Raw genomic sequence first — 227,886 nt, 5'->3', positions numbered from 1 at the left:
CGGTGGTCTATACGGATCTTCGCAGCGGCTGGGCGGAACAATGCCCAAATGCCGCCCGGTTCGTCGCCAGCCTGAAGTTCACCGTCGATCTCGAGAACCAGGTGATGCAGATGATCACCGGTGACGGCATGGACGGCCCGACCGCGGCCGAGAAATATCTCAAGGCCAATCCTGGCGTGCTCGACGCCTGGCTTGCGGGCGTCACCACCTTCGACGGCCAGCCCGGCCTCGAGGCGGTCAAGAAGAGCCTCGGCCTCTGAAGCGCTTCAATTTTTGATCGAGACTCGGCGTAATTCGGGCCGGCGCGACCGGCCCGATGCCGTCTCCCCTCCGCCCCGGACCAATGTCCCGATCATTTCATGTCGCTCTCTTGACACCTCCTCACAGCCCGATAATTTATTAGTACACTAACAATTGTCGACGCTGCCGCGAGGTTGGATGTATCTGCGCCCCAGGACAGTGGATGAAGCCTGCCAGGCCCTGGCAACCGGGCCGATGCGCATCCTTGCAGGGGGTACCGACGTCTTTCCCTCTCTCGGGGACCGCCCCTTGAACGGCCCCGTCCTCGACATTTCCGCCGTGGAGGGACTCGCCGGCATCAAGGTCGAGCCCGATGGCGTCCGCATCGGAGGGCGCACGACCTGGACCGCCATCGCCAAGGCAGAGCTGCCTCCGGCCTTCCGCGCCCTGCAGCAGGCGGCACGCGAGGTCGGCTCGATCCAGATCCAGAATACAGGAACGATAGCCGGCAATCTATGTAATGCTTCGCCGGCTGCGGACGGCATGCCTCCCCTGCTTGCCCTCGACGCGCGGGTCGAGCTCACCTCGAGCACAGGCCGGCGCGAACTGCCGCTCGGTGACTTCGTCACAGGCTATCGCAAGACAGCGAGGCGGGCCGACGAGCTGGTCAGCGCCGTCATCGTACCCCGCGGCATCGATGCCGGCCGCTCCGCCTTCAGCAAGCTCGGTGCGCGGCGCTACCTGGTGATTTCGATCGTGATGGTGGCGGCCATCCTGGAAAGCGACGGCGAGGGCCGGATAAGCCAGGCCCGCATCGCGGTCGGAGCCTGCTCGGACGTGGCTCGCCGGTTGCGGATGCTCGAAGGCACGCTCGTCGGCGAGGAAGCACGGCCTGGGCTCGGCGAACTCATCAGCCATGTGCATCTCGACGGGCTTTCGCCCATATCGGATATCCGCGCCAGCGCGGAATACCGCCTGGACGCCGTGAGAACCCTGATCGCGCGCACGCTCGACGCGGCCCTGACATAGGAGAGCAGCATGGACAGGAGTGCAGCCTCCTTCACCCTCAACGGCGACAAGGTCGAGATCTGCGCGGCATCAACCGTCCGGCTCAGCCGCGTGCTGCGGGACGATTTCCATCTGACGGGAACCAAGGTGGGCTGCGATGCCGGCGACTGCGGAGCCTGCACGGTCCTGCTCGACGGCGCCGCCGTCTGCGCCTGCCTCGTCGCGGTGGCACAGGCCGAGGATCGCGGTGTCGAGACCATCGAGGGCCTTACCCGCAGCAATCCTCTCACCCGCCAACTCCAGGCGGCATTCCTGCGCCACGGCGCCGCGCAATGCGGCATCTGCACTCCCGGCATGCTCACGGCCGCCACGGCCCTTCTGCAGGGCGGCGCCGAACTGACCGAAACCAATGTCGCCGACGCGCTGGGCGGAGTGCTTTGCCGCTGCACCGGCTATCGCAAGATCATCGCTGCGGTGCTCGATGTCGGCAATGCCGCTGCGACCGTGCGGCCTTCGGCCGGTGAAGCGATCGGTGCCCGCATCGTCCGGCTCGACGGCCTCGCGAAGGTCGAAGGCCGCGACATCTTCGGCGCCGACGCGGTACCCGACGCTGCACTCGCGCTGCGCGCCATTCGCAGCCCTCATCATCGCGCCGCTTTCGAGATCGGCGACGTCGAGGCCTTCCTCGCAGGCCATTCCGGCATCCTAAGGGTGTTCACCGCGGCAGACGTTCCTGGGCGCAACCGCTTCGGCGTGATACCGGCCTTTGCGGACCAGCCGGCCTTCGCCGAGGGCGAGGTCAGGTTTCGCGGCGAGGCCGTCGCGGCCGTCGTCGGCGAACCCGCCGCCATCGAAGCGCTCGATCTCTCGGACTTCCCCGTGACGTGGATGCCGCTCGCTGCCCTCACCGCGACGGAAGAGGCGTTGCACCAGTCCGCGGAGCGCATCCACGATGCGCGAACGGGCAACATCCTCACCCAGGGCCGCGTGGAGAAGGGCGATGTGAGCCGGGCTCTTGCCGAGGCTGACGCAGTGGTCGAGGGCCGTTTCGAAACGGGGTTCGTCGAACATGCCTATATCGAGCCCGAAGCCGGCTTCGCCCGTCGGGTGGGCAACCGGATCGAGGTTCAGGCCTGCACGCAGGCGCCCTATATGGACCGCGACGACATCGCGCTGATACTCGGCATCGAACCGGAGAGCGTGCGCATCATTCCCACCGCCGTCGGCGGAGGCTTCGGCTCCAAGCTCGATCTTTCGGTGCAGCCCTTCATCGCCATCGCGGCCTGGCATCTCAACCGGCCCGTGCGCATGGTCTATACGCGCAACGAGTCGATCTCGACCACCACCAAGCGCCACCCGGCCTCGATGCGCGTAAAGATCGGCGCCAGCAGGAACGGCAGGATCATCGGCATGGATTTCGACGCCGATTTCAACACCGGTGCCTACTCCTCGTGGGGTCCCACGGTGGCGAACCGCGTCCCGGTCCATGCCTCCGGCCCCTATTACATCCCCAATTACCGGGCGCTGGCGCGTGCCGTGCACACGAATCTGGTGCCCGCCGGCGCCTTTCGCGGCTTCGGCGTGCCACAATCCGCCATCGCCCAGGAGCAGCTCTATGACGATCTTGCCGACAAGCTCGGACTCGATCGGCTCGAATTCCGCATCCTCAATGCCCTCACCGACGATCTGCCGACGGTGACCGGGCAGGTCCTCGGCGAAGGCGTCGGCTTCAAGACCTGCCTGGAGGCCCTGCGCGAACCCTGGCGGGAAGCGCGCAAGGTGGCGGCCCGCTTCAACGCCCGCGCTTCTGGCCCCCGGCGGCGAGGCGTCGGCGTTGCCGGCATGTGGTATGGCTGCGGCAACACCTCCCTGCCCAATCCCTCCACCATCCGTCTCGGCCTCAAGCCCGACGGCCGCCTGTCTCTGCATCAGGGAGCCGTGGACATCGGCCAGGGCTCCAACACGGTGATCACGCAGATCTGCGCCGACGCCCTCGGCGCGCCTGTCGAGGCCTTCGATCTCGTTTCCGCCGATACCGACCTCTCGCCCGACTGCGGCAAGACGTCCGCCTCGCGCCAGACCTTCGTCACCGGTAAGGCCGCCGAGCTCGCCGGACTCGACCTTCGAGCCCAGATCCTGCGCCACACCAACGCAGGCGAGCATGCCGCAATCCGCTTCGGCGACCGGCTGCTGACCGTGGAGGATGGCGAGCGCGTGCGCACCCTGGCGCTCGATGGCCTGCCGGCCAATCCGTTGGGCTATGTGCTCGCCACCGAGCAGACCTTCGATCCGCCCACGACAGCGCTCGACGCGAACGGCCAGGGCGAGCCCTATGCGCTCTATGGTTTCGGCGCCCACATGGCCGAGATCGAAGTCGATTGCGAACTCGGCACGATCAAGGTTCTGAAGATCACTGCGGCTCATGACGTGGGCCGTGCCATCAACCCCACGCTGCTCGAAGGCCAGATCGAGGGCGGCATCGCGCAGGGCCTCGGCCTTGCCCTGATGGAAGAGTTCCATCCCGGCCGCGGCGAAAACCTGCACGATTATCTCATCCCGACCATCGGCGATATCCCGCCGGTGGAATCGATCCTGGTCGAGGATGCTTCACCCGTCGGCCCGTTTGGCGCCAAGGGAATCGGCGAGCAGGCCCTGATCCCGACCGCGCCGGCCATCCTGAACGCCCTGCACGACGCAGCCGGAATCAGGCTGCGCAAGGTGCCTGCAACGCCTGACCGGGTAAGGGCGGCGCTTCTGGAGAAGGCTCGGAGCTAGAGCGTTTTGTGTTTTGACGGAATCGGCAGAACGCGAAGACGTGTCGAAAAACAAAGAGTTAAAGCAAAGCGCCGTTTCTACCTAAACGCGCTTTGCTCTAGGGCGCCCCCCGGAAATAGACTATCGCCTGAACAGCCGCGCATCCGCCGGCGTGGGATCGCTCGGCAGTTGTGCCGCGCGGTGATAGACCTTGGCCTCTTCGATGAGCCCGTCGAGCAGCGCCGTGAACAGCACGGGCTTGGCAGCCGCCTCCCAGAGGAAATAGCCGAAGGACCCCGGGCAGGGATTGACCTCGTTGAGCCAGACCTCGCCCGTCCTTTGGTTGGAAAGGAAGTCGATGCGCGGGGCACCGGTTCCGTTCACGGCGAGATAGGCCTCGGTCGCCCATTGCCGTATGCTGTTTTCGAGGGCCGCCGGAATATCCGGATTGATGTCCCGCGTCAGCGACAGCATGCCCTGGCTGGATGCGCCGGGCTGCTTCCCCCCACCGGTCTTCTTCGAACCGCCGGACATGTATTTCGTCTTGAAGTCGAGCAGATCGGTCTGGCGCTTGGGCCGCTCGATCGCGGAGGTCACCACCGCGCCGTTCTCGCGCCGGACAGCCACATTATATTCGACCAGGTTCTCGACGAAGGGTTCGATGATGGCCTGGGTATCGAATTTGAAGATGCCGGGCAGCACCTGGCGCACCGTATCGATGTCCTCCGCCTTGGCGACGCCGATGGAGGAACCAAGATGAGCCGGCTTCACGATCACGGGGAAGGCAATGTTCTTGAGTGCCGCTTCGAGGCTTTCCCTGTCCGGCACGAGGCCCGTGGCAGGGCGATTGACCACCACATCCGGCAGCATGCCGATGCCGCGGCCGGCGAAGGCACGCTTGGTGATGGCCTTGTCCATCAGGATCGCCGAAGCCATGGTGCGTGCGCCCGTATAGGGCACATTGGCGGTCTCGAAGACGCCCTGGATCTGGCCGTCCTCTCCGATATTGCCGTGGAAGGCGAGCAGCGCCACGTCGAAGCCGATCGGCTCCGGCTTCCTGGCGAAGAAGCCGCCCTTGCTGCGCGGAATCAGCTGGCCCTTGTTGGCGGAAAGATCGAGATCGACCCGGACCAGATTCCTGCGGGCCTCCTCGTCGGGAATGTAGCCGGCGCGATTGCGCAGGGCATCGCCCGTGAACCAGGCGCCATCCCCGGCTACATAGACCGGAAAGCCCTCGTATTTCGTGCTGTCGAGCGCGTTGAGCGCCTGCAGGCCGGAGACGATGGAGACGTCATGCTCCGGTGAGCGCCCCCCGAACAACACCGCGACGCGCGTTTTCGACATCGTGTATCCTTGAGATTAGGCCGAATCGTTTGTGCGAAAATAGGATGCGGGGCCGGGCGAGGCAAACGCGGCCTTGCCACGCATCGCGCCATGACGCACTTTGCCCCTCGATGAAGCCCGCGGGCCGGAGGAATGATGTCGAATACCCTGTCGCAGATTCCGTTGTTCCAAGCGTTGGGCGAAGCAACGATCAAGGCTTTCGATGGGCGGGTACGCTGGGCCAAGTTCGAGGAGAACGAACTGGTCGTCGACTACGACGACAATTCCAACGACGTATACTTCCTGATCTCCGGCAAGGTGCGCGTCCTCTACCGTACTATCACTGGCAAGGAAGTCATTCTGGCGGAACTCGGGGGCGGCCAGTTCTTCGGCGAGCTTTCGGCGATCGACGGCGTCGGCCGTTCGGCAAACGTCACCGCGCTCAACCGCTCGCAGATGTGCATCATCTCCGGGCCGATCTTCATGGAACTGATCACCACGAATCCGCCGGTGTGCAAGCAGATCCTGACCCTGCTGGCGAGCCGTGTGCGCGCGCTCAACACCAAGCTTGCGGAACACTCCTTCCTGCAGACCAAGCACCGGCTCTACGCCGAGCTGATCCGCCTCTCCCAGCCCCGCGCCGGCCACGCCGGACAGCGCGTGCTCTCCCCCCCTCCCTTCCATCATGATCTCGCGGCCCGCATCGGCTGCCGTCGCGAAGCAGTCTCGCGCGAACTCTCGGCGCTTGAAAAGGAGGGCCTGGTGACCAAGACCCGCGGCGCGCTGGCCCTGGTCAATCCAGAGGAACTCAACAAGCGGATCTCGGCGGCGCTCGCCGATTGAGGGGTGGGGCTCGCGGGCTCATTGCTGAGCGGAGGGCGCGTTTTGGAAGGCCCGCTGCAACCGGGAAGCCGCGCCGAAGCGTCTCATGTTTCGATCGAGCCGCGCTCGCCTGCCCATCTCGGCTTGAAACCGTTGCGCAGCGCCGTGACGATGGCCGGCGGGGTCAGTAGGCGCGCCGGCCCGTCCTGCCAGGCCGCTGCCTGCCAAGCCTCGGGCCACCAGCGCATCACCTCGCCCCGGCGACGCGCATAGGCCTCCCCGCTGGCGGCCCACACGGCACCGTCGGGCAGGTCAGCCGTCGTCCCGATATGGTGCTCGGCAAGGCGTTCGGCATGCAGGATCTCGTCCATGCGGGCGGCACGAGCGTCTCTTTCGGGAAAGGCGGCTGCGAAGGACTTGGCGTCGGCCCGCCGGCATTCGAAGCAGGGGCGATGGCCGGCCGCGAGCGCCGTGACCTCGTCGAGGAAGAAGAGCTCGGTGTAGGTGTTGCGCGGTGCCATCACCTCACGGTGCCAGCCCTTGAAGTGGAGTTCGCAGCAGATCCACGCCCTGGACGCCCAACGCCGCGAGCCAAGGCGCTTGTGATCGTCATGGAGACGGCCGCCGCGATTGCCCATCATGGTGCCGCGTGCGGCGAGAGCGACGATCTCGCCAAAGGGCGTGACGCGGTTCTGGAGCGGGCCGCTCATGGCGCCGTCGATCCATCCGGCCTGAAAGTCTTGAGGTAGGCGATGACGTCATCGATCACGGCCGAATCGCGAAAGCCGGCAAAGGTCATCCTGGTGCCTGGGATGAACGCCGAAGGCCGGGCGAGATAGGCCCGCAGGGAGTCCTCGGTCCAGGTCACGCCTGAAGCCTTGAGCGCCTGCGAGTAGTCATAGTCCGGCACGACACCGGCTGGCCGGCCGACCACGCCGTTGAGTTCCGGGCCTACGACATTCCGCGCGCCCTCGCCCACCCGGTGGCAGATACCGCATTTGATGAAATTGGCCTTGCCGCTGGCGGGGTCAGCGGCCAGCGCCGGGATAGCACCGGAGAGGAGAACGCCGAGTGCCAGGGCGCCCGTGATCGCAGGCATCCGCGCCTGCCTCCGGGAACCGCGCGGCGCACGGAGAGCACGAGGCAGGCGCGGATGCCTGCGATCCCGCGTCATTTCGCCAGCGCCTGTTCTCTGATCTTCGAGATCGTCGTCATCGGCGTGATCGCCTCGGGATCGAGCCGGCAATGCAGGATGGCCGGCTTGCCCGAGGCCAGCGCCCGTTCATAGGCCGGGCCGAAATCGGCTGCCGTCGCGACCGTCTCGCCATGGCCGCCGAAGGCGACGGCATAGGCGGCGAAATCGGGATTCTTCAGTCTGGTCGCGGAGATGCGGCCCGGGAACTCCCGCTCCTGATGCATGCGGATCGTCCCGTACATGCCATTGTCGACGACGACCACGATGATGGGCAGTTCATATTGCACGGCCGTGGCAAACTCCTGCCCGTTCATCATGAAGCAGCCATCGCCGGCAAAGCAGACCACCGTTCTGTCGCGATGGAGCGCCTTCGCCGCCACCGCGGCAGGCACGCCGTACCCCATCGAGCCGGAAGTCGGCGCAAGCTGCGTGCCGAAGCCGCGGAAGCGCAGGTAGCGCTGCACCCAAACCGCATAATTGCCGGCGCCGTTGCAGATGATGGCATCCTCGGGCAGGCGCTCACGCAGCCAGAGCAGCGCCTCCCCATACTGGAAACTGCCGGGGATAGGCTTGGGCTCGTCGGTCCAGGCATGGAAATCCTGGTTGGCCTGTCGCGTCTCGGTCGACCAGGGCAGGCGGTTCGGCGGCTGCAGGCCTTCGAGAGCCGACGCGAAGGCCTGGGCCGAGGCATGAATGGCAAGCGTGGGCTGGTAGACCCGCCCGAGTTCCTCGGCGCCGGCATGAATATGGATGAGTTGCTGGCGGGGCGTCGGCACCTCCACCAGCGTGTAGGAGGACGATGGCATTTCCGAGAGCCGCCCGCCTGCCAGGATCAGGAGATCGGCCTCCTTGATGCGTTGGGCGAGCTTCGGATTCGGGCCTATGCCGACATCGCCGGCATAGTTGGGATGGTCGGCCGCGAAGAGCATCTGCCGCCGGAACGATGTTCCGACTGGCAGGTCGAAGCGCTCGGCGAAGCGGGTGAGGCTCGCCACCGCTTTCGGGGACCATCCTGAACCGCCGACGATGACGAAGGGATTCTTCGCGGCCCAGAGCAGGCTCTGCAGGCGCATCATGTCGGCATTGCCTGGCCAGGTCTGCGCGGGTTCGACATAGGCAGCATCGGCGATGGCGGCGCTATCGACCAGCATGTCCTCGGGCAGGGCGACCACCACCGGGCCCGGCCGGCCCTGCATGGCGACCCGGAAGGCACGCGTGACGAGTTCGGGAATGCGCTCGGCCTTGTCGATTTCCACCACCCACTTCGCCATCGAGCCGAAGAAGGCCTTGTAGTCGACCTCCTGAAAGGCCTCGCGCTCCCGCATGCCGGTCTCGATCTGACCGATGAACAGGATCATCGGGGTCGAATCCTGCATGGCGATATGAACGCCGTGCGAGGCGTTGGTCGCGCCCGGTCCTCGCGTGACCATGCAGATGCCCGGGCGTCCTGTGAGCTTGCCCACCGCCTCGGCCATCATCGCCGCCCCGCCCTCCTGCCGGCAGACCGTAACGTTTATGGGGGCGTCGTGGAGGGCATCGAGCACGGCGAGATAGGATTCGCCCGGCACGCAGAACACATGGTCGACACCCTGGGCCACCAGCGCATCTACGATCAGGCGGCCGCCGTTGCGGGAAGGATACTGGGTCATGGGCACTCTCGAAAAGGCTGCCCCTGTCATACGCCGTCTGGATGGCAAGGCAACCCCGGCATATCGGCTTGCCGATCCGATGATCGGCGTGCAAACTCGACACTGGAAGCACGGCTCCGGCCTAGCCGTGGCGCAGTAAAGGCGCCTCTTGCCCCGAAGTCCCTCCAACATTACATGCAGGTTATGTTGTCGCCCGACCCACTCAAGCTGCTCGCTTTCGATGGAGAAGACCTGGAGGTCATCTCCACCCACCTGCAGGATGCTGCCGTCAAGCCTGTCGACATGGCATTCCTGCCGCGTGAAAAGCGCTTTGCGCTGGTGGCCGATCGCTTCGACTGGTGCGGGGCGCAGAGCGGCGAGCGTACGCGCCGGCGTTCAGGCCTGCATTTCGAGCGGGTACTTGGCGTCAAGCGCTCGCATTTCGACCAGAACGACGACAAGCCTGCCGTCCTGCTCTCGATCTCCTTCATGGTCGGCGACGATCCCGCCGGGCAGGTGACGCTGTTCTTCGAGGGGGGCGGTGCCATCCGCCTCGATGTCGAGTGCCTGGAAGCGGCCATGTCCGATCTCGGCCCCGCCTGGCCCTGCGGTTCGCCGCCGCCGCCCCGGACCTGAACCCATCCTGGCCATCGCCGAAAGCGTCGATCACCGATCGACGACCTTGGAGGCGATGCGTTCCGCCGGAAAAAGGGCGGCCGGAGATTGCCCCTCCTTATTCCGCGCACGTTTCCGTTCCGGCATCCTGTCGGTACACACATTCGTCAACAACGGGGATGTCCGCGCACCCGGGGTGACTTCCGATCGAAAATTCTCCATAGGGTGCACCAGAAGCGTGCGTTGCCTCGCGCGCTGCCCTTCACTATCCGAGGATTGCCATGCCGGTTCGGCTCGATAGCGCCCAGGCCGATTTTGCCGCCGCGTTCGCCACCCTGCTCGCGGCCAAGCGCGAGATCTCCGAGGACGTCGATTCGGCGGTTCGCGGCATCATCGAGGACGTCGTTGCCCGCGGCGACAAGGCGGTCATCGAATACACCAGCCGTTTCGACCGTCTCGATCTCACTCCCCGGACCCTCCGGGTAACGCCCGAGGAAATCGATGTGGCTCGCGCCGAATGCCCGGCAGCCGCACTGCACGCGCTCGAACTGGCGGCCGAACGCATCCGCGCCTTCCACGAAAGGCAGAAGCCATCCGACCTCTTCTTCACCGATCCGCTCGGCATCCGGCTCGGCTGGCGATGGACGGCCATCGAAGCCGTAGGCCTCTACGTGCCCGGCGGCACCGCGGCCTATCCGTCCTCGGTGCTGATGAACGCCATTCCGGCCAAGGTCGCCGGCTGTCCGCGCGTGGTGATGGTGGTGCCGAGCCCTGGCGGCCTCCTCAACCCGCTGGTGCTGGCGGCGGCCAAGCTCGCAGGCGTCGACGAGATCTACCGGATCGGGGGCGCGCAGGCGGTGGCGGCCCTCGCCTACGGCACCGCGACGATCGCACCCGTCGCCAAGATCACCGGCCCCGGCAATGCCTATGTCGCGGCAGCCAAGCGCAGGGTCTTCGGCCACGTCGGCATCGACATGATCGCCGGGCCCTCGGAGGTGCTGGTCATCGCGGACGACAGTGCCAATCCGGCCTGGATCGCGGCGGACCTGCTGGCCCAGGCCGAGCACGATACCGCCTCCCAATCCATCCTGATTACTGACAGCACGGTGCTGGCGGATGCGGTGGAGCGCGAGGTCGAGGCCCAGCTCGGGACCTTGCCCCGCGCCGACATCGCCGGTGCGAGCTGGCGCGATTTCGGCGCCGTGATCACGCTCGCCTCCCTCGACGAAGCTCCTGCCCTCGCCGACAGGCTTGCCGCGGAGCACCTGGAGATCATCACGCGCGATGCCGAGGCACTCGCCGCACGGGTCCGCAATGCCGGCGCCATCTTCCTGGGCGGCCACACGCCCGAGGCGATCGGCGACTATGTTGGGGGCTCCAACCACGTGCTGCCCACCGCCCGCTCGGCAAAATTTTCCTCGGGCCTTGGCGTGCTCGATTTCATGAAGCGCACGTCCCTGCTCCATTGCGGGCCGGAACAGCTTGCAGCCCTCGGTCCGGCTGCCATCGCCCTCGGCGAGGCGGAGGGTCTGGCGGCCCATGCGCGCTCGGTTTCGATCCGCAGCAATCGCGTGCTATGAGCGAGTGGAGCTGACCTCGCGGAGCGAGGCCGGTACGATCGCATGGGGAACAGAGCTTGGAAGAATTCGGCTCCAATTGCCGGCTGATCGCCGTTCATCTCGATGAGCGCAGCATCGGCCGCGGCAATCCGGACCAGGAACACGAGCGGCGGGTGGCGGCCTACGACCTGATCGAGGAGAACGCCTTCGCACCCGTAGGCCACGACTCGGGTCCGTACGGCCTGCACATTTCGCTGCAGGACGGACGCCTCGTTCTCGACATTCGCAATGCCAACAGCGAGCCCGTGGTGGCGCATCTGTTGTCGCTCACCCCGCTGCGCCGGGTGGTGCGCGACTATTTCGCCATCTGCGACAGCTACTACGCCGCCATCCGCAGCGCCACGCCCTCGCAGATCGAGACCATCGACATGGCGCGCCGGGGCCTGCACAACGAGGCTTCGGAGCTGCTGCGCGAGAGGCTCTCTGGCAAGATCGAGCTCGATCTTGCCACGGCACGCCGGCTCTTCACCCTCATCTCCGCCCTCTACTGGAAAGGCTGAGGCGTGACAAAGGGCCGCCGTCCCCAGTCGGTCCTGTTTGCCTGCGGGCATAACGTGATCCGCTCGCCCATGGCCGAGGCGATCGGACGCTATTATTTCGGGCGCTCGATCTTCTTCGGCTCGGCGGGCGTGCGCCCCGGGGAACCTGATCCCTTCGTGCCCATCGTCCTGGAGGAGATCGGCATCTCGCTCGGCAAGCATCGCCCGCACAGTTTCGAAGAGCTTGAGGAATGGGAAGGCCTGAATTTCGACCTGATCATCACTCTCGCCCCCGAGGCTCACCACAAGGCGCTCGATCTCACGCGCACGCTGGCCGCCGACGTCGAATACTGGCCGACGCCCGATCCCAGTCTCGCCAGCGGCAACCGCGACCAGAAACTCGACGCATACCGGGCTCTGCGCGAAGGCCTGATCGACCGCATCACCGCGCGGCTGGGATGAAGACCGAGCCGCGCCTGTTCCCCGCGAAACCATGGCGGCAGAACGTCGTTCTTTTAGACACAACTATCCTGTATAAGCCGCGTTGCGATTTTCCCGCTCCCCCACTATCGTGCGCGGCGATGAACCGGAGGTTTTGATGCGCGTTCTGCGTTCCCTTGCTGTAGCCGCCCTGTCGGCCTTCACCCTGACGGGCTGCTCGATGTTCGGCTCCGTGCCGCCGAACAACGTGCCGCCGACGCTGCCTAAGCCGCTGGACAACAAGACGTCGCTGCCCTTCCCCCTGAAGCGCACCTTCGTGGCGATTTCCTACAAGGATCAGCCCTTCAAGGATGACCGTCCCACCATCCTGATCTCGGACATGAACCGCGGCACGGGCTTCTCGGCCTGCAACAACTGGTCGGCCACCATTCTTCCGCGCCAGGACCAGCGCCTCGTGATCGGCCCCGTCGCCATCTCCAAGCGCAAATGTGCCGACCGTCTGATGCATAACGAGCAGGTTTTCCTGTTCGTTATGCGCACCTCGCAGGAATGGTTCTACGACGGCTACACGCTCACTTTCCGCGGCCCCTACGGCGAAATGAAGTTCCAGCCGGCGGCATAAGCGCCGCACCCCGGCGGATATGAGAAAGGCCGGTCTCTCGACCGGCCTTTTGTCTGTCGAGACCGCCGTCAAGCGCCGAATGTCGCCACCGGCTGTTCCTCGACATGGGCGCCCCCATACTCCTTCACCACCGCGAGACGCCGGTCGTGATAAGCCACCAGCGATGAGCGGTGCCCAATTGAGACGATCGTCGCCTGCGGAAGCATCTCGCGCAGAAGACGGTAAAGGCTGCCTTCCGATGTTTCGTCCAGTGCGGAAGTAGCTTCGTCCAGGAAAAGCCAGTTGGGCTTGCGCAAGATGGCGCGAACGATCGACACGCGCTGTTTCTCGCCGCCGGAAAGTACGCTCTCCCAGTTCTCCGAGGTATCGAGCCTGCCCGTGAACCCTTCCAGGCCGACGCGCCGGAGCGCGTTCTCAATATCGGCCTGCGAGAAGCCAGTCTCGGGAAGGGGATAGGTCAACGCCGAGCGCAACGTACCGAGGGGCATGTAGGCTCTCTGCGGCAGCAGCATAACATTTTCGTCCGCGGGCACTTTGATGGCGCCGGAACCAAAAGGCCAGATACCGGCCAGAGCCCGGAACAGTGTCGTCTTTCCCGACCCGGATGGACCGGTCACGAGAGTGCTCTCGCCCTTCCGAAGTACAAAGTCGGCCTTGCTGATCAGAGGCTGGCCATTGGGCAGGTTGACATTGAGCGATTCGGACGAAACCGTCTCCCCACCGCCGCCCCGCACGAGCGAAATTCCACCCGCGGCGCTCGACTCGGCCTTGTGGATGGCCTTGTCGAAGTTCGTCAAACGATTGACCATCGATTTGAACTCGGCGATGTCGCGGTAATTCGTGATGAAGAACGAGAAGGATTGCTGGACGTTGCCGAATGCATCCGAGGTCTGCGTCAGGGTTCCCAGCCTCATCGAGGCCGTCGCGAAATAGGCGGGTGCCAGCATCACGAAGGGGAGAACGACCAAGGCCTGCTGATAAGCGAGATTAAAGACACCCAGTTTCATGCGCCGGATCAGCACGTCCAAGGTGTTCCTGAAGACGTGCTGGAAATTGTCGGCGAGATTGACACGTTCGACCTCCTCGCCATCCAGCAGGGCGATCTGCTCGGCATTTTCACGCACACGCACCAGCGCATAGCGGAAATCTGCCTCGAGGCGCTGCTTCTGAAAGTAAAGCCCGACCAAGGGACGGCCCAGATAGTGGGATCCGAAGGTTACGACGACCGAAACGATCAGGGCAGCCCAGACGAGATATCCCGGTACGTTGGCGAGATCGAAGCCGCCGATGCTATATGGAAACTGGCTGGAGATCGCCCAAAGGATCTGGATGAAGGCGTAGAGGGTCAATATCGTGTTGAAGATCAGGATGTAGTAGTCGAACCCCTTGTCTATGAAGTCCCGCACGTCCTCTGAGATACGCTGGTCGGGGTTGTCCGATTGAAGGCCAGTCACCGCCAACCGATAATGCGTCTTGTGCGACAGCCATTGACCGACATAACGGTCCGTCATCCAACGGCGCCAGCGGACCTTGAACCATTCGGTGGCGAATAGTTCAATCAGACCGCGCGCAATCCAGATCGTGGCAACGGCAGCGAAGAATGCCAGTTCCGCCCAGAACGCCGCCTGGTTCTTGTCCTGAAGCGCCGTGTAGAACCGGTTGTTCCAATAGTTGAAGATGACCGTCAGATAGACCTGGACGACATTCAGGATAACGATGAAGCCGAGAAACAGCTTGGCAGTCGTATCCTCACGCATTGAAATGCCGAAGAAGCGACGGCGTGCGCCGTCGTGGCGCTCAAAATAAGGATTTGCGAGGTTGATGATTTCGCGAAGGAGGGGAATGTAACAGATGCCGAGGTTCAGGAAGACCAATATGGCCGAGATGATCGGGGATCCCGCCTGCGGCAGATACGGCACGAGATCGTCTGGTACGGTGCCGGCCGATGCCGCCCACGAGATCAAGCCAAAGATCAGAAACGCTATCGCGAACAGCCCGATCAGAAAGCGCATGACCATCGGCACACGCGTTGCTGGGTTCGGCACCCCATCGCAAACCAGCAGGGCGACCAGGACAAGAATGGACAATATCGGGAGGTAGTCCGAGGCATTTCCAAGGTAAACACCTACCCCGAAACCAAGGGTAGCCAGGCCTGTAAGGCCCGCGAGGATTTTGATCATGGAAACGGCCTTTCGGGAGGGGCGTGCGGGACAACGGCGTGCAGCCAATCGCCCCAAACATGGAGAATTTAGGTTAATACAACCCTGTCACGGGCCTTTTGCAGCCGCAAATGATCAAATCGTAAGGTTGTTCAGCTTTTTGTGAGAGCGTGTGAGATGCAGGGAGCCGCCTGCGGAGACAGCGCTTACGGCATCGGGAGAACAGGCTTGGCGCCAGGCGCCATCGCAGTTAGGGCGCTTCGCCATCGCGCCAAGGCCCGACGCCGGAATGCCCAAGGCGCCCCAAATAAAAAAGACGCGCCAAAGCGCGCCTCTGAATGGTTTGTCGGGAGATCCTCCCGGTGTTCCCACCGGCACGTCTCCCTTTCATTATTATCGTCTACTCTTCCTTCACGCGAACCGGTCGTCCCTTCCGCTTGAAGATGCTCGTATGGCTCAAACAGCCTTGAGGTTGCCGGCCGCGGCCTTGCCCGTCTTGCGATCGGTCAGGATCTCGTAGCCGATCTTCTGGCCTTCACGCAGCTCCGGCAAGCCGGCACGTTCGACAGCGGTGATGTGCACGAACACGTCGCGGCCACCGTCATCTGGCTGAATGAAGCCGTAACCCTTCTGGGTGTTGAACCATTTTACGGTTCCCGTGCTCATAGGTAGTCCTTCACTTCGTTCCAAAGCATGGACGACCCACGTTTGACCGTGCATCGCCCGGTTCTGCGAAATTTGGGGAGGTGTCCTGAACGTGCGCCCTGCCAAGCAAAGGCGTACCGGCCCAGTCGTCCGGCCAAATCGACGCTAAATCGATACCACATGTTTATCGAAATCCACAAGGGCACCCGGATGCTCGGAGAAAACACAGTTCTGCCATTCCTTGCTGCCACGGCTTGCTCTATGCATGCAGCCTCTATGGCTGCAGCATCGCCTGCCCGTTCTGCCTGTGGACTTGCATTCTGAATGATCGCCTTTCTGCGCCCCTGCCTCGTCCTGCTCGCCCTAGCGGCGGCTTCGCCCGCTCTCGCCGACAGCGCCGACCGGGACTGTTCGAAGGGTGCCGCTTCACAGCGCATTCCTGCCTGCACCCAGCTTCTCGACCGCCAGATGGCCAAGTCGACGAAGGCCCTGGTCTATTATCGCCGCGGCCAGGCCTATGCCGAGACGGGCGACGACGAGAAGGCCATCGCCGATTTCGGCGTGGCGCTGGACCTGCGCCCGAAGGACGTCTCCGCCTTCACCGCCCGCGCAGACGCCCAGGTGCGACTCGGCCATGCCGATGCGGCGCTGGCCGACTACACCAGCGCGATCGCGCTCGACCGGCGTTCCTCGCTCCCCCTGGTCAACCGCGGCTTCGCGCTGCTGCAATTCGATCGCAACCAGGATGCCATCACCGATTTCGACGCCGCCATCGCCCTCGATGCGCGTGACGAGGAGGCCTGGAAGGGCCGGGGCGATGCCCATCGCGCCCTCGAGGACCACATGGAGGCGATCGACGACTACACCCAGGCCATCCGCATCGACAAGACCTACAAGAATGCCTTCTATGCCCGGGCTCGCTCCCTGATCGAGATGAAGGACTATCAGCGCGCCCTCGAAGACCTGCGAAAGGCGCTCGAACTCGATCCCGAATTCGATTCCGCCTTTTTCAGCCGCGCCTATGTGGAATGGCAGCTCGGCGACACCGAGGCAGCCATCACCGACTATACCAGGGCCCTGGCCCTCGACACGGATTTCCCTGCCGCCCGGCTCGAGCGCGGCCAGCTCTTCGCCTCGCTGCATCGCTACGACGAAGCCATGGCCGACTATGACGAGACGATCCGGGAAATGCCGTCGAACGACCAGGCCTACGTCTCGCGGGGCATCGCCTGGCGGGAACTGGGCGATTACGACAATGCGGTGTCCGACCTCACCAAGGCACTGTCGTTGAAGGGCGGCGAGGCCGATACCCTCAATGAACGGGCGCAGACCTATCTCGCCGCCGACCGCTACGACGAAGCCCTCACCGACGCCAACGCCGCGATCACGGCGGACGCGACCGTACCGGATTATTTCGTCACCCGCGCCAAGGTGCAGGAAGCCAAGGGCAGCCGGGACGACGCCATCGCGGACTTTACCAAGGCGCTGGAACTCGATCCAGGCAGCAAGCCGGCCAAGGGCGGACTGTCGAGGCTAAGCGCCACGCCGTGAGGCCGGTATGCCGGCCCGTGGGGTAGAGCGCACTCGAATCCAGCCACTCTTCCTATCCGGCCGAGGGCTCCCCGATCAGAGCCTCTGCAGCCAGTCGACCAGGCGCTGCGTCGCCGCCTGCAGTTGCTCGGGGCTGCGCAGGTAGCACAGCCGCATGAAGCCTTCCCCGCCCGCGCCAAAGGCGGTGCCCGGCGCCAGGCCCACATTCGCCTGGTCGACGATCTCCAGCCCGAGACGGCGCACATCCGGCTTCCCGTCCACCGCGAAGAACAGATAGAAGGCGCCGCTGGCGGGCGCAAAGCGCACCTTCCCCGTGGCTCCCAGACCCTTCACCACGATATCGCGCCCCTGCCGGGCCCGGGCGATCTGGTGCTGCACGAAGCTCTCCCCCCGCTCGAGCGCCGCCACGCCGGCACGCTGGAGGAATGGTGCGACGCCCGATGTGGAATATTGCAGAAGGTTTTCGATGATCTGCCCGAGTTCGGGCGGCGCTTCGATCCAGCCGAGCCGCCAGCCGGTCATCGCCCAGTTCTTGGAAAAGGTATCGGTGAAGACGATGCGGTCCTGCGGCGTGCGGATATCGCGGAAGGAGGGTACGCGTCCGCCGGCATAATGGAAGCGCGTGTAGATCTCGTCGGCGAAGATCCACAGCCCGTGCCGGCGCGCGAGATCGAGCACGAAGGCGAGATCCTCGGGGGTGGCGACCCAGCCTGTCGGATTGGACGGCGAATTGATGAAGATGCCGCGTGTGCGCGGCGTAATGGCATCGCTGAGGCGCTGGTAGTCGAGCTTCCAGCCATCGTCGGTGAAGACCTGCGGCACCATCACAGGCTTGGCGCCGGCGACGCCGATGGCGGCGGCGAAATTAGGCCAGGCCGGTGTCGGTACGATGACCTCGTCGCCGACGCCGGCGATGATGCGAACGACCGTCTGGATCGCATGCATGCCGGACTGGGTGACGAAGAACCGCTCCGCCGCAAAGGGCTTGTCGAAAAGATTGGTATGATAGCGCGCCAGCGCCTCGCGCAGATCCGGTATGCCGCGCTGCCAGGTGTAGAAGGTCTCCCCGGCGGCCAGCGAGCGCGTCGCCGCCTCCGCAATGAAGGCAGGGGTGGGAACATCACCCTCCCCGGCCCACAGCGGGATCAACCCCTCCCGGAGCCGCCCATAGTTCATCACCTCGACGATGCCGCTTTCCGGCGCTCCCAGCGCTTCCGGCCGCAAACCGTCTAACAGGGAGGGGGCGGGCGGAAACTTCTCGGCAGCGGCAGTCACGGCGATGTCCTTGTGAGAATGAAGTACTCACCATAGGACATCGCCGCCTGCGTCGAAAACCAAATCTTGGAATGGATCCGATAGACGAGGCGAATGTCTTGGTTCCGAAGAGACCGGCCGAAGCCGGCGCTCGCCGAGCCTTATTTCGTAGCCAGAAGGTCGCGGATTTCGGTGAGGAGCTTCACGTCCTCCGGAGGCGCGGCGGGCGGCGGCGGCGGCGCCTGCCGGCGCAGCGTATTCATGCCCTTGACCATCAGGAACAGGATGAAGGCCAGAATCAGGAAGTTGATGACGACACTGACGAAATCGCCGATCGCGAAGGGAGTACCCAGCTTGCGTGCATCCGCGAGAGAAGCACCGGTGGGCGCCTCGCCCCGCAGCATCAGATAGATATTCGAGAAATCAAGCCCGCCGGGCGTCAAGGCGCCGATGATGGGATTGATCAGGTCATCGACCAGAGCCGTCACCAGCTTGGTGAAGGCAGCGCCGATGATCACGCCGATCGCCAAGTCCATCACATTGCCCTTGAGGGCAAATTCCCTGAATTCCTTGAACATGAAACCTCCAAACCTGGGTCAAGCCGCGAGCCCGTGCTGCCGCGAAAGCCCGGGTCGGCAGCGGGCCGATACCGTAGAGTTACGATCACCTTGTCGTATCGGCCGGACACCGGCCTTACCTTTTTAGGTACGACGCTCTAGCAATAGCCTCATCAGGCTTCAAAGCAAGCAGGTATCAGGCCGGACGCTCCAATTCGAAGACCCTGTCCACTACTGAGTAGTCCCTGTAGCCCAGACGAGAAACGATCCGCATCGCAGCCGTATCCATCCGGCCGTCGCGGATGAAGCGATCGTCCACGTAAATGCCCACCACTTCGCCGCAGACCAGCCAGGCATCGCTCGGCTGGCCTTCCGCGTCGACGAGGTGGACGGTCTGGGTCCAGCGGCATTCCAGCGCCGCGGCGGCGCGAGCGACGCGCGGCGGCCTGACGAGGTGCGAGGGGGCCGCCTCCAGTCGTGCATGCTCCATCTCGCTCTGGCCGCGCGGCAGGCGGGCAGACGTGGCATTCATGTCGTGAATGAGGTCCTCGGTGACGAGATTGCAGACGAACTCCTTCGTCTCCTCGGCAAAGACGACGCTGTCCTTGCGGCCGTCCGCGGCGAAGCCTACCAGATGCGGTCGTGCCTGGAACGCATTGAAGAAGGAGAAAGGCGCCAGGTTCACGGCACCCGAAGCCGACTGGGTGGTGATCCAGCCGATCGGACGGGGTGCCACCAGGGCCTTGAAGGGATCGTGCGGCAGGCCATGGTCACCCTTGCGCGGTTCGTAAAACATGGAAGCGCCGTTTCAATGGTTCAGGGTTTGGGCCAGACGCCGGAGGAAGCCGGCGCAGGCCTCGAATTCGGAAAGAGCCATCCATTCGTCCGCGCCATGGGCCTGTTTGATCGAGCCCGGCCCGCAGATGACGGTCGGAATTCCGGCGAGCTGGAAATGACCGGCCTCGGTTCCGTAGGAGACGGCCTGCGTACGATTGCGCCCGGCAAGGCGCAACGCAAGCGTCTCCGCCAGCGAACCGGGATCGGGCGCCAGGGGAGGCACGGAAACGTCGCGCACCGTGGTGATGGAAGCCTCGGGTGCATTCTGCCTCAGGCGCGGCAGCACGACCTCCTCGCTGAAGGCGCGGATCCGGTCCGGCACGAAGTCCACCGGCAGGGACGGCAGGCCGCGGCATTCCCAGACGATGCGTGCCTCGTCCGGCACGATGTTGATGGCCTTGCCGGCCGTGAGCAGGCCAGCCTGCGCAGTGGAATAAGCCGGATCGAAGCGGCCCGAGGCATCGCCGGCAGCCATCAGTTCGTCCGCGATCTCGTCGAGATGGGCGATGATGCGCGCGGCGGCATGCAGCGCATTGGCGCCGAGCGCCGGCATGGCCGAATGGGCCGGCCGTCCCGTCACCACTGTGACGTAGCCAGAGAGCGACTTCTGCGCGTCGACCACTTCCATCAGGGTCGGCTCCCCGACGATGCAGGCGCGCGGCAGCGGCATCTCCTTGCCGAAGCGGTGGATCATGTCGAGGCTGCCGAGGCAGTTGATCTCCTCGTCATAGGAGATCGCGAGGTGAATGGGCGCCCTCAGCCCCGCCGCGAGAAAATCCGGCACCAGCGCCAGGGCCGTAGCCACGAAGCCTTTCATGTCGCAGGTTCCCCGGCCATAGAGCCTGCCGTCGGCAAGGCGCGCCTCGAAGGGCGGCGAACTCCAGGCCTGCCCCTCCACCGGGACGACATCGACATGGCCGGAGAGCACGATCCCGGGGCGGTCCGCCGGGCCGATGGTGGCAAAGAGCGCGGCCTTGTCGCCCTCCGCGTTCGGCAGGCGGATGGACGGGACGCCGTGGGCCGAGAGATAGTCGGAGATGAAATCGATCAGTGCCAGGTTGGAGCCGGAACTGATGGTGTCGAAGGATACCAGCTTCGCGGTGAGTTCGACGGGGGTATATCGAGGCGGCATGGGACGTCCTGGGTGCACGGGCATCCTGCCCGTTCTTCCTTAGTCGGTAAACGGCCGGGTTTTCAAGAACGGGTATCCTGCCATGGCTGCTTGCAGATCGAAGCGCAGGATCGGAATATCGATCACCGATCGACAATCTTGGAAACGACGCGCTCTGCGAGGAAGGAAGAGAGCGATCGGTAATCGCTCCCTCCACGTCCGGCGCACCTTGCCCCGCGAAGTCGGCCATGGCGGGTGGTCATAGCCGCCAGGGCCGGGCTACGCGCTGACCAGCTCTTCCGCCTCGGCCTTGTCGAAGTCGTAGCGGGTATTGCAGAACTCGCAGGTCACGATGATGGAGCCGTCGTCCGCCACCATGTCGCGGCGGTCCGCCTGCGAGAAGTTGCGCAGCATGCCCGTCACGGCCTCGCGGGAGCAACGGCATTTCTCGATCACCGGCGAGCTCTCGAACACGCGGACGCCGCGCTCGTGGAACAGGCGATAGAGCAGTTCCTCCGCCGGCACGTTGGGATCCGTGAGCTCGTGATCCTCCACCGTGCCCATCAGGAGCTTTGCCTCGACCCACGCGTCATCCTCGCGCTGTTCGAGCACCTGCGCACCCTCAGGCGCGTCGCCGGGCGACAGATCGGCCATGCGCATGCGTTCGGGTGAAGACGGCAGGAACTGGATCATCATGCCGCCGGCGCGCCAGCTCGAGCCCTCCCCCGCGACATAATTCTCCGCGACGGCCAGTCGCACGCGCGTCGGAATCTGTTCGGACTGGCGGAAATACTGATCCGCCGCCGCTTCGAGGCTCTCGCCTTCCAGGGCCACGATACCCTGGTAGCGCGCCATGTCGGGCCCCTGGTCGATAGTCATGGCAAGGTGCCCCTGGCCCAGCAGCTCGATGGTGCCGGCGCGGCCGCCGGCGATCGCCGCAGCCACCGCATCCTTGTCGAAGGTCGCGCAGGCGCGTACGCGATCAGGGGCCTGGAAGTCGACGACAAGCATGCGCACAGGCCCGTCGGTACGGGTCTGCAGGATGAAGCGGCCATCGAATTTCAGCGTCGTGCCGAGCAGCAACGTCAGCGCCGCCGCCTCGCCGAGCGCACGCGACACCGGCGCCGGGTAATCGTGCCGGCGCAGGATCGTGTCGATGGCGGGGCCCAGCCGCACGACCCGGCCGCGCACATCCAGACCCTCGGCCTGGAACGGGAGGATGTGGTCATCCCCCATCAAGTGAGGTTCGTTCATGCAGCAGCCTGTCCGAAGCACCAGGCGAGCACGCCCTTCTGGGCATGCAGGCGGTTCTCGGCCTCGTCGAACACCACCGATTGCGGCCCGTCGATCACCTCGTCCGTCACTTCCTCGCCGCGATGCGCGGGCAGGCAGTGCATGAACAGGGCGTCGGGCCTGGCAGCCGCCATCAGCTTTGCGTTGACCTGGTAGGGTTTCAGGAGATTGTGGCGATGCCCCTCGGCATCGCCCATCGACACCCAGCAATCGGTGACGATGCAATCCGCGCCATCCGCCATTTCGAAGGGATCGGTGCCGACTTCCAGACGGCCGTTGTTGGCCTTCATCCAGTCGACCGTTTCCTGGCGCACCGTGAGTTCCTTGGGCGCAGCCACCCGCATGGTGAAGTCGAAGCGCTGGGCAGCCTCGATCCAGGAGGTCAGCACATTGTTGGCGTCGCCCGTCCAGGTCACCGTCTTGCCCTTGATCGGGCCGCGATGCTCCTCATAGGTCAGGATATCCGCCATGATCTGGCAGGGATGGGAGAGCTTGGTGAGGCCGTTGATCACAGGAATGCTGGCATTGGCGGCGAGTTCGCACACCGCCGCATGGTCGAGCATGCGGATCATCACGGCATCCACGTAACGTGAAAGAACACGGGCCGTGTCGGCAATGGTCTCGCCGCGGCCGAGTTGCATCTCGGCGCCGGTGAGCATCAGGGTCTCGCCGCCAAGCTCGCGCATCCCTACGTCGAACGAGACTCGCGTGCGGGTCGAAGGCTGCTCGAACACCATGGCCAGCACCTTGCCGGTCAGCGGGCGTTCTTTCGCCACCGCGCCCTTGACGCGCTTGGACTTGATCGAGGCGGCAAGGTCGAGAACGTTCCGCAGCTCCGGCGCGGGAATCTCCGAGAGATCGAGAAAGTGCTTCATGGTCAGTTTCCGGCGGTCTTCAGCGTGTGCGAGAGGGCGGCACAGGCAGCCTCGATACGACGCACGCCTTCGAGGATCTCGTCGTCGTTGATGATCAGGGGCGGCAGGAGGCGCACGACGTTGTCGCCGGCGGGGATGGCCACCAGCTTCTCGGCCCTGAGCGCCGCCACGAACTGGGCAGGGGTCACCTTCGCCCTGGTCTTGATGCCGAGCATCAGGCCTTCGCCACGGATCTCCTCGACCACGTCGGGGAAACGGTCCTTGATCTCGGCGAGGCGCTGGCGAAGCAGGAGGCCGGCCTGGGCGACATGTTCCAGGAAACCCTCTTCCAACACGACGTCGAGCACGGCATTGCCCACCGCCATGGCGAGGGGATTGCCACCGAAGGTGGTTCCGTGCACGCCGGCGGTCATGCCTTTGGCCGCCTCGGCGGTGGCCAGGCACGCACCCATCGGGAAACCGCCGCCGATACCCTTGGCGACGGCCATGATGTCGGGCGTCACGCCCGCCCATTCATGGGCGAAGAACTTGCCGGTGCGTCCGACACCGGTCTGCACCTCGTCGAAGATCAGCAGCAGGCCTTTGGCGTCGCAGATCTGGCGCATGCCCTTCAGGCAGATCTGGGGAAGCGTGCGGATGCCTCCCTCGCCCTGGATCGGTTCGACCAGGATCGCGCCGGTCTCGGGCGTGATGGCCCGGTCGAGCGCCTCATGATCCCCGAACGGAATCTGATCGAAGCCATCGACCTTGGGGCCGAAACCTTCCAGATACTTGGCCTGGCCGCCGGCTGCGATGGTCGCCAGCGTGCGCCCGTGGAAGGCTCCCTCGAACGTCAGGATGCGGTAGCGTTCCGGATGACCGTTGGCCGACTGATATTTGCGAGCCATCTTGATGGCGCACTCCAGGGCCTCCGCACCCGAATTGGTGAAGAACACATAGTCGGCAAAGGTCGCGTCAGCGAGCCGGCGCGCCAGCTTCTCGCCGAGCGGCATCTGGAAGAGATTCGAGGTGTGCCAGATCTTCTGGGCCTGTTCCGTCAATGCCTCGACCAGATGGGGATGGGCATGGCCGAGCGCATTCACGGCGATACCCGCGCCGAAATCGAGATAGCGCTCACCGTCCGAGCCATACATCCAAACGCCCTCACCTCGCTCGAACGCCACGTCCGCGCGGGCATAGGTCGGCAGGATGGCCGAGGAGGCGGAAGCGATGGGCTGGGCGGTCTTGGGAGAGGCGGTCACGTGCGTAACTTTCGCTTGGCTGGGTTGGCTGGTTTGTACAGTCCTACGGGGTGAAGATGACAGGGCTAAAAAATCAAAACGCCGCCCCAAGGTGCTGCTTGGGGGCGGCTGTTTCGCGAAAATATATGAGACTCGAAGACGTTGCTGTCAATGGGCGCGTTGCGGCCCGATCGATGGAGCGATGGCGGCGGCCATGAATGCGCCGGCAGGCTTCGGGCCGCGAGCGGCACTGTTCTCCTCGCCGAGGGAACCGTCCGCCGCACGCCTTGCCGAACCGGGGACTCTCCGTCATGCTCTCCCGACGCTCACGAGGTCCTGCGCATGTCCCTTCTCACGCTGCTCGCCTTTACCCTCGTCGCCTCGATCGCCATCGCGACGCCGGGCCCCACCGTCCTGCTGGCGCTGGCCAATGGCTCGCGATTTGGCGTACGCCGTGCCTGCGCCGGCATGTTTGGCGCAGTCCTGTCGGATTTCGTGCTGGTGGGAGCGGTGGCCGTCGGGCTGGGAGCGTTGCTGGCTGCCTCGGAGTTCTGGTTCGCCGTCGTGAAGTGGATCGGTGTCGCCTACCTCGCCTATCTCGGCATCATGATGCTGCGCTCCAAGGGCATGCTTGATGCATCGCTGAACGCCGGCACGCCTGGAGATGCCAAATCAGGACGCGCCATCTTCCTCAAGAGCTTCCTCGTCGCCGTCACCAACCCCAAAGGCTATCTGTTCTGCTCGGCCCTGCTGCCCCAGTTCATCGCGCCAGGCGCCCCCCAGATCCCGCAATATCTGATCATCGCCATCGTCTTCGCCGCGCTCGATTTCGTCATCATGTTCGCCTATGCGGTGCTCGGTGCCCAGGCCATTCGCCTCCTCAGGAAATCCGGCGCCCTCTGGCTGGACCGCATCTGCGGCTGCGCATTGCTCGCCCTGTCGGGCTCGCTGGCGCTCTATCGGCGCGCGGCGGCGTGAAGCAAGCGGCACAGGCCCTCAGTTGACGATGCGCTTGACATAGGGACTGTCCAGCGAAAAGGCCGGGATCTCCACGTCGAAGGTCTCGCCGCTGTCGGCAACCATCTGGTAGGTACCCACCATCATTCCCGATGGCGTGCCCAACGGACAGCCGGAAGTGTATTCGTAGCGCTCGCCGGGATCGAGCACCGGCTGCTGCCCCACCACGCCGGGTCCTTTCACGTCCTCGCGGCGGCCGGTTTCGTCGGTGATTTCCCAGGCCCGGGAGCGAAGTTGCACCGTCTCCGGACCCATATTGACGATCTCGATCGTGTAGGCCCAGAAATAGCGCCCTTCAGCCGGTCGGGACTCCTCGGCGAGGAATTGAGGCCGGACCGTCACTTTGATGTGGCGCGTGATGCGTGTGTACATGTTCCCGATTTACGCCGGAGGCACGCCTGCGGTCAAACGCCGCCGGCCCGATGCGACATTCCCCGGGCCAGAAGGGCGAAGATTGCGGCCAGGACCAGCGCAGCGGCGGCGCCGTAGGAGGCGAGGGTGAAATCGCCGGTCGCGTCATGGAGATAGCCGGCGGCCGAAGGACCGACAATCTGCCCGACGCTGAAAGCCACAGTCATCACAGCGAGGAGCCGCTGCGGATTGCCGCCGCTGCGCTCGCGCGCTGCCACGAGGCCGAGCGCGGTGATCCCCATGAAGGTGCCCCCGAGCAGCACGGCCGCCGTCAACATGCCGGCCTCCGTCGCCACCGCCACGGAGGCGCCCACCCCGACCGCCTCGATCACGCAGGCCGCCGCGAAGGCGACGAGCGTGCCCTGGCGTGCCGCCACCTTCAGCCAGAACGTGACTGAAAAGGCCGCGCTGACGCCGACGATGAACCAAGTATAGGGCTCGATCGCCCAGAGCTCGGGCTCCGCGCGGATGATGGCGACAAGGAATGTGGCCGTCACGACATAGCCGAGCCCGAACAGGCCATAGGCCAGCACGAGGGGGAGGATGCCGCCGCTGAACCTGGGCTTCGCGATCTCCCTTGCCGCCCGCTCCAAGGGCTCCTCGTCGATCTTGGCGACCGCCATGCCGGCAAGCAGGACGCTCACCAGGCCGGTGATCAGCCACTCCATGCGCCAGCCGAGGCCCGCCCCCTCGACGAGGAGCACGAGCAGGGCCGACATGGCGATACCCACGCCGACGCCCGAGAAATAGATGCCCGGAGCGCGGCCATCGCCTCGGGCTGCACTGCGCTCCAGAACGAGGCCGCTGGCGAAGACCAGCACGCCCGCGCTGGCAAAGCCGGCGATGAAGCGGATCGCCATCATCGACCACACATCGGAAAGACCGGCCATGCCCAGCGTGGTAAGGCAACTCGCGACCAGGCAGGCCGCGAGTATGAGTCGGCGGGAGCCTCGTACCGGCAGCGCCGCCGCGAGAGCTCCGGCGAGATAGCCGATGAAATTGGCCGAAGCTATCAGTCCCGCCTGCCCACCCGTCAGGCCGAGATCGGCCATCATGCCCGGCAGGATGGGCGTATAGACGAAGCGTCCGATGCCAAGCCCGGTGGCGAGCGCGGCAAGCCCGCCGACGGCGAGCGAATGAGGCTGGTTACGAGCCATGGGCCGGGCACCGGCAATGACGATGAAAGGCAACGAAATGCATAAAAGACCTTTGGCAATCGGGAGTCCGGAAATGCGTGTGACCTGCTAGAGTGTTGCCGCATCGGATCGAGTCGCAAGACACATCGTTCCAGGCGATCATGGGGAGGCTCGCAATCCGGGAATATCGTCCTTCGAGGATTGGGCGTATGCAGCCCGCCACCTGGGAGGCCAGCCGGAGCGGCGGGTCATCCCGTCGAGTTCGGTGGAGCGTCTCTGCCATGCCGCGAACCGCTTTCCTCCGAGGACCACGTCCATGACCGAACCCGTCATCCTCGTCGATCCCCTTCCCCGCACGCTCGACGTGATCATGACGCCCGAGATACGGGCTCGTCTCGGAAAGCTCGGCCGCCTCGTCATTTCCGAACAACGCCCGATGAGCGACGAGGAGATCGAGCTCCACCTGCCGGAAGCGGTGGCGATCGTCGGCCAGACTGCCATGCCTCGCGAGCGGCTCGACCGCGCGCCCGGGCTCAAGGCCATCGTCAATGTCGAGACGAATTTCCTGCCCAATGTCGATTACGCTGCCTGCCAGCAGCGCGGCATCTGGGTACTCACGCCGGCCTCGGCCTTCGCCGCGCCCGTGGCCGAGACGACGCTCGGACTGTGCATCGACCTTGCCCGCGGCATCAGCGCCGCCGACCGCGCCTTTCGCGCGGGAACAGAGACCTATGGCCTCGAGGCCAATCTCGATACGGTGCGCTTCGAGGGCGCAACCGTCGGCATCATCGGCTTCGGCGACCTCGGCCGCAAGTTCCGCAAACTGATCCACCCCTTCCGAAACGAGGTGTTGGTCTACGATCCCTGGCTTCCAGCCGAAACCATCGAACGGATGGATTGCCGGCAAACCGATCTCGATACTCTCTTGTCCCAAAGCCAGTTCGTCGTGGTCTTCGCCTCCGTCACCACCGAGAACGCCCATTTTCTCGGCGCTAGGGAGTTCGCCCTCATGAGCAGGGGTGCATGCTTCCTGCTGATGAGCCGAGCCGCGGTGGTGGATTTCCCCGCGATGCTGGCCGCGGCGCGCAGCGGCCACGTCCGCGTCGCGACCGATGTCTTCCCGGTGGAGCCGGTGCCGCCGGCCGATCCCGTGCGCACCACGCCGAACATGATCTTCTCCGCCCATCGCTCGGGCGGAACCGCCGATGCCCTCCTGGCGATCGGCAGCATGGCCGTCGCCGATCTCGAACTCATCCTCCGCGGCCTGCCGCCCCAGCTCTGCCGCCGCGCCGACCCCGCCATCGCCGCCCGCCTGCGCTCCCAGCCGGTGAGCAAGACATGATCCGCAAGAGGCCTTGCCTAGCCGGGCCGGAACGGGATACAAGATCGCTGACGCGGGTGTAGTTCAGAGGTAGAACGTCAGCTTCCCAAGCTGAATGTCGTGGGTTCGATTCCCATCGCCCGCTCCAAAAAAGCCCTTAAAAGTCAGTACTTAGCGACATCTTCCAAGGATGCGCGAAGCGAACAAACCGGGAAATCTCGGGACCATTTCGGGAGTTTCGGTGCAAAGAGTCCCGTAAAAGCCCCGACGTGATTTACGAGTGACGACTGACGCTCCAGCAAATCGAAGTCATTGGCTAGGCCCAGTATTCTCCCTCTGGGGGAACTCGTGCGCTTGGCGCCCGTTCTTGGGGATGTGATGCTCAACGGAGGCGATCATGTCGGACACAAAGCGGCCTAAGGAAGAAAAAGGCGAGCAGCCGGAAGCACTGCGGGAATTCGAGGCAGCCGCACGGGCTCGCGGCAAGAAACCAGATGAATTGGGCGTTTCGGCAGATGCCGCGACTGCAGCCATACCTGATAGTCCCGATCGCAAAGACAAGGCAGCGACTGATGTGCTCAAGGCGGGTGTAGCGCATGATCCCAAGGCGATGACAGAAGTCGTGCAGAAATCTAAAGATCCTCGGATTCCTTAGCCTAGTTGAGGGCGCTGGGATCATTCGCTCTTTTGGTTTGCCTCTGCTTCGTTTCCTACTGACCTGAGACCCTGGTCTTCCTCCAGATTTGGTAGAGTCCGCCGATCATGTGATGCGCTCACAGCCAGTCCGCGAGCAGGTCCGCTGGTACGACACCCGCCGGAAGCAGCGCCATGGCGGCGGCGAGGAGTGCGCGCGCATCCTCCGGCAGTCCCAGGCGCCGCATCCAGGCTGCATAGGCGTCCGATATCCTGAACTGCCAGCCGGTCGCGCCCTGTTCCGCGGCGATACCCAACGCCCTGTCATAGGTGCTGGCGATCAGTTCAGACGATGCCCCTTCCAGCTCGAGCGCCTGCGCCTTGGTGGCTTCCAGGAAGCTGGCGAACTGCTGCTCGCCATTGCCGGCGATGCGCTCTTCCTGCGCCGCGATCTCCTCCAGGGCCTCCCTGCCCCGCGAAGCCATTACCAGGAGTTCCGCCCGAAGCGCGCCGAACCATGACTGCCAGGCCTCGAACCCCGTGGTCCGCCAGAGGGCGATGCCGCGATCGAGCATCGGCAAGCCTTCTTCGACATCCCCCTGCCGCGCGATCACCCATCCTTTCACGATGGTCGCCATGGCGACGAATTCGGGGAAGCCCTGTTCCCCCGAGAAGGCGATGCAGCGCTCCGCATAGAGCCGCGCATGCTCCACGTCGCGGCGCAGGCAGGCGAGAACGAAGTTCGCCAGCATCGCAAACCCCTGCGAATGAGGCTGCTGCATCCGTTCGGCGAGCGGCAGCGCTTCGCCGACGAGCCCGCGGGCCGTCGCGACCTCTCCGCAGGCATAGCTCGCCAACGCCAGGTAGAACCGGCCGAAGACGCCGAAATCCATCATGTAGCGCGGATAGAGGCCGCCATGCTGGGCGGGGTCGTAGAGCCGCACCGACTGCCGAAGCAGGCGACGGCTCTCCCGCGGCTGGCCGGCATGGAAAAGCACCATGGCGAGCATGTTGTTGCCGGCCATGACATATTCGGGCGTCGGCTGCGTCTGTGCCGTCGCCACCAGTTCGCGCGCGAGACGCTCTGCGAGCCCGAGTTCTGTCCGCGCCCAATGGAAGAGTGCAAGACCGTAGGTCACCGGGAACTGGGCCGGCTGCCCGGGCAGAGCTTTCATCGTATCGAAGGCGCGGCGCTGCACGTCGCCGAAGAGCGGGCTGCCCGGCCCGTTGCGAACCATCTGGGCCGGGCCGAGCAGGGCCAGCAGATCCAGCTCGGCCAATTGCCGCGCCTCTCCCTGCTTCGCCTCCTTCAGGCCGTCGAGGCCCGTCTCGAGATGAGCCACCGCCTCGGCGACGCCGCCATGCTGGATGGCCTGCATGGCTGCGCGCAGCCACCATTGACCGGCTGCCAGGGGATCGCCGGCCGACTTGAGGTGGCGGGCCACGAGTTCGGGCGAGTCGAGCACGCCGCTTTCGGCGGCCGCGATGAGCTGGGCAGCGACGCGCTCGTGCAGTTGCCGCCGATCGCGGGCCAGAAGGGAGCTGTAGGCGGCGTCCTGAACGAGCGCATGCTTGAAGACGAGAAGATCGGCATCGTCGGAGGCCGTGACCAGGCCGGACTCCAGCAATTGCGAAATCTCGTTTGCGAAGGCCCCCGCCTCGACCCTGGCGACCGCCGCCACGAGTTCGACCGAGAATTCGCGCCCGATCACCGAACCGATCTGGGCGATCGTCTTGGCACGCCCCAGCCTGTCGAGCCTTTCGCCAAGCAGGTCGCGCAGGGTCTCCGGCAGGTCCGAATCAACGCCGTCCTGCCCGGCGTCCACGATCATGCGCGTCATTTCCTCGACGAAAAGCGGCACGCCATCCGTATGGGCGACGATGCGGGAGACGACGCCCGGCGCCAGACCGGCGCCGCTCGTGAACGCATTGACGATAGCCGTGCTCTCGGCGCTGCCCATCCTGCCGAGGTTGAGCGTGGTGACGTTGCGCCCGTCGCCCCAGGGAAATGGCCTGCCGGGCCGCGAGGTGCCCACCACCATCAGGGGCGCGGTCCCGGTCTGGCTGGCGATCTGCGCCGCCAGCGCGCCCGAGGAAGGATCCATCCAGTGCAGGTCCTCATAGATGAGGAGGACGGGCGCTCGCCGGGCCGCCGCCGTCAGCAGGCGCAACAGCACATCGAAAGTGCGCTGCTGCTGCAGGTGCGGGCTCATGACGAGGCGAGGCACCTCCGGGCCGGGCGGGATCGACAACAGCGGCGCGAGCAGGGCCAGCGCTTCCTCGCTCTCCTCCCCCTCGGTGCGCAGCAAGGCGCGCAGCTTGACGATGCGGGTGGCGGGGCCATCCTCGGGCTCTATCTCGCAGATCCGTTCGAGCAGATCGATATGCGGATGCAGGGCCGTGTTCACGAGTGTCGATTTGCACTGCATCCACAGCACCAGATGCGGCTCGTCCGCCAGGCGCTCCGTGAGCGCATTGGCAAGGCGCGACTTGCCGATCCCGGCTTCGCCATAGATGGAGACGAATTCCGACCGGCCGCCGCGGGCGCGCGCCCAGCATTGCGCCAGGATCTCCTGCTCGCTTACGCGATTGACCATGGGCGTGCGGGCCTGGCGCAGGCGGCGGGCAAAACGGCTTTCGTCCCGGATCTCTCCGCCCACGGTGAAGACGCGGACGAGCTGCTGGAACCCCTTCAGCTCGTGCAAGCCGAAGTCATCGAGTGCAAAGGAGGAGGCGACCAGCCTCTGGGTCGCCTCGGCGATCACCACGCCGTTGGGCGGCGCGACATTCTGGAGGCGGGCGGCGAGGTTGAGCGGCGAACCGACGAGGTTGTCTTCCAGTCCCTCGGCCGCATTCTTCAAGGACGCGACGACCGTGCCGGTGGCGATGCCGACGCGGACCTTGAGCGAGACGCCCTCGGGCGCACCATACTCCTCGCCGAGATTCTCGACCGCGCGCACGATCTCCAATCCCGCCCGAACGGCCGCGTGGGCGGCATCCTCCAGCGCGACCGGGTGGCCGAACAGGATGCGCATGCCGTCGCCCAGCCGGGCGCTGACGAAGCCGCGATGGCGCTCGGCCACCGCGGTGATCGTGCTTTGGTACCCGTCCATCAGGTCGACCAGATCCTCCGGGTCCATCCGGTCGACGAGTTGGGTGGCTCCGACGACATCGGCGAAGAGCACCGTAAGCAACCGCCTCTCCCCGAAGGAGAGCTGCGTCACGTTTGTCGCGGCCGCCTTATCCGCGGCGCCGAGTACGGGTACTGGCGCTCTCTCCTCCAGGCGAACACCGCAACCACCGCAGAAGCGTGCGGTCGTCGCGTTGACGTAGAGACATTCCCGGCAAATCCTACTCACGCCGTCGGCCGCTCCTCGGTATCAGTGCACCCTGAAGCGGGGCTGGACCAGTGCCGGATGCCCCGCCGCATTGTTGAAATTGCTCAGCGCGAAGGTGAGCAGCATATCATAGTCAAGCCCGACCGCGTTGACATCGTTGGTGGCGTTCTGGGCCACCGGTCCCGGCCGGTTGGCGAACCATTGCGCCCATTCCTTGGAACCCGGTGGATAAAGCAGGAAGGGCTTGCCGTCCTGCGGAAAGACCTTGTTGGGCGAAGGATAGAGATTGGCGACGAACGGATACTGCGATGTGCCGTGGCAGCTCATGCAGGACGAAGCATGCACGCCCTTGTCGAGGACCTTGCCGTTGGTGAGCACCACCCCATGCCGCAATGAAACATCGATCGGGCCCGACAACCGACCGCCCCAACCCAGCGTCTTGCGGGAATAGGAGGGTGCCTGCGGATTGATCCAGGTCTCATCGAGCTTGCCTGACGGACCGATGCCATCGGGATATTGCGCAAGTTGCGGATCGTTGCCCCACTGGGCGCCGAGCGGCACGAGGCGGTCCCAGGGCCGTTTCCCCGGCGCCGTGCGGTCATAGACCCAGGTGATGAAGACCCATCCCGTCTCGGGCGAGGCGATCGTGTCCTTCACGATGGCGTCGAACTGCAGCACGCGCAATTCCGTGACCTGCGGCGTGTTGGAAGGCGGATTGGGATCGTTGTAGGGCTGGAACGGCGGACGGAACACGTTCCAGACGGCGGAATTCTCCACCACCGGCCATTGCTCGGGCGTGGCCGTTACCGCACCTGCCTTGATGACGAGCGCCCCTTCCGGAAAGACGACGGCACGCGCATTGGGGTTGAAGGGATCTGCCCACACCTTGCGCAGCATGGTCGCGGCAACGGGATCGTAATAGATGACCGTGTGGTTCTGGATATCGGCGGTCAGATCTGCATAGGGCAGGAGAAGGGGGCGGACCGCGTTCGCCGCCGCCGCCCGGGCCGCGAAACTGTTGCCCTGGATGACCTGCCCCGAGAAGGAGCCGAGAATGGCCTCGCGCCCGCTGGTGGCATCCGTGCCGCTGATTTCGGCGGTCCACGGCATGCTGAACCACCCCCGCGTCACCGGATTCCAGTTGTCGGGGTCATCGATCATCGGCTCCATGGAGGCTTCCAGGAACTGCTTCAGCGCATCGACGTAGCGTCCGACATTGGCTGGCGTGAGCTTCTCGCGCGGCGCCTGCTTCAGCCAGAGGCTCTCCGCCGTCGCCGGATAGTCATAGTTGGAGATACGATAGGGACGCGACCATTCCGCCGGCGTCGGATAGAGAGCGTTGTTGGCGGCGAACGGATCCGCGGCCAAGGCGTGCTCGGCTGGCCAAAGAAAGCCGGCGCACAGGAAAAGGGAAGCTAGGCCGACATCACGTATACTATACCGAAGTGCTCGCCCCCGGGCTGTCATGGCTGCTGATCTCCGCGCGTTGAATAGTCGTGAGGGATTGACGCTACGAGAGGAAAAGTCCCGAAATGGTCCGCCTTCCTCCGATACTACCGAAAAAGACGAGAAGCAGATCGCCGGCGTGAGCCGTAGTGATATGCCTATCACTACGGAAAACGGAACAGGTTTTTTAACTATATTGATATTTTGGAAAAGGATTAATGCCAAATTCTTTCATTACATTCCAGGCTCTCATGACAAACACAAGGAGGTTTACGGAGTATAATACCACCGGGCTGTGTCTAACAACTGCGACTTTCCTCCGTTCGTGCTCAATTTATCGGCGCGAGTGCCCAGTCCGAGGTCGTTCGCCATCGACAATCAAAGCGACGTCGGCACCTCGTCTGCCTTGAACAGGCAATATGGCTGGGTCGGCCGATCGCGGGTCCAGCTCTTCATCCAGCCATATTGAGGCGACCGCTCGAAAAAGCCCGACGCCTCGAAGGGCGTGCCGCAGGCGCGGCCCCAGCGTCCCTGCAGGGCCAGCGACTTCGCCAGCGATCCCGTGGTGACTTTCCCGTCGAGAGAGCCCCAGGGATAGTAGGGCGCGTGCCCACCGCCGCCATAGTTGCCTGGATCGACATCGAAATGACCGCAGATGGTGCGCCCGCTCGGCAGGTCGTTGCAGGTGTAGACGTCGCGATGATCGGCCAATATGCCGCGCGCGGCCGCATCGTCGAGGCGTCCCTCATGCGCCGCCATCAACTGGTCGAAGCGGACCCGGCGAGCGCCGCTGCCCAGAATGTTGTCGTAGCCCGAGCCACCGGTATCGAGGACGCGGATCGGAACCGAAAGAGGAATATTGCAGCTGCAATAGTGGCCCGACGTGAGAGGAGGCTGCAGTTCCTCGTGGGCCTTCGTCAATTCGTAGGCCGCGATGCGCTTCGTCGAGGCTTCCGCCAGCAACCAGGTGTTGGCATAGCCGCCATTGTTGCCCTGCCGGAACAGATCGACCCACTGCTCGATCGTCGCGGCGCGCTGTCCGGCACGCCGGGCACGCAGGAAATACGGCAACCCTGCCGGATCGAAGCCCGAGGCGCCGATCGACGTCGAGGTGACCACGAGTCCTGCACCATTGAGCCCGAAATCCATGCTGCTGGCGATGTAACCAGGCACGCTCTGCATCAAGATGGGCAGCCCCTCGCCCGAGGGCGGTACGAGATGCGTGACCAGATTATAGAAATCTCCGTTGGCGAAGCGCTGCCATGTCGTGTGCGCGGCCACGATCTCCCCATCCGCCGTCCAGCCCCCCGTCGCCACGAAGGCGCTGCAATGGTGGGGATGGAAATGGTGCTGGGTGGAGAAGCGTCCATTGGCGACGATCTCCGCCAGGCGCGCCGGGTCTCCGGGCATGGGAACGATGGGCTTGAGAGCACCGGACATCACGGCCGGCAGCCATTGGCAGATCATCTCCGGATAGCCGTTCCAGCCCAGGATGTCGTCGATGGAGATCTCCGCGGCATCGGCCTCGCGACTGGCGTTCGCTCCATCCACGATGCCCCGCAGTTCGTCCAGCGCGGCGCGACCGGAACCGTCCTTCAGCCGGCCGCCGTCATCGTTCGCCATGCGGTCGAGCCACATGGCCCGAGCATTGGCGGCAAACCATGCAAAGGGCAGGCCCGTGTCCTGCCACAGCAACGCACCGATGCTCTTGAGCGCGTCCCTTATCTCTGCGGCAAGAAGATACCCATGATGCCAGCCGCGATCATAGGGTTGGCCTTCCACGCGGAGATACAACCAGCCTTTATACTGGCGCAGACTCCCGCTGCCAGACACGACGGTGCTTGGAGATTGCCTCATCTCGTCCAGTGACATTGCAAATGGACTCCGAAAACATCGCTCCCAAAAGTGTAGTCAACACGCCCGCACGCAAGACCAAACCCTCAATTCGACGCAGTCTTCGGTTTTCTCGTCCGACGCCCCCAATCCCTCGTCAATTGCACAGACGCAATGAATGCCCCCCAACATTCGTCATTGCGGTGCATCCACGCACTCAGATGGCGCGCACTACCGCTTTCGTATACCATTCTATTCCCGTAAAATCTGGTGACTTTTCAAAATTTTGCTGTTGAATCACGGGCGTGTCACATCGCTTGCCGCATGCAAGCCTGGGCATCAATACGCTTGGGAACGGATGGTGCTAATGAGCGATCCCATGGATCTGCATGAGGGAAAAGACGAATCGGTCATAACTCCCCTCCTGACCCGATTTCGCGGCCTCACCACACCGGAACATCGTCGGTTCGCCATTGCCGAGTTCGAGTTCGAGAGTGGCACCGTCATCCGCATACCGATCGCGAGCGAGGCGATGGTTTCCTTCAATTCGGCCCTGGTGCTTTGGATGTCGCGGACCACGCCGACGGGGGCAGTCCGCCACTAGGGCAAAGCGCGTTCAGGCGGAAACGCCGCTTAGCTCTAACTTGTTGTTTTTCGATGCGTCTTTGCGTTCTGCCGATTCCGTCAAAACACCAAACACTCTACGACCTGCTGTCATGACCTGCCGGGCCGCCTGTCGGTCCATCTGAACTCGGTCGGCGTCGAAATGCAGCCTTCGGCGTGTCTCAGCCAGACGTAGCCGGACAGGATCATCGCGCCTATGGCGATGTCGGCCAGAATGATCTTCAAGAAGTAAGGCAACCAGAGAGCAGCCAGGAGGGCCGCTGCCTCCGTGACATAGCTGTTCATCCGACCAGATCTCCAAGTATCTCCGCGCCGTTGCCAACGATCGCGACAGTACTCCCCTCGCGGGGCATTTTTTTGTCACGGAAGATTAACTCGGGGAAGGATCCCGCGCCGCGGAAGCTATCCAGGCGCTTGGGGAGCAGCGGCTTCCAACCGGATCACCGGCGCAGCGGGCTTGGGCGACGACACCCGTCGCCCAAAGTTGGGGCAGCCACGCTTCGGCCCCAGGAGACGAACGGCGAGCAATGTCTTCCCCAGAGAAATGGAGGATATGCCCTCAATCGTAGAGAAAATACTGCTTCCACTCCGAATGGGGGATCTTGCCGCCGATCTCATAATGCAGCGCATGCACCTCGATATGCTCCGGTTCCGTGCTGCACTGATAGGATAGGTGATACCATTCGCCCTTGCTGCGGAACACGGCGCCCGGCGCGGTCATGGTATTCTGCTCGACCACTGGATCCTTGAATGTGTAGGCTATCACCTTGTCGGCGGCATATGCCTTGCCGTCGTGGCTGATGTGCTTCATGGCCTCCGTGTCGCAGGCCTGCTCCAGACGAGCGCGCGGCTCGAGCTTCATCAACTGGCGCTTCGTATCCGAATCAAGCGCAACAGCGGAAGAAAATAGAGAAAAAAATATAAAGACACTGAAAATAGACTTCGTATTACTCAATTTTTACCCTTAACTCAACCACAAGTATATATTATTTTGACGATTGCACGCCAAAAATAGATTTTCGATTATCGATACTATACGATTTAGACCAACATTATCAAGCGACGCGGCGGGCCGCATCGCCGCCGTCCATGCATTGCACGGAATTGCGGTTCGATCCGCACAGGCCCCGGCCCGGCGCGCAGCCATCGACGCCCGGCCTGCATGCCGGACGTGCCATTCTCAGGCCGGAGCACGACGTTCCTCCCCTCCGGCGGAGGAGAGGGGATTGCCGCATCAATAGGTGGCGCGGCCACCGGAGATATCGAACACGGCACCGGTGGTGAACGAGCATTCCTCGCTCGCCAGCCAGGTGATGATGGCTGCCAGTTCCTCCACGGTACCGAAACGGCCCATCGGAATCTTCGAGCGCATATAGTCGATGTGCGCCTGGCTCACCTGAGAGAGGATCGGGGTATCGACCGTGGCCGGCGTGATGGCGTTGACAGTGATGCCGTCCTTGGCGAGTTCCTTGCCGAGCGACTTGGTGAGGCCCACCACGGCGGCCTTCGAGGCCGAATAGGCGGAGGCGGTGGGATTGCCTTCCTTGCCCGCGATGGAGGAGACGTTCACGATACGGCCGTACCCGTGCTTCTGCATCAGGGGCACCACGAAGCGGTTGCAGTAGAACAGCCCGTTCACATTGATGTCGAAGACGCGCTTCCACTCGTCGATTGGATAATTCGCCACCAGTTCGTTCTTGCCGGCCACGCCGGCCGAGCAGACCAGTACGTCGACGCGGCCGAGATGCTGCTCGGCCGTCTGCGCTGCCTTCTCCACGGCCGAGGGATCGGTGATGTTGACGGTGACGCCGTGCGCCTTGGGCCCGAGCGCCTTGCATACCGCCTCGATGCGGCCGGCGTCGACATCCCAGATGCACACCGAACCTCCCTCGGCCACGATGCGCTCGGCCGTCTTCTGGCCGATACCGGAGGCTCCGCCCGTGATGATGGCACCGCGGCCCTCATAGCGAATGATCGTGGTCATGGGTTTCTTCCCTTCAAATACTGAACTTTGTTCATTGGTGGAGATATCCAGAGGTTGTCATCAACCATAGATTGGATTGGACGTGAGCGACTTTGGCTGAGGTGAAGGAGTTCGAGGATACAAACCTCGCGGTTTGCCACGGAGATCGAGGCGCTCATCCGCCAAAGTCGCCACCCTAGAGACGAAGCCGGGCGGGCTCGATCGGTTGCGACCGCTCCTCGCCGCGCCGCTCGGCCGCGAGCTTGCGCATCGCATCATAGGTGGTGCGGTTGATCGATTGAAGATGGGCACGCATGGCCTCCTCGGCCTTGTCGGGATCGCGCCGCGCCAGCGCCTTGACCACGGCGTCGTGCTCGGCCGCGCTGCGCTCGATCACGCCGGGTGTTTCGGAAGCAACCCGGCGATATTCCATGCCGAGCTGGTAGAGGCTGGCGGCGACGCGCTCGAGCACCGGATTGCCCGCGACCTTCATGAGCAGCGTGTGGAATTCCTGGTCGAGCACACGGAAGCTGACTGGATCTGCGGCGAGCTTGTAGCCGGCCACGGCAAGATCCTGCAATTGCGCAAGATCGGCATCGCCGATCTTCGAGGCTGCATGACGGATCAAGCCGCACTCGACCACCACCCGCGCTTCGTAGAGAGCGTCAACGTTGGATTCGTCGAGGGAAAGCACGAGCTCCAGCGGCCCAAGCAGGCGCGAGGGAGCGAGATCGGTGACATAGCAGCGGCCGCCCTGGCGGGATTCCACCACGCCGAGAATGGAAAGGCCGCGCAGGGCCTCACGGACGACCGGCCGACTCACCCGCATCGCCTCGGCGAGTTCGTTCTCGGTCGGCAGCTTGTCGCCCGGCTTGAGGTTGCCCGAGCGCACCAGTTCGAGCAACCGGTCAGCGACGCGCTCTGCGATCGGCTTGCGGCTGAACGGCTCAATGCTCTCGAGCACAGACATGGCGATCTCCTCATTCGCGGCAAGCGGAGAACCACCTCTTGGGCCGGAATCACGTCTCGATCATCAGACAAATCGGCAGGCGCACGCAAGGTCTGTCCTTCGCGGAAGGACGTTGGCATCGCAAAACTTGTCAGTCAACTGCTGCCTCGGAAGAGCGCAGTTCGCCTGGACAAGCGCTAAACGCCCGGGCGGTGGTGCAGGATATCGACAATCCCAACCGCTAATGAAAGGGGCGATCGCTGTGCGCTCCTGCGTGTGCGATGCACCCTTCCCGATGGAACGCCGGCCTTGCCTTCGCAAACTTGACTTACAACTTTACACATTGCACTCTTCGAGCAAGACGGCGAGCAGCCGCGTTTGTGAAGGAGGAAGCCCCCAATGGCAGCGCCCCGCATCAAGGCGATCCGGACCTATCTCGTCGGTTCGGGCGGCGGAGACTATTTCAGCCAGAAGCAGGGCCATTGGCTGATCGACACGCTGATCGCCAATCCCATGTCGGGCTACGAGGCATTCAAGGCCTCGCGTACCTCGTGGGGCATCAACATCATGGGTTCGATCGTGGTGGAGATTGAAAGCGAGAGCGGCCATGTCGGTCTTGCCACGGGATTTGGCGGGGAGCCCGCCTGCTGGCTCGTGCAGCATCATTTCCGGCGTTTCCTGGAGGGGGCCGATCCGCGCGACCTCAATCGCCTCTGGGACCAGATGTTTCGCGCCTCGATGTATTACGGCCGAAAGGGCCTGCCGCTCGCCACCATCAGCGTGGTCGACCTCGCGCTCTGGGATCTGATCGGCAAGATCCGGGAGGAGCCCGTCTATAAGCTGATCGGCGGGCGCACGAAGGAGACGATAGGTTTCTACTGCACAGGCCCACGACCGGAAGCAGCCAAACGCCTCGGCTTCTGGGGCGGGAAGGTTCCCCTGCCCCATGGTCCGGCAGACGGCATCGAAGGCCTGCGGGCGAACGTCGCCTTCCTCAGGACGCACCGAGAGACGGTCGGGGCCGACTACCCGCTGATGGTGGATTGCTACATGGCTCTCGACGTGACCTACGCCATCGAACTGGCCACCGCCTGCAAGGACCTGGACATTCATTGGTGGGAGGAAGTGCTCCATCCAGACGATTTCGACGGCTACGCATTGCTCAAGCGCGCCCTGCCGGCGACCCGGTGGACCACGGGCGAGCACGAATATTCCCGCTACGGCTTCCGAAAGCTCATCGAGGGACGCAACATCGACATCCTGCAGCCTGACGTGATGTGGGTCGGTGGACTCACGGAACTCCTCAGGATCTCGGCCCATGCCGCGGCCTACGATATTCCCGTGGTGCCGCATGGCAGCGGGCCGTTCAGCTATCACTTCGTGATGTCGCAGCCGCATTCCCCCTATTGCGAATATGTCGCCAACAGCGCGGACGGCCAAAGCGTCCTGCCGGTCTTCGGTCCGCTCTTCTCGAACGAACCCGTGCCGCAGGCGGGCCGGCTCGACGTGCCCGACACGCCTGGATTCGGGCTGGACAAGAGCCCTGCGGCGATCCTGGTGGAGGCGGGCGCGTAACGCCAACGATCCTAATTGTATGATCATTACGGCTCCTTATCCGGCAGGTGTCTTTACCCACTGCCTTTCGGTCGTCGTTCTTGACCAATGCGCCGATTTATGCGCAGTAATTATACGATAATTAAAAACGAATAGTCCCCTCAATTTAATGCCGGTGATTTACGGCAGGGATGGCGGGCAACGCCAGCACGATGGGAAACGCAGGAAGGGAACATGCCATGAAGAAGACAATGCTGGCGGCGGCGGTGGCCGGCCTCGCCATGCTGCCGATCGGTGCGCAGGCAGCCGAGGACATCACCGTGGGCGCCATCTATCTCGATGCCCAGGGGTTCTATGCCGGCGTGCGCAAGGGCGTCCAGGTCGGCGGCACCGAAATGGGCAAGAACGTGCAGATCATCGAGACCAACGCCGGGGGGGACGTCGGCAAGGAGGCGTCCTTCATCGACCGCCTGGTCTCCGCCGGGGTCCAGGCCATCATTCTGTCCGCCGTATCGCCGGAGGGCTCCGTACGCGCCATCAAGCGCGCTCATGACGCGGGCATCCCGATCGTCTGTTACAATACCTGCGTCGACGAAAAGGACATGAAGAAATATGTCTACGCCTATGCGGTCGGCGATCCCTTCACCTTCGGCTACAAGATCGGCCAGGTCGCGGCGGATGATTTCGTCAAGGCCGGCAAGAAGGAGCCGAAGATCGGCATCCTGAACTGCGAGTTCGTCGACGTCTGCGTGCAACGCCGCAAAGGCTTCGAGAAGGCTCTCGGGGAGAAGGTGCCGGGCTACAAGATCGTCGCCAACCAGGAGGCGACCATCCTCGACAAGGCGATCTCCACCGGCGAGAAGATCATCACCGCCAATCCCGATCTCGATGCGATCTGGGGCGAATCCGGCGGCGCTTCGCTGGGCGGGGCCAAGGCCATTCGCAACTCCGGGAAGGCCGGCAAGATCGTGGCCTACGGCTCCGACATGACCACTGAGATCGCCCAGGAGATCGTAGCCGGCGACGTGCTGCGCGGCACGGTGGACGTCTCCGGCCAGGCCCTCGGCAAGCTTGCCCTGCAGCAGGCCGTCAACGCCATCGAGAAGAAACCGCAAGGCGAGATGATCGTGCCCAACCCGGTCGATCTCTATACTACGCCCGACCAGGCCAAGGCCTGGATGGCGGCCCACGCGGACGGTCTGCCCTGAGAGGCGGTATCGGTCCCCTTCTCCCTGACGGGAGAGGGGCCGGGGTGAGGGTCCGGAGTTCGACGTTCCGTCGCGCCGTCATCGTGTCTCTCTCCTCGATGTCCGGGCCCTCACCCCAAGTCCCTCCCCCGTTCCGGGAGAGGGAAAAGCGCGCCTCCCCTGGCAGATGGATGGACGACATGCCGGCGCCAGCCGTTTCACCCCAGCCTCAGATCGTTGCCGGCGTGACCGGCGCCGTAAAGCGCTATGCTGGCGTGCTGGCGCTCGACAGGGTGGATTTCACTCTGGCCGCGGGTGAGGTCCGCGCACTGCTCGGCAAGAACGGAGCCGGCAAATCAACACTCATCCGCATGCTGACAGGCGCCGAAACGCCGGATGAGGGAGTGGTGACGCTCTCCGGCCAGCCGCTCGACCTGGCAGGCGAGAACCGGACGCGCCAGGCCGCCTCGCTCGGCGTGCGCCCCGTCTACCAGGAACTCAGCCTGGTGCAGGACATGAGTATCGCCGAGAACATGTTCCTGGGCGTCTGGCCCAGGCGGATCGGCGTGCTCGACCATCGGGCCATGGCGGCACGCACCCGCGCGGCCCTCGCCAATCTCGGCCTCGACCTCGATCCGGGCACCATGGTGGCGGCCCTCAGTCCGGCCGAACGGCAGCTCGTCGAGATCGCCAGGGCAATGATGGGCGAGCCGCGCCTCGTCATCCTCGACGAACCGACCAGTTCGCTCGCCGCCGCGGAGGTGGAACTGGTCTTCGCCGCCGTGCGACGCATGAAGGCTCGCGGCGTCGCGATCGTCTATGTCAGTCACCGCATGAAGGAGATCCGCGAGATCGCCGACAGCGCCACCGTGATGCGCGACGGGCGTGCGGTCTCCACTCTCGACATCGGCGCTGCGGACACACGCGAGATCGTGCGGATGATGCTGGGCCATGACGAGAAGAAGGACGAGATGGTGGAGGTCCGCCAGCCCGGCGCCGTCACTCTCTCCGTCCGCAACATCGCCAGCGCCCCCAAGCTCGAGGACGTCAGCTTCGAGTTGCACCAGGGCGAGGTGCTCGGCATAGCGGGCCTGCTCGGCTCCGGTCGGACCGAACTCCTCCGCATCATCGCCAGGCTCGATCCCGCGGATGGGGGCAGCGTCGTCTTTGATGGCAGGGACACGGCGGGCGAGAGCTGGAATGACCTGCTCAAGCGCGGCCTCGGCATGACGCCGGAGAGCCGCAAGGACGACGGGATCGTGCCCCTGCTCGGCATCGACGAGAACATCGTGATCGGTGACTCCGCCCGCGTCTCCTCCCTCGGCGTGCTGTCCTGGCCGCGCATTGCCGCTGCCACACGGGACATCGTTGCCCGCATGAGCGTCAAGGCGCCGCTGACCACGACCCCAATCGGCACGCTCTCGGGCGGCAACCAGCAGAAGATCGTGATCGGCCGCTGGGTCTATGCCGGTTCGCGGCTGCTCCTGCTCGACGAGCCGACGCGCGGCGTCGACGTCGAGGCGAAGAGCCAGATCTACGCGATCATCCGAAAGCTCGCCGGGGAGGGCAAGAGCATCATCTTCGTCTCCAGCGAGATCGAGGAACTGCCCAAGGTCTGCGACCGCGTGCTGGTGCTGCGCGACGGACGCATCGCGCAGGCCTTCACGGCACCCGACATCGACGCCGACGAACTGATGACGGCCAGCATCGCCGGGCAAGCGCATTAGGGGACGGGATGATCCAGACCTTGCGGCATCGAGCGCCACGCTATCCCTTCCCGCCTGCGGAGAAGATCTCACCACCACATGGCGACGGAAAGGGTATCGCGGGACAAGCTTGCCCATCTTCCCGACAGCCGAGCCGCCTCGCCCATCCCGACCTAGCATCACTCGGCCACCTTCCCCCCGGAATGATAGGCCGCGCCCTTTCCCAGGAATAGGAGCCCGCCATGGCTCAGACCACGCTCACCACCGCGAAACCCCGGCGCCGGCTCGATTTCCAGAAGATGAACGAGATCGGCCTCCTCGTCGTCATCGCCCTGCTCTATCTGGCCTTCTGGCTCTATGCGAGCAACTTCCTCACCTTCCGCAACCAGGTGTCGATCCTGCGCGATGCCGCCACCTTCGGCATCGCCGCCTGGGGTGCCACGCTGATCATCATCGCGGGTGAGATCGACATCAGCGTCGGCCCGATGGTGGCCTTTCTCTCGGTATGCTTCGCCTTCATGCTCAAGTCGGAGGAGGTGCCGATGGCGGTCGCCTTCCTGCTGATCGTGGTCATCGGCGGCGCCCTCGGCGGTATCGCCGGCGGGCTCAGGGCCTTCTTCGACGTCCCCTCCTTCATCGGCACGCTGGGCCTCTGGAGCGCGCTCGGGGGGCTGGCGCTGTACATGACGGATTCGGTTCCCGTCACCATCCCGCCCAGCGATTTCCTGGATTCGCTCGGCGGCGAAATCTCCGGCATCCCGGTCTCCGCCGTCGTAATGTTCGTGCTCTTCGCCCTCTTCGTCTTCATCAGCCGCAAGACGGCGTTCGGCCGTGCGGTCTACGCCATCGGCGGCAACGCCTCGGCGGCACATCTGGCCGGCATCAAGGTCAAGAACATTCGCGTAGCGCTCTTCGTCATCGCCGGCATGCTGGCAGCCGTCTCGGCCATCCTCCTCACCGCCCGAAACGGCGTGGGCGACGCCAGCGTCTCGCGCTCGGGCCTGGAATTCAACGTGATCTCCGCCGTGGTCGTCGGCGGCACGGCGCTCACTGGCGGGCGCGGCTCCGTCCTCGGCACGCTGCTCGGCATCTTCGTCATTGCCCTGATCGGCAACGGCCTCGTGCTGATGGGGATCAACTCCTACCTCCAGCCGGTGGTCAGCGGCGTCATCATCGTCGCGGCCGTGCTGCTCAACATCCTGGCGAGCCGCTACAGCGCCCGCCGCAACCTGAAGGGCTGAGGCAATGGAGGACACCGCTCTCCAGTCCGATGTGCTGATCGTGGGCTCGGGGCCGGCGGGCTCGGTCTTCGCCAAGCGCGCCGTGGAAGCAGGCCTTTCCGTGATATGCCTCGAACAGGGCGACTGGGTCGACTACGGCAAGGCCAGGTCCGACAAGCCGGAATTCGAGCTGACGGCCCCGCGCGATTGGGCCTACGTGCCGACAAGGCGCAGCAACCCTGGCGACTATCCGATCGACGTCGATGATTCCGACATCATCCCGCTCTACTGGAACGGCGTGGGCGGCTCCTCGATATCCTGGGCGGCCAACTGGATGCGCAACCTGCCGAGCGATTTCCGCGTGCGCACGCTCGACGGCGTCGCCGACGACTGGCCGATCTCCTACAAGGATCTCCTGCCCCACTACGCCGGCACCGAGCGCGAATTCACCGTCTCCGGCGTAGCGGGAGACCCCATGTATCCGGGGCAGGACGAACTGCTGCCGCCGGTCGACCTCACCGCTGCCGGGCGTATCGTCGCCGGGGCGCACAATCGCCTGGGCTGGCACTGGTGGCCCGGCACCAACGCCATAGCCACCGTGCCGCGCAACGGCCTGGAGCCCTGCCAGCAGCGCACCGCCTGCATGTGGGGCTGCATCGAAAAGGCCAAGGCCTCCACCGACCGCACGCACTGGCCGATGCTGGAAAGGCTCGGCGTCACTCTCGTGACCGGCGCTAGGGTCACGCGGGTCGAGACCGATGCCGGCGGCCGTGCGACAGGTGCGATTTATGCCGATCGCGCCACGGGGCTCGAACACCGCGCCAGGGCCTCGGTGGTCGTGATCGCCGCCAACGGCATCGGCACGCCGCGCCTTCTGCTTTCCAGCCGCGCACCCGGCCAGGAGAACGGCCTCGCCAACTCCTCCGGCCTCGTCGGCAAGCGGCTGATGCTGCATCCCACGGCCGCGGTCGTCGGCCTGTTCGATGCCCCGCTCGAAACCTATCGCGGCGCCTGGGGCCAGGTGGCCTATACGTTGCAGTTCTACGAGACACACAAGGACCGGGATTTCGTGCGCGGTTCGAAATGGAGCCTGCAACCCACCGGCAGCCCGGCCCAGATCGCCCGCCGCTGGCCCTGGGGGGATGAAAGCCCGCTCTGGGGTGAACCCTTCCACGACGAGTTCGCCCGCCGCTTCGGTCGCTCGGTATCCTGGGGCATCATCTGCGAGGACCTTCCGGACGAGGCCAACCATGTTGCGCTCGACAGCGATCATCCCGACGAGACGGGCATGCCGGGGGTCGCCATCCACTACAAGACCGGCGAGAACTCCCGCCGCATGCTGAAGTTCATGGCCGAGCGCGCGCGGGAGTCTCTGGTGGAAGCCGGAGCCTATCGGACAGTGGTGGCGCCGCAGAGCCGGGAGTCCGGCTGGCACATCCTCGGCACCGCGAAGATGGGCGACGACCCCGCGACCAGCGTGGTCGACCGCTACGGCCGGGCGCATGACGTGCCGAACCTCTATATCGTCGACGGCAGCGTCTGGCCGACCTCGGCCGGCGTCAATCCAACCGCCACCATCGCCGCCTTCGCCTCCTGGAGCGCCGCTCATCTCGTCGCGGAAAGGGGCAACCTGAGGAGCCTGACATGAGCATCGCCGGCCTGACGCAGGAAGAACGGGAAAAGGTCGCCGGGATCGCCGATGTGCTGATACCCGCCTCGCCCAGGGGCTTCTCGGCCAGCGAGGCTGGTATCGCCGGCCCGCTGCTCGACAGTCTCGAGACCCATGTGCCGGAACGCCTCGCGCTGGTGCGCCGCGTGCTCGAACTGGAGGCAGGCGGGACGCCGCAGGCCGCGCTCGATGCCCTGCGCGGCGAAGATGCCGGCGCCTACGACAGTTTCTGCGAGACGGTGGCAGCGCTCTACTTCATGGCGCCGAAGGTGCGCGAGGCAGTGGGCTTCCCCGGGCGCCTGCCAAGGCCGGCGCGGGTGGAGGTGACGGAACTGGAAGAGCTGCTCATGCCGGTTCTGGAAGGGGGATTTGCACCGCGCAGCGTCGAATAGGCGGGGCGGCCGCCTGAAAGCACGACGGACGCGGTCTAGGCCGGCAGGCCTCTCTTCGCGAATGCCTTGGGCACCAGGCTGAAATACGCAATCCCCTGCCCCGCTCCGCGGGCGATGAGGAAGCCGATCAGCGCCAGCCAAAGTCCGTGATTTCCAAGAGGCTGGAGCACCCACCACAGGACGAAGAAGCAGGCCAGTGCAAGGGCCATCAGGTTGCGCATGGCGCTGTTCCAGGTGGCGCCGACATAAACGCCGTCGAAGGTGAAGGCGAGCGCGCCGGCGAGCGGCGTCACGGCCGCGTAGGGCAGGAATTGCCGCGCCATCTCGCGTACCGGCTCGCTCCTGGTCATGAAATCGATGAAGGCCCCGCCTGCGAGGAACAGGGCGGCGCACATGCCGACGGCGAGCACCACGCTCCACAGCACCGAATAACGCACCGCCTTCTCGAAGGACGGCCTGTTATTGGCTCCGACCGAGCGTCCGCTCAATTGTTCCGCAGCGGTGGCGATGCCATCGAGAAAATAGCCGCCCACCAGGAAGAAATTGTTGAGCACGGCGTTTGCAGCGAGCGTGACGTCACCCGCCTTGGCGCCCTGTCGTCCGAAGAAGACGAAGGCGGCGAGCAGCGCGAAGGTGCGCAGCATGATGTCCCGGTTGACGGCCGCCATGCGTACGAACTTGGCCCGGTCGAACACGACTGCCCGAGGCACGCCGAAGGAACCGCCGAAATGGGCGGCGACGACGGCCAGCCCCGCCACGACGCCCGCCGTCTCAGCCAGGGTCGTGGCCCAGGCCGTGCCGGCCACGCCCCAGCCGAGGCCGAGCGTGAACAGGATGCAGAGCAGGATGTTGGCGATGTTGATGCCGATCTGGAGGAACAGGCCTGTGGTGGTGCGGCCCATGCCGATGAGCCAGCCCAGCACGGCATAGTTGCCGAAGGCAAAGGGCGCCGACCATATCCGGATGGCGAAATAGACCTCGGCCGATTCGGTGACCGCCTGGGAAGCGCCCAGGATGGGAAAGGCTGCGGCGGCGATGAGGCGCTGCAACGCCACCATGGCCAGCCCGAGCACGGCGGCCATCACCAACGCTCGCAGGAAGACGGCACGCTGCTCCATCCTGTCGTTGGCCCCGACTGCCTGCGCCGTCAGCCCGGCCGTACCCATGCGCAGGAACCCGAAGCCCCAGAAGAGGAAGTCGAACAGCAGGGCATTGAGCGCCACCGCTCCCAGCAGCACCTCGCTGCCGATCTGGCCGATCACCGTGGTATCGACCAGGCCGAGCAGCGGCGTCGACAGGTGGGCAAGCGTCATCGGCGCAGCGATGCCGAATACGATGCGGTGGCTGACGGCGACCGGGCGAACGACGGCGCCTTCGGATGTGAAGAGGGCGGTCATGAAACTGGAACTGATAAAAAGTGGGCTTCCCCCTAGCTATCGCCCGGCGGCCCGATTTCCAAGCACAAACAGCCGGGAGCCATCCGGTCGACAGGCGACAATCGAGATCCCCTGTCCCTCCTCGCCAGCCCGGCGGCGATCCTCATGCCTTCGCGCCGGCCTCCCCGGCCCCGAGCCTTTCTCGCTGCGCATGCCATTTCAACAGCGCATCCAGCGCCGGACACAGGGCCTGCCCCCAGTCGGTGAGTCCGTATTCCACCTTCGGGGGCACCTGATGATGGACGATGCGCCGCACGATGCCGTCGGCCTCGAGCTGGCGGAGCTGCTGGATCAGCATCTTCTGCGAGACCCCGGGGATCGCCCGCTCCAGCTCGGAAAAGCGTTTGAGCCTGCCTCCGAACAGGTGGAACAGGATCACGAATTTCCATCGTCCCTCCAGCAGCCGGAAGATCTGCTCCACGCCGTCGACGGCGCTGTCGAGCGTGTGCTCGACCTCCTTACTTTCAGGTAAGTACCCTACTTTTTCGTGCGTTCTTGTCATTTTGTCAGCTTAAGCTCAGATACGGCCTGTCTCAATCGAAACCTTTTCAGGACATGGATATGGCCCCCGATCTGCCGAAAGCCATCGCACTCTATTTTGCCGGCGAAAACAACGACGAAGCCTCCGTCGTGCCGCGCTGCTTCACACCTGACGCCGTGGTGCATGACGAGGGGCACGACATCAAGGGCCTCCAGGCCATCGCCGCATGGAAGGCTTCCTCGAAGGCGAAATACCAGCACAGCATCGAACCGCTCCGCGTTTCGCACCGGGACGGGCATACCGTCGTCATCGGCCGGGTGACCGGCAATTTCCCGGGCAGCCCGGCGGACCTCGAATTCAGCTTCGGCCTGGCGGATGGCCTGATCTCCAGCCTGGAGATCCGTTGATGAGCGGTGAACTCGAACTGCGGGGCCTGCGTGCCCTGGTCACCGGCGGCTCGCGGGGCATCGGCGGGGCCATCGTGGCGCGCCTTCGCCGGAGCGGCGCGACCGTCCTGGCGACGGCGCGCTCGATTCCGGCCGACATCGCAGACCCTGGCGATTTCGTCGCGGCTGACGTGGCGACGGCGGAGGGCTGCTCGCGTGTTGCCGACGCTGTGCGCGAGCGCCTCGGCGGCCTCGATATCCTCGTGCACGTGGTGGGCGGCTCCTCGGCACCCTCGGGCGGCTACGCAGCCCTGGACGACAGCGAATGGCAGCGCGCGCTCGACATCAACCTCTACCCGGCCGTGCGCCTCGACCGTGCCCTGCTGCCGCTGATGATCGCCCAGGGATCCGGCGTGATCGTGCACATCACCTCGATCCAGGACAGGCTGCCCCTGCCGGACTCCACAACGGCGTACGCCGCGGCCAAGGCCGCCCTCTCCACCTACAGCAAAAGCCTGTCGAAGGAAGTCGGGCCCAGGGGCGTACGCGTGGTGCGCGTCTCTCCCGGCTGGGTGGAGACGGATGCGGCTCTGGGCATGCTCACCGAGATCGCGGAAAAACGCGGCATCGACCTCGACGGCGCCCGCAGGATGCTGATGGACATGCTCGGCGGCATCCCCATCGGTCGGCCGGCCAAGCCGGGCGAAGTGGCGGACCTGGTGGGCTTCGTCGTATCGCCGCGGGCGGGATCGATCACGGGAACGGAATATGTGATCGACGGAGGCACGACCCCGACCGCTTAGGGACGGTTCGAACGGACCGGTTTGCTCGGCATGTCCTGCGCATCGATGATCGACGCCGGTTCAAGCGCCTCTAGGCACCCGCCCGATCGGTCTCGATCAGCCGGTCCAATATCCGCGCCAGCTTCTCGTAGTCGACGATCTCGTTATAGGCATGCGCGGACACACGCACCCAGATACCGTCCGGATGGGCGATCAGGGGCGCATCGCAACCGAACTCGTCCAGGAGGCGGTCACGCAGGGCCAGCGCCCGTTCGGCGGAGGTCGCGCCGGCAAAGGGCAGGCGAACCATGGCCATTGCCACGGGATGCGCCTCATTGCCGTAGGGGGTACCGAAATGTGCGGCCAGCAGGCGCCCGGCCTGATGGGCAAGGTCGGCGTTGCGCTCCCGCAGGGCCGCACCGCCGAGCTTCTCGTGGAAGGCGAGCGCGGCCTCGATGGCGAGGAAGGCCGTGGCGTCCCGCGTGCCCGTCCAGTCGAACTCGCTGAGAAAGCCCTGTTTGAAGCCATGCGATATCGTCGTCGGATGAAGCCCGGCCTGCCGATCGCGCCGCGCCCAGAGAAATGCGCAACCCTTGGGAGCCGCGAGCCATTTATGGCAATTGCCGACATACCAGTCGGCATCGATCGCCCTGATATCGACCTCGATCTGGCCGGGGCCGTGCGCACCATCGACAAGAAGCGGCACACCGGCATCTCGGCAGACGCGTGCGGCCGCTTGGACGGGCAACACCATGGCACTGGGCGAGGTGATGTGGTCGACGATGACGAGCTTCGTCCGCTCGTTCAACAGCCCGGCCAGCCCCTCGATGAACGCGGCCGCATCCCCGTCAGGGAAAGGCAGAGGCGCCTCGACGATCCTGGCGCCCGTGCGGCCGGCGACATAGCGAGCCGTCTTGCCGACTGCGCCGTAGATCTGCCCGTGCAGCACGATCTCGTCGCCCGGCCCGAAATCGAGGGAGCGCAGGACGGCGTTGCAGCCCGTCGTCGCGTTGTCGACGAAGGCGATATCCTGGCCGTCCGCATTCAGGAAGGCAGCAAGAGCGTCGGCGCTGGCGCGCAAGGCGCCCGGGAGGATGCTGCGCATGAAGATGCTGGGTTGGGCCTCCATGCGGTCGCGCCATTCGGACTGCACCGCCAGCACGCATCTGGGCGTGGCGCCATAGGCGCCGTGATTGACGGTGAGCTTGCCCCAGCCCAGCGGCCATTCAGGCCGTATGGCGGCGCCGAGCGCGATCGTCTTGGAACCGTCCATCTGACACCTGCCGTCCTTGTCGTTTAGCTGCCGCAACGATGCAATGGCGCCTCGCTGCGCCGCAAGCAGCTTGTGGTGGGATGCGTTCTTTCCGGCGCTTCGCTTCGCAGGCTTGCCCACGCGCTTGATATGCGAGGCTATCCTCTACTTTCCTCCGCCCCTGCCAGCCTGCAGCAGCCGCAAGACGATCCACACGGGCACGACGATCACCGCGCCGAGCAGGAAATAGCTGAACAGGTCGCCCACCATCCGGAAGCCGCGGGCGAAGAGGTGCTCCAGCGAGCGTCTGACATTCTCGATCAATTCCCAGGGGGTCAGGTTCAGCCAGGCCAGGACGAGGCCCAGGGCAATCGAGATCACCACCAGCTTGATGATGGTGCCGACCACCGAGCCGCCCATAAAGCGTTCAACGCCACCTGCCATGCCTAGTCTCCTGTCGAACCGGCCTCTATTTCGGGTGCTGACGCTGCGCGGTCAAGCAGGACGGTCAAGTTTTCCAGGCGATCCGCCTCGCGCGGAGGCTTGTCCCACCGCAGCCGCGCCAGCCGTGGAAAACGCATCGCGACGCCGGACTTGTGGCGGGTGGAGCGCGCGAGCCCCTCGAAGGCGACCTCGACGACCAGCCCCTTGTCGGCCGTATGCGTCACCTCGCGCACGGGGCCGAAGCGGTTGATGGTGTTGTTGCGGACGAAGCGGTCGATGTCCCTCAGTTCCTCGTCGGTGAAGCCGAAATAGGCCTTTCCGACCGGCACCAGTTCCTCCCCGCTCCACACGCCGAACGTATAGTCGGAATAGAAGGAGGAGCGCTTGCCATGGCCGCGCTGGGCATACATCAGCACCGCATCGATGCGATAGGGTTCGCGCTTCCACTTGAACCACAGGCCCTTCGGACGCCCCGGGACGTAGAGGCTGTCGCGCCGCTTCAGCATCAGGCCTTCGACGGCCTCGGCGTCGTCGCCGGCACCCGCTGCAAGGGGATAGGAGCGCGCAGCCGCGAGCTCGGGAGGCGTGGCGAATGCGACCATCGGCGAGAGGTCGAGGCGCGGCGAGGCGATCCTCGCCACGAAAGCCTCCAGTCGTGCACGGCGTTCGATGAAAGGCAGGCCGCGCAGGTCCTCCCCATCCTCGGCGAGAAGATCATAGGCGCGGATATGCGCCGGATAGTCCGCGACCATCTTCGCGGTGACAGTCTTGCGGTTGAGCCGCTGTTGCAGTGAATTGAAATTCTCGATGCGGCCCTCCCGGCGCACCAGCAGTTCGCCGTCCACGGCGCCCTCGAAGCGCAGGGCATCGACGAGATCGGGAAACGCCGGCGCAATATCCTCGCCGGTGCGCGAATAGAGCCGCAATACCGGCATGTCCTGCGTGAGGGCACCCACGGCCTGCACCCGAATGCCGTCCCATTTCCATTCGGCCACGAAGTCCTCGGGCAGCATGGCGGGCAGGTCGGTCTCCTCCAGCGCATGCGCCAGCATGACCGGCCGGAAGGGGGCGGGGTTGCCGGTTTCTGGCCGCTCGCCCTTGCCTTCGGCCCAGGCGAAAAGAGATTCATAGGGCGGCGCGAGCCCGGGCCACGCCAGTTCGATATCGTCGGGCGCCAGCGTGCCGAGCGCAGCCACCGCGCTCTTGGCGAGACGGGCCGAGGCACCAATGCGCAGGGCGCCCGTGATCAGCTTGAGGAAAGCCCAGCGCCCCGTCTCGTCGAGCGCATCGAGATGACTGGTTATCACCCCGGGCATTGCCGATCGTCCGGCACTGGCGAGGGCCTCGACCACTTCGGAAAGCGTGGGAGAATGGTTGGCGCCGGCCCGTGCCGGCCACATCAGCGCTATGGTCTCCGAAAGGTCGCCGACGTAGTCGTAGGACAGTGCGAAGAGCTCGGGATCGGTGCGCTCGGCAATGAGTTCCCGCAGCAGGGCCGGCTTGGCGTTGCGGAAGTCGAGCCGTCCCGTCATCGCCGCGAGCGCGTAGCCCCGGTCTGGATCGGGAGTCGAACGAAAATAGTCGGTGAGCAGGCGCAGCTTGGCATTGCGGCCAGGCTCGTAGGCGAGGCGATCCAGCAGTTCGGCGAAGCGGTTCATGCTTCCTCCTCCTCGCCGTAGCCGACCATGTGCAACGGCTTCGCCTTCAAGCCCTCGCCTACGGCCCAGTGCACGAGCGCATCCTCCTGGCCATGGGTGACCCAAAGCTCCGAGCAGCCGGTTTCGAGGATGGTGCGCTGAAGGTCCGGCCAATCGGCATGATCGGAGATCACCAGCGGCAATTCGGCGCCGCTCTGCCGGGCTCGGGCACGAATGCGCATCCAGCCCGACGCGTAAACGCTGAGCGGTTCGGGCATCTTGCGCGACCAAGGCTCCTGGGCCGCGCTCGGCGGGCAGAGCACGACGGCGCCGACGAGCTCGCTCGGCTTGCTGTCGCGCACCAGCCTCAGGTCGCCGAGATTGATGCCCTGCCGTTCATAGAGCCGCGTGATCTTCTCCATGGCGCCATGAAGATAGATCGGCGCGTCGTGCCCGCCATGGCGGACCATGGCGATGACCCGTTGCGCCTTGCCGAGCGAATAGGCGCCGACGAGATGGGCGCGCTCCGGGAAGAGTTCGAGCGAGTTGAGCAGCTTGCCGATCTCATGCGCCGGATCGGGATGGCGGAACACAGGCAGGGCGAATGTCGCCTCCGAGATGAAGACATCGCACGGCACGACTTCGAATGGGGCGCAGGTCGGATCGGGCTGGCGCTTGTAGTCGCCGGAGGCCACGATCCTTGTCCCGCCGGCCTCGAAGGAGATCTGCGCCGAGCCCAGCACGTGGCCCGCGGGATGAAAACTCACGGTCACGCCGTTGAGGTCGAGCGTCTCGCCGAACTGCGCGACCTGTCGCGTAAGACAGAACTCCTCGCCATAGCGCGCAGCCATGATCGCCAGGGTCTCCGCGGTCGCCAGCACCCGCTGGTGACCGGCGCGCGCGTGGTCGGAATGGGCGTGGGTAATCAACGCCCTCTCGACCGGGCGCACCGGATCGACATAGACATCCGCAAGCGGACAATAGAGCCCGGAAGGCGTTGAGGTCAGCAAATCGGATGGCCGCATGGCCACAAGATAGGTATAACGAGGTCGATCGCCAAGATTTCCCATAAACTCCCGCGGTTAGTGGCCGGTGTCTTGCCGCCACCCGCCCGCTCCCCCAAGGACCGAAGAAAGTGAGCCGAGCGATGTCGGATGTCCTTATCGTGGGTGCGGGGCCTGTCGGGCTGACGCTCGCCGCCGAACTGTCGAGACATGGGGCGACCTGTCGCCTGATCGACAAGGCGCCGGCTCCCTCGCCTTTCTGCCGGGCCATCGGGGTCACCCCGCGCACGCTCGAGATCTGGGAAGACATGGGCATCGTCCGCGAGATGGCCGACGCCGGCCTGTGGCTCGCGGGCCTGCGCAGCGTTCTCATCGGCCAGCCTCCACAGGACGTGCCCCACACAGACCTCGGCTTGCCCTACGCTCCGCTGGGCCTGCCGCAATACGAGACCGAGCGGTTGCTTGCGAGGCACCTGTCCCGCCACGGCCTTGCCGTCGAACGGGGCGTGGCCCTCGAGGGTCTCGAAATCGGCAAAGCCGGCACCGCCGTCCGGCTGCGTCGCGCCAATGGCGAGATCGAAGAAGCTCAATACCGCTTTGTCGTCGGCTGCGACGGCGCCCACAGCGCCGTCCGCAAGGCCGCCGGCATCCGCTTCGAAGGCGAGGCCTATCCCTGGCCCTTCATGCTGGGCGATGTCCATGTCGACTGGAACCTGCCTTACGGCGTTCCGCTGCGTGCCCTGCGCCCTGTCGAGGGCGGGCCGCCCGACATGTTCATCGCCATTCCCCTTCCGGAGCCGGGGCGTTACCGCGTCACCACGCTGGCCAAGAGCGAGGCGATGCCTGCAGGCAGCCAGGCGCATGGCATCCAGACCGAGCAGACGGGGCCCAGCCTGGAGGAATTGCAGGCAGTGGCGGACGACCTTTTGCCAGACACGCCACGCCTCTCGGACCTGCGCTGGTCTTCCATCTTCCGCATCAGCGTTCGGCTGGCCGACCGCTACCGCAACGGCCCGGTCTTCATCGCGGGCGATGCAGCCCACATCCATCCGCCGACCGGCGGCCAGGGCATGAATACCGGCATACAGGATGCTTACAATCTCGCCTGGAAGCTCGCGCTGGTGCTCGCCGGCAAGGCGTCCACGAACCTGCTCGACAGCTACGACGCCGAGCGCCGCCCCGTCGGCGAGGAGGTCCTCGCCCGTACCCATGCCGCGAGCCAGACGCTCGCGCGGCCCCAGGGACGGCAGAATGCAGCCCCGGAGCGTCTCGTTGATGCGCAGGTGCTGGTGAACTATCGCGGTTCGGCCTGGGTTCGCGACGACCTCGAGCCCGACGCGCCCGGCCCGCGCGCCGGCGACCGCGTGCCGGACGTGCAGGGCCTGCGACGCCAGGGCTTCGGCTTCCCGCTACGCCTGTTCGAGCTTCTCAAGGGCACCGACCATGTCCTGCTTGTGCCGGTCCGGGACGAGGCGGAAGCGGCGGCGGTCGCCGCCTTCGCGCGCGGACCCGGCCGCGACGACGGCGTGCCCCTGCGCGTCGTCGCGATAGCGCCAGATCCCCTGCCGCAGCAATCCGGCCTTACGCTGGTCACGGATGCCCAAGGGGCCTATGCGTCCGCCTGCGGTGCCGCCGCCATGCTGGTGCGGCCGGACGGCCATGTCGCCTGGCGCGGCAGATCCTGGCGGGAACCGGGGCTGGCGAAGCAGCTGGAACGCTATCGCAGCTAGCAGGCAGTCGTAGATCGTTGCGGTCGCATCCCAAACCTGGAATGCGACCGTCATGCCGGATGCCGCGCCGCCAATTCCCTTCCTCGCCGTCCTGTCCTATATCGCCGCCATGTCTTCCTTCCGGACCTCCGGCGACGCCATCGCCGACCGCCGCTTTGCCTATGCCATGGACTACAGGGCACAGGGCGAGCCCGCTGCTGCCGCCGAACTGGTCGAGCAGGCTTTGGAACGCGCGCCGGGCTGGGCCGTGGGTTGGTTCGCGCTCGGCGAGCTGAGGGAGGCCGCCGGCGATCGGGACAAGGCGCAGGAGGCCTATCGCCACAGCCTCGCCCTCGATCTCAGCGACGTGGCCGGCGCCGGCGCAAGGCTGGCGAGGCTTGGAGCGGCGCCGGCCGACGGCGCCATGACGGCGGCCCATGTCGCCGCCCTCTTCGACGACTATGCGCCGCGCTTCGAGCGCTCGCTGGTTGGGGACCTCTCCTATCGAGGACCGGCCCTCCTGCTGGCGGCGCTGGCGAAAGTTCGCCAGCCGGCCGCCTTCGGCCGGGCGCTGGACATAGGCTGCGGCACGGGCCTCGCCGGCGAGACCTTCGCTACGCTCTGCGCGGGGATCGAGGGGTGCGACCTCTCGCAGGCGATGCTCGCCGAGGCGGCACGCAAGCAGGTCTACCGGCATCTCGTCCGCGCGGAAGCGGTTGCCTTTCTTGCAGGTGAGGCCGACAGTAGCGCCGACCTCATCCTCGCCGCCGACGTCTTCGTCTATCTCGGCGATCTCGGCGCTCTTTTCCGGCAGGCGGCGCGTGTGCTGCAGCAGGGCGGCCTGTTCGCCTTCACGGCCCAGCGCCAGGACGGCCCGGAGCCTTTCACCCTCAACCACGATACACGCTATGCCCATTCGCATGGCGGCATCGAAGCGTGGGCCGCCGCCGCCGGCATGGATATCCGCCATCGCAGCGACGAATGGGCACGCTTCGATCGTGGTGCTCCCTCGCCCGGCATGGTCATCGTGTTGCAGCGATAGGACTCATCCTCCTGGCAGGGAGGGTTCCCTTCGACCTTCTACGAGTGTTCCTGAGGCCGGCAACTCTGGACTTATGCCCTGACCGCCCCAATATCGCTGCCTGAAACGGCGATAGCGGCATGAACAAGCAGATCGGGGACGCAACGCCCGAGGCAGGCGTCTCCTCCCTCCCTCCCCTTTTCGCGAACTGGTTCGCGGCGCGCGGCTGGAACCCGCGAGCGCACCAGCTCCAGCTGCTCGAGAAGGCGCGAACCGGACGCTCGGCCCTGCTGATCGCGCCGACGGGTGCCGGCAAGACGCTGGCCGGGTTCCTGCCCAGCCTGATCGACCTCGCCCCTCGCCGCGCCAATGCACCGGCCGCGCTGCATACCCTATACATATCGCCGCTCAAGGCGCTGGCGGTGGACGTTGCCCGCAACCTCGAAAGGCCAGCTGGCGAGATGGGCCTGCCGACGCGCATCGAAACCAGAACCGGCGATACGCCCCAGGCCAAACGCCAGCGCCAGAAGCGCGATCCGCCGGATATCCTCCTCACCACGCCCGAGCAGCTCGCCTTGCTGCTGGCGAGCCGGGAGGCGGCCGATTTCTTCGGCTCGTTGAAGCGCGTCGTCCTGGACGAGCTCCATTCGATCGTCACCTCCAAGCGCGGGGACCTCCTCGCGCTCGGCCTCGCGAGGCTGCGCGATTTCGTCCCTGACCTCGAAGTCGTCGGCCTATCCGCCACGGTGCGGGACCCCGACGAACTGCGCCGCTGGATCGTACCGCAGAAGCCCGGCGAGACGCACATGGCCGATCTCGTCGTCGCGGAGGGCGGCGCCGCACCGAAGCTCGACATATTGGAAACGGAGGAGCGCCTGCCCTGGGCTGGCCACACGGCGCGCCATGCCATGGCGGAGCTGTATGCCCTGATCAAGACGCACAAGACCACGCTGGTCTTCGTCAACACACGCATGCAGGCGGAGTTCGTTTTCCAGGAACTCTGGCGCGTGAACGAGGATGCACTGCCGATCGCCCTGCATCATGGCTCCCTCGAGGTCGGCCAGCGCCGCCGTGTGGAGGAAGCGATGGCGGCGAGCAGGCTCAAGGCCGTGGTCTGCACCTCCACGCTCGATCTCGGCATCGACTGGGGCGATGTGGATCTCGTCATCAATGTCGGCGCTCCCAAGGGCGCCTCGCGGCTGCTCCAACGCATCGGCCGCGCCAATCACCGGCTGGACGAGCCTTCCCAGGCCATGCTGGTGCCGAGCAACCGCTTCGAAGTGCTGGAATGCCGGGCCGCCGTCGATGCCGCCTATGCCGGCGAGCAGGACACGCCGGTGGCTCGGTCTGGTGCACTCGACGTGCTTGCCCAGCATGTGCTCGGCGTCGCCTGCGGCTCCCCCTTCGACAGCGGGGATCTCTTCCGGGAAGTGATTGCGGCCGAACCCTATGCGAGGCTCGACCGCAAGACCTTCGACGACATCGTCGCCTTCGTGGCGACCGGCGGCTACGCCCTGAAGACCTATGATCGCTTCGCCAAGATCCGTCAGGGCAAGGACGGGCTGTGGCGCGTCTCGAACCCGATGGTGGCACAAGCCTACCGGCTCAACGTCGGGACCATCGTGGAGGAGGCGCTGCTCAAGGTGCGTCTCTCCAATCGCGGCCCGCGCGAGCCGACCCGCATGGCCGCCGACAGACCGACCCCCTATCTCCCCTGGTTCATGGATCCGAAGAGTTCGGGGCCGCCAAAGAAGAAACCCGGTGAGGGGGCCGTGCGACGCGGCTTCGGGCGCGTGCTCGGTGAAGTCGAGGAATATTTCGCGGAGGGCCTCAGCGTCGGCGATACCTTCCTGTTCGCCGGGGAGATCCTGCGTTTCGAGGGCATTTCGGAAGAGGACGTGCTGGTCACGCGGGCACCCGCCGGCAAGGACCCGCAGATCCCTTCCTTCGCCGGTGGCAAGTTCCCCCTCTCCACCCATCTCGCGGCGCGCGTACGCGCCATCCTCGCCAATCCCGAAAGCTGGAGCGCCTTGCCCGACCAGGTCGCCGACTGGCTGCGCTTGCAGCGCGACATCTCCCGCCTGCCACCCGCGGGCGACCTTCTGGTCGAGACCTTTCCGCGCGGCAACCGATACTATCTCGTCTGCTATCCCTTCGAGGGTCGCCTTGCCCACCAGACGCTCGGCATGCTGCTCACGAGGCGGCTCGAGCGGGCCAGGCTCAAGCCGATGGGTTTCGTCGCCAACGACTATGCCCTCGCCGTGTGGGGAGTCGGCGACATGAGCCGGGCGGCGATGGACCAGCTTTTCGACCAGGATATGCTCGGCGACGATCTGGAGGAGTGGCTCGCGGAATCCGCCTTGATGAAGCGCATGTTCCGCACCTGCGCCATCATCTCGGGGCTGATCGAGCGTCGCGCGCCGGGCAAGGAGAAGACAGGCAAGCAGATCAGCATTTCCACCGACCTCGTCTACGACGTGCTGCGCCAGCACGAGCCCGATCATGTCCTCATGCGCGCCGCCTGGGACGACGCCCGCACCGGCCTGCTCGATCTCGGCCGCCTGGCGACGATGCTCTCGCGCATCAAGGGCCGAATCATTCATAAGGATCTCGATCGCATCACGCCCCTGGCGGTGCCGATCATGCTCGAGATCGGCCGCGAACCGGTCTATGGCGAGGGCACCGACAGCGCGCTCGCCGGAGCGGCGGAAGATCTGATCGCGGAGGCCATGGTTGGACGCAGCAGCACCACGGAAGCGGGAGGCGGAACCTGAGATGATCCGGCGCGACGAAGCCGTGCTCAGCGTCGCCGGCACCGAATTTCTCGCTACCGCCGACGGTGCCCTTGTCTGGCTGGAGGAGAGCCTGGTGGTTGTCTCGGACCTCCATCTCGAAAAAGGCTCTTCCTTTGCCGAACGCCGCATGTTGCTGCCGCCCTACGACACCGCCGCCACGCTGGCGCGCCTTGCCCGTCTGCTCGCCCGCTTTGCGGCGCGGCGCCTGGTCTTCCTGGGCGACAGTTTCCACGACCGGCGAGCCGACGGGCGCATTTCTCCCCGCGACCGGGAGGCGCTGTCGCACTGCCTCCACCGGCGGGAGGTTTTCTGGATAGCGGGCAACCACGACCCCGAGCCGCCCAGCGGCTTTGCGGGAACCGCCACGCCGAAGCTCGCCATCGGTTCGGTGCTGTTCCGGCACGAACCCACCGAAGTAGCCGAGCCCGGTGAGATCGCCGGGCACCTCCATCCGGTGGCGCGGGTGGCGACCCGCGGGCGTTCGCTGCGGCGGCGCTGCTTTGCCGGCGATGGAAGGCGGGCAATACTGCCGGCCTTCGGAGCCTATGCCGGCGGGCTGAACGTTCGCGACGCCGCCTTCGCCCCACTCTTTCCCGACGGTTTCACCGCGCACCTCATGGGGGACGAACGCGTCTTCGCATTCCCGAAGGCGCGCTGCCTGGGGGGATAAGGCTCCTGCCCCAAGGCAAAATGCGTTCAGATGGGCCGTCACTCTAGATCAACGTATTGATGCCAGAAGAATTTTTTGATTCCAGGCCCCGCCCTGAAACGACAGGGCCCTATCCCTTCGCTCTCGCCTTTTCCTCCGGGGTCATGCGCTGCTCGATTTCGTTGAGCCTCGCGAGCGCGTCGAGATCCCCCTTGGCCGCCGCCTGGGCGAGGAAGCGATAGGAAGCGGCGAGATCGCGTGGCGTGCCCAGGCCCTGGGCGGCCAACAGAGCGAAATTATACTGGCTGGCGGTGTGGCCCTGCTCGGCCGCCTGGTGGAACCAGCGGGCGGCCTGCTCGTAGTCGGGTACTCCCATGACCGCGCCGCCCGCGTAAAGCACGGCAAGGTTGTACATGGCCTTGGCGGAACCATGCTCGGCCGCGCGCTGGTACCACAGTCCCGCCAGCATCGCGTCATGGCCCACGCCTCTTCCCTTGTCGTAGGCAAGGCCCAGCAGGAAGAGAGCGGGCGCATAGCCCAATTGTGCAGCCTGCCGGTAAAGACCGGCTGCCTTGGCGAGATCGAACGTCGTGGCATGCGGCGTATCGAGCTGGCGCGCTTCCTCAAACAGGGACACGGCCTCGTTGGGAGGAGACGTCTGCGGCGCGGACGCCGGAGAGGATGCCCTTTCTGCCCGAACGGGCGGGCTTGCTTCGGAAAGCGAGGCGGCGGCCCCACCCTTTGCCTGCGTCCCGTTCCCGCCGGGATCGAAGCGTCGCTCGGACAATGGCCCGGCTGGAGCCGTTCGTGTCAGCTGGCGGGCGCTGCCCGGCGCGGACGGTACCTTTCCTCCCTGCAGGGCAGCCATCATCATCGTCACCGCCGCCAGTCCCAGCAGGATCGGTCGTTTGTGACGCTTGTAGAACGGTTCATGGCTCCCCTCCGGCTTGGCCGTTTCCTCTGCTAGGCTGCCTTCTGCCTCCGCGGCCGCCCGGGCGGCGCGACGCGCCGCGGCGATGAAGGCGCTGCGCGTGGTGCTGGTCGTTGCGGGACCGCCTCGCCCCAATGCGGAAACCTGGCTGGGGCGGCCATCCAGCGGCTCTTCCTCCGCCGGCGAATGAAGCGGGGCGTCGCCGGCGAGCGAACGCGGCAATTCAGGAGACCAGACGATATCGTCCGGGCGCTCGCGGCCGAACATCGGCGGTGTATCGCCGACCTCCGGCGGTCCCGACACCAGAGCGCCTGTGGAGCGCGTGCGCACGACATCCTCCACTGCCGCCAGGCGACCGGAGACCTGATGGAGCAGCGTCTGCAAGGCGTCGAGAGCCTTGTGGGTCTGGCCGCCACCGTCTTGCAGACTCCGCAGATCGCGGTAGTGGCGCTGCAACTCCTCAGGCAGATTTTGCAGGGGGGATTGGGCAAGGGCTGCCTTCAATGCCGGCTCCAGCCCCGTGAAGTCGGGCCTTGCGCCGGCCAGCGCTTCGACGGCGCGCGCCATCTCGGCTATCTGGCGTTCGAGCGCCGACAGGGCAGCATCGTCGCTGCCTCGGGCATCGAGCGCATCGAGGCGGGCCGACAACGCCGATAGCGAGGCACCGGCTGCCGCCTGCCCATCCTCCACGGCGAGCTGAAGGGCATCGAGCTTTTGTTCCAGGCGCTGGGAGGGCTCCGCTTGCCGGGCAATGTCGCCCAGCCGCGTGCGGATGTCGGAAGTCTCGCGCTGAATGGAGGCAAGTACGGAGGGATCATGCGCCTGGCGGGCCAGAAGATCGAGCTTCCGATCGATCTGGACAAACTGGTCAGGCGTGACCATGCCGGTCAGATGACGGCCTAGGGAGGCGATGTCCGCCCGCAGATCGGCCAGGTCCTGCTTGCCGGCACCGGCATCCGCATTGGTGCGGCGCAGTTCCGCGATCTCGCGGGTAAGGCTCGCAATCTGCTCGCTCAGCGCGTCCGTCAGCCGCGGTTCGACCTCCGGCTGGGCCGGGGCGGCATCGAGCTCCGCCGCCACCGCGGCCAGCCGGCGCTCCAGGTCTTCCACCGAGCCGTCCGGGGAAGATGGTGCGCCATGATGACCGGGCGACGGGGCAGCCGGCCCGGTCTGCCGGACGGCAAAGCCATCCACCAGGGCATCGACGAGCGCTGCGACATGGGCTTCGCTCTCCTCCTGGCGCCGGATCAGGCGTTCGATGAGCTCGGCCATGCGCGTCTCACTCGCGCGGATGTGGCGAGCCAGCACGGCCGCGCTCACTCCCGCGGCAGCCTCATCGCGCCGTACGGCCAAATCCTTACCATGATACCTTTTTTCCGCTGTTTCCAGTCGCCTGGCGATGGCGGCTAGAGGAGAATGGTTCCGGTCGATCCCATGAAAGAGCGGCTTTTCGGGCATGTCCTGCCGTGAAATCAAGGTATCGAGCCATTGGCCAAGCGTCATGCCGGAACGCTGCGCCAAGACCTTGGCGGTCTCGCGCGTCTCGGGATCGACTCCCTTGACACTCCACGGCGCGCTCTGGCTCATTGAACTTCACGCAAAATCGGCGAATTCGCCTGATTCTCGCGCCCTCCTGGTTCTTTGCGCCGCCACGACGCCGATTCGAGAATTGACAGCGGGACGCAAGGCCCGCATCAGCAGGTTTTCGCCGAACACGGTAAATATCCTGTTAACCCGGGCTGACCTAGCGGCCCGCGAACCAGGGTTAACATTACCGAGCATTCAAAGCGCTTTTTCTGACGATGTTTTAGAGGCCGAAGCTGCAGCCTGGACAGACAAGTGGGATACCTTGCAAGAACCGGTATTAGTCTTTGCAAAAAGGTTTATATTCACTTTGGTCAGGTGTGTTTTATCGGACTTATTGCGCACTAATTTTGTGCGTTACCCTTGAAACGAAGCAGAGCGAGCGTTATGGTCCCTCTGCTGGAGATTTGGGTGACTGTTTGGTAATATATCAATTGCTGAAGCCCCCTAGATTTCGTATGATACGGCCGGCTGTCACATCCTGGGTGCGGTGCTGCTGGCCTGTATCAGGCATGAGAGAGAGACCATGTCAAAGTTGGAAGCCACGTCGGCAACAAATGCAAAGGGGCAACCCGTGACTGTATTCATGGCAGATCACGAGAAGACCCAAAATGGCGCGACCACCTATACAATAGGAGATCTCGCCCGAGAGTTCGGTGTCACGCTGCGCACCTTGCGCTTTTATGAAGATAAGGGTCTTCTCAATCCCACCCGGGACAATTTGACCAGACTATACAGTGCTCGGGATCGCGAGCATCTTCAGCTCATTCTCAAGGGCAAGCGGCTGGGCTTTACCCTTGTGGAGATCGGCGAGATGATTGCTCATCATGGCGATGGCAAGGGGGCCAGCCTCGATATCAGCGCAAGCACCGTTCGCGACCAGATCGAGCATCTGGAACGCCAGCGCCGCGAAATCGACGAAGCACTGGTGGAATTGCGCCGCAGCTACGAAAGTCTGGCCAGCTCCCTTCCTCGGTAAGTGGTTACCTTCACACGCAGAGCAGCTCTGGCGGGCGTCGCAGGTCTTTGTGCGCTCGCAGGGGTGGCTATTTGGCATTTCCGTCCTCGCACCAGCGTTACTCCCGGTCAGGTCGGCGGCCCTTTCAGCCTGATCGATGCGGATGGGCTTCCGGTCACCTTCAAGGATATCCAGGGCAAGCCGAGCCTCGTCTACTTTGGCTTCACGCATTGTCCGGACATCTGTCCAACGACGCTGTTCCTGATGTCGCAGGTGCTGGATCGGCTCGGCACCGATGCCGACCGCATCAACGCGCTGTTCATTACCGTCGATCCCGAGCGCGATACACCAGCGCAGATGAAGGCCTATCTCGCCGCCTCCGATCCGCATCTGCGCGGCCTGACGGGCGATCGCGCACATCTGGCCGTCGCCTGGGATATCTACGGCGTCGAAGCCTCCGTCGTCCCGACGACCAGCTCGAACTACAACATGGACCATACCAGCGACGTCTTCGTACTTGACCGGAACGGGCGGTTCAGGTCGACTTTCGATCTGCATGCCTCGCCCGACACTGCGGTGGCGGTCGTGCGCGCCCTGTTGGCATAGGACCGTCATCACTTGAGAACAGGCTCGCTCGCGCTGCTACTGCTAGGTCTGCTGGCGCTCGCCGTCCTGCCGGTTTCCCGGACCCGCGCCGCCGACGCCAGCGTCGCGGGACCTTACGGCCTTTGGGATCCGCATCGCCGACCGGAAAAACCTGACCTGCGCTCCATCCGGCAGATCCGCTTCCTCACGGAGGACGACTATCCGCCCTTCGATTTCCAGGGCTCGAGCGGGACGCTGGAAGGCTTCAATGTCGATCTCGCCCGAGCCATCTGCCGACAGCTCAAGGTGCCCTGCACCATCCAGGCACGCCGCTGGGACACCATCGTCGCGGCGCTGGAGGAAGGCCAGGCCGATGTCATCGCGGCATCGCTGGTGCCCACGGCGGAGGCAAGGGAGCGGCTCCTGTTCTCCCGCCCCTATTATCTGCGTCCCGCCCGCTTCGCGGTACGAAGGCAGGCGCCCCCGCCCCCGCTCACCCCTCAGAGCCTCACCGGGCAGCGCATCGGGGTCGTCGCGGGAACGGCCCACGAGGCCTATGCCAAAGCCTATCTCACCACAGCCCGTCTGACGCCCTTTCCAACAGACGCCGCGCTGAGGGCAGCCTTGAAAAACGGCGAAGTGGACCTCATCTTTGGTGACGGCATCGGCCTCGCGCTTTGGCTCAACGGCACCGAAGCGCAGGGCTGCTGCACCTTCGCGGGCTCGCCCTTTCTCGACAGCCATTTCTTCGGAGACGGCATCGGCATGGCGATGCGCCGGGAGGATAACGACCTGCGACAGGCGATCGACTACGCCCTCTTCCAGATCTGGGAGCAGGGGGTTTATGCCGACATCGCCCGGCGCTGGTTCCCCATTGATCCCTTCGCCAGGCTTCCGTGACGTAAAAAACGGCAAAATTTGTTGCCGAAAAGACTCACTTTGATGCCGAAGCTGGGGAAAACGCGTGCGAGTTCAGGTGGACTCTTGCGCCGGAGTCACTGCCTATTGTAGTTAAGGCTTCGTTAAGCACGACATCTCGTGCGGCGTCTCGTAACTCCGATCAGCTTCCAGCGTGTACACGCAACGATGTCACGTCGACATCGTGGCTGAGGGAGAAGGATTCGGCGTATGCAATTCGGGCGAAAACAAGGCGGAATGCAGGAGAGGCTGATGCACTGGACAGACGAGCGGGTGGAACTTCTGAAAAAGCTATGGTCAGAAGGTCTCTCTGCTAGCGCCATTGCCACAGAACTTGGCGGCGTCACACGCAACGCCGTGATCGGCAAGGTACATAGGCTTGGTTTGTCTGGCCGCGCGAAGGCGCCAGCGCCGGCGCCGCAGCGTCGTGTCAAGCCGACCCGCGCTCCCTCCCACCCGCTGCGCCCGCAGACCTCCATTCCCGTGGTGCGCGGCAACACCGCCCTTGCGCCCCAGATCATTCCGCTCACCGTGATCGAGGAGCGTCCCGCGCCAGAGCTGCGCCCCATCGAGGAAGTCGTGATCCCGATGTCCGAACGGGTCACCATCATGGAGTTGCGCGACCATATGTGCCGCTGGCCGCTGGGCGATCCCGGCCGCGAGGACTTCCGGTTCTGCGGCAGCCGCGTAGGCCCGACGGGCCCCTATTGCACCCATCACGCCTCGATCGCCTACCAGCCCGTGCTGGACCGCCGCCGCGATCGCGATAAGGAACGGCGCGCGGCCCGTGCTTGAGAAACGCCGAAGGCAGGGGGAACCCTGCCTTTTCTTCTTTGATGGCCTCTTTCTGGGATGAGCATCGTGTCCCGCCGGATCGACTACTATCTCTCCCTCACCAGCCCGTGGGCTTATCTCGGCCACAACCGCTTCCGCGATCTTGCCGCCCGGCATGAACTCACCGTTCAGGTCAAGCCCGTGCTGCTCGGCACCGTCTTCGCGGAGACGGGCGGCCAGGTCCTCGCCAAGCGCCACCCCGCCCGTCAGCGTTACCGGCTCGTCGAATTGCAGCGCTGGCGCGAGAAGCTCGGTCTTTCCTTCAACCTCCAACCGCGCCACTGGCCCTTTGATGCCACCCTGGCCGACGGGCTGGTGATCGCGATCCAGGAGAATGCCGGCGATACGCTGGCCTTCCTGTCGCGCGCCACCGCCGCTGTGTGGGAGCAGGAGGAGAACCTGGCTGACGAGAAAACGCTGGAGCGCCTTGCCGCCGCAGAAGGTCTCGATGGCCCGGCGCTGCTGGTACAGGCCAAGGCGGAGGCAAGCGCCGCGATCTACCGGCACAATCTCGAGGACGCCGTCGCCGCCGATGTCTTCGGTTCCCCTGCCTATGTGCTCGATGGCGAGGTGTTCTGGGGCCAGGACCGCCTCGGCCTCCTCGAAGACGCGCTCGTCTCCGGCCGGCCACCCTTCAGGCCGGAAGTGGCGTGAACTTCCGTGCCTTCCGCGTTGCCCGGGGGCGATGGGCCCCGCGCCGCGACCGGCAATCCCGCATCTCATCTCCATAGTTGTTCCGGCTCTTGTTTGACCTTGGAAGGTATGCCCGCCACTTCGGGCTCCGATCCCGGATGAGACAGGCGTACACTGCGCCCGTTCCTGCATGGCGCTGCGGTCCTCCAGCGCAGCGTTCGACTGAATTCCGACTTTCCAGGTCCAACTTCAATTCGAAAGGAACGACCATGTCCGACACAGCCGGCACTCAGGCTCCCCTACAAGGCACGACCACGACCGCCAGGACGCCACCGGTCGACATGAAATTCGAAGTCGCCGTCATTCCCGTTTCCGATGTCGACCGCGCAAAGCGCTTCTATGGCGGCCTCGGCTGGAGGCTCGACGCCGATTTCGTCAAGGGCGACACATTCCGGGTCGTCCAATTCACACCGCCCGGCTCGCCGACATCGATCCACTTCGGCAAAGGCGTGACCTCGGCCGCACCCGGCTCCGCTCAAGGCCTCTATCTCATCGTGTCGGATATCATAGCGGCGCGCGCCGAGCTTGGCGGGCACGGCGTCGAGGTGAGCGAGGTCTACCATCGCGAGAGCGTGGGGGGCGCCAATCTCGCCGGGCCGGATCCGGAGCGGCGCAGCTACAACTCCTTCGCAGCCTTCAAGGACCCCGATGGCAATGGCTGGCTGATGCAGGAGGTCACCACGCGGCTGCCCGGACGGGTTGATGAGGCCGTCACCACCTTCACCTCGCCGGCAGAACTCGCCGCCGCGCTCCGGCGCGCCGCCACTGCGCATGGCGAGCATGAGAAGCGGACGGGCGGGCATGACGAAGGCTGGCCGGACTGGTATGCCGAATACATGGTCCAGGAGCAGGCCGGCGAACCGCTGCCCGTGTAACCAGGCGGACCTTCCCTGGCAGCGACGCCCGCTTCCGTCAGTTTGCGTTGAAGAAGGCGATCTCGGTCGCGAAAGCTGCGTGCGCCATCGGGATGGCGAAGCCCTGGAAGACATGGCAGCCGCCCGGCCAGAGCTTCAGGCTGGCCTCCCGGCCAGCCGCCTGCCACCGGGAGGCCATGAACACGCTGTCGTCCATCAGAGCGTCATAGGTGCCGACCGAGATCAGGGCCGCAGGCATGCCCTCCAGGCTCCCATAGAGCGGCGAGACGTCGGGCGAGCGAAGGTCGATTCCGGCGGGAATGTAGGCGCGCACGAACAGGGCGATGTCGCGCGTCGTCAGGATCAGCTTGCCGCGATTGAAGCGGTGGGCGCTGGGCGTCATGCCGAGATCGTAGCAGCCGGCGATCAGATTGGCGCCGCGGAAGGGCGTGAGCCCATGCCGGTCGCGCAGGCGCTGCAGCGTCACCGCCGAAAGGGTCGCCCCGGCACTCTCGCCGCCGATGAAGAAGCGGTCGGTGCCGAAGCGCCGCACTCCCTCCGTCACCAGCCAGAGCGCCGCCGCCTCGCAATCGTCCGGACCTGCCGGAAAGGGATGCTCCGGAGCAAGGCGATATTCCACCGAAATGCAGGCCATACCTGTCTCGGCCACGATCTTCTCCAGCGTTTCGTCCTGGAAATCGGACTGGTTGAACATCCAGCCCCCGCCATGGATGTGCATGTAGACGCCGCTGGGCTTGTCAGGCGCGATGATGCGGACGGGCACCTTGCCGTGCCTCCCCTCGATCTCGACCACCACCGCCCGCGGGCTCCTGCCCTGCTGCGGAAAGATGCCCCTGCCCTGGCGCCGACTCTCGCGCACCAGTTCGGGCGGAAAGGCCCAGAGATCCGGGAGGGCCGTCATCTTGGCAATGATATCGGCGTTGAGGGCGGCAGTTTCGGGCGCTACGGCCTCGTCGGAAAAAATGGAAGGATCGGCAAAGGGCATTGCTGTGAATCGCCTTGGATCTGAATCGCTTTGGAATGTTGGGCGCACAGTGCAGGTAAGGGCAGAGGCCTGGCAAGTCCTTCCAGGCACGGGCTGTTCAACGATCTTCACGCCGCCGCACTGACCCGCCTTGCACCTAAAATCCAGCACAACGACCCCTATTGATCGATCTCATCTTTCCAAGCCCAAATAATTCACAGGAAAAAACCCGGTCTCCTGTTATGCTTGAAGAATAAATACATAATCGGGGGAAACAATGTTGCGCCGCCTTTCGTTGGCCCTGGTGTTGGCCCTTGCCCTGGCTGGGTGCGTCTCCATCAATTACGCTGGCCTGCCGCCTGGAACCTTCAGTGGAAGAGTGTTCGTGATGTGGGTTGGAGAAGGCGGTTCTTCCGGCGATGGCAATTTCCTGTTCGTCCCCGATCCCAACCAGCCCCTGATATTTCGCCGCCGGAACCCCGGCAGCCCCGGTGCCGTCATCCAACCCGGCATGATGTACACCGACGGCGGTTCCATCCCAAGGATTGCCCAGGTCTTCAGGGGCCTGTCGCCCTGGGGCTACGCACCCGCCTACATGATCCATGACTGGCTCTTCGTGGCCAGGCACTGCATCGTCGACGGAAAGGATGACGGCCGCTTCGGTGATGTTCGAAACGTCGACTTCAGGAACTCGGCGGAGATTCTCGGTGAAGCCATTCAGGCGCTGGTGGCATCGAACCAGGTGAAGAGAAACGATGTCGCCGCCAGCGCAATCACCAGCGCCGTGGGCAGCCCTATTGCCCGGAACCAGTGGGACGCTCACGGCCAGTGCGAGGACCCGATCACCCGCATAAGTCCAGCCGATCTCGCACAGGTCAAGGCGGCGCTGCCCGGCGTGTCCGAAACCCGGCTGCGCCGCAGCTTCAATCTCGCGCCGGAGATACCGCGTGTCGCCCCAGGCCGGCCAGCGAAGATCATAGCGACGGTGGACTTCGGTTCCGCGCGATAGCCCGAATATGAGGCCGCATGCCCCGCCATCATATGAATTGGCGCCCGGGATACCCCGCCGGCCGATCTCGGCCCTTCTCTTCAGGGCCGAAACCGGCTATCCCTTCTGCCTTGATAGGTGGCCACAACGAGACTCATGATTCCCGACGAGATCAAGACTGATCGCTCCACAAACCCGCAAGGTGATCCCGGCACGAAGACCGTCTTCATCAAGTCCTATGGCTGCCAGATGAACGTCTATGACAGCCAGCGCATGGCCGATACCCTGGCGCCTGCCGGTTATGTGGAGACATCGAGCCCGGACAACGCCGATCTCGTCATCCTCAATACCTGCCATATCCGGGAAAAAGCCGCGGAGAAGGTCTATTCGGAGATCGGGCGGCTGCGCGTCGCACGCGACGAGCGCCGCCGCGCCGGGGGCGATATGCAGATCGCCGTGGCGGGATGCGTGGCCCAGGCCGAGGGCGAGGAGATCCTGCGCCGCGCCCCGGCGGTGGACCTCGTGGTCGGCCCGCAGACCTACCATCGCCTGCCGGACCTGATCGCCAAGGCACGCTCGGCGAAGCCCGTCGACACGGAATTCCCCATCGAGGACAAGTTCGCCGTTCTTCCCGCCCCCCGGCGAGAGAAGACGCTGGCGCGCGGCCCCTCTGCCTTCGTTACCGTCCAGGAAGGCTGCGACAAGTTCTGCACCTTCTGCGTGGTGCCCTATACACGCGGTGCGGAGACGTCGCGGCCCGTCGCCAGCATCGTCGCCGAGGTGGAGCGCCTGGCCGGGGCCGGCGTGCGCGAGATCAGCCTGCTCGGCCAGAACGTCAACGCCTATCACGGGGAAGGCCCCGACGGCCGCGCCTGGACGCTGGGCGAACTCGTCCATCGGCTCGCCCGCATCGACCCGATCACGCGCCTGCGCTACACCACCTCGCATCCGCGCGACATGGACGACAGCCTGATCGAGGCCCATCGCGACCTTCCGGCGCTGATGCCCTTTTTGCATCTTCCGGTGCAATCGGGCTCGGACCGCATTCTGGATGTCATGAATCGCAAGCATACATCAGCCGAATATCTTAGGCTGATCGAGAAGATTCGGCATGCCCGGCCCGACATGGCTTTTTCCTCCGACTTCATCGTGGGCTTCCCGGGCGAGAGCGACGCGGATTTCGAGGCGACCTTGCGGCTGATCGAAGAGGTTTCCTACGTGTCGGCCTATTCCTTCAAATATTCGCCGCGCCCGGGCACGCCCGGCGCCGGCATGGCCGACCAGATCGACGAAGAGGTCAAGGCCGAGCGGCTCGCCCGCCTGCAATCGCTCACCGAAGGCCAGCAGAAGGCCTTCAACCACGCGAGCATCGGCCGCACCATGGACGTGCTGTTCGATCGCAAGGGCAAGCATCCGGGCCAGATCGCAGGCCGCTCGCCCTATCTCCAGGCCGTGCAGGTCGAGGCTGACGAGAGCCTGATCGGAACGGTGGCGCCGGTCGAAATTACGACCACCGGCGCCTGGTCGCTTCATGGTATTGTCTCAGGCACGACACTCAGGGAGAAGGTTGCTTGAAGGTTGACGAAGAACGGCGGACACGGATGACATCGCAGCCACAAACCATGCCGGCGGCGGATGCACCGGCTGAGATCGTCACGGCCTTCGAGGACAATCGCCTCGCAACGCTGTTGTTCGGCCAGCACGACCAGAACCTCGCCTTCATCGAGCGCAAGCTGGGCATCGAGGCGACGGCGCGCGGCAACCACGTCGCGCTGCGGGGTTCGAAGGATGGCGTCGAACAGGCCAGGCGGGTACTCGAAAGCCTCTACCAGCGCCTGCGTGCCGGCCAGCAGATCGCACTCGGCGATGTCGACGGCGCCCTGCGCATGGCAGGCTCCCAGGGCGTGCTGTTCACGCCGGAGGGCAAGCCCAAGGTTGCCTCGACCGGCGGCGCCGCCTCGGTGGGCACGCGCAAGAAGACCATTGCCGCCCGTACGCCGGCACAGGACGCCTATATCCGCGCCCTTCAGAAGCATGAACTCGTCTTCGCGACCGGCCCCGCCGGCACGGGCAAGACCTATCTCGCCGTCGCCCACGCCGCGGCGCTGATCGAAAAGGGCGAGGCGGACCGCCTCATCCTGTCGCGTCCCGCAGTGGAGGCCGGCGAGCGCCTCGGCTTCCTGCCGGGCGACATGCGCGAGAAGGTGGATCCCTACCTGCGTCCCCTCTACGATGCGCTTTACGACATGATGCCGCCCGAGCGGGTCGAGCGCGGGCTCACCTCGGGGATGATCGAGGTCGCGCCACTCGCCTTCATGCGCGGGCGCACTCTCGCCAATTCCGTGGTCCTGCTCGATGAGGCGCAGAACTGCACCTCGATGCAGATGAAGATGTTCCTTACGCGTTTGGGCGAAGGCTCCCGCATGATCATCACCGGCGACCCGACGCAGATCGATCTCCCGCCAGGGCAGAAATCCGGCCTGATCGAAGCCGTCGATCTGTTGAAAGACATTCCGGAGATCGCCATCTGTCGCTTCAATGCCGGCGACGTCGTGCGCCACGAACTGGTTGCCAAGATCGTGCGTGCCTACGAGGCCAAGAGCGAAACGAAGCCTTCGGGCGAAAGCACACCATGAGCGACAGCATCGCCATCGAGATCGCCGCGGAAAGCGATCTGTGGCAGGACCTCGAGGCCATCGAGGCCCGGATGAGCCAGGCGGTGGCGGCAAGCATCGCCGTCGCGAAGCTGAAGCATTCACCAGGGGCCGAGCTTTCGATCGTGCTTACAGACGATGCCTCCATCCGGGAGATCAACGCCGAGTGGCGCAAGATGGACAAGCCCACCAACGTGTTGTCCTTCCCCCAGGCGGAGGGCAAGGCCGTCGCAACGACGCCCATGCTCGGCGACATCATCCTCGCGCATGAGACCATAGCCCGCGAGGCGGAGGAAGCCGGCAAGAGCTTCGAGGATCACCTCAGCCATCTCACCGTTCATGGCCTTCTGCATCTGTTCGGCTATGACCATCTCACCGACGCCGAGGCCGAGGCAATGGAGGCGCTGGAAGTGCGCATCCTTGCCACGCTTGGCATCGACAACCCCTATGCCGACGCGCCCTTGCTGCGCGAAGCAAGCTGACACAAACCCCGCCATGTCCGACAGCAACGATCGAAGTACCAGCCAGACCAGCAGTTCCCACGAGGCCCCCGAAGGCCTGTTCGAGCGCATCAAATCGGCGCTCGGCCTGAGATCCCACCCCTCCATGCGCGAAGACCTCGCCGATGCGCTGGAGGATGCGCGCGCCTCGGAGGATTCCAGCTTCTCCCCGGAGGAGCGGGCCATGCTCAAGAACATCCTCGGCCTGCGCGGCAAGCGGGTCGACGACGTGATGGTGCCCCGCGCCGACATCGTGGCGGTGCCGCTGGATATTTCGCTCGGCGACCTGCTCAAGGTGTTCCAGACGGCGGGCCATTCGCGTCTGCCCGTCTACAACGAAACCCTCGACGACCCTCGCGGGATGGTCCACATCCGCGATTTCGTCGCCTGGCTCGCCTCGCGGGCAGCGATCGCCGCCCGCAGGAGCCGCAAGACCAAGGAGAGCGAACGGCCCAAGGACGGGGAGGCTCCTCGCAATGGCGAGGGCGCCGCCAAGTCCGCGGCGGCGAAGGAAGCCGGCCTTGCCCTCGGCAATATCTCGCTGTCGGCCCCGCTGAGCTCCGTGCGCTCCCTGATGCGCAACGTGCTGTTCGTGCCGCCGTCGATGCCCCCGATCGATCTGCTCGCCAAGATGCAGACGACCCGCACCCAGCTCGCATTGGTGATCGACGAATATGGCGGCACCGATGGACTGGTTTCCATGGAGGATATCGTCGAGATCGTGCTTGGCGACATCGAGGATGAGCACGACGAGGACAATGGCGACATGATCGTCGCCTCGGGCGAAGGCATCTACACGGCCGATGCCCGGGCCGACCTCGATGACGTCACCCGCACGATCGGCATCGAACTGCATGACGACGACATCGAGGCCGACGTCGATACGCTGGGCGGCTGGCTGGTGACCCTTGCCGGTCGTGTTCCGGTGCGCGGGGAGATCGTGCCGGGACCGGGCACGCTCGAATTCGAAATCCTCGATGCCGATCCCCGCCGCGTGAAGCGGGTGCGCATCCACACCCTGGGTGCCAGCGGTGCCAGGCCGCGGGACAGGAACAAGCGTGACAGGAAGGGCGCGACGGCTTCCGCCGACGCCGTGCCGATGGAAGAAACTGCGGCGGGCCAGGCAGGCACCGACGGCGCCACGTGATCGCCCGCCTTGCCTCGTACATCGCAGCGCTGACCGGATGGCGCCGTTCGGGCGCTGCCTTCCTCGCGGGTGCGCTGGCCGCCCTCGCCATGGCCCCTTTCGACTTCGCGCCGGTGCTTGCCGTCAGTTTCCCGGTCGCGATCTGGCTGCTGGACGGCATCGCCAATGGCTCCTCCTCCCTGCCGCGTAGCCTGCTGGCGGCCGCCAGGCTCGGCTGGTGGTATGGTTTCGGCTTCTTCCTGGCCGGGCTGTGGTGGATCGGCAACGCCTTTCTGGTGGATGCCGACCAGTTTGCCTGGCTCCTGCCCTTCGCCGTGCTGATGCTGCCGGCGGGGCTGGCCTTCTTCATGGCCGCTGCCTTTGCCCTCGCCCGCCTCGCATGGTCGAGGGGAACGGCGCGCATCCTCGCCTTTGCCGCCGCGGTCTTCGCCACCGAGTGGCTGCGCGGCCATATCTTCACGGGCTTTCCCTGGAACCTCTTCGGCTATGCGCTCGCAGCCGAAATTCATCTCGCGCAGATCCTGTCCATCATCGGTATCTATGGCCTGACCCTGCTCGCACTCGTGCTGTTCTCGACGCCCGTCGCCCTGGAACGCCCCGGCGGCTGGCGTTGGCCTGTCCTGGCCATCGTCGTCCTCGCCGCCACGGCCGTCTTCGGGGCCTGGCGCCTCGACCAACATCCGACCCGCTTCTTCGACGGGGTTCAGATGCGCATCATGCAGCCGGACGTGCCGCAGGATGCCAAGTTCAATCCCGCCATGCGCAACGAGATCCTGGCCAAGTATCTCGCCCTTTCGCGCCAACCTACACCCGATGGCGCCGACGGCATGGCCAAGGTGACCCATCTGATCTGGCCGGAATCCGCCTTCCCCTTCCTGGTCGCGCAGGACGATGAGGCGCTCAAGGTCCTGGGCGACCTCGTGGCGCCGAAGGCCGTGCTGCTGACGGGGGCGGGAAGAGCCGAGGAGAATCTCGACGACGAGACCTGGCGCTTCTACAACTCCCTTCATGTCATCAACGCCACGGGCACCATCATCGGCAATTACGACAAGGTGCACCTCGTCCCCTTCGGCGAATATCTGCCTTATCAGTCCTTTCTCGAGTCGATAGGCCTGCAGCAGCTCACCGAGCAGCGGGGGGGCTTCACCCCGGGACCGGGCCTGCGCACGCTCGACGTTCCCGACGCCCCGCCCGTGGGCGTGCTCATCTGCTACGAGGCGATCTTCTCGGGTGAGGTCGTCGATCCCACCAACCGGCCGAGCTGGCTGCTCAATGTGACCAACGACGCCTGGTTCGGCATGACACCAGGCCCTTACCAGCATTTCGTGGAAGTGCGCGCCCGCTCCGTCGAGGAGGGCCTGCCGCTGGTGCGCGCCGGCAATGACGGCATATCGGCGGTCATCGATCCCGTCGGGCGTATCGTCGCCAGCCTGCCGCTGGGGGTCAGCGGCGTGCTCGATTCGCGCCTCCCCGAGGCGCTGCCACCAACGGTATTCGCCAGGGCCGGCAGTACAATTATTGCTATACTGTTTCTGCTCGCCACAATCGGCGCAATTCTCGCCGCGTGGCGCGCTCGGAAATCCGCCTGAACGCACATTATTGTGAATATGTCGCGCGCTCATGCCGCGCATTCATCTGGATTTTCTCGCTTGGAAGCATATATTCCCTGCCGTAGCGTGCAGCGGCAGGTTGGAACTACCAGAGATTGTGTTTTCACAATTGTGTCTTTGGCCGACCGCATTTTTGCCGCCGTTTAGCCACAATTCGTTTTAAAATAGTTACCGTATTTTCAAATACTTGCATGTGATAGGAGTAAATTTGATGATCAAGAAAGCACCAAATCCAATTGACCAACATGTGGGCAGCCGCGTGCGGATCCGGCGTGTCCTGACCGGCATGAGCCAGGAGAAGCTGGGCGAGGCCCTCGGCCTGACGTTCCAGCAAGTGCAGAAGTACGAGAAGGGCACCAATCGCATCGGAGCGAGCCGCCTGCAGCACATCGCGTCGATCCTCGGGGTCACGATCTCGTTCTTCTTCGAAGGCCTTCCTTCCGAAAACAGCTCCGCCCGCGCGCAGGCGATGGACGAGAGCGACACGTCCCACGTCATCGAGTTCCTGTCGACCACTGAAGGGTTGCAGCTCAACAAGGCTTTCGCCCGCATCAAGGACCCGAAGGTCCGCCGCCGGGTCGTGGACCTCGTTTCCACCCTCAGCAACGAGAATGCCGCCTGATCTCGGGAAAGCCGGCAAGCATTGAAAGCCTCCTGCGAATCCCGCGAGGATCCGGGGAGGCTTCCACTTTTAGGAGCCGCTAGGCGGCCAGAAAAGCAACATTCGTCCAGGAATCGTACAAGCGTTCCTTTAAACGAACAAAACGTACGATTTGCCGCTTGACGGCAGCGTTCGCCCTCGCCAAAACGAAGCCATGTAAGGTTCCGTTCTGGCGTGGAGAAAATTCTCGTGTCTCGTTCCGACTATCTGTTCACCAGCGAATCCGTCGCCGAGGGCCATCCCGACAAGGTTTGCGACCGCATCTCCGACGAGATCGTCGATCTGTTCTATCGCGAGGCCGCCAAATCGGGCATGGACCCCTCCCAGATTCGCGTGGCCTGCGAGACACTGGCGACCACCAACCGCGTCGTGATCGCGGGCGAATATCGCGGTCCCGATAGCGTCACCAAGGGCAAGGTCAAGGCTGCGGCCCGTCGTGCCATCAAGGCGATCGGCTACGAGCAGGACGGCTTCCACTGGAAGAAGGCCAAGATCGACGTGCTCCTGCACGGGCAGTCTCCCGACATTGCCCAGGGTGTCGACATTGCGGGCAACAAGGACGAGGGCGCGGGCGACCAGGGCATCATGTTCGGCTATGCCTGCCGCGAAACGCCGGAACTGATGCCGGCGCCGATCTACTACGCCCACAAGATCCTCGAGGACATCACCAAGGCCCGCAAGTCCGGCGAACTCGCCATGCTCGGCCCCGATGCCAAGAGCCAGGTCACCGTGAAGTACGAGAACGGCAAGCCGGTCGGGGTCACCCAGATCGTGCTGTCCACCCAGCACTTCGACGAGAGCCTGACCTCCAGCGACATCAAGAAGCTCGTCGAGCCGCACATCCTCAAGACCCTGCCGGAAGGCTGGGTGAGCAACGAGACGGTGTGGCACGTCAATCCGACCGGCAAGTTCGTCATCGGCGGCCCCGATGGCGACACGGGCCTGACCGGCCGCAAGATCATCGTCGACACCTATGGTGGCGCTGCCCCGCATGGCGGCGGTGCCTTCTCCGGCAAGGATCCGACCAAGGTCGACCGTTCCGCGGCCTACGCCGCACGCTACCTGGCCAAGAACGTGGTTGCGGCCAAGCTCGCGGACCGCTGCACCATCCAGCTCGCCTATGCCATCGGCGTGTCCGAGCCGCTCGCCATCTATGTCGATCTGCACGGCACGGGCACGGTGACGGAAGAAAAGGTTGAGAAGGCCCTGCGCGACGTTGTCAGCCTCACCCCTCGCGGCATTCGCGAACACCTCGGCCTCAGCAAGCCGATCTATGCCCGTACCTCCGCCTACGGCCATTTCGGCCGCAAGCCGGCTCGGGACGGCGGCTTCTCCTGGGAGAAGACGGATCTCGCCGATGCGCTGAAGAAGGCGGTTCGGGCTTAATCTTCCCAGCCAACTGCATTATGAAGCCTTCCTCGCAGGAGCGGGGAAGGCTTTTTCATGGGGACATCGGGTGACGATCGAGAACGGCGATAACCAGCGCGGCCACGGGGCGTTTTTCGGCCGCCGGAAAGGCAAGACGCTGCGCAAGGGCCATGCCGGCCTGATGGTCGGCGCCCTGCCCGACCTGCGGCTCGATCTCGAAGCGTCCGCCCCGGGCGATCTTCGCCCGCTGTTTCCCGCCACCGTGCATGAGGTCTGGCTGGAGATCGGGTTCGGCGGCGGGGAGCATCTCACGCAGCGCGCCGGCGAGAATCCGGATGTCGGCTTCATCGGCTGCGAGGCCTATATCAACGGCACGGCCAAGATGCTGGCCCAGATCGAGCAGAACAGCCTCCACAATGTCCGCCTGTGGGACGACGACGCAAAGGCGGTGGTCGACTGGCTGCCGGCGGGCTCCATCGCCCGCATCTACCTGCTCTATCCCGACCCATGGCCAAAGCGCCGCCATCGCAAGCGCCGCTTCCTGGGCGAGGACATGCTGGCGCGCCTCGCCCGCATCCTGAGGCCGGGCGGTGAATTGCGCTTTGCGACCGACATCGACGACTACGCCGCCTATGCCCTCGCCCGCGTGGCCCGTTCCGCGGACTTCGTCTGGACGGCCGAATGCCAGGCCGACTGGCTGACCCCGTGGGAGGGCTGGCGCTCGACGCGCTACGAGGCGAAGGCCCTGCGTGAAGGCCGTCGCGGGGCTTATTTCACGTTCCGGAAGATCGCCGGAAGCTCGGACACTCCGTCCGGCGCATCTGCCGCCGTGGTCTGAGGCGCACCAAACGGGGAATGACGGCCTGCGACGCCGGGCTCGCGGAGGCGAAAGCTCGCGCTCCCAGCTACTTCTTTCGTCCGAACCAGCCCTTCTTCTCGGGTTCCGCGGGAGCTTCTTCCCCTTCGGCCTTGGGTGCGACCGCCTGGCCGAACTTCTCGAAGAAATCTCCCGCCAGCTTCTTGGCCGTGCCATCGATCAGACGGGCACCGAGCTGGGCGATCTTGCCGCCGACATCGGCCTTGGCGTCGTAGTGGAGGATGGTTGCCTCGTCGCCGTCAGCCTCGAGCCGGACCTTGGCGCCACCTTTGGCAAAGCCGGCGACACCGCCCTGCCCCTCGCCGGTGATCGTATAGCCGTTGGGCGGATCGAGATCCGACAAGGTGACCTTGCCGTTGAAAGTGGCTTTGACCGGCCCGATCTTCAGCACAGCCTTGGCCACCATCTCGGTGGGCGAAGTCATTTCGATCGACTCGCAGCCCGGAATGCACTGCTTCAGGACTTCAGGATTGTTCAGGCCTTCCCAGACCTTCTCACGGGAAGCCTCGATGCGCTGCGAACCGCTCATATCCATTGGCATATTCCTCCTCGGGGCCCGGCCTCTCTCCCATATGGAGCACAACGGTTGCTCGATGCCCTCTCTTTCATAGACCATGACCCGCAGCCCCTGGGCAAGCAGGAGGCCGCAAATATCACCCTTCTACGCCTTGCCACGCCCGCACGCGTTCTGCACCGGCAGTTCGCTGGCAGGAAAAACGCTACCATTCGAAGCCGAAGGCTCCTTCCGGATCCATGGCCTGGTGCAGGCGCGAGGCGGCGAGGCGGGCAAGATGAAGCGTCAGCGCCTTGCGCGCGGGCGCGGCCAGCTTCTGCTCCGGCGCGTCGCGCAGGAGCGTGCCGCCATAGGCATCAGCCACCATGACACCGGCTTCCTCCGGCAGCAGGGTGATCGGAAAATCCGGGCCGACGGCGAAGTAGAGTCGGTCGCAGAAGTCGAGATAATCGGGCCATTTGCGGTCGACCTGAAAATCGAGCACCGAGGACTTTATCTCCACGATCCAGATCTCGCCCTTGCGGCCGACGGCCGCGAGGTCGGCGCGCCGGCCATTGGGGAGCGTCACCTCCGGCACCGGCGCCAGACCGTAATGGCGCAGGAGCCGGCCTGCGCCACGCTGGATGGTAAGGGCGGCGGCCGATTGGCGGCCGTCGACGGGAAGGATCGGCAGGGACACCTATTCCCCCAGTTCGCGTCGGCCACGACGCACGAAGGGCGAGTGCTCGCGCCGATTGGCCTTGCCGCCCCGCAAAGCGGCGCCACAGCCCGTGCGAGCTTGGGAAATCGCCGGGGCATGCCCGGCAAGTCCTGCTCCGACGTCCGCGATTCCGGCCATCGTCATCCCCTCGCAACCCGCATCACCGCTGCGCCTTCTCGCGCCGCCTCTCGACGGAGGATGCGATACGCATCGACTCGCGGTACTTGGCCACGGTGCGCCTTGCGATGTCGATGCCCGCCTCGCGCAAGAGGCTGACGATGGTATCGTCGGAAAGGATGGCGTCCGGCGCCTCCCCATCGATCATCTGCCGGATCCGGTGGCGCACCGCCTCGGCCGAATGGGCCTCACCGCCCTCGGCATTGGATATGGAGGCGGTGAAGAAATATTTCAGCTCGAACAGGCCGCGCGCCGAGGCGATGAACTTGTTCGCGGTGACGCGCGACACCGTCGACTCATGCATGCCGATCGCGTCGGCCACCGTCTTGAGGTTAAGCGGCCTCAGATACTGGATGCCGAGCGCGAAGAAGGCATCCTGCTGGCGCACGATCTCGGTGGCTACCTTGAGGATGGTGCGGGCGCGCTGCTCGAGGCTCCGAGTTAGCCAATTGGCGGTCTGCAGGGCCTCGGCAAGAAAGACCTTGTCCGCCTCGCTGCGCGCGGTGCGCGCCACTTTCGCGTAATAGGTCTGGTTGACCAGGACGCGCGGCAACGTATCGGCATTGAGCTCGACGAGCCAGGTGCCGTCCGGCGCGGCACGCAGCAGCACGTCGGGCACGACCGGCTGGATCGGCATGGATCCGAAGGCGAGTCCCGGCTTGGGCGTGAGGCCGCGCACCTCCGCGATCATCTCGGCGACGTCCTCCTCGTCGACCCCGCACAAGCGTCGCAGGGCCGCCACGTTGCGCCTGGCCACCAGTTCCAGATTGTCGAGCAGGACTGCCATGGCAGGATCGAGCCGGTTGCGCTCGGCGAGCTGGATCGCCAGGCATTCCTTGAGGGACCGGGCTCCGACGCCGGACGGTTCGAAGCTCTGCACGACGAGGAGCACCGCCTCGACCTCTTCGATCGGTGCGGACAGCCGTTCCGCGATCTCATCGAGGCTGCCGGTGAAATAGCCCGTCTCGTCGATCTGATCGATGATGAAGTGGCCGATCAGCCGGCGCCTCGGATCTTCGAGCGCGAGGGCGAGTTGCTCTTCCAGGTGGTCGGCGAGAGAAATCTCCGCCGCTGCCAGCCCCTCGAAATTGATGTCCTCCTCGCCGCCATGGCCACCTGCGCCGACATTGGACCAGGAGGAAACATAGGGATCGCTGCCTGCGGCCTGCTCGATGGCCTGCGGCGCCTCCTGGCGCTCCGGCGGGCGTTCGTCGGGGAAGACGTTGTCGAGATCGGTACCCAGGCCCTCCTCCAGGGCCTCGCGCGAAGGCGCCATGTCGTCGCGCAGCCAGTCGCCATCGGCGGGATCGGCACCGGAGGCGGGCGCAAGCGTTTCCGGCTCGCGCGACAGCTCCCCATCGGCACGGTCGAGCACGGGATTGCGCTCGAGTTCGGCTTCGACATAGGCGCTGAGATCGAGATTGGACAGTTGCAGCAGCTTGATCGCCTGCATGAGCTGCGGCGTCATGACCAGCGACTGCGTCTGGCGGAACTCAAGCCTTTGCGACAACGCCATACTCGGGGGGCCCGTTCAGATTGCCAGGTTGGTAACTCGTCCTGCACGGAGCCGCGTGGCGCGGGCAACGGCCCGCGGGCTGCCGCCCAATGCAAGTTTCGCGCCACATCTTTGACATGCATGTCACAAAATGTCACGCACGGATGATGAAAGACGTGGAAGGCTTTTCGCCACGCCTTACCCCGCGCGCGAAATCGGCTAGGTAAGGGAAACGGCCGATTATGGGAGACCCCGATGGAAGGCGTGACAGTCGTCGATCATCCGCTGGTGCAGCACAAGCTCACCCTGATGCGGGACAAGAACCGCTCGACCAAGGGCTTCCGCCAGTTGCTCAACGAGGTCGGCCGCCTGCTCTGCTACGAGGTCACCCGTGATCTCCCGCTCGAAATGGTCGAGATCGAAACGCCACTGACCACGATGATGGCGCCGCGCATCACCGGCAAGAAGCTGGTGTTCGCGCCGATCCTGCGCGCAGGTGAGGGTTTTCTCGAAGGCATGCTCGATCTCGTGCCCTCCGCCCGCGTCGCCCATATCGGGCTCTATCGCGATCCGGAAACACTGCAGGCGGTGGAATATTATTTCAAGGCACCACCCGATGTCGCCGAGCGCCTGGTGATCGTGCTCGACCCGATGCTCGCCACGGCCAACTCCGCCGTCGCCGCCATCGAGCGCCTCAAGGCGCGAGGGGTAAAGGACATCCGTTTCGTCTGCCTGCTTGCCGCCCCTGAAGGCATCAAGCGCCTGCGCGACGCCCATCCCGACGTGAAGATCTGGACGGCCTCCATCGACAGCCATCTCAACGATCACGGCTACATCGTCCCCGGCCTCGGCGACGCGGGCGACCGGATCTACGGGACGAAGTAGCCAAGTTCGCAGATTCCACGAAGGCGCCGGCAAGGCCCTCAGCATGGAAAGAGGCAGGTCTCGACAAGGCTGCCTCCCTAGGCTCGCACATCTCGACTTTGGAGACGCGTCTGGCCCACTCTCAGGCCAGCCAACGCTGTCGTGCTCGCGCTGGAATATTTGACATCATCCGATTTACTGGCACCCCAGCAGCGGGATGCATGTTGCTTCAGCCAGAAGGCAAAGTGCCTCAAAAATATACAATTAACGGTTGTGTTGCTCAAATATCATATTCCGTAACGTCATAATATGATACGAGTGCCTTAGTTCCGACATTCGCAGGCACACCGTGAAAAAATATTCATATATTACTTCTATACCACTGAATACCTATTTCGGAAACAAAGTTATTTCTAATTCTCGACACCGGTCACGGCAGTCATTTACATACCTTGCCGTACCACTTTTAGTGGCGTCGGCAGCAATACCTGCCAAGGCCGCCTGCACACCGGCATCTGGAACGGTCGTCTGTTCTGGCACCACGACCACGACCCAGACCATATTAGTTGACCAGCCGACCACGATCACGACGACATCCGGCTTCAGCCTTGACAGCGCTCCGGGCACAATTGGCATCTCTATCAATGGCTGGGGCGCAGGCCCGATCACGTTCGACGATCAGAACGCGTCCTCGATTACCGGCGACATTGACGGCATCAATGTCCAGAATCCGGATAACCTGGCTAGCAACACGGCCGTGGGGCCGCTGTCGATCACCACGACCGGCAAGGTGACCGGCAGAACGGGCATCGGAATATTCGTCTACCACGCCGGACGCTTGGCCGGTGATCTGACGATCAACGCGGTTGACGTCACAGGCGCGACCTATGGCATCTACACGCTCAACAGCGGAATTGGCGCGGCGACCCATATCACCACGACCGGCACGATCGAGGCAACCAGCGGAACCGGCCTGTACGCCCTCAACTCGTCACCAGCGGCGGGCTTGACCGTCGAGGCAGCCACCGTGACAGGTAGGGACGGAGGCATCATGCTCGGCAACCAGGGAGCAGGTGCGACGAGCCTGACGGTGCAAACCGTCACAAGCACGAACGGCAACGCGATCTATGCCGACAACAGCGGCAACGCAACCAACCTGACGATCAAGGCGGGAACAGTGTCGGGCGGCGTGGCCGGCATCTTCGCCACCAACTACGGTTCGGGCTTCACTGATATCGCAGTCACCGGCACGCTCACGAGCACTGGCGGGATCGGCATCTACGCCGCCAATGGCACCTTTGGCGGCCCCATTGCGACCGACCTAATTATCAATGCGGTCGACATCGTGGCGGCCGACAGAGGTATTGCCGCCATCAATCAGGGGGCGGGCCAGACCAGCATCACCACGACCGGCACCGTGACAGCGGCCGGCAGCACCGGCATCGACGCTCTGAACGGCTCCCTTTCCAAGGATCTAACCATCCAGACGAAGGCAGTGACCGGCGGACAGGACGGCATCGCAGCGACCAATCTGGGCTCCGGCTTCACTTCGATCACCGCCGACGGCGCAGTGGAGGGCACGAGCGGCAACGGCATTTCGACCGCGCTGAACGGCAGCGGGGACGCGCGGGTCACGCTGACGGCCAACGGCCTGGCTCAAGGTGCCGCAGCAGGTATCTCCGTCACGACGTCGGGAAGCGACCGTGCGGCGACGATCGACAACGCCGGCACGATCCGGAACCTGTCGGCTGCGTCGAACGCCGTCGCGATCGGATCGCAGGGCGACGTCTCCGTCGCGATCAACAATGCCGCCTTGGTCACGGGTACCGTCGCGCTTGCGGATGGCGACGATGTCTTCACGAACAAGGGCGGCGCGATCTGGAATACAGCGGGCGGCACCAATGAGTTTGGCGCGGGCGACAATGGCGTCGACAACCAGTCCGGTGCGAGGATCGTGGCAGGCGCCGCTGGTGCGGCCGCGCCGGCAATCACCCGCTTCAACAATGTAGGCACATTCACCAATGGCGGCGAGATCGCCATGCAGAACGGCGTCGTCGGCGACCAGACGGTGATCCAGGGCAATTATGTCGGCACGGGCGGCACGATTACGCTCGACACCACCCTGGGCACGGACGGCTCACCCTCCGACATGCTGGTGATCCAGGGCGGCACGGCGACCGGAACGACCAAGCTCGACATAGAGAATGTGGGCGGTGCGGGCGCTTTGACCACCGGCAACGGGATCATGATCGTCAGCACCCTCGACGGCGCCACAACCGAATCCACCGCCTTCTCGCTCTCCCACGCGGTTGCCGTCAACGCCTACGACTATGGCCTCTACTATTCGAGCCTCAGCCCGAGCGAGGACGACCAGAACTGGTATCTACGCTCGACCGGCAAGCTGAACCCCTCCTCCCAGACGGCGCTCCCCTATGCGGACGTGCTCGGCAACTATGCGCAGGCGACCCTCGGCACCTTGCAGCAGCGCACGGGCAACCGCATCTGGCCGGGCGGCGGAGCGCGGGTGGCAGCCGATCTGCGGGCCAGCCAGGCCATGGCCTATGCGCCGGGCGGCGCCGTGATCTACGGCCAGGGTGCCTGGGGCCGCATCGGGGGGCAGTATTCCTCCTACGATCCCCGATCCGGATCCTCCTATACCCAATCGATCGGCTTCATGCAGGCGGGCTATGAGGGCGTGGCCTTCGAGAGCGCCTCGGGCGACCTGACCGTGGGCGGCTATGCCACGCTGGGCACCTCCTCGGCGCGGATCGACACCACGCGCGATCCGGTGACGGGCGCCCTGCGCGCCAGGGGCAAGATCACGACCACGGGCTACGGCGCGGGCGTGAACGCCACCTGGCTCGGCAATGACGGCTTCTACGCCGATGCCATCGGCCAACTCACCTGGTATGACAGCAGCCTGTCCAACAAGCCGGGCGGCCACAACCAGGGTTGGTCGTCGGCGTTGAGCCTCGAAGTCGGCAAGCGCTTCGATCTGGGTTCGGGTTGGGCGGTCGTGCCGCAGGTCCAGTTGGCCTGGACACATGTTGATTTCGACGACTTCACCGACATCAACGGTTCGCCGGTAAGCCTCGGCAAGGGCGACAGCCTGAGGGGCCGGGCCGGGCTGCGGGTGGAGAACCTGTCGTCCTGGCAGGATGAACGCGGCCAGACCCGACGCCTGCAGGCCTATGGCATCGTCAACCTGACCTCGGAATTCCTCGGCGGAACCTCGGTCGAGGTGGCGGGTGCCTCGATCACGCAGAAGAACAAGCGCCTGTGGGGTGAAATCGGCCTGGGCGGCAACTACGCCTGGAACGACCAGTGGAGCGCCTATGCCGAAGCCTCCTATGCCGCGGCGATCTCATCGGGATCGGGCGACAACTACGCCGTCAAAGGCACTGCCGGGCTGCGCTACCGGTGGTGAGGCGCCGGCGGCGGCGATGCCGCCGGCTCATGCACTGCCTGATCGGCGCGGGTGAGACACCCGCGCCTCTCGCCTACACCCATTCGCCCTTGCGCATCAGCGGCTCGGCCTTGCCTGCCGCGGTGATGCCGTCGACGTCGATCTCGCCCGAGCCGATCATCCAGTCGATGTGGATGAGGCTGTTGTTGGCGCCGCGTACGGCCAGTTCATCGGGGCTGAGCGAGCCGCCATTGATGAAGCACTGGCTGTAGGACTGGCCAAGCGCGATGTGGCTCGCGGCGTTCTCGTCGAACAGCGTGTTGTAGAAGAGCAGGCCGCTCTTCGAGATCGGCGAGGAGAAGGGCACCAGCGCCACCTCCCCCAGATGGCGCGAGCCGGCATCGGTCTCCAGCACCTTCGACAGGACGTCCTTGCCGCTCGCGGCATCCGCCTCCACGATGCTGCCGCCCTCGAAGCGCACGGAAATCCTGTCGATCAAGGTGCCCTGGTAGGAGAGCGGCTTGGTGGAGGACACGTAGCCGCTGACACGGTCGCGATGCGGCGTGGTGAAAACTTCTTCCGTGGGAATGTTGGGATTGCAGGTGATGCCGTTCTTGGCCTTGGACGAGCCGCCATGCCATTCATGGTCATCAGCCAGGCCAACCGTGAGATCGGTGCCCGGCCCCGTGAAATGCAGGGCCGCGTAGCGCTTGTTGTTGAGATAGGCCGCACGGGCATGGAGATTGTCGTTGTGCTTGGCCCACGCGACGATGGGATCGTCCGTGTCGATGCGCGACGCCGCGAAGATGGCGTCCCACAATTTTCCCACGGCCACTTCCTCGGTGTCGTTCGGAAACACGGTGCGAGCCCAGGCGGGCGACGCGTAGGAGACGATGTTCCAGTTGATGTCGAACCCGACGATGAGTTTCTGGGCCGGCTTGTAGGCGGCCGAGCGCGCACGGTTGGCGCGGGCGACCTTGGCCGGATCCTGCCCGGCCAGCAGGGCCGGGTCCTCGCCCGCGATGGCGAGCCGGGCGGCCCCCTTGGCATAGGCCGCGGCCATCCCGTCGAACAGCCAGCCCGTGGCGGTATCGAAGGCGTCGTCCGGCGCAAAGCGATAGCGGGCCAGCGTCGACTCCTCGTCCGAGAACAAGGTGGTGACCAGGCTCGCGCCTGCCCTGTAGGCATGCTCGGTGATACGGCGCACCAGGGGGAGGGCGTCGATCGGCGCCGTCATCACCAGTTCCTGGCCATGCGCCAGGCCCAGCCCGACTTTCACGGCCGTCTCGGCAAACTTGTCGAGACGGGCATCATGGGTCGCAATGGGCTTTTGCATGGGAAACCTCGCTGGTATCGAAACAGGCGCGCAGACCATCAACGATGCATCGCGCCGTCAAGCCTTTTGTGGCGCATGCGCGGCGGCGATGCCGACCACGGCGAGCGCCAGCAGGCAGCTTGCCGCACCGGCGAGATAGATCGAGCGATAGCCGAAGCCGTCCGCCAGGATCCCCGCCGCGGGACCCGCCAGGCCCAGAGCGATGTCGAAGAAGGCGATGAAGCCGCCGATCGCGAGTCCCCTGCTGTGGGGCGCCACCCGGCGCACCGCTTCCACCCCCATGGCCGGAAAGACCAGCGAGAAACCGATACCGGTCAGCACCGCTCCCGCAAGCGCCGTCGTGCTGCTCTGGGCACCGAAGAGCATGAACTGGCCGACGGCCTCGATGGACAGGGAAACCGCCGCCACGCGTGCGCCGCCGATCCTGTCCGGCAGATGCGCCAGGAACAGGCGAACCAGGATATAGCCCGCGCCGAAGCCCATCACGGGATAGCCCGCGCCTTGCCAACCCCGCGATGCGTAATAGAGGGCGACGAAGGCCGTCAGTGCAGCGAAGGGCGCCGTGGCCAATGACAGGGCGAGGCCATGGCGCCAGATCAGTCCGATGACACGGTGGAACGGCTCGCGCCGGGCACCACCCGCGGGGGCGGGACGCTCCAGGCACAGGGCGATCGCCAGCGCGGCAAGCGGCAGCGCGATACCGGCGACGGCCACGCCGTCGAAGTGCCAGTGCGCCGCAAGGAACAGGCCGAGCGGCGCCCCGAGGCCGACGGCGGCGTACATGGCGATGCCCTGCCAGGCCATGACCTTGCCGGTCAGGGCGGGTCCGAGCCGGGCGATGCCCCAGGTCATGGTGCCGGTAAGGAAGAGGCTCTCGGCGACGCCAAGCAGCAGGCGGCCGGCCACGATGAGAGCGAGCGCGACGACCGGATCGGAAGCAGCCGAGGCCGCGAGATAGAACAAGCCGGTCGTAGCGGCGAGCGGCAGGCCCGCCCGGACAGCGGTTGCCGGCCCCGATGCATCGCAGACACGGCCGGCGAATTGCCGCGTCAATACCGTTGCCAGCGACTGGATACCCACGGCACAGCCGGCCGTGACGGTGCTGAAGCCCATGATGTCCCGTACCTCGACGGGGATCACGGGCAGCGCCATGCCGATGGTGAGAAAGCCAAGAAAGACGATTGCCACGAGAGGCGCGAGCCGCGCGAGCGGGCCGGGAATGGAAAGGGTGGTGCAGGGTCGGTTCTGTTCAGTCATGATTGCGCCATGCGAGCGAGGGCTGCCCAAAAAGACGGCCCAGGTGGCGCGTTGACTGACGTGAACGCTTACGATCGGGATCCTGCAGGCCCTGCCGGCGGCAAAGGTGAAATCAGGATGATTTCGGTCTGATACTGAACGCTCCGCGGGGCGTCAAGCATCGCCGTCTCGATTCAGCAGCAGCAATGCTTGACACAAGCCGCCTTGGCGCGGCAATTGCGGCGAAAGCCTGTGAGGAGAGAACATGGAAATCGCCCGTCTGCAGACCGTCATCGATGCCGCCTGGGAAGACCGCGCCCAGGTCAATTTCGAGACCAAGGGCGAATTGCGCGCCGCCGTCAATCACACGCTCGGCCTGCTCGACGAAGGCAAGCTGCGCGTGGCTGAAAAGGTGCCGGGTGCCACGGGCAAGGATAGCTGGCATACCCACCAGTGGCTGAAGAAGGCGGTTCTGCTCTCCTTCCGCCTGAACGACATGACCGCCATTCCCGGCGGACCGGGCGGCACGACCTGGTGGGACAAGGTGCCCTCCAAGTTCGAGGGCTGGAGCACGGCCGAGTTCCGTCATGCCGGCTTCCGTGCCGTGCCGAACTGCGTCGTGCGCCGCTCCGCCTATATCGCACCCGGTGTGGTGCTGATGCCGTCCTTCGTCAATCTCGGTGCCTATGTCTCCGCTGGCACCATGGTTGATACCTGGTCGACCGTCGGATCCTGCGCGCAGATCGGCAAGAACGTCCATCTTTCGGGCGGCGTCGGCATCGGCGGCGTTCTGGAGCCGCTGCAGGCCAATCCCACCATCATCGAAGACGATTGCTTCATCGGCGCCCGCTCAGAGGTCGTCGAGGGCGTGGTCATCGGCGAAGGCTCCGTGATCTCGATGGGCGTCTATATCGGTGCCTCGACCACGATCATCGACCGCGCGACCGGCCAGATCTACAAGGGTTACGTCCCGCCCTATTCCGTGGTGGTTTCGGGCAATCTGCCCGGCAAGCCGCTGCCCGACGGCCGCCCTGGCCCCTCCCTCTACTGCGCCGTGATCGTCAAGACCGTGGACGCGCAGACGCGCTCCAAGACCAGCATCAACGATCTTCTCCGCGACGGCAATCATTGAGGGGATGGCCAAAAGCCTCGAACATCGCCCCTCTCGTCGGATGACGAGGGGGCAGTGGACAAAAGAGGACTGGACGGCCAATTTCCGCCGCCACATTCCATGAGAAGCGATCCTTGACCAAGGTTCTTCTCCGAATTCGCCGCATATCCGTATCGGCCTATCCACCTTGATTCGTCGCTCTCGTCATGGCAACCACAGCCGATGAGTACCCTCCCCTTCGATCCTCGCGATCCCGTCGCGCTCACCCAGGCCCTGATCCGCTGCCCTTCGGTAACACCCGCGGAAGGCGGTGCCCTGCATCTCCTGGTCGAAATCCTGCAGGCCCACGGCTTCGAAACACACCTCGTCCCCTTCAGCGACGAGGACACGCCCGACGTGGCCAACCTCTACGCTCGCATCGGACCGGCCCACCGGCCGGCTCTCATGTTCGCCGGCCATACCGATGTGGTGCCGCCGGGCGACGAGGCCCGCTGGAGCCACGGACCGTTTTCGGGTGACATCGTCAATGGCGAACTCTACGGGCGCGGTGCAGTCGACATGAAGGGGGGCGTCGCCGCCTCCGTCTCGGCAAGCCTGCGTCACCTCGACGAGCATCCGGACGATCCCATCGCCTTCCTGATTACGGGCGACGAGGAAGGGCCCGCCATCAACGGCACGGTCAAGCTGCTGGACTGGACGGTGGCGAAGGGCGATCGCATCGGCCATTGCGTGCTCGGCGAGCCGACCAATCCGGCCAAGCTGGGGGACATGGTGAAGATCGGCCGCCGCGGCTCGCTCTCGGGGACGATCACCGTCTACGGCAAGCAGGGCCACGTGGCCTACCCGCACCTTGCAAGCAACCCCGTGCCGCAGATGGTACGCCTGCTGGCGGCACTGACAGCGGAGGAACTCGATCACGGCAGCGAACACTTCGATGCTTCCAACCTCGAGGTCATCTCGGTCGATGTCGGCAACAAGGCCTTCAACGTCATTCCGGGGCAGGCGCGCGCCACCTTCAACGTCCGCTTCAACGACCATTGGAACCGCGAAAAGCTCGAAGGCTGGATACGCGGCAAGCTCGACGGCGCTGCCGGCAACGACATCGTCTATGCGCTGGAACTGGAGCGTTCCTCGTCCGAATCCTTCTTCACTCCCCCGGGTGCCTTCGTCGACGCGGTGGTGGGGTCGATCGAGGCCGAGACCGGCCGCAAGCCGCAGCTTTCAACCTCCGGCGGCACCTCGGACGCACGCTTCATCAAGAATGTCTGCCCCGTGGTGGAATTCGGTCTCGTCGGCAAGACCATGCACCAGACCGACGAACGCGTCGCGATCATCGACCTGGAAAGCCTGACCCGGATCTACCAGCGGATCCTGGAACAATATTTCAAATGAGTTTCCCGGGATCGCCGGCTTCCCTCCGTCGGTCCCGGGAGATGCCCGCGCTCCCCGTCACAGCACCTTCACCACGGGCCAGGGCGCGTCTGCGCGTCCGATCGGATTGACCAGGGGGAGGCCGAAAGGCGCGGCCGAGATCTCGAAGACGTCGCCGTCACGCGTGACCACGCCATCCGACACGCTCAGCGTCGCCGTGCCGAAATAATGCACGTTCACATCGCCCGGCTGGCGGAACAGCCCATATTTGAAGTGGTGTCCCTCGAGATTGGCGATGGTGTGCGACATGTTCGCTTCGCCCGTGAGGAAGGGCTTCTCCCAGATCACCTTGCCGTCGCGCAGGATGCGGGAGGTGCCGCGAATATCGGCGGGAGGCTCGCCGACCAGCAATTCCGGCCCTATCGAAGACACTCGCAGCTTCGAATGAGCGAGGTAGAGATAATTCTGCCGCTCGGTGACGTGGTCCGAGAACTCGTTGCCGAGCGCAAAGCCGATACGCCAGGGCGTTCCGTCCGGGCCGTTGACATAGATTCCGGCAAGTTCAGGCTCCTCGCCGGCGTCGAGCGCGAAAGATGGCGAGGGAAGCGCACCTTGCGGCGGCACCAGGGTGGAACCATCCCCCTTGTAGAACCACTCGGGCTGCACTCCCTCCTTGCCGGGCTCGGGGTGGCCGCCATCGAGACCCATGCGGAACATCTTCATGGAATCAGTCGCCTTGGAGAGGTCGGCTAGATCCTTGTGCATCTTGTCGCGGCCCTCGGCGCTGCCGAGGTGGGTCAGGCCCGTGCCGGCCACCATGACGTGGCCGGGATCGGGATGGTCGATCGGCGCCAGCACCTGCCCTGCCTTCAGGAGGGCGGCGAGATCCACGCCCTCGCCAAGGCCCCGGGCTTCGATCTCGGATTCCAGCGAATGGCCGGTCGCGATCGCGGCCTGCGCCAGTTCCAGCACGCTTCCGGCGCCCTTGACCAGACGTGAGACATGATCGCGGGTGGCGACGACGGCGCGCTGGCCGTCATGGCGGATCTGGGCGAGACGAAGGGGAGAGCTGGCCACGGGTCGCATTCCTCAGACAATTGTTCTTTGCGCGCGCATCATAGGAATCCTTCGGCACGGTGCAACGGCAAAATGCGCATTCTGCCAAATTGGCGACAATCGCTGCGCCGCACAAAAGCCGGAGGCTCCAAGGTATTCGCGGACCAGGGGTCGTGACCGGCGGCTCGAATCAATCGTCACGCGTAGAAAAACGATTGCATCGCTCACAAAATTGCGTTCAATTTGGGAACGGATCGTGTCGAATCTGCCAGCCATATAAAGGTCCTCAGCCCGGCGTAACTATATGCGGCGGGCGGCAGATCAGGCTCCAGCGACATCAATCCGTCAGGGTCCTGCAGATGTTTATTCTCGATACAATGTTGAAGCGCCTGGTCAAGAAAGGCGCGCTTACGATTATTGATCCCGATGGGCGTGTTCATACTTACGGAGACGGCCAGGGTTTTGTCAGCACGCTTCGAATTACGGACAAGGCAACTGCCTGGAAGCTTCTCACCAATCCCGAACTCGAGGTGGGCGAAGCATTCATGGACGGCCGGCTGGTGATCGAGAAGGGCGATGTCTACGACATGATCGCCCTCTTCATCCAGAATATAGGCTGGTCGACGAATATCGGGCCGCTGAGCAGCATCGGTTCGACCGCCCGCAAGGTCGGCCGGCGGCTCGCGCAGTATAACCCCGCCGGGCGCTCGAAGAACAATGTCGCCCATCACTACGACCTGAAGGACGAACTGTTCGACCTCTTCCTCGACGAGGACCGGCAGTATAGCTGCGCCTATTTCCCCTCCACCGATGTCACGCTTGAAGAGGCGCAGGCCTACAAGAAGCGCCATATCGCGGCCAAGCTGCTGCTGAAGCCGGGCGTCAAGGTGCTCGACATCGGTTCGGGCTGGGGCGGCATGGGGCTCTACATCTCCAACGTCACCAAGGCCGACGTCACCGGCATCACGCTGTCGGAGGAGCAGCACAAGGTTTCAAATGCCCGCGCGGCCGCCGCCGGTATTGCCGATCGCGTGCGCTTCGACCTGATCGACTACCGCAAGGTGACACAGAAGTTCGACCGCATCGTCTCGGTCGGCATGTTCGAGCATGTCGGCCTCAATCATTTCGATGCTTATTTCCGCAAGATCGCCGAACTCTTGAATGACGACGGCGTCGGCCTGGTGCATGCGATCGGCCGTTCCGACGGCCCTGGCGCGACCAACCCCTGGATTCAGAAGTACATCTTCCCGGGTGGTTATTCGCCGGCCCTGTCCGAGGTGTTGCCGGCCATCGAACGCGCCGGGCTGATCGTCACCGACATCGAGATCCTGCGCATCCACTATGCGGAGACGCTCAAGCACTGGCGTATCCGCTTCAACCACAACCGCGAACAGATCCGCGCGCTTTACGACGATCGTTTCTGCCGCATGTGGGAGATGTATCTGGCAGCCTCGGAGGCGACCTTCCGCTGGGGCGGCCATATGGTGTTCCAGATCCAGGTCGCGAAATCGATCGACGCCGTACCGCTCACCCGCGACTATATAGGCGAGGCGGAGAAGGGCTTGCCGCTCGATCTCAAGCCGGTACCGGCGCCCGCCCGCGAGGCGGCGGAGTAAACCTGAATTCCAGCCGGACACCGCTCACGTGCCCGGCATCGATGGGACTTTCGAGATGGCGCGCATCCGAGTAATCGGGTGCGCGCCGGCCTTTGAGCAGCAGATCAAACAAATATCATTATTCCGCGCTAACTCGACTCCATACCTCAAGCCCTTTTTCAAGCCTTTCTCGGACTTCTTCTCATGACCCACCCAGAACCCGCGACGGCCGGCGCCCCGCTGAGCCCCGGCGAGGTGCGCTCGATCATCATCGGCATCATGGTCGCAATGCTGCTCGCGGCGCTCGACCAGACCATCGTGGCCACCGCCATGCCCACCATCGGGCGCAGCCTCGGCGATTTCGAAAACCTGCCCTGGGTGGTCACCACCTACCTGCTCACCTCGACCGCGGTGACGCCGCTCTATGGCAAGATGTCCGATATCGCCGGGCGACGAGGTACGCTGCTGGTGGCGATTACCGTCTTCGTCGTCGGCTCCGTCTTCTGTGCACTGGCCCCGAACATGCTCGTGCTGATTCTCGCCCGTGCGCTTCAGGGCCTCGGCGGCGGCGGCCTGATCTCGCTCGCCCAGACCATCATCGCCGACATCGTCTCGCCGAAGGAACGCCCGCGCTACCAGGGCATGATCGCCGGGGTCTTCGTGACCTCAAGCATCGCCGGCCCCGTGCTCGGCGGCTTCATGGCCGAGAAGCTGCACTGGTCGGCGATCTTCTGGATCAACCTTCCGCTTGGCCTGCTTGCCTTCTGGATGACGAACTCACTCCTGAAGAAGTTGCCGCGGCACGAGAGGCCGCACAAGCTCGACTTCCTCGGCGCCGCGCTGATGACGATCGCCACCGTCGCCCTGCTGCTGGCCCTCAGCCTTGGCGGCCCCCGCTATGCCTGGACGTCGCCGACCATCCTCGGCCTGATCGGCGGCTCGGCGGTGTTCTGGATCGCCTTCGTCGTGCGGCTGATGACGGCGCCGGAGCCGCTGATTCCACCGGAAGTACTGAAGAACCAGGTAGTGGCGATGGGTACGCTCGCGGCCTGCTTCGGAATGGGCGTTTTCATCGGCCTCACCATCTACACCCCGATCTATCTGGAGGGCGTCTACGGCCTCACCGCCAGCCAGTCCGGCCTTGCCCTCATCCCGCTCATGGTGGGCACGGTCATGGGAGCAACCTTCTCGGGCCGGCTGATGGCACGCCTCACCCACTACAAGCGCACGCCGATGATCGGCCTCACGGTTTCCGTCATCGCCCTGGCAGCCGTTGCGGCTTGGCCGGATAGCCTGCCGCTGGCCGCCATCGAAGTGATCTTCGCGGTTGCCGCCATCGGCATCGGCACGGTGCTGCCGGTCACTACCGTGGCGATACAGAATGCCGTGATGCAGCACCAGATGGGCACGGCGACCGGCACGATGAACTTCTTCCGCTCGCTCGGGGGTGCCCTCATCGTCGCCGGCTTCGGTGCGATCGTGATGGGCAGCCTGCCGGCCGAAAAAGCCGCCAGCGTAACCATGGACACGCTGGCGAGCACCCTCGCCGCCGGCGGCAGCAATATCGGCACCGTCTTCCGCTATGTCTTCGGCGCTGCCGCGGTGGGGACGCTCATCACGCTCTACAGCCTGATCGTGATGGAAGAGAGGCCGCTGCGCACCAAGGTGGGCGCCGCACCGGTGGTGGCGGAGTGACGGGCCGCAGTCGCGCGCGACACGGGCGTTGTGGGCGCGCATTCTTCCGCCGCGATGCGGCATCGGGAATGCAGCGCCATGTGCCGTCTTGCGCCCCGGCCGGCAATCTCCCTCTTCTCATGCCCGCAGCATGCTGTAAAAGCCCTTCCAACCTTCCTCGGAATCGCCAGTCATGAGCCCAAATCTCAGCGTCCACGAAAAGGCAGAAATCCTCTCCGAGGCCCTGCCCTACATGCAGCAGCATGACGATGCCACCATCGTCGTCAAATATGGCGGCCACGCCATGGGCAGCGAGGATGTGGCCCGCGAGTTCGCGCGAGACATCGTGCTGCTCGAACAGGCCGGCCTCAACCCGGTGGTGGTGCATGGCGGCGGTCCCCAGATCTCCGAAATGCTCAAGCGCCTCGGCATCAAGTCCGAGTTCGCGGCCGGCCACCGCATCACCGACGCCGCCAGCGTCGAGGTCGTGGAGATGGTCCTCGCCGGTTCCATCAACAAGCAGCTCGTCGGTTTCATCAATGCCGCGGGCGGCCGCGCTGTCGGTCTTTCCGGCAAGGATGGGCGCATGCTGATCGCCAGGAAGGCGACGCGCACCATCTACGATCCGGATTCCGACATCGAGAAGGTGGTCGATCTCGGCTTCGTGGGAGAACCGGACGTGGTGGACACCACGGTTCTGGACCAGATCATCAAGTCGGACATCATTCCCGTTCTGGCGCCTGTCGCCGCGTCCGCGGACGGCGGCACCTTCAACGTCAATGCCGACACCTTCGCCGGCGCCATCGCGGGCGCCCTGGGCGCAACCCGCCTGCTGTTGCTCACGGACGTGCCCGGCATCCTCGACAAGGACAAGAAGCTGATCGAGGAGATCGACGTCGAGGGCATCCGCCGCCTGATCGCCGACGGCACGATCACCGGCGGCATGATCCCGAAGGTGGAGACGTGCATCTACGCGCTGGAACGAGGCGTCGAGGCGGTGGTGATCATGGACGGCAAGGTGCCCCATGCCGTGCTGCTGGAACTCCTCACCAACCACGGTGCCGGCACGCTGATCCGCCGATAGGGCATCCCGCGCGCAAGACAGGTGCCGTGCGCCGGTATCCGGCCGTTCCGCTCCGGCCCTCCCGGCTCCATGCGGTCTGCTCCGAGCCTCCGACTGAAGGTATCGGCACCGCGAGCGCTCTTCGTAGCGTTCGCGGCGAAGAGCGATTGAATGATGCGAGGCTTGAAGCATGCTCGGAAAGAGCAAGCCGCCATGGGCCCCGACCGCGCCCACGTCGCCCGGTCTTCCGCGCTACCCCTGACGCGACTTCGCCCAGGCGCGGTAGGCTCCAGGCGTCATTCCCGAGAACCGCTTGAAGCTCCTGCGAAAGCTCGCTTCATCGTCAAAACCCGCAGCAGCCGCGACCTGCTTGACGGTGGCAGGGCCGCCTTCGAGCGCAGCCCTGGCCATCTCGAACCGAACCCTGTCGATGAATTGCTTGGGAGACTCCCCAGTAGCTCCGCTCAGGCGACGATGGAGCGTCCGTTCGGACGTGCCGAGGCGCCGGGCAAGGTCCGTGGTCGTGAGCCTTTCGCCGGCCGCCTGCCGGACGATCCTTTCCGCATCGATCACGGCCGGGTCCGATGCAGCCAGGTTGCCGATCGGCACATAGACGGCCTGGCTGGAAGGGGTGGTGTCGACAACGGCGAAATCAGCCGCGGTCCTGGCTGCATCCGCTCCGCAAAGCGTGCGGACGACGTGCAGTGCAAGGTCGATCCACGACAATGGGCCACCGGCGCTGACGACGCGGCGATCTTCGATCAAGGCGGCGCCCCAGGCCGCTTCCGCATGCGGATAGCGGCGCTTCATCTCATCATGCAGCCACCAGGTGGTGGTGCACCGGCGACCGTCGAGAAGTCCGGCTTCGCCAAGCAGATAGACGCCGCTGCATGAACCGCATGCCAGCGCACCCCGCGCGTGCTGCCGGCGGATCCAGGCAGCGGCCGGGCGGTAGCCGGACATAGCGGGCGGCTGCATCCTCTCATCGGGCACGAAACCGGGCACGATGACGGCGGCACAGGCGGAAATCTCGCTAAGAGCCCTGTCGACATCGAGGTGACGGCCATGTCCGTCGATCACGGCCCGCCCATCGATGCTGGCGGTCAGCACTTGAAAGGGTCGAACGCCGTCTCGGACTCGTTCGATGGCGTTCCGGGCCAGCGAAAGGATATCCACCAGGCCGATGAAGCCGGAAGCGAGACATCCTTCGGATCCCAGAATGACGATGTCCACGCCCGGCCTCTCCAGTTCTTGGCCGATAATGCACGAGCAATGGCGAAGCCGCCATCCTCTCCGCCTATCCTCCCGCCGCTACAGTCTTTCGGACGCAGGCACTGGCCTGCAGGATGAGGAGATGCGGCGATGACCACACCAGCTGGCGTTATTACCTTCAAGGCAAAAACCGGACAGGGCGAGGAAGTCGCGCGCCTGATTTCAGCGGCCCTTCCCCATGTCGAAAGCGAGGCTGGCACGCTCACATGGCTCGTGCTGCGCTCGAACGCAGATCCCGACGAGGTGTTTCTCGTCGATCTCTTCGCCGATGCCGCGAGCCGGGAGGCGCATATGAACGGAGAGGCCGCTAAACTCATTTTCTCGACCGTTCCGGAGCTCCTCGCGGCAAGACCGGCGATCCATCCGGCAGATCTGCTTGCCCGAAAAGATGCGCCAAGCGGTCCGCAATAGCGGTTGCCGAACCATTGCATCCGGCTCCCGTGGACCGGGGACCGGCACCCTTTTTTAACGATGCAAAATAGATTTCGGGAGACCGCGTAACCTTTCAGCCGCCGCGGAGAACCTTGAAACGGCGGACGGAAAAATCCCGCCTGGGCGACCTCCTCGGCCGCCCGTCCATCCCTTTCATTGGAGACTGCCTATGTCCAATCGCATGCTATCCACCTTCATCGTCGGCGCTTTCGCAACCGCGCTCGGCTCGGTGTCCAGCGCTCCCGCAAGCGCTGTGGAGTTCACCGCCGCCCAGAAGAAGATCCAGGCCGAGCACACCGCCGTCGTCAAGGCGGGCAAGGTCGAGCCCTGCTTCGGCACCGCCGTCAAGGGTCAGAACGATTGCTATGCGGGCCCCGGCACGACCTGCGCCGGAACCAGCACCGTCGACTGGCAGGGCAATGCCTTCAAGCTCGTCCCGAAGGGCAGCTGCACCTCCATTTCCACTCCGAACGGCGCGGGCAGCCTGACGCCGAAGTCCTGACCCGACTGACGGGACCGGCCATGGCCGGGCCGGTCCCGTCGCTAGCTGTGGAGGTACTCATGCCCGACACATCGCCCTTCCCGTCCGGCGACCGCCTGCCGCCCCGCGCCGGGGTCGGCCTGAAGGCCGAGCACTACCGCACCATTCTCGAGACCCTGCCGGACATCGGATTCTTCGAAGTCCATGCCGAGAACTACATGGGGGCCGGCGGACCTCCCCATCGCTATCTGACCGCGATCCGGGATCACTATCCATTGTCGCTGCACGGCGTCGGCCTTTCGATCGGCGCTGATCGCCCACTGGACCCGGACCATCTGCAGCGGCTGGCGATGCTCATCGAGCGCTATCGCCCCGCCTCTTTCTCCGAGCATCTCGCCTGGTCGACGCATGATGCCGGGTTCCTGAACGATCTCCTGCCCTTGCCCTACACGAGCGAGACGCTGCGCCGCGTGGCAGGTCATATCGACGAGATCCAGGACAGACTCGACCGGCAGATGCTGCTCGAAAATCCGTCGACCTATCTCGCCTTCGCCGAAAGCACCTATTCGGAGACGGACTTCATTGCGGAGATCGTCGCACGCACGGGATGCGCCCTGCTGCTGGACGTCAACAACGTTCATGTCGCCTCGGTCAATCAGCAATGGGATGCCTTTGCCTACATCGACAACTACCCGCTGGATCACGTCCGGGAAATCCACCTGGCGGGTTTCGCGCGTGACGCCGACGAAGACGAGCGACCGCTGCTCATCGACAGCCACGACCGCGCAGTGGATGAACTCGTCTGGAAGCTCTTTGCGCACACGATCAGCCGGATCGGCCCCACGCCGACGCTCATCGAATGGGATGCCAACGTCCCCGAATGGCCGGGCTTGGAATCGGAGGCGCGACGTGCCGAAGCGGTCATGTTCGGCGCCGCGGTGACCAACAGCGCTCTGTGCGCCCCCCAATCGTCGGGCAACATCGGAAGATTCGAATATGACCGCTCGTAAAGTCGCCGTCTACTACGCCTGGAGCCGTCCGGATGAGACCGGCGCGCCGCTCGCCGTCATCGAAAATCGCTTCCCTGCGCTCTTCGAAAGCCGCCGGATGCTCTATCCACGCTTCGAGGAACTATCGGATCCGAGGTGCTTCGATCAGGGCGTCGCCGGCTTTCTCGACCACATCATGAAGAAGAACTTCACGGCCTTCGTGGAACAGGCCGGGCTCCAGACGGGACGGCCCGTCCTTGAAGTGGAGCGCGTCCTGGACAACGGCCGGCAATCCATCCTGGATGAGGATCTCCTCGACAGTGTCGACACTCTGATCGTCATCGGCTTCGATTCGCTCCGCAGCGGCCAGCAGGCCACGCAGGCGGAACTGCATGCGGTCCGCGCCTTCCTGGGCCGGCCCGGTAACCTCCTCGCCATCTGTCCCCATCACGACATCGGACATGCCGACGGGCTTTCGGACCTCGACCGCCACCACTCCCAGGAGGCGGATTTCCTTCATCACGGCGACAAAACGATTCCACCGCAGCAGGGCTTCGGGAGCTTCGCACGGTCGCTGCTGGCGGGCCTCGGCGTGCCGGTCGAGAACCGGTTCGGTCTTCGGCCCGCGACCGTGCCGGATGGTTCGCCAAAGCCGCTCGACATCGACCAGACGCTGGACCGCAACAGCCTTCTGGACGGCGTGACGACGTTCAACCTCCATCCCCATCTGCCGCATTTCGAACGGCTCGGGGAGGCTATCGGGAAAATGGAAGTGCTGGCGCGCCAGCAGATCGACCTGTCCGCACCACCCCATCCCTTCACAGCGAACGGGCGCTCAACATTCGATGCCCTGCTGCAGTCGGGACCGGGCGTGTTTGCCGGCAATCTCCTCGTCGGCGATGCCACCCTCTGGAGTTCCACGGCCGGGGGCGTGGACAGCCTGCGCCGGTTCTGGACGAATATCGTGCAGCGAGGCCACCGGCCATGACCAATCCGACAATGACCGATATCTGTTCGGACAGGGAGCACGTGAACACCCGCGAAGCCGGCTTCGAATGCCTCGACGCGCGCCAGGCAGGCTTTGCGAGGGCGCTGCTCGATCCGGGCTGCCCCGTGCCGCCCGGACTGGTCGGTCCCGGCGGACGGGCGAGCACGAAGCGCTTCAATGTCTATCGCAACAACGTCGTCGCAGGACTCGTGGCCACGTTGAGGGATGCCTATCCAGCCGTCGCCCGCCTGGTGGGTGACGCGTTCTTTGCCGCGATGGCGCGAATCCATGTCTCCAGCGCGCCGCCGCGCTCACCGATGATGTTCGACTATGGTGCCGGCTTCCCCGATTTCGTCGGCGCGTTCGAGCCTGCGCGGAGCCTTCCCTATCTGCGGGACGTCGCGCGTATCGAGCGGGCCTGGCTCGAAGCCTATCATGCCGCCGAGGCGCGGGCGCTCGATCCGATCGTCCTGGCCCAGGTCTCGGCGGATGATCTGCCGAACCTGCGCCTGCTGCTCCATCCCTCGCATCGCCTGGTCCGCTCGCGCTATCCGTCTCTCGCAATCTGGCGGACAAATGTCGAGGACGGCCTGTCGCCTCATGTCGATCTCGACGCCGGCGGCGAGGACATCCTGATCATCCGGCCCGAGGCGGAGGTCGAACTGCGGTTGCTTCCACCCGGCGGAGCCGAGTTCGTCCAGGCCCTCGCCGACGGACGCACCGTCATCGAGGCATTCGAGACCGCGGCGACGGCCGATTCCCGCTTCGACCTGCCGGCCAATCTCTCAGGCCTGATCGAGGCTCATGCCGTCGTGGGTTTCGAGTTCGGTCCCGATCTCTCGCTCGACGTCACGAGGCAGCTGCAATGACTGCGGCAATGTCGTCTCTCCTGGTGAAGTTCGATTCATGTATTGCTAGGCTCGCTGCCTGGATCGGGTGGCTCGGTTCCGTCGCGGCCCCACCGGTTGCCCGAATTGCACTGGCGCTGCCGTTCCTTCGTTCGGGCCTGACCCGCTGGGACGGCTTCCTGTCGATCTCACCGGGTACTCAGTATTTGTTCGAGGAGCAGTTCAAGCTTCACATCTTTGGCAGCCTCTATGATTTTCCTCAGCCCGACACGGTGGCGTTTCTTGTCGACCTAGCGGAAATCGCGCTTCCCGTACTGCTCCTGATCGGGCTTGCCACGCGTTTTTCGGCTCTTGGCCTCCTGGTCATGACGGGAGTCATTCAATTGGTCTTTCCCGACGGCTGGATGAACTTTCATCTCTATTGGGCGGCCCTCGCGCTTGGCGTAATGGCACTTGGCCCAGGACCGCTGTCGCTCGATCATTGGATGAGGCAGCGGCATTCCCTTCGGACGTTGCAGGGCGCTCGATAATGGCGGAGGAAGGCCGCGACCGACTGAAGCTGGTGGCGTCGCGCTCCGGGCCGCGGCCGCAAAGCGATGCCGAACGCGTGAATCGCTATGAGCTCGACTGGTCGATCCTCATGGCACGGGCGCAGGACGGCGACGGCGCGGCCTATCTTCGGCTTCTGCAGGAGATCACGCCGTATCTGCGTTCCCGCAGCGCCCGATATCACCGCGACCCCAGGGATATGGAGGACACGGTCCAGGATATATTGCTGACCCTGCATTCGGTCCGCCAGACCTACGACCCGACGCGCCCCTTCGGACCCTGGCTCATCGGGCTTGCCAATCGCCGTGCATTCGACCGGCTGCGCCGGCAGGGCCGCCAGCGCGCTCACGAAGTGCCGCTGACGGCCGAACACGAAGACGTCGCCGCCCTGAACGAGTTCGAAGGCAATACGGAGCGATATCGCCTCGAAGGCGTGATCAATGATTTGCCGCCCGTCCAGCGGCAGGCCATACGAATGCTGAAATTGAAGGAGATGTCACTGAAGGAGGCTGCGACGGCAAGCGGAATGTCGATCGCATCCTTGAAGGTCGCGACCCATCGCGCCATCAAGAAGCTCCGCGACATGCTGACGGATCGGGACGAAAAGTGATGGAAACAACCGATCTCATCCATTCGCTCGCCGAAAACGTGACGCCGGTCAAGCGCTTGCGCCCTCCCCTGCTGCGGGCCGGCTTATGGCTGCTGCTCGCGGCCATCATCATGGGAGGCCTGACAGCCATCCACGGACTGCGTCCCCAGTTTGCCGAGCGCATGCAGGAACTGTCGTTCACCACGGGCATGGTCTCATCCCTGCTGACCGGGATACTGGCGAGCGTGGCGGCCTTCATGCTCAGCCTACCGGACAGGTCGCGTCTCTGGCTCCTTCTGCCCGCTCCGCCCCTGGCCGTCTGGCTGGCGAATATCGGCTACCAGTGCTTTGCCGGTTGGACCAGCCTGCCCCCCGGTTCCGTTACCGTCGAAGCGGCCTCGAGCTGCCTCACCACGCTTGTCGTCACGAGCCTGCCTTTATCACTGGTGATGCTCATCATGCTGCGCTATGCGGCGCTGCTGCGCCCGGTCTCGGTGATCCTGGTCGGCAGCCTTGCGGTATCGGCGATCACCTCGACTGCACTGTCGATGTTCCACCCTCTCGATGCCACGGTGATGGTGCTGGGATGGAATCTGGGAACGGCTGTCCTGTTCACGGGACTCGCCGCACTGTTGGGGCGGCGCGTATCCAGGCGAAGCCGTTCGCAGTCTCCCTCGAAGGAGGGGCGGGATCCATGAGCCTCGGCGATGCGAGGAGAAAGCCCAGCGAAAGCCGGGCTTCTGAGATCAGAACCTGTAGTTCATGCCCAGACGCAGTGTCTGGAAGCGAGCGGCGTCCTTCCAGGTGATGGACTCGTCGTCACCCTCGCCGGTGTAGCTGATGATGTGGCGCTTGCTTCCGAGATCCGTGTACAGATACTCGGCCTTGAGCGAGACGTTGTCGGTCAGGGCGTATTCAGCGCCGGCGCCCAGGACCCAGCCCAGGCGCACTTCGGTCTTCGAGCCCTCGAACCCGCCGGTCCGGTTGAAAGCCCCATCCTGGCCGCATTCAGGCGTGCACCACCAGAAGCCGTATTCCTGCCACTTGTAGCTGGCCGAACTTTTCACCCCACCGAAGGCGAGTCCGCCGGTGGTGTAGACGAGAAGGCGATCCGTGGCCGTAAAGCCAATCCGTGGGCGGATGGATCCGAACCATTCGAGCCTGCTCGTCGCGTCCAGCTTTTCTCTAAGGTGATAGTTGTATTCGGAGAGCGGCGGCTCCGTCGCGTCCGGATAGGGGATGAGATCATAGGTATCGTTGGCACGATACTTGTTTCGGATACCCGTATAGTTCAGGTCCGCCTCGACGCCGAACACGAAGCCGTCGACTTGATGATTGTAGCCTGCCTGAACACCCCCCGACAGGGCATTGCCTTTTGATTTGCGCAGACCGGGGAACCAGCCATTGGCGACCGTACCCACATCGCCATTGTCGGAATATGCGACATCATCGATGCCGGTAGACGGGCTCCAGCCATACCCGACATTCGCGCCGGCGTAGAAACCGGTCCAGTTGACCGGCGCACCCCCCGGTGAGATCGGGTCGGCGGTGGCAGGATAGATCGCCAAGCCCAAACTTGAAAGAATAAATGCCGCAGCGGCAAGTAAAAACCGATTCATGAGAGCCCCCGAACTCGCTATGGCACCTATATCTTGACCACCTGGGGAAATCTGTTGCCCGTCGGCAACAGGCATGAATTGTTTTACGAATAGAGCAACGTTTTGTTTCAAAAATTCAACGCATGCCCATGCGGGGATGGCAGGCTGATCGGATGAGCCCACGACAAATGGCACGCCGGCGTCCGCTTCTCCACAATCCCGCCGACGGGTCAGCACGGCGTCCTTCTTCGAGCGCACGACAGCCAATCCCGCAAACAGGGGAAGCCCGAGGACCGCGGTACTGGTATTTACGCTGTCGATGGCTGCGGCGTCGCCGCCACGAGGGGCCTGAAGATGGCGATCACAAAGCGACCGAGCATTCTTGCGCCGTTTCCCTCGCCGGAGCATCTGGCGAGCGGGACGCCCTACAGGGTCAAGGACGGCGACAATTGGTGGAGTATCGCCAACGCCAACCGGATCGACGTGGGCGCGCTGATCGCGTTCAACTTCAAGACCTCCAATCCCGACGAGATCAACTGGTATCTCCGAGAGAAGGTCGGCTGCAGGCTGGAGACGCCGGACCACGACAATTACCGCTTCAGCTCCAAGGACGTTCCGGGCACGATCTACATTCCGAGGCTGGCCCCGCCGCCACCGCCGCCCTGTCCGAACGACTTCAGCAAGTCGTTCGAGATCGAGTTGAAGGAGGCGATCCGCACCAAGCACCAGAGCGTCGACGTCGCCAACCGATTCTTCCGCACCGTCGGTGCGGTCGGACGCACCGGCCGCTTCATTCCGACGATCATCGACACCAAATACTGGTTCGCCAAGCTTTATGAGATCACCACCGGCTTCGAGATCGGCGCGGCGCGGGACTACAAGCAGCCCGGCTTCGTCCTCCACTTCATTCCGGTCTTCTATAACATGTACAACCGCGCGCTCGATGCCTGGGAGGCCGGCGGTGCCGGGGTCTCGCCTCTATGGCGCGTGCATTTCACGAGCACAGGGCGGCCCGACAACGATTCCGTCCTGGGATGGTCGGGCGGAGTGATAACCAGCCTCATCACCGGCGTGACCGCCCATATCCGGGGCGATATGGGCCAGGCGCTGGAGACGGCCTACCGCTCCTACATCAGCAAATATTGCCTCGATCCCGCACCTCCCTTCGATACCTACAAGGAAGACTTCTTCGCCATGGGCACGGTTTTCAACCAGGCGCGGATGGCGGCGATGTCTCTGGTGGCGTCCCTCGGCCCGATCCCGGAGGCCGGCGTCAAGATCGGGGACGCGCTCGGGGCCGGCCTCGACGTAAACCAGGTCAACCAGTGGCGCGCGGAAGCATGGGCCGATGCCAAGCGGCGCCTGGGCCAGTAGGAGGAGGCAACTGCGTGGGATGGCGCTCGCTACTCCGTCGGGTAGCGCAGGCCGATCTGCCTGCGGATGGTGTCGAGCGTCTCCATGATGCCGACGGTTTCCTCGGGCGGCAGAATCTCGCCGGAGAGCCTGCCTTCCCTTACCAGCCTCTCGATCTCGTCGGCCTGATACTGCATGCCGCGCCCGGGGACTTCGGACGAGAAGGTCTCCAGCACCTTTTCGTGCCGGTCGATGACGCGGAAGGAGGTCGGTATGTACCAGGTGGCGGCAAATTCGATCCGCGCCTCGGTGCCGAGAACCACGGCCACATTCGGTCCGCCATTGTCGCTGGTCGAAATCGTCGTCGACATGGCGCCGCCGGCATGGCGGAAGATGGTGGCGATCTCGGCATCGGCACCCGTTTCCTTGAAACGGGCCATGGACACGATTTCCTCGGGCTTGCCGAGCACGTCCCAGGCGAAGGAAATCGGGTAGATGCCTAGATCGAGCAGCGCGCCGCCGCCGAGTTCCAAGGCGTTGAGGCGGTGGGCGGGATCGCTCGGCAGGTCGCGGGTATGGTCGGCGATGACGGAGTACACCTTGCCGAGCACCCCGGAACCGATAATCTCGCGGACGCGAACCATATGCGGCAGAAAGCGGGTCCACATCGCTTCCAGCACGACGAGCTTGCGAGCCTCCGCGAGGTCGACGATACGGCGGGCCTCGGCGGCATTGATCGTGAATGGCTTCTCAATCAGCACATGCTTGCCGGCCTCCAGGGCCATGAGCGCGTTTTCGGCATGCATGGGATGAGGGGTGGCGACATAGACCAGGTCCACCTCCGGATCGTCGCAGAGAGCCTTGTAGCTGCCATGGGCATTGGGAATGCCGAAGGTCTTGGCGAAGTGGTCGGCACCGGCCTGGCTGCGCGAGCCCACGGCCACCACCTTGTGTCCCGTGAGCTGCAGATCCTTGACGAAGAGATCCGCAATCCAGCCGGTGCCGAGAATTCCCCAGTTCAATCGATTCGCCATCGTTCCATCCTCCCTTTTTCGCCATTCTGCAGGTCTGTCTCAGAATGACAAATGCTGATCGGATCCGTCTCCACTGCAGCAGGGATAATTGGGCCCCAAAGCCGAACTGGTGATCTCGAACGAAGATTCTGAACCCGGCTTGTTGCAGGAGAGGTCTGGCAGGCTGAAGGATTGGGCGAAGCGGTAGGCCGGGTGCGGCGCCATCACAAATGCCCTTGGCCCCAGGCGCCGTCCGAGACTGACTCGCACCTGATTGCCGGCCCCGGCGGCCTGAATCAACATCTGTCCCGGCGATCGCGGTCGTCTCGCTCGGGAAGATGCATGCTGCCCGTTTTTGACACGCGACATCGTGGACCCATCGGTCCTCACCGATCGGTCGGCTGCGGGACTATCCTTGCAGTTCCTGGTGGTCTTGTCGTTCCCGGCTCACGACGAGACGCCCCGTCTTCCGGAACTTGGATTTAGCCGTGATCAGATAAGTTAGCTCAACCTTGGTTCGGCACAAGATCCGTACCTCGGACGCGCCAAGGTTGAGCGTAGCATGAATTCTCATGCTGCTCACAAGGCGGAATTAGTAGCCCGCAGCCGCTCGACAATTTCCGAGAGGACGTACCATACGAAATTCGGCATGGTTTCGACCATGAATCGAAATTGCTTTGGATCCAGCAGCGCGATCTCAGAATATTCCAGAGCCTTTGCTTCAGAGAGACGTGGGTTCTTGTCGATTATTGAAACAACTCCGAATGACCTACCCTCGCCGACGATTTCAATAGTTTTATCTCGGCTACTTATTTCTACCTTACCAGTTAAAACTATGTAAACGTATGATGGCGGATCCCCCTCACGAAATATTATGTCACCCACCCCATAGGTGATTACAGTTCCGATGCCTCGGGCAAGTTGTCGAAAGTCTATTGGGGCGGCAGAAGATTTGGCGGCGGAAGAAAGGTCGTTCATTGGATACCTCGCAGCAATTGGTGCATCATCCCAGAACAGCGACACAATTCATTTCCCCATTTTGCACGAGGTCTTGCGATTGCATCGATACGCTATAGAATTGGCGCAGCTCTTACAGACTTCGGCAATGTAAACAACGACTAATATTTGTAAGCACCTATAGTGTGACACCTCCGTGACAAGAAGAAAAGAGGCTGAGGCCGGGAACGGTGACTTTATTTGCTATGCATCCCGCCATCGCCGTTCACGCCGAGGACATCTTAACAGGGGCGATTGCGCCAAAATAATCGCCTCGTGCTTGAAAGTAGCTTTTACGATCGACATCGGTCGACCGCCTGCTCCGCCAAGGCCGAACTCTTTGACTACGGGCACTTTTACGGGTTAACGCTGCAAGCTATGCGTCATTGGCCCAATTTCAACTTAAGCGCGAAATTTCCCCTTGCGAACCGCAATGGACGCCGCCTCATGCACGCCCTCGATATTCCAGACATGTGCGATATCATCCACGCCGCGCCTTTTTGGCGGTTGAAGTGCAGCGGCCGGGGCGAACACACGAGGCAAGGGCGGGCGACTGCCGCTGCCCCTAACCAATTGGCCGTTTCATGTTCCTGCTCGAAAGCCCCGTAGCCCTGGAGCAAACCATCAAGAAAAGCCGCTTCATCGCAACGGCGCTGCCTGTCTCAGACGAGGAGGCGGTCAAGGCGTCGATCGCCGCCCATTCCGATCCGCGTGCCAATCACAATTGCTGGGCCTGGCGAATCGGGGCGACCTACCGGTTCAACGACGACGGCGAGCCCGGCGGTACGGCTGGCAAGCCCATTCTTCAGGCGATCGACGGGCAATCGCTTGACCGTACATTGGTGATCGTGGCGCGTTGGTTCGGCGGCGTATTGCTCGGCACTGGTGGCCTGGCCCGCGCATATGGAGGTACGGCTGCTGCTTGTCTTCGCACCGGCACGTTGCTGGAGCAGGTCGCCGCCCTGCACGGGACCATCCGCGTCGGATTTGCGGACCTGGCCCTGCTCAAGGCGCGTATCACAGGATTTGGCGGCGCCAGCATCCTTGCCGAAACCTTCCGAAGCGACGGCGCCGAAATTGCCGTAAGTGCCCCGAAAGCCCGGTTCGCGGATCTCGCGCGCCTGATCGCCGACTGCACCAGCGGCCGGAGTTCGCTAAAGGAGGGAGAGGACTGAGCCTGAAAGGGGTCTGCGCCGCTCCTGCGACACGATGACGGCATGCGCGACGGGAAGGGCGATTCCGGCCGATAGAGGCCATCTCCGTTCAGGCGATCGCACGGCGTGCAAGGCGGGGGATAGCCGAACGCCTCAGGCTACCGCCATGATGACATGCGCCTGGATCTTGGCGGCGACCTCGCCGCTTCCATGTCTGTGGGCAATCGCGGACTCGACGTAGTCGGTAGCGGCATCCAACCTTGCTGGATCCCGGGCCTCGATTTCCTTGCGAAGGGGTGTCCCCTGGCAATAAGCAACGGCCGGAAGACGCGGCGAGGGTGCCCGGCTCTGTTCGGCTCTCGTCTCGATCACCACATGGGAGAAACCCGCGTCCGCCAGTTCCCGACGGATCAGGGCCGTATCATGGTAGCCGTGCGGCGTGCGCGCCAGAAAGCGGGGCGGATCGTCCGGAAAGATCTTCGCGAGAGCATTGGTGACATCGTCTGCAAATACATTCTCCTCGATGCGGTCCCACACGTTGAACAGAAAACTTCCGCCTGGCTTCAGGACACGCCTTGCTTCACGGTAGCCGGAGACTCGGTCTGGAAAGAACATGGCGCCGAACTGGCAACATACGAGGTCAAAGGCCGCATTTTCAAACGGCAGCGCGAGAGCATCCGCCTGGCGCCATTCGATGCGGGCATCGGGGGGCTGTCTCGAAGCGGCATAGTCCACCATGGGCTGGTTGAGGTCGGTCGCGATATAGCGCGCGCCTCGGGGCAGCCTCGGGGCCAGCGCACGGGTGACAACCCCGCTCCCCGCGGCGGTCTCCAGAACCGAGCCCGGCGACAGGGACGTTGCGCGTCCTGCGATATCCGCGGCATAGGGCTCGAAAATCAACGGCACCATATAGCGGTCGTAGTTTTCCGGAATCGAGCCGGCGAACACCTTGTCGGGCTCCAGCATGGCCACTCCCCCTGTCACCATTCGATGACCCGCAAAGCTACCATATGATTGCCTGCGATTGGGGATCTTCGACCGGCTTCGAGGTAGGAGATCGTATCGCTGGAGCGCAGCATATGACCGATCGCCAGGAACTGACACTGCCCGGATCGCGCGCCCGTGGCCGACATTCAAGGTTTGCGGCCCATGGGTGCTTTCCCGCAGGGCTGCGGGGTCACCGGCGGACGAAACTAATGCCATCACCATGCATTGAGGTCGCTGACGAGTTGCTTGTCCAGGGATAGGCTTTCCATGCCGCTGGAAAGCAAGATGCCACCTCGGTCATGGTGCCCACTGCCGGGCATGTTGCGCTTGTGGTGCAGGAAGTGGCCGACTTCGTGCGCCATCACGCCGATGAATGCTTCCCCGTAGTCGAAGACAGGTGGATTGCCCTGGTCGACGACCACGCACACCTGTTCATCGGGCAGATACTCGCCCGCCGCCTCGGTAGCCGTTGCGTCATAATCGCCGACGAGAAAGCACGTGATATCGGCGCCGCGCCTCTTCAATGGAACGATATCCTGCCGGAAGACATCCCGGGAAATCTTGGGGCCCAGGACTTTCGAGACCGTAATCCAAGTGGCGTCGGCGAGGGTGAAGAAGATGTTCGTCTGAGCCCCGAACGTCCAGTTCAGCTTGGTGAGGAACCAGGGCACGTCCTCCGGCGTCCATTTCGTGGCGTTGATCAACTCGCCCGATTGATCCAGGCGCTTGAGGAACCTGAACGCAATCGTGAAGTCTTTGCGCGGCAGAATGGCGACCTCCAACCTGATGACCATGTTGCCGCGCGTGGCCGTGAGCTCCGGAATGCCGCTCCCGTTGGCCGAGACCTTGAGCGCGCGCGCCAGACTCTCCGGCCTTGCGGTGGCATACAGCGCCGTACGCAGGCGCAGCAGTTGATCCTCGCGCTCCTGGCCTCCCTGTTTCCCATAGCGGGCGGCGATATATTCCTGGGCGACGCGTTCGACCTGCTCGAGGCGCACGACCTCAACCTTCAACCGATCGGGGTCATACGACAGGTGCACGTCCTTGCTGTCGCGGAGACAGACCAGGTTGAAGCTTCCCCTCGGGACGATCATGAAGCTTTGGGCGGCAAACACACCAGAACGCTCCAAGAACTGAACGAAGCTTGCCATGGCGTCCCCCAACCTCAATCCACGATGGTGTCGCCCCTGGTCCATCGTGCCAAGGATAACCACCGTGAACATTGCTGTCCGGTGAGCGGAAACATAGCGGAAATCGTCATTCCAAGGAAACGGATCGGCATCCGATCGGCAATCGCCGCTGTGCATCGCGAACGGAATGATGGTGTCCTGCAATCCGTCCTTAACATTGCCGCAAGATACTGTCATATCTTGTGGGTAGAGACGGGCAATGGACCAAACTGTTTATTCAAGCAAAGAGAAACTGGCGTCAGATTTCGCCCATGTTGAAACCTGGGTGTTCGATCTCGACAACACGCTCTATCCGCATCACGCCAACCTCTGGGAACAGGTGGACAACCGCATCACCACCTGGATGGCGGATTTCTACGGTGTTGACGGGCTCAGCGCCCGCGGCCTGCAGAAATACTACTATCAGCGCTATGGCACATCGCTGCGCGGGCTGATGATCGACGAAGGGGTGGATCCCGCCAACTTCCTCGACTTCGCCCACGAAATCGATCATTCGCCGCTGGAACCCAATCCCATGCTGGGGACAGCGCTGAGTCTCCTCCCGGGCCGCAAGCTGATCTTCACCTCCGGCACCACGCGCCACGCGATGAACATCATCAGGAGGCTCGGAGTGGAGGATCATTTCACGGATGTCTTCGATATCGTCTCTGCCAACTACCTGCCCAAGCCGGCCGCCGACACCTATGCCAGCTTCTTCGCCCGCCACGACGTGGACCCCTCCCACGCAGCCATGTTCGAAGACCTGTCGCGCAACCTCATCGTGCCGCATGAACGAGGCATGCGCACGGTCCTGGTGGTGCCGCGGCACGACGCTGCCATCGTGCGCGATGCCTGGGAACTGGAAAGGACCAAGGCCGAGCACGTCGACTACATCACGGACGACATCGCGGGCTTCGTGACGGACCTGGCCCAATCGCTCGGGTAGTTCCCGGCGTCGTTCCCACGGAAATATTCATCAGACCACTTGGCGATTACGCTCCGTCATAGCATTCTCGCCGGCGTGAAAGCTGTTCGGCTCCGGCCGGGGAGCGACTTCCACATTATGGAGTCACGCAATGCCGTCAAACCGGCCCTATACTTTAGCCCTATCGGCGCGTATGCGCGCCTTACTATGGACCCTGCTCGCCATCTCCATAGCCGGCGGTGCAAGCGTCCTCTCGGCCACCGCAGCCAATGCCGCGCAGGCCTATGCCACCTCGAACGTCAACATGCGCGCTGGCCCGGCCACGGACTACCCCGTCGTCACAACGCTCTCGGCCGGCGAACTCGTAACCATCTACGGCTGCCTCAGCGACGGATCGTGGTGTGATGTTTCCACTCCCGGCAATCGCGGCTGGGTTTCGAACAACTACCTGTCTTCTGCCCGGGGTTCCCACGTTGGGCTGGCCGCCCTGGCCTTGCCGGCCGTGGTCTTCAGCTATGCCTATTGGGACAATTATTACGCCCATCGTCCCTGGTACAACACCTGGTGGGGCCATGGACGCCCGCGGCCTCCCTATTACCATCGCCCCGGCTATCCCCCTCCAGGCGTTCGTCCTCCCGGCGTTCGCCCGCCTGGAGTTCGGCCTCCGGGCGTCAGGCCTCCGGGATACCGACCGCCGCATGGACGGCCGCCGCATGTGCGCCCGCCGGGCGTGAGGCCGCCTCATGGAAACAGGCCCGGCGTGCGGCCCCAGCATCCCGGCAAGCGGCCGGTTATCCCCCCAGGCGGCCGTTTCCGGACGCAATAGCCAGGCATCCCATATGAAGTGCATTCGCCGCGAGGAGCCCAATCCTCGCGGCGAACTACGTTTCAGACCGTGCGATCCAGATGGCGAATCATTCCGTGCGCGCGCAGACGCCTATGCCCTCGCGATAGGTGGGATAGGCCAGCCGGTAGCCGAGTTCCTCGCGAATGCGACGGTTGGAGACGCGCTTGTTTTCGCCATAGAAGGAGCGCGCCATCGGTGACATCTGCGCATCCTCGTAGTCGATCTGCGGTGGCGGCTCGACGCCCAGCCGCCCGGCGGCAAAGGACACCACATCCTGCGGCGGCGCGGGCTCGTCATCCGTCACGTTGAAGAACGGGCCAACCTTGGGATGCTCGATGCCCGCCATCACGGTGCCGGCGATATCCTCGACATGGATGCGATTGAACACCTGGCCAGGCTTGACGATGCGCCGTGCCGTGCCCCGCTTCAGATTGACGACGGCATTGCGGCCGGGCCCGTAGATGCCGGCAAGGCGGAAGACCTGCGCATCCGCACCCCGCTTCCGGGCGAGATCAAGCCATTCCCGCTCCACCTCGACGCGAACCGCGTTGCGCTCCAGCGTGGGACGGAGCGGCGCACTTTCGTCGATCCAGGCGCCGCCGGCATCCCCATAAACGCCGACGGTAGAGAGATAGCCGATCCAGGAAAGCTGCGATGCGCGGGCCAGGGCCTCGCCGCAATGGCGCAGCACCGGATCGCCCTCGTCATCGGGCGCGATCGAGGTGAGCACATGGGTGGCGCGGGCGATCGCCGCTTCCAGCGCCGGTGTGACGCGCAGGCCATCGAAGGGCAAGCGCTCGACGCGCGGCAGTTCTGGCAGCTTCTCACCAGGCGTCGGCGAGCGGTAGGTCCCTGCGATATGGACGAAGCGATCGCCGTACCGGGCCGCGAAATGCGAGGCGGTATAGCCGAGGCCGAAGATGAGAAGGTTCATGAGGCGCCCTGGGAGCGCGGACATCCCGTCCGCTCTTGAAACCGCTGCGTCTGCCGACAGGGGAGAGCGGACGGGATGTCCGCGCTCCCGGCGCTACTGCCCGAGCCCGTCGAAGAAATCACGCACCTTGGCGAAGAAGCCGGCGCTTTCCGGCTGCGTCTCCTTGGAGGATTGCTCGTCGAACTCGGCAAGCAGTTCACGCTGGCGGCGTGTGAGGTTCTTCGGCGTCTCGACGAAGAGCTGCACATACATGTCGCCATGCTCGCGCGAGCGCAGCACCGGCATCCCCTTGCCGCGCAGGCGTATCTGCCTGCCGGTCTGTGTCGCCTCCGGCACCACGACCTTGGCCTTGCCGCCGTCGACTGTGGGCACCTGGAACTCTCCGCCCAGCGCCGCCGTCACCATGGAGATCGGCACGCGGCAATGCAGGTCGGCGCCGTCACGCTGGAAGAACTCGTGCGGAACGATGGACAGGAAGATGTAGAGATCGCCCGAAGGGCCTCCACGCGATCCCGCCTCGCCCTCGTTGGCCAGGCGAATGCGGGTGCCGTCCTCGACGCCCGCAGGGATATTGACCGAGAGCGTGCGCTCGCGCGTGGTGCGGCCGGCGCCCCCGCAGGAGGGACAGGGATTGTCGATTACCTCGCCGCGCCCCTGGCAAGTCGGGCAGGTCCGTTCGATGGAGAAGAAGCCCTGCGTGGCACGCACGCGGCCGTGGCCGGCGCAGGTCGCGCAGGTCTTGGGCCGGGAGCCCGCCTTCGCCCCGGAGCCGGAGCAGGCTTCGCAGGTCACGGATGTGGGGATCTTGATCGTGGCGGTCTTGCCGTTGTAGGCATCCTCCAGGCTGATCTCCATGTTGTAGCGCAGATCGGCGCCGCGCTCGCGCCCGCCGGCACTGCCACGCCGGCCCCGCCCGGCCAGGTCCTCGAAGATGTCGTTGAAGATGTCGGAGAAGGAACCGAAGCCGCCGCCGAAACCGGCCCCGCCGCCGCCCATGCCGCCCTGCTCGAAGGCAGCGTGGCCATAGCGATCATAAGCCGCCCGCTTCTGAGGGTCCTTCAACGCCTCATAGGCCTCGTTCACTTCCTTGAACTTGGCCTCGGCATCCTGGTTGCCGGGATTGCGGTCGGGGTGATGCTTCATGGCCTGCTTGCGGAAAGCAGCCTTGAGCTCGATCTCGGTCACCTCGCGGGTAACCTCAAGCACTTCGTAATAGTCACGCTTGGCCATAGGGTCCGCTCAAATATCCCCGATGGAATGTGCGAAAGCCCCCGCCCGGAACGGCGAGGGCTTCCACGCTAGATGTGCAATTTACGCACGCTTCTTGTCGTCGTCGACTTCCTCGAAGTCGGCATCAACAACATCGTCGTTCTTCGCGCCGGCCTCGCCGCCCTCGGCACCGGCAGCCTGCTGCTGCTGGTAGAGCGCCTCGCCCAGCTTCATCGCAGCCTGCTGCAGTTCGTTGGTGCGGGCCTTGATGGCCTCGGCATCGTCGCCTTCGAGGGCGGACCTCAGCGAAGCGATGGCCGATTCGACCGTGGACTTGTCGGCCGCGGAGATCTTGTCGCCAAGCTCCTTGATCGACTTCTCGGCCTGATGAACCGCCGCATCCGCGTGGTTGCGGACCTCGACGAGTTCACGGCGCTTCTTGTCTTCCTCGGCGTTGGCCTGGGCGTCCTTGACCATCTTCTCGATGTCGGCATCGGAAAGACCGCCGGAAGCCTGGATGCGGATCTGCTGCTCCTTGCCCGTCGCCTTATCCTTGGCCGAGACGTTGACGATGCCGTTGGCATCGATGTCGAAGGTCACCTCGATCTGCGGCATGCCGCGGGGCGCCGGCGGGATGCCGACGAGATCGAACTGGCCCAGCGCCTTGTTGTCAGCGGCCATCTCGCGCTCACCCTGGAAGACCCGGATGGTTACGGCCGTCTGGCTGTCCTCTGCGGTCGAGAAGGTCTGGCTCTTCTTGGTCGGGATCGTCGTGTTGCGCTCGATCAGACGGGTGAAGATGCCGCCCAGCGTCTCGATGCCCAGCGACAGCGGGGTCACGTCGAGTAGCAGCACGTCCTTGACGTCGCCCTGCAGAACGCCGGCCTGGACAGCGGCGCCGATGGCGACCACTTCGTCCGGATTGACGCCCTTATGGGGCTCCTTGCCGAAGAACTGCTTCACGACCTCCTGGATCTTGGGCATGCGGGTCATACCGCCGACCAGCACCACTTCGTCGATCTGACCGGCAGCCAGGCCCGCATCCTTGAGGGCCTTACGGCAGGGCTCGACCGTGCGCTGCACGAGATCGTCGACCAGGCTCTCGAACTTGGAGCGCGAGAGCTTGAGCGCCAGATGCTTCGGACCCGTCGCATCCGCCGTGATGTAGGGCAGGTTGATCTCGGTCTGCGCCGTGGAGGAGAGCTCGATCTTCGCCTTTTCGGCAGCTTCCTTGAGGCGCTGGAGAGCCAGCTTGTCCTTCTTGAGGTCGATGCCCTGCTCGCGCTTGAACTCATCCGCCAGGTACTCGACCAGGCGCATGTCGAAGTCCTCGCCGCCGAGGAAGGTATCGCCATTGGTGGACTTCACCTCGAACACGCCGTCGCCGATCTCGAGGATCGAGACGTCGAAGGTGCCGCCGCCTAGGTCATAGACCGCGATGGTGCCGGCTTTCTTCTTGTCGAGGCCATAGGCGAGCGCCGCAGCCGTCGGCTCGTTGATGATGCGCAGGACTTCGAGGCCGGCGATCTTGCCGGCGTCCTTGGTGGCCTGGCGCTGGGCGTCGTTGAAGTATGCGGGAACGGTGATGACGGCCTGCGTCACGGCCTGGCCCAGATGAGCCTCCGCCGTTTCCTTCATCTTCTGAAGGGTGAAAGCCGAAATCTGCGACGGGGAGTAGGACTTGCCGTCCGCCTCGACCCATGCATCGCCGCTGGGCGCGCGGGTGATCTTGTAGGGCACCAGGCCCATGTCCTTCTTCGTCATCGGGTCGTCGAAAGTACGACCGATCAGACGCTTGATGGCGAAGAACGTGCGCTCGGGATTGGTCACAGCCTGGCGCTTGGCCGGCTGGCCCACGAGGCGTTCGCCATCATCGGTAAAAGCGACGATGGAGGGCGTCGTGCGCATGCCCTCTGAATTCTCGATGACCCGGGCGCTCGTGCCTTCCATGACGGCCACGCACGAATTGGTGGTGCCGAGGTCGATACCAATAACTTTAGCCATAGTTTTTCATCCTTCCTTTTCAGCAGACCGGCGCGCCCCGAAGCAGCAGCGCCTAGGCCGGGAAAGCCCTCAGGAACCCGGCCGGCCCCTATCGGAAACCCCGCGACTGACGTGGATTAATCACGGGTTCGGCGGGTATATAAGGGGGGCTTTCCCGGGCCGCAAGGCATGAAAGCAGCCTTGCCGACAAGGAATCTTGGAAAAGATCCAGAGGCACCGCCCGGTCTCGGTCTCCTCCGAACCCTGGCCCGCCCCGGAAGGCTGCGCCGCAGCGGAACGGCGCCTTCGAAGGCACCACCGCCTGCGACGTCCAGCAACTCGCCCTCGCAGCCCCCCCGGCGGCCCAGAATCACTCGCCCGTCAGTCCAGGTCGACCATCTGCCGGATCAGCATGTCGGCCGTCGAGGGATTGCAGGCCATGGGGATATCATAGACGAGCACCAGGCGCGTCAACGCCTTGACGTCCACGTCATGCGGCATCGGCGTCAGGGGGTCCACGAAGAAGAACAGGCCGTGCACCTGCCCCTCGGCGATCAGGGCGCCGATCTGCTGATCTCCGCCGAGCGGGCCGCTCTTCAGGGCCGTGAGCGACAATTCCGGGCATGCGGCGAGCACGCGGCCGCCGGTCGTGCCGGTAGCCACCAGATCGAACCTGGCCAGAATGGCGCGGTGCGTCTCGGCGAAGGCGACCATCTCGTCCTTCTTCTGGTCGTGGGCGATGAGGGCGAGCGTGCGTTTGACAAGCTTGGCCATACAAAATCCTCGTTATGAATCCGCGTCTTCCGTTCGCTTTGTGTGAAAAGCATGGGCAAACGCACAACACCCCTTCTCAATAGCGCAACAGCCATGCCATGTTCACGTCAAGGCAATGTCGGGTGCGATCGCCATTGCCCTCCATCCACGAACGAGAAGAAGCGCGGGAGAGCGTGATGAAATCGACCCTTCTTGGCCTGGCCGTCCTGCTGAGCCTCGGCACGGCCGCCTATGCAGCGGACAAGCCCGGCCCGGCCATCATCTATGATCTGGGAGGCAAGTTCGACAAATCCTTCAACGAGGGCGCCTATAACGGTGCCGAGCGCTGGAAGAAGGAAAGCGGCAAGACCTATCGGGAATTCGAGATCACCAACGCTTCGCAGCGCGAGCAGGCCCTGCGCCGCTTCGCCAAGGACGGCAACAATCCGATCATCGTGCTGGGCTTTGCCTATGAGGACGCGTTGACCGCCGTCGCCAAGGCCTATCCGAAGACGCAGTTCGGCATCGTCGACGACGTGGTGGACCTGCCCAACGTCGCCTCTTACATCTATCGCGCCGACGAAGGCTCCTATCTCGCCGGCTATCTCGCCGCCAAGACCTCGAAGACCGGCACGATCGGCTTCGTCGGGGGCATGGACATCCCGCTGATCCGCGCCTTCGGCTGCGGCTACGCGCAGGGCGCAAAGGCTGCGAATGCCAACATCAAGGTCATCCAGAACATGACCGGCACCACGCCGGCCGCATGGAACGATCCCGGCCGCGGCGCCGAACTGACCAAGGCGCAGATCTCGCAGGGCGCGGACATCGTCTATGCGGCGGCCGGCCAGACAGGCCTGGGCGTGCTGCAGGCGGCTGCGGACGAGGGCAAGCTCTCCATCGGCGTCGACTCCAACCAGAACGGCCTGCATCCGGGCAAGGTCCTGACCTCCGTGCTCAAGCATGTGGACGAGGCCATCTATGAAGGCTTCAAGTCGGGCGAGGCCGGCACCTTCAAGACCGGCGTCAACGTGCTCGACCTGAAGAAGAACGGCGTGGGCCTGGCCATGGACGACAACAACAAGTCCCTGGTGAGCGCCGACAACAAGGCCGCCATCGATCAGGTCACCAAGGACATCGTGGACGGCAAGACGGTCGTGCATGACTACCAGACCGACAACACCTGCCCGGTGAACTGATCGGGAGCGAGGCGGGTCTTCGAACCCGCCTTCTCGCCCCGAAGGAGCAGGAAGAGGCACGGACTTTGTCATACCCGGGCTTGTCCCGGGTATCCGGCCCCAGCTTCCAGGCTCTTGCGTCTGCCTGGATTGCCGGGACAAGCCTGGCAATGACAAAGAGCGAGGCTTCTTTCGACTTTTCGGTGCGATTCTCCGAACCCGCCCCCGTCCTGCTACGAGGCCGCTTTTGCCTATTGCCCTCGAATTGAAACAGATCGACAAGCGTTTCGGCCCGGTTCACGCCAACAAGGCCATCGACCTTGTCGTCGAAAGAGGCACGATCCACGGCATCATCGGCGAGAACGGCGCCGGCAAGTCCACCTTGATGTCGATCATCTACGGCTTCTACGAAGCCGACAGCGGCGAGATCTTCGTCGACGGCCAGCCAAGATCGATCCGCTCCTCCCAGGATGCCATTTCCGCCGGCATCGGCATGGTGCACCAGCACTTCATGCTCGTCGATCCGTTCACCGTCCTGGAGAACGTGATGCTCGGTGCCGAGGGCGGCGGCTTGCTGGCGCGCGGCAAGGATCATGCCCGCGGCGAACTGAACCGGCTGGAAGCGAGCTATCACCTCGAAGTTGATCCCGATGCCGTGGTCGGCGAACTGCCGGTGGGCAGCCAGCAGCGCGTCGAGATCCTGAAGGCGCTCTATCGCGGCGCCGACATCCTGATCCTGGACGAGCCGACCGGCGTCCTCACGCCCGCCGAGGCTGACCAGCTCTTCGAAATCCTGAAAGTCCTGCGCGAGCAGGGCAAGACCATCCTGCTCATCACCCACAAGCTGCGCGAAATCATGGCGATCACCGACCGCGTCTCGGTCATGCGGCGCGGCGAGATGGTGGCGACAGTCGAGACAGCCAAGACCAGCCCGACCGAACTCGCCGAACTGATGGTTGGCCGGCGTGTGCTCCTGCGGGTCGACAAGGCCGAGGCAAAGCCCGGCGAAGTGATCCTGGAGGTCAGGAACCTCACCGTGAAGGACGAGAAGGGGATCACCCGCGTCGACAACGTCTCCTTTACCGTGCGGGCCGGCGAGATCGTCGGCGTGGCGGGCGTCGCGGGCAACGGCCAATCGGAACTGCTCGAGGCGATAGCCGGCATCCGGCCCGCCACCTCGGGCCAGATTCTCCTGCGCGGCAGCAACGCCTCCGCGGCGGATCCCGCCGAACTGCGCGACCTCGGCCTTGCCCATGTGCCCGAGGACCGCATGAAGATGGGGCTGGTCAAGCCCTTCTCGGCCTATGAGAGTTCGATCCTCGGCTACCAGAACGACCCCAAGCTCGGCAACGGACCCTTCCTGAACTATCGGCGCATCATCAGCGACCTCACGGAGAAGATGGAGCGCTTCGACGTGCGCCCGCGCGACCCGAAGCTGAAGACCGCGAACTTTTCCGGCGGCAATGCCCAGAAGATCGTGCTGGCGCGCGAGATGGAGCGCGATCCGGCCCTGCTCATCGTGGGCCAGCCCACCCGCGGCGTCGACATCGGCGCCATCGAGTTCATCCATCGCCGCCTGATCGCCATGCGCGACGCCGGCAAGGGCATTCTCGTCGTTTCGGTGGAGCTCGACGAGATCATGGGCCTGTCGGACCGCATCCTGGTGATGTGCGGCGGGCGCATCACGGGCGAGCGACTTGCCAGGGACGCGACCGAGAACGAACTGGGCCTGCTGATGGCCGGGGTTTCGGGAGAGGCCGCATGAGCAGCCCGACCAGCACGCCCGGCCGCCTCTTCGCGCGCCGCAGCGCCGGCACGACACCGACGCCCGTGCCCTGGTGGGCGGACGCGATTTTGCTGCCGCTCATCAACGTGGTGATCGCCTTCGTGGTCTCCGGCATCATCGTGTGGCTGATCGTCGGCGCCGACCCGATGAGCGTCGGAATCACCATGATTCAGGGTGCCTTCGGCGATGCCAACGCCATCGGCACCACGCTCTACTACGCCACTACCTATATCTTCGCCGGTCTCGCGGTGGCGGTGGCCTTCCATGCGGGCCTGTTCAATATCGGCGTCGACGGCCAGGGCCAGATCGCAGGCATCGGCATCGCCTTCGCCTGCCTGCATCTGGGCTGGGCGCCATGGCCGCTTGCCATCCCGCTGGCGATGATCGCTGGCATGGTCTTCGGTGCGGCGTGGGCCTTCCTGCCCGGCTATCTGCAGGCCAAGCGGGGCAGCCACGTCGTCATCACCACCATCATGTTCAACTATATCGCCACCGCCCTGGTGCAGTATCTGCTCGTCCACGTGCTGATGAAGGCGGGTACGGGCGATCCGAAATCCGAGCTCTTTCCCGACAGCACCAGCCTGCCGCTGATCAGCGACATGCTGGCGGTCTTCGGCATCGAACTCGACCTCACGCTGGTGAACCTCGCCTTCCCCATCGCCCTGATCGCGGCCTTGCTGGTCTGGGCGCTGATCTGGCGCACGCGCCTCGGCTATGCCATGCGCACGGTGGGCCACAACCAGACGGCCGCCGTCTACGCCGGCATCTCGCCGGCCAAGATCATCGTCATCACCATGCTGATCTCCGGGGCCCTCGGGGGCCTGATGGGCATCAACGTGCTGATGGGCGAGCAGCACCGCATGATCATCGACTACACCGCCGGCGCCGGCTTCATCGGCATCGCCGTGTCCCTGATGGGCCGCTCCCACCCGGCCGGCATCGTGCTCGCATCGATCCTTTTCGGCGCGCTGATACAGGGCGGGCAGGAACTCTCCTTCGACAATCCGGTGTTCGACAAGAACATGATCGTGATGATCCAGGGCATCATCATCCTCTTCGTCGGTGCGCTCGAACTGATGTTCCGACCACAGCTCGCCATGCTGTTCCAGCTCTTTTCGCCAGGCCGCAAGGAGGCATGAGACCATGGATACCGTGATCATGCTCGCCAGCGTCGCGGCGGCGGCGGTCCGCATCTCGACACCCTATCTGCTTTGCTGCCTCGCTGGCCTCTATTCGGAGCGCTCGGGCATCGTGGACATCGGCCTCGAGGGCAAGATGCTGGTCGGTGCCTTTGCCGCCGCCGTCACCGCAGCGACCTACGGCTCCGCCTGGCTCGGGCTCGTCGCTGCCATCATCGTATCGATCCTGTTCTCGCTGCTCCATGGCGTTGCCTCGATTCGCTACCGGGGCAATCAGATCGTCTCGGGTGTCGCCATCAACATCCTGGCCCTCGGCATCACCGCCTTCATCGGCAATGCCTGGTACGGTCAGGGCGGCCGCACGCCCGACGTTTCCGGTGCCGCGCGCTTCCAGCCGATCGAACTGCCCGGCGCGAAGGCCCTCGAGGGCACCCCGGTGATCGGCCAGATCTATTCCGAAGTGCTCTCCGGCCATTCGATCCTGGTCTATTTTGCCTTCCTGTGCGTGCCGGTGACAGCCTGGGTGCTCTACAGGACCCGTTTCGGCCTGCGCCTGCGGGCGGTGGGCGAGAATCCGCAAGCGGTCGACACCGCCGGCATCTCCGTTGCATGGCTGCGCTACCGCGCCGTGCTGATCTGCGGCCTGCTCACCGGCGTGGCGGGCGCCTATCTCTCCACCGCCGATTCGGCCGCCTTCGTCACCAACATGACGGGCGGACGCGGCTATATGGGGCTGGCGGCACTCATCTTCGCCAAATGGCGGCCCTGGCCGGCGCTCGGTGCGTGCCTGCTGTTCGGGCTCCTGGACGCCATCTCGATCCGCATGGGATCGGGTTTCATGATCGGCGGCATGCTGGTGCCCTCGGAGTTGATCTCCTCGCTGCCCTTCATCCTTACCGTCTTCATGCTGGCCGGCTTCGTCGGGGCCGCCAACCCGCCCAAGGCGGCCGGCATTCCCTATCTCAAGGAGCGGTGATGGCCTCCCTCGACGAACTCTTCGAAGCTGCGAGGGCCGTGCGCGACCAGGCGCACGCGCCCTATTCCCGCTTCAAGGTCGGGGCGGCCATCCGTGGGCGCTCAGGAAAGATCTACGCCGGCTGCAACGTCGAGAATGCGGCCTATCCGGTCGGCGCCTGCGCCGAAGGCGGGGCGATCTCGCTGATGGTGGCAAGCGGAGAGACGGCGATCGCGGAAATCCTCGTTCTGGGCTGGACGGATGCCCATCCCGACGCTCCCGGCCTCACCACGCCCTGCGGCGGCTGCCGCCAGCGCATCCGCGAATTCGCTGCGCCCGGCACGCCGATCCATGTCGCCGGGCCGGAGGGCACAAGGCGCAGCTTCACGCTGGAGGAATTGCTGCCGGAGAGCTTCGGGCCGGAGAATCTGGGATAGCCCCGAGGCGCCCGATCAGATCATCACCAGATCGAGAAAGCTTGCAAACAGCAGGAGCACGGTTGCCACGGCCAGCGCCAGTCCCACCCAGAACTGTGCCTTGTCCTCGGCCGCCATACCGCCCTTCAATACCATGTGCATACGCTCGATCATGAAACTGCTCAACTCAACGAAGTCGGGCGTCAGGATGGAAGGGCGGTTGATGCCGGGGCGTTAACGGGAACCGAAATCGGGAAGCCGTCTGGAATCATGGTTGAGAAGGTGTGAGCAGAAGCTCGGACCGACTGTCCGTCGGCAAAACCGGCAGGCTGGCGTGCCGGAATGGATTGCCGTTCACAGGTCGGCAACTTTGGAAACGACACCTTTCGCGGACAGGGAGAAGATGGCGATCGGTGAGGGCCACTCTCGGGTCCGCGTACCGCGCCTCGCAATGTCAGGGCCTACGGACGTCTGCGCTTCCGGCCAGGAACGACTGCCCCGCCCCCCGCCAGGCCAGCCCGAGATGTTCGGCCACGCTTGCCGCCATGTCGGCGAAGGTCTCACGGCGGCCGATGGAGCCCCGGCGCTCGCCGAGCCGGGCGAGGACCGGCACGAATTCGCGCGTATGGTCGGTGCCGGTCCAGGACGGGTCGCAGCCATGGTCGGCGGTGATGATGAGCAAGTCGTCCGCACGCAGCTGCGACAGGATTTCCGGCAGGCGCCGGTCGAAGGCCTCCAGCGCCCCCGCATAACCCGGGATGTCGCGTCGATGGCCGAAGAGCGTGTCGAAGTCGACATAGTTGGCAAAGAGGAATCCGCCTTCCGGCAGGCGATGCATGGCCTCGAGCGTACGGTCGATCAAGGCATCGTTGTCCGGACCCTTGATGTTCTCTCCCGTGCCGCGATGGGCGAAGATGTCGCCGATCTTGCCGATGGTGACGACGGTGCGCCCGGCCTTCTCCATCGCATCGAGCAGCGTGTCGGCCGGCGGAGGCACCGCGAAATCACGCCGGTTCGCCGTGCGCGTGTAGCCGGAGGTTTCGTCGCCGACGAAGGGCCGCGCGATCACCCGGCCGATATTGAGCGCATCGACATGGCGCCGGGCGATCCGGCAGAGATCGAGCAGGCGCTCCAGCCCGAAAGCCTCCTCATGGGCGGCGATCTGCAGCACGCTGTCGGCGGAGGTGTAGAAGATCGGCTTGCCGGTCCTGACGCTTTCGGCGCCAAGTTCGGCGATGACCTGCGTGCCGGAGGCGTGCTTCTCGCCGAGCACGCCCGGCAGCCCGGCTTCCTTCACGATCGCCGCGACCAGATCGCGCGGGAAACATGGCTGTCCCTGCGGAAAATACCCCCAGTCGAACGGCACGGGATAGCCGGCGATCTCCCAATGGCCGGAAGGCGTGTCCTTGCCATTGGAGACTTCGGCGGCATAGCCCCAGAGGCCGTGGACGGGCTCCGTTTCGAGACCGGGTGGAAGGTCTCCCGAGGCGGCTTCAGCGGCCTTGCCGAGGCCGAGGCCCGATAGAACCGGCAGCCGGAGCGGGCCCGAACGCTTCCCATCTTCCCCAGGCCTGGCAGCGGCACAGGCCGAAGCGATGTGGCCTAGCGTATTCGCGCCGGCATCGCCGTAGCGGGCCGCATCGTCGGCGGAGCCAATGCCGAAGGAATCCATCACCAGGATGAAGGCACGCGCCATATCTCAGGCCCCCGCAATACGCTCGAGTACGGGCGGCAACGGCGCATGCCCCTCGCCGATGCGATAGGCTGCGGCCAAGGCCTCCGCCGCCCTCTTCGCCGCCTCCTCACTGCGGGCATGGACGAAGCCGATCGGCCTGTCGCCTCCGACTTCATCGCCCAGTTCCGCCAGTTCCGTGAGGCCGACCGCATGATCGACGGCGTCCTGCGGCCGAGTGCGCCCACCGCCGAGCACCACGACGGCAAGGCCCACGGCACGGGTGTTTATTTCGGCGACGCGTCCGGCCTCGTTCGCGAAGACCGGCACCGCTATCGGCGCCACCTTGAGATAGCGCTCGTGACGTTCGACGAAATCGGCGGGTCCCCCGAGGGAGGCGACCATGCGGGAAAAATGCTCCGTGGCCGCGCCGCTGTCCAATGCGTACTCGACCTTGGCCCTCGCCTCTCTGATGCCGTCTGCCAGACCGCCCAACACCAGCATCTCGGCACACAGGGAAAGCGTCACTTCCCGAAGACGCGTATCGCGGCGGGCGCCGGTGAGGAACTCGACGGCATTGCGCACCTCCACGGCATTGCCGGCGGCGCTCGCCAGGGGCTGGTCCTTCGCCGTGATCAGCGCGACGGTCGGCAGGCCGGCGCCCGTGGCAACCGTCGCGATCGACCGGGCCAGTTCCCGCGAATCCTCAAGGGTCGGCATGAAGGCGCCCGAGCCGGTCTTCACATCCATAACCAGCGCCTGCAGGCCGGCGGCGAGCTTCTTCGAGAGGATCGAGGCCGTGATCAGGGCGATCGATTCCACCGTGGCGGTCACGTCGCGGATCGCATAGACGGTCTTGTCGGCGGGAGCGAGGTCGGCGGTCTGGCCGATGATCGCAACGCCTGCCTCCTTGACCACCTTGCGGAACAGGTCGAGGTCCGGCTGCGTCGCATAGCCCGGGATCGAATCCAGCTTGTCGAGCGTGCCGCCCGTATGACCGAGGCCGCGTCCCGAGATCATCGGCACATATCCCCCGCAGGCGGCGACGATAGGCCCGAGCATGAGGCTCACATTGTCGCCGACGCCTCCCGTGGAATGCTTGTCCACCACCGGTCCAGGCAGGCCCAGCCCGCGCCAGTCGAGCACGGTGCCCGAACGGGTCATGGCACGCGTCAGGGCGATCCGTTCACCCATGTCCATCCCCCGGAAATACACCGCCATCGCGAAGGCGGCGACCTGGGCATGCGTAACGCTTCCTGCGACCAGGCCGTGCACAAAGGCCTCGATTTCGGCTGGCTCCAGCGCGGCACCGTCACGCTTTTTGCGGATGATTTCCTGGGGAAGGATGGTCAAGGCGAACTCCCTAAGCCGGCTTTCGGCGGCCTTTTGTCTGATCATCGGCTTCATAACGCCGAGTTTTTCGATTCGCGGCCCCGGCAAGCGATGAAGGCTCGCTCCCGATTCACGCGGGAATGATGCCCCGATCCAGCGAATGCCTCAAGGAAGAGAACGTCGACTTCCCCGGCCCATCGACATCGAGGCAAGATCGATGATGGCGCGGGGGCGGAGGACAAACCGGAACCTGACGATGGCGAACGGCTTCGCGGGGGAGTCCGGAAGACTGGCCCATGACGGCGCACATTCGCGCATGAGGATCTGACGATGAGGTCTTCCGACACCGCTCTCCCTCCCCGACTCTGTCGCAATATTAACCGTACATCCCTCTTGCCCATCCCTCCCACGGCTTCCCTGTTCGGTGAATGCTATGTTAAGGGGAGGCCGTGGCCCGGCGGCGCAAGCGCTTGGCCACGGGTTTTGACTGGTCGATAAGGACTGAGACGCAATGGCGGAACGCCGTTCGAGCTTTGAGTATGAAGATCTCCTCGCCTGCGGGCGCGGCGAGATGTTCGGCCCCGGCAATGCGCAATTGCCTCTCCCCCCGATGCTGATGTTCGATCGCATCTCGGAAATCTCCGAGACCGGCGGACCAAACGGCAAGGGCCATGTGCGCGCCACGCTCGCCGTCAAGCCGGACCTTTGGTTCTTCTCCTGCCATTTCCAGGGCGACCCCGTCATGCCGGGTTGCCTGGGCCTCGACGCCCTGTGGCAGATGACGGGCTTCTTCCTCGGCTGGCTCGGTCAGCCGGGCCGCGGCCGGGCGCTCGGCGTCGGTGAGGTCAAGTTCACCAACCAGGTGCTGCCGACCGTCAAGAACGTCGAGTACGGCGTCGATTTCAAGCGCGTCTTCAAAGGAAAATTGATCCTCGGCATAGCCGACGGCTGGCTAAAGGCGGATGGCACCACCATCTATGAGGCCAAGGATCTGCGCGTCGGCCTGTTCCAGGCCTGACGAGTGGCGCCGGCCACCGCCGGTTTCCCGGACCCCATCGCGCTCCCGGCGAGAGCTCGGAGGCGAAATGGTGCCGGGACGACTGCGATGGAGGATTTTATTTCACGTCGATCTGACGCATTTTTGGGCGGGACTGGAATTGGCTTGCCCTGAACAATGTGCTTTGACATGAAATCGGTGCGGCGTCTGGCCTGCTTGGTGCGGGGATCGGCGCAACGCCTGGTAGTGAGTGATCGGGGGCGGGCCTGTGCCACGTCCCGGTTGTACTGGCATTCCGTGGCCGACCGTCGCGCGCTCGCCGAAGCGCCGCGGATCCGGACACGAAACGAGAAGGGATCGCCATGAGACGTGTCGTCGTTACCGGCATGGGAATCGTGTCTTCCATCGGCAATTCGACGCAGGAGGTCCTCTCCAGCCTGCACGAAGCCCGGTCCGGTATCACGCGAGCCGAGCAGTTCGCTCAGCATGGCTTCCGCTCCCAGGTATACGGCGCTCCCACTCTCGACGCGGCTTCCGTTGTCGACAGGCGTGCCATGCGCTTCCACGGCGGCGGCACGGCCTGGAATCATGTCGCGATGGATCAGGCGATCCTCGACTCCGGCCTCGAGCAGAACGAAGTCTCGAACGAACGTACCGGCATCATCATGGGATCGGGCGGTCCGTCCACCCGCACGATCGTCGAGGCAGCCGACAAGGCGCGCGAGTCGGGCAGCTCGAAGAAGGTCGGGCCCTTCGCGGTGCCCAAGGCGATGTCTTCGACCGCTTCCGCCACGCTATCGACCTGGTTCAAGATCAAGGGCGTCAACTACTCGATCTCATCGGCCTGCGCGACGTCGAATCACTGCATCGGCAATGCCTATGAGCAGATCCTCTACGGCAAGCAGGACGTGATGTTCGCCGGCGGCTGCGAGGAACTCGACTGGACGCTGGCGGTGCTGTTCGACGGCATGGGCGCCATGTCCTCCAAATATAACGACACCCCGTCCACGGCCTCGCGCCCCTATGACAAGAACCGCGACGGCTTCGTCATTTCGGCCGGCGCGGGCGTGCTGGTCCTCGAGGAACTCGAGCACGCGAAGGCCCGCGGCGCCCGCATCTATGGCGAGGTCGCCGGCTACGGCGCCACCTCCGACGGACACGACATGGTCGCCCCTTCGGGCGAAGGCGCCGAGCGCTGCATGCGCATGGCCATTGCCAACGTCAAGGCTCCGATCGACTACATCAATCCGCATGCGACCTCGACGCCGGCCGGCGACCCGCCCGAGATCGAGGCCATCCGCAAGGTGTTCGGTTCCGGTGACAAGTGCCCGCCCATCGCGGCGACCAAGGCCCTCACCGGACATTCGCAGGGCGCCACCGGCGTGCAGGAAGCAATTTATTCACTTCTCATGATGAATAATGGCTTCATCTGCGAAAGCGCGCATATCGAGGAGTTGGATCCGGCCTTTGCTGACATGCCGATCGTGCGCAAGCGAATCGACGATGCCAAGCTCAGCCATGTCCTGTCGAATTCCTTCGGATTTGGCGGCACGAACGCGGCTCTGATTTTCAAGCGTCTCGACGCCTGAAAATAGCCGTAGAAGCCGCTTTTCGGCCGATATCGCGTAACAAAGAGACAGATAAAGTGATCGGCGAGGCCTGCAAATCGCCGGACGCCTTATCGAAACGTGGTAAAGAGGCGGAAATGCGGTGCGGTCTGCCGATTCAAGTCCGATAGCACCCAACAACTGAAGATCAGGATTTGGAGTTGCACGCCATGTTGGGGCTTATGCAAGGCAAGCGCGGTCTGATCATGGGCGTGGCCAATGATCATTCGATCGCCTGGGGCATTGCCAAGAACCTTGCCGACCACGGCGCCCAGTTGGCCTTCACCTATCAGGGCGAAGCCCTTCGCAAGCGCGTGGAGCCATTGGCCAACAGCCTCGGCTCGAACCTGCTGGTGCCCTGTGACGTGGAGGATGTCTCCTCCGTCGACGAGGTATTCAGCACCCTCGCGAGGGAATGGGGCAAGATCGACTTCCTCGTCCACGCCATCGCCTATTCCGACAAGAACGAGCTCAAGGGCCGTTACGCCGACACGACGCGGGAGAACTTCACCAAGACGATGGTGATCTCCTGCTTCTCCTTCACGGAGATAGCCAAGCGCGCGGCCGATCTGATGCATGATGGTGGCTCGATCATCACGCTGACCTATGGCGGCTCCACCCGTGTGATGCCGAACTATAACGTCATGGGTGTCGCCAAGGCCGCCCTGGAAGCCTCGGTGCGCTACCTCGCCTCGGATTTCGGTCCTCAGGGCGTCCGCGTCAACGCGATCTCGGCAGGGCCGATCCGCACGCTCGCCGGGGCCGGCATCACCGATGCCCGGCTGATGTTCAACTATCAGCGCGCCCACGCCCCTCTTCGCCGCACCGTCAGCATCGAGGAAGTCGGCGGTTCCGCGCTCTATCTGCTCTCCGATCTGTCATCGGGGGTGACGGGCGAGGTGCATTTCGTCGATTCCGGCTACAACATCATCTCAATGCCGCATCCCGAAGCCCTCAAGGCCCAGGAAGCCGCCGAGGCGAGCGTCGCCACCAAGGCCGCCGCCGAATAAGCTTCCCGGGACCGACGCAATCGACGGCGCCGCGCAGGACATATCCACAAAGACGAAGCGCGCCGCTTCCGGTAGGAAGCAGCGCGCTTTCTTGTTTCGACGATAGCCGGGTTTGTCGTGTCAGGCTTATCGGGTCAGGCAACCTTGCCGTAGATCTGCTGATGGGCATAGCGGATCATTTCGGAGCGATCGGCGCGCAGATCAACGAGATCGCTGTTGGAAAGGGTGTTGATCTCGGCAACCAGGCGACGGAATTCGGCGCGCTTGGCCAGGTGATCCTTGATGTGGGCGATGAGGCCGGCGAAAATCATGGTGAAACTCCTTCTGTTGAAGATAGTTTGGCACGATTATGTTGCATTGCAATAACCTATGCTGCAACGCAGTGACGCATAATCCGCATGGCTCTCGGCTAATTTTCGCTATTTTGCCTCAATTTTTATCAAATTGACAAAAAGCTCTGCAATTATTGCAACTCTTTGACGCATGCCCGCCCCTATCGTTGTCACGCGACCGGCTTCCCCCTTTCTTGATCACCCCTTCCTGGCAGCCAGCTCTGCATCGATTGCCGCGATTTCCTCCCGCAGCTTGGCGACGCGCTCTTCCGCCTCGCGGATCTGACGCTCATAGTGAGCGCCGCGGTTCTTCTGCACCGCCTGTACCTTCGCCTGCTTCTGGATGGTGACGATCTCCGTCAGCAGCTTCGCCTTCTTGAGGGGAAGATTGTCCATCGCTGCGCTCCTGTGCTCGACTCATGAAACGCCCTGCTTAACCGGCATTGCCGGGGCATGCACCTGATTTGCAGAAAGAAGAGCGCTTTCGACAGCTGAAAAAACACGGAATCCATTGGCATCGGCAGCGCTTGGGGGTAAGTGCGGCTTACCCTATCGTCTCGAAAGTACCTACGATGACCGACACCCTGCCCGACCGCCTCGCCGCCAACCCGAAGAGCCCGTTCTACGACGAAGCCTTGATGGAACGCGGCATCGGCATCCGTTTCAATGGCGCCGAGAAGAACAATGTCGAGGAATACTGCGTCAGCGAAGGCTGGATCCGCGTCGCGGCCGGCAATGCCAAGGATCGGAATGGCGACCCCCTGACGATCAAGCTCAAGGGCAAGGTGGAGCCCTACTTCCGGGAGAAGGAGTGAGCAGCGTCTCCCTTCTGGTTCCTCGCCTCCATCAGCTTCGGGCCCGCGATGCCATCCTTGCGGCGCGGGCGGCAGGCAGGCCCGGCTTCCTGCTCGGCGACCTGACCGGCCTGGGAAAGACGCTCTCCGCATGGCTGGCTCTTTCTGCCATGCCGGAGCAAGATGTGCTGGTGATCTGCCCCAAGGGGGCCATCCCGCAATGGCGCAGCACCATGGCGCGCTCCGGGCTGAAGCCGAAATCCGTCACCGTGATGAATTTCGAGAAGACCAAGTCGCTGATGGCGCCGCCGGCCGTCAGTTCCAAGCGCTCGACGCGCGCCAAGAACAATGAACTCGCCAAGCTCGGCACTCCCAGGCGGACCTGGCCGCTCGTCGTGATCGACGAAAGCCATCGCATCCGCAACCCAAATTCACAGCAGGGCCTCATCTGCCGGCAGATGGCCGCCGCGGCAAGCTTCACGCTCTACATGAGCGCCACGGCGGGCCAGGCGCCGCATGAACTCTCCTATCTGGCGCGGCTGCTTTCTGCTGCGACCGGAGAGAAGGGAGGCGATCTCGATGCCTTCCGCGCCTTGATGAAACGCTTGAGGATCGGTCGCGCCAAGGGGCGCTGGAAGAACTGGTCGTGGGAGGCAAACGAGCAGGATCGCAGGACGATGTCGGATCTGCTCTACAAGGGGCCGGCGGCCATCGGTCTGCGCCGCCGGCCCGAGGAAATCGCTGGATGGCCGGAAGTGCAGCGCGAGGTCACGCCGACGGCCCTGGATGCCGACAACCGCCGCCTCTATGAAGCCACCTGGCGTGAATTCCGAAAGGAGATCGGCCTGCTCGGTGGCTCCACCCGACGTGCCGCCGGCTGGGCGGCCGATCTGCGCTTTCGGCAGAAGGGCAGCCTGCTGCGCATCGCCGGCACGGCCGATTTCACAGACGATCTGATCGGGAACGGCCAGCAGGTCGCCGTCTCCGTCGCCTTCCTGGAAACCAGCGCCCTGCTTGCCGAAAAACTGAAGGGACATGGCTGGCGCGTCGGCGAGATCAACGGCACGCAGACCGGCGAAAAGAACGAGGCCGTACGCATCGCCTTCCAGAGCGGAGCGCTCGATACCGTCGTCTTCACCGTCACGGAGGCGATCTCCCTGCATCGGGGCGAAATGGCGGGCGGGGAGCGCGAACGCTCCCTCATCATCCATGACATGCGCCACAGCGCCATCCAGCTCCAGCAGATCGAAGGGCGCTGCCATCGCGACGGCCAGCATGCGGTGATCTACTACGCCTATGCCGAGAACACGGTGGAGGAGAGGATCGCCGCCACCGTCATCGCCCGCATGGCCGACATGGACGGCATGGCCGGCGACGACACGGCGATGCTCGATGCGATTGGGCGCACCATCGACGGCGCGTTAGCGGAAACGGACTGAGACCTTTCTACGTGGGCGCCGGATCGGAGCGTCGATCTCAAGCCACTTGAGCCTGCTGAAGCGGTGTGATCGGCATCCTGGAAAAGATGCGTTTGCGGACAAGGAAGAGGGTGATCGGCAATCGCTCCTCCGTGCTTGGGACGCGCGCTGGCGACAGCTCCCGCAGCGCAGCATGCAATTCCTTTGACTCGTTTCTCTCCTCAGATTAGCGTGCCCATGCCTGGTATCATAGGTATACCAAGAATGCCCCATGCAACGATAAAGCGGCGCAAGCTCTACGAGGAAGTGGCGGATGACCTGGAGCGCCTGATCCAGGAGGGCCAGTATGCGCCATCCGATCTTCTTCCCTCCGAGCGGGACCTCATGCGCCACTACGGGGTCGGGCGACCGGCCGTGCGCGAGGCCTTGTTCCACCTGCGCAAGATGGGCCTGGTACAGATCCGTTCCGGCGAACGTGCGCGCGTAACCAGGCCGACCCCGGAGTTCGTGATCGGCGCTCTGTCGGGTACGGCCCGCCATATGCTGGCCGCACCGGGCGGGGTGCAGGATTTCCAGAACGCCCGTATCTTCTTCGAAACGGGACTCGCCCGGTTCGCGGCCCTGTTCGCCACGGAGGAGGATCTCGCCGATTTCAAGACGGCGCTGGACCGGAACGAAGCCGCGATCGGCGATCTCAAGCGTTTCCGCGAGACGGATGTCGCCTTCCACTATGTGCTGGCCGTCATTCCAGGCAATCCCATCTTCACCGCCATCCACGCCGCCCTTGCCGACTGGCTGCTCGAGCAGCGCCAGACCACGCTGGCACCGGCCCGGGACGCGGCTATCTACAAGACCGTCTTCGAGGCCCATCGCGCCATCTACGAGGCCGTGGCGGCTCGCGATCCGGACCGGGCCGAGAAGGCGATGCGGGACCACCTCGAATATGTCGCGCAGCGCTACACTGATATCGTGGAGGGCCGGCAATGAGTGGCTATGTCGTCATGGTCGACTTCCGCCTCAGGCCCGGCACACTCCGCTCCTTCCGTCCCCTGGTCGACCTCAATGCGCGGCTCTCCGTCCAGCAGGAGCCCGGCTGCCGGCGCTTCGACGTGGTCGAGCCCGACGACGAGACCGACAGGATCACGCTGTACGAGATCTATGACGACCGGGCGGCCTTCGACGCCCACATGAAGACCCGGCATTTCCTCGCCTTCGATGCCGAGAGCGCTGAAATGGTTGCCAGCAAGAAGGTGACGACGGGGAGCCTCGTCTGCGAAGGCTCGTCCTGACGTCCAAGAAGACTTTGAAATCGCGAGCGGAACAACCGCCGCGCCTCGTCGCGACAGGGATCGATTGGTTTGCCGACGAATAATCGCGGCAAGCAAACTGATTTCGAGAATGCAGGCCCGGTAAACGGGCGAAGACATTTTTGGAGGAAATCGAATGACGGACCACGGCCTCAAAGCCATGGCGCAAACCCGGGCGCCGAAATTCGGGCATTTCATCGTGGAATTTGCGACACCCGGCATCGGCCACATCCTCAAATCGGCCGGTTGCGACTTCGTGCTGTTCGACCTCGAGCATTCGGGCTTCCATTTCGAGACCGTGAAGAGCGTCGTCCGCTACTTCGAGGCAGCCGCCCTGCCCGCCATCGTGCGCGTTCCGTCTAAGGAATATCATCATATCGCCCGCGCCATGGATATGGGCGCGGAGGGCCTGATGCTACCGATGGTCAACAACGCCGCGGAGGTCCGCCATATCCTCAACTCGATGAAGTACCATCCCCAGGGCGGGCGCGGCGTGGCCTTGCAGGTGGCGCATGACCGCTACGCGCCCGGTTCTGTCGCCGCGAAGTTCGCAGCAGCCAACAAGCGCTCGACCTTCTTCTGCCAGATCGAAACGGCCGAGGGCGTCGACAATGCCGACGAACTGGCATCGATCGACGGCGTCGATTGTCTCTGGGTCGGTCATTTCGACCTGTCCGTGTCGTTGGGCATTCCCGGCGAGTTCGAGCATCCGGCGTTCAGGGACGCGATCGCCCGTACTCATGCGGCCTGCAAGAAGCACGGCAAGTCGCTCGGCCGCCTTGTGCCCAATGTCGAAACCGGCATCCATCTCGTCAGCGAGGGTTTTGATTTCATTTGCTATTCCGGCGACGCGTGGGTGCTTCAAGCCGCACTTGCGGAGGCGATGACCCGCCTTCGCGAGGGGACGAGCAGCAAGCGGAGCTAGAACCATGCCCACACCTTTCCGCGTTGCCATTTCCGGGGACTTCAGAAAGGCCGACGGCTCGCCGACCTATCCCGACTTCGATCTCGAGCCCCTCAGGAACGCTCCCGGCGTCGAGATGGAATTCCTGGAGGTCGCCAATCCCCTGCGTGCCGAACAACTGGAGAATTTCGACGCCCTCATCCTTCTCACCCATCGCTTCAACGCCGACAGTGTTCCCGCAAGCGGGCGCCTCGCCGTGGTGGCGCGCTTCGGCGTCGGCTACGACACGGTGGATGTCGATGCCTGCACCCGCGCCGGCATCGCCCTCGCGATTACGCCGGACGGCGTGCGCCGGCCCGTCGCCGTCTCCATCATCACCCTGATGCTGGCCCTCACGGGGAAGCTGATGGTCAAGGACAAGCTGACGCGCCAGGCGTCCGAGGGCTTCGCGAAGCGCTCGGAGCACATGGGCGTCGGCCTCGTGGGCCGCACCATCGGCTCCCTCGGCATCGGTAATATCGGAGCCGAGCTGTTCAGGCTGCTGAAGCCCTTCGACATGAGGTTCATCGCCTACGACCCCTATGCCGACAAGGCCATGGCGGCGGGACTCGGCATAGAACTCGTCGGGCTGGAGGATGTCTTCCGGCGCGCCGACATCATATCTGTGAGCTGCCCATTGACGCCCGAGACTCATCATCTCGTCAATGCCGAGCGCCTATCCCTGATGAAGCCGACCGCCTACCTGATCAACACGGCGCGCGGCCCGATCGTCGACCAGAAAGCCCTTACCAGGATATTGCAGGAGGGCCGCATCGCAGGCGCGGGGCTCGACGTGCTGGAACAGGAGCCGCCGGACCCCGACGATCCCATCCTCAAGCTCGACAACGTCATCCTGGCGCCCCACGCATTGTGCTGGACGGATCAATGCTTTGCCGGCAATGGAGCGGCGGATGTCGCTGCAGTCCTCGCGGTCCAGCACGGCCGCGTACCGCGGGGCGTAGTCAATCGGGCAGTGCTGGAAAGCGAGGCCTGGAAGCGGAGAATGGCGGAATATCGCGAGAAATTCGGGGGATAGTGACTTCGACGCCGCGCCAATTCCGGCGGGATCCATCTCACCCCGCCGGTGCAGGAGCGCGGAACTGCCGGGATATCCGGGCGCCTTCGCATAAGACATGTCTCGGCCGAAGCGCCCTCGGGACGAGACGATCGGGAGGACCAAGACGATGAACGAGCGTGAGAGACGTGATTTCGAGCAGGGCCTGGCTGAGGAGGTGGATGCCTTCCTCGCCGGCAAGCCAACGCGCCGAACCTTCATCAAGCGGTTCGGCCAGATGATGGGTATGATTCCCCTGGCCGGTCTCGCCCTGCCGGCCTGGGTGGACGAGGCCCTGGCCCAAGCCGCCATCGATCTCGCGGACGCTTCGACGCCGCTCGGCAAGGCCCAGGCTGCAGCCATGAAGGCTTCGACGGAGGGGCCGGCGGACGGCTCGGCCTATCGGGCCGTACAGGCCGCCAAGCAGTATTCTGGCGTCACGCTGAACATGACCTACGAGGCCGGCCTGCAGGCGCTCGATCCGCGCAATTTCTCAGGCCCCGTCTGGGAGAAATTCACCGGCATCAAGTCCAACGTGGTCGAACTCTCCCATCCCGACCAGTATTCCAAGCCGATCGCGGAGCATATCGCGGCCTCGGGCGCCTACGACATCCTCGACATCGAGCCCGCCTGGACACCCTCGCTTGCCGATGGCGGGGTGATCGCCCCGCTGGACGACTACATCGCCAAATATATGAACAAGGCGGATTTCGACGACTATCATCCCCTCTACAAGGCTCTCCCGACCTACAAGGGCAAGACCTGGGGCTTCTTCGACGACGGCGACATGTTCGCCCTCTACTATCGCAAGGACATCTTCGAGGACGCCAAGCTCAAGGACGCCTACCAGAAGAAGTTCGGCAAGGCGCTGGAGGTGCCCAAGACCTGGGAGGACTATGCGCAGGTTGCCCAGTTCATCACGGATCAGCTCCAGCCCAACGTCTATGGCGCCGGCCACTTCCGCAAGGCAGGAAGCCCCGGCAACCAGTTCGACTTCCTGCAACAGTTCCGGGCCAACAAGGGCGTGTTCTTCGATGAGAGCATGAAAGCCCAGCTTTCCTCGCCGGCCGGCATCAAGACGCTCGAGAACATGATCGCCGCCAACAAGGCCTCGATCCCCGGCAACAACGAACTCGATGCCGTCTCGCTCTGGGCCGCATTCCTTCAGGGCAAGGTCGCCATGATCTATTCCTGGCCACCGTCGGGTCGCATGGCCGCCAACTATTCTCAGAGTGCCAAGGCGATCAACTTCATCCCGCAGTCCTCCGTTGCCGGCAAGGTCGGGTACGCGGTGGTTCCCGGAGGCCACCCCGAACACGCCACGGGCTATTCCAAGGCATTGACAGCGGATTCGCCCAACGCCGAGGCGGCATACCTCTTCATGCAGTGGGCCACTTCGCCGCCGGTCTCGCTGGCGCGGACGATGTTGCCTTATTCGCTGCGCGATCCCTATCGGCTCTCACACTTCAAATCGGAGGAGTATCGCGCGCTCTGGCCGGATGCGAAGGACTATCTGGTCAATCTCAACAATTCGGCCAACGTCGGCCTGCTCGACATGATCATGCCCGGCTGGCAGGACTATGCCCTGTCGCTCGACCGCATGTGCTCGTCGGTGTGGGCCGGCACAGATCCCAAGACGGCGCTGGAAACCGCTGCCGCCGAATGGGACCAGACGACCGAGCGCCTAGGCGTCGACAGCCAGAAGGCCTTCTTCGCCGAATACAACAAGCTGCCAGGCTCCTCGGCCGACCATACCGTCGAATCGATGGGCATGGCGGTGAAGATGGATTGAGCGAGTTGGCGAGCGGCTTGCGCCCTCTCTCGCCGGGGAAGCCATAACAAGGTTTGGAGGGGGTGCCGGCTGCGGTCCCCCTCTTCGCCCCCGACGCATATCTTCGTGCGCGACCTCCCGGATCGGCGGGGGGTCCCAGCGTTTCTCTCGTCCAGGTGGCTCGGATGATGCAGACGGCCCGCTCCCTCCCGCCCACTCGCACGCCGGCGAGCGCTCTCGTGCGTCTCTCCGAATGGAGCGACCGGCATTTCAAATGGCTGCTTGTGGCGCCGGCCGTGCTGCTGATCCTGGCGCTGTCGGTATATCCGCTGCTGTTCTCGATCTGGGTCGCCTTCGTCAACTACGATTTCCAGATCCCCGGCCATGCCTTCGTCGGGCTGAAGAACTTCTCGCAAGTGGTGTTCGACCCCGTGGCGCGATGGTCGCTGATCCTGACGGTCGGGCTCTCGGCCGTCAACGTGATCGTCGAGTTCGGTCTCGGCCTGGCTCTGGCGCTCGCCATGGTGCGCAGCTTTCCCGGGCGCGGCCTCATCATGTCGATCCTGATCATCCCTCTTTTCATCAGTCCCGTAATCGTCGGCCAGGCCTGGGCGCTGATGCTCCAGCGACCCTTCGGGCCGACCAACTATGTGCTTTCCACGCTCCTCGGCCACGATGTCACCATTTCCTGGCTCACCGAGACGCCGTGGCTCTACATGTCGCTCGTCATCGCGGACGTCTGGCAGTGGACGCCCTTCATGTTCGTCATCCTGCTGGCGGGGCTCACCGCGATCCCCGCCAATCAGTATGAAGCGGCCGAACTCGATGGCGTCGACAGCTGGCTCGCCTTCCGGGCGATCACCCTGCCCCAACTCGCGCCGATGATCCTGCTCGCGATCACCTTCCGCCTGCTCGACGCGATCAAGCTGTTCGATACCATCTTCATTATGACGGGAGGCGGGCCGGGCACGAAGACCTACACCTCCTCCTTCTATCTCTACACAGTCGGCTTCACCCAGTTTCACATCGGGCAGGCAACAGCGGGAGCCTGGATCTTCCTGATCTTCACCGCGGCCGTGGTGAGCCTGCTCGTGAGACGCCTTCTGAAGACGGAGGAAGCGTGATGGCGAATTCGATGCCGAAATGGCGCCGCAAGGGCATGGCCGGCCGCATGATATTCGTCGGCCTGTTCCTTCTCTTCGTGCTGGCGCCGCTCTACTGGATGTTTATCACCTCGATCAAGCCGAGCGACGACTACCTGGCCGTGCCGCCGGTCTGGTTTCCGAAGGAGCCGACGATCGTCCACTACACGGCGGCGCTCTTCGCCTATCGCGGCATGCAGGGCCTGATCAACAGCCTGGTTATCTCGGTGGCGGCGACCGCGCTCTCGGCGCTGTTCGGCACCATGATGGCCTATAGCCTGGCGCGCTTCGGCACGGGCGGAAAGCACCTTTCCTTCTGGGTGCTCTCGCAACGCTTCCTTCCGCCCATCGCCGTGGTGCTGCCGATCTTCCTGATCTATCGCGGCTTCGGCCTGCACGACACGCATCTCGGCCTGATCGTCGCCTATACCGTCTTCACGCTGCCGGTGACGGTGTGGATGATGTTTGCCTATTTTCGCGGCCTGCCTCGGTCCATGGAGGACGCGGCGCTGGTCGATGGCTGTACCAGGTGGCAGGCCTTCTGGCGCGTTGCGGTGCCGCTCTCGGCGCCAGGGATCGTGGCTGCGGCCGTGTTCGCCTTCATCGCCTGCTGGACCGAGTTCTTCTTCGCGCTGATCCTGACCAGCCGCAACGCCTTCACGCTGCCCACGGTATTCCGCGCCTTCCTGGGCTTCCAGGGCGCGCAATATGGCGAGGCGAGCGCCCTTGCTATCGTCTCGCTGGTGCCTTCGATCCTGCTGGGCGTATTGGCGCAGAAACACCTCGTACGCGGATTGACCCTGGGAGCGGTGAGAGGGTGAGGAATGGTCCCTGTTTCGAATGCAAGGCCCGAGAGATCGGCGCGGCACCTCGCGTCCATCCTCTTCGCGCGGGCGGCGCGAGAGGACTTCAAGGTCGCTCCACCGTCTCTCTCAAGGCCTGCCGCCCCTCGCCCCACTGGATTTTCAAAGCAAGACCTGCGCCGGAGGACTCATGGCTGATGTTCTGATCAGCGGCCTGCACAAGAGGTATGGCGCCTATCACGCCGTCAAAGGCATCGATCTTGCCATCGCCGATGGCGAATTCACCGTACTGGTCGGCCCGTCCGGCTGCGGTAAGTCCACGCTGCTGCGCATGATTGCCGGCCTCGAGGACATTTCCGACGGGCAGATCGCCATCGGCGGCGAGGTGGTCAACGACATGCGCCCGCGGGACCGCGACGTCGCGATGGTGTTCCAGGACTACGCGCTCTATCCGCACATGAAGGTGGCGGAAAATATCGGCTTCGGCCTGCGTGCCCGGAAGATGCCGGCCCCCGAGATCGAGGCGCGCGTCGGCCGGGCTGCCGCCATGCTGGGGATCACGCCGCTGCTGGGCCGCTATCCGCGCCAACTCTCCGGCGGGCAGCGCCAGCGTGTCGCCATCGGCCGCGCCATCGTGCGTAATCCGCGGATTTTCCTGTTCGATGAACCGCTGTCCAATCTCGACGCCCAACTGCGCGAGGAGATGCGGGGCGAGATCAAACGACTGCATCAGGATATCAAGACCACCATGATCTATGTCACGCACGACCAGATCGAGGCGATGACCCTGGCTGACCGCATCGTGCTGATGCGCGACGGAATCATCGAACAGACCGGCGCGCCCCTTGACCTTTTCGAGAAGCCGGCCTCGCGTTTCGTCGCCGGCTTCCTCGGCTCGCCGCAGATGAGTTTCGTGCCGGGCACGCTCGTGCGCCGCGAAGGGGGCGAGGTCGTCCGGCTTGCCGGCCCGGTCGACGGCCTGCCGCTTCCCGTCGGACGCCTGCCGGTCGATGCCCCGGATGGAATGCCCGTCCTGGTCGGCATCCGTCCCGAACACATGAGCCGCGCTGGCACATCGGCCCCCGCCCCGGGTCATGTGCGGATCGATGCGGAAATCGAACTCCTGCAGCCGACCGGCTCGCGCAGCTTCGCCACGCTACGCCTCGGCGGCACGCCAGTCCTGGCCGAACTGCAGGCTCACGATGTCAGTCGGCCGGGTGAAAGGATCCCGCTCGACATCAACCTCAATCGCGCGTCATTGTTCGACGCCGCAACGGAGAAAGCATTGTGACGATGTCCGAACCCAGTCTCGCCATCCGCCTATACGGTACCGAGGAAGCGGCGCCGGAAACCCGCCTGCTGAAGGCCGGCGTGCTCTCGGCTGAACTGGATGGCGGCGCGCTACGCTCCATTCGCTTCGGCGGCGTCGAGATGATTCGCGCCATCGCCTTCCTGCTGCGCGACGAGAACTGGGGAACACTGTCACCGCAGATCGACGATCTTTCCGTGCGCGAGGATGGTGGCGGCTTCAGCGTTTCCTACCGCGCCACCTGCGAGGACGCGAAGCGCAAGCTGGTCTACGACACCCGTATTTCGGGTACCGCCGATGGATCGCTCGATTTCGAGGTCACCGCCCATCCCCACACGGACGTGCTAACCAACCGCACGGGCTTCATCGTTCTGCACCCGCTTGTCGGCGTAGCCGGACGTCCGGTGAAGGTGCAACATGTCGACAGCCCGGACGAGACGTCCGCTTTTCCGGACCGCATCGATCCGATGCAGCCGTTCCTCGACATACGCTCGCTCTCGCATGAGGTGACGCCAGGCACCTGGGTCACCTGCACGATGACAGGCGACACCTTCGAAATGGAGGACCAACGCAACTGGTCGGACGCCTCCTACAAGACCTATGTACGTCCCCTTGCCCGGCCATGGCCCTACATCTTGAAGCAGGGCGAGCCGATCACCCAGGCGGTCAGGCTTTCCGTCAGCGGCGCGGCGCCGGCCGCTTCGACGCAGGCGAATACCGGGGCGGTGAACGTCACGCTCGGAGGCGAAGGCAGCGGCAAGCTGCCGGTCATCGGCATCGGCGTTCCGGCGGAAGAAGCGCCGCACGCCCTCCAGGAAGTCGAGCGGCTCAACAGGCTCGGCGCCAGGTTCCTGATCTGCGAAGTCGACTGCCGGCGCGGCGACGGCCTCGCGGAAATGCAGGCATATCGCAAGCTTTCCGAGGCGCTCGGAGCGCCGGTGACGCTGGAAATCGTTACGCCTGGCAGCATGGATCCGGCGGCCGACCTGAAGCCGGTCGCCGAGGCAGTCAGGGAATCGGGGTTGAAGCCGGCGGCGGTCGAGATCTTCCCGGCCCAGGACATGAAGTCGGTGCTGCCGGGCTCTCCCTGGCCCGAGATGCCGACTTTCGAGGCGATCCTCGGCGCCGCACGCGAGGCCTTCCCGGGCATCCGGCTTGGCGGCGGCATGGCAACCTACTTCACCGAACTCAACCGCAAGCGGCCGCCGGCCGCCCTGCTCGATTTCGTCACCCACACGACCTGCCCCATCGTGCATGCCGCCGACGACCGTTCAGTCATGGAGACGCTGGAGGCGCTGCCCTATATCTTCCTCTCCACCAAGGCGTTCATGGGCGAGATGCCCTATCATGTCGGCCCCAGTACGATCGGCTGCCGCGAGAACCCCTATGGCAACGCGACCACGCCGAATCCGGACAACCGGCGCACCTGCCTCTCGCGTCTCGACCCGCGCCAGCGCAGTCAGTTCAATGCCGCCTACACGGTCGCCTATGCCGCTGCCTGCGCGCGCGGCGGCGTCGACGCCCTCGCCATGGGTGCGCCGACCGGCCCGTTCGGCTTCATCCACCGCAGACTCGCGGCCTCCGCCCCCTTCTTCGAAACCCAGGCGAACGGGGTGTTCTATCCCGCATTTCATGTCATGGCCGCGCTCGCCGCCGACAGCGGCGCCGCCCTGGTGGATGCGGACTCGGACAGGAAGAGCGCCGTGGAAGCCTTCGCCTATCGCCGCGAGGGCAAGGGCACCGTGCTCTGGCTCGCCAACCTGACGCCGACAGCGCAGGAGGTGGCGCTGCAGGGGGCGGACGGCGCGAAGATCGCGATCCTCGACGATACGAAGTTTGCGGATGCCGTGGCGGGGAAGGAGATCTTCGCGGAGGCCGGGGCTCTGGGCGGCGGGCCTCTCAAGCTCGGTGCCTACGCGGTGGCGCGGGTGACGCTGCCCTGACACGATGAAATGGCGGTCGGAGACCGCCACTTCGCGCTGGGCCTACCGGTCGAAGAGCCGGAAGCCATGGATACGCCCCCTCGGGAGGATGCATACGGACCCCCGGTACCCTGCAAGCTGGGCTGGTTGCGGGGATGAAGTTCCCGCAACCGGCTTCTTCACATCTGGAAGTACCAGTTCGCCAGCAGCACGACGACGAGGCCCGCGACCAGCGTGAGATAGGGCAGCGCGCCCGCTTTCTTGTCCTTGAGGTCCGCGGCCTTGAGGCCGAGGTCATCGAGCATGTGATCGGGAAACTTGCCGCCATCCTGGATGAAGTGCCGGTAGCAGAACACCGGGATGATCAGCGCGGCAAAGATCAGGCCCGCCCACAGCGCCATCGGGTTCCACACCTTGGCGCCGGCGCCCATGAAGACAGCATTGACATAGGCGAAGATGGCACCGAGGGCGATGATGAAGGTGGGCGCCTTCCAGGGCCTGTCGATGTGTCCGTTGTCGATACGATGGATCCAGCCCGCATTGAGGTTCAGGAAATTGAAGATGATATAACCGCAATTCGAGACGGCCAGGATGAAGAAGAAGCTGGTCGCATCCGTCGAGGCAATGGCGAGCACGATCAGGTTGCAGACGAGATCGGTCCACATGGCGCGGGTTGGCGCGCCATGCGAGTTGACATGGCTGAGATAACGCGGCAGCCAGCCATCCACCGAGCCTTGGTAGAGGGTGCGCGAGGAGCCGGCCATGGCCGTCATGATCGCCAGCATCAGCGCCAGGATCATCAGCATGACCAGGAGGTTGGTGACGAAGGCGCCGCCATGCACCATCTGCGCCATCGCCGCCGCCACGCCCGAACCGTCGACGATCGGTGTCGCCAGCATGCCGTTCAGGCCCAGCACGCCCTGGAAGGTGAAGGGAACCAGGATGTAGAGCAGCATGCAGAGCAGGCCTGAGTAGAAGATCGCCTTGAAGGTGTCCGTGCCAGGATCCTTGAATTCGCTGGTGTAGCATACGGCGGTCTCGAAGCCGTAGGTCGACCAGGCCGCGATGAACATGCCACCGAGCACCAGGGTCCAGCCCGCGATGTTCCAATGGCCCGGATCCGGCGCGTAGGCCGTGGCAAGCGGCACCAGCGGCGAATAATTGGCCCAGTTGATCTGGCCCGTGATGATCGGCACGACGCCGACGATCAGCATCGGAACGATCACCAGCAGGCCGATATACTTCTGCATGTTGGCCGTGCCGAGAATGCCGCGATGCTGGATCGCGAAGGTGATCAGCATCAGGATGGCGCCGATGAAGAACACGGCGTTGAGGGAGAAGCCAACCGGACCGAGCGTGTGGCTGAACAGCGTCCAGTTGCGGATTGCCGGCGTCGCCGCGGCCGTCACGGCCGTTATGGCATCCGCCGGTGCCGTGCCGACATGGGCGGCGATATAGGCCACCACCTCAGGCGAGGTCTCCGTGAAGACCGGGATGGGGAAGAAAGCGTTGAGGATATAAGCGGCTGCGATCGAGCACCCGAGCGAGAGCACCGGCGACCAGGCAAACCAGTTGCACCAGACAGAGAGGGGCGCGATGAACTTGGAATAACGCAGCCAGGCCGTGGCGCCGTAGACCGACGCGCCGCCCGACTTGTTCGGGAACAGGCCTGCGATCTCCGCATAGGTGAAGGATTGGATGAAGCCCATGATCATGGACGCGGTCCAGATCAGGAAGGCAAGTGTTCCCGTCGTGCCGGCGATGCCGCCGATGGAGAAAAGCACGAGGGCCGGCACGCCGCTGGCGACCCAGAATGCGCCTCGCCAATCGATATGGCGCAGAAGCTGGCCTTCGGCTTCCGCGCTGGTTGCGATGTTGGTTGTTGTTGTCATTATGGTTCCCCGGACAGACCGACTTCACAGGATGGTGCGCGAAGGCAAGTCGTGAGCGATCGGAACGGCTCTCGACTTTACCTGCCGTCTTTCTTTTTTCCTATGAGTGAAGATTGACATACTGAGAGGAAGCGTCAACTCCTAGTTTTTGGCGAAAAAGCCCATCACCAGAGAAATATTGCTTATTTTTTAGGCATTATGGCCATATGCATAGCCCATGCACGCCAGAGTTGTACCATCGGCCCAAAAAGAATACCGGCCTGCGAAAATTTCCTGCTGGACAAACTTGTTTCTTGTCTGGAAACTTCGCCGATCAACGGGCGCGTCCAGAAAGCCCCGGGACCAGGCCAGGGAAAGCGATGATGTCGGCAGCCAAGATGTGGGGCGGAGAGCCGTTCTGGGGCCTCGGCTTCGAGTGGGACCTGCAATGGGTCCTTACCGAGCGCCAGAAGGCTTTGCAGGCCAAGCTGATCGAGCTTTGCCGCACGGAACTGCGCATCAACGCCATCGAGAGCGATCGCAACCGCGTATATCCCCGCAAGAATTTCCAGATCCTCGCGAAGCATGGTTTCCTCGGGTTGATCGTGCCCAAGGAACTTGGCGGCCTCGGCGAAAACCATGTCTGCGCCGCCATGGTCGTGGAAACGATCGCCCGCTACGGCTGCGCCTCCACGGCAATGTGCTACACCATGCATACGGGCGCAGTGGCCGCTGCCTTGCTGCGGCACCACGACAACGTCGCCCTCAAAGACATTCTCCGCCGCCTCGACAAGGACTGCCTGGTCGGCACGCTTTCCTATTCGGACCCGGAGACGGGATCGCATTTCTGGTATCCGATCTCCTCGGGCGCCGAGGAGACGAAGGATGGCTGGCACGTCAAGAAGAGGGCATCGTGGACCACGTCCGGCGGCTTTGCCGACTGGTACATCGTCCAGACGACGTCGCCGAACTTCAACGGCAACTATGCCGATCTCTCCTGCTTCCTGATCATGGGCGACGAGGCGAGTTACGATCCGGCGAACTGGAACGGCCTCGGGCTGCGCGGCAACCAGTCCGGCCCGCTCGAGATCGACAGGATCGTGCCGCGGAACCGGCTCGTGGGTCCGGTTGGCGACGGTGCCCGGTCGAACGACGAAGTGGTGGACCCCTATTTCCTGCTTTGCTCCTCGGCGTGCTGGAACGGCATCGCCATGGGCATGATCGACATCGCGAAGGCGCATACGACCAAGAAGACCCACAAGGACGTCGGCATGCGCGTGGCCGACTATCCCACCATTCAGGACTATGTGGGCGAGGCCATCATCGATACCAATGTGGTACGCTCGATGGACTTTATGATCGCGAAAGCCCTCGACGAGGCCACCGGCAACAACGACTGGTCAATCCACAAGGACAACGTGACCCATCTGCCGCGCGCAGGGCTGCTGCACTGGCTCTGGCAGATCAAGTTCGCGGCGGCCAAGAACGTGGCCCACGTCTCGGACAAGATGCTGCATGCCTGCGGCGGCACCGGCTACAAGCCGGAACTGCAGATCGAACGCTACCTGCGGGATGCCAAGGCGGGCTGGGTCATGGGCCCCACCAATGAAGTGCTGCGCCAGTTCGTCGGCAAGGCCTCGCTGCTCGGCTTCGAATCATTGGACTACTGGAACACCTCCATCAACGAGCGTGTTCTTTCCAACGAGATCAAGAAGATGGACGCCGAGGCCAAGCGCGCGCTGGCCGAGCGCCTCCTGGCCGAGGTCAACCCGCCGGCCGCGCGGAAGACGGCGTAGCATCGTGGCCGGCGCAGCGCACATCGCGGTCGACCGCATGGATTTTCCGAAAGGACCGGCGGGCTTTTCGGCTAAGAAGGTGCGTCGAAACAAAATGGGAGAACGGCACCCGGCCCAAGCGGCCGCCCGCCGCTTCCGGACGCGAGGTCAAATGGCTCAGGGGCACGCATCACACCCGGCAGGCAAGGGGAACCGGCGCGAGGTCCTCGATCCGCTCCGCTTCCGCGGCGCGCTCGGCCTGTTCGCGACGGGAGTGACGGTGGTTACGGCCCGCCATCCGGAGGCCGGCCTGATCGGTATCACCGCCAACTCCTTCAGTTCCGTCTCGCTCGACCCGCCGCTCGTGCTTTTTTCCATCGCCAACACGGCCCGCAGCCTGCAGGCGTTCCTCGAGGCACCCGGCTTCTGCGTGAACGTGTTGAGGAAGGACCAGCGCGCGCTCTCGGTCCGCTTCGCCCGCCAGGGCGGCGACAAGTGGGAAGACGTGAACTACACCGCCGGCCGCTTCGGCGCGCCCATCCTGCCGAACACCATGGCCGCCTTCGACTGCCTGCACCACGCCCAGCACGAGGGCGGGGACCATCGCATCATCGTCGGACGCGTGGTCGACATGGAACACAACGTCGAAGGCGAACCCCTGCTGTTCTTCGGCGGCCGGTACCGGACCCTGGGCGAGGAGATCGGATGATGGGAATGCCGTTCTCCCCCTCCCCCCTGCCTTCGCCCCAATCTTGCGGGGAGAGGACTGGTGCGACGTCCGAATTCCGAAATCTCCACGCCCTCAATCCAACGAGGCCCAGCCATGCCTGAAGCCGAAATGCTGCGTGTCGCCGGTGGATCCAGCCAGGTTTTTGCACTTGGCAAGGGAGATCGGCTGAGGGTGTTCGATATCGAGGGCGGCCAGAACGCCGTGCTCTATGCCTTCGCGCCCCGGACCAGCCTGCCCGCCTCGCATCCGCCCGCGCCGAGCGAGGATCTCGCCGGGCTGATTGCCGCCAACGAAAACGCGGGCGCCACCCATCATCGCCTCACGGGGCATGACTTTTCGGGCGCCAACGGCATCCTCGTCTCCGGTCCCGAGGCGCAGGCCGGCGAGGCCCTCAGCCTCGATGCGACCGAGGATATGACCTGCGTCTTCATCGTTCCCGCCGCTCCCTCCACGGCAGACGCCGTCGCCCCGGCCACGGATTTCGCGCTGGAAATCGCCCGCACCGAGCCCGGCAACCCTTCCAGCCTGCCCGCACCGCCTCTCGCCGCGCCTCTCCAGGATTTTCGCATCAAGGCGGCGACGGCCGAACGCTTCGAGGTGAAGGCCGGCCAGTATATCCAGATCATGGATATCGACGGACGCCAGTGCTCCGACTTCCTGGCCTTCGATACCGAACTGCTGAAGCAGGGCATAGAATGCGGGCTGGACGCCACGGCGACCCGCACCATCATGGGCCGCGCCTATCCCGGTCCTGGCCTGTTCTCGAAATTCTACGACCAGCGCATGCGCGCGACCGTGGAAGTGGTGCAGGACACCTGTGGCCGGCACGATACTTTCGGCCTCGCCTGCACCATGAAATATTACGATGACATGGGTTACCCGGGCCATGACTCCTGCTCGGAGAACTTCAACAAGGTGCTCGGGCCCCTCGGCATCACGGCGAGGCCCGGCTGGCCCGCGATAAACTTCTTCTTCAACACGCAGGTCAATCATGACGGCACCATCGGCGCCGACGAGCCCTGGTCCCGCCCGGGCGATTACGTCCTGCTGCGTGCGCTCGTCGATCTGACCTGCGCGGCCTCCTCCTGCGCCGACGACATCGATCCCGCCAATGGCTGGAACCCCACCGATATTCAGGTTCGCGTCTATGGCGCGGAACACGAATTCCCCAAGGCGATCGCTACCCGCATGACACCCGATTCACCTCCCGTCTTCACCAAGGAGACGGCCTTCCATTCGCGTATTGCGCCGCTGTCGCGCCGCATGGTCGAATATCGTGGCTACTGGCTCGCAAATTCCTTCCTCGCGGATGGCGCCGTGGCCGAATACTGGGCCTGCCGGGAGAAGGTGGCCGTCATCGACCTCTCCGCCCTTCGCAAGTTCGAGGTGCTTGGCCCCGATGCCGAGGCCCTGCTCGACCATGCCGTGACACGCGACATCTCCAAGCTGGCGGTCGGCCAGGTGGTCTACACGGCGATCTGCTATCCGCATGGCGGGATGCTCGACGACGGCACCGTATTCCGGCTCGGACCGCAGCAGTTCCGTCTCATCTGCGGCGATCCCTATGTGGGCGTGCACCTGCGCCATCTTGCCGAGCAGAAAGGCCTCAAGGCCTGGATTCGTTCTTCGACGGACCAGCTCCACAATATTGCAGTGCAGGGTCCGAAAAGCCGCGATCTCCTCAACAAGATCATCTGGACTGCTCCGACCCAGCCGGCCGTCGACGAGATCGGGGTCTTCCGCTCCGCCGTCGCGCGCCTGGGCGGCGCCCAGGGACCTGCGCTCGTGGTCTCGCGTACCGGCTACACCGGCGAACTCGGCTACGAGATCTTCTGCCATCCGCGCGACGGCGAGGCGCTCTGGGATGCCGTGTTCGAAGCCGGCAAGCCGCTCGGCGTGTTGCCGATGGGCCTCGAGGCCCTCGACATGCTGCGCATCGAGGCAGGCCTGATCTTCGCCGGCTATGAATTTACCGATGAGATCGACCCGTTCGAGGCAGGCATCGGATTTACGGTGCCGCTCGTTTCCAAGAAGGGCGATTTCGTCGGCCGGGACGCGCTCCTCAAGCGCAAGGCCGAGCCGCAGCGCAGGCTCGTCGGCCTCGAGATCGAGGGCCGCGAGAGCGCCCATCATGGCGATCACGTCTATCTCGGCCGCGCCCGCATCGGTGTCGTCACTTCCGGCATGCGCTCACCCATCCTCGACAAGACCATCGCCCTCGCCCGCGTCGATGTCGGCTCCAGCGCCATCGGGACGGAACTGGAGATCGGCAAGCTCGATGGCCACCAGAAGCGGCTCAAGGCCAAGGTGGTGCGCTTCGCCCATTACGACCCGGAAAAGACACGGGTGAAGATGTGATGGGAGGGGCCGGATTTCAGCGCCTCGTTCAAAGGTCTGGGGAACCTCGGCCTTTTCCGGCCATGTCGAGAATTTGGTCCGTCTTCGCAAATCGACGCGGAAGCGACTGCCCGGAATAAACCGCCTGCGAGAACTTCAAAGAATGCCGGTCTGAAGACCGGCACACCATTCTGAAAGGGAACCATCGATGAGTGTCATGTCCTGGCGGCGTTCGCCGCTCGCCGCGCGCCACAAGGCGCTCGGCTCCACCCTGGAAGACTGGAACGGGATGGAAACGGCCTGGACCTATACCAAGTCCGACCTGGCCGACGAGCATGAAGCGATCCGCACGAAGGCGGCCTTGATGGACGTTTCCGGCCTGCGCAAGGCGCATCTGGTCGGCCCGCATTCGCACCAGGTGCTCCAGCGCCTCACCACTCGCGACGTGCGCAAGGTCTATCCCGGCAAGTCCGTGTATGCCTGCGTGCTCAACGATGCCGGCAAGTTCACCGACGACTGCATTCTCTATCGCACCGGTCCCAACAGCTGGATGACGGTCTACGGCTCGGGCACCGGCTTCGAGGACATGGCGAAGGAAGCGGTCGGCAAGAATGTCGCCGTTCTCTTCGACGACGATCTGCAGGATCTCTCCCTCCAGGGACCGCTGGCGGTGAAGTACCTCGCCAAGCACGTGCCCGGGATCAAGGATCTCAAATATTTCCATCACATGCAGACTTCCCTGTTCGGCAAGTCCGTGATGATCTCCCGCACCGGCTACACCGGCGAGCGCGGCTACGAGATCTTCTGCAAGTCCGAGGATGCGGTCGAGATCTGGGATACGATCCTCAAGGAAGGCAAGCGGATGGGCATCGTGCCCGCGTCCTTCACCGCCCTCGACTGGCTGAGGGTGGAGAGCTACCTGCTCTTCTATCCCTACGACAATTCGCAGATGTATCCCTTCGCGGACGAAGGGCCGGGCGATACGCTGTGGGAGCTCGGTCTGACGTTTACGGTCTCGCCCGGCAAGACCGGCTTCCGCGGTGCCGAGGAGCATTTCCGCCTGAAGGGCAAGGAGCGTTTCAAGATCTTCGGCGTCCTCGCCGATACCGACAGGATCCTCGATGCCGGCGACGAGCTCTGGGCCGGCGGCAAGAAGGTGGGAGTCGTCACCTGCGGCATGTATTCGCGCCTGACGAAGCGCTCCATGGCGATCGCGCGCATGGATGTCGACGTCGCCAAGCAGGGTACGAAGCTCGAGGTGAAGGGCAAGAACGTCCAATGCCCCGCCATCGCCCACACCATCACCTTCGACGACCCGGAAAAGAAGAAGCGCACCGCAGCGTAACAGTGCCAAAGCCCCTCTCCCTCACCAGTCCTGAAAGGGTGATGTTCGGGAGAGGGGAGCAATGCCCAGCTGGCCCGCTCCTTGCTTGGCGAGCCATGGTCCATCTGTGAACTTTGGAATATCCATGCTGGTATCTGGCATCAAAAGCCGCCCCGTCTACGGCACGCTCGCCATCAACCCGGGCGCCACGCTGCATCTCTTCGTGGCGGATGCCGAGGGTGCGCAAGCCATCCTCGACGTGGCCAAGACCGCGAGCGTGCCCTTCCTCGACAAGGCGCACATCATCTACATTCCCGGCGGAGCCGCGCCCAAGAATTACGGCGAGGCCTTGAAGGCGCTCGGCCCGGACAGGTTCTATGAAGGTCCCTCCATCGCCGCCGCCCTGCCCCGCCTCGCCCAGACCCTGGCGAATGCCCACATGGGCACGCAGATCTATCTCGCCGGCACAGAGGGTCTGATCGGCCAGGCCATGAAGGTGGCGATCGACGCCGGCGTCGACCATATGTCCATGCAGACCGAACATCGCGGCTCCGAGGAGCGGCGTGTACAATGCGTCCATTGCAAGGGCATCACCGAGCATGTGAAGACGCAACCGGTCAAGTGCAGCCATTGTGGCCTGACGCTGCTGGTGCGTGACCACTACTCCCGCCGCATCGCCGCTTTCCAGGGCGTATGCATCGATGCCGAAGAGCCCGGCGTCGTCCCGGCAACCGAGGAGGCCTTTCCATGAACGGCAACACAAATCGGAGCGACAAGACGCCGAAGATCGATGTGCGCGTCACCGAGATCCATGACGTCACCTCCGAGATCAAGCGCTTCCATTTCGTCTCCGTCGACGGCTCACCCCTGCCGAATTTTTCGGGCGGCGCCCATGTCGTGGTCGAGATGCAGGATGGCGACACCCTCCGGCGCAACCCCTATTCGCTGATGGGCTCGCCGGGCGATCTTTCCTGCTACACCATCAGCGTGCGGCGCGACGAGAATGGGCGCGGCGGCTCCCTGTTCATGCATGGCAATGTGAAGCAGGGCGACGTGCTGCGCATCAGCCATCCCGTCAACCTTTTCCCCCCGGACCAGCGGGCGAAGAAGCATCTCCTCTTCGCCGGCGGAATCGGCATCACGCCTTTCATGGCGATGATGGCGCAGTTGTCGGACGAGGACCGCCCCTTCGAATTGCACTACGCCGTGCGCTCCGACGAGCACGGCGCCTATCTCGCACATCTGGCCCAGCGCTACGGCAAGCGCATCCACGTCTACCGCGACAGCCAGGGCGAGGCGATTCCGCTCGGATCCCTGCTGTCGCTCCAGCCGCTCGGCACGCATCTCTACATCTGCGGTCCCGGCGGCATGATCAACTGGGTGCTCACCACCGCCCGCAAGCAGGGCTGGCCCGAGCAGAACCTGCACAACGAGCAGTTCATCGCGCCCGCCACCGGGAAGCCCTACGAGATAACGCTCGCCCGGTCGGGCAGGCAGATCCTGGTCGGCTCACATCAGAGCATGCTGGAGGCGATCGAGGCGGCCGGCGTCGATGCGCCCTATCTCTGCCGGGGCGGCGCCTGCGGCCAGTGCGAGACGCATGTCCTCGGCTGCGACGGCACGCTCCTCCACAACGATCACTACCTCTCGGAGGCCGAGAAGGCCTCCGGCACCAAGGTCATGCCCTGCGTCTCGCGCTTCGAGGGCCGGGAGCTGGTGCTGGATTTGTAAACGTCAGGATAGCGTCCCTGGGACCGCAGACGTCTCGCCTGCTCTTGGAAATGAAGCGCTTCAAGGGTAGGCGAAACGTCTGCGGTCCTAGGAACCTCTCACAGGAGACCCTCATGGGCATCGAATTCCGCCAGGAAACATTCCGCGACGATTTCACCTTTCGCAACAGCCCGGCGGCAATCCGGCGCTTCCCCTTCCCGTTCGACAAGGATGCCTACATGTATGCGGTCAATATCGAGCCGCATACCCCCGGCCCCAAGGGCTCGGTCTATGAGCATCCCATCGACGTCGACGAACACTATGTCTCCGAGATGCACGACCGCGCCCTGGTGCTGAAGGAAGACCCGCTGCGCTGCCAGTCACTGCCGCATATGACCCTCGCGGGCTGGGACCTGCTGGAACTCCTGATGGAGTGCAAGTCCACCTCATATCCAGAGCATTTCTCGCTGACGCGCGACGGCGACAAATGGCACTGGATCAACCGCCCGCTCGGCATCGACGACAAGTTCACCTTCGGCGACGTCTCGACCCTGCCCTATGGCCCGATGGAGTACATCACCCGTCAGAGCCAGGGCGATTTCTGCTTGCTCGACCAGCGCGACGGCAATCTGTGGATGGATGCCGGGATCGTCACCACCCAAGCCGACTGGTCGCTCGATTTCGACATCGGAATGAACTTCATGGAATGGCACGGCCCGGTGCCTCTCGCCCACCAGCTCGGCGTGTTCGAACGAGCCCTGAAATTCATGCTGAACCTGCGCCAGGGCTCCCCCGTGCGCCGTCTCAACTGGACGATGACGATCAATCCCCGCCTCGACACCTCGCCCGAGAACTATCACAAATGGGGCACGGACCGAACGACGCTGACGCCGGAGAACATCGGCAACAAGCTCCATCTGCGCGTGGAACTGCAGAGCTTCTTCCGCCTGCCACGCTCCAACGCCATCGTCTTTCCGATCCGCTGCTACCTCATCAAGCTCGAGGAGCTGGTGCAGGTGCCGAAATGGGGCCGTCGCCTGCCGCGCGTGCTCAAGAGCCTCCCGCCCGAGTTGATCGACTACAAGGGCCTGACACGCTATCGCGACATGGCGGTGGAGTGGCTGTCGCGCTATGACGACGGTGCCGAAACAAGCCCTGGCGGCTGGCCGGACTGACGGCAGGCAGGCACATCCACGGGGTGCGCGCAAGAGGCTATTTCCGGGTACACGGGCATCTTGCCCGCTCTTCCCGTCAGACCAGCACCGTCGTTTCCAAGAACCGGCAAGATGGCGGTTGCCCGTGAGCACTACCGCCTGATCGCAATGCTCCGCCCGGCATCCTTGGGCATCGCCAGCAATGCGTGCTCCTTGAGCAGGCCCTCAAGGATCCGCGCGGTGTCGGGAAGCCACGGCGCCGAATGGGCCTCGCCGCTCTGGTCGATCGACATCAGCATTTGCTCGGAGGTCGCCACTACGATGTTGCGGACCTTGTCGTGCATCGAAAGAAAAACGCGAACCCGCTTCGCATCGAGTTCGAGCAACTGGCAGGTGACGGAAACGGGGGTGCCGAGCTTCACCTCCCACAGGAAGCGGACATGCGTTTCCATCGTGTAGAGCGTGTGCTTCGTCGTCTCGCGCACAGCCGGCGTAATGGCGACCCTGATGAGGAATTCATCCACGGCCTTGGCAAAGATGACGGCATAGTAGCCGTCATAGAGATGGCCGTTGTAGTCGATCCATTCCGGACGGACTGTTTCATCAAGCAAGTGCATTGGGGCAGCCCCCGTGAGTGCGGATGTCCCCTCCGCATCTGACGACGGCTCATTCTTAACACAGGGCGGTTCGGATGGGGCGTCCGGCATGCTGGATCAGATCCTTCCTTCCAGACCTTCGGCCTCGGGCCAATATTTCTTCGCCAGCGCCATCACCTCGATGAGGAAATCGTCGCGCCTTCTCTCCAGGGCCTTGATCGAGCGTCCCGCGGCCTGATGTTCGCAGCCATCGGCAACGCGGTCGATCAGTTCCTCCGTCAACTCCGGCGCCACCAGCTTGGTCCAGGGCAGCTTCAGGGCGGGGCCGAACTGGTGCAGCATGTGGCGCATGCCACCCTCCCCGCCGGCGAGGTGGAAGGTAAGGAACGTACCCATCAGCGACCAGCGCAGGCCGCAGCCATAGACCACTGCGGCGTCGATCTCCTCGGTGGTGGCCACGCCGTCATTGACCAGCCAGAGCGCCTCGCGCCACAGGGCCTCCATCAGCCGGTCGGCGATGAAGCCCTCGACTTCTACCCGCACATGCAAGGCGCGCATGCCGATCGAGGTGTAGAAGGCCTTGGCCTGCTCGATGATGTCCGGTGAGGTCTGCTTGCCGCCCAGCACCTCCACCAGCGGGAGGAGGTAGACCGGGTTGAAGGGGTGGCCGACCACGAGACGGCCGGGATTGGCCATCCTGGCCTGCAGGCGGCTCGGCAGCAGGCCGGATGTAGAGGAACCGATGATGGCGCCGGACTTGGCGGCAGCGTCGATCTCGGCAAGCAGGTTCTGCTTGAGTTCCTCGCGTTCAGGGGCGTTCTCCTGGATGAAATCGGCGTCCTTCACCGCCTCGGCAATCGTGTTCGCGAAGCCGAGGCGCTTGCGATCCGCTCCGTCGGCGAGCCCCTGCTTCTCCAGCGCCGGCCAGGCGTTGTCGATGGCAGCGCGCAGCTTCTCTTCGGCGCCGGGCGCCGGGTCGAAGGCGACGACGTCGAGGCCATGGGCAAGCGCCCTTGCCGCCCAGCCGGCGCCGATCACGCCCGTTCCAACAATCGCGAATGTCTTGGCCATGAGGATTCTCCCTGTCACCGGGAATAGACAGGGCAAAGCCATTCGCGCCTTTGCATCACACGACATGAGCGGTGCAGAACCCGACAGGAACGGCGATCACTCCGTGTCCGACTTCAAGCCCCTTGCGCGACCGGCTATTCCCGGAGGAATCCGAAGACGAGAGGCGCCACGCCATAGGAATTCGAGGGCGTACGGATCATCAAGTTTTTCTTGCCGATGAAGATAGATAATCCTCCTTGATGAAATCATGCGAAACCCCGATGGTGCGGTGCAACTCACAGGTTCCCCATGTCCGCCCTCGTCGATTCCGCCACCGTCCGATCCGACCATCGTCTCGGCGTTTTTCTTGTTGCCGCCTCCGCCGTCGCCTGGAGCATCAGTGGCATCTTCGCGCGCCTTCTCACCGTAGACGAATGGACCACCGTGAGCATGCGGGCAGCGATCGGGGCGGTCTATATGCTTGTCGGCCTGGTCGCCATGCATCGCGGCAACAGCTTCAAGGCCCTTTTTTCGATCGGCTGGTTCGGCCTGGGCGTGGCAGCGTGCGCGTCCCTGTCCATGCTGTTCTATGTCGGCGCACTGTTCCACACCACGATCGCCAACGTCTCGGTGATCTATGCCACCACGCCCTTCTGGGCAGCGGGGCTCGCTTGGCTGATCATGCGCGAGATGGTGCCTCTCAAGACGCTGGTGGCAGCTCTCATCGCACTCGCGGGCGTCATCGTCATGGTTTCGGGGTCCTTCGGCTCCAGCCATCTGTTCGGTGACGGGCTGGCGCTCGGCATGGCGCTCACCTTTGCAATCGTGGCGGTGATCGTGCGGGCGCGGCCCGGCCTCGAAATGCTGCCCGTGAACCTCGTCTGCTGCGGGTTCACCGCCCTCGTCGGCTTGCCCTACGCCTCGCCCGGCCATGCCACGCCACAGGACTGGCTCGTGCTGGCGGTCTTCGCCTTCACCTCGATTCCCCTTGCCTTCTTCATGTTCCTGGCCGGCGCTCGCAAGATACCGGCGGCGGAATCGGGCCTGATCACCACGCTCGACGTGGTGCTCTCGCCCCTATGGGTCTACCTGATCTTTGCCGAGAACCCGGGACAAGCCGCAATCGTGGGAGGCACCATCGTATTCGGTGCGGTGGTCTGGCACGTCATCGACGGGCTGCGGGCCTCGCGCGGCTGATACGGAGAAAACCGACCTGACCACGGAAGGGGCGATCACCGATCGCCCTCTTTTCCTTCCCGACAAAAGGGCTCAACGCTCTGGTTTGGCGCCGATGGGCATCCGAAGGCCTAAACCGAGGCCCGCGCGGCAACCTCGGTCTCTTCCTCCGTTGCGTCGCCGCGGGCGAAGGCCGAGAGCAGCACGCCTGTAAGCAGCACCGCGCCGCCGATGATCGTGGTGAGGCGTGGCACCTCGGCGAAGAACAGGAGCACCCAAACGGGGCCGAGGATCGTCTCGGTCTGTGCGAGCAGCACCAGTCGCCCCGCGCCGACATGGCGGGCGGCGGCGTTGAGCAGATACATGCCGCCGCCGATGAAGGCCGCGCCATGCAGCATGGCAGCCAGGTTTTCCGCCATCGGCGTCGCAAAGCTGGAGCCCGTCGCCAGCATGTAGATGCCGCAGGTGATGATGGTGATCACCGCCCAGCCCATCACGACGCCGGACATATCCCGATCCCGGCCCATGCGCGCGATGATCGAGTAGAGTCCGTAGGCAAAGCCGACGCCGAAAGCGGCGATATTGCCTATGGCGTTGCCGCTGCCGAGTTCACCCCATGTCATGACCAGAAGGCCGGCGATACCGATGACGATGCCGAGCCAGGTGAAGAGGAGGATCCGTTCCTTGAGGATCAGGCGTGCGAGGATCGCACCGATCAGCGGCGCGGCGCTGGAGAAAAGCAGGGCATTGGCGATGGTGGTCGTCTTCATGGCGAAGATGAAGAGATCGGCCATCACCGTCATGCAGACGGCCCCGCCGAGGCCGAGCCAGCCGCCCGACAGCATCTGCCTGAGGGGCGACTTGCCCTGGAGGAGGGCCACGACCATCACCAGTGGCAGCAGGCCGAAACTGCGCCACAACAGATATTGCACGGCATCGAGGCTAGGGGAGATGCGAACTGTCAGGCTGCCGAAGGAGAAGACGGTTCCGGCGGCAAGCGCCAGGAAGGCGCCGAAGAGGGCAGTCTGACGGGGAGTCATGGCGGGACGCAACCAGCAAGGGGTGTTGAGCAGAATGCCCGGATTCAGGACATGAAATAGCCTGAACGCGACATTCCTATCCGAATGCAGTCGCAACTGCTGAATCCGAGTGCAGCGGCATTCTGCCCGTTTCCTCGCCCGGTACACCTGGCGGGCTGCGGAACGGCGGGGGGTGTCCGTGCGCGCGGGATCTACCCCTCGAATCCGCGATAGCGCCGGCGGTAGTCCGGGTCATAGAGAGCACTTTCGCGGAAATCTTCCGCGCCGAGCGAGCGGCCGATCAGGATCAGGGCGGTTCGCTCCATCGGGGCAGCAGAGATCTTGGCCTCGATGTCCCCGAGCGTGCCTGTCACCACGCGTTCATCCGGCCAGCTCGCCCGGAAGACCACCGCGACTGGGCAGTCCGCCCCGTAATGCGGCTCCGTCTCGGCCACCACCCGGCCAAGCGCGTGGATCGAGAGATGCACCGCGAGGGTCGCACCCGTCCCGGCGAACGCTTCCAGCGTCTCACCTTCGGGCATCGCCGACGCACGGCCTGAAGTGCGGGTGAGCACCACGGATTGGGCGACTTCCGGAAGGGTCAGCTCCTTGCCGAGCACCGCTGCGGCCGCTGCGAAGGAAGGCACACCCGGTGTGATCGTGTAGGGAATGCCGAGGGCTCGAAGGCGGCGCGTCTGCTCGCCGAGTGCGCTCCAGATCGACAGGTCCCCCGAATGCAGGCGGGCAATGTCGAGCCCCTTGGCATGGGCGTCCTCGATCTCAGCCATGATGAGATCGAGGGTCAGCGGAGCGGTGTCGACAATGCGTGCATCCGCGGGCGCCAGAGCGATGATCTCCCGCGGCACCAGGGAGCCCGCGTAGAGGCATACGGGGCACCTTGCCACCAGATCCCGGCCACGCACGGTGATGAGGTCGGGCGCCCCCGGCCCGGCGCCTATGAAATGAACGGTCATGAAGGGCTCCCTCTCTGCACCCGTCCCTGGTGAGGGAGGATGGAAACAATGACGATCTCCAGCGCACTTTGACTCTCACGCGAAATCACCACGACACGTAAAATACCTGCAGTTTCTGTATGTTATGCCGCACGAACGTTTCGCCTTGAATCCATTTCGCGCTAGCCCGCGATGGCAATCGCGCAAGTCGCGCGCGCGCTCGCTATGCGCGCGCGCACGAGCCGCGACTGCGCTCCCGCTCCGGCAAGAGCGGCGCATTCCGCCACGCTGCCAAGCCCGGTCAAGGCAACCACGCGTTCAGAGCGCGTCAGCGTCCGCGCTTCCGCATTCTTCATGGCCGTCTCCGGCATGAGCACCAGCGGCACGCCCAGCAGGGCAGCGGCTTCGGCCAGCCCTGCCTCGCCCTGCTTGAAGGCGGGAGCGAACAGGCCGGTGAGATCACCGGCCGTGACGCCGGCCTCACGCAGGGCCAGCCGCACGAGATCGGCGATCTCCACGCCCGGGCAGTCCTTGCGGCAGCCAAGTCCGGCAGCGACGATACGGATCATGGCTTCGTCACGCTCCATTGCGTCACGGGCATGGCCGGACGCCAGCCATGCATGCTGCCGACGGGGGAAAGCCGCTCGACGGAAAGGCGGATCAGGCCTCCGCCATGGCGGGCGAACTGCTGCGCCAGAGCCTGTTCGCTCTCCAGCGTGACGGCATTGGCGACCAGCCGGCCGCCCGGCTTCAATGCCCCCCAAGCGGCTTCGAATACCGCCGCGTCGCCGACACCGCCGCCGATGAATACGGCGTCAGGTGCCTCCAGTCCCTCAAGCGCGGCCGGCGCGACGCCGTGCACGATACGCAGGTTCGGCGTACCGAGGTTGACGGCATTGACCAGTGCCCGCGCACCACGGTCGGCGTTCTCCTCGATGCCGATGGCGCGGTTGGCAGGATGGCGAAGCAGCCATTCGATGGCGACCGAACCGGCTCCGAGGCCGATGTCCCACAAAAGCTGGCCTCTCAGCGGCTGAAGGGCCGACAGCGTGACCGCGCGAATTTCTCGCTTGGTGAGCTGGCCGTCATTTTCGAAGAACTCGTCCGCCAGTCCGGCCGATAGCGGCAGCGGCCGCGCATTGAGCCCGGCAACGACTTCGATCGCCAGCACGTTGAGGGGATCGATATCCCCGAGATCGAAGGCGGCTGCCGTCGCAGAGCGGATGACTTCGCACGCTCCCCCCATGCGCTCCAGCACAGTGAGGCGCGAGGGCCCGAAACCCATGGAGGCGAGGCGCTCCGCAGCCTTGGCCGGCGTGGAACCATCCCAGCTCAATGCCAGAATATGCGCGCTCGGCTGGATATGCGGGACCAGCGTCTCGAACGGCCGGCCATGCAGGGATATCAACGCGCAATCCTGCTGCGCCCAGCCAAGCCGCGCCGCGGCGAGCGCGAAGGAGGACGGCGCGGGATAGCAGGCCATCTCCCCGGGCGGAATCGAACGGGCGAGCGTCACGCCGACACCCCACAGGAAGGGATCGCCAGAGGCGAGCACCACCACATGCCGACCGCGCGCTGCTTCGATCTGCGCGACGGCGCCCGTGAGCAGCGGCGGCCAGGCAAGGCGCCTGGCGGCACTTTCCGGCACCATGGCGAGATGACGGGCACCACCGACGAGCAGTTCGGCCCTCTCCACCACTGCAGCGGCAATCGGCGAGAGGCCGGCGAGACCGTCCTCTCCGATGCCCACGATGGACAGCCAGCGATTGGAATGATTGATAGCGCTCATCGAATCCTCATGAGGCAATCATGATCCTTATCCTCGGCGGCACAACCGAAGCCTCGGCGCTGGCACGCCTGTTGGCCGAACGCCCCGGGTTCGAGGCGATGCTCTCCCTGGCCGGACGGACGCAGCAGCCGGCGCTGCCGCCCCTCCCCCATCGCATCGGCGGCTTCGGCGGCGTGGAGGGGCTGTGCGGCTTCCTTGGAGACAGCCGGGTGACGGCGCTGGTCGACGCCACCCATCCCTTCGCCGAACGGATGTCCGCCAATGCCGCGGCCGCATCGCGCCTGACAGGAGTGCCGCTCCTCGCCCTGCGCCGTCCGGCATGGCGCGCCGGCCCCGGCGACAACTGGACCGAGGTGGCGGGCGCACAGGAGGCGGCGCTGGCGCTCGGCCAGGAGCCGCGCCGCGTGTTCCTCACCACCGGTCGACTGGAACTGCCGGCCTTCCTCGCGACGCCCTGGCACTTCTACCTGGTGCGCTCGGTCGATGCACCGGACGAATTGCCGCCGCAGGCAAGGCTGATCCTGGCCCGCGGCCCCTTCGCGGAGGCGGACGAGCTTGCCCTGATGAGGACGGAGCGCGTGGATGTCGTGGTCACCAAGAATTCCGGCGGCAGCGCGACCTACGGCAAGATCGCTGCAGCAAGACGCCTGGGCCTTCCGGTGATCCTGCTGAAACGGCCCGAGGCTCCAGATGTGGAAACGGTCGCGACGGCCCGCGAAGCCCTGGCGTGGATCGAGAGGACGGTGCCCGAAGCCGGACCGCCCGGACCGACGCAGGCCCTCGCATGAGGGTTGCCATGAGTCTCCAGCCAACTCACGCCTCCCAGCGGCGTGGCGAGTAGATCCAGGGCTCCCTGTCTTCCCGCTCGATCATCCGCGTCTGCGAGGAACCGACCAGAACCAGCGTGCGCATGTCGACATCGCCCGGCTCGACGGCGACCAGGCTGGTGTAGACGATCTCCTCGTCGGGACGCCCGACCGCCTTCGCCAGGACGACGATGCGGTCGCCGGCCATCCGGCGCAGGATTTCGAACGCCTTGCCGATCTGGTCTGGCCGCGCCTTCGAAGCGGGGTTGTAGAAGGCAAGCACGAAATCGCCTTCGACTGCGGCGACGAGGCGCCTTTCGATGATCGACCACGGCTTGAGATTGTCGGAAAGCGAAACGACGCAGAAATCATGTCCGAGCGGGGCACCGATACGGGCCGAAGCGGCCAGGACCGCAGTCACGCCTGGCGCCACCACGATATCGAGGTCGCGCCAGCTGCGCTCACCGGCATCGACCGCCTCGAAGACCGCCGCAGCCATGGCGAAGACACCGGGATCGCCGCCCGAGACGACCGCAACCCGCGCACCGCCCGCCGCCAGTTCGAGCGCGTGACGCGCCCGATCGATCTCGACCCGATTGTCGCTCGCATGGCGCACAGCGCGGCTCGGCGGCACACGGTCCACATAGGGCCCGTAGCCGACAATGTCGGTGGCCTCTTCCAGCAGCGCGCTCGCCTCCGGCGTCACCCATTTGGCAGGCCCAGGCCCAAGGCCGATGATCATCACGCGGCCGGTCATTTAGAACATCCCCTCTCCCCCTGCGGAGGCGGATTTGCAGGCGCTCTCCTCACAGCAGGCGCCCCTGTCCCGGTACCAGCAGCATTGCGAAATAGGGCGCGCCGTCAAAATCGGCAGGCGGCAGCGGCAATATCTTCTCGCCCGCCATCGTGCCGCGCTCGACATAGACTGTGCGGGCGGCAAGGCCGAGTTCCTCCAGCACCTGGCGCACCTTGGCGAAGTGGCGGCCAAGCTTCATGATGACCGCTGCGTCCGCAAGTTCGAGATGGCGCTTCAGCGCCTCGCGTCCGAGCGTAGCCGGCAGCACGGTGAGGATATCGTCGCCATAGGTGATCGGCGTACCGGCCCTCGTCCAGCAGCCCGCCATGCCGGAAACACCGGCGACCACCTCGGTCTCGTAGGACGGGGCAAGGCGGTGGAAGATCGGCATGAAGGAGCCGTAGAAGAAAGGATCCCCTTCCGACACCACCACGACATCGCGCCCGGCGTCGAGATGGGCGGCAAGGCGCGCGGCTGAGCTGTCGTAAAAACCCTTCAATGCAGTATGATAGGCCGGGTCCGAAGCTGCCACCTCGGTCGTCATCGGATAGGCGAGTTGCTCCTCGATCACGCCATCCGCAAGGAAACCTTCCACGATGGTGCGGCCATGGCCCCGATGGCCCTGCTTGCAGAAGTAGGCGACGACCGGGGCAGAACGCAGCAGCCGCGCCGCCTTGAGCGTCATCAGTTCGGGATCGCCAGGGCCCACGCCGACACCGTAGAGACGACCGGCACTCATTCGATTTCGCTCGCCAATGCGTTGATGGCCGCCGCCGTCATGGCGCTGCCTCCCTTACGCCCCTTCACGATGAGCCAAGGCACCCGTCCCCAGGCGCGCAGGTCATCCTTGGATTCGGCCGCACCCACGAAACCGACGGGAACACCGAGGATGGCCGCCGGCCTGGGAGCGCCCTTGTCGATCATGTCCATCAGGTGGTAGAGCGCCGTCGGCGCGTTGCCGATGGCGACCACCGCGCCGCCGAGGCGCTCGCGCCACAGTTCCATGGCCGCCGCCGTCCGCGTATTGCCGATCTGGCGGGCGAGTTCGGGCGTGCGCGGATCGTCCAGCGTGCAGATCACCGCATTGTCGACCGGCAGGCGGGCGCGGGTGACGCCGTTGGCGACCATCTTGGAATCGCACAGGATCGGCGCGCCGGCTCGCAGGGCCGCGCGGGCGCTCGACACCAGGTCAGCCGACATATCGACATCGGCGGCGACCTCCACCATGCCGCAGGCATGGATGATCCTCACGACCACAGGAGCCTGCTCCGCCGTGAAGCGCGAGAGGTCGCTTTCGGACCGGATCATCGCGAAGGATCGGCGGTAGATCTCGGCACCGTCACGGATATAGTCGCGTTCAGACATGGCTCTTGCTCTTGAGGCTCTTCTGTTGCGGGTTCTTGGCCAGGAACGCCGCTATTTCGTCTACTTCCATCGCCGGCCATGGGCTGGCAACCTTGCTATCGGCGTCGAAAGCAAGGGCATAACGGCCTGCTTTCCCCACCAGCATGATCGAAGCCGGGGTCCGACGGGCGCATCCCTTGGCACAGCCCGAAACGTGCACCGAAGCACCGGCCCGGATGAGCGGCGCCAGTGCCGGCGCGAGTCTCGCCGCGTCGACCTGCGCCGACGCCTCGCCGGATAGACAAGAAGGACTGCCCGGGCAAGCAGCGATCGCGAGGCGAGGGTCCATGGGATCGGTGACGAGACCAAGGGAAGCAACATTGTCCCCAAGTTCGGGCAGCGGAACGGCACTGTGCCCCGCCAGCAGGATGACGCGCCAGGGTGTCAGGCGGAGCTGGAGCTCATGGGCCTCGGCAAGGCACGCAAGGCCTTCGAGCTGGGTCGCATCGAGACGGCCGAAGGGAGCGGCAGCGGCAAAGAAGGTATCGTACCTGCCCGCGAGTCTCCCTTCCGGACCTGGAGAGGGAATGGGTCCAGGGATTGAACGTGTGACGTCGGGACCGTGGCCATGCCGATGCGGGAAACGGGCGGTGCCATCCACCGATACGTCCGGGCCCTTGCCCCTGTCCCCTTCAAGAAAAGGCAGAGGATTGCCCTGCGCGTCTCGCTGCAGCCGCTTCAACAGGTCCCGCATGCGGCGTTCGTCGGGTTGACGCAGGCTGAGGAAATGCTCCGCAAGTCCCAGCGCTGCCTCGACGGCCTCGTCCCTCCAAACGGTACCGAGATCGGCAGCGCCAGCCGTCAGCATGAACGCCTGTGCGCTCACTGCCCTCAATCCGACATCAGCCTCCACTCCGTCCAATGAGAGCGCGCCGCGGCCATCCACCAGGAACCCGAACTTGGCCGGCAGCACGTGGAAGCGCTCGTCCCGTGTCAGGCGCGCCTCCAGTTCGCGGACCAGCGGCCCGACATCGATCAGCGCCGTGTCGTCGAGCCCCGCCAGCGGGCCTGCGAGCACGTTGCGCACTTGCTCCGCTGCCGCACTCTCATCCAGCACGCCGAGTTCGGACAAACGGTCCAGCAGCGGCTGCAGGGTCTCGTCCCCCACGCCGCGCAACTGCAGATTGGCGCGTGCGGAAAGGTCGAACAGTCCGTTGCCATAGTCCCGCGCCGCCTGCGCAAGCGCGACCGCCAGTTCAGGAGACAGAAGCCCCCCCGTCAGCCTCACGCGCACGAGCAGCCCGTCGCCGGTCCGCATCGGCTTGAGGGCGCCGGGACACCAGCCTTTCCTGACCCCGCTCATGCCGCATCGTCCAGGAGCCGGCTGGCCGAGTTGCGCCGGGGCTGCCACAGGCCGCGACGGATCGCCTCGGCGAGTCGCGACCGGATCGCCCGCCCGGCGGCAGGATTGCTCCTTTCGAGGAAGGCGCTGACCTCCTCGTCCTCGACATAGGCTTCGTGCATGCGGTCGTAGGCGGCGTTGGAGACGACGCCGGCGGTCGCTGAAAAGGCGAAGAGCGAATCCATGGCATTCGCCATCTCGGCGGCACCGGCATAGCCATGCGCCATCATGCCGTCGATCCAGCGCCGGCTGGCCGCGCGTCCATGCACGAGGCGTCCGACCTCCTCGCCGAGGCTTCGCAGCTTCGGCGCCTGCGGATTGGTCAGGTCGGCGTGATAGAGCGCCGCCTTCGCGCCGAGCGCTTCCAGCGCGGCGGCAAATCCACCCTGATGGGCGGCGAAGGTGACATCGTCCAGAATGTCGATCTCTCGATGGTCCTGGCCGTGAACATGGGCGTCGGCGCTGGCCACGCGTTCGGCGAAATCGGCGGGTGCGGCATCACCATCCAAGCCGGCGCCATAGGCGTGGGCGCTGGCAGCGAGATAGTCGCGGCCGAGATCGGCGCGAGTCTCCCAGGCGCCGCGAGCGATGCGGTCGGTGATGCCGGCTCCATAGGCCGACGGCGCCGCGCCGAAGATGCGCAGCGGCCGCTCGCCACTCGCCCTGGTGGCCTCGGCAAGCGGGTTCCAGCCGGCGCTCTCGTCGAGCGCCGCGACGGCCCGCACCGCCTCGTCGAAAAGCGTGATCTGCTGGGCGAAGACATCGCGGAAAAGGCCGGAAATGCGCAACGTAACGTCGACGCGCGGCCTGCTCAGCCTTGCCTGGGGAAGAACTTCGAAGCCGGAGACACGATTGGAGCCGTTGTCCCATGCCGGCTTGACGCCGAGCAGCGCCAGCGCCTGGGCGAGATCGTCGCCGCCGGTGCGCATCGTAGCCGAGCCCCAAAGGTCGAGCACGATGCGTCGCGGATGCTCGCCATGATCCTGCAGGTAGCGTTGCACCAGCACATCGGCCGCACGCGATCCAATCGCGTAGGCAGCGCGGGTCGGGATCGAGCGCGGATCGAGCGTGGTGAGATTGCGGCCGGTGGGCAGCACGTCGGCGCGGCCGCGTGTCGGAGCCCCGGAGGGTCCCGGACGGACGAAGTGCCCGTCGAGGCCATCGATCAGGCCGGCCATCTCGCCTTCCCCGCAGGTCTCCAGCCGGGCCGCCAGCACGCCACGCTCGGCCTCGCCGCTGGCCGCAGCAAGCACGTCGAGCAGATGCCCCGCCTCCGCCGGCGCCCTCCCGAAGACGTGCAGGCCGTCGCGGATCTGCAGTTCCTTCACGTCGCACAGGAAGGCGTCGAGGCGGGCAAGCGTCTCCTCCTCGCCGAGACCGGGCGCGATGCCGCATTCGGCGATGAGGCCGCTTTCCTGCGCCTTCTCGATGATCTCGCGCCGGAGGTACCCCATCCGGCGGCCATCGAGTCCATCGGCGCTGGCACATTCGTCGATCAGGCGCTCGACCTCGATCGCCGCGCCCGACAGCCCCGCTTCGCGCAAGGGCGGCGTGAGATGACCGATGGTCACGGCTCCCAGCCGGCGCTTGGCCTGCGCCGCTTCGCCGGGATTGTTGACGATGAAGGGATAGAGCACCGGCAGGTGACCCGCCGCGAGTTCGGGAAAACACCTCGCCGAGAGGGCCGCCGCCTTTCCGGGCAACCATTCCAGCGTGCCGTGCGTACCAAGATGGATCATGGCATCGATGCCGAAACTCTCTCGGAGCCAGAGATAGAAGGCGAGATAGGCGTGGCGCGGCGGCAGGTCGGGCGAATGATGATCGCCCTTCCGGTCGAGCGCCGAGCCCCGGTCCGGCTGGATCGCGACGGCGACATGGCCGCAGGCGAGGCACGCGAAGGCGAAGGCCCCGTCATTGCAGAGAGGATCGGCGGCGGGTTCTCCCCAGTGGGCAAGGAGCTTCTCGCGAATGGAGGGCGGCAGGGTTTGGAACCAGGCGGAATAGCGCGCGAGCGGAAGGGACAGTTCCCTCCGGCCGCGGGTCTCCGGCTGGCAATCTCCCGAAAGCCTCCACAGCAGGTCCGCCTCGTCCCTGGGCCGATCCACGACCGCGTAGCCTTCGGCCGCCAGCCGATCGAGGATCGCCAGCGTGGAAGCCGGTGCATCCAGGCCCACGGCATGGGCAATGCGGCCATCCAAGCCCGGATAGTTGGAAAGCACCAGGGCCAACCGGCGCTGGTCCCGCGGCTTGGCTGCAAGCCGGGCCCAGGCCGCCGCCTTGGCGGCGACAGCTTCGACACGCTCGCGATGCGGCTCATGCGCGAGACGCGAGAAGGCGCCATCCTGCCTTTCGGCCTTGAAGGAAATCACGCCGGCGAGCAGGCGGCCGTCGAGCTCGGGCAAGGCGACATGCATGGCGAGATCGCTTGCCGAAAGACCACGGCTGGAGCCTTCCCAGGCTTCCTCGCCGGACGACGACGTGACGACCTGCAGCACCGGACAGCCGGCAGCATCGAGCGGGGAGCTGCCATCGTCGTCGAGGGCGGAAAAGGCGGTGGCATTGAGGACGACGGCGGGCTTCGATGCGAGGAGCTGCTGTCGCATCCAGGCTGCGGTTTCGGCATCCTTGAGGGAACCGACATAGAAAGCGGTGGGTGCCAGGCCCCTGGCGCGAAGCGCTTGCGCGAGGACCGTGATGGGCGCGATGTCGTCGGAGAGAAGGATGGAGCGGTAGAAGACGATGGCGGCTGGGAGCGCGGACCTCATGTCCGCCTCTTCCTTCCCAGCGGGGCCTTCGTTTCCGGGAGCCGCACAGGAGCTTCCCGCTCCCAGCACCCCATACTTCGGCACCGCTACCGGCTCCTCCGGCTCGCCGAAATCCAGCCCGCCCAGCCTTGCCGCATACAGCAGCGACGCCCTCGCATTCGCTGCCCCCCCTTCGCGCCAGTAGCGATCCAGCCGCTCCAGCGCGGCGGCCGGAACGGTCGAGAGCGCCGCGAGCCTGCCATCGGGCCTTGCATCGCCAGGGATGAGGGCGAGCGCGATCCCATGGGTGCGCGCGGCGGATGCCAGTTCCTCGATGCCATAGCGCCAGTAGTCCATTCCGCCGAGCAACCGCACCAGGATCGCCTTCGCATGCCGCGCCGTGTTCTCGACATAGAGATCCACCGACATGGGGTGGCGCAGTTTCTGCAGCGGCGCGAGACGCAATTGATCGAGGCCGGAGGCTGCCGCCAGTGCGAGATCGCTGTCCGTAAGCGAGGCGAACACGATCTCACCGGGCGCCTGGCCCAGATCGATGGCGGCCTCACTGGCGTCGAGCGAGCGCGTATCTGCCGGCAGCAGGTGCATCAGTGCTCCAGGGTCTTGCGGATGGCTGCCTGGTCGATGCCCTTCTCGCCGATGATGACGAGACGGCTGGCGCGGGCCTCGCCAGGTGCCCAGGCACGATCGAAATGCTGGGAGAAGCGCGTGCCGACACCCTGGAGCAGGAGGCGCATCGGCTTGCCCTCGACGGCGACGAAACCCTTGATGCGCAGGATGTCGTGCGTGTCGGCGGCAGCCCTCAGCCTGGTCACCAGCGCATCGGCATCGGCCACCGCGGGCAGATCCAGCACGAAGGTATCGAAATCGTCATGGTCGTGCTCCTCCTCGTGGTCGTGGTGAGAAGGGCGTCCGTCGAGATCGCTCTCCGCAGCAGCACCGAGGCCCAGCAGCACGGCGGCGTCGATCCGCCCCTCGGAGGTGCGCACCACCTTGACGGCGCGCGGCACGGTCTTCTCGATATCCTTCTCGACGCTGTCCGCTTCGCCTGCGGACATCAGGTCGGCCTTGTTCAGCACCACGAGGTCCGCGCACAGAAGCTGGTCCTCATAGACTTCCTCCAGCGGATTGTCGTGATCGAGTGAAGCATCACCCTCGGCCTGACGCTTCAATTCCTCGGGATCGTCCGCAAACCGGCCCGCCGCGACGGCGGCGCCATCCACCACGGCGATCACGCCGTCGACCGTGACGCGGGAGCGGATCGCCGGCCAGTTGAAGGCCTTCACCAGCGGCTTCGGCAGCGCGAGGCCCGAGGTCTCGATCACGATATGCTCAGGTGCGTCGGGACGGGCGAGCAGGGTTTCCAGCGCCGGGACGAAATCATCCGCCACCGTGCAGCAGATGCAGCCATTGGCGAGTTCGACGATGGCGTCCTCCGGACAGCTTTCGATGCCGCAGGACTTGAGGATGTCACCGTCGACGCCGACGTCGCCGAATTCGTTGACGATCAGGGCGAGCCTGCGGCCATTGGCAGTGGCGAGGAGGTTGCGGATCAGCGTCGTCTTGCCGGCTCCGAGGAAGCCTGTGACGATGGTGCAGGGAACTTTGGCAGTTTCTGCCTTCATTTGCGCGGTCATTCGGCGGCTTCCTTGAGAGATGGGATGGGAGGTATGCGCGCGATCATGCTGCGCTTGAAGGGTTCGGGGCGGCCGCGCCAGGGCATCAGGCCGTCCGCCGAGTGGGCGAGGAGCCGGGCACCGGTGACGACATCGATTCCGCTCTCGGCGGTGAGATCGCCGAAGACATAGGTCCAGGTACCCGGCGCCGACAGCGCCACCGTGCAGGAACGCCGGCAGTTGCCGAGACACTCGACGGGCTGGAGTTTCATGCCGTCGGGTAGCAGGCCGGCGAGCGCACCATGCAGCCTCGCTCCCTGGCGCGGCGCCTCGGGGTCGTCACCCTCGCGACGGCAGGTCACGCAGACATGCACAAGGACTGGCAGTGGAGTTTCTTGCATCGGCCCCATTCATGCCGCCGAAACGGCTCTGGGGCGCGGGAAGCGGCAGTGGAGACGCTCCCAAAACGGAAACCGGTGGCCGCGGCGCCCCGCCCGGACCGGTGATCTCGATGCGAACGGCAGGTCTCCTGGCTCGCGGCTCACCGCGCGCTGCCGCCTTCCCGGTCACCCAGTGGCTTCATGGCAGAGCGCTCGCCGCTTACAGTTGCGGGGGCAGCCGCGGCTTTGGAGAAGGATCAAGACCCGCCCCGCACCGCATTCCCTCTTCTCTCTCGACGAGAGACCGTTCGCAGATGACATAAGGGCCGTGTGACGAAGCTTGTCAATGTTCCCGCTTCCAAAACTGCCTCAAAATCCGGCATAAAGCCCCGGCTTGATCCTGCGAGGCTACCATGGCCGACGAGACCCCTTCGCCCCCGCCGACACCCCCGACCCAGCCGGCCCCGAAGATCGATGCGACCTTCCGCAACGGCTCGGTCACGGCCATCGGCGTGGTCCTGGCCTTTTCGCTCGGCTTTCTGAACAACTGGGCTTCTCAGCCCGGCGCATGGATACCCGAGGATCTCCTCGCCGTCCTCCTCATCGCCATCGGCATCTCCTTCCAGATCTGGTCGATGGCCGGAATGCTGTCCGTGTCCTCTCTCGATGAGCCGATCTACCGCCGCATCGTACGCATCTTTCTGGTGGGGCTGACCCTGGTATCCATCGGCGTGCTGGTGGCCATCGCGGGCGATGCGCTAGGCTACAGCAGAATACTCCTCAAGCCGTGATGCCGGCCAGCGGCCCGGGTGCCGATCGCCTCGAATAGTGCTTTTGCACTTGGAATTACGGGTCTCTGCACGCCTGGTCACGATGACTCACGTCTCCGTGACCCTTCATCCGGCCGCCGTGATTGCTGCTAAGCTGGCTTTCTTGCAATCGCCCAACAGTAGGCCGACGCCGATGGGCCTGGCCTTCTGCCGTGCATAAGCCGCTGAAAGGCCTGCCCATGGTTGCCCTTACCGTCAATAATATCCCCCATCAGCTCGATATTGAGCCCGAGACTCCTCTCCTGTGGGTACTGCGCGACGAACTCGGCCTCACCGGCACGAAGTTCGGTTGCGGAATAGCCCAGTGCGGCGCCTGCACGGTGCATGTCGACGGAGCCGCAATCCGTTCCTGCCAGACGCAGGTCCGCGATGTCGAAGGATCGAAGATCACCACGATCGAAGGCCTGTCACCCGATGGCGGACATCCCGTTCAGCAAGCCTGGCTGGCCGAGGACGTGCCGCAATGCGGATATTGCCAGTCCGGGCAGATCATGGCCACTGTGGCCTTCCTGCAGGATATGCCCCACCCCAGCGACGACGACATCGACAACGGCATCACCAATATCTGCCGCTGCGGCACCTATCCCCGCATCCGCGCCGCCATCCATCGCGCCGCCGCCATGACGAAGGGATGAGATCATGAACGCCATCGACAAGAGGCTCGCGGTCCTCGATCGCCGCCGCTTCCTCGCGATCTCGCTCTCCACCGCCGGCGGCCTGATGATCGGCGGCATCATTCCCGATGCTGCCGACGCATTCGTCGTCGCCGACCAGCCCTGGGACGAGACCAGGACCGGCCGGGAAATCAACGCCTGGATCATGATCGAGCCCGACGACACCGTGATCATCCGCGTCGCCCAATCGGAAATGGGCGAGGGTATCTTCACCGCGCTGCCGATGATCGTCGCGGAAGAACTGGGCTGCGACTGGGCCAAGGTGAAGGCCGAATATGCCTCGGCCAGCCGGAACCTGCGGGAGAACAGCGTCTACAGACGCATGGGCACCGGCGGATCCGGTGCCGTGAGGCGCTCGCGCGAATTCCTGCAGGCGGCCGGCGCCAACGCCCGTGAGCGCTTGGTGCGCGCTGCGGCGGCACGCTGGAGCGTTCCGCCCGAGAGCTGCCATGCCGACGCGGGCAAGGTGCTGCACCAGGCGAGCGGCAGGAACCTGGGCTTTGGAGAACTGGCGGGGGAGGCCGCCGGCATCTCGCTGCCCAACGATCCACCGATCAAGACTCCTGACCAGTACACGCTCATCGGCAAGCCAGTGGCGCGACTCGATACTCCGCCCAAGCTCACCGGAGCCGCCAGGTTCGGCATCGACATCCGCGTGCCGGGCATGGTCTACGCCGCGGCCGCCACCTGCCCGGTCTTCGGCGGCAAGGTCAAATCCTATGACGAGAATGCTATCCGGAGCCGTCGCGGCATCATTGCAGTGGTGCCGATCGAAGGCGGCGTCGCCGTGGTGGCTGACAGGTTCTGGCGTGCCAAGGAAGCGCTGACAAATCTGCCGATCGTCTGGGACGAAGGACCCGCGGCGGAGACCACCTCCAAGCAGTTCGACGCCGATTACATCGCTGCACTGGACGGACCGGCCGTCACCGCCCTGACGAACGGCGATGTCGATGCCGGGCTCAAGGCCGGCAAGCGGGTGGATGCCCTCTACCAGGCGCCCCATCTCGCCCATGCCCCAATGGAGCCGCTCAACTGCACCGCCCATGTCACAGTGGGCAAGGTCGAGATCTGGATGGGCACGCAGAACCCGGACATGGCCCTGCAGCTGGCGGCCAAGGCGGCAGGCGTACCGCCCACGCAGGTGGAGATCCACAACTGCTTCCTCGGCGGCGGCTTCGGACGGCGAGCGGTGAACGATGAACTCGTGCAGGCCGTGACCATCTCCAAGGCCGTGGGCAAGCCCGTGAAGCTGGTGTGGACCCGGGAGGACGACATGCGGCACGACCGCTATCGCCCGCAGGCCGCGATCCGCTTCCATGCTACGCTGGGGAGCGACGGCATGCCCTTGGCGATGCATGTCCGCACCGCCGTCGGGTCGATCCAGCGCTCGCTCGGCTGGGGCAAGGTGGAGAACGGCGTAGAACCCTCCGCCGTCGAGGGATTGGCCAACATGCCCTACCGCTCGGCAGCCACGCAGGTCGACTGCATCCTCAAGAACACCCATGTGCCGGTGATGTTCTGGCGCTCCGTCGGCTCGTCGCAGAACGCCTTCGCCCTCGAAGGCTTCATCGACGAACTGGCGCAGGCGGCGGGCGTGGACGGTTACCGCTACCGGCGCAGACTTCTCGAGGGAAAGCCCGACTTTCTCGCCGTGCTCGACACGCTGGCGGAGAAGAGCGACTGGGACAGCCCCCTCCCCAAGGGATCGGGTCGCGGCATCGCCATCCACGAATCCTTCGGTACCATCGTGGGCGAAGTGGTGGAACTGACCGTCAGCCCGAAGGGCGAGGTGAAGGTCGACCGCGTGGTGGCGGCCGTCGATTGCGGCCATGTCGTCAATCCGCTCACCGTGGTGATGCAGATCGAAAGCGCCGTGGTCTACGGCCTTTCCGCCGCCCTTTTCGGCGAGATCACCATCGACAAGGGCGCAGTGGTACAAGGCAATTTCGACGATTATCAGGTCGCTCGCCTCGCCGACACGCCGAAGATCGAGACGCATCTGGTGCTGAGCGGCGGCAGCAAATGGGGCGGCATCGGCGAGCCCGGCACGCCGCCGATCGCGCCGGCCGTGTGCAATGCGATCTTCAATGCCACCGGCAAGCGCATCCGGGCGCTGCCCATCAAGAATGTGGACCTGTCGAGCGGGGCATGAAGCGCGGGGAGCGTGGACTTCCAGTCCGCTTCTGAAACGAGAAGCTTGCAAGAAGGGCGGCACCGCCCTTCTTGCTGGCATCGAGGGGCGCGGACAAAGCAGAAGCCCCTCTGCCGGTGCTTGCCATCTGCCTCTAAACCCGGCAGGAAGGCTCCATGTTCGCCCCTCGTCTCACCCTCGTCCTCGGCGGCGCGCGCTCCGGCAAGAGCCGCCATGCCGAGGCGCTGATTGCTGCCCATCCTGCCCCTTGGACCTACATCGCCACGGCCCAGGCCTTCGACGAGGAAATGGGCCAGCGAATCGCGGAGCACCAGGCCCGGAGGAACGAAAGCTGGCGTACGGTGGACGCACCCCTGGCACTACCCGAGGCGATTGCGGCGTCCGAGGGGCCGGTTCTCGTCGATTGCCTAACCTTGTGGCTTACCAACCTCATGCTTGGCGAGCATGCGCTGAAGCCGGCATTCGACAGCCTTGCCGGAGCGCTCGGCGCGGCTGGCGGCCCCGTCGTGCTCGTCTCCAATGAAGTCGGCCTCTCGATCGTGCCGGAAAACGCCTTGGCGCGCGCCTTCCGTGACGAGCAGGGGCGTCTCAATCAACAGATCGCAGCGCTTTGCGACCGGGTCGTCTTCACGGTCGCGGGCCTGCCCATGGTGGTGAAATGACGGACGAACAGGCACGCCACAAGGCGAAGATGGAAAAGCGCAAGGCCGTGCAGGATGCCGAGGTCGCGGCCAAGACGATCGAGAAGGGCCTGCTGATCGTCAATACCGGCCCGGGAAAGGGAAAATCGACGGCCGCCTTCGGCTTGATCATGCGTGCGCTCGGCCATGGCTGGCGCATCGGCGTGGTCCAGTTCATCAAGGGTGCCTGGTCCACGGGAGAGCGCAAGGCGCTGGAGCGCTTCGAGGACCTCGTCACCTGGAAGAGCATGGGCGAAGGCTTCACCTGGGAGACCCAGGATCGCGCCCGCGACGTCGCGGCCGCGGGCCGCGCCTGGGAGGCGGCCAAGGAAATGCTGGCCGATCCCGCCATGCGGCTCGTGGTGCTCGACGAGATCAACATTGCGCTGCGCTACGACTATCTCGACCTCGCCGAGGTGGTCGCGACCCTCAAGGGACGGCGCCCGGACCTGCATGTCATCGTCACAGGACGCAATGCAAAACCCGAGTTGATCGAGGCGGCGGACCTCGTGACGGAGATGACCCTCGTGAAGCACCATTTCGCCGCGGGCGTGAAGGCACAGGAGGGCATCGAGTTCTGATCTCGGGGCCGTCGATTGCCTTTCATCCGATGGTGCAGTGCGCCAGGAAGAGCCGGAGAGAACCCACGAACGATGATCGTCTCCATGGTTCGGACCGCTCGACGCGGCAGGAGACTTCTTCCAAACCGTATCATGGCGAAAAATCCCCGGAGGGCTTATCTCGGTGACAGAAGGATTTTCCCCATGTCGATTGAACCGCTTCATCCGCTCGCCCCCGCTCCCAAACCCGTCGCCGCCGGGGTGAGGATTGGACATGTGCATCTCAAGGTCGCCGATCTCGACCGTGCGCTGGACTTCTATGTCGGCGTCCTCGGCTTCGACGTAATGGCTCGGTACGGCACGCAGGCCGCATTTCTCTCGGCCGGCGGGTATCACCATCATCTCGGCCTCAATACCTGGGAGAGCAAGGGCGGCTCACCCCCGCCGCCCGGTTCCACGGGTCTTTATCACACCGCCATCCTCTACCCCACGCGCGCCGCCCTCGCCGATGCGCTCCGCCGCGTGCTGGCTGCCGGGATCGAGCTCGACGGTGCCAGCGACCATGGCGTCAGCGAGGCGCTCTACTTGCGCGATGCCGACCAGAACGGCGTGGAACTCTACTGGGACCGTCCGCAGGAAGACTGGCCGAGGGCGGAGGACGGCAAGCTTGCCATGTACACGCGGCGTCTCGATGTGCAGGCCTTGCTGAAGGAGTGATCCGGATACACGGGCATCCGGGCTATTCTGCCGCTTCTATCTTCGCCGGCTCGTCAGATTCGATATAGCCCGAGCGTATGCGGACCATGCGGTCGCAACGCGCCGCGAGGCCGAGATCGTGTGTCACCAGCACCAGCGTGGCGCCGCGCTCGCGCTTGAGGCGGAACATCAGCTCGACGATGCCGGTGCCCGTGCCCTCGTCGAGATTACCTGTCGGCTCGTCGGCGATGAGGATCGCAGGTTCCGGCGCCAGCGCGCGCGCGAGCGCCACGCGCTGCTGCTCACCGCCCGACAATTGCGCCGGATAATGCGCGGTGCGGGCCCCGAGGCCCACCGCTTCCAGCTCGGCTCGCGCCCTCTCGAAGGCGTCGCGCCGCCCGGCGAGTTCCAGGGGCACGGCGACATTCTCGAGCGCCGTCATGGTCGGAATGAGATGGAACGACTGGAAGACCACGCCGATATGCCGGCCGCGAAAGCGCGCCAGGCCGTCCTCGTTGAGCACGCCCAGATCCTGGCCCGCGATGCGCACGGTTCCGCTGTCGGGCCGCTCGAGCCCGCCCAGCGTCATCAACAGCGTGGACTTGCCCGAGCCGGAGGGACCAACCAGCCCCACCGCTTCCCCCCGCCTTATTTTCAGCGTAACGCCCTTGAGAATATGAACACGCGCCGCGCCGGTGCCGAGACTGAGGTGGACATCGGCGAGGTCGATTGCATCGTTCATAAGGGCATCCGAAGGGTTTTCCGTGGTTCGTCTTCGCATCTACGCACCGATTGTGGCAATTCTCACGTTACTTGTCAGTAACTTCCCCGCCCGTGCCGAGCCCGCGCATCTCGTGGCGTTGGGCGACAGCCTGACGGCAGGCCTCGGGCTAGAGGCGCAGGATGCCTATCCCGCCAAGCTGCAAGCCGCCCTCGGGAAGGTGGGCGTCGAGGTGGTGATCGACAATGCCGGCGTCTCCGGCGATACGACCGATGGCGGCCTGGCAAGACTCGACTGGTCAGTGCCCGATGGGACCAAGGCAGTACTGCTGGAACTGGGCGCCAACGACATGCTGCGCGGCATGGACCCCGTCCAGGCCCGCGCCAATCTCGACGAGATCCTGGCGCGCCTGAAGAAGCGCAACATCCCGGTGCTCCTGATGGGCATGCGGGCGGCGCCCAATCTCGGCGCGGATTACCAGAAGGCCTTCGATGCGATCTATCCGGACCTGGCGGCAAAATACCAGGTGCCGCTCTATCCCTTCTTCCTCGATGGCGTGGCCGGCACCCCGAAGCTGAACCAGCCCGACGGGATGCATCCCACTGCCGCGGGCGTGGACGTGATGGTGGAAAAGCTCACGCCGGTGGTGGCCGAGTTCGTCAAGGGATTGAAATAGCCCTGAAGGCGCCAGGGACAGACATGCGCGGCGTGGCGATCACAGATCGCCTTCGTCACGCAAGTAGCGGAGAGCGGCACCCCGATCCCGCGCCTTTCGCCGCAGGACCATGCCCACGGACTGGCCCGCCCAACGTTTTCGGCTACACCACCACCCTTACGGGCTTGTCGATCGCCTGCAGGACGCGAGAGAGGTCATGGCCGCGTTTGAGAATCATGCCCGAAGGCGCCAGAACGCTGAAGGCCCCCTGGCGCTGCGCAAGCGCCGGATCCTTCACGATGCGATAAAGAGGCATCTCGGAGGTGCGGCGAAAGATCGAGAACACGGCCTTGTCGCGCAGGAAGTCGATGGCATAATCGCGCCACTCTCCGTTGGCGACCATGCGGCCATACAGATTCATGATCTGGCGCAGTTCGTGCCGGTCAAAGGCGATGGCTGGTGGATCGGATCGTCGCGAAGCGGGGAAATACGCGATATCAGCGCTCTCGCTCCGCGAAAACTGCGATCCCGGCGGATCGGCCTCCGTCATGACGCCTCCTTTTGCGGCGTGTCGTCATAGCGTCATGATTACGCTGATCGGCCCCAGGTTCAAGCCACGATTTCGTATTGGGGATAACTCGACCGGGACCGAAGCAAAAAGGAGGGCGATGGCGGGAGAGCGCCGGTATCACCCCACCTTCGTGCTGCCGTCCCCCGTGGCCAGCGATCCGTACAGCTCCGGACGCCGGTCACGGAACAAGCCCCAGGCGGCGCGCTGGGCCCGGATGGCATCAAGATCGAAGGTCGCGGTCAGGACGGCTTCGCCCGAGCGTCCCGCGTCGGCAACGAGTTCGCCATGCGGGCCGGCGATGAAGGAAGAGCCGTAGAAGGTTAGCTCGCGCTCTCCGAAGCGCTCCACCCCCGTGCGGTTCGCCGCCATCACCGGCACGATGTTTGCGCCGGCGTGCCCCCGCATCACCGTGCGCCAATACTCCATGGAATCGTAGCCCGAGACGGGTTCGGAACCGATCGCCGTAGGGTAGAGGACAGCGTCCGCCCCCATCAGCGCCATGGCACGCGCCGCCTCGGGGAACCACTGGTCCCAGCAGATGCCGACCCCGATATTGCCGTATCGGGTCGGCCATACCTTGAAGCCGGTGTCGCCAGGGCGAAAATAGAACTTCTCCTCATAGCCCGGGCCATCCGGAATATGGGACTTGCGATACAGGCCGAGCACGCCGCCATCGGCGTCAACCATGACGAGGCTGTTGTAGTAGGCTTGGTTGGCGCGTTCGAAGAGGCTGATCGGGAGCACGACATTGAGCTCGGCGGCAAGGCTTCGCATGGCGTGTAGGGTGGGGTGGCCCCTGTCGAGCGGCCGCGCACGGGCAAAATGCTCCGCGCGCTCCTCCTGGCAGAAATACAGCCCCTCGAACAATTCCTGCACGAGGACGACCTGCGCACCCTGCCGCGCCGCCTCGCGCACCAGCCGGGCAGCGGTGGCGACATTCTCGTCCACGCTGTCCGAACAGGCGAACTGTACAACGCCGAAGGTCGTCGCGGTCATCATGCGCCCTCGAAACCCGTGAGTACGCCGACTGCGTTCACGGCGATCTCGGCTACGGCGTATCCCCCTTCCATGACGAAAAGGGTCGGCAGGCCGAGCTTGGCGATCCGGGCGCCGATCGACGGATAATTCTCCGTCTTCAGCTTGAAGGCGCTGATGGGATCCTTCTCGAACGTGTCGACTCCGAGGGAGACCAGGACCACGTCGGGCTTGTAGGCTTCGATCTTCCTGCAGCCTTCCTCCAGCGCCGCTCCCCAGGCATCGAAGGCGGTGCCCGCCGGCATGGGGAAGTTGACGTTGAAGCCCTCGCCGCGGCCGGAGCCGGTTTCGTCGGCATAGCCGAGGAAGAAGGGATATTCGTTGGCCGGATCGCCATGGAGATTGACGACGAGCACGTCGTCGCGCTCGTAGAAGATTTCCTGCGTACCGTTGCCGTGATGATAATCCACGTCGAGAATGGCGACCCTGGCGGCGCCGTTGTCGCGGAACCACTGCGCCGCCACGGCGGCATTGTTGATGAAGCAGTAGCCCCCCATGAAATAGGTGCCGGCATGGTGACCCGGCGGGCGGCAGAGGGCAAAAGCCGCACGCTCGCCATTCTTCACCAGGGCAGCCGCCGTCAGCGCCACCTCGTAGGACGACTTGATGGCGTCCCAGGTGCCTTCCACGAAGGTGGCCCCGGCATCGAACGAATAGTAGCCGAGGAGTGCCTCGATCGATTCAGGTGCCTTGTCCCCTCTCAACCCACGGGTCGGCCATGTGAAGGGAATCGCGCTGCCCTCGCGGCCGATCGCCTTCCAGCGCGGATAGACCTGAGGCAGGAAATCGATGAAATCCGCCCGATGCACGCGCTTCGCGGCATCGAGTGAATGCGATTGCGGGGAAAGCACGGGACCCAGCCCGACTTCATCGATCCGCGCACGGATGAATTCCGCCCGCGAAGGCAGTTCAAAGGCCGGCACGATTGCACCAGCCACCAGCTCGAAATTGCCGGCATGGCCCTTATGGCGCTCGGAATAGACGGATTTCATGGAAGATTCCGGATGGGAGAAAACAACTGCCCGGAATTGTGATCACAAAAAAGCCAAGGAGACAAGAGGCCGCGAAGGCGAAGCCTGGCCCCCTCCGGGCAAAGCTCTTCCCCGCTGCGTGCGGAAGTTGCCGTCGTGCCCTGCCCCTTACAGGCGATCCACCAGCGTCGCGCCGGCCGCTTTCATCGCTTCGATACCCGCCGCTATGGAACCGCCGAGGTCTATTCCGCGGCAGGCGCCCAGCACCACCACGGTCTCGAGCCCGAGCTTGCGTGCATCCTCGGCCGAAAACCGTACACAGAAATCCGTGGCCAGGCCGACGCAGAAAATGCGTTTCAGCCCGCGTTCCGCGAGGTAGCCCGCCAGGCCCGTCGGCGTCTTGCGGTCATTCTCGAAAAAGGCCGAATAGCTGTCGATCTCGGCATTGTAGCCTTTGCGAATGACCATCTCCGCTCTTGGCAGGTCAAGGCCGGGATGGAACGCGGCGCCTTCCGTACCCTGGACGCAATGGTCCGGCCAGAGCGTCTGCTCGCCATAAGGCATGGCAATGGTCGAGAAGGGCGAAGTGCCGGGATGGGTGGAGGCGAAGGAGGAATGGCCCGCGGGGTGCCAGTCCTGCGTGAGGACGCAATGGCTGAAATCGACTGCCAGGCGGTTGATGTCGGGCACCACGGCATCGCCATCGGGGACGGCAAGTGCGCCACCGGGACAGAAATCGTTTTGCACGTCGATCACGAGGAGGAGGTCGTTCTGGCCTGGTTTCATCAAAATCTCCTGTCCTGGAGGCTTTATCTTCAACAGGCGGGCGGGAAGATCAACTTGCCTTTGAGCCTGAGGGGACTACACAGGAAGTGAGGCAGTGGATCGCGACTCGCTGCCGGCAAAGGCGGGACCCCATGCGCCCAGATTTTTCTCCCTCCATCGTCGACCACGCGCGCAGCTATCTGCTGCACGGCCAACGCTTGACCGCCCCGACGCTGCAGCCGGGCCTTCACGTGGTGGCAACGCCCATCGGCAATCTCGGCGACATCACCCTGCGCGCGCTCACGACACTTGCGGCAGCCGATCTCATCGTCTGCGAGGATACCCGCGTCACCGGCCGCCTCACCCATCACTACGGCATCGATGCCCAGCTCCTCGCCTACAACGACCACAACGCCCCGCGCGTTCGCCCGCAGATCCTGGAGCGGCTGGCGAGCGGCCAGGGCGTCGCTCTCGTCTCGGACGCCGGCACGCCGATGGTTTCGGATCCCGGCTTCAAGCTGGTTCGCGAGGCGGTGGAAGCCGGCGTGCCGGTGTTCGCCGCGCCCGGCCCTTCCGCTGCGCTCGCCGCCCTAACCGTCGCGGGCTTGCCGACGGATCGCTTCTTCTTCGAAGGCTTCCTGCCAAACAAGGATGGCGCCCGCTCCAACCGCCTTGCCGAGCTCAAGTCTATTCCGGCCACTCTCATCTTCTACGAAAGCGGGCCACGCCTCGCGGACAGCCTTGCGGCCATGGCGACGGCCCTTGGGGATCGCGCTGCCACGGTGGCCCGTGAACTCACCAAGGCCTATGAGACGATCTATCGCGGCACGCTGGTCTCCCTCGCGACCGATTTCGCCATCGCGGACGAGCCCAGGGGTGAGATCGTGGTGGTCGTCGGCCCGCCCGTGGAGGAACGCGCCAGCGCCGACGACATCGAGGCATCGCTGTCCGCCGCGCTGGACACGCTGTCCGTGAAGGACGCCGCGGCCGCCGTCTCGGCGCGCCTCGGCCTGCCCAAACGCGATGTCTACGCACGCGCCGTCGAAATGGCCTCGGAGCGACGCAGCAGGGCCTCTTGAGCAAGCTCGAACGCCAGGCTGCATTCCGCTATGGATTGGGTGCCGAGTCGAGGGCCGCGTGGCTGCTGCGCCTGAAGCTCTACCGCATCCTCGCACGCCGCTTCAAAGTCCCTGGTGGGGAGATCGACCTGATTGCCCTCAAGGGGAGGACGCTGGTCTTCGTCGAGGTGAAGGCCCGCTCCAGCCTCGGCGCGGCGCTCGAATCCGTCACACCCGCCCAGCAGCGTCGCATCGCCAATGCCGCCCGTGCCTGGCTTTCGCGCCATCCCGAGCACATGTCCTTCACCCTGCGCTTCGATGCCGTCTACATGGCGCCGGGCCACTGGCCGGCGCACATCGCCGGCAGTTTCGATATCGACATCGGGTAGAAGAGTTCCTTTCTCTCCTACCCGACTGCCTTCGGTCGAGCGGTGCGAATCAATCAGATCAGACCTGCTGCAATAGGCATTGGCCGAACCGTTTCAGCAGCCTAGTCTACAACGTACTTTTCCCCGATTTGCAGCCGTCACCGCAACCCAGCCGGAGCGGCGTTGTGCCGTTTTCTCGAAGGACTTTTCCGTGTCGTCCGAACCCTCAGCCGCCGTCCTTAACAAGCAGGGGGAGCGTGGCGACAATGCCCAGATCATTGCCACCGTCTTCATCACATTCGTCGGCTTCCTGAACATCGGCCTGCCTCTGGCGGTGCTCCCGACCTTTGTCCACGGCACACTCGGCTATTCCACAGTGATGGCGGGCTTCGCCATCAGCATCCAGTATATCGCGACAGTGCTGACCCGAGCGCGAGTCGGCCGGATCGCCGATACCAAGGGCCCCAAGCTCACCGTGATCTGGGGCCTTTATGCCGGCTTCGGCAGCGGGGCCATTCTGCTCGCATCGGCCCTTTTCGAGAGTACTCCAGCTGTCGCGCTCGGCTTCCTGCTGGCGAGCCGTCTCTCGCTCGGCATCTGCGAAAGCCTGATCGGCACCGGCGCCATCGCCTGGGCGATCGGACGCGTCGGACCGGAGAAGACGGCACGCATCATCGCCTGGAACGGCGTCTCCACCTATGGTGCGCTGGCCGTGGGAGCACCGGCGGGCGTGGCGATCACCGGCCTGTCCGGCTTCGCCGGCATCGGCATCGCGGTGATGGCTCTCTCCCTGGTCGGCCTTGCTCTCGCCCTGCCGAAACCAGCCACGCCGATGACGGCGCGCGACAATCTCCTGAGCTTCCGCTCGGTGCTGTTCCGCGTGCTGCCGCATGGCACGGCTCTAGCGCTCGCCACCGCCGGCTTCGGCACGATCACCACCTTCGTCACGCTGTTCTACGTCGCTCGCCATTGGGATGGCGCGGCCTATGCGCTCAGCGCTTTCGGTGTCGCCTTTATCGCCTGCCGCCTGCTTTTCGCCGATGTGATCAACCGCTGGGGCGGTTACCCTGCGGCGATCGTCTCGCTGGTCGTGCAGGTTGCGGGGCTGACGGCGGTCTGGGCCGCCACGGGTCCGGCGATGGCGCTGGCCGGTGCGGCCGTGACCGGCTTCGGCTTCAGCCTTGTCTTCCCGGCTATCGGCGTCGAGGCCGTGGCGCGAGTGCCACCAGCCAACCGCGGCTCGGCGCTGGCGCTCTATTCGATGTTCCTCGACGTCTCCCTCGGCGTCACAGGCCCGGCCGCGGGCTGGATCTCCGGCCTGTTCAGCGAAGCGACGCCCTTCCTTTTCGGCGCCGTCGCGACATTGCTGGCGTTGGCCATCACCGCGTGGTTGGCGACTGGAAAAAGGGCCGGGTGATTGACGGCAGCGGTGGCCCTGAAAAGCGACGCTCCAGATCAACGTCCCAGAACGCGGCTCAGCCAATCGGCGATCGGGCGCCCGGTCGAACGGGGAGCTTCGGCGGTCGTCACAGGCTCCATCACGACGGGCTGGTCGTCAGGCGCACCATCGATCTGGGGCTGGGCGGCGATGACCTGGTCCTCCGGCGGCTCCTGATGCACCCATGGCCTGCCAGGCAGCGGGGTCGGCGCGATACCCTTGTGGGCCACGCGCATGAAGCTGTTCCAGATCTCGGCCGGGAGGGCGCCGCCGGTTATGCGCTTCGTCGAGGTCCCGTCGTCGTTGCCGACCCATACCGAGGTGACCATGTGGCTGGTGAAGCCGATGAACCAGGCGTCGCGGTAATTCTGGCTGGTACCGCTCTTGCCGGCCGCCTGCCAGCCCGGCAGCGCCGACTTGCGCGCCGTGCCGATGGTGAGGGTCTGACTCATCATCGAGTTCATCATGCCGACCTTGTCGGGGTCGATCACGATCGCATTCACAGGCGGCGGGCGCTGGAAGAGCACCTTGCCCTTGACCGTCCTGATGCGCTTGACGACGTAGGGAATGACGAGATGGCCGCCATTGGCGAAGGTCGCATAGGCCGAGGTGATCTCGAGCGGCGTCACCTCGGACGTGCCGAGCGCAATGGAGGGATTGGGCTCCAGATTCGAGACGATGCCGAGGCGATGCGCGACATCCACCACCGTCTTCGGGCCGACCTCGGCGCACAGGCGCACTGCGACTGTGTTGAGGGAGAGGGCAAGAGCCGTAGTCAGGGTGACGGGGCCGCGATATTCCTTGGAGAAATCCGCAGGACTCCAGCCAGCCAGGCTCACCGGCGCATCGTCGCGTACCGTATCCGGCGTGGCGCCGTTCTCGAGCGCCGAGAGATAGACGAAGGGCTTGAAGGTCGAGCCGGGCTGGCGATAGGCGGAGATGACGCGATTGAATTGGCTGTCCGCGTAGGACCGCCCACCGACCATGGCCCGCACGGCTCCGTCCGGATCCATCGCCACCAGCGCGCCCTGCGACACGCGCAGCTTGGCGCCTGACTTGTCGAGCGCCTGGCGCAGCGACTGCTCGGCCGTCGTCTGGAGCTTGGAATCGATGGTGGTCTCCACCACCACGTCGCTGTCGAGCGGTCCCGTGAGATCGTCGAGCTGGCTGACGATCCAGTCAGCCGGATAGTTGCCGGAGGACTCCGAGGCGAATTTCGAGACTTTCACCGGGTTCGCCAGGGCGTCTTTTTCCTGCTGGGGCGAGATCACCTTGGTGTCGACCATGGCGTCGAGCACCAGCACGGCACGGTCACGCGCGCCCTTCGGATTCTTGTTCGGTGCAAGGGACGAGGGAGCCTTCATCAGGCCCGCCAGCGTCGCCGCTTCCATCACGTTGAGGTTCTTCGCCGGCTTGTGGAAATAGCGCTGCGCCGCAGCCTCGATGCCGTAGGCCCCCGCGCCGAAATAGACGCGGTTGATGTACATCTCCAGGATCTGGTCCTTGGTGAACTTGCGTTCCAGCCAGACCGCGAGAATCGCCTCCTGGACCTTGCGCTGCAGGCTCTTCTCCTGGGTAAGGAAGATGTTCTTGGCGAGCTGCTGGGTGAGCGTCGAGCCGCCCTGCGTCAGGTGATGGGTGGTGAGGTAGACATAGGCCGCGCGGGCAAGTCCCTGCGGGTCGATGCCGAAATGCGAATAGAAGCGCCTGTCCTCGATCGCGACGAAGGCCTGCGGCACGTAGTTCGGCAGATCCTTGATCGAGACCGCGGCTCCCCCCATGTCGCCCCGGTTGGCGATGACGGTGCCGTCCGCGGAGACGATCTGAACGTTGGGCGGGCGAGAAGGCACCTCCAGGTTCTGGATCGGCGGCAGATGGGCCGCATACCAGGCCACGACGCCGCCGGCGCCGAGCAGCCCCCACATGCACAGCACGAAAGACCAGTAGACAAGGCGGTAGAGCATGGAACGGCGGCGTTTCGGACGGCGACCCTTGCCGCCGCCGGAGCCGCTGCCCCCGCCACGGCGAGGCGGCGAATCACCACGGCCCGCCGAAGAGCCGAACAGGCTCCAGCCTCCGCCTTTCGCGCGTACGCTCTTGGCGCGCGCGAGCGGGCGGCTGCGTTGCTCGATCGGTGCGGGCGCGGGACGATCGTCACGGGTTACGCGGAAATCATCGTCCTGGCTGGGCTCGTCGCCCTTTTCCGGCTCGAAACGCGGTTCTACCCGTTCAATCATGCGCCGTTGCCCTTGCGCCATACCTGCCTTCCAGACTTAACAAAATCCAACCGATTCTAAGCGCTTGGGGTTAAGCAACAGCTACCGGCAAACGCACCCGTCCTGCTTTCCGCTGCGCGCACGGCGCAAACAAGGCGTCAATCCGTCATTGTCGTGGCGGAGGCAACCATCCAGTGCGTGCAGTCCATGGAAAATCCGTGCAGCCGGCAGCAGACCCGCCTTCCGGAAAGGCGTCCCGGCCTGTAGGAAGCACGGAACAGGGAAAGACCGATGACGACGATCTACAAAATCATGACGGCGCAACAATGGCAGGATGCGCAGGCGGCGGGCCGGTTCGAAGGCGCGCCCATCGACATCAAGGACGGCTACATCCACTTCTCCGATGCCGCGACGGTGCGCGAAACGGCCGCCAGGCATTTCGCAGGCCAGGGGAACCTCCTCATCGCGGCCGTGGACGCGGAAGGGCTTGGCGATGCGCTCAAATGGGAGGTGTCGCGCGGCGGCGCCCTCTTCCCGCACCTCTATGCCCCGCTGGCTCTCGATGCGATAAGCTGGATCAAGCCGTTGCCGCTCGGCGAGAACGAGGCGCACGTCTTTCCGGACGAACTTCCATGATCGGGACAGCGTTTTCCCTCATTCGTCCCCTGCTCATGCGCATGGATCCCGAGCTCGCGCACGAGCGCACGCTCGCGGCCCTGCGCAGCCTGCCGATCCCGCCCTGCCTTCCCGATTCCCCTACCCTGGGTGTCAGGGCATTCGGCCTCGACTTTCCCAACCGCGTGGGTGTGGCGGCGGGCTTCGACAAGAATGCCGAGGTGGTTGACCCTCTGTTTCGCCTCGGCTTTGGCTTCGTGGAGATCGGCAGCGTCACGCCCCGGCCGCAGGAAGGCAATCCACGCCCCCGCCTGTTCCGCCTGCCGGCCGACCAGGGCGTGATCAACCGCTTCGGCTTCAACAACCAGGGCCACGCCGCGGTGCTGGCGAGGCTGCAGGCACGGAAGGGCAAGGGCATCCTCGGCGTCAATGTCGGCGCCAACAAGGACAGCGAGGACAAGGCGGCAGACTACGCCGCCGGCATCGTCGCCTTCGCGGCGGTCGCCTCCTATTTCACGCTGAACGTTTCCTCGCCCAACACGCCGGGCCTGCGCAACCTGCAGAAACGCGAGGCGCTGGACGATCTCCTCGCCCGCGTGGTGGAGGCTCGCGACACCTCGGCCCTTCACGGCACCCGCCGCCCTCTTCTTCTCAAGATCGCGCCTGACGTGACGATGTTCGAGCTTGACGACATCGTCGACCGGGCCCTGGCGCATGGGCTCGACGGCATGATCGTCTCGAACACCACGATCTCACGGCCCGACAGCCTGAAGGAGAAGGCCGTGGCTGGGGAGGCCGGAGGCCTCTCGGGCGCTCCGCTCTTCGAGCTGTCCACCCAGGTGCTCGCGGAAACCGCAAAGCGCGTCGCCGGCCGCTTCCCGCTGATCGGCGTCGGCGGCATCCATTCGCCGCAGACGGCCAAGGCCAAGATCGAAGCCGGCGCGACGCTGGTGCAGCTCTATTCGAGCCTGGTCTACAAGGGCCCGGGACTGGTGACGCAGATCAAGCGGGCGCTATAGGATTCCCGGCAGGCAGGCGGGACGCCTGCGGTCCCAGGGGCACCTCATTCCGTCTTGCCTTATGCAGCCTTCTTCACCGGTGCGAATCTCTGGTAGAAGCGCTCGTCCTTTTCGGCCATCTCCCTGAGCAGTCTGTTCGGTTCGAAACGCTCGCCATATTCGGCCGCAAGCCGGTCGCACAGAGCGACGAAAGCCTTGGTTCCCATGCCGTCGATGTAGGAAAGCGTCCCGCCGGTGAAGGGGGCGAAGCCGAAGCCGAGGATTGATCCGACATCGGCCTCGCGCATATCGGTGATCACGCCATCCTCCACGGTTCTGGCCGCTTCCAGAGCCTGGACCACCAGGAAACGGTGCTTCAAGGTCTGGATGTCGATGGCATCGGGGTCGAGCTTCACCGGCTGCAGGTCCGCGAGGCCCGGCCACAGCCGCTTGGTCCCGACGGCGGGATAGTCGTAGAAGCCCTTGCCGTTCTTGCGCCCCTGTCGCCCTTCCCTGTTCAGCAGGATGTCGAGCAGTTTCTCCTGCGCAGGGTCCACGGCGCCCAGGCCGAGGTCCTTCTTCGTGGCCTGCAGGATCTTCCAGGCAAGATCGATCGCGACCTCGTCGTTGAGCGAGAGCGGGCCGACCGGCATGCCCGCGGCACGCGCGACATTCTCGATCATCGCGGGCGGCACGCCCTCCGCGAGCATCAGGTGCCCCTCGCGGATATAGTTCAGCACGCAGCGATTGGCGAAGAAGCCACGCCCGTCATTCACGAGGATGGGGGTCTTGCGGATGAAGCGCACGAAGTCGAGCGCCGTAGCGATTGCCTTGTCGCCAGTCTTCTCGCCCCTGATCACCTCGACCAGCAGCATCTTCTCCACGGGTGAGAAGAAATGCACGCCGATGAACCGGTCCGGTCGCCCCGAGACCGCTGCGAGCGAGGAGATCGGCAGGGTCGAGGTGTTGGAGGCGAAGATGGTATCCGGGCCGATAACCGCCTCGACCTTCTCGATCACCCCGGCCTTCACGGCCCGATCCTCGAACACCGCCTCGATGACGAGATCGACGCCCGTCAGGGCTGCGTAGTCCGGCGTCGCGGTGATACGGTCGAGAAGGGCGTCGCGCTCGGCCATCGTGGCGCGGCCCTTCTTGATCTGGCCGGTGATCAAGCTCTCCGAATGAGCCTTCCCCTTGTCGGCGGTCTCCTGGTCACGGTCGACGAGCACGACCTCGAGGCCGGCCAGGGCGGAGACGTAAGCGATACCCGCCCCCATGAAGCCCGCGCCGACCACACCGATGCGCTTGAGCCGGGTCGGCGGCACTGCCGGGCGGCGCGCGCCCTTGTTGAGTTCCTGCAGCGAGACGAAGAGGCTGCGGATCATCGCCGCGGCCTCGGGCGAGCGCAGCACATGCGCGAAGTAGCGCGATTCCACTGTCAGCGCCCGATCGAAGGGCAGTTGCAGGCCTTCGTAGACGCTCTGCAGGATCGCCCGCGCCGCAGGATAATTGTCGTAGGTCTCCCGACGATAGAGAGCATTTGCGGGCGGGAAGACCATCATCCCCGCTTTGGAATAGACGGGACCGCCGGGCAGGCGGAAGCCTTCGACATCCCAGGGAGCGATGGGCGAGCCGCCGGCCCTGATCCATTCCCTGGCCTTGGCGATCAGGTCATCCTTGGGTGCGACCGCATGGAGGAGGCCCATCTTGTGTGCCTGCGATACACGCAGTTGCTCGCCCTTCAGCAGCATCTGCAGGGCTTGGTCGGGCTTCATCAGGCGGGAGACGCGCGTGGTGCCGCCGGCTCCCGGAAAAAGGCCCACCTTCACCTCGGGCAGGCCGACGCGGGCCTTCTCGTTGTCCGAAGCACCGATGCGATAATGGCAGGCCAGGGCGAGTTCGAAGGCTCCCCCAAGGCATATGCCGTTGATCACCGCGGCAAACGGCTTCCCGCACGTCTCGATGCGGCGATAGAGCTGCGACAGATGCCTGCTTTCGGCGAAGAAGGTCTCCATGGCCTTCTCTTCGCCGACCTGCCTGCGCGCCTCGTTGTATCTGCGTCCCAGTCCCTCGAGCATGGTGAGATCGGCGCCGCCTGAGAATGCCTCCTTGCCCGAGGCGATCACGCAGCCCTTGATTCCGGCGTCGCCCGCCACCTTTCCCAGGATCTCTTCGAGTTCGCCCATCACCTCCACGGTGATGACGTTCATCGAGCGGCCGGGCATGTCCCAGGTGGCGAGGGCGATACCGTTGGCGTCAACATCGAAGCGGAAGTTGGCGAGGTTCATTGGGGAGCTCCAGCGAATGGCCTTCTCCCCTTTGCGGGAGAAGGTGGCGCGCAGCGCCGGATGAGCGGTGGACGAGGCCTGGGCGGCATCGCATTCATTGAGGTGGCACTTTCGCCCGCGAGGCGTGAAGCCGGGGCATCACACTCTCTCGATGATGGTGGCGGCGCCCATGCCGGCGGCAACGCACAGCGTGACCAGGGCGGCGGACCCGCCGGTGCGCTCCAGTTCGTCCAGGGCCGTGCCGAGGATCATAGCTCCGGTCGCACCGAGCGGATGGCCCATGGCGATGGCCCCGCCGCAGGGATTGACCCTGGCGTGGTCGAGATCGAACGCCTGCATGTAGCGCAGCACTACCGAGGAAAAGGCCTCGTTGATTTCAAACAGATCGATATCCGCCTTGCCCATCCCGCTCTTCTGGAAGACGAGCCTGGTGACATCGACCGGACCCGTGAGCATCAGGGCTGTATCGGAGCCGATGGAAGCAGCCGCCTTCAGCTTCGCGCGCGGCTTCAAGCCCAGTCGCCTGCCGGCTTCGGCCGAACCGACCAGCACGGCGGCGGCACCGTCGACGATGCCCGACGAATTGCCGGCGTGGTGGACATGCTCGACCTTCTCCACCTCGGGATGGGACTGCACGGCCACGGCATCGAAACCGCCCATCTCGCCCATCTGGATAAAGGAGGCGTTGAGCGCCGCCAGCGACTGCATGGTGGTGCCCGGGCGCATATGCTCGTCCCTGGACAGGATCGTGAGGCCGTTTACGTCCCTGACGGGAACCACGGATCTCGCGAAACGGCCCTCCTCCCAGGCCTGCGCGGTGCGGCGCTGGGATTCCGCCGCATAGGCGTCGACATCGCTGCGGGAAAAGCCATATTTGGTGGCGATCAGATCGGCGGAGATGCCCTGCGGCATGAACCAGGTCGGCACGGCACTGGAAGGATCGAGTGCCCAGGCGCCGCCGGAGGCCATCATGCCGACGCGCGACATGCTCTCGACGCCGCCGGCGACGACGAGGTCCTTCTGGCCGCTGGCGATCTGGCCGGTGGCGAGGTTGACGGCGTCGAGCCCAGAAGCGCAGAAGCGATTGATCTGGACGCCGGGCACCTTCTCGCCGAGCCCGGCATGAAGAGCGGCGATACGGGCGATGTCGCCGCCGGCCTCGCCCACCGGATCGACGCAGCCCAGGATGACGTCCTCCACCGCGTTTTCCGGCAGGCCGTTGCGTTCGGCCACCGCGCGCAGCGTCTGGCTCGCGAGTGACAGGCTGGTAACTTCATGCAGGGCGCCGTCGGGCTTGCCGCGCCCGCGAGGGGTGCGCACCGCATCATAGATGAAGGCTTCGGTCATTAGGGTCTCCCAGGATCAGAACGCCTCTGCCGGCATGGCCATCACGTCGCCTGCCCCGGCGCTCACCCGCGCCAGGCGAAGGGCCGTCTCGGGCAGAAGCCTGGCGGCAAAGAATTTCGCGGTGACGAGCTTGTTCCTCGCAAGAGCATCCTCCCCCCGGGCGAGAGCCGCCTTCGCCATCTGTGCCCACATATGGCCCATGGCGACCAGGCCGAAGAGCTGCAAGTAATCTGTCGAGGCCGCGCCGGCATTGTCTGGCTTGGCGAGGGCGTTCTGCATCAGCCACATGGTGGCCTGCTGCAGATGCCCTGCCGAGATCTTGAGCGGAGCGACGTAAGGCGCCAGCGCCTCGTCCGCGTCATGGGCCTTCAGGAAGCCGTTGAGTTCTGCGAGATAGGCCATCATGGCGCGGCCGCCATCCCGCGGCAGCTTGCGGCCGACAAGGTCGAGCGCCTGGATACCGTTGGCGCCCTCGTAGATCAGCGTAATGCGGGCGTCGCGAACGAATTGCTCGACGCCGACCTCGGCGATATAGCCATGTCCGCCAAAGATTTGCTGGCTATTTATAGCATTCTGCAGGCCGTTCTCAGTGAGGATTGCCTTGACGATAGGCGTCATCAGGCCGAGCCGGTCATCCGCCGCCTGGCGGGCCGCCGCATCGGGAGAGCGGCGATGGATATCCGCCTGCAATGCCGTCGCCAGCGCCAGGGCGCGGCCTCCCTCGTTGAGGGCGCGCGCCGTCATGAGGATGCGGCGCACATCCGGATGGACGATGATGGGATCGGCCGGCTTGTCCGCCTCCTTGACGCCGCTGAGCGCCCTGCCCTGCAGGCGCTCACGGGCATGGGAGGCAGCATTCTGGTAGGCAACCTCCCCCATTGCCAGGCCCTGTACGCCAACGGCGAGCCGCGCCTCGTTCATCATCACGAACATGGCGGCGAGACCCCTGTTCTCCTCGCCGATGAGATAGCCCGTGGCTCCTTCGTAGTTCATGACACAGGTGGCGTTGGCGTGTATGCCCATCTTCTCCTCGATCTTGCCGCAGGAGAGGGCATTGCGCGCGCCGAGCGAACCGTTGGGGCCTACCAGATATTTGGGGCAGACGAACAGCGAGATGCCCTTTGTGCCGGCGGGAGCGCCCTCGATGCGGGCCAGCACGAGATGGACGATGTTGGCGGCGAGGTCGTGTTCGCCGGCAGAGATGAAGATCTTCTGGCCCGTGATGCTGTAGGATCCGTCCCCGCGCGGCACCGCCCTGGTGCGGATGAGGCCAAGATCGGTGCCGCAATGGGGCTCGGTGAGGTTCATCGTGCCGGTCCATTCGCCGGCTATCATCTTCGGCAGAAAGGTGTTCTTCTGCTCCTGCGATCCATGCTCCAGCAGCGCCGCTATGGCGCCCTGGGTGAGCCCCGGATACATGCCGAAGGCCAGGTTGGCCCCGGAGATGAACTCCTGCATGACCGAATTGAGCACGGCCGGCAGGCCGAGCCCACCATACTCCACCGGCGCCGGCAGTCCGATCCAGCCTCCCGCGCGATAAGACTCATAAGCCGGCTTAAAACCTTTGGGCGTCGTCACCGTGCCATCGGACGCACGATGACATCCCTCACGGTCGCCGATGGCATTGAGGGGCTGCAGCACTTCCTCGCAAAGCTTGGCGCCTTCGCCGAGTATGGCGGAGATAGTATCCGCGGAGACATCCTCGAAGCCGGGCAGATTATTGTATTTCTTGATATCGAGCACGTCATCGAGGAGGAAGACCACATCCTCGACGGGAGCCTTGTAGACAGGCATGGCTCACTCCCTTGAAATCAAAATCGACACTCATTTCTGCTGGCGCGCAAGGCGGCTGCGTACCACATCGCGCGCATGGCTCAGTTCTGCATAGGCATGATCGAGATCCCGCCGCCTTCGGTCGAGTTCGGCGAGCTTCTCCTCGAAGCGCTGAAGGGCGACGCGAAGCTGGGTGACCTGCCCATCGCCGAGATCGTAGAGGTCCAGCATGTGGCGCACGTCCTCGAGGGAAAAGCCGACGCTCTTGCCCATCAGGACCAGCTTGAGGCGCGCCCGGTCGCGCCGGGAATAGATGCGGTCCAGCCCGCGGCGGGCCGGATTGAGGAGGCCCTTCTCCTCGTAGAAGCGCAGCGTACGCGAAGTGATGCCGAACTCACTGACGAGGTCGTGAATGGTGAAGCGGTCCTTGCGCGGAACATCCTCCTGCGCCTGGGCATTCTCCTCACGGAAGGCCGTATCGCTCAATGTCATCGAACGCCTCTCCCTGCTATTGGTTTTGAAATATCCTCAGTTGACGTTAACGTCAATACATGGGCTTGAAAGTTAATATTCGACAGGGTGCGGGCTCGCCCTTTCCTCTAGTTGCGGGCTCGTGGCGGTGGAACGTGGCGTGGCGGTCTCCGGCGACCGCCTTCGCTCGGCAAAGCCGGCGCCTAAGCGCGCTTTTGGCCGTACAGGTCGACGGTCGCTCCTGCGAAAGGCGCCGGCAGGCGCGTCTTCCCCCAGCGTTCCGAGCCGAGCTTGTGGGCCACGGCGATGGAGGCGGTATTGGCGGGGTCGATGACATGGACGACCTCCTGCCAATCCAGTTCCCCGAAGGCCCACTCGATGCACCGCGTCGCCGCCTCCGTGGCATATCCCTGCCCCCAGACCGACCGATCGAGCACCCAGCCGATCTCCGTCCCCGGCCATCCCTCGGGCTGCCAGGGTCCGGCGCGTCCGACACAGCACCCGCTCGCCTTCTCGATCACGGAAAACGTGCTGAACCCGCGGGTAATCCAAGCGCCGGTCATCAGCGTCAGGATCCGCCATGCTTCCGAGCGCTGCTTGGGCCCGCCCAGGAAACGGGTCGTGACGGGATCGGAGAGCATGGTCGCCCAGGCATCGAGATCGTCCGGCGATGGTGGCCTCAACAACAGGCGCGGCGTTTCGAGCGTGGGTCCCAGCATCACGCCACGATAATCGTTTCCCCGTGATCGCGATACCCGGCCAAAAGGCCGCATCAACCTGTTTCGGCCTCGCTTCATGCGAAGCGGGGCCGGCGTAGGAAATAGGCTCGCCACCTGGAGCAAGGCGCGCTCAGGCAGAAGCGCCGCTTTGCTCTAACTCCTTGTTTTTCGCAGCGTCCTTGCGCTCCGTCGAAACACGGAATGCCCTAGCGCAATCCGTCCTCTCCCTTGATCTCGTCCTTGGAGAGACCACCCACGCGTGGCAACGGGCGGCCGCTGTCCGTGACGACGATCGCCACCATGATTTCGTTGGCGCGGGGCGCGTCGGGAACGCGCACCTCCATGGCATCGAAATGGCTGCGTACGAAGGCCGCGTCCTTGTGGCCGAGAGGCACGTCCAGCACACCGCCGAGGCCGCACCGCTTCTTGGCCGACGGGATCAGCGCGGCTCCCTTGCCGAGCGACTTGCGCACGGGCGCGCCCATCCTGGGATGCAGGATGGCGGCTGCATGCTCGAGCTCGCCGTTCTCGCCCACGGCGGCAGCCTTGCCGTAGCTCTCCGCGGAGGAACCCTCGATGCCAAGTGCAGCCACCGCGCGCTTCGTGAGGAGATCGCCGAGTTCCTCACCGATCTCCATCAGCGGCGTGAGATCCTCGACATAGCGGCCTGCGAAGGGATTCTCGATCACGGCCACGGCTGCAGCGCGGCGGGTCGGCGGCTCGACCGGCCGGTCCATCTCCGTGCGGACTTCTTCGAACAGTGTGACGAGTTTGCGGATCTTGGCGGGCATGAGAAACCTCACGATGTGCCGGTCTTCGGGCCGGCGTGGAAACGCGGCGGATGCGGAACGCAGGAGGAAGGACGAAGGCCCGCCCTATCGCAGCCCGTCCAACCCCTTGACGTCCCTGGCAGCGAGGCCACCGACGCGCGCGTGGACGCGCGGCCCCGTGGTCATCACCAGGACGAGGGCGATTTCGTCCGCCTTGGGCGCATCGGCGAGACCGACCTCCATGGCGTCGAAATGGCTGCGTACATAGGAGGCGTTGATGTGGGTGACCGGCACGTCGAGGCGCGTGCCCGGGGCGCCCAGTTTCTTGGTGGAGGGCACGATGGCCTTGGCATCGCCCAGGATCTCGCGCATGGCATAGCCGCCCGGCACATGCCACAGCGCGCCATGTTCCAGCTCGCCGGCCGCGCCGACGATGGCGCCCTTGCCATAGCCCTCGACGATGGCGGGATCGCCGCCGAGCGCGGCCAGCAGCGCCCTCGCCATCTCGAGCCCCAGCGGCTTGAGGTCCTCCATGAAGGGAGCGATCTCCTCGACATAACGCCCGGCGAAGGGGTTGCGGATCACCGAGATGATGGCACCGCGCTTCAGGGGGACCGGGCTCGCCGGCCCTCCCTCGTGGAAAATATCCTCGACGATGATGGCGCGCTTGCGCAGGGCGACTTCGGGCATCTCAGGCTGCTTCCGGTTGAACGAGGGAAAGGGAGGTTGGCACGAGCCTCGTCGCCCCTGCAAGGTGAAGGGCGGCAGCGGCAATAAGGCCCTTGTCGATCAGCTGGCGCGCCCTGATCTCGCCGCCATGCAGGGCTAGCGCGATCTCGTCGAGCGAAAGCGGGCCGACCGCACGAATGACGGCCCGCTCCCCCAGATCGCTGTCCGGCTGCAGCGAGACGGCCGGAGCGCGCGTGATGGCGGGATGACCCGGCAGGTCGACGGCGTTGGCGACGATGGTGGCGGCGGCATCCGCCATGGCTGCCGAAGGCGCCAGCACGGTGACGGCATCTGCGATCCCCAGCGAAAAGCTGCGTCCGCGCCAGCCGGAAGTGGCGATGCCGCCGACGCCGTCATCGGCTCGTATCTGGCTGCGGGCGAACAGGCTCGGACGGTCGGGCCGATCCACAAGACCGATGGCAAAGGCTTCGCCCTCCGCAAGATGCAGGGCGATGTCGCCGCCGTTGTTGACATAGGCGCGAGCCAGCGGCGCTGCAGCCAGCATGGCGGTGAGGATTTCGTCGGCGACGGACCCCGCTACGGCAGCCATCGGCGTGATGAAATGGTCAGCGGCATAGGGCCGTACAGCCGCCTGCATGCGGCGCGCCACGATCCCTTCAGCCTCGGGACCACCGGATTGCTGCCGAGCACGCAGCAAAGGCAGTTCGGCACAGAGCGCATCGAGCAGGCCATCGAAGCGGTACGTCGCGGCCCGATAAGCCGCTCGTACCGCGTCAGCCTCTCCAAAGGCCTCGATGACGAGATCGATCGGCCCGTGCTGCAGATGCAGGCGATGGCCATCCGCCAGGAGGGAGGCTTGGAACGTCATGGCCGCCAGCCTCGTCGGTCGGGCACCGCCGTTCCGCGCTTCCTGCGCCTCGGGCTCCTGTCCGCCTCCTCACCCATGCGAGCGCTTCGCGTCGTGCGGCATCAGCGGCCAGGGATTGTCCTCGCGGTGGCGCACACCCTTGGCCCCCGTGATGTCGGACAGAGGCCTGACATGCGCGACATGCCCGCCCATCGCCTCGTAGTCGTCGAGGCGGAGGGTGAATTCGACAGGGGCCACCAGCGCCGGTGTGGGCACATAACCGAAGGCGTTCTCGGGCAGCCGTGTGACATCGACCATGAAGGTGATACCGCCACCCGGCCATACATAGACGGGGGCACCGCCGCAGGTGACATAGGTGAGCGCGTCCTTCACCGAGCGCGTGAGCCGTACCGGGTTCTCGGTGACGCCCGCGCGCAGCGAGCCGCCCGCGCCACCGATGAACAGCACGGTCGCGAGGGCTGGCTCGCAATTCTCCGCGATGCGCTCGACCGACTCGACCAGATTCGGTGGCAGATCTTGCCTTACCGGCAGGAGATTCTCATCGAGTTCGTAATAGGCGTAGTGCTCTCCCGTAGTGCTCACCATCAGCAGGCGAAGGCCCGGCCATGCCACCTTCGGATCGAAGGGACCGAGGATGGAGAGCGGGTCGTCGATATCGGTGCCGCCCCAGCCGGTTCCGGGTTGCGCAACCTGGAAATAGCGGCCGGGCGTCGATCGCCGCCCCTTCATCTTGATACCGGTATCGGGAATGCCGAGCAGCTTGCCGGCCTGATGCTCCGAGAGCACGCCGGTGATATGGTCGTCGACGACGACGACCTCGTCGGCCCTGCCCTCCCACTGCTTGGCGAAGATGCCGATGGTGGCAGAGCCGCAGCCAACGCGCATCCGCTGCTCGCGCTGCCCGTTGACGATGGGCGGCTTGCCTGCCTCGATGACTAGAGTGGCCCCGTCATCCACCGTCATTTCCACCGGCTTGCCGTTGCAGAGATCGAGCAGGGCATCGCAAGTGACGCGGCCTTCCTTCTTGGAGCCGCCCGTGAGGTGATGCACCCCGCCCAGCGAAAGCATCTGCGAGCCGTATTCGCCCGTGGTGACGTGTCCCACCGCCTCACCCTTCACCCGCACCGTGCTCTGTTCGGGACCGACGAAGCGGTCGGTGTCGATCTTCACCTTCACGCCGCAATAGGAAAAGATACCCTCGGTGACCACCGTGACCATGTCGACGCCGTCGACCTCGGAGGACACGATGAAGGGCGCCGGCTTGTAGTCCGGATATGTGGTGCCGGCGCCGATCGCGGTGACGAATTTCTCCGAACCGGCCACCAGCATGCCATCCCATCCGTCGCCTCCGCCGAACGGTACGACCTCGCCGCCTTCGGCCACGGTGCGTTCCAGGAGGACGAGGGGATCGACCCGCACGAGCACGCCGTTGTCGTTGGCGTAGCGGTCGCAGGCGCCGCTCATGCCCGGCTTGATGTAGCACATCACCGGGCAGGCGTCGCAGCGGATCTTGTCGTCGGCGCCGGGCTGGAGCGAAGGCGCGGCGAACTCGCTATGGGCGGAGAACTCGCTATAGGTGGTCATGCGCGACCCTCGGCACTTCGGAGAAGCGGTCCAATATCGTTTGTGTACTAACAATATTCGGCGGGTTGAGACAGACTGTCAAGCGCGGCGACGGCTTGAACATTCCAAGCCGCGACACTTCACGCGCGAGACGTCCCCGCACTGCCCTTTTCGATCAGCGCCGTGACATCCTGCAGGATGGTCGGCAGGGCGAAACCCGCCGTGCAGGCGAGGTACCGTGTCTCGAATTGGGGATTGAAGCGGGCCTTGAAGCCGCGCAGTTCATCGAAATTGGGAATGTGGTCGCCAAAGCGGAACAGCAGCGGCGTGACCCGCTGCCAGGCCAGGCCGAGATTCTCGGTCGCGCGGGCGGGATTGGGCGTAAGGCCGAGATCGAAGCGCCTTACGCCGCGCGCCTTAGCAAGACGCAGCAGGCGCAGCAGCATGAAATCGAGCACATTCGGGCCGAGATCGGGAAGATAGCGCAGTATGTCGACCGCCCACTCCTCATTGCCGCCGCTGCGCAGCACCACGGCGAAGCCGACGATCTCGCCCGCCCGCCGCAGGATCGCGCAGTCGTTGACCCCGATCCATTCGGGTGCGAAGCGGCCGATGACGAAATGCCCCTCATGCCGCCCGGTACCCGCCAGCCACGCCTGCGACACCGGCTCCAGGAGCGGGATGCTTGCCGCCACGGCGCCGGCGGGCACGAGATCGAGGCTGAGGGAATGGATGTCCGCCCAGCTGAAGACGGCATTGGCGCCGCTGAAGGGCTCATCCGGCAAGACGGCGAGATCGATCCAGGCGTGGTCCCCGATCGGCGTCAGGATCAAGCCTGCCTCGAGGTAGTCGGCGCGCCTTCTTGGCGAGGCCGAGAGCACGACCGGCCAGAGGCGTTCCTGTTCGGCACGTTCCCCGAACACCCACAGCAGGTCCTGGGCAAGGGTGGGAGCCCCCATCGGATCCCCCAGGGCGATCGAAGATCCGCCGGAGCGCGCCACCACCATGGCGGCATCGCCCTGGTCGCTCGCAAGCAGCATCTGACCCGGCAGCAGGGCAAGGCGCGCTTCTGCCGATGCCTCGCGCGCGACCAGGCCACTGAGATCGACGGCACTCGCGGGCACCAGGCCGATGCCGCCCTTCCAATAGACAGTGAGGAAACCGATGGCGATGGCGGCAGTGACCGTGAGGCTGGTCGAACGCAGGAAACGGGACATCTCGTAGCCATGGCCGAAACGCAGCCATAGATCGGGTGCGTACTCGACGAAGCGGAAGGCGAAGAAGCCGATCCACACCGTTACCGCCAGCATGGCGGCGATGGCGCCGAGCAGCAGCGGCGAATAGTCGACCCCGAACAGCGTGGCGCTCCGGGGAAAGGCAGGCCGGCTGAGCGCCAGCACCACGAGGGCGGCGCAAAGCGTCAGCATGAACCGCCAGTCGGCGCTGCGCAGGAGCGTGGCGACGGTGGCCACGATCAGCACGATCATCGCCGCCCGCCAGGCCGACTCGATGCGCCGGATCAGTCCACGCGCCAGGAAGAGCAGCGCGACGCCCGCCAGCGAGGCTATGAGGTGCGAAAGCTCCAGCACCGGCAGGGGCACGAGATCGGTGAGCAGCACCCGCCGCGCCTCGCTCGCCGGGACGGCCCCGGTGATCAGGAGCGCGCCCCCCGCGAGGAACATGGCGCCGGACACCAGGATCGGTGCCAGCGGCTTCATGATGCTGGATACCTGGTCCACCATCTTGCCGACGAAATGGCGGCGGCGGGCAAGCTCGTAGGCGCCCAGGATCGCAAGGGCCAGGGCGAAGGGGATGAAATAGTAGATCACCCGAAACAGGATGATGCGCCCAAGCAGGATGGGTTCGGGAATCGAAGGCAGCGCCACCAGCATCGTGGCCTCGAAAGGCCCCAGCCCGCCGGGGGAATGGCTGAGCACGCCAAGGAAGGCGGCCAGCACGTAGATCACCATGAAGGTGAAGAAAGGAATGTTCGCCGCCTGCTCCGGCAGCAGCACATACAGGGCGCCGGCGCCCGCACAGACGTCGAAGACCCCGAGCACGATCTGCATGGCGGTGACCTTGCCGCCGGGCAGTGGCATCGACCAGCCCTCGATGGCAACCACACGCCTGCCGGTGGAGACATAGGCGACATAGCCGATGATGATGGAGATCAGGATGATGCCGATCCCCATGTTGAAATAGAGCGGCAAGTGGTCAACACCGGCAACCGACTGGGGCACAAGGAGGAGGCCGAAGGCCAGTACCGCCCCCATGCCGAGCCAGAAGGTGAGCGTGCACACCAGGGTGAGCGCGGCGATCTGTGGCCCGGAGAGGCCGGCACCGCCATAGACGCGGTATCGCACCACGCCGGCCGTGAGCAGCGGCACGCCGAGGGTGTAGCTGATGGCGTAGGACGTGAAGGAACCGATGGCGGCGGTAGAGTAGGAAATATCCCTAGCGCCGATCTGCTTCAGCGCCAGCCCGTCATAACCGGTGAGGGCGAGATAGGAGAAGGCGGTGAAGAGGATCGAGAGGGCGATGGCGAGGACGGGCGTCGCGGTGAAGCCCGCGACCACCTCCTCCGGCTTGACGCTGCGCAGCAGCGACGCGAGCACCACCAGCGCGCCGACGAAGAGAGCGATGGAGAGGACCGGGCCGACATAGTTCCACGGCACGCGGCGCAGGACACGCCTGAGCATGGACAGGCGTCCCCCTTCCGGGGGCAGGACGAGCAATGTCGATGCCGGCTTGTTCTCGTCCTTATCCGCCGTCACGCATCGACTCCCGAACCTCGGTCCTTCAACAGGCCTGCCTTATGCGCGCAGGAAGACCGAATTGTGAAGAGGCCGTCGCTCGAATTGGCAAAAGCATGGCCGGATTCCGCCCAGTCATCACTGCCCGAGAGGAAGGCGCCGTTCGAAGAATGGCCACATGCCGCATCAGCCCGCAAGGATGCAATGGTGCGCCACATCATCTCCGATGATCCGGCAGGTGATCGCATGGGGTTTGCAGCGGGCATTGGAGAGCGGGTCGGTTCAAGCGTTCGGCCGGCTTCATATCATCCGTTCATCGATCTGAATAAGGACCGAGAGTGCTGCGGCACGGAAAGGGCGAGCCCGGCGGTCACTCCCGGCTGATCGTCCTCAGCCGGGAGAGCATCGCCTTGACCTCCGTCTCGGGCAGTGCGGCGATGTCTCGTGCCAGGCGGTTGGCGAGTTCCGTCGCCTGCGGCGACAACCCGGCGGTATCGACCACCACGCGCGGATCGGAGAGGGCCGCGAGGCGCTGCAGATCCTCCGCCTCGTCCCAGATGATGTTGAAATGGGCAATGATGCGCTGGATCAGCAGCCAGGTCGGCCGCCCCCGCTTGCCATGCTCGAGGGCGGAGAGATAGGCGGGAGAAACGCCCAGTTCGGCCGCCATCTGCTTCAGGCTCTGCCCCCTGGCGGCGCGGAGATCGCGCAATTTGGCGCCGAAAGGCGTCACGGGTGATGGCTCCTGCGCAGGCGCCGCAAGCGGACGTAGAGAGCACCGCCGCCGCCATGCCCCTGATGAGCCTCCTCGAAACCGAGGACGAGGGGTCTCAGGTCCGGCATGCGAAGCCACTGCGGCACCACGCGACGAAGGACGCCGCGCTCATCGGAGGAGAACAGGGATTCGCCACCGGATCCACCCTTGCCGGTAATCACCAGCACCATCGAATAGCCGCGCATCTGCGCGATGGCCAGAAATCCCCGCAGGGCACCATGCGCTTCGGCCTGGCGCATGCCGTGCAGATCGATGCGGGCATCGATCGCTCGGGTGCCGCGGACGACCTGGCGACGCTCGTGCTTGTCGATGGGTGCGATCGGCGGCAGGACGGGCACCTGCGGCTTGGCAGGGCGCGGAGCGGTCGCCTTGGCCTTAGGCACAGGCTTGGCGGCAGGGCCTGCCGCGGGCTCCGGCAAACTCTCCGGTGGTTTCGGCTCAGCCTTGCGGCGGCGGCGTTTGAGAGGGGTCACCTCGCGGGTGACGAACGCCCAGAGCTCCTTGTCCTCGGATGTCAGTTCCTTGCGGCGGCGAGTGGTCATGACGGGCTACCAGGTCTGGAAGCCGCCTTCGGCCACAAAACGTAGAACTCCCCGCCATGGCGCACGGCACCCGCCACGGCGCCCGCTTCCTCGCCGGAGCCGAAGAAAATATCGGCACGCGCCGCGCCCACGATGGCCGAGCCGGTATCCTGCGCTATCATCAATTTACGAATGACCTGCGGCTTCACGCCCCCTCCCACATCAGGGATGGCGGTGTCGACGAAGACGGGCAGGCCATACGGCCAGATCTTGCGGTCGACGGCAATGGAGCGCAACGGCGTGACCGGCAGTCCCTCGCCGCCGATGGGACCGGCGTCCGGGCCCAGGAAGGGCGCGATCTTGAAGAAGACGAATGATTTGTTCTCCTGCATCACCTCGCGTGCAACCGAGGGGTCCTTGGCGAGGAAGGCCCTCAGGCTTGCCATCGTGATCTCACGGGGCGGCACGTCGAGCCTCTGCGCCACGATCCTGCCGATGCCTGTATAAGGCTGGCCGTTCTTGCCTGAATAAGCATAGCGAACGGTATCGCCCTTGGGCAGGCGCAGCCTCCCGGATCCCTGCACCTGCATGAAGAAGCGATCGACGGGATCGGCGACATAGCCGATCTCGAGCCCTCGTCCATCCAGCGCGCCCTCCTCGATGGCCTTGCGGTCGGGATAGATCTCCAGGCTGCCGTCCGGCTTGCGCCTCGCGGCGGTGTAGCCCTCGAAGCCGGAGGGAATGGCGTTGGGATCGAGGGTCACGAGATCGGCGGGGCGGTCGAGCAAGGGCGTCTGATAAGGCCCTTCGCGGACCAGCGAACCCCGAATCTCCGGCTCGTAGTAGCCCGTGTAGAATGCCTTGCCAGCAACGGGACCGCTGCCTTCGGGAGGCCGGATGCGCCAGACCGTGAAATTGTCCTGGAAGAAGTCCCGGGCGGCGTTCGCCGAAAGCGTCCCCAGGCCGAGCGCTTTCTGGCAGAGGCCCGCGAGGTCCGGCGGCACCGGAACGCCATCATTAAGGGCTGGATTGTCCTGCGCCTGCGATCGGCAGGAGGCGAGCCAGACCTGGAAGGCCTTGGCGTGATCGTCACGCCGCCAGCCGGGCAGGGAACGGAACGGCACGGGATCGGCGCGGGTGCCGGCAGGCAAAGGCGGAGGCACAGGCCTGGCGGTCCTGCTTTCGGCCGCTCCAGCCAGGCCGGCGATCACGGCGAGGGCCGGGAGGAGGCCAAATCTCCAGGGACTGTGCATGGCATGGATACCGTCGCCCGCGTGCTCCGCTCCGAAAGCGCCTATTCGCCGGTGGCGACCAGGCGCCAGTTCGGATCGCGCGTGCTGGTGTCCCGCGCGAAGGTCCAGGTGTCGGTGACGGTCGCGACCTTGTCGAGGCTGCCATCGACGATCGCGCCGGACTTGTCCTTGGTGGCGTTGATCATCTGGGAAACGAAACGCACGGCCACCTCGGCCATGCGGCCCTTGACGACGGCCTGCGTGATCTCGGCCTTGTCGATCGACACGAAGGTGGACTGAACGGTTTCACCGCGCGCCTCGCGTTCCGTGATGTCCTGCGAGAAGGCGTCGAAATTCTCGCGGGAGAGCAGGCCCTTCAGCGTCTTGCGGTCCCCGTTGTTGTAGGCGGTGACGATCATCTCGTAGGCCGCCTTGGCGCCGGCCGCGAAGGTACGGGGCTGGAAGCTCGGATCGAGCCCGGCGATGGCGTCGAAGCCCGCGGCCAGTGCAGAGCCCGGCTCTGCGTAGCCCTCCCACTGGAACGTGCTGGGCGCAGGCGCCTCGCCCGGAATGCCGGCCTCGACCTCGCGCGAAGGAACCGTAATGACCTTGTCGTCCCTCACGGTGGGCGGCGCATCCCGGCGAAGCCCCTCGAAAGGCGGCGGCTCCGCACCCGTCCGTTCGCCCAGCACCGAGCGCAGCTTGAAGATCACGAAGACCGCAAGCCCGAGAAAAACGAGCGTGATGATATCGAAACTGCCCATCTGACCTTCAGCATCCAACCGAACGAACCAAAGTTCGAAATATCGGCTTCACACCCCCATGGCAATGGCGGGCACCCAACCTATATGGTGTCAAATATGTAACTTGCCAGTCTCCATGCTAGCATGAACATTAAACGTGGTCAGCATGCGGCAGGTTCCGCTCAGGCTCCCGGGGTGGGAGCCGCGACACAGAAGGCTCCCGAGGGAGTAACCGCGCCGATGATCGCACGCAGCTTCAACGTTCCCGCCGGCTGGGCCTGGCTCGGCCTTGCAGGGGTGGTGATTCTACCTTTCGCCGAGCTCACCGCCTTCTTCTGGGTGGCTTCGCGTGTCGGCCTGCCTTTGGCGTTGATCGCGCTGGTGGCCACCTCCTTCATCGGCCTCTCGCTATTGCGCCGGCAAGGAACCGCGGCCTTCAGCCGGCTGATACGCGCTCTGCAGGGCGGAGAGCCGAACGGCGCGGCGTGGGAGAGCATGCGAGTGGCGCTCGGCGGCGTCCTGATGATCATCCCCGGCTTCGTAACCGACGTGATCGGCTTTGCCCTGATCCTGCCGAGCCTCCTCAAGCAATGGCAGGAAGGCCCGGCGACGCCCCGCCGCCCGAACTCCGGCCGCCCCGGTGCGGCCAATGCCGATCCCAAGGTGATCGACCTCGACAGGGACGAGTGGAAACCCATCGACTAAGACCGAGTGCATGTCGGGTCGAACCGCTTATACGGCCTGACACGCAGAGATCATGAGCATCTTGTGATTCATGGCGATTCGGCCTGAAGGCGGGATGATCCAGCCCGCCTCGCCGGAAAGCGCAATACAACGGCGAGCTCAGGCCAGCAGAGTCCGCGCCTCGACATCGCTCAGCGCCTCTGGGCGTTCGCATCCCTGTTCGATGGCCACCGCCCGGTTCTGCGTGGCGGCTGCGAGGATGCCCTCCATGATTGCCAGCACATGCAGACCGATCTCGCCATTGGCGCGGTGCGGGCGCTTGTCCACGATGCCACGGGCCATGTCGGCGAGGCCGAGGCCGCGGTAGTTGGCCACACGCGGTGTATCCTTGGGCCAATTCGCCTCGCCGAACCGGTCACCGCTGGTGGCGTGGGCCTGCCAGGGCTCGCGTCCGATGGCGAGCGATACATCGCCGCCGAACCAGTTTGGATCGGGTACGCGCATCGAACCCACCGTGCCATGCAATTCCAGGGGCAGTTGCCCGTGAGCCCACACGTCCCAACTCGCCATGAAGGCGATGTGGGCGCCCGACTTGAAGGCCAGCAGGGCCTGGATCGAGGTGGGTGTCTCGACCTTGATGCGCTGGCCGTTGAAGGGAGAGCCTTCGGTGGTGACGACACGCTCCTCGAAGCCACTCTGGCTCAGAGCCACCACGCTGGCGACCGGCCCCAGCAAGGTGACGAGGGCAGAGAGATAATAGGGTCCCATGTCGAAGACGGGGCCCGCCCCCGGCTTGAAGAAGAACTCCGGATTGGGGTGCCAGGCCTCCATGCCATGGCCCATCACCGCCGCCGTGCCGATCAGGGGCTTGCCGATCTCGCCGCCATCGATACGGCGGCGGGCGTCCTGGATGGCCGCGCCGAGGACCGTATCCGGCGCGGTGCCGAGCCTGACTCCCCTCGCCCTGGCCGCATCTGTGAGCCTGATGCCGTCGGCCAGGCGCGTCGCCAGCGGCTTCTCGCTGTAGACGTGCTTGCCGGCCTCCACCGCCGCCATCGAGACCCCTGCATGGGCCTCGGGGATCGTGAGATTGAGGATGATGTCGATATCGCGCGCGGCAAGGACTTCGGCGATGCTGCGCTTCTGCAGGCCATATTTCGCCGCCTGCCTCTGCGCCGCCTCATCCTTGAGGTCTGCGCAGGCCACGAAGTCGTAATCGCGGAACAGGCCGGCGTTGATGAGGTAGATGTCCGAAATATTGCCGCAGCCGATCAATCCGACGCGCAAGGGCATGATGGTCTCCTGAAATTCTTCGGCGTGCCGGTCTTCGGACCGGCATCACAAAGTTCACGTTGGATCGGCGCGCGCCTCAACTGCACGGCAGGCGGGAGGCGAACTCGGACCTGTTCATGCCCGGAGGCTGTCCCAGGCATCCCCCCCAGTTGAGGGCGTGCGGCTCAGGCATTCGCCAGCTTGCGCATCGCCTCGGCGCTGACCGTGGCGAAGCGCTTGAGATCGGAGGGGTTGTCGTGCTCTGCCACCATGATCTGCGCGCCCGCCTTGACGCAAAGGGGCCAGATGGTTTCCCAACCCACCACGCCGGTGCCGACGTCCGCCCAGCCATCCTCGCTGATGTTCTCGCCAGCCGGGGCGATGTCCTTGACATGGACGAGCGGCATGATCGATCCGTAGCGATCGATCCAGGGTTTGGGATCGGCCTTGGCCCGCACGATCCAGGCGACGTCGGCCTCCCACTTCACGCCCTCTGTTAGAATATGCTCGATCGGGAAGGATCCATCCGGCAGGGCGACGAATTCGAAATCATGGTTGTGCCAGGCAAAGCCACGGCCGGCCTTGCGTACCTTCTCGCCAACTTCGGCGAGGCGTTCCCCGAAAGCCTTCCAGCCAGCCGTGTCGGTGGGACGGGCTGCAGGGACGAGGTAGGGCACGACGACCGTTTCGATGCCGAGCGCATCGGCGATGCCGAGATTGCGGTCCAGCTCGCCCTCGAGGGAGTCGATGCCGAAATGGCCGCTGCGCGCCGTAAGGCCGAATTCCTGGAAAAGCTGGCTGGCAGCAGGAACATCCACGTAGAAGGCGCCATAGGGCTCGACAGTGTCGAAGCCCGCATCGGCGATGGTCCTGAGCTGGTCCCTGAGCGGGGGAAAATTGCGGGCTGAGTAGAGCTGAAAAGAGAGCGGATTGGTGAGAGCCACGACAGGTCCTTTCTGAAAATGAGAAGAATCAAAGGGTTGGAAGAAGGTGAAGGGGCGCGACGCCCACCTCCCCTTGGCGGCAGGGGTGAAAGGAAGTCTGGAGCGAGGGGCGAGGAACGCCGGCCTTTCCGGGCAGTGTTCGCGATGTCTTTTTCATAACCTCACCCCCGTCTCGGCGTCGAAAAGGGAGGCTCTGGCGACATCGAAGTGGAAGGCGATTTCTGCGCCGCTCCGAACCGTGTTGTCGCCGTCGACGCGAATGGTCGCGGGCGCTCCGCTGAGGGTGGTCCACAGCACGGTGTCGGCGCCCATCGGCTCGACGATGGTGACATTGCCGCGCGTGGAGTGCGTTCCGGTCGGCCCCGCGCCGATCTCGATATGCTCCGGGCGAATGCCGAAGACGGCCCTGCACTCACCGGGCTGGGCGGCAAAGGCGTAGGGCGCGAGGTCGATGCTCTCGCCTGCCGCCTCGAAGCGCCAGGCGCCGTCCGGGCTGTGCGCGACGCGTCCTTCGATGAAGTTCATGCTCGGCGAACCGATGAAGCCGGCGACGAATTGGTTGGCCGGCCTGTGGTAGATCTCCAGCGGGCCCGCCAGCTGCTGGATCACGCCGCCCTTCATCACCGCGATGCGATCGGCGAGCGTCAGGGCCTCGATCTGGTCGTGTGTGACGTAGATCATGGTGTTCCCGAGATCCTGGTGGAGCTTCTTGATCTCCACGCGCAGTTCGTTGCGCAGCTTGGCATCGAGGTTCGAGAGGGGCTCGTCGAAGAGGAAGACATCGACATTGCGTACGAGGGCGCGGCCGATGGCGACTCGCTGGCGCTGGCCGCCTGAAAGCTCGGAAGGCCTGCGCTGGAGAAGCGGTTCCAGCTGCAGCAGCTTGGCCGCCTTCGAGACGCGCCTGGCGATCTCGTCCTTGGGCACCCCGGCTATCCTGAGGCCGAAGGACATGTTGCCCTCGACGCTCATGCGCGGGTAGAGCGCATAGGACTGGAACACCATGCCGATGCCTCGGTCGGCGGGCTCGGCCCAGGTCACGTTCCTGCCGGAGATCCAGATTTCGCCGTCGGTGATGTCGAGCAGGCCTGCGATGGCATTGAGCAGCGTGGACTTGCCGCAGCCCGATGGGCCGAGCAGCACGATGAACTCGCCCTGGCGAACATCGAGCTGGAGATTGTCGAGTACGGTGACGGCACCGTAGCGGATGGCGAGGTCCTTGACCGAGACGGACAGGTTCCCGGCCGCTGCGGGGGCATTCACGGGAGCTTCCATGACATCTATCCCTTGACTGCGCCGGCAGCGATGCCGCGCACGAACCAGCGGCCGGAAATGAAGTAGACGAAGAGCGGCACGGCGGCGGTAAGCAGCGTCGCCGCCATGTTGACGTTGTAGGCCCGCTCGCCGGTCGTCGAATTGACGATGTTGTTGAGCTGCACCGTCATCGGCACGTTGCCGCCCCCTGCAAAGGTCAGGCCGAGCAGGAAGTCGTTCCAGATACCCGTTACCTGCAGGATCGCGGCGACGATGAGCATCGGCGTCGACATCGGCAGCAGCACGTAGAAGAAGATCTGCCAGAAGCCGCCCCCGTCCACGCGCGCCGCCTTGAAGAGTTCGACGGGCAAGCTGGCGTAGTAGTTGCGGAAGATCAGCGTCATCAGCGGCATGCCGAAGATGGTGTGCACGATGATGATGCAGGGCAGCGTCCCGAACATGCCCGCCGAGGCGAAGATGCGCACGAAGGGATAGATGAAGACCTGGTAGGGGATGAAGGCGCCGATGAGCAGTACGGCGAACAGGAGATTGGCGTATCTCACGTTCCACAGCGACAGCGCGTAACCGTTTATGGCGCCGGCCGCGATGGAGATCACGAGGCTCGGCAACAGGATTTTCACCGAATTGAGGAAGCCGACGCTGATGCCGTTGCAGGCCAGGCCCGTGCAGGCGCTCGACCAGGCCGCCTTCCAGGCTGTCAGGTCGAAGGACTGGGGCATGGCGAAAATCTGCCCCTGCCGGATCTCGTCCATGGTCTTCAGCGAGGTCAGCACCATCACCAGGGCCGGCAGCAGGAAGAAGGCCGCAGCCATAACCAGGAAGACATAGAGGCCGATGCGCCCGGCGGTGAGGCGTGCGGGTCTGGCGCCGCGCGCCGTTACCGCACTGCGGGGGGCAGCCGCCGACGCATTTGCAGTCGTCACGCTCATGTCGGCTTCCTCCCCTGCATGCGGAAATAAGTGCGGTAGAGCCAGGGGCTGACCACGCAGATCACGGTGACCAGCATCACGGTGGCGGCGGCGGTGGCGAGGCCGATGTTCTGGCGCTGGCCGAGATTGTCCATCACGAACTTGGCCGGCATCTCGGAGGCCGTGCCCGGACCGCCGTTGGTGAGCGCCACCACGAGGTCGAACACCTTGATCACGGCTATGGAAAGCAGCACCGTCGCCGTGGTGATGGTGGGAGTGAGGATGGGAAGGATGATCGAGGTATAGACCCGCCATGACGGGATGCCGTCGATCCTGGCAGCCTTCCACAATTCGGTGTCGACTCCCCTGAGGCCCGCCAGCATCAGGGCCATGACGAGGCCCGAGGCCTGCCAGATGGCGGCGATGACGAGGGCGAAGACGGCCATTCCGGAGTTGACCGCCCAATCGAAGGTGAAGCTCGTCCATCCCCAGCTCCGCACCGTGTTCTGGATGCCGAGGTTGGGGTTCATGAGCCATTGCCACACCAGCCCCGTGACGATGAAGGACATCGAATAAGGGTATAGGAAGATGGTGCGGAAGGTGTTCTCGAAACGGATCTTCTGGTCGAGGGCGACGGCCAGGAGGAAGCCCGTGATCAGGCAGATCGCGATGAACAGCACGCCGAAGACGACCAGGTGCCAGACCGACACCTGCCAGCGGTCGGATGCAAACAGGCGCGCATACTGGTCGAAGCCGACGAAATTGTAGACCGGCAGCAGCTTGGACGAGGTGAAGGAAATCACCACTGTCCAGATCACGGTGCCGACATAGGCGAGTACCACGACGATCCAGGCGGGAATGAGGGCCAGCGCGGCCATGCTCAGGCGCGAGGGACGTCGGGGACGCGACAATCTTGCAGGCTCGGCCATGGCGACCTCCTTCAGGATTGATCTTGCGGGAAGGGAAGCCCGGTATCGGGGGCATCCCCGTCACAGGACGCTGGTCTGCCGGGAAAGACGCCGGTTGGGAGTGCCGTCCCGCCGCATCGGCTTTGATCGATGAGGCTTGCGATCGACAAATCACGCATCGACGCGTCTTGCGGGGGAGGAAGATGGCGATCGGCGATCGCCATTCCGCATTTCGCCCGCGGTCCCGGGAGAACGGCCTACTCGGCCGACTTGAGAGCGTCCGTGAACTTGGCGGTAAACTCCTCGGCAGTCACGTTCTTGTTGTTCCAGTAATTGGTGATCACGTCCTCGAGCGCCCCGACGAGGTCGGCACTGGCCAGCATGTCGATCACCGGAGTCTGATGCGAGGGATCGGCGAGAAGCTTCATTCCCTTCTGCGCGCAGGCATCGAACTTGGCGGCATCGACGTCGGTGCGCACGGGCATCGAGCCCTTCTGGATATTGAACAGCACCTGCGTCTCCGGGGAGAGCATGGTGGAGGCGAGCAGGTTCTGGGCCTTGATCTGTCCGGCATCGCTGGTCTTGGGGAAGACGAAGACGTCGCCGCCGATCACCAGTTCCTTGTCGTCGATGCCGATCTGGCAATAGAAGTCCTTGCCGGCTTCCTTGTTGGCGGCCTTGAATTCACCCTTGGCCCAGTCTCCCATGAACTGCACGCCGGCCTTGTTGGTGATGAGGAGCGCCGTCGTGTCGTTCCAGTTGCGCCCCGGCGAGCCGGCATCCGTGAAGTTGCGCAGCTTACCGAAGATCTCGACGGTCTTCTTGAATTCGGGCGTGTCGATGGCGGCGAGGTCATGCTTGGCATAGAGCCGCATGAAGACATCCTTGCTGACCGATTGCAGCACGACATTGAAGAGCAGGCGCTCCTGCCACGGCTCGCCCCCTTGCGCGAGGGGGATGAAGCCGGCGGCCTTGATCTTGTCGAGATCGGCCAGGAATTCGTCCCAGCTGGCGGGCGGAGCGCTGATGCCCGACTTGTCCAGCACCTCCTTGGAGTAGAACGCCCAGTTCTGGCCATGGACGTTGACGGGAACGGCATACATGTGGCCGTCGCGGCTGGCCGCCTCGATGAAGGAGGGCGGCAGGAAGCTCTTCCACTTGCCTTCTTCGGCAACCTGGTCGACCGTGTTCAGGAGGCCCTGGCTGACGAGGTCATCGAACTGCTTGCCCGTGTTGAACTGGGATGCGGTCGGCGGATTGCCGCCGACGATACGGTTGATGGCCGCCGACCGGGCTGCCTGGCCGCCGGCAACGGCCGAATCCACCCAGATGCCGCCGGCCTTGGTGTACTGATCCGCGAAGACCTTGACCGCCGCGGCCTCGCCGCCGGAGGTCCACCAATGCATCACCTCCGCCTTGGGTTTGTCCTGCGCCAGTGCGGCGCCTGCGAAGGTGAGGCCGGCCAGAACCGCGGCGATGGCCGTAAGGGAATGACGGACGGGCAAAATTTCGGGCATTTTTACCATGGACATTCTCCCTGAAGCGTTGCATGTTGCATTTATGTAATCGATTGCACGCCAGCGGATATTGATTGCGATCGACGATCATGTCAAGGGGGGAGTTGCAGAAGCCCGACAGAGCGCGCAAAGGGAGAACGAAGCGCGCTTTCTGTTGGGCGATCAGCACTTTAGCGAACGGTACCAACCATGCCTTCCGCCAAGCCAAGAGCGAAGAGAACCCAGCGCAGGGCCCCGAGGGAAGCCGCGAAGGCTCGCATCGGCGATGTCGCGCGCGCCGCTGGCGTGTCCACCGCCACGGTGAGCCGCGCCCTCACCTTTCCCGACCGCGTGCTCGAGGAAACCCGCGAACGCGTCTTCGCCGCGGTGCGCGAACTCGGCTACACCCCCAATGTCGCGGCACGGCAGTTGCGGGCCGGCTCGTCCAAGACAGTGCTGGTGGTCGTCGGCAAGAGGCGCAACCCCCCCTTCTTCAGCGAGGTCCTGCGCGGCATCGACGTCGCCCTCGCCCAGGCCGGCTATTCCGTGCTGATGGGCAATCTCGACGTCCACGACGAGAACACCGAGCGCCATCTGGTGGATCTTGTCTACGGTGGCTACATCGATGGCGCGCTGGTGCTTTCCAACGCGGTGCCTTCGTTCAACGGCCGTTCGATCGCCGACTCGGGCGTGCCGATCGTCGCCATCTGCGCCGAGGCCGACGGCCCGAACATTCCCGCCGTCCTGGTTGACGATGAGGTCTGCTCCCGGGCGCAGACCCGCTATCTCCTGGAAATGGGGCACAGGTACCTTGCCTATATCGCCGGCCCCAAGGGGAATTACAACGAATCCCAGCGCTTTCCCGGCTTTCTCGCCGAGGTGGCCGCAGCGGGGCTGGGGCCGGCCGATTTCGTGCGCTTCGAGGGCAATTACGATTTCGCCTCGGGCGTAGCGGCGGGCGAGGCGTTCCTGAAGCTGGACCGGCGCCCTACCGGCGTGGTCGCCTGCTCGGACGAGATGGCGATCGCCTTCATGAAGACGATCCGGCGTGCCGGCATCCGCGTGCCGGAGGACGTCTCGATCATCGGCTTCGACGGCATCGAGATCGGGGATTACGTGGAGCCCACCCTCACCACCATACGCCAGCCCCGCTTCGCGCTTGGTTCGACGGGTGCGGAAATCCTGCTCGGCATGATCAAGGGCGGGGCCTCCCCCAGGGTGACCGTGCTGAAGGGCGAACTGGACAGGCGCGACAGCACCGGCCCCGCGCGTGTACGCCGGGAACCCCGATCCGCCTCGCAAACGGATGCTTGAGGCCGCGTTTCCACAAGGTGAATAATTCCTTCCTTGCATGGCGGAGAAAAATCCCTATATTGCGACCGTCTCAATGAGACATCTCATAGACGGTCCATGGATCGTTGGTTTGTGAGAGTGGGCCCCAGACCGGGACCCGCTTTTTTTGTTTCGAGGGTTGCTTGACCGAGCCCACCATTGTCAGCGAAGCCGACCTTACGGCCGATGCCCTGCATGAGCCGCGCCGTCTCACCGAGACGGGCGTTGCCGCGCGCGTGGCCGAGATCGTGGAACGCACCATCCTGCCGATGGGCTACCGCCTCGTGCGTGTGCGCCTGACCGGAAACAATGGCGGCACGGTGCAGATCATGGCCGAGCGGCCCGACGGAACCATGACCGTGGATGACTGCGAAGAAGTCTCCAAGGCCATTTCGCCGGTACTCGACGTCGATGATCCCATCGGCAAAGCCTACCATCTCGAGGTCTCCTCGCCGGGGATCGACCGGCCGCTCGTGCGTGCCAGCGATTTCCAGCGCTGGGCCGGCCACGAGGCCAAGATCGAGATGACGCTCATCGTCGCAGGCCGCCGCCGTTTTCGTGGTATCCTGCTCGGTGGGGAAGGCAACAAGGCCAAGGTCCGCCGCGTCGATGCTGGGCCGGGCGAGGCGACCGACATCGAGCTCAAGATCGAAGAGATGAGCGAAGCCCATCTCGTGCTGACGGACGCATTGGTGACTGAATCACTGCGTCGCGCCAAGGTGGCCTCCAAGGCCCTTGCCGCTCAACTTGAGACGGAAGCAGAGGCCGAGCTGGAGGGCGACGAGGCCGAAAAGCCCGAGAACACGCGGAATCAGAAGCCGCACAAGCAACCGAAAACCCGCTGAGAGGAAAGAATCATGGCCGTCAGCGCGAATCGCCTGGAACTTTTGCAGATCGCCGATGCGGTCGCCCGTGAAAAGGTGATCGACCGCCAGATCGTTCTCGCCGCCATGGAGGACGCCATCCAGAAGGCTGCGCGCTCGCGCTACGGCCAGGAAACGGAAGTCCGCGCCGAGATCAATCCCAAGACGGGTGAGATTCGCCTGTCCCGCCTCCTGCTGGTCGTCGACCAGATCGAGAACGACGCCACGCAGATCCTGGTCGAGGACGCGCGCCGCAAGAATCCGGCCGCGCAGGTCGGCGACTGGATCGCCGAGACCCTTCCGCCCTTCGATTTCGGCCGTATCGCGGCCCAGTCGGCCAAGCAGGTCATCGTGCAGAAGGTGCGTGAGGCCGAGCGCGACCGCCAGTTCGACGAATTCAAGGATCGCGTCGGCACCGTGGTGAACGGGCTGGTGAAGCGCGTGGAATATGGCAATGTCGTCGTCGATCTCGGCCGTGGTGAGGCTGTGGTGCGCCGCGACGAACTGTTGCCGCGCGAAGTCTTCCGCCCGGGCGATCGTATCCGCGCCTATCTCTTCGACGTGCGCCGCGAGCAGCGCGGCCCGCAGGTCTTCTTGTCCCGCACCCATCCCCAGTTCATGTCCAAGCTCTTCGAGCAGGAAGTGCCGGAGATCTATGACGGCGTGATCGAGGTAAAGGCCGTGGCCCGCGACCCCGGCTCACGCGCCAAGATCGCCGTGATCTCCCGCGATTCCTCCATCGACCCCGTCGGCGCCTGCGTCGGTATGCGCGGTTCGCGCGTCCAGGCCGTGGTCGGCGAGCTCCAGGGCGAGAAGATCGACATCATCCCCTGGTCGCCCGACGTCGCAACCTTCATCGTCAACGCGCTGCAGCCGGCCGAAGTGTCGAAGGTGGTGCTCGATGAAGATTCCGAGAAGATCGAAGTGGTGGTGCCGGAAGCCCAGCTTTCGCTCGCCATCGGCCGCCGCGGGCAGAATGTCCGCCTCGCCTCGCAGCTCACCGGCTGGGATATCGACATCCTGACCGAGGCCGAGGAGAGCGAGCGCCGCCAGAAGGAGTTCGTGGCCCGCACGCAGACCTTCATGGAAGCCCTCAACGTCGACGAGGTTGTCGGCCAGCTCCTGGCTTCGGAAGGCTTCCGCACGGTCGAGGAAGTGGCCTATGTGGACCCGTCCGACGTATCCTCGATCGAAGGTTTCGACGAGGAGACCGCTGCCGAGATCCAGAACCGCGCCCGCGACTACCTCAATGCCCTCGAGGCCGAGCTCGATGCCAAGCGCACGGCGCTGGGTGTCGAGGACGAGCTCAAGAGCGTGGAAGGCATCACGACTCCGATGCTCGTCGCCCTCGGCGAAAACGACGTGAAGTCGGTCGAGGATCTGGCTGGCTGCGCCACGGACGACCTGGTCGGCTGGACCGAGCGCAAGAACGGCGAAACCACCAAGCATGCCGGCTTCCTGGACGGCTTCGAGCTCTCGCGTGACGAGGCGGAGGCGATCATCATGGCAGCCCGTGTCAAGGCAGGCTGGATCGAGGCTCCCGCGCCGGCTGAAGAAGCTGCGGCCGAGGAAGCCGCGCCGGCCGAGCACGGAGCATGAGCCATCGTGTTGGCAGAGTCGCGTTTCGACGAGCGAGATGATCGCCAGGCGCGTGAGCGCCTGTGCGTCGCCACGCGCCTCGTCCGACCTGTCGATACGCTGATCCGCCTGGTCCCCTCGCCGGACGGCGTGCTGACGCCAGATCTCAAGCGAGTGCTGCCGGGCCGGGGCGTCTGGGTCACCGCGAACCGCACGAGCTTCAACGAGGCCATCCGCCGGAAGGCCTTCGCCCGTTCGCTCAAGCAGCCGGTGGATGTTCCCGCCTCCCTTCCAGAGATGATCGAGAGGCTGCTGGAGAAGGCGGTGCTCGACATGCTGAGCTTCGCCAACAAGGCCGGCCTGGTGATCTCCGGCTTTGCCAAAGTGATGGACGCGCTCGAATCCGAGCGGCTGTCACAGCGTATCGCCGCCCTGATTCAGGCCTCGGATGGCGCCGAAGATGGCGCAAGAAAGCTTGCGCAGGCCGTCAGACGAGCCTATCTAGGTAAAAATGCACCCATCATCATAATGAATCTCGATTCCGCCCATTTGGATTTGGCATTAGGGCGGACAAATGTGATACATGCTGCGCTCTGCGCGGGCCCGGCGGCAACCGGTTTCCTGGATCGCGTTGCGGCGCTCGCTTTCTGGCGGGATGGCGGACTGGCTTCGGCCGAGGACACTCCATCCGGGAAAGCCCCGCTGCAAGCGGACGACGAACCCTCAACGCAAGATGCCGCCCCGTCGCAAGACGGCGACGACGTCATCTGAACTTTTGTATGAAACGGGGCGACCCGCAGGATTTGGCACGGAATGACTGATACGAAGAACCCGGGCGATACGCTGACTGTTACGCCCACCAAGACGTTGACTCTGAAGCGGCCATCGAGCGCACCGGACACGGTGCGCCAGAGTTTCTCGCATGGCCGCACCAAGACAGTCGTCGTCGAGACGGTGAAGCGGCGTCCGTCAGGGCCCGCTCCCACGCCTGCGCCGCCGCCGCCCCCTCCTCCTGCGGCAGCATCGCCGCGTCCGGTGCCCCAGCCTCCGGCTGCCCCCGCCCGACCCGTGGCCCCGCCGCCCGTCGCCGCCGCCCCCGCTGCGCCTGCGCCTGCCCGCCCCGTCGAACCGGTTCCGGCGGCTCCGGCCCCCAGGCCCGTGGAAACGGCGAAGGTGGCCGAAGCACCCAAGCCCGTCGAGGCCCCCAAGCCTGTCGTCGAGGCACCGAAGCCGGCTCCCGCCGCTCCGATCGCGGCTGAGAAGCCTGCCGAGCCGGCCGCGCCAACGCCTGCTCCGCGCGCCGAAACGCCTGCGCCCTCGGCAGCCGCGCCGGCTGCGGCCTCCCGCCCTGTCCAGCAGCAGACGCCTAACCGCCCCGCGCCTCCCCAGCAGCAGGGCTATCGTCCTGGCCAGCCGGGTCAGCGCCCCCAGGGTGGCGGCCAGCGTTCCGGCAACAATCGTCCCGGCGCGGGCATGGTGCTGCGTACCCTGTCGAACGAAGAGATGGATGCGCGTACGCGCGTTCTCGCCGAGGCACGCGTTCGCGAGGCCGAGGATCGCAAGCGTGCAGCAGAGGAAGCTGTCCGTCGCGCCGCCGAGGAAGCGCGCCGCGAGGAAGAGCGCAAGGCCGCCGAGGCACGCAAGCGCGAGGAAGATGAACGTCATCGCCGCGAGGAGGAGACCCGCCGTCATGGCGAGGCCGAAGCGCGCCGCCATCTTGGCGAGGCTGCTCCTGCTCCGCGCGAGAGCGCTCCGCAGCGTCCCGCCTATGGCGAGCGGCGCGAAGGCGGTTTTGAACGCCGTGAGGGTGGCTTTGAACGCCGCGAAGGTGGCGAACGCCGCGAGGGTGGTTTTGGCGAGCGTCGTGGCCCGCCGCGGGAGGGTGGTGGCTTCGGCGAGCGCCGTGGCCCGCCACGCGAAGGCGGTGGCTTCGGTGAACGTCGCGGCCCGCCGCGCGAGGGCGGCGCCGGTGGTGGCTTCGGCGAACGCCGTGGTCCGCCGCGCGAAGGCGGCGCGGGTGGCGGCTTCGGCGAACGCCGTGGTCCGCCGCGCGAGGGCGGTGCCGGTGGCGGTTTTGGTGAACGCCGCGGTCCGCCGCGCGAGGGCGGCGCCGGTGGTGGCTTCGGTGAGCGCCGTGGTCCGCCGCGCGAGGGCGGCTCGTCCTTCGGGGAACGCCGTCCTGGTGGTTTCGGCGCCAATCGCGGCGCATCGGCCTTCGCTCCGTCGGAACCGGCCATCACGCCGCCCGCCGGACGCAATGTCGGCGGCCCGCCCCGCGCCCGTGTCGTCAGCGACGACGAGGATAGCGGCCGCAGCGTGCGCCGTGGCCCCGGCGGTGCCGGTCGTGGCAGCCCTGCCGCTCCCAAGCGCGAGGCAACACCACGCGCCGGCGACGCCAAGTCGCGCGGCCGCCTGACCGTCACCAGCGCGACGGGCGACGAGGAAGAGCGCACGCGCTCGGTCGCCTCGTTCCGGCGCCGTACCCAGCGCATGACCGGCCATCGCCCCGTCGAGGCGAAGGAGAAGATCATGCGTGAGGTGGTGATCCCCGAGGCGATTACCATTCAGGAACTCGCCAACCGCATGTCGGAACGCGCGGTCGACGTCATCCGCCTGCTGATGAAGCAGGGCGAGATGAAGAAGATCAACGACGTGATCGACGGCGACACCGCGCAGCTGATCGTGGAAGAGCTCGGCCACACCGCCAAGCGCGTCTCGGAAGCCGACGTCGAAGAAGGCCTCTTCAGCGAGGCCGACATCGACGATCATCTCGAGTCGCGCCCGCCGGTCGTGACCATCATGGGCCATGTCGACCACGGCAAGACTTCGCTGCTCGACGCGATCCGCTCGGCCAATGTCGTCTCCGGCGAAGCCGGCGGCATCACCCAGCATATCGGCGCCTATCAGGTGACCTCGCCGCTCGGCGGCAAGATCACCTTCATCGACACGCCCGGCCACGCCGCCTTCACGGCGATGCGCGCCCGCGGCGCCAAGGTGACGGATATCGTCGTGCTGGTGGTGGCTGCCGATGACGGCGTGATGCCCCAGACGGTGGAAGCCATCAATCACGCGGCGGCCGCCAAGGTGCCGATGATCGTGGCGATCAACAAGATCGACAAGCCCGATGCCAGGGCGGAGCGCGTGCGCACCGAACTGCTTCAGCACAATGTCCAGGTCGAAAGCATGGGCGGCGAGACGCTGGAGGTCGAAGTTTCGGCCAAGCAGCATCTCAATCTGGACAAGCTCCTGGAAGCCATCCAGTTGCAGGCGGAAATCCTCAACCTGCAGGCCAATCCGGACCGTCCGGCCGAGGGCACCGTGATCGAAGCCAAGCTCGATCGCGGCCGCGGCCCGGTCGCCACCGTGCTCGTGCAGCGCGGCACCCTCAAGGTCGGCGACATCGTGGTCGCCGGCGCCGAGTGGGGCCGTGTACGTGCCTTGGTCAGCGATATCGGCACCAACATGGCCGAGGCCGGCCCGTCCGTTCCGGTCGAGGTGCTCGGCTTCAATGGTACGCCGGAGGCGGGCGACCGCGTCGCGGTGGTCGAGAACGAAGCGCGTGCCCGTGAGATCACGGAGTATCGCGAGCGTCAGAAGCGTGAGAATGCAGCAGTCCGCATGAGTTCGGGCCGCGGCACGCTTGCGGACATGATGTCGGCCCTCAAGGCCGGATCCGGTGCCCGCGAACTGCCGCTTGTCGTCAAGGCGGACGTGCAGGGGTCGCTTGAAGCCATCATCGGCGCCCTCGACAAGGTGGGCAACGACGAGGTGAAGGCGCGCGTCATCCATTCGGGTGTCGGCGGCATCACCGAGTCGGACATCACCCTGGCCGAGGCGTCCGGCGCCGCGGTGATCGGTTTCAACGTTCGCGCCCACAAGGAAGCGCGCGAGGCGGCCGAGCGCACCGGGACCGAGATCCGTTACTACAACATCATCTACAACCTCGTGGATGACGTGAAGGGCGTGCTCTCTGGCCTGCTGGCACCGACGCTGCGCGAGGAGTTCCTCGGCAATGCCCAGATCCTCGAGGTGTTCAACATCTCCAAGGTCGGCAAGGTCGCGGGCTGCCGCGTCACCGACGGCCATGTCGAACGTGGCGCCAATGTCCGCCTCATCCGCGACAACGTGGTCATCCACGAGGGCAAGCTCTCGACGCTCAAGCGCTTCAAGGACGAGGTCAAGGAAGTCCAGGTCGGCCAGGAATGCGGCATGGCTTTCGAGAACTACCAGGACATGCGTGCCGGCGACGTGATCGAGTGCTATCGCGTCGAGGAAATCAAGCGCACGCTCTGATCGGCCCCGCGAAAGATCGAGCATGGCCGGGCTCGTCCCGGCCATGTCTGTTTTGAGACCTTGGCGGACCTGAAGGCCGTCTCCCAGGACCGCAGGTGTCTCGCCTGCCCCTGGAAACGAGGCGGTTCGAGGGGCAGGCGAGACGCCTGCGGTCCCAAAAGCGTTCCTCGCGGATGTGCCCCTGACGGCAATGTGCATAACAACGAAAGCAACGATGCCCCGTCTTACCCCCTCCTCCTCCAAGCCCCCGTCGCAGCGTCAATTGCGTGTCGCGGAACTGATCCGCCACGCGATTGCCGACGCCCTGCAACGCGGCGAGATCATGGATCCGGCGCTGGAGGGCAAGGTGATCACCGTGCCCGAGGTACGGATGTCCCCCGACCTCAAGATCGCCACCGTCTATGTAATGCCCCTGGGCGGCAGGGATGGCGAGGCGGTGATCAAGGCGCTTGCAACCCACGCCAAATATCTGCGGGGTCTCATCGCGCGCCGGGTGACCATGAAGTTCGCCCCCAATTTCCGCTTCCTGCTCGACACGACCTTCGACTACGCCTCGAAGGTCGACGATCTCCTGCGCAAGCCCGAAGTCAGCCGCGACCTGGAGCAGAAGCTCCCCGGCGCGGAGGAGGACGAGGAATGAGCGCGCCCCGTTCCAATCGGGTGGAAGTCAACGGCTGGGTCATCCTCGACAAGCCCGTCGGCATGACGTCGACCCAGGGTGTCGCGGTGGTGAAGCGTGTCTTCAACGCCAAGAAGGCCGGCCATGCGGGCACGCTCGATCCGCTCGCCTCGGGCCTGCTTCCCATCGCCCTGGGCGAGGCCACCAAGACGGTTCCCTATGTGATGGACGGCCGCAAGGTCTATCGCTTCACCGTGACGTGGGGCGTCGAGACCAACACGGACGACACCGAGGGCGATGCCGTCGCCACCTCGGAGAAGCGGCCCACGCTCGCGGAAGTCGAGGCATTGCTGCCGCGCTATACCGGCGTCATCAGCCAGGTGCCTCCGAAATTCTCGGCCATCAAGATCGACGGCGAGCGGGCATACGACCTCGCGAGGGATGGCGAGGAAGTCAAGCTCGAAGCCCGCGAGATCGAGATCCATCAATTGAAGATCATCGAGAACACTCCTGAGGCGACGACGTTCGAGGCAGAATGCGGCAAGGGCACCTATGTGCGCGCGATTGCCCGCGATCTCGGCCGGGACCTGGGCTGCTATGGTCATGTCACGGCCCTTCGCCGCGCCGTGGTCGGCACCTTCGACGAACAGGACGCGGTGACGCCGGACGAACTGCGCGCCATGAAGGACGGCGCGGAAAGCCTCCCGCCCGTGGAGGAGGCCCTCCTGCCCGTGGAAACCGCGCTCGAGTCCCTGCCGACACTGGCCGTGTCGCAGCATGACGCCGGCCGCCTCGCCCGCGGCCAAAGCATCATACTGCGCGGACGCGACGCGCCCGTCTTCGAGGGCGTGGCGGCGGTCATGTCGGGCGGCGTCCTGGTGGCGCTGGCCGAACTGGAACGCGGCGAACTCCTGCCCAAGCGCATCTTCAAGCTCGGCGGAGTAACCGTCTAGGCGACATTCCGGAAGGCTCGCGAGCCCATGGGAACCGCACCCGGCTCAGTGCTTCCTGGCCTTGCCCGCTTTTCCCTTGACGGTGGGCATGTCGCCAGGAACGGGCGCATCCTCTTCCGTCTCCGGTGTTTCGAAGAAACGCGAGGTCAGCGCCGACTTGGCTTCCTCGCCGGCGATGAATTTCTTCGCCATCTCCCAGTGCCTCTGCTCGCTTCCGTCTGGGCACCCCTCCCGCAGCCAGATCTCATAGGCCTTCATGCGAATGCGCTGCTCGGTCGAATGGGTCATCGTCGAACTCCCCTGTTCGGTTGAAAGCGGCTATTTCGGCTCACCCGTCATGGCATCCAGATGCAGTTCCACCTTGGCCTTGTCCGAGGTGTAGTAGATCACCTCGTAATAGCCGCTCGTGGACCAGTCGATCTGCGAAATATAAAGGAATTTGTCGCGAGTCTCGACCTTGGAGATCAACTCCGAGAGCTTCTTGCCATTTGCGGGAGGCGCCGCCGCGTCGCTCTGCGCGAAGGCGGGACCGGCGAAGAGCGCGGCGGCGAGCAGCGCTACAGCGATTTCTTTCATGTGTCGCACCATCGGATATCGTTCTCGACAACAACGGCGATGGGTGCGGCGTGGTTCCATGCGGCGCTGACGGCCGGGCGCCGCTCCGGAGCCCGGCCGCCGAAGTGCTGCGACGCGCCTTATATCTCTCCACCCTTGGCAAGGAAGCGCTCGGCGGTCAGGACGATCTTGTGATCCTGGTCACCGACGAGTCCCTCGTCCTTTTCGGGATAGGGCAGGCCGGCCAGCACGCCGCGGATGGTGGCAAGGCGCGTGCGGTATTTGTCGTTGGCCTTGACGATGGTCCAGGGCGTATCCACCGTGTCGGTCGCCGCCAGCATGCGGTCATAGGCGTTGGAATAGGCGTCCCATTTGCCCACGGCCTGATGGTCTATGGGCGAGAGCTTCCACTGCTTGAGCGGATCGGTGTGGCGGGCATACAGGCGCTTGAGCTGCATGGCCTGGCCAATCGTGAGAAAGAGCTTGAACAACCGGATGCCGTCGCGCACCAGCATCGCTTCGAATTGCGGCGCCTCATGCAGGAATTGGTCGGTCTGGTCGGCCGTGCAGAAGCCCATGACCGGCTCGACGCCCGCGCGGTTGTACCAGGACCGATCAAAGATGACGATCTCTCCCTTGGTCGGCATCTCGGCGGCGTAGCGCTGGAAGTACCACTGCCCCTGCTCGGTAGGCGTCGGCTTCGGCAGGGCGACGATGCGTGCATCGCGCGGACTGAGATGCTGGGTGAAGCGGTGAATCGCGCCGCCCTTGCCGGCCGTATCGCGCCCTTCGAATACCACGACCACGCGTTCGCCCTGCTCTCTCACCCAGTTCAGAGCCTTGAGCAATTCGATCTGGAGGGCCAGCAAATCACGCTTGTAGGTTTTGGAGTTGAGCTTTTGCTTGTGCGGATAGCCGCCAGAGCCGAATGCAGCCGCGTCGATCACCGGTGACAATTCGTCTCCGTCGAGGCGAAACTGTGCTATCGCCCGCCTGAGGCCGTCTTCTTCTTTCTTTTGACTTGCTTTCTTTGTCACCACGGCCTCCCCAAATCGCCCCATTGTCGTGAAACTGTCATGGGCCTGCATACATTGCCACGGTGAACGAATTCCACAACGACTCACATGGATTACCGCAATGTCGATGGTGATGGGGCGTTCCCGGCTCTTGACGAAATTGACCTCCGGCGGTGTAGCTGAAACCGTGGGTTCGAACCAAACCATCTTGCGCCGCATCTGGGGACGCCGCTGGCTCGTGGCGGCCATTGCGTTCGTCGTGGGCGTGCTGTCGCTGTGGGACGGAATCTCCGCCTGGCATGGCCTTGCCGCACTCGCCATGATCGTCGCCGCGGCCGGCCTCATCCCCCCAGGCATGGTGCCGGACGGCTCCGCCATGCCCGCCATGCCCGATGACGGCAGCAAGCCCTCCTTCGAGGATCTGGTCGCCGCCATTCCCGACCCGGTGATCGTGCTCGACGCAAACCTCGCCGTGCGCTTCTTCAACCGCAAGGCACGCGACATCATCCCGAATCTGCGCGTGTCCGAGGCCCTGACTTACGCCCTGCGCGTACCGGAACTGATCGATGCAATCCGGGCGGCGCTAGAAGCGGGTGGCACCCGCCAGATCGAATATTCCGAGCGTGTTCCGGTGGACCGCGTGATCGAGGCCCAGATTTCCACCATCGCGCACGGCGGCGGCCGGCCCGATTTCGTGGTGATCGTGCTGCGCGACGTCACTCAGCGCCAGCGCGTGGAACAGATGCGCGTCGACTTCGTCGCCAATGCCAGCCATGAACTGCGCACGCCGCTCGCCTCGCTCCTCGGCTTCGTCGAAACACTGCAGGGGCCGGCCCGAAACGATCCGGTGGCGCGCGAGAAGTTCCTCGACATCATGCGCTCGCAGGCCAACCGCATGTCGCGCCTCATCGATGACCTGCTCTCCCTGTCACGCATCGAGCTCAATGCTCACGTCCAGCCCGACAAGCCGGTCGACCTCAACATGGTGGTCGGCCATGTCGCCGATACCCTCGGCCCGCTGGCGCAGGATCGAGGCGTCGTGCTCAGCGTCGACAAGCGCGTGCCGCTGCTGGAGGTGCGCGGCGAGCGGGACGAACTGATCCGGGTGTTCGAGAATCTCGTCGAGAACGCCATCAAATACGGCGCGTCGGGGGGCCGGGTCGAAGTCACGCTCGATTCGGTTGCCAAGCCGCAGGGCAAGGGCCTCGATGCAGTCGTGACCGTGCGCGACTACGGCCCGGGCATCGAGGCAGAGCACGTGCCTCGCCTGACCGAACGCTTCTACCGCGTCGACACCGCCAAGTCGCGGGAGAAGGGCGGCACCGGCCTCGGCCTCGCCATCGTCAAGCACATCGTGGCCCGGCACCGCGGCCGACTCGGCATCGAAAGCGTGCCGGGAGAAGGCACGGTTTTCTCCGTCAAGATCGATCAGATCACGTGATGAGACAACCTGTGCGTGTATCAAAATCGTTCGGCCGACTTTTACAATCGACCGCCGGCATTGCGGCACGTTACATTACAATCCACATAACCAATTGATTTAAAATATATAATTTTGTCATAAAACGATAGTCTAGTTGTCATAGAACCGTTGCGGCGCACTCTTAGGACTCGCGCCGTTGGGCAGGGCTGACGATCGGGAAGCGGTTGGGGGCGCCTGCGCCGAGAACAACGGAGATATCCCGTGAAGCTTTCATTTCTTGCGCTCGCCGCTTCAGTAGCCCTGTCGAGCACGATCGCTGCCACCGCTGCCTATGCAGGCGACATCACCGGCGCCGGCGGAACGTTCCCCGCTCCCGTCTACAACGCCTGGGCTACCGATTATAAGACCAAGACCGGCAATTCCGTGAATTACCAGGCCATCGGTTCGGGCGGCGGCCAGACCCAGATCACCAACCGCACCGTGGACTTCGGCGCTTCCGACGCTCCGATGGCTGCCGACAAGCTCGCCGCCGCCAAACTGCTGCAGTTCCCGACCGTCGTCGGCGCCATCGTGCCGATCGTCAACATCGACGGCATTGCTTCCGACCAGCTCGTGCTCAGCGCCGATGTGATCGCCAAGATCTACCTGGGCGAGATCACCAACTGGAGCGATCCGGCCATCGCCGCCCTCAACAAGGACGTCAAGCTTCCCGACCTCGACATCGCTCCGACCTATCGTTCGGACGGCTCGGGCACCACCTTCGTGTTCACCTCGTTCCTTGCCGGCGTCAATGCCGACTGGAAGGACAAGGTCGGCGCCGCCACGTCCGTGCAGTGGGCTGCCGGCTCGGGCGCCAAGGGCAATGACGGCGTCGCCGCTTCGGTCAAGAACACCAAGGGCGCCATCGGCTACGTCGAATACGCCTACGCCGCCAACAACGGCCTGACCGTCGTCGACCTGCAGAACAAGTCCGGCCAGACCGTGAAGCCGACCCTGGACTCCTTCACCGCCGCCGCCGCCAAGGCCGACTGGGCGAACGCCAAGGACTATGCCGTGTCCATGGTCAACGTCGAGGACGACAAGGCCTGGCCGATCGTCTCCACCACCTTCATCCTGCTGCCGAAGGACCCCAAGGACGCCGCCAAGTCGGCTGACGTCATGAAGTTCTTCGACTGGGCCTACAAGGATGGCGCTCCGGCCGCCGAGAAGCTGCACTACATCGTTCTGCCGAGCGACGTCGTCGGCAAGATCCGCGCTTCCTGGTCCGCCGAGATCAAGAGCGCCGACGGCAAGGCCATCTACAGCAACTGATGTGTATTGCGTTCTCCGGCGTGGCTTTCGTCACGCCGGAGTTTTCGTTGCCGAACCGCGTATTTTCACTACCGAGCATCTGTGCACAGCCGGCTCAGGCAGATTTGCTCGTCCTTCATGACACCCGGCGGCTTTGATCTTTCCTGGCGACCAGCCCGAACCTGGCAGGCAAGACCAAAGCTGCTCTGACGAGGAGTAATCATGAGCGCCATCGCCGATTCATCACGGGACTCCGCATCGGTAGCCGATGCAGCCCGGGGGTCCCCCTCTCCGGAGGCCAAGCGCGTACCCGGCGCCGCCTTCGATCCCATCTTCAAGGCCGCGCTCTATATCTGCTCCGGCCTGATCCTCGTTCTGCTGGTCTCCATCGTCATCCTGCTGTTCTGGGGTGGCTGGCCGGCGCTCTCGCATTTCGGACCGAGCTTCTACTGGTCGACGATCTGGAACCCGGTGACCGAGAAGTTCGGCGCCGGCGTGATGATCTACGGTACCCTGTTCACGGGCTTCCTCGCGCTCCTGATCGCCCTGCCCATGTCGTTCGGCATCGCGTTCTTTCTCACCGAGATCGCGCCGCTGCCGATCCGCAAGCCGGTCGGCATGGCGATCCAGCTCCTCGCCGCGGTGCCTTCGATCATCTTCGGCATGTGGGGCGTGGTGGCGATCATCCCGCTCATGGCCAACTACATCCAGCCCTTCCTCAAGGCCGTGTTCGGCCATATTCCGGTCGTGAGCTATCTTTTCGCTGGCGCCACCAGCGGCTTCGGCATGCTGACCGCCGCGGTGATCCTGGCCTTCATGGTCATTCCCTTCATTACAGCGATGTTCGTCGAGATCCTCGAATCCGTGCCGGCGATGCTGAAGGAATCGGCCTATGGCGTCGGCTGCACCACCTACGAGGTGTTCCGCAACGTTTCCGTGCCCTATGGCCGCACCGCCCTCGTCGGCGCCACCATGCTCGGCTTCGGCCGCGCCCTCGGCGAGACCATGGCCGTGACCTATGTGATCGGCAACGCCAACCGCATCTCGGCCTCGCTGTTCTCGTCCGGCGCGACCATCGCCTCCACCATCGCCAACGAGTTCCCGGATGCGCCTGCCGGCTCCCTGCGCAACCAGTCGCTCATGGAACTCGGCTTCGTGCTCTTCGTCATCTCCTTCATCGTGCTTGCGATCTCCCGCATGCTCGTCAAGTCCGGCGCCAAGTAAGAGGGTCAAGACCATGGATCGCCTCGCTCGCCGCCGCTCCGTCGACTACGTCATGAAGGCCATCTCCGTGGGCTTTGCCGCGATCTCGCTGCTGGCCCTGGCCTGGATCCTCATCACGCTGCTGGGCCTCGGCCTGCCAGCGCTCACCAGCACCATCTTCACCAAGACCATGGCCGAAGGCGGTCTGCTCAACGCCATCGTCGGCAGCCTGATCATGATCTTCATCGCGCTGCTGATCGGCGCGCCGCTCGGCATCATGGCGGGCACCTTCCTGGCCGAGGCCGGCCGGGGCAGCAAGTTCGCGGAGGCGGTGCGCTTCATCAATGACATCCTGCTGTCGGCCCCCTCGATCCTGCTCGGCGTGTTCGTCTACCTGATGGTGGTCGTTCCGATGGGCGGGTCTTCCGGCTGGGCCGGCATCATCGCCCTCGCCATCATCATCATGCCGGTGGTGGTGCGCACCACCGAGGACATGCTGACCCTGGTGCCGCTGGCACTGCGTGAAGCCGCCTTCGCCCTCGGCGCCCCGATGTGGAAGGTGATCATGTCGGTGACCTGGCGCTCGGCCCGCACCGGCATCGTCACCGGCATCCTGCTGGCCCTGGCCCGTGCCGCCGGCGAAACCGCCCCGCTGCTGTTCACCGCCTTCGGCAATTCGAACTGGACGCTGGATCTCGGCGGCGCCTTCCCCAGCCTGCCGCTGGCAATCAACCTGTTCGCCCAGAGCCCGGATCCCAACCAGGTCTCGATCGCCTGGGCTGGCGCCCTCCTGATCACATTCGGCGTGCTGGCCTTGAACATCATCACCCGCGTCGCGCTTGCTCCCAAAAAATGAGTGCTCCCATGTCCGCTCCCAACGCCTCGATTGCGGTTGCCGACCGTCCGGTTGCCGATCCCAACGCCGCCACCAAGCTCAAGGTCGAGAATCTCGACTTCTACTACGGCGAGAAGCATGCCCTGAAGAAGATCAACCTCAACGTGGCCGAGCGTCAGGTCACGGCGATGATCGGTCCCTCGGGCTGCGGCAAGTCCACGCTGCTGCGCGTGCTCAACCGCATGTACGACCTTTATCCCGGCCAGCGCGCCGAAGGTAAGGTCCTGCTGGACGGGCAGAACGTCATCGGCAAGGAGATCGATCCGGCCGTGCTGCGCGCCCGGATCGGCATGGTGTTCCAGAAGCCGACGCCCTTCCCGATGTCGATCTACGACAACATCGCTTTCGGCGTGCGCCTGCATGAAAGCGTCTCCAAGTCCGAGATGGACCAGCGCGTCGAATGGTGCCTCACCAAGGCGGCGCTCTGGAACGAGGTCAAGGACCGCCTCGGCGCCTCCGCCCTCGGCATGTCGGGCGGCCAGCAGCAGCGCCTGTGCATCGCCCGTACTATCGCGGTAAAGCCCGAAGTAGTGCTCCTCGACGAACCGACCTCGGCGCTCGACCCGATCTCCACGGCGAAGATCGAGGAACTGATCGACGAATTGAAGCGCGAGTTCACCATCGTGATCGTGACGCACAATATGCAGCAGGCGGCACGCAGCGCCGACACCACGGCCTTCTTCTACCTCGGCGACCTCATCGAGGTTGGACCGACGAACAAGATCTTCACCAACCCGAATGACACCCGCACGCAGGATTACATCACCGGCCGTTTCGGCTGATCCGCAAGCAGGTATTCAGGCCGCCGCACAGGCGGCGGCGACAAGGAATTTGGAGAGCGGCATGTCCGATCACATCGTTACCTCCTTCGATCAGGAATTGCGCGAACTGCGCAACATGATCGCCGAAATGGGCGGCCTGGCCGAGAAGAGTGTCGCAGACAGCGTCGAGGCGCTGCTCAAGCGGGACTCTCAGCGCGCCAAGTCGGTCATCGAACTCGACAACACCATCGACCGGCTTCAGCGCCAGGTCGAGGAGAGGGCCATCCTGATCATCGCCAAGCGCCAGCCGCTGGCGCTCGACCTGCGCGAGATCGTCTCGGCCTTGCGCGTGGCCAACGACCTCGAGCGTATCGGTGACCTTGGCAAGAACGTCGCCAAGCGCGTCATCGCCATCCAGGGACACGTGCAGTCCAACCAGCTCTTCGGTGGCTTCGACCACATGGCCGATCTCGTGCTCGAGCAGCTCAAGCAGGTGCTCGATGCCTTTGCCCAGCGCAATGTCGAGGAGGCGCTCGCAGTCTGGAATTCGGACGGCGAGATCGATGCCATGTACACCTCGCTGTTCCGCGAACTCCTGACCTACATGATGGAGGATCCGCGCAACATCGGCTTCTGCACCCACCTGCTCTTCTGCGCCAAGAATATCGAGCGCATCGGAGACCACGCCACCAACATCGCCGAGACGGTGCACTATCTGGTGACCGGGGAGTCGCCCGCCGGCGAACGACCGAAGGCGGATACCAGCACCTCCCTTGTCGACCTCCCCGTGCCGGCTAAGTAACAGAGGGATCGGCCATGCCTCCCAAGGTTCTGATCGTCGAGGACGAAGAAGCCCTCACGCTCCTGCTGCGCTACAACCTCGAAGCCGAAGGCTATGAGGTCGACAGCGTGTCGCGGGGCGACGATGCCGAGATCCGCCTGCGCGAAAGCGTTCCCGATCTCGTGCTGCTGGACTGGATGCTGCCTGGCCTGTCAGGCATCGAGCTTTGCCGCCGCATCCGCATGCGGCCGGAGACCGAGAGGCTGCCGGTGATCATGCTGACGGCGCGTGGAGAGGAGACGGAGCGGGTGCGTGGCCTCGCCACCGGCGCGGACGACTATGTGGTCAAGCCCTTCTCCGTGCCCGAGCTTTCCGCGCGCGTGCGGGCCCTGCTGCGCCGCGCCAAGCCCGAGCATGTCTCCTCCCTGCTCAAGGCCGGCGACATCTCGCTCGACCGCGAGACCAAGCGGGTCCATCGCGGCAATCGCGAAATCCGCCTCGGACCGACGGAATTCCGCCTGCTGGAGTTCCTGATGCAGGCGCCTGGCCGGGTCTTTGCCCGCGAGCAACTGCTCGACAGCGTCTGGGGCCGCGACGTCTATATCGACGAGCGCACCGTGGACGTGCATGTTGGCCGCTTGCGCAAGGCCATGAACCGTACCCGGGAAATCGATCCCATCCGCACCGTTCGCGGTGCCGGCTACTCCTTTGACGAGACCTTCTCCAAGCAGGGCTGAGCCGGCGCGCGCGAATATCGCGATATCTGCCCGGAGACTCTATGCCGAGAAGG

At 64.7% G+C, this 227,886-nt stretch carries 209 protein-coding genes, 1 tRNA gene, 1 pseudogene and 1 riboswitch (1 of these 212 running past the window's edge); of the genes and pseudogenes, 116 read left to right on the top strand and 95 right to left on the bottom strand.

Annotation, left to right across the window (positions count from 1 at the left end; genetic code table 11):
• From choX to AC6H34_RS15835, 3 genes are all read left to right on the top strand, one after another.
• Positions 1-260: the end of a choline ABC transporter substrate-binding protein gene (choX, locus tag AC6H34_RS15845; RefSeq protein ID WP_497539384.1), read on the top strand. Its footprint begins 691 nt before the window's first position; only the last 260 of its 951 coding nucleotides appear in the window; the start codon falls outside the window, past its left edge; its stop codon occupies positions 258-260.
• Positions 261-438: 178 nt separating this feature from the next.
• Positions 439-1,269, top strand: coding sequence for an FAD binding domain-containing protein (locus AC6H34_RS15840; RefSeq protein ID WP_448148945.1), 831 nt, complete (start codon positions 439-441; stop codon positions 1,267-1,269).
• Between the two features lie 9 nt (positions 1,270-1,278).
• Positions 1,279-4,023, top strand: a complete 2,745-nt coding sequence (locus AC6H34_RS15835; protein WP_497539383.1) for a molybdopterin-dependent oxidoreductase — start codon at positions 1,279-1,281, stop codon at positions 4,021-4,023.
• 120 nt (positions 4,024-4,143) lie between these two features.
• On the opposite strand, the gene AC6H34_RS15830 is transcribed toward AC6H34_RS15835, so the two are convergent.
• A complete protein-coding gene (locus AC6H34_RS15830; RefSeq protein ID WP_497539382.1) occupies positions 4,144-5,346 on the bottom strand; it encodes a D-alanine--D-alanine ligase in 1,203 nt (400 codons plus the stop codon).
• Positions 5,347-5,478: 132 nt separating this feature from the next.
• Between AC6H34_RS15830 and AC6H34_RS15825 the strand changes: the two genes are divergently transcribed.
• Complete coding sequence (locus AC6H34_RS15825) at positions 5,479-6,168, top strand: Crp/Fnr family transcriptional regulator (RefSeq protein ID WP_497539381.1); 690 nt, start codon at positions 5,479-5,481, stop codon at positions 6,166-6,168.
• An 83-nt stretch (positions 6,169-6,251) separates the two neighbouring features.
• Here the strand turns inward: AC6H34_RS15825 and AC6H34_RS15820 are convergent, their stop codons facing one another.
• The 3 genes from AC6H34_RS15820 to AC6H34_RS15810 form a co-directional block, all read right to left on the bottom strand.
• On the bottom strand, positions 6,252-6,857 hold the full coding sequence (locus AC6H34_RS15820; RefSeq protein WP_448148949.1) for an Ada family protein: 606 nt from the start codon (positions 6,855-6,857) through the stop codon (positions 6,252-6,254).
• On the bottom strand, positions 6,854-7,246 hold the full coding sequence (locus AC6H34_RS15815) for a c-type cytochrome (RefSeq protein WP_497539380.1): 393 nt from the start codon (positions 7,244-7,246) through the stop codon (positions 6,854-6,856). Before AC6H34_RS15815 ends, AC6H34_RS15820 begins: the two co-directional genes overlap by 4 nt.
• A gap of 71 nt (positions 7,247-7,317) precedes the next feature.
• The gene (locus tag AC6H34_RS15810; RefSeq protein WP_497539379.1) at positions 7,318-8,991 is read right to left on the bottom strand and encodes a thiamine pyrophosphate-binding protein; all 1,674 of its coding nucleotides are present in this window, start codon (positions 8,989-8,991) and stop codon (positions 7,318-7,320) included.
• 174 nt (positions 8,992-9,165) lie between these two features.
• On the opposite strand from AC6H34_RS15810, the gene AC6H34_RS15805 reads away from it, so the two are divergent.
• From AC6H34_RS15805 to AC6H34_RS15785, 5 genes are all read left to right on the top strand, one after another.
• Positions 9,166-9,606, top strand: coding sequence for a DUF2948 family protein (locus AC6H34_RS15805; RefSeq protein ID WP_497539378.1), 441 nt, complete (start codon positions 9,166-9,168; stop codon positions 9,604-9,606).
• A 260-nt stretch (positions 9,607-9,866) separates the two neighbouring features.
• Complete coding sequence (gene hisD, locus AC6H34_RS15800) at positions 9,867-11,165, top strand: histidinol dehydrogenase (RefSeq protein WP_497539377.1); 1,299 nt, start codon at positions 9,867-9,869, stop codon at positions 11,163-11,165.
• A gap of 56 nt (positions 11,166-11,221) precedes the next feature.
• Positions 11,222-11,704, top strand: coding sequence for a UPF0262 family protein (locus AC6H34_RS15795; RefSeq protein ID WP_497539376.1), 483 nt, complete (start codon positions 11,222-11,224; stop codon positions 11,702-11,704).
• 3 nt (positions 11,705-11,707) lie between these two features.
• The gene (locus AC6H34_RS15790; RefSeq protein WP_448148956.1) at positions 11,708-12,145 is read left to right on the top strand and encodes an arsenate-mycothiol transferase ArsC; all 438 of its coding nucleotides are present in this window, start codon (positions 11,708-11,710) and stop codon (positions 12,143-12,145) included.
• A gap of 136 nt (positions 12,146-12,281) precedes the next feature.
• Positions 12,282-12,746, top strand: coding sequence for an META domain-containing protein (locus AC6H34_RS15785; protein WP_448148957.1), 465 nt, complete (start codon positions 12,282-12,284; stop codon positions 12,744-12,746).
• 68 nt (positions 12,747-12,814) lie between these two features.
• Here AC6H34_RS15785 and AC6H34_RS15780 read toward each other — a convergent pair whose 3' ends face one another.
• Entirely contained in the window at positions 12,815-14,926 is a 2,112-nt protein-coding gene (locus tag AC6H34_RS15780; protein WP_497539375.1) for an ABC transporter ATP-binding protein/permease, read from the bottom strand.
• Between the two features lie 435 nt (positions 14,927-15,361).
• A complete protein-coding gene (locus AC6H34_RS15775; protein ID WP_068286760.1) occupies positions 15,362-15,571 on the bottom strand; it encodes a cold-shock protein in 210 nt (69 codons plus the stop codon).
• A gap of 303 nt (positions 15,572-15,874) precedes the next feature.
• On the opposite strand from AC6H34_RS15775, the gene AC6H34_RS15770 reads away from it, so the two are divergent.
• Positions 15,875-17,101 carry a tetratricopeptide repeat protein gene (locus AC6H34_RS15770; RefSeq protein ID WP_497539374.1) on the top strand — a complete coding sequence of 409 codons (1,227 nt, stop codon included), beginning with the start codon at positions 15,875-15,877 and terminating at the stop codon, positions 17,099-17,101.
• Between the two features lie 75 nt (positions 17,102-17,176).
• Here the strand turns inward: AC6H34_RS15770 and AC6H34_RS15765 are convergent, their stop codons facing one another.
• The 7 genes from AC6H34_RS15765 to AC6H34_RS15735 form a co-directional block, all read right to left on the bottom strand.
• Positions 17,177-18,376 (bottom strand): pyridoxal phosphate-dependent aminotransferase, encoded by a 1,200-nt coding sequence (locus AC6H34_RS15765; protein WP_497539373.1) that lies wholly within the window; start codon positions 18,374-18,376, stop codon positions 17,177-17,179.
• Between the two features lie 140 nt (positions 18,377-18,516).
• A complete protein-coding gene (gene mscL / locus AC6H34_RS15760; RefSeq protein WP_497539372.1) occupies positions 18,517-18,933 on the bottom strand; it encodes a large conductance mechanosensitive channel protein MscL in 417 nt (138 codons plus the stop codon).
• Positions 18,934-19,108: 175 nt separating this feature from the next.
• On the bottom strand, positions 19,109-19,708 hold the full coding sequence (locus AC6H34_RS15755; protein ID WP_497539371.1) for a flavin reductase family protein: 600 nt from the start codon (positions 19,706-19,708) through the stop codon (positions 19,109-19,111).
• Between the two features lie 12 nt (positions 19,709-19,720).
• Positions 19,721-20,881 carry an acetylornithine deacetylase gene (gene argE / locus AC6H34_RS15750; protein ID WP_497539370.1) on the bottom strand — a complete coding sequence of 387 codons (1,161 nt, stop codon included), beginning with the start codon at positions 20,879-20,881 and terminating at the stop codon, positions 19,721-19,723.
• Positions 20,882-21,139: 258 nt separating this feature from the next.
• Positions 21,140-22,114: an Hsp33 family molecular chaperone gene (locus tag AC6H34_RS15745; RefSeq protein WP_497539369.1), complete on the bottom strand. Its 975-nt coding sequence runs from the start codon at positions 22,112-22,114 to the stop codon at positions 21,140-21,142.
• Positions 22,111-23,028, bottom strand: a complete 918-nt coding sequence (gene argF, locus AC6H34_RS15740) for an ornithine carbamoyltransferase (RefSeq protein ID WP_448148965.1) — start codon at positions 23,026-23,028, stop codon at positions 22,111-22,113. The genes AC6H34_RS15745 and argF overlap by 4 nt, the downstream gene beginning before the upstream one ends.
• 2 nt (positions 23,029-23,030) lie before the next feature.
• Positions 23,031-24,239, bottom strand: a complete 1,209-nt coding sequence (locus AC6H34_RS15735) for an aspartate aminotransferase family protein (protein ID WP_448151341.1) — start codon at positions 24,237-24,239, stop codon at positions 23,031-23,033.
• A gap of 351 nt (positions 24,240-24,590) precedes the next feature.
• Here AC6H34_RS15735 and AC6H34_RS15730 point away from each other — a divergent pair, with 351 nt between their 5' ends.
• A complete protein-coding gene (locus AC6H34_RS15730; protein WP_497539368.1) occupies positions 24,591-25,226 on the top strand; it encodes a LysE family translocator in 636 nt (211 codons plus the stop codon).
• Positions 25,227-25,244: 18 nt separating this feature from the next.
• Here the strand turns inward: AC6H34_RS15730 and apaG are convergent, their stop codons facing one another.
• Both apaG and AC6H34_RS15720 read right to left on the bottom strand, forming a co-directional pair.
• Positions 25,245-25,637, bottom strand: coding sequence for a Co2+/Mg2+ efflux facilitator ApaG/CorD (apaG, locus tag AC6H34_RS15725; protein ID WP_497539367.1), 393 nt, complete (start codon positions 25,635-25,637; stop codon positions 25,245-25,247).
• A 32-nt stretch (positions 25,638-25,669) separates the two neighbouring features.
• A complete protein-coding gene (locus AC6H34_RS15720; protein WP_497539366.1) occupies positions 25,670-26,833 on the bottom strand; it encodes a YbfB/YjiJ family MFS transporter in 1,164 nt (387 codons plus the stop codon).
• Positions 26,834-27,128: 295 nt separating this feature from the next.
• Here AC6H34_RS15720 and AC6H34_RS15715 point away from each other — a divergent pair, with 295 nt between their 5' ends.
• The 3 genes from AC6H34_RS15715 (at position 27,129) to AC6H34_RS15705 (ending at position 28,788) form a co-directional block, all read left to right on the top strand.
• Positions 27,129-28,154 carry a hydroxyacid dehydrogenase gene (locus AC6H34_RS15715; protein ID WP_497539365.1) on the top strand — a complete coding sequence of 342 codons (1,026 nt, stop codon included), beginning with the start codon at positions 27,129-27,131 and terminating at the stop codon, positions 28,152-28,154.
• Between the two features lie 52 nt (positions 28,155-28,206).
• Positions 28,207-28,281: transfer RNA gene (locus tag AC6H34_RS15710), tRNA-Gly, on the top strand.
• A 249-nt stretch (positions 28,282-28,530) separates the two neighbouring features.
• Positions 28,531-28,788 (top strand): hypothetical protein, encoded by a 258-nt coding sequence (locus AC6H34_RS15705; protein ID WP_497539364.1) that lies wholly within the window; start codon positions 28,531-28,533, stop codon positions 28,786-28,788.
• Positions 28,789-28,906: 118 nt separating this feature from the next.
• Here AC6H34_RS15705 and AC6H34_RS15700 read toward each other — a convergent pair whose 3' ends face one another.
• From AC6H34_RS15700 to AC6H34_RS15690, 3 genes are all read right to left on the bottom strand, one after another.
• Positions 28,907-32,125, bottom strand: coding sequence for an ATP-binding protein (locus AC6H34_RS15700; protein WP_497539363.1), 3,219 nt, complete (start codon positions 32,123-32,125; stop codon positions 28,907-28,909).
• A 21-nt stretch (positions 32,126-32,146) separates the two neighbouring features.
• Positions 32,147-33,472 carry a hypothetical protein gene (locus AC6H34_RS15695; RefSeq protein WP_497539362.1) on the bottom strand — a complete coding sequence of 442 codons (1,326 nt, stop codon included), beginning with the start codon at positions 33,470-33,472 and terminating at the stop codon, positions 32,147-32,149.
• 456 nt (positions 33,473-33,928) lie between these two features.
• The gene (locus tag AC6H34_RS15690; protein ID WP_497539361.1) at positions 33,929-35,344 is read right to left on the bottom strand and encodes a C45 family autoproteolytic acyltransferase/hydrolase; all 1,416 of its coding nucleotides are present in this window, start codon (positions 35,342-35,344) and stop codon (positions 33,929-33,931) included.
• A gap of 406 nt (positions 35,345-35,750) precedes the next feature.
• On the opposite strand from AC6H34_RS15690, the gene AC6H34_RS15685 reads away from it, so the two are divergent.
• Positions 35,751-35,987 (top strand): hypothetical protein, encoded by a 237-nt coding sequence (locus AC6H34_RS15685; protein ID WP_448149064.1) that lies wholly within the window; start codon positions 35,751-35,753, stop codon positions 35,985-35,987.
• Between the two features lie 110 nt (positions 35,988-36,097).
• Here AC6H34_RS15685 and AC6H34_RS15680 read toward each other — a convergent pair whose 3' ends face one another.
• From AC6H34_RS15680 to AC6H34_RS15665, 4 genes are all read right to left on the bottom strand, one after another.
• The gene (locus tag AC6H34_RS15680) at positions 36,098-36,292 is read right to left on the bottom strand and encodes a hypothetical protein (protein WP_448149065.1); all 195 of its coding nucleotides are present in this window, start codon (positions 36,290-36,292) and stop codon (positions 36,098-36,100) included.
• Between the two features lie 274 nt (positions 36,293-36,566).
• Positions 36,567-36,944: a DUF930 domain-containing protein gene (locus tag AC6H34_RS15675; RefSeq protein WP_497539899.1), complete on the bottom strand. Its 378-nt coding sequence runs from the start codon at positions 36,942-36,944 to the stop codon at positions 36,567-36,569.
• Between the two features lie 297 nt (positions 36,945-37,241).
• A complete protein-coding gene (locus tag AC6H34_RS15670) occupies positions 37,242-37,991 on the bottom strand; it encodes an SDR family NAD(P)-dependent oxidoreductase (protein WP_497539360.1) in 750 nt (249 codons plus the stop codon).
• A 175-nt stretch (positions 37,992-38,166) separates the two neighbouring features.
• Positions 38,167-38,940 carry a FadR/GntR family transcriptional regulator gene (locus AC6H34_RS15665; protein WP_497539359.1) on the bottom strand — a complete coding sequence of 258 codons (774 nt, stop codon included), beginning with the start codon at positions 38,938-38,940 and terminating at the stop codon, positions 38,167-38,169.
• Positions 38,941-39,318: 378 nt separating this feature from the next.
• Here AC6H34_RS15665 and rhmD point away from each other — a divergent pair, with 378 nt between their 5' ends.
• From rhmD to AC6H34_RS15635, 6 genes are all read left to right on the top strand, one after another.
• The gene (rhmD, locus tag AC6H34_RS15660) at positions 39,319-40,494 is read left to right on the top strand and encodes an L-rhamnonate dehydratase (RefSeq protein ID WP_497539358.1); all 1,176 of its coding nucleotides are present in this window, start codon (positions 39,319-39,321) and stop codon (positions 40,492-40,494) included.
• A 218-nt stretch (positions 40,495-40,712) separates the two neighbouring features.
• Complete coding sequence (locus tag AC6H34_RS15655; protein ID WP_497539357.1) at positions 40,713-41,681, top strand: substrate-binding domain-containing protein; 969 nt, start codon at positions 40,713-40,715, stop codon at positions 41,679-41,681.
• Positions 41,682-41,860: 179 nt separating this feature from the next.
• Complete coding sequence (locus AC6H34_RS15650) at positions 41,861-43,387, top strand: sugar ABC transporter ATP-binding protein (RefSeq protein WP_497539356.1); 1,527 nt, start codon at positions 41,861-41,863, stop codon at positions 43,385-43,387.
• Positions 43,388-43,608: 221 nt separating this feature from the next.
• Positions 43,609-44,607, top strand: coding sequence for an ABC transporter permease (locus AC6H34_RS15645; protein WP_497539355.1), 999 nt, complete (start codon positions 43,609-43,611; stop codon positions 44,605-44,607).
• A gap of 4 nt (positions 44,608-44,611) precedes the next feature.
• Positions 44,612-46,234: a GMC family oxidoreductase gene (locus AC6H34_RS15640; protein ID WP_497539354.1), complete on the top strand. Its 1,623-nt coding sequence runs from the start codon at positions 44,612-44,614 to the stop codon at positions 46,232-46,234.
• Positions 46,231-46,647, top strand: coding sequence for a hypothetical protein (locus AC6H34_RS15635; protein ID WP_497539353.1), 417 nt, complete (start codon positions 46,231-46,233; stop codon positions 46,645-46,647). The genes AC6H34_RS15640 and AC6H34_RS15635 overlap by 4 nt, the downstream gene beginning before the upstream one ends.
• A gap of 35 nt (positions 46,648-46,682) precedes the next feature.
• Here AC6H34_RS15635 and AC6H34_RS15630 read toward each other — a convergent pair whose 3' ends face one another.
• Positions 46,683-48,044 (bottom strand): MATE family efflux transporter, encoded by a 1,362-nt coding sequence (locus tag AC6H34_RS15630; protein WP_497539352.1) that lies wholly within the window; start codon positions 48,042-48,044, stop codon positions 46,683-46,685.
• Between the two features lie 142 nt (positions 48,045-48,186).
• The gene (locus AC6H34_RS15625; protein ID WP_448149075.1) at positions 48,187-48,585 is read right to left on the bottom strand and encodes a winged helix-turn-helix transcriptional regulator; all 399 of its coding nucleotides are present in this window, start codon (positions 48,583-48,585) and stop codon (positions 48,187-48,189) included.
• 59 nt (positions 48,586-48,644) lie between these two features.
• Here AC6H34_RS15625 and AC6H34_RS15620 point away from each other — a divergent pair, with 59 nt between their 5' ends.
• Together AC6H34_RS15620 and AC6H34_RS15615 are read left to right on the top strand one after the other, a co-directional pair.
• Positions 48,645-48,971, top strand: a complete 327-nt coding sequence (locus AC6H34_RS15620; protein ID WP_448149076.1) for a nuclear transport factor 2 family protein — start codon at positions 48,645-48,647, stop codon at positions 48,969-48,971.
• Positions 48,971-49,753 carry an SDR family oxidoreductase gene (locus tag AC6H34_RS15615; RefSeq protein WP_448149077.1) on the top strand — a complete coding sequence of 261 codons (783 nt, stop codon included), beginning with the start codon at positions 48,971-48,973 and terminating at the stop codon, positions 49,751-49,753. The genes AC6H34_RS15620 and AC6H34_RS15615 overlap by 1 nt, the downstream gene beginning before the upstream one ends.
• A gap of 70 nt (positions 49,754-49,823) precedes the next feature.
• Here AC6H34_RS15615 and AC6H34_RS15610 read toward each other — a convergent pair whose 3' ends face one another.
• The 4 genes from AC6H34_RS15610 to AC6H34_RS15595 form a co-directional block, all read right to left on the bottom strand.
• On the bottom strand, positions 49,824-51,005 hold the full coding sequence (locus tag AC6H34_RS15610; protein ID WP_497539351.1) for an aminotransferase class V-fold PLP-dependent enzyme: 1,182 nt from the start codon (positions 51,003-51,005) through the stop codon (positions 49,824-49,826).
• 144 nt (positions 51,006-51,149) lie between these two features.
• Positions 51,150-51,428: a DUF6460 domain-containing protein gene (locus AC6H34_RS15605; RefSeq protein ID WP_448149079.1), complete on the bottom strand. Its 279-nt coding sequence runs from the start codon at positions 51,426-51,428 to the stop codon at positions 51,150-51,152.
• Positions 51,429-51,430: 2 nt separating this feature from the next.
• Positions 51,431-53,086 carry a cisplatin damage response ATP-dependent DNA ligase gene (locus AC6H34_RS15600; protein WP_448149080.1) on the bottom strand — a complete coding sequence of 552 codons (1,656 nt, stop codon included), beginning with the start codon at positions 53,084-53,086 and terminating at the stop codon, positions 51,431-51,433.
• A complete protein-coding gene (locus tag AC6H34_RS15595) occupies positions 53,083-54,090 on the bottom strand; it encodes a ligase-associated DNA damage response exonuclease (protein WP_448149081.1) in 1,008 nt (335 codons plus the stop codon). The genes AC6H34_RS15600 and AC6H34_RS15595 overlap by 4 nt, the downstream gene beginning before the upstream one ends.
• A 122-nt stretch (positions 54,091-54,212) precedes the next feature.
• Here AC6H34_RS15595 and AC6H34_RS15590 point away from each other — a divergent pair, with 122 nt between their 5' ends.
• The 4 genes from AC6H34_RS15590 (at position 54,213) to pdeM (ending at position 60,264) form a co-directional block, all read left to right on the top strand.
• The gene (locus AC6H34_RS15590) at positions 54,213-55,799 is read left to right on the top strand and encodes an FAD-dependent monooxygenase (protein WP_448149082.1); all 1,587 of its coding nucleotides are present in this window, start codon (positions 54,213-54,215) and stop codon (positions 55,797-55,799) included.
• Between the two features lie 52 nt (positions 55,800-55,851).
• On the top strand, positions 55,852-56,820 hold the full coding sequence (locus AC6H34_RS15585; RefSeq protein ID WP_448149083.1) for a class I SAM-dependent DNA methyltransferase: 969 nt from the start codon (positions 55,852-55,854) through the stop codon (positions 56,818-56,820).
• A 119-nt stretch (positions 56,821-56,939) separates the two neighbouring features.
• The gene (locus tag AC6H34_RS15580; RefSeq protein WP_497539350.1) at positions 56,940-59,573 is read left to right on the top strand and encodes a ligase-associated DNA damage response DEXH box helicase; all 2,634 of its coding nucleotides are present in this window, start codon (positions 56,940-56,942) and stop codon (positions 59,571-59,573) included.
• 1 nt (position 59,574) lies between these two features.
• On the top strand, positions 59,575-60,264 hold the full coding sequence (gene pdeM, locus AC6H34_RS15575) for a ligase-associated DNA damage response endonuclease PdeM (protein WP_497539349.1): 690 nt from the start codon (positions 59,575-59,577) through the stop codon (positions 60,262-60,264).
• A 109-nt stretch (positions 60,265-60,373) separates the two neighbouring features.
• Here pdeM and AC6H34_RS15570 read toward each other — a convergent pair whose 3' ends face one another.
• Positions 60,374-62,761 carry a hypothetical protein gene (locus AC6H34_RS15570; protein ID WP_497539348.1) on the bottom strand — a complete coding sequence of 796 codons (2,388 nt, stop codon included), beginning with the start codon at positions 62,759-62,761 and terminating at the stop codon, positions 60,374-60,376.
• A 523-nt stretch (positions 62,762-63,284) separates the two neighbouring features.
• Here AC6H34_RS15570 and AC6H34_RS15565 point away from each other — a divergent pair.
• The 6 genes from AC6H34_RS15565 to AC6H34_RS15540 all read left to right on the top strand — a co-directional run bounded on the left by AC6H34_RS15565 (position 63,285) and on the right by AC6H34_RS15540 (position 67,621).
• Positions 63,285-63,737: a MerR family transcriptional regulator gene (locus tag AC6H34_RS15565; protein WP_448149087.1), complete on the top strand. Its 453-nt coding sequence runs from the start codon at positions 63,285-63,287 to the stop codon at positions 63,735-63,737.
• A gap of 63 nt (positions 63,738-63,800) precedes the next feature.
• Positions 63,801-64,322 (top strand): SCO family protein, encoded by a 522-nt coding sequence (locus AC6H34_RS15560; protein ID WP_448149088.1) that lies wholly within the window; start codon positions 63,801-63,803, stop codon positions 64,320-64,322.
• Positions 64,323-64,334: 12 nt separating this feature from the next.
• On the top strand, positions 64,335-65,201 hold the full coding sequence (locus AC6H34_RS15555; RefSeq protein WP_448149089.1) for a transporter substrate-binding domain-containing protein: 867 nt from the start codon (positions 64,335-64,337) through the stop codon (positions 65,199-65,201).
• A 270-nt stretch (positions 65,202-65,471) separates the two neighbouring features.
• Complete coding sequence (locus tag AC6H34_RS15550; protein ID WP_448149090.1) at positions 65,472-66,014, top strand: GcrA family cell cycle regulator; 543 nt, start codon at positions 65,472-65,474, stop codon at positions 66,012-66,014.
• A 66-nt stretch (positions 66,015-66,080) separates the two neighbouring features.
• Positions 66,081-66,707 (top strand): 2-hydroxychromene-2-carboxylate isomerase, encoded by a 627-nt coding sequence (locus AC6H34_RS15545; protein ID WP_448149091.1) that lies wholly within the window; start codon positions 66,081-66,083, stop codon positions 66,705-66,707.
• A gap of 248 nt (positions 66,708-66,955) precedes the next feature.
• Positions 66,956-67,621: a VOC family protein gene (locus AC6H34_RS15540; RefSeq protein WP_497539347.1), complete on the top strand. Its 666-nt coding sequence runs from the start codon at positions 66,956-66,958 to the stop codon at positions 67,619-67,621.
• 37 nt (positions 67,622-67,658) lie between these two features.
• Here AC6H34_RS15540 and AC6H34_RS15535 read toward each other — a convergent pair whose 3' ends face one another.
• Complete coding sequence (locus tag AC6H34_RS15535) at positions 67,659-68,606, bottom strand: alpha/beta hydrolase (protein ID WP_497539346.1); 948 nt, start codon at positions 68,604-68,606, stop codon at positions 67,659-67,661.
• A 256-nt stretch (positions 68,607-68,862) separates the two neighbouring features.
• On the opposite strand from AC6H34_RS15535, the gene AC6H34_RS15530 reads away from it, so the two are divergent.
• From AC6H34_RS15530 to trmB, 9 genes are all read left to right on the top strand, one after another.
• Positions 68,863-69,594 carry a hypothetical protein gene (locus AC6H34_RS15530; RefSeq protein ID WP_497539345.1) on the top strand — a complete coding sequence of 244 codons (732 nt, stop codon included), beginning with the start codon at positions 68,863-68,865 and terminating at the stop codon, positions 69,592-69,594.
• Between the two features lie 135 nt (positions 69,595-69,729).
• A complete protein-coding gene (miaB, locus tag AC6H34_RS15525; RefSeq protein WP_448149095.1) occupies positions 69,730-71,148 on the top strand; it encodes a tRNA (N6-isopentenyl adenosine(37)-C2)-methylthiotransferase MiaB in 1,419 nt (472 codons plus the stop codon).
• 26 nt (positions 71,149-71,174) lie between these two features.
• Positions 71,175-72,209: a PhoH family protein gene (locus AC6H34_RS15520; protein ID WP_448149096.1), complete on the top strand. Its 1,035-nt coding sequence runs from the start codon at positions 71,175-71,177 to the stop codon at positions 72,207-72,209.
• Positions 72,206-72,709, top strand: coding sequence for an rRNA maturation RNase YbeY (ybeY, locus tag AC6H34_RS15515; RefSeq protein WP_497539344.1), 504 nt, complete (start codon positions 72,206-72,208; stop codon positions 72,707-72,709). Before AC6H34_RS15520 ends, ybeY begins: the two co-directional genes overlap by 4 nt.
• 13 nt (positions 72,710-72,722) lie before the next feature.
• A complete protein-coding gene (locus tag AC6H34_RS15510) occupies positions 72,723-73,874 on the top strand; it encodes a hemolysin family protein (RefSeq protein WP_448149098.1) in 1,152 nt (383 codons plus the stop codon).
• The gene (gene lnt, locus AC6H34_RS15505) at positions 73,871-75,463 is read left to right on the top strand and encodes an apolipoprotein N-acyltransferase (RefSeq protein WP_497539343.1); all 1,593 of its coding nucleotides are present in this window, start codon (positions 73,871-73,873) and stop codon (positions 75,461-75,463) included. The genes AC6H34_RS15510 and lnt overlap by 4 nt, the downstream gene beginning before the upstream one ends.
• A gap of 232 nt (positions 75,464-75,695) precedes the next feature.
• Positions 75,696-76,106 (top strand): helix-turn-helix domain-containing protein, encoded by a 411-nt coding sequence (locus AC6H34_RS15500; protein WP_448149100.1) that lies wholly within the window; start codon positions 75,696-75,698, stop codon positions 76,104-76,106.
• A 228-nt stretch (positions 76,107-76,334) separates the two neighbouring features.
• The gene (gene metK, locus AC6H34_RS15495) at positions 76,335-77,531 is read left to right on the top strand and encodes a methionine adenosyltransferase (protein ID WP_497539342.1); all 1,197 of its coding nucleotides are present in this window, start codon (positions 76,335-76,337) and stop codon (positions 77,529-77,531) included.
• A gap of 76 nt (positions 77,532-77,607) precedes the next feature.
• A complete protein-coding gene (trmB, locus tag AC6H34_RS15490; RefSeq protein ID WP_497539898.1) occupies positions 77,608-78,351 on the top strand; it encodes a tRNA (guanosine(46)-N7)-methyltransferase TrmB in 744 nt (247 codons plus the stop codon).
• Positions 78,352-78,418: 67 nt separating this feature from the next.
• Here trmB and AC6H34_RS15485 read toward each other — a convergent pair whose 3' ends face one another.
• The 4 genes from AC6H34_RS15485 to rpoN form a co-directional block, all read right to left on the bottom strand.
• Positions 78,419-78,925: an SRPBCC family protein gene (locus tag AC6H34_RS15485; RefSeq protein WP_497539341.1), complete on the bottom strand. Its 507-nt coding sequence runs from the start codon at positions 78,923-78,925 to the stop codon at positions 78,419-78,421.
• 184 nt (positions 78,926-79,109) lie between these two features.
• Positions 79,110-79,583, bottom strand: coding sequence for an MmcB family DNA repair protein (locus tag AC6H34_RS15480; RefSeq protein WP_448149104.1), 474 nt, complete (start codon positions 79,581-79,583; stop codon positions 79,110-79,112).
• A complete protein-coding gene (locus tag AC6H34_RS15475; protein WP_497539340.1) occupies positions 79,584-79,742 on the bottom strand; it encodes a hypothetical protein in 159 nt (52 codons plus the stop codon). It abuts the gene before it with no gap.
• A gap of 22 nt (positions 79,743-79,764) precedes the next feature.
• A complete protein-coding gene (rpoN, locus tag AC6H34_RS15470) occupies positions 79,765-81,297 on the bottom strand; it encodes an RNA polymerase factor sigma-54 (RefSeq protein ID WP_448149105.1) in 1,533 nt (510 codons plus the stop codon).
• 234 nt (positions 81,298-81,531) lie between these two features.
• On the opposite strand from rpoN, the gene upp reads away from it, so the two are divergent.
• Both upp and AC6H34_RS15460 read left to right on the top strand, forming a co-directional pair.
• Positions 81,532-82,161 carry a uracil phosphoribosyltransferase gene (upp, locus tag AC6H34_RS15465; RefSeq protein WP_448149106.1) on the top strand — a complete coding sequence of 210 codons (630 nt, stop codon included), beginning with the start codon at positions 81,532-81,534 and terminating at the stop codon, positions 82,159-82,161.
• A gap of 448 nt (positions 82,162-82,609) precedes the next feature.
• Positions 82,610-85,567 (top strand): autotransporter family protein, encoded by a 2,958-nt coding sequence (locus tag AC6H34_RS15460; protein WP_497539339.1) that lies wholly within the window; start codon positions 82,610-82,612, stop codon positions 85,565-85,567.
• Positions 85,568-85,640: 73 nt separating this feature from the next.
• Here the strand turns inward: AC6H34_RS15460 and AC6H34_RS15455 are convergent, their stop codons facing one another.
• Positions 85,641-86,882 (bottom strand): aminopeptidase, encoded by a 1,242-nt coding sequence (locus tag AC6H34_RS15455; RefSeq protein ID WP_497539338.1) that lies wholly within the window; start codon positions 86,880-86,882, stop codon positions 85,641-85,643.
• Between the two features lie 57 nt (positions 86,883-86,939).
• On the bottom strand, positions 86,940-88,139 hold the full coding sequence (locus AC6H34_RS15450) for an MFS transporter (RefSeq protein ID WP_497539337.1): 1,200 nt from the start codon (positions 88,137-88,139) through the stop codon (positions 86,940-86,942).
• 244 nt (positions 88,140-88,383) lie between these two features.
• Between AC6H34_RS15450 and dapD the strand changes: the two genes are divergently transcribed.
• Positions 88,384-89,250, top strand: a complete 867-nt coding sequence (gene dapD / locus AC6H34_RS15445) for a 2,3,4,5-tetrahydropyridine-2,6-dicarboxylate N-succinyltransferase (protein WP_497539336.1) — start codon at positions 88,384-88,386, stop codon at positions 89,248-89,250.
• A 201-nt stretch (positions 89,251-89,451) separates the two neighbouring features.
• Positions 89,452-90,621: a succinyl-diaminopimelate desuccinylase gene (gene dapE / locus AC6H34_RS15440; protein ID WP_497539335.1), complete on the top strand. Its 1,170-nt coding sequence runs from the start codon at positions 89,452-89,454 to the stop codon at positions 90,619-90,621.
• A gap of 57 nt (positions 90,622-90,678) precedes the next feature.
• On the opposite strand, the gene araD1 is transcribed toward dapE, so the two are convergent.
• Positions 90,679-91,677, bottom strand: a complete 999-nt coding sequence (araD1, locus tag AC6H34_RS15435; protein ID WP_497539334.1) for an AraD1 family protein — start codon at positions 91,675-91,677, stop codon at positions 90,679-90,681.
• Positions 91,678-92,015: 338 nt separating this feature from the next.
• Here araD1 and AC6H34_RS15430 point away from each other — a divergent pair, with 338 nt between their 5' ends.
• The 3 genes from AC6H34_RS15430 (at position 92,016) to argB (ending at position 96,009) form a co-directional block, all read left to right on the top strand.
• Positions 92,016-93,272, top strand: a complete 1,257-nt coding sequence (locus AC6H34_RS15430) for a cyclopropane fatty acid synthase (protein WP_448149113.1) — start codon at positions 92,016-92,018, stop codon at positions 93,270-93,272.
• Between the two features lie 183 nt (positions 93,273-93,455).
• The gene (locus AC6H34_RS15425; protein WP_497539333.1) at positions 93,456-94,946 is read left to right on the top strand and encodes an MDR family MFS transporter; all 1,491 of its coding nucleotides are present in this window, start codon (positions 93,456-93,458) and stop codon (positions 94,944-94,946) included.
• A gap of 172 nt (positions 94,947-95,118) precedes the next feature.
• A complete protein-coding gene (gene argB / locus AC6H34_RS15420; protein ID WP_448149115.1) occupies positions 95,119-96,009 on the top strand; it encodes an acetylglutamate kinase in 891 nt (296 codons plus the stop codon).
• Positions 96,010-96,240: 231 nt separating this feature from the next.
• Here argB and AC6H34_RS15415 read toward each other — a convergent pair whose 3' ends face one another.
• Positions 96,241-97,221, bottom strand: coding sequence for a GlxA family transcriptional regulator (locus AC6H34_RS15415; protein WP_497539332.1), 981 nt, complete (start codon positions 97,219-97,221; stop codon positions 96,241-96,243).
• A gap of 129 nt (positions 97,222-97,350) precedes the next feature.
• Here AC6H34_RS15415 and AC6H34_RS15410 point away from each other — a divergent pair, with 129 nt between their 5' ends.
• From AC6H34_RS15410 to AC6H34_RS15375, 8 genes are all read left to right on the top strand, one after another.
• The gene (locus AC6H34_RS15410) at positions 97,351-97,671 is read left to right on the top strand and encodes a putative quinol monooxygenase (RefSeq protein ID WP_497539331.1); all 321 of its coding nucleotides are present in this window, start codon (positions 97,351-97,353) and stop codon (positions 97,669-97,671) included.
• Positions 97,672-97,861: 190 nt separating this feature from the next.
• Entirely contained in the window at positions 97,862-98,194 is a 333-nt protein-coding gene (locus AC6H34_RS15405; RefSeq protein WP_448149118.1) for a BufA1 family periplasmic bufferin-type metallophore, read from the top strand.
• Positions 98,195-98,253: 59 nt separating this feature from the next.
• Complete coding sequence (gene bufB / locus AC6H34_RS15400) at positions 98,254-99,183, top strand: MNIO family bufferin maturase (protein ID WP_497539330.1); 930 nt, start codon at positions 98,254-98,256, stop codon at positions 99,181-99,183.
• Complete coding sequence (locus AC6H34_RS15395) at positions 99,170-100,150, top strand: hypothetical protein (protein WP_497539329.1); 981 nt, start codon at positions 99,170-99,172, stop codon at positions 100,148-100,150. Before bufB ends, AC6H34_RS15395 begins: the two co-directional genes overlap by 14 nt.
• Positions 100,147-101,019 (top strand): HvfC/BufC N-terminal domain-containing protein, encoded by an 873-nt coding sequence (locus tag AC6H34_RS15390; protein WP_497539328.1) that lies wholly within the window; start codon positions 100,147-100,149, stop codon positions 101,017-101,019. Before AC6H34_RS15395 ends, AC6H34_RS15390 begins: the two co-directional genes overlap by 4 nt.
• Positions 101,016-101,528 carry a DoxX family protein gene (locus tag AC6H34_RS15385; protein ID WP_497539327.1) on the top strand — a complete coding sequence of 171 codons (513 nt, stop codon included), beginning with the start codon at positions 101,016-101,018 and terminating at the stop codon, positions 101,526-101,528. Before AC6H34_RS15390 ends, AC6H34_RS15385 begins: the two co-directional genes overlap by 4 nt.
• Positions 101,528-102,157, top strand: a complete 630-nt coding sequence (locus AC6H34_RS15380; protein WP_448149123.1) for a sigma-70 family RNA polymerase sigma factor — start codon at positions 101,528-101,530, stop codon at positions 102,155-102,157. The genes AC6H34_RS15385 and AC6H34_RS15380 overlap by 1 nt, the downstream gene beginning before the upstream one ends.
• Positions 102,157-102,834 (top strand): NrsF family protein, encoded by a 678-nt coding sequence (locus AC6H34_RS15375; RefSeq protein ID WP_448149124.1) that lies wholly within the window; start codon positions 102,157-102,159, stop codon positions 102,832-102,834. Before AC6H34_RS15380 ends, AC6H34_RS15375 begins: the two co-directional genes overlap by 1 nt.
• A gap of 48 nt (positions 102,835-102,882) precedes the next feature.
• Here the strand turns inward: AC6H34_RS15375 and AC6H34_RS15370 are convergent, their stop codons facing one another.
• Positions 102,883-103,755 (bottom strand): outer membrane protein, encoded by an 873-nt coding sequence (locus AC6H34_RS15370; protein ID WP_497539897.1) that lies wholly within the window; start codon positions 103,753-103,755, stop codon positions 102,883-102,885.
• 333 nt (positions 103,756-104,088) lie between these two features.
• Between AC6H34_RS15370 and AC6H34_RS15365 the strand changes: the two genes are divergently transcribed.
• Positions 104,089-105,108, top strand: a complete 1,020-nt coding sequence (locus AC6H34_RS15365) for a DUF5995 family protein (RefSeq protein ID WP_448149126.1) — start codon at positions 104,089-104,091, stop codon at positions 105,106-105,108.
• A 29-nt stretch (positions 105,109-105,137) separates the two neighbouring features.
• On the opposite strand, the gene AC6H34_RS15360 is transcribed toward AC6H34_RS15365, so the two are convergent.
• A complete protein-coding gene (locus AC6H34_RS15360) occupies positions 105,138-106,121 on the bottom strand; it encodes a Gfo/Idh/MocA family protein (RefSeq protein ID WP_497539326.1) in 984 nt (327 codons plus the stop codon).
• Between the two features lie 558 nt (positions 106,122-106,679).
• Positions 106,680-107,078, bottom strand: coding sequence for a Crp/Fnr family transcriptional regulator (locus tag AC6H34_RS15355; RefSeq protein ID WP_497539325.1), 399 nt, complete (start codon positions 107,076-107,078; stop codon positions 106,680-106,682).
• A 602-nt stretch (positions 107,079-107,680) separates the two neighbouring features.
• On the opposite strand from AC6H34_RS15355, the gene AC6H34_RS15350 reads away from it, so the two are divergent.
• A complete protein-coding gene (locus tag AC6H34_RS15350; protein ID WP_497539324.1) occupies positions 107,681-108,271 on the top strand; it encodes an IMPACT family protein in 591 nt (196 codons plus the stop codon).
• Between the two features lie 132 nt (positions 108,272-108,403).
• On the opposite strand, the gene AC6H34_RS15345 is transcribed toward AC6H34_RS15350, so the two are convergent.
• Both AC6H34_RS15345 and AC6H34_RS15340 read right to left on the bottom strand, forming a co-directional pair.
• The gene (locus AC6H34_RS15345) at positions 108,404-109,216 is read right to left on the bottom strand and encodes a class I SAM-dependent methyltransferase (RefSeq protein ID WP_497539323.1); all 813 of its coding nucleotides are present in this window, start codon (positions 109,214-109,216) and stop codon (positions 108,404-108,406) included.
• Positions 109,217-109,452: 236 nt separating this feature from the next.
• Positions 109,453-110,571, bottom strand: a complete 1,119-nt coding sequence (locus AC6H34_RS15340) for a hypothetical protein (protein ID WP_448149131.1) — start codon at positions 110,569-110,571, stop codon at positions 109,453-109,455.
• 55 nt (positions 110,572-110,626) lie between these two features.
• On the opposite strand from AC6H34_RS15340, the gene AC6H34_RS15335 reads away from it, so the two are divergent.
• A complete protein-coding gene (locus AC6H34_RS15335; RefSeq protein ID WP_448149132.1) occupies positions 110,627-111,352 on the top strand; it encodes a pyrimidine 5'-nucleotidase in 726 nt (241 codons plus the stop codon).
• A 172-nt stretch (positions 111,353-111,524) separates the two neighbouring features.
• A complete protein-coding gene (locus tag AC6H34_RS15330; RefSeq protein WP_497539322.1) occupies positions 111,525-112,157 on the top strand; it encodes an SH3 domain-containing protein in 633 nt (210 codons plus the stop codon).
• 88 nt (positions 112,158-112,245) lie between these two features.
• Here AC6H34_RS15330 and AC6H34_RS15325 read toward each other — a convergent pair whose 3' ends face one another.
• The 4 genes from AC6H34_RS15325 to AC6H34_RS15310 all read right to left on the bottom strand — a co-directional run bounded on the left by AC6H34_RS15325 (position 112,246) and on the right by AC6H34_RS15310 (position 117,078).
• Positions 112,246-113,112, bottom strand: a complete 867-nt coding sequence (locus tag AC6H34_RS15325) for an SDR family oxidoreductase (protein WP_497539321.1) — start codon at positions 113,110-113,112, stop codon at positions 112,246-112,248.
• A 93-nt stretch (positions 113,113-113,205) separates the two neighbouring features.
• On the bottom strand, positions 113,206-114,342 hold the full coding sequence (gene dnaJ, locus AC6H34_RS15320; protein WP_448149135.1) for a molecular chaperone DnaJ: 1,137 nt from the start codon (positions 114,340-114,342) through the stop codon (positions 113,206-113,208).
• Positions 114,343-114,423: 81 nt separating this feature from the next.
• Entirely contained in the window at positions 114,424-116,325 is a 1,902-nt protein-coding gene (gene dnaK / locus AC6H34_RS15315; RefSeq protein WP_448149136.1) for a molecular chaperone DnaK, read from the bottom strand.
• A gap of 360 nt (positions 116,326-116,685) precedes the next feature.
• Positions 116,686-117,078: a methylglyoxal synthase gene (locus AC6H34_RS15310; RefSeq protein WP_448149137.1), complete on the bottom strand. Its 393-nt coding sequence runs from the start codon at positions 117,076-117,078 to the stop codon at positions 116,686-116,688.
• 176 nt (positions 117,079-117,254) lie between these two features.
• On the opposite strand from AC6H34_RS15310, the gene AC6H34_RS15305 reads away from it, so the two are divergent.
• The 5 genes from AC6H34_RS15305 (at position 117,255) to AC6H34_RS15285 (ending at position 122,549) form a co-directional block, all read left to right on the top strand.
• Positions 117,255-118,253 (top strand): BMP family lipoprotein, encoded by a 999-nt coding sequence (locus AC6H34_RS15305; protein ID WP_497539320.1) that lies wholly within the window; start codon positions 117,255-117,257, stop codon positions 118,251-118,253.
• Positions 118,254-118,479: 226 nt separating this feature from the next.
• Positions 118,480-119,997, top strand: coding sequence for an ABC transporter ATP-binding protein (locus AC6H34_RS15300; RefSeq protein ID WP_497539319.1), 1,518 nt, complete (start codon positions 118,480-118,482; stop codon positions 119,995-119,997).
• The gene (locus AC6H34_RS15295) at positions 119,994-121,157 is read left to right on the top strand and encodes an ABC transporter permease (protein WP_497539318.1); all 1,164 of its coding nucleotides are present in this window, start codon (positions 119,994-119,996) and stop codon (positions 121,155-121,157) included. Before AC6H34_RS15300 ends, AC6H34_RS15295 begins: the two co-directional genes overlap by 4 nt.
• Before the next feature lie 4 nt (positions 121,158-121,161).
• Complete coding sequence (locus AC6H34_RS15290) at positions 121,162-122,133, top strand: ABC transporter permease (RefSeq protein ID WP_448149141.1); 972 nt, start codon at positions 121,162-121,164, stop codon at positions 122,131-122,133.
• Positions 122,133-122,549 (top strand): cytidine deaminase, encoded by a 417-nt coding sequence (locus tag AC6H34_RS15285; RefSeq protein ID WP_497539317.1) that lies wholly within the window; start codon positions 122,133-122,135, stop codon positions 122,547-122,549. Before AC6H34_RS15290 ends, AC6H34_RS15285 begins: the two co-directional genes overlap by 1 nt.
• 15 nt (positions 122,550-122,564) lie before the next feature.
• On the opposite strand, the gene AC6H34_RS15280 is transcribed toward AC6H34_RS15285, so the two are convergent.
• From AC6H34_RS15280 to deoA, 3 genes are all read right to left on the bottom strand, one after another.
• Positions 122,565-122,702 carry a hypothetical protein gene (locus AC6H34_RS15280; protein ID WP_448149143.1) on the bottom strand — a complete coding sequence of 46 codons (138 nt, stop codon included), beginning with the start codon at positions 122,700-122,702 and terminating at the stop codon, positions 122,565-122,567.
• A 280-nt stretch (positions 122,703-122,982) separates the two neighbouring features.
• Entirely contained in the window at positions 122,983-124,224 is a 1,242-nt protein-coding gene (locus AC6H34_RS15275; protein WP_497539316.1) for a phosphopentomutase, read from the bottom strand.
• A 3-nt stretch (positions 124,225-124,227) separates the two neighbouring features.
• Positions 124,228-125,598 carry a thymidine phosphorylase gene (gene deoA / locus AC6H34_RS15270; RefSeq protein ID WP_497539315.1) on the bottom strand — a complete coding sequence of 457 codons (1,371 nt, stop codon included), beginning with the start codon at positions 125,596-125,598 and terminating at the stop codon, positions 124,228-124,230.
• A 445-nt stretch (positions 125,599-126,043) separates the two neighbouring features.
• Here deoA and fabA point away from each other — a divergent pair, with 445 nt between their 5' ends.
• The 3 genes from fabA (at position 126,044) to fabI (ending at position 129,146) form a co-directional block, all read left to right on the top strand.
• Positions 126,044-126,550 carry a 3-hydroxyacyl-[acyl-carrier-protein] dehydratase FabA gene (gene fabA / locus AC6H34_RS15265; protein WP_448149146.1) on the top strand — a complete coding sequence of 169 codons (507 nt, stop codon included), beginning with the start codon at positions 126,044-126,046 and terminating at the stop codon, positions 126,548-126,550.
• Between the two features lie 341 nt (positions 126,551-126,891).
• Positions 126,892-128,118: a beta-ketoacyl-ACP synthase I gene (gene fabB / locus AC6H34_RS15260; protein WP_497539314.1), complete on the top strand. Its 1,227-nt coding sequence runs from the start codon at positions 126,892-126,894 to the stop codon at positions 128,116-128,118.
• Positions 128,119-128,306: 188 nt separating this feature from the next.
• Complete coding sequence (gene fabI / locus AC6H34_RS15255) at positions 128,307-129,146, top strand: enoyl-ACP reductase FabI (RefSeq protein WP_448149148.1); 840 nt, start codon at positions 128,307-128,309, stop codon at positions 129,144-129,146.
• A gap of 134 nt (positions 129,147-129,280) precedes the next feature.
• On the opposite strand, the gene AC6H34_RS15250 is transcribed toward fabI, so the two are convergent.
• Together AC6H34_RS15250 and AC6H34_RS15245 are read right to left on the bottom strand one after the other, a co-directional pair.
• Positions 129,281-129,457 (bottom strand): hypothetical protein, encoded by a 177-nt coding sequence (locus AC6H34_RS15250; RefSeq protein WP_448149149.1) that lies wholly within the window; start codon positions 129,455-129,457, stop codon positions 129,281-129,283.
• A 219-nt stretch (positions 129,458-129,676) separates the two neighbouring features.
• Positions 129,677-129,874 (bottom strand): hypothetical protein, encoded by a 198-nt coding sequence (locus AC6H34_RS15245; protein ID WP_448149150.1) that lies wholly within the window; start codon positions 129,872-129,874, stop codon positions 129,677-129,679.
• A gap of 176 nt (positions 129,875-130,050) precedes the next feature.
• Here AC6H34_RS15245 and AC6H34_RS15240 point away from each other — a divergent pair, with 176 nt between their 5' ends.
• The 11 genes from AC6H34_RS15240 (at position 130,051) to AC6H34_RS15190 (ending at position 141,962) form a co-directional block, all read left to right on the top strand.
• Positions 130,051-130,293, top strand: coding sequence for a DUF3297 family protein (locus tag AC6H34_RS15240; protein WP_497539313.1), 243 nt, complete (start codon positions 130,051-130,053; stop codon positions 130,291-130,293).
• Entirely contained in the window at positions 130,290-131,711 is a 1,422-nt protein-coding gene (locus AC6H34_RS15235; protein ID WP_497539312.1) for a DEAD/DEAH box helicase family protein, read from the top strand. The genes AC6H34_RS15240 and AC6H34_RS15235 overlap by 4 nt, the downstream gene beginning before the upstream one ends.
• Positions 131,712-131,954: 243 nt before the next feature.
• Positions 131,955-132,677, top strand: coding sequence for a transcriptional regulator NanR (gene nanR / locus AC6H34_RS15230; RefSeq protein WP_497539311.1), 723 nt, complete (start codon positions 131,955-131,957; stop codon positions 132,675-132,677).
• Complete coding sequence (locus tag AC6H34_RS15225; protein ID WP_497539310.1) at positions 132,674-132,979, top strand: putative quinol monooxygenase; 306 nt, start codon at positions 132,674-132,676, stop codon at positions 132,977-132,979. Before nanR ends, AC6H34_RS15225 begins: the two co-directional genes overlap by 4 nt.
• A 154-nt stretch (positions 132,980-133,133) precedes the next feature.
• Positions 133,134-133,922 (top strand): HpcH/HpaI aldolase family protein, encoded by a 789-nt coding sequence (locus AC6H34_RS15220; RefSeq protein ID WP_497539309.1) that lies wholly within the window; start codon positions 133,134-133,136, stop codon positions 133,920-133,922.
• 4 nt (positions 133,923-133,926) lie between these two features.
• Positions 133,927-134,976 (top strand): NAD(P)-dependent oxidoreductase, encoded by a 1,050-nt coding sequence (locus AC6H34_RS15215; protein ID WP_497539308.1) that lies wholly within the window; start codon positions 133,927-133,929, stop codon positions 134,974-134,976.
• A 148-nt stretch (positions 134,977-135,124) separates the two neighbouring features.
• Entirely contained in the window at positions 135,125-136,786 is a 1,662-nt protein-coding gene (locus AC6H34_RS15210; protein WP_448149157.1) for an extracellular solute-binding protein, read from the top strand.
• A 164-nt stretch (positions 136,787-136,950) separates the two neighbouring features.
• Positions 136,951-137,889: a carbohydrate ABC transporter permease gene (locus AC6H34_RS15205; protein ID WP_448149158.1), complete on the top strand. Its 939-nt coding sequence runs from the start codon at positions 136,951-136,953 to the stop codon at positions 137,887-137,889.
• A complete protein-coding gene (locus tag AC6H34_RS15200) occupies positions 137,889-138,728 on the top strand; it encodes a carbohydrate ABC transporter permease (protein WP_448149159.1) in 840 nt (279 codons plus the stop codon). The genes AC6H34_RS15205 and AC6H34_RS15200 overlap by 1 nt, the downstream gene beginning before the upstream one ends.
• Before the next feature lie 172 nt (positions 138,729-138,900).
• The gene (locus AC6H34_RS15195) at positions 138,901-140,001 is read left to right on the top strand and encodes an ABC transporter ATP-binding protein (protein ID WP_497539307.1); all 1,101 of its coding nucleotides are present in this window, start codon (positions 138,901-138,903) and stop codon (positions 139,999-140,001) included.
• Between the two features lie 2 nt (positions 140,002-140,003).
• Positions 140,004-141,962 carry a D-apionate lactonase family protein gene (locus tag AC6H34_RS15190; RefSeq protein WP_497539306.1) on the top strand — a complete coding sequence of 653 codons (1,959 nt, stop codon included), beginning with the start codon at positions 140,004-140,006 and terminating at the stop codon, positions 141,960-141,962.
• Between the two features lie 158 nt (positions 141,963-142,120).
• Here AC6H34_RS15190 and AC6H34_RS15185 read toward each other — a convergent pair whose 3' ends face one another.
• Positions 142,121-143,833, bottom strand: coding sequence for a trimethylamine N-oxide permease (locus tag AC6H34_RS15185; protein ID WP_448149162.1), 1,713 nt, complete (start codon positions 143,831-143,833; stop codon positions 142,121-142,123).
• 359 nt (positions 143,834-144,192) lie between these two features.
• On the opposite strand from AC6H34_RS15185, the gene AC6H34_RS15180 reads away from it, so the two are divergent.
• From AC6H34_RS15180 to AC6H34_RS15150, 7 genes are all read left to right on the top strand, one after another.
• Entirely contained in the window at positions 144,193-145,608 is a 1,416-nt protein-coding gene (locus tag AC6H34_RS15180) for an acyl-CoA dehydrogenase family protein (protein ID WP_497539305.1), read from the top strand.
• Positions 145,609-145,759: 151 nt separating this feature from the next.
• A complete protein-coding gene (locus tag AC6H34_RS15175; RefSeq protein WP_497539304.1) occupies positions 145,760-146,296 on the top strand; it encodes a flavin reductase family protein in 537 nt (178 codons plus the stop codon).
• 114 nt (positions 146,297-146,410) lie between these two features.
• Positions 146,411-148,675, top strand: coding sequence for a trimethylamine N-oxide demethylase (locus tag AC6H34_RS15170; protein ID WP_497539303.1), 2,265 nt, complete (start codon positions 146,411-146,413; stop codon positions 148,673-148,675).
• A gap of 196 nt (positions 148,676-148,871) precedes the next feature.
• Entirely contained in the window at positions 148,872-149,999 is a 1,128-nt protein-coding gene (locus AC6H34_RS15165) for an aminomethyl transferase family protein (RefSeq protein WP_497539896.1), read from the top strand.
• Between the two features lie 124 nt (positions 150,000-150,123).
• The gene (locus tag AC6H34_RS15160) at positions 150,124-150,729 is read left to right on the top strand and encodes a dimethylamine monooxygenase subunit DmmA family protein (RefSeq protein ID WP_448149166.1); all 606 of its coding nucleotides are present in this window, start codon (positions 150,124-150,126) and stop codon (positions 150,727-150,729) included.
• Positions 150,726-151,709 (top strand): PDR/VanB family oxidoreductase, encoded by a 984-nt coding sequence (locus AC6H34_RS15155; RefSeq protein ID WP_497539302.1) that lies wholly within the window; start codon positions 150,726-150,728, stop codon positions 151,707-151,709. Before AC6H34_RS15160 ends, AC6H34_RS15155 begins: the two co-directional genes overlap by 4 nt.
• 113 nt (positions 151,710-151,822) lie before the next feature.
• Complete coding sequence (locus tag AC6H34_RS15150) at positions 151,823-152,863, top strand: heme-dependent oxidative N-demethylase family protein (protein ID WP_448149168.1); 1,041 nt, start codon at positions 151,823-151,825, stop codon at positions 152,861-152,863.
• 131 nt (positions 152,864-152,994) lie between these two features.
• Here the strand turns inward: AC6H34_RS15150 and AC6H34_RS15145 are convergent, their stop codons facing one another.
• Together AC6H34_RS15145 and AC6H34_RS15140 are read right to left on the bottom strand one after the other, a co-directional pair.
• A complete protein-coding gene (locus AC6H34_RS15145; protein WP_448149169.1) occupies positions 152,995-153,459 on the bottom strand; it encodes a thioesterase family protein in 465 nt (154 codons plus the stop codon).
• A 96-nt stretch (positions 153,460-153,555) separates the two neighbouring features.
• A complete protein-coding gene (locus tag AC6H34_RS15140) occupies positions 153,556-154,509 on the bottom strand; it encodes an L-carnitine dehydrogenase (protein WP_497539301.1) in 954 nt (317 codons plus the stop codon).
• A gap of 288 nt (positions 154,510-154,797) precedes the next feature.
• Here AC6H34_RS15140 and AC6H34_RS15135 point away from each other — a divergent pair, with 288 nt between their 5' ends.
• Positions 154,798-155,685: a DMT family transporter gene (locus AC6H34_RS15135; protein ID WP_497539300.1), complete on the top strand. Its 888-nt coding sequence runs from the start codon at positions 154,798-154,800 to the stop codon at positions 155,683-155,685.
• A 110-nt stretch (positions 155,686-155,795) separates the two neighbouring features.
• On the opposite strand, the gene AC6H34_RS15130 is transcribed toward AC6H34_RS15135, so the two are convergent.
• The 4 genes from AC6H34_RS15130 to cbiE form a co-directional block, all read right to left on the bottom strand.
• A complete protein-coding gene (locus AC6H34_RS15130) occupies positions 155,796-156,704 on the bottom strand; it encodes a DMT family transporter (protein ID WP_497539299.1) in 909 nt (302 codons plus the stop codon).
• Positions 156,705-156,895: 191 nt separating this feature from the next.
• Positions 156,896-157,657: a precorrin-4 C(11)-methyltransferase gene (gene cobM / locus AC6H34_RS15125; RefSeq protein ID WP_448149173.1), complete on the bottom strand. Its 762-nt coding sequence runs from the start codon at positions 157,655-157,657 to the stop codon at positions 156,896-156,898.
• A gap of 161 nt (positions 157,658-157,818) precedes the next feature.
• Positions 157,819-158,205 carry a cobalamin biosynthesis protein gene (locus AC6H34_RS15120; protein WP_497539298.1) on the bottom strand — a complete coding sequence of 129 codons (387 nt, stop codon included), beginning with the start codon at positions 158,203-158,205 and terminating at the stop codon, positions 157,819-157,821.
• Complete coding sequence (cbiE, locus tag AC6H34_RS15115) at positions 158,202-159,425, bottom strand: precorrin-6y C5,15-methyltransferase (decarboxylating) subunit CbiE (RefSeq protein WP_497539297.1); 1,224 nt, start codon at positions 159,423-159,425, stop codon at positions 158,202-158,204. The genes AC6H34_RS15120 and cbiE overlap by 4 nt, the downstream gene beginning before the upstream one ends.
• A gap of 20 nt (positions 159,426-159,445) precedes the next feature.
• Here cbiE and AC6H34_RS15110 point away from each other — a divergent pair, with 20 nt between their 5' ends.
• Positions 159,446-160,213 (top strand): cobalt-precorrin-6A reductase, encoded by a 768-nt coding sequence (locus tag AC6H34_RS15110; protein WP_497539296.1) that lies wholly within the window; start codon positions 159,446-159,448, stop codon positions 160,211-160,213.
• 25 nt (positions 160,214-160,238) lie between these two features.
• Here the strand turns inward: AC6H34_RS15110 and cobJ are convergent, their stop codons facing one another.
• From cobJ to AC6H34_RS15075, 7 genes are read right to left on the bottom strand one after another with little or no spacing between them, the layout of a single operon-like run.
• Positions 160,239-160,988, bottom strand: coding sequence for a precorrin-3B C(17)-methyltransferase (gene cobJ, locus AC6H34_RS15105; protein ID WP_497539295.1), 750 nt, complete (start codon positions 160,986-160,988; stop codon positions 160,239-160,241).
• Positions 160,989-161,037: 49 nt separating this feature from the next.
• Positions 161,038-161,766 (bottom strand): precorrin-2 C(20)-methyltransferase, encoded by a 729-nt coding sequence (locus AC6H34_RS15100; protein ID WP_448149177.1) that lies wholly within the window; start codon positions 161,764-161,766, stop codon positions 161,038-161,040.
• Positions 161,763-162,392 (bottom strand): precorrin-8X methylmutase, encoded by a 630-nt coding sequence (locus tag AC6H34_RS15095; protein WP_448149178.1) that lies wholly within the window; start codon positions 162,390-162,392, stop codon positions 161,763-161,765. The genes AC6H34_RS15100 and AC6H34_RS15095 overlap by 4 nt, the downstream gene beginning before the upstream one ends.
• Positions 162,385-163,734, bottom strand: coding sequence for a precorrin-3B synthase (cobG, locus tag AC6H34_RS15090; RefSeq protein WP_497539294.1), 1,350 nt, complete (start codon positions 163,732-163,734; stop codon positions 162,385-162,387). Before cobG ends, AC6H34_RS15095 begins: the two co-directional genes overlap by 8 nt.
• Entirely contained in the window at positions 163,731-167,123 is a 3,393-nt protein-coding gene (gene cobN / locus AC6H34_RS15085; protein ID WP_497539293.1) for a cobaltochelatase subunit CobN, read from the bottom strand. The genes cobG and cobN overlap by 4 nt, the downstream gene beginning before the upstream one ends.
• Complete coding sequence (gene cobW / locus AC6H34_RS15080; protein WP_448151345.1) at positions 167,123-168,160, bottom strand: cobalamin biosynthesis protein CobW; 1,038 nt, start codon at positions 168,158-168,160, stop codon at positions 167,123-167,125. The genes cobN and cobW overlap by 1 nt, the downstream gene beginning before the upstream one ends.
• 8 nt (positions 168,161-168,168) lie before the next feature.
• Complete coding sequence (locus tag AC6H34_RS15075; RefSeq protein ID WP_448149181.1) at positions 168,169-168,552, bottom strand: DUF1636 family protein; 384 nt, start codon at positions 168,550-168,552, stop codon at positions 168,169-168,171.
• 101 nt (positions 168,553-168,653) lie between these two features.
• A riboswitch (cobalamin riboswitch) is annotated at positions 168,654-168,855 on the bottom strand.
• An 89-nt stretch (positions 168,856-168,944) separates the two neighbouring features.
• Between AC6H34_RS15075 and AC6H34_RS15070 the strand changes: the two genes are divergently transcribed.
• The 6 genes from AC6H34_RS15070 to AC6H34_RS15045 all read left to right on the top strand — a co-directional run bounded on the left by AC6H34_RS15070 (position 168,945) and on the right by AC6H34_RS15045 (position 174,144).
• Complete coding sequence (locus tag AC6H34_RS15070; protein WP_448149182.1) at positions 168,945-169,322, top strand: hypothetical protein; 378 nt, start codon at positions 168,945-168,947, stop codon at positions 169,320-169,322.
• A 218-nt stretch (positions 169,323-169,540) separates the two neighbouring features.
• Positions 169,541-169,996: a (2Fe-2S)-binding protein gene (locus AC6H34_RS15065; RefSeq protein WP_497539292.1), complete on the top strand. Its 456-nt coding sequence runs from the start codon at positions 169,541-169,543 to the stop codon at positions 169,994-169,996.
• A 4-nt stretch (positions 169,997-170,000) separates the two neighbouring features.
• The gene (locus AC6H34_RS15060) at positions 170,001-172,187 is read left to right on the top strand and encodes a xanthine dehydrogenase family protein molybdopterin-binding subunit (RefSeq protein WP_497539291.1); all 2,187 of its coding nucleotides are present in this window, start codon (positions 170,001-170,003) and stop codon (positions 172,185-172,187) included.
• A gap of 155 nt (positions 172,188-172,342) precedes the next feature.
• Complete coding sequence (cobU, locus tag AC6H34_RS15055) at positions 172,343-172,849, top strand: bifunctional adenosylcobinamide kinase/adenosylcobinamide-phosphate guanylyltransferase (protein ID WP_448149186.1); 507 nt, start codon at positions 172,343-172,345, stop codon at positions 172,847-172,849.
• On the top strand, positions 172,846-173,448 hold the full coding sequence (cobO, locus tag AC6H34_RS15050) for a cob(I)yrinic acid a,c-diamide adenosyltransferase (RefSeq protein ID WP_497539290.1): 603 nt from the start codon (positions 172,846-172,848) through the stop codon (positions 173,446-173,448). The genes cobU and cobO overlap by 4 nt, the downstream gene beginning before the upstream one ends.
• 183 nt (positions 173,449-173,631) lie before the next feature.
• On the top strand, positions 173,632-174,144 hold the full coding sequence (locus AC6H34_RS15045; protein ID WP_497539289.1) for a VOC family protein: 513 nt from the start codon (positions 173,632-173,634) through the stop codon (positions 174,142-174,144).
• A 22-nt stretch (positions 174,145-174,166) separates the two neighbouring features.
• On the opposite strand, the gene AC6H34_RS15040 is transcribed toward AC6H34_RS15045, so the two are convergent.
• Positions 174,167-174,865, bottom strand: coding sequence for an ABC transporter ATP-binding protein (locus tag AC6H34_RS15040; protein WP_497539288.1), 699 nt, complete (start codon positions 174,863-174,865; stop codon positions 174,167-174,169).
• 22 nt (positions 174,866-174,887) lie between these two features.
• Here AC6H34_RS15040 and AC6H34_RS15035 point away from each other — a divergent pair, with 22 nt between their 5' ends.
• Positions 174,888-175,520 (top strand): arylesterase, encoded by a 633-nt coding sequence (locus tag AC6H34_RS15035; RefSeq protein ID WP_448149190.1) that lies wholly within the window; start codon positions 174,888-174,890, stop codon positions 175,518-175,520.
• Between the two features lie 142 nt (positions 175,521-175,662).
• Here AC6H34_RS15035 and AC6H34_RS15030 read toward each other — a convergent pair whose 3' ends face one another.
• The 4 genes from AC6H34_RS15030 to pncA form a co-directional block, all read right to left on the bottom strand.
• Positions 175,663-176,049: a DUF2794 domain-containing protein gene (locus AC6H34_RS15030; protein WP_448149191.1), complete on the bottom strand. Its 387-nt coding sequence runs from the start codon at positions 176,047-176,049 to the stop codon at positions 175,663-175,665.
• Positions 176,050-176,187: 138 nt separating this feature from the next.
• Positions 176,188-177,066 (bottom strand): N-carbamoylputrescine amidase, encoded by an 879-nt coding sequence (aguB, locus tag AC6H34_RS15025; protein ID WP_497539895.1) that lies wholly within the window; start codon positions 177,064-177,066, stop codon positions 176,188-176,190.
• Positions 177,066-178,097: a histone deacetylase family protein gene (locus AC6H34_RS15020; RefSeq protein ID WP_448149192.1), complete on the bottom strand. Its 1,032-nt coding sequence runs from the start codon at positions 178,095-178,097 to the stop codon at positions 177,066-177,068. Before AC6H34_RS15020 ends, aguB begins: the two co-directional genes overlap by 1 nt.
• 147 nt (positions 178,098-178,244) lie before the next feature.
• On the bottom strand, positions 178,245-178,862 hold the full coding sequence (gene pncA, locus AC6H34_RS15015; RefSeq protein WP_448149193.1) for a bifunctional nicotinamidase/pyrazinamidase: 618 nt from the start codon (positions 178,860-178,862) through the stop codon (positions 178,245-178,247).
• Between the two features lie 131 nt (positions 178,863-178,993).
• Between pncA and rsmI the strand changes: the two genes are divergently transcribed.
• The 3 genes from rsmI to AC6H34_RS15000 all read left to right on the top strand — a co-directional run bounded on the left by rsmI (position 178,994) and on the right by AC6H34_RS15000 (position 181,684).
• Positions 178,994-179,920 carry a 16S rRNA (cytidine(1402)-2'-O)-methyltransferase gene (gene rsmI / locus AC6H34_RS15010; RefSeq protein ID WP_448149194.1) on the top strand — a complete coding sequence of 309 codons (927 nt, stop codon included), beginning with the start codon at positions 178,994-178,996 and terminating at the stop codon, positions 179,918-179,920.
• Positions 179,917-180,288 carry a YraN family protein gene (locus tag AC6H34_RS15005; RefSeq protein ID WP_448149195.1) on the top strand — a complete coding sequence of 124 codons (372 nt, stop codon included), beginning with the start codon at positions 179,917-179,919 and terminating at the stop codon, positions 180,286-180,288. Before rsmI ends, AC6H34_RS15005 begins: the two co-directional genes overlap by 4 nt.
• Positions 180,289-180,478: 190 nt before the next feature.
• Positions 180,479-181,684 (top strand): MFS transporter, encoded by a 1,206-nt coding sequence (locus AC6H34_RS15000; protein ID WP_497539287.1) that lies wholly within the window; start codon positions 180,479-180,481, stop codon positions 181,682-181,684.
• A 38-nt stretch (positions 181,685-181,722) separates the two neighbouring features.
• Here AC6H34_RS15000 and AC6H34_RS14995 read toward each other — a convergent pair whose 3' ends face one another.
• A complete protein-coding gene (locus AC6H34_RS14995; protein ID WP_497539286.1) occupies positions 181,723-183,942 on the bottom strand; it encodes a transglycosylase domain-containing protein in 2,220 nt (739 codons plus the stop codon).
• 270 nt (positions 183,943-184,212) lie between these two features.
• Between AC6H34_RS14995 and AC6H34_RS14990 the strand changes: the two genes are divergently transcribed.
• Entirely contained in the window at positions 184,213-184,557 is a 345-nt protein-coding gene (locus AC6H34_RS14990; RefSeq protein WP_497539285.1) for a DUF952 domain-containing protein, read from the top strand.
• Positions 184,554-185,555 carry a quinone-dependent dihydroorotate dehydrogenase gene (locus tag AC6H34_RS14985; protein ID WP_448149199.1) on the top strand — a complete coding sequence of 334 codons (1,002 nt, stop codon included), beginning with the start codon at positions 184,554-184,556 and terminating at the stop codon, positions 185,553-185,555. The genes AC6H34_RS14990 and AC6H34_RS14985 overlap by 4 nt, the downstream gene beginning before the upstream one ends.
• A gap of 59 nt (positions 185,556-185,614) precedes the next feature.
• On the opposite strand, the gene AC6H34_RS14980 is transcribed toward AC6H34_RS14985, so the two are convergent.
• The 14 genes from AC6H34_RS14980 to AC6H34_RS14915 all read right to left on the bottom strand — a co-directional run bounded on the left by AC6H34_RS14980 (position 185,615) and on the right by AC6H34_RS14915 (position 202,068).
• Positions 185,615-187,822, bottom strand: coding sequence for a 3-hydroxyacyl-CoA dehydrogenase NAD-binding domain-containing protein (locus AC6H34_RS14980; protein WP_497539284.1), 2,208 nt, complete (start codon positions 187,820-187,822; stop codon positions 185,615-185,617).
• Between the two features lie 138 nt (positions 187,823-187,960).
• The gene (locus AC6H34_RS14975) at positions 187,961-189,169 is read right to left on the bottom strand and encodes an acetyl-CoA C-acetyltransferase (RefSeq protein WP_497539283.1); all 1,209 of its coding nucleotides are present in this window, start codon (positions 189,167-189,169) and stop codon (positions 187,961-187,963) included.
• A 15-nt stretch (positions 189,170-189,184) separates the two neighbouring features.
• Positions 189,185-190,963 carry an acyl-CoA dehydrogenase C-terminal domain-containing protein gene (locus AC6H34_RS14970; RefSeq protein WP_497539282.1) on the bottom strand — a complete coding sequence of 593 codons (1,779 nt, stop codon included), beginning with the start codon at positions 190,961-190,963 and terminating at the stop codon, positions 189,185-189,187.
• A gap of 30 nt (positions 190,964-190,993) precedes the next feature.
• Positions 190,994-191,434 carry a MerR family transcriptional regulator gene (locus tag AC6H34_RS14965; protein ID WP_448149203.1) on the bottom strand — a complete coding sequence of 147 codons (441 nt, stop codon included), beginning with the start codon at positions 191,432-191,434 and terminating at the stop codon, positions 190,994-190,996.
• A 182-nt stretch (positions 191,435-191,616) separates the two neighbouring features.
• Positions 191,617-192,132 (bottom strand): GNAT family N-acetyltransferase, encoded by a 516-nt coding sequence (locus tag AC6H34_RS14960; RefSeq protein WP_448151347.1) that lies wholly within the window; start codon positions 192,130-192,132, stop codon positions 191,617-191,619.
• A gap of 206 nt (positions 192,133-192,338) precedes the next feature.
• Positions 192,339-192,923, bottom strand: coding sequence for an amino acid synthesis family protein (locus AC6H34_RS14955; RefSeq protein WP_497539281.1), 585 nt, complete (start codon positions 192,921-192,923; stop codon positions 192,339-192,341).
• 84 nt (positions 192,924-193,007) lie between these two features.
• Positions 193,008-193,592: an amino acid synthesis family protein gene (locus AC6H34_RS14950; RefSeq protein ID WP_497539280.1), complete on the bottom strand. Its 585-nt coding sequence runs from the start codon at positions 193,590-193,592 to the stop codon at positions 193,008-193,010.
• Position 193,593: 1 nt separating this feature from the next.
• A complete protein-coding gene (locus tag AC6H34_RS14945) occupies positions 193,594-194,460 on the bottom strand; it encodes a UPF0280 family protein (protein WP_497539279.1) in 867 nt (288 codons plus the stop codon).
• A 69-nt stretch (positions 194,461-194,529) separates the two neighbouring features.
• On the bottom strand, positions 194,530-196,044 hold the full coding sequence (locus tag AC6H34_RS14940) for a 6-hydroxynicotinate reductase (RefSeq protein WP_497539278.1): 1,515 nt from the start codon (positions 196,042-196,044) through the stop codon (positions 194,530-194,532).
• 119 nt (positions 196,045-196,163) lie between these two features.
• Positions 196,164-198,797, bottom strand: coding sequence for a phosphatidylglycerol lysyltransferase domain-containing protein (locus AC6H34_RS14935; protein WP_497539277.1), 2,634 nt, complete (start codon positions 198,795-198,797; stop codon positions 196,164-196,166).
• Positions 198,798-199,146: 349 nt separating this feature from the next.
• Positions 199,147-199,509, bottom strand: a complete 363-nt coding sequence (locus AC6H34_RS14930) for a helix-turn-helix domain-containing protein (protein ID WP_448149210.1) — start codon at positions 199,507-199,509, stop codon at positions 199,147-199,149.
• Complete coding sequence (locus AC6H34_RS14925; RefSeq protein WP_448149211.1) at positions 199,506-200,093, bottom strand: Smr/MutS family protein; 588 nt, start codon at positions 200,091-200,093, stop codon at positions 199,506-199,508. Before AC6H34_RS14925 ends, AC6H34_RS14930 begins: the two co-directional genes overlap by 4 nt.
• Positions 200,090-201,325: a murein transglycosylase A gene (gene mltA / locus AC6H34_RS14920; protein WP_497539276.1), complete on the bottom strand. Its 1,236-nt coding sequence runs from the start codon at positions 201,323-201,325 to the stop codon at positions 200,090-200,092. Before mltA ends, AC6H34_RS14925 begins: the two co-directional genes overlap by 4 nt.
• Positions 201,326-201,366: 41 nt before the next feature.
• A complete protein-coding gene (locus AC6H34_RS14915) occupies positions 201,367-202,068 on the bottom strand; it encodes a Tim44/TimA family putative adaptor protein (protein ID WP_448149213.1) in 702 nt (233 codons plus the stop codon).
• A 219-nt stretch (positions 202,069-202,287) separates the two neighbouring features.
• On the opposite strand from AC6H34_RS14915, the gene AC6H34_RS14910 reads away from it, so the two are divergent.
• Positions 202,288-202,752: an FxsA family protein gene (locus AC6H34_RS14910; RefSeq protein ID WP_448149214.1), complete on the top strand. Its 465-nt coding sequence runs from the start codon at positions 202,288-202,290 to the stop codon at positions 202,750-202,752.
• A 138-nt stretch (positions 202,753-202,890) separates the two neighbouring features.
• Here AC6H34_RS14910 and AC6H34_RS14905 read toward each other — a convergent pair whose 3' ends face one another.
• The 6 genes from AC6H34_RS14905 to AC6H34_RS14880 form a co-directional block, all read right to left on the bottom strand.
• Positions 202,891-204,024: a Gfo/Idh/MocA family protein gene (locus AC6H34_RS14905; protein WP_497539275.1), complete on the bottom strand. Its 1,134-nt coding sequence runs from the start codon at positions 204,022-204,024 to the stop codon at positions 202,891-202,893.
• A 164-nt stretch (positions 204,025-204,188) separates the two neighbouring features.
• Positions 204,189-204,947 (bottom strand): sugar phosphate isomerase/epimerase family protein, encoded by a 759-nt coding sequence (locus AC6H34_RS14900; RefSeq protein WP_497539274.1) that lies wholly within the window; start codon positions 204,945-204,947, stop codon positions 204,189-204,191.
• A gap of 153 nt (positions 204,948-205,100) precedes the next feature.
• Positions 205,101-206,222 (bottom strand): ABC transporter ATP-binding protein, encoded by a 1,122-nt coding sequence (locus tag AC6H34_RS14895; protein ID WP_448149217.1) that lies wholly within the window; start codon positions 206,220-206,222, stop codon positions 205,101-205,103.
• A 5-nt stretch (positions 206,223-206,227) separates the two neighbouring features.
• Positions 206,228-207,151: a carbohydrate ABC transporter permease gene (locus AC6H34_RS14890; RefSeq protein WP_497539273.1), complete on the bottom strand. Its 924-nt coding sequence runs from the start codon at positions 207,149-207,151 to the stop codon at positions 206,228-206,230.
• Positions 207,148-208,059, bottom strand: a complete 912-nt coding sequence (locus tag AC6H34_RS14885; protein WP_448149219.1) for a carbohydrate ABC transporter permease — start codon at positions 208,057-208,059, stop codon at positions 207,148-207,150. The genes AC6H34_RS14890 and AC6H34_RS14885 overlap by 4 nt, the downstream gene beginning before the upstream one ends.
• A 236-nt stretch (positions 208,060-208,295) precedes the next feature.
• Entirely contained in the window at positions 208,296-209,564 is a 1,269-nt protein-coding gene (locus tag AC6H34_RS14880) for an ABC transporter substrate-binding protein (protein WP_497539272.1), read from the bottom strand.
• 180 nt (positions 209,565-209,744) lie between these two features.
• Here AC6H34_RS14880 and AC6H34_RS14875 point away from each other — a divergent pair, with 180 nt between their 5' ends.
• The 7 genes and pseudogenes from AC6H34_RS14875 to truB form a co-directional block, all read left to right on the top strand.
• On the top strand, positions 209,745-210,848 hold the full coding sequence (locus tag AC6H34_RS14875; RefSeq protein WP_497539271.1) for a LacI family DNA-binding transcriptional regulator: 1,104 nt from the start codon (positions 209,745-209,747) through the stop codon (positions 210,846-210,848).
• Positions 210,849-211,009: 161 nt separating this feature from the next.
• Complete coding sequence (gene rimP, locus AC6H34_RS14870) at positions 211,010-211,711, top strand: ribosome maturation factor RimP (RefSeq protein WP_448149222.1); 702 nt, start codon at positions 211,010-211,012, stop codon at positions 211,709-211,711.
• Between the two features lie 12 nt (positions 211,712-211,723).
• Positions 211,724-213,328: a transcription termination factor NusA gene (gene nusA / locus AC6H34_RS14865; RefSeq protein WP_448149223.1), complete on the top strand. Its 1,605-nt coding sequence runs from the start codon at positions 211,724-211,726 to the stop codon at positions 213,326-213,328.
• Between the two features lie 9 nt (positions 213,329-213,337).
• Positions 213,338-214,078, top strand: a complete 741-nt coding sequence (locus AC6H34_RS14860; protein WP_497539270.1) for an RNA-binding protein — start codon at positions 213,338-213,340, stop codon at positions 214,076-214,078.
• Between the two features lie 42 nt (positions 214,079-214,120).
• The gene (infB, locus tag AC6H34_RS14855; protein ID WP_497539269.1) at positions 214,121-217,600 is read left to right on the top strand and encodes a translation initiation factor IF-2; all 3,480 of its coding nucleotides are present in this window, start codon (positions 214,121-214,123) and stop codon (positions 217,598-217,600) included.
• 214 nt (positions 217,601-217,814) lie between these two features.
• Positions 217,815-218,240 (top strand): 30S ribosome-binding factor RbfA, encoded by a 426-nt coding sequence (gene rbfA, locus AC6H34_RS14850; RefSeq protein ID WP_448151349.1) that lies wholly within the window; start codon positions 217,815-217,817, stop codon positions 218,238-218,240.
• Positions 218,174-219,172, top strand: a pseudogene (gene truB, locus AC6H34_RS14845) (tRNA pseudouridine(55) synthase TruB); the annotation flags it as partial. The gene rbfA and the pseudogene truB, both read left to right, overlap by 67 nt.
• Before the next feature lie 45 nt (positions 219,173-219,217).
• Here the strand turns inward: truB and AC6H34_RS14840 are convergent.
• From AC6H34_RS14840 to ppk2, 3 genes are all read right to left on the bottom strand, one after another.
• Positions 219,218-219,460 carry a DUF2934 domain-containing protein gene (locus tag AC6H34_RS14840; RefSeq protein ID WP_497539268.1) on the bottom strand — a complete coding sequence of 81 codons (243 nt, stop codon included), beginning with the start codon at positions 219,458-219,460 and terminating at the stop codon, positions 219,218-219,220.
• A 30-nt stretch (positions 219,461-219,490) separates the two neighbouring features.
• Positions 219,491-219,748 (bottom strand): PepSY domain-containing protein, encoded by a 258-nt coding sequence (locus AC6H34_RS14835; RefSeq protein ID WP_448149227.1) that lies wholly within the window; start codon positions 219,746-219,748, stop codon positions 219,491-219,493.
• Positions 219,749-219,867: 119 nt separating this feature from the next.
• Positions 219,868-220,788 (bottom strand): polyphosphate kinase 2, encoded by a 921-nt coding sequence (ppk2, locus tag AC6H34_RS14830; RefSeq protein ID WP_497539894.1) that lies wholly within the window; start codon positions 220,786-220,788, stop codon positions 219,868-219,870.
• Between the two features lie 76 nt (positions 220,789-220,864).
• Here ppk2 and AC6H34_RS14825 point away from each other — a divergent pair, with 76 nt between their 5' ends.
• The 7 genes from AC6H34_RS14825 to phoB all read left to right on the top strand — a co-directional run bounded on the left by AC6H34_RS14825 (position 220,865) and on the right by phoB (position 227,833).
• Positions 220,865-222,184, top strand: coding sequence for an ATP-binding protein (locus tag AC6H34_RS14825; RefSeq protein WP_497539267.1), 1,320 nt, complete (start codon positions 220,865-220,867; stop codon positions 222,182-222,184).
• Between the two features lie 243 nt (positions 222,185-222,427).
• The gene (gene pstS, locus AC6H34_RS14820) at positions 222,428-223,477 is read left to right on the top strand and encodes a phosphate ABC transporter substrate-binding protein PstS (RefSeq protein ID WP_448149229.1); all 1,050 of its coding nucleotides are present in this window, start codon (positions 222,428-222,430) and stop codon (positions 223,475-223,477) included.
• 201 nt (positions 223,478-223,678) lie between these two features.
• The gene (gene pstC, locus AC6H34_RS14815) at positions 223,679-224,680 is read left to right on the top strand and encodes a phosphate ABC transporter permease subunit PstC (RefSeq protein WP_448149230.1); all 1,002 of its coding nucleotides are present in this window, start codon (positions 223,679-223,681) and stop codon (positions 224,678-224,680) included.
• A 13-nt stretch (positions 224,681-224,693) separates the two neighbouring features.
• On the top strand, positions 224,694-225,515 hold the full coding sequence (gene pstA / locus AC6H34_RS14810) for a phosphate ABC transporter permease PstA (protein ID WP_448149231.1): 822 nt from the start codon (positions 224,694-224,696) through the stop codon (positions 225,513-225,515).
• An 8-nt stretch (positions 225,516-225,523) separates the two neighbouring features.
• On the top strand, positions 225,524-226,336 hold the full coding sequence (pstB, locus tag AC6H34_RS14805) for a phosphate ABC transporter ATP-binding protein PstB (protein ID WP_448149232.1): 813 nt from the start codon (positions 225,524-225,526) through the stop codon (positions 226,334-226,336).
• Positions 226,337-226,397: 61 nt separating this feature from the next.
• Positions 226,398-227,117, top strand: coding sequence for a phosphate signaling complex protein PhoU (phoU, locus tag AC6H34_RS14800; RefSeq protein ID WP_448149233.1), 720 nt, complete (start codon positions 226,398-226,400; stop codon positions 227,115-227,117).
• A gap of 14 nt (positions 227,118-227,131) precedes the next feature.
• The gene (gene phoB, locus AC6H34_RS14795; RefSeq protein WP_448149234.1) at positions 227,132-227,833 is read left to right on the top strand and encodes a phosphate regulon transcriptional regulator PhoB; all 702 of its coding nucleotides are present in this window, start codon (positions 227,132-227,134) and stop codon (positions 227,831-227,833) included.
• Positions 227,834-227,886: the final 53 nt, after the last annotated feature.

Source organism: Labrys sp. ALF-8 (assembly GCF_059699065.1).
The sequence above is the reverse complement of the archived record's forward strand: the minus strand, read 5'-3'. Positions and strand labels throughout refer to the sequence as shown.

Excerpts from the sequence above, each read along its gene's own strand:
- AC6H34_RS15065 (WP_497539292.1), top strand. The coding sequence starts at position 169,541 with ATGGTTGCCCTTACCGTCAATAATATCCCCCATCAGCTCGATATTGAG.
- AC6H34_RS15310 (WP_448149137.1), bottom strand. The coding sequence starts at position 117,078 with ATGGCCAAGCTTGTCAAACGCACGCTCGCCCTCATCGCCCACGACCAG.
- AC6H34_RS15290 (WP_448149141.1), top strand. The coding sequence starts at position 121,162 with ATGGATACCGTGATCATGCTCGCCAGCGTCGCGGCGGCGGCGGTCCGC.
- AC6H34_RS15365 (WP_448149126.1), top strand. The coding sequence starts at position 104,089 with ATGGCGATCACAAAGCGACCGAGCATTCTTGCGCCGTTTCCCTCGCCG.
- cobO (WP_497539290.1), top strand. The coding sequence starts at position 172,846 with ATGACGGACGAACAGGCACGCCACAAGGCGAAGATGGAAAAGCGCAAG.
- AC6H34_RS15040 (WP_497539288.1), bottom strand. The coding sequence starts at position 174,865 with ATGAACGATGCAATCGACCTCGCCGATGTCCACCTCAGTCTCGGCACC.
- AC6H34_RS14875 (WP_497539271.1), top strand. The coding sequence starts at position 209,745 with ATGCCTTCCGCCAAGCCAAGAGCGAAGAGAACCCAGCGCAGGGCCCCG.
- AC6H34_RS15375 (WP_448149124.1), top strand. The coding sequence starts at position 102,157 with ATGGAAACAACCGATCTCATCCATTCGCTCGCCGAAAACGTGACGCCG.
- AC6H34_RS15370 (WP_497539897.1), bottom strand. The coding sequence starts at position 103,755 with ATGAATCGGTTTTTACTTGCCGCTGCGGCATTTATTCTTTCAAGTTTG.
- dapD (WP_497539336.1), top strand. The coding sequence starts at position 88,384 with ATGGAAATCGCCCGTCTGCAGACCGTCATCGATGCCGCCTGGGAAGAC.
- AC6H34_RS15450 (WP_497539337.1), bottom strand. The coding sequence starts at position 88,139 with ATGACTGAACAGAACCGACCCTGCACCACCCTTTCCATTCCCGGCCCG.
- AC6H34_RS15200 (WP_448149159.1), top strand. The coding sequence starts at position 137,889 with ATGGCGAATTCGATGCCGAAATGGCGCCGCAAGGGCATGGCCGGCCGC.
- AC6H34_RS15165 (WP_497539896.1), top strand. The coding sequence starts at position 148,872 with ATGTCCTGGCGGCGTTCGCCGCTCGCCGCGCGCCACAAGGCGCTCGGC.
- dnaK (WP_448149136.1), bottom strand. The coding sequence starts at position 116,325 with ATGGCTAAAGTTATTGGTATCGACCTCGGCACCACCAATTCGTGCGTG.
- AC6H34_RS15510 (WP_448149098.1), top strand. The coding sequence starts at position 72,723 with ATGTCCGACAGCAACGATCGAAGTACCAGCCAGACCAGCAGTTCCCAC.
- AC6H34_RS14980 (WP_497539284.1), bottom strand. The coding sequence starts at position 187,822 with ATGAACCTCGCCAACTTCCGCTTCGATGTTGACGCCAACGGTATCGCC.
- cobN (WP_497539293.1), bottom strand. The coding sequence starts at position 167,123 with ATGCACCTGCTGCCGGCAGATACGCGCTCGCTCGACGCCAGTGAGGCC.
- AC6H34_RS15240 (WP_497539313.1), top strand. The coding sequence starts at position 130,051 with ATGACCGACACCCTGCCCGACCGCCTCGCCGCCAACCCGAAGAGCCCG.
- AC6H34_RS15095 (WP_448149178.1), bottom strand. The coding sequence starts at position 162,392 with ATGTCTGAACGCGACTATATCCGTGACGGTGCCGAGATCTACCGCCGA.
- AC6H34_RS15520 (WP_448149096.1), top strand. The coding sequence starts at position 71,175 with ATGACATCGCAGCCACAAACCATGCCGGCGGCGGATGCACCGGCTGAG.
- AC6H34_RS15550 (WP_448149090.1), top strand. The coding sequence starts at position 65,472 with ATGCACTGGACAGACGAGCGGGTGGAACTTCTGAAAAAGCTATGGTCA.
- AC6H34_RS15100 (WP_448149177.1), bottom strand. The coding sequence starts at position 161,766 with ATGAGTGCCGGTCGTCTCTACGGTGTCGGCGTGGGCCCTGGCGATCCC.
- cobM (WP_448149173.1), bottom strand. The coding sequence starts at position 157,657 with ATGACCGTTCATTTCATAGGCGCCGGGCCGGGGGCGCCCGACCTCATC.
- AC6H34_RS15285 (WP_497539317.1), top strand. The coding sequence starts at position 122,133 with ATGGCCTCCCTCGACGAACTCTTCGAAGCTGCGAGGGCCGTGCGCGAC.
- AC6H34_RS15180 (WP_497539305.1), top strand. The coding sequence starts at position 144,193 with ATGATGTCGGCAGCCAAGATGTGGGGCGGAGAGCCGTTCTGGGGCCTC.
- AC6H34_RS15150 (WP_448149168.1), top strand. The coding sequence starts at position 151,823 with ATGGGCATCGAATTCCGCCAGGAAACATTCCGCGACGATTTCACCTTT.
- AC6H34_RS15135 (WP_497539300.1), top strand. The coding sequence starts at position 154,798 with ATGTCCGCCCTCGTCGATTCCGCCACCGTCCGATCCGACCATCGTCTC.
- AC6H34_RS15665 (WP_497539359.1), bottom strand. The coding sequence starts at position 38,940 with ATGTCTGTGCTCGAGAGCATTGAGCCGTTCAGCCGCAAGCCGATCGCA.
- AC6H34_RS15630 (WP_497539352.1), bottom strand. The coding sequence starts at position 48,044 with ATGACCGCCCTCTTCACATCCGAAGGCGCCGTCGTTCGCCCGGTCGCC.
- AC6H34_RS15815 (WP_497539380.1), bottom strand. The coding sequence starts at position 7,246 with ATGCCTGCGATCACGGGCGCCCTGGCACTCGGCGTTCTCCTCTCCGGT.
- mltA (WP_497539276.1), bottom strand. The coding sequence starts at position 201,325 with ATGCACAGTCCCTGGAGATTTGGCCTCCTCCCGGCCCTCGCCGTGATC.
- AC6H34_RS14965 (WP_448149203.1), bottom strand. The coding sequence starts at position 191,434 with ATGACATTGAGCGATACGGCCTTCCGTGAGGAGAATGCCCAGGCGCAG.
- cobU (WP_448149186.1), top strand. The coding sequence starts at position 172,343 with ATGTTCGCCCCTCGTCTCACCCTCGTCCTCGGCGGCGCGCGCTCCGGC.
- AC6H34_RS14955 (WP_497539281.1), bottom strand. The coding sequence starts at position 192,923 with ATGCCCGCCAAGATCCGCAAACTCGTCACACTGTTCGAAGAAGTCCGC.
- AC6H34_RS15590 (WP_448149082.1), top strand. The coding sequence starts at position 54,213 with ATGTCGGATGTCCTTATCGTGGGTGCGGGGCCTGTCGGGCTGACGCTC.
- phoB (WP_448149234.1), top strand. The coding sequence starts at position 227,132 with ATGCCTCCCAAGGTTCTGATCGTCGAGGACGAAGAAGCCCTCACGCTC.
- nusA (WP_448149223.1), top strand. The coding sequence starts at position 211,724 with ATGGCCGTCAGCGCGAATCGCCTGGAACTTTTGCAGATCGCCGATGCG.
- AC6H34_RS15145 (WP_448149169.1), bottom strand. The coding sequence starts at position 153,459 with ATGCACTTGCTTGATGAAACAGTCCGTCCGGAATGGATCGACTACAAC.
- AC6H34_RS14910 (WP_448149214.1), top strand. The coding sequence starts at position 202,288 with ATGATCGCACGCAGCTTCAACGTTCCCGCCGGCTGGGCCTGGCTCGGC.
- AC6H34_RS15045 (WP_497539289.1), top strand. The coding sequence starts at position 173,632 with ATGTCGATTGAACCGCTTCATCCGCTCGCCCCCGCTCCCAAACCCGTC.
- AC6H34_RS15670 (WP_497539360.1), bottom strand. The coding sequence starts at position 37,991 with ATGACCACGATCATTCGCTATGAGGGCCGCGGTGCCATCATCACGGGC.
- AC6H34_RS14950 (WP_497539280.1), bottom strand. The coding sequence starts at position 193,592 with ATGCCCGAAGTCGCCCTGCGCAAGCGCGCCATCATCGTCGAGGATATT.
- AC6H34_RS15535 (WP_497539346.1), bottom strand. The coding sequence starts at position 68,606 with ATGCCCTTTGCCGATCCTTCCATTTTTTCCGACGAGGCCGTAGCGCCC.
- pdeM (WP_497539349.1), top strand. The coding sequence starts at position 59,575 with ATGATCCGGCGCGACGAAGCCGTGCTCAGCGTCGCCGGCACCGAATTT.
- AC6H34_RS15620 (WP_448149076.1), top strand. The coding sequence starts at position 48,645 with ATGGCCCCCGATCTGCCGAAAGCCATCGCACTCTATTTTGCCGGCGAA.
- AC6H34_RS15625 (WP_448149075.1), bottom strand. The coding sequence starts at position 48,585 with ATGACAAGAACGCACGAAAAAGTAGGGTACTTACCTGAAAGTAAGGAG.
- cobJ (WP_497539295.1), bottom strand. The coding sequence starts at position 160,988 with ATGACCGGCCGCGTGATGATCATCGGCCTTGGGCCTGGGCCTGCCAAA.
- AC6H34_RS15170 (WP_497539303.1), top strand. The coding sequence starts at position 146,411 with ATGCCTGAAGCCGAAATGCTGCGTGTCGCCGGTGGATCCAGCCAGGTT.
- AC6H34_RS15595 (WP_448149081.1), bottom strand. The coding sequence starts at position 54,090 with ATGCGGCCATCCGATTTGCTGACCTCAACGCCTTCCGGGCTCTATTGT.
- AC6H34_RS14970 (WP_497539282.1), bottom strand. The coding sequence starts at position 190,963 with ATGCCTGTCTACAAGGCTCCCGTCGAGGATGTGGTCTTCCTCCTCGAT.
- AC6H34_RS15770 (WP_497539374.1), top strand. The coding sequence starts at position 15,875 with ATGATCGCCTTTCTGCGCCCCTGCCTCGTCCTGCTCGCCCTAGCGGCG.
- aguB (WP_497539895.1), bottom strand. The coding sequence starts at position 177,066 with ATGACCGCGACGACCTTCGGCGTTGTACAGTTCGCCTGTTCGGACAGC.
- fabA (WP_448149146.1), top strand. The coding sequence starts at position 126,044 with ATGGCGGAACGCCGTTCGAGCTTTGAGTATGAAGATCTCCTCGCCTGC.
- AC6H34_RS15825 (WP_497539381.1), top strand. The coding sequence starts at position 5,479 with ATGATGTCGAATACCCTGTCGCAGATTCCGTTGTTCCAAGCGTTGGGC.
- AC6H34_RS14945 (WP_497539279.1), bottom strand. The coding sequence starts at position 194,460 with ATGACGTTCCAAGCCTCCCTCCTGGCGGATGGCCATCGCCTGCATCTG.
- AC6H34_RS14835 (WP_448149227.1), bottom strand. The coding sequence starts at position 219,748 with ATGAAAGAAATCGCTGTAGCGCTGCTCGCCGCCGCGCTCTTCGCCGGT.
- AC6H34_RS14940 (WP_497539278.1), bottom strand. The coding sequence starts at position 196,044 with ATGACCACCTATAGCGAGTTCTCCGCCCATAGCGAGTTCGCCGCGCCT.
- AC6H34_RS15185 (WP_448149162.1), bottom strand. The coding sequence starts at position 143,833 with ATGACAACAACAACCAACATCGCAACCAGCGCGGAAGCCGAAGGCCAG.
- AC6H34_RS15530 (WP_497539345.1), top strand. The coding sequence starts at position 68,863 with ATGTTGCGCCGCCTTTCGTTGGCCCTGGTGTTGGCCCTTGCCCTGGCT.
- AC6H34_RS15335 (WP_448149132.1), top strand. The coding sequence starts at position 110,627 with ATGGACCAAACTGTTTATTCAAGCAAAGAGAAACTGGCGTCAGATTTC.
- AC6H34_RS15720 (WP_497539366.1), bottom strand. The coding sequence starts at position 26,833 with ATGGCTCGTAACCAGCCTCATTCGCTCGCCGTCGGCGGGCTTGCCGCG.
- infB (WP_497539269.1), top strand. The coding sequence starts at position 214,121 with ATGACTGATACGAAGAACCCGGGCGATACGCTGACTGTTACGCCCACC.
- AC6H34_RS15295 (WP_497539318.1), top strand. The coding sequence starts at position 119,994 with ATGAGCAGCCCGACCAGCACGCCCGGCCGCCTCTTCGCGCGCCGCAGC.
- AC6H34_RS14995 (WP_497539286.1), bottom strand. The coding sequence starts at position 183,942 with ATGATTGAACGGGTAGAACCGCGTTTCGAGCCGGAAAAGGGCGACGAG.
- AC6H34_RS15680 (WP_448149065.1), bottom strand. The coding sequence starts at position 36,292 with ATGAACAGCTATGTCACGGAGGCAGCGGCCCTCCTGGCTGCTCTCTGG.
- upp (WP_448149106.1), top strand. The coding sequence starts at position 81,532 with ATGGAAGGCGTGACAGTCGTCGATCATCCGCTGGTGCAGCACAAGCTC.
- AC6H34_RS15580 (WP_497539350.1), top strand. The coding sequence starts at position 56,940 with ATGAACAAGCAGATCGGGGACGCAACGCCCGAGGCAGGCGTCTCCTCC.
- AC6H34_RS14840 (WP_497539268.1), bottom strand. The coding sequence starts at position 219,460 with ATGACCCATTCGACCGAGCAGCGCATTCGCATGAAGGCCTATGAGATC.
- AC6H34_RS15775 (WP_068286760.1), bottom strand. The coding sequence starts at position 15,571 with ATGAGCACGGGAACCGTAAAATGGTTCAACACCCAGAAGGGTTACGGC.
- dapE (WP_497539335.1), top strand. The coding sequence starts at position 89,452 with ATGAGTACCCTCCCCTTCGATCCTCGCGATCCCGTCGCGCTCACCCAG.
- dnaJ (WP_448149135.1), bottom strand. The coding sequence starts at position 114,342 with ATGGCCAAGCGTGACTATTACGAAGTGCTTGAGGTTACCCGCGAGGTG.
- AC6H34_RS15820 (WP_448148949.1), bottom strand. The coding sequence starts at position 6,857 with ATGAGCGGCCCGCTCCAGAACCGCGTCACGCCCTTTGGCGAGATCGTC.
- AC6H34_RS15175 (WP_497539304.1), top strand. The coding sequence starts at position 145,760 with ATGGCTCAGGGGCACGCATCACACCCGGCAGGCAAGGGGAACCGGCGC.
- bufB (WP_497539330.1), top strand. The coding sequence starts at position 98,254 with ATGCCCGACACATCGCCCTTCCCGTCCGGCGACCGCCTGCCGCCCCGC.
- argE (WP_497539370.1), bottom strand. The coding sequence starts at position 20,881 with ATGCCGCCTCGATATACCCCCGTCGAACTCACCGCGAAGCTGGTATCC.
- AC6H34_RS15160 (WP_448149166.1), top strand. The coding sequence starts at position 150,124 with ATGCTGGTATCTGGCATCAAAAGCCGCCCCGTCTACGGCACGCTCGCC.
- AC6H34_RS15600 (WP_448149080.1), bottom strand. The coding sequence starts at position 53,086 with ATGAACCGCTTCGCCGAACTGCTGGATCGCCTCGCCTACGAGCCTGGC.
- AC6H34_RS15755 (WP_497539371.1), bottom strand. The coding sequence starts at position 19,708 with ATGTTTTACGAACCGCGCAAGGGTGACCATGGCCTGCCGCACGATCCC.
- argF (WP_448148965.1), bottom strand. The coding sequence starts at position 23,028 with ATGAAGCACTTTCTCGATCTCTCGGAGATTCCCGCGCCGGAGCTGCGG.
- cbiE (WP_497539297.1), bottom strand. The coding sequence starts at position 159,425 with ATGAGCGCTATCAATCATTCCAATCGCTGGCTGTCCATCGTGGGCATC.
- AC6H34_RS15500 (WP_448149100.1), top strand. The coding sequence starts at position 75,696 with ATGATCAAGAAAGCACCAAATCCAATTGACCAACATGTGGGCAGCCGC.
- AC6H34_RS15220 (WP_497539309.1), top strand. The coding sequence starts at position 133,134 with ATGACGGACCACGGCCTCAAAGCCATGGCGCAAACCCGGGCGCCGAAA.
- AC6H34_RS15330 (WP_497539322.1), top strand. The coding sequence starts at position 111,525 with ATGCGCGCCTTACTATGGACCCTGCTCGCCATCTCCATAGCCGGCGGT.
- AC6H34_RS15385 (WP_497539327.1), top strand. The coding sequence starts at position 101,016 with ATGACTGCGGCAATGTCGTCTCTCCTGGTGAAGTTCGATTCATGTATT.
- AC6H34_RS15715 (WP_497539365.1), top strand. The coding sequence starts at position 27,129 with ATGACCGAACCCGTCATCCTCGTCGATCCCCTTCCCCGCACGCTCGAC.
- ppk2 (WP_497539894.1), bottom strand. The coding sequence starts at position 220,788 with ATGGGGCGATTTGGGGAGGCCGTGGTGACAAAGAAAGCAAGTCAAAAG.
- cobG (WP_497539294.1), bottom strand. The coding sequence starts at position 163,734 with ATGAGCGGGGTCAGGAAAGGCTGGTGTCCCGGCGCCCTCAAGCCGATG.
- AC6H34_RS15635 (WP_497539353.1), top strand. The coding sequence starts at position 46,231 with ATGAGCATCGCCGGCCTGACGCAGGAAGAACGGGAAAAGGTCGCCGGG.
- AC6H34_RS15730 (WP_497539368.1), top strand. The coding sequence starts at position 24,591 with ATGTCCCTTCTCACGCTGCTCGCCTTTACCCTCGTCGCCTCGATCGCC.
- AC6H34_RS15410 (WP_497539331.1), top strand. The coding sequence starts at position 97,351 with ATGACCACACCAGCTGGCGTTATTACCTTCAAGGCAAAAACCGGACAG.
- AC6H34_RS14885 (WP_448149219.1), bottom strand. The coding sequence starts at position 208,059 with ATGGCCGAGCCTGCAAGATTGTCGCGTCCCCGACGTCCCTCGCGCCTG.
- pstB (WP_448149232.1), top strand. The coding sequence starts at position 225,524 with ATGTCCGCTCCCAACGCCTCGATTGCGGTTGCCGACCGTCCGGTTGCC.
- nanR (WP_497539311.1), top strand. The coding sequence starts at position 131,955 with ATGCCCCATGCAACGATAAAGCGGCGCAAGCTCTACGAGGAAGTGGCG.
- AC6H34_RS15325 (WP_497539321.1), bottom strand. The coding sequence starts at position 113,112 with ATGAACCTTCTCATCTTCGGCCTCGGCTATACCGCCTCGCATTTCGCG.
- AC6H34_RS15250 (WP_448149149.1), bottom strand. The coding sequence starts at position 129,457 with ATGATTTTCGCCGGCCTCATCGCCCACATCAAGGATCACCTGGCCAAG.
- rhmD (WP_497539358.1), top strand. The coding sequence starts at position 39,319 with ATGGCAGCGCCCCGCATCAAGGCGATCCGGACCTATCTCGTCGGTTCG.
- AC6H34_RS15805 (WP_497539378.1), top strand. The coding sequence starts at position 9,166 with ATGCAGGTTATGTTGTCGCCCGACCCACTCAAGCTGCTCGCTTTCGAT.
- pncA (WP_448149193.1), bottom strand. The coding sequence starts at position 178,862 with ATGAAACCAGGCCAGAACGACCTCCTCCTCGTGATCGACGTGCAAAAC.
- rpoN (WP_448149105.1), bottom strand. The coding sequence starts at position 81,297 with ATGGCGTTGTCGCAAAGGCTTGAGTTCCGCCAGACGCAGTCGCTGGTC.
- rsmI (WP_448149194.1), top strand. The coding sequence starts at position 178,994 with ATGCGCCCAGATTTTTCTCCCTCCATCGTCGACCACGCGCGCAGCTAT.
- AC6H34_RS15430 (WP_448149113.1), top strand. The coding sequence starts at position 92,016 with ATGTTTATTCTCGATACAATGTTGAAGCGCCTGGTCAAGAAAGGCGCG.
- AC6H34_RS15425 (WP_497539333.1), top strand. The coding sequence starts at position 93,456 with ATGACCCACCCAGAACCCGCGACGGCCGGCGCCCCGCTGAGCCCCGGC.
- AC6H34_RS15345 (WP_497539323.1), bottom strand. The coding sequence starts at position 109,216 with ATGCTGGAGCCCGACAAGGTGTTCGCCGGCTCGATTCCGGAAAACTAC.
- AC6H34_RS15110 (WP_497539296.1), top strand. The coding sequence starts at position 159,446 with ATGATCCTTATCCTCGGCGGCACAACCGAAGCCTCGGCGCTGGCACGC.
- AC6H34_RS15785 (WP_448148957.1), top strand. The coding sequence starts at position 12,282 with ATGCGCGTTCTGCGTTCCCTTGCTGTAGCCGCCCTGTCGGCCTTCACC.
- AC6H34_RS15140 (WP_497539301.1), bottom strand. The coding sequence starts at position 154,509 with ATGGCCAAGACATTCGCGATTGTTGGAACGGGCGTGATCGGCGCCGGC.
- AC6H34_RS15355 (WP_497539325.1), bottom strand. The coding sequence starts at position 107,078 with ATGAACGACCTTTCTTCCGCCGCCAAATCTTCTGCCGCCCCAATAGAC.
- AC6H34_RS15195 (WP_497539307.1), top strand. The coding sequence starts at position 138,901 with ATGGCTGATGTTCTGATCAGCGGCCTGCACAAGAGGTATGGCGCCTAT.
- AC6H34_RS15225 (WP_497539310.1), top strand. The coding sequence starts at position 132,674 with ATGAGTGGCTATGTCGTCATGGTCGACTTCCGCCTCAGGCCCGGCACA.
- AC6H34_RS15645 (WP_497539355.1), top strand. The coding sequence starts at position 43,609 with ATGGCTCAGACCACGCTCACCACCGCGAAACCCCGGCGCCGGCTCGAT.
- AC6H34_RS14905 (WP_497539275.1), bottom strand. The coding sequence starts at position 204,024 with ATGCCCTTGCGCGTCGGATTGATCGGCTGCGGCAATATTTCGGACATC.
- pstA (WP_448149231.1), top strand. The coding sequence starts at position 224,694 with ATGGATCGCCTCGCTCGCCGCCGCTCCGTCGACTACGTCATGAAGGCC.
- AC6H34_RS14895 (WP_448149217.1), bottom strand. The coding sequence starts at position 206,222 with ATGGAAGCTCCCGTGAATGCCCCCGCAGCGGCCGGGAACCTGTCCGTC.
- AC6H34_RS14975 (WP_497539283.1), bottom strand. The coding sequence starts at position 189,169 with ATGACCGAAGCCTTCATCTATGATGCGGTGCGCACCCCTCGCGGGCGC.
- hisD (WP_497539377.1), top strand. The coding sequence starts at position 9,867 with ATGCCGGTTCGGCTCGATAGCGCCCAGGCCGATTTTGCCGCCGCGTTC.
- AC6H34_RS15455 (WP_497539338.1), bottom strand. The coding sequence starts at position 86,882 with ATGCAAAAGCCCATTGCGACCCATGATGCCCGTCTCGACAAGTTTGCC.
- AC6H34_RS14915 (WP_448149213.1), bottom strand. The coding sequence starts at position 202,068 with ATGGGCAGTTTCGATATCATCACGCTCGTTTTTCTCGGGCTTGCGGTC.
- AC6H34_RS15305 (WP_497539320.1), top strand. The coding sequence starts at position 117,255 with ATGAAATCGACCCTTCTTGGCCTGGCCGTCCTGCTGAGCCTCGGCACG.
- AC6H34_RS15640 (WP_497539354.1), top strand. The coding sequence starts at position 44,612 with ATGGAGGACACCGCTCTCCAGTCCGATGTGCTGATCGTGGGCTCGGGG.
- deoA (WP_497539315.1), bottom strand. The coding sequence starts at position 125,598 with ATGATCAGACAAAAGGCCGCCGAAAGCCGGCTTAGGGAGTTCGCCTTG.
- AC6H34_RS15685 (WP_448149064.1), top strand. The coding sequence starts at position 35,751 with ATGAGCGATCCCATGGATCTGCATGAGGGAAAAGACGAATCGGTCATA.
- AC6H34_RS15380 (WP_448149123.1), top strand. The coding sequence starts at position 101,528 with ATGGCGGAGGAAGGCCGCGACCGACTGAAGCTGGTGGCGTCGCGCTCC.
- AC6H34_RS15780 (WP_497539375.1), bottom strand. The coding sequence starts at position 14,926 with ATGATCAAAATCCTCGCGGGCCTTACAGGCCTGGCTACCCTTGGTTTC.
- mscL (WP_497539372.1), bottom strand. The coding sequence starts at position 18,933 with ATGTTCAAGGAATTCAGGGAATTTGCCCTCAAGGGCAATGTGATGGAC.
- AC6H34_RS15485 (WP_497539341.1), bottom strand. The coding sequence starts at position 78,925 with ATGGATATGAGCGGTTCGCAGCGCATCGAGGCTTCCCGTGAGAAGGTC.
- AC6H34_RS14825 (WP_497539267.1), top strand. The coding sequence starts at position 220,865 with ATGTCGATGGTGATGGGGCGTTCCCGGCTCTTGACGAAATTGACCTCC.
- AC6H34_RS15395 (WP_497539329.1), top strand. The coding sequence starts at position 99,170 with ATGACCGCTCGTAAAGTCGCCGTCTACTACGCCTGGAGCCGTCCGGAT.
- pstC (WP_448149230.1), top strand. The coding sequence starts at position 223,679 with ATGAGCGCCATCGCCGATTCATCACGGGACTCCGCATCGGTAGCCGAT.
- AC6H34_RS15475 (WP_497539340.1), bottom strand. The coding sequence starts at position 79,742 with ATGGCCGGAATCGCGGACGTCGGAGCAGGACTTGCCGGGCATGCCCCG.
- AC6H34_RS15840 (WP_448148945.1), top strand. The coding sequence starts at position 439 with ATGTATCTGCGCCCCAGGACAGTGGATGAAGCCTGCCAGGCCCTGGCA.
- AC6H34_RS14925 (WP_448149211.1), bottom strand. The coding sequence starts at position 200,093 with ATGACCACTCGCCGCCGCAAGGAACTGACATCCGAGGACAAGGAGCTC.
- AC6H34_RS15585 (WP_448149083.1), top strand. The coding sequence starts at position 55,852 with ATGCCGGATGCCGCGCCGCCAATTCCCTTCCTCGCCGTCCTGTCCTAT.
- phoU (WP_448149233.1), top strand. The coding sequence starts at position 226,398 with ATGTCCGATCACATCGTTACCTCCTTCGATCAGGAATTGCGCGAACTG.
- AC6H34_RS15650 (WP_497539356.1), top strand. The coding sequence starts at position 41,861 with ATGCCGGCGCCAGCCGTTTCACCCCAGCCTCAGATCGTTGCCGGCGTG.
- AC6H34_RS15565 (WP_448149087.1), top strand. The coding sequence starts at position 63,285 with ATGTCAAAGTTGGAAGCCACGTCGGCAACAAATGCAAAGGGGCAACCC.
- AC6H34_RS15350 (WP_497539324.1), top strand. The coding sequence starts at position 107,681 with ATGTTCCTGCTCGAAAGCCCCGTAGCCCTGGAGCAAACCATCAAGAAA.
- AC6H34_RS15705 (WP_497539364.1), top strand. The coding sequence starts at position 28,531 with ATGTCGGACACAAAGCGGCCTAAGGAAGAAAAAGGCGAGCAGCCGGAA.
- fabB (WP_497539314.1), top strand. The coding sequence starts at position 126,892 with ATGAGACGTGTCGTCGTTACCGGCATGGGAATCGTGTCTTCCATCGGC.
- AC6H34_RS15610 (WP_497539351.1), bottom strand. The coding sequence starts at position 51,005 with ATGGACGGTTCCAAGACGATCGCGCTCGGCGCCGCCATACGGCCTGAA.
- apaG (WP_497539367.1), bottom strand. The coding sequence starts at position 25,637 with ATGTACACACGCATCACGCGCCACATCAAAGTGACGGTCCGGCCTCAA.
- AC6H34_RS15190 (WP_497539306.1), top strand. The coding sequence starts at position 140,004 with ATGTCCGAACCCAGTCTCGCCATCCGCCTATACGGTACCGAGGAAGCG.
- AC6H34_RS15030 (WP_448149191.1), bottom strand. The coding sequence starts at position 176,049 with ATGACGGAGGCCGATCCGCCGGGATCGCAGTTTTCGCGGAGCGAGAGC.
- AC6H34_RS15020 (WP_448149192.1), bottom strand. The coding sequence starts at position 178,097 with ATGAAATCCGTCTATTCCGAGCGCCATAAGGGCCATGCCGGCAATTTC.
- argB (WP_448149115.1), top strand. The coding sequence starts at position 95,119 with ATGAGCCCAAATCTCAGCGTCCACGAAAAGGCAGAAATCCTCTCCGAG.
- cobW (WP_448151345.1), bottom strand. The coding sequence starts at position 168,160 with ATGAAGGCAGAAACTGCCAAAGTTCCCTGCACCATCGTCACAGGCTTC.
- AC6H34_RS14880 (WP_497539272.1), bottom strand. The coding sequence starts at position 209,564 with ATGGTAAAAATGCCCGAAATTTTGCCCGTCCGTCATTCCCTTACGGCC.
- rbfA (WP_448151349.1), top strand. The coding sequence starts at position 217,815 with ATGCCCCGTCTTACCCCCTCCTCCTCCAAGCCCCCGTCGCAGCGTCAA.
- AC6H34_RS15810 (WP_497539379.1), bottom strand. The coding sequence starts at position 8,991 with ATGACCCAGTATCCTTCCCGCAACGGCGGCCGCCTGATCGTAGATGCG.
- AC6H34_RS15655 (WP_497539357.1), top strand. The coding sequence starts at position 40,713 with ATGAAGAAGACAATGCTGGCGGCGGCGGTGGCCGGCCTCGCCATGCTG.
- AC6H34_RS14985 (WP_448149199.1), top strand. The coding sequence starts at position 184,554 with ATGATCGGGACAGCGTTTTCCCTCATTCGTCCCCTGCTCATGCGCATG.
- AC6H34_RS15070 (WP_448149182.1), top strand. The coding sequence starts at position 168,945 with ATGGCCGACGAGACCCCTTCGCCCCCGCCGACACCCCCGACCCAGCCG.
- AC6H34_RS14890 (WP_497539273.1), bottom strand. The coding sequence starts at position 207,151 with ATGAGCGTGACGACTGCAAATGCGTCGGCGGCTGCCCCCCGCAGTGCG.
- AC6H34_RS15390 (WP_497539328.1), top strand. The coding sequence starts at position 100,147 with ATGACCAATCCGACAATGACCGATATCTGTTCGGACAGGGAGCACGTG.
- AC6H34_RS15570 (WP_497539348.1), bottom strand. The coding sequence starts at position 62,761 with ATGAGCCAGAGCGCGCCGTGGAGTGTCAAGGGAGTCGATCCCGAGACG.
- AC6H34_RS15215 (WP_497539308.1), top strand. The coding sequence starts at position 133,927 with ATGCCCACACCTTTCCGCGTTGCCATTTCCGGGGACTTCAGAAAGGCC.
- miaB (WP_448149095.1), top strand. The coding sequence starts at position 69,730 with ATGATTCCCGACGAGATCAAGACTGATCGCTCCACAAACCCGCAAGGT.
- AC6H34_RS15075 (WP_448149181.1), bottom strand. The coding sequence starts at position 168,552 with ATGCAAGAAACTCCACTGCCAGTCCTTGTGCATGTCTGCGTGACCTGC.
- AC6H34_RS15210 (WP_448149157.1), top strand. The coding sequence starts at position 135,125 with ATGAACGAGCGTGAGAGACGTGATTTCGAGCAGGGCCTGGCTGAGGAG.
- AC6H34_RS15245 (WP_448149150.1), bottom strand. The coding sequence starts at position 129,874 with ATGGACAATCTTCCCCTCAAGAAGGCGAAGCTGCTGACGGAGATCGTC.
- fabI (WP_448149148.1), top strand. The coding sequence starts at position 128,307 with ATGTTGGGGCTTATGCAAGGCAAGCGCGGTCTGATCATGGGCGTGGCC.
- AC6H34_RS14990 (WP_497539285.1), top strand. The coding sequence starts at position 184,213 with ATGACGACGATCTACAAAATCATGACGGCGCAACAATGGCAGGATGCG.
- AC6H34_RS15615 (WP_448149077.1), top strand. The coding sequence starts at position 48,971 with ATGAGCGGTGAACTCGAACTGCGGGGCCTGCGTGCCCTGGTCACCGGC.
- AC6H34_RS15130 (WP_497539299.1), bottom strand. The coding sequence starts at position 156,704 with ATGACTCCCCGTCAGACTGCCCTCTTCGGCGCCTTCCTGGCGCTTGCC.
- AC6H34_RS15605 (WP_448149079.1), bottom strand. The coding sequence starts at position 51,428 with ATGGCAGGTGGCGTTGAACGCTTTATGGGCGGCTCGGTGGTCGGCACC.
- AC6H34_RS14960 (WP_448151347.1), bottom strand. The coding sequence starts at position 192,132 with ATGCTGGGACCCACGCTCGAAACGCCGCGCCTGTTGTTGAGGCCACCA.
- AC6H34_RS15830 (WP_497539382.1), bottom strand. The coding sequence starts at position 5,346 with ATGTCGAAAACGCGCGTCGCGGTGTTGTTCGGGGGGCGCTCACCGGAG.
- ybeY (WP_497539344.1), top strand. The coding sequence starts at position 72,206 with ATGAGCGACAGCATCGCCATCGAGATCGCCGCGGAAAGCGATCTGTGG.
- AC6H34_RS15275 (WP_497539316.1), bottom strand. The coding sequence starts at position 124,224 with ATGGCGCGTGCCTTCATCCTGGTGATGGATTCCTTCGGCATTGGCTCC.
- AC6H34_RS15205 (WP_448149158.1), top strand. The coding sequence starts at position 136,951 with ATGATGCAGACGGCCCGCTCCCTCCCGCCCACTCGCACGCCGGCGAGC.
- AC6H34_RS15120 (WP_497539298.1), bottom strand. The coding sequence starts at position 158,205 with ATGATCCGTATCGTCGCTGCCGGACTTGGCTGCCGCAAGGACTGCCCG.
- AC6H34_RS15360 (WP_497539326.1), bottom strand. The coding sequence starts at position 106,121 with ATGGCGAATCGATTGAACTGGGGAATTCTCGGCACCGGCTGGATTGCG.
- AC6H34_RS15540 (WP_497539347.1), top strand. The coding sequence starts at position 66,956 with ATGTCCGACACAGCCGGCACTCAGGCTCCCCTACAAGGCACGACCACG.
- AC6H34_RS15835 (WP_497539383.1), top strand. The coding sequence starts at position 1,279 with ATGGACAGGAGTGCAGCCTCCTTCACCCTCAACGGCGACAAGGTCGAG.
- AC6H34_RS15060 (WP_497539291.1), top strand. The coding sequence starts at position 170,001 with ATGAACGCCATCGACAAGAGGCTCGCGGTCCTCGATCGCCGCCGCTTC.
- AC6H34_RS15405 (WP_448149118.1), top strand. The coding sequence starts at position 97,862 with ATGTCCAATCGCATGCTATCCACCTTCATCGTCGGCGCTTTCGCAACC.
- AC6H34_RS15280 (WP_448149143.1), bottom strand. The coding sequence starts at position 122,702 with ATGATCGAGCGTATGCACATGGTATTGAAGGGCGGTATGGCGGCCGAG.
- AC6H34_RS15745 (WP_497539369.1), bottom strand. The coding sequence starts at position 22,114 with ATGAACGAACCTCACTTGATGGGGGATGACCACATCCTCCCGTTCCAG.
- AC6H34_RS15155 (WP_497539302.1), top strand. The coding sequence starts at position 150,726 with ATGAACGGCAACACAAATCGGAGCGACAAGACGCCGAAGATCGATGTG.